A 227,672-nucleotide genomic window follows, 5' to 3' on the forward strand; every position below is an offset into this window, starting at 1 on the left:
GCGCTTCGCCGAGGACGCGGTGCGCTCGATGGGCCGCACCGCCACCGGCGTGCGCGGCATCCGCCTGGCCGAGGGCGAGGAGGGCGAAGACGGCGCCGAGAACACCAGCGGCGCGCACGTGGTCAGCCTGATCGTGGTCGAAGGCGACGGCGACATCCTCACCGCCAGCGAGCGCGGCTACGGCAAGCGCACCTCGCTGGAGGAGTACCCGCGCAAGGGTCGCGGCACGCAGGGTGTGATCGCGCTCAAGACCACCGAGCGCAACGGCATGCTGGTTGGTGCGGTGCAGCTGTCCGATCACCACGATGTGCTGTTGATCTCCGATGGCGGCACACTGGTGCGTACGCGCGCGGCGGAGATCTCGCAGGTCGGGCGCAACACGCAGGGCGTGACCCTGATGCGCCTGGCCGCCGACGAAAGCCTGCAGACCATCGAGCGCGTCGATGCCTCGCTGGACGAGGACGAGGAAGGCGGCGAAGCGGTGATCGAGCCGGGTGCCGGCGACGGTGCCGTCGAGACCACCCCGATTGCGGGTTGATCGAATGCAGTAACGAAAACGCCGCCGGAAGGCGGCGTTTTCGTTTCAGGCTCCGTCAACCGCGGTTACGGGTGCGGCGGAACGCGCGCCATCACTTCATCGGCCGACAGCCGCTGCAGGTCCTCCACTTCGATCGCGTCGAAGGAGCGCACGCGGATTCCTGTGCGTTGCACACTGGTGTGGGACCCGAACAGCGCCAGGCCTGGTGTCCCCAGGCAAGCGGCAAGGTGGGTGGGGCCGGTGTCGTTCCCGACGACGAAGGCGGCGTTGGCCAGCACGCCGGCGAGGGCGAACCAGTCCAGGAAGCCCGACGGCCCGAGCAGCACCTGGCAGGGCAACGTGCGGGCAAGGTCCAGCTCGTCCGGACCGGGCGCGACCACGACTTGCCGGCCAGCCGCGACCAGGCGCCGGGCAAGCTCCGCGTAGTGGGGCCAGCGCTTCTGCGGGTGGCGGGCCGAACTTCCGGGAATCAGCGCGATGTAGCCTGCTTCGACGCCGGACGCAGCGAGCAGGGCGGACACATCGTCGGCCATCCAGCCCACGTCAGGCGCTGCCGTATGCGTCGTGGGCACGCCGGCCGCTTCGAGCAGGCGGGCATAGGCGATCCGGTCCGGCACCGCGCTGGAACCCAGGGTTGTCCCTGCCGTGCCAGGGCAGGCCGGGGCTGAGCAGGCGCCGGTACAGGCGCGTACGCTGGCTGCCCTGGAGGTCGTAGACCCGGTCGAAGCGGCGTCCGCGCAATTCCCGCACCAGCTCCAGGTTGTGGTCGATGCGAAGCCACGGCGCGCGCGGGTCGACGATCAGCGCGTCCACGTGCGGGCACCGGGCCATCAACCGGCGGAACTGCGGCGCGACCAGCAGGGTGATGTGTGCATCCGGGTGGTACGCGCGGATGTCGCGCAGCACGCCGTCGGCCTGGACCAGGTCGCCGAACGCGCCCTGGCGGATCACCAGGACGGACCGGCGTGGGCCGTTACCGGGGACGGGCATGCCGGCGCCCGGATCGCTGGCCAAGGAGGGCATGTGTTCGTGCAACATTGCGGTCCGGGAGAAGGCAGGCGGGCCACCGGCCCGACGCGCGGATGATGGCACAGGCAATCGCAATTGGTGTGGTGCCAGTCGCGATCCTCCTATACTTCGCGAAAATCAGGGGAGGCCGCATGAAGCGCGTATCCGTCACGGAAGGAGCCGTCCGTATCCCGTCGAGCCGAAGGTTGCGAGGCCGGGTGATGCGAAGCCTGGTCGCCGCCGTCATGGCGGTGACATTGCTATGTGCCGGCTGCAAGCGCGATGCCGATGGACAGTTGCCTGCAGTCAGCGGCGAGGCGGTGCAGGGCAAGCGCGAAGCGGTACAAGGGTTCGCGCTGGTCGCGGCCTACCCCGACCAGAAGGCCGATGAGCAGATGGCGATCGCGCTGGAGTTCAGCCGACCGCTGGTGGGCAGCCAGGACTTCGACGAACTGATTTCCGTCACCGATGCCAAGGGCGCGGTGATCAAGGGCAGCTGGGTACTGTCTGACGATGCCAAGGTGCTGCGTTTCCCGCACGTCGACGCCAGCCGTGACTATGTAATTGCAATCAAGGGGGGGCTGACCGCGGCCGCCGGTGATCGTCTCGGACAGCCGCTGCGCAAGCAGGTGCACACCGGACCGCTGGATCCGGTGGTCGGATTCGCTTCGCAGGGAAGCGTACTGCCGGCTCGCGAAAGCCGCGGCCTGCCGGTGGTATCGGTGAATGTCGCCGAGGTCGATGTCGAGTTCCTGCGCGTGCGCGACAAGGAGTTGCCGCGGTTCTTCGCCCAGTACCAGCGCGGCGGCCGTCGCGGCAGCTGGGAGCTGGGCAGCGACTACAGCGACAAGACCCCGCTGGAGCGTCTTGCCGAACCGGTCTACGTGAATCGCTTCGTGCTCGGCGGGAAGACCAACGAACGCGTGCTGACCTACCTGCCGTTGCAGGACATCAAGGAGCTGCAGCAGCCCGGCCTGTACTTCGCCGTGATGAAGCGCGCGGGCGAGTTCCAGGATCGCTACGAGACCGCGTTCTTCACCGTCAGCGACCTTGGCCTGCACGCACGCGCCTACAAGGACAAGCTGTTCGTCCACGTCGCTTCGCTGCACAAGGGATCGGCCGTCGGCGGCGTCGAGCTGAAGGTGCTCGACGACAAGGGCGAGACGGTGATGAAGGGCGAGACCGACGGCAACGGCAACGTGATGCTGGGTTACAAGCTCGACGCCGCGCATGTGCTGGTGGCATCGCACGGCAAGGACGTGTCGATGCTGCCGTTCAACCAGCCGGCACTGGACCTGTCGGAGTTCGCGGTCAGTGGTCGCGAGCAGGCCTGGTTCGACGTGTTCGCATGGTCCGGACGCGACCTCTACCGTCCCGGCGAAACCGTGCGTGTGTCGGCACTGCTGCGCGACCAGGACGGACAGCCGGTCGCGACCAAGGGCAAGCCGTTGCAGCCGCTGTTCCTGCGTTACGTGCAGCCCGACGGCAAGACCTTCCTGGAAACCCGCCTGCAACCGGATCCACAGGGTTACGTGCGGCACGCGCAGGTGATTCCGGTGGACGCTGCAACCGGTCGCTGGCGCATCGAGTTCCGCACCGATCCGGGCAGCAAGGAGGCGGTGCAGGGCATGACGTTGCGGGTCGAGGAATTCCTGCCCGAACGGCTCAAGCTCGACCTGCAGGCACAGCCGGTGCTCAAACCCGGAGAACCGGTGCACCTGGCGGTGGAAGGCGCCTATCTCTATGGCGCGCCCGCCGCAGGCAACCGTTTCACCGCCAAGCTCGCGGTGGCGGTCGAACAGCACCCGCTGGAGCAGATGCCGGGCTACTTCTTCGGTGACCCGACGCTGACGCTGCCGAAGGAAGCCAAGGACGTCGTCGATGCGAAGCTCGATGCCAATGGTCGGCTGCAACAGGACATCGCCTTGCCGGCCGAGGCCAAGCCGGTCAGCACGATCGCCGCGATCGTGACCGGCAGCGTGTTCGAGAGCGGCGGCCGCAGCGTCAACCGCAGCGTCAAGCGCGTGCTGTGGCCGGCCGACGCGATCGTCGGCGTGCGTCCGCTGTTCGACGACAAGGAAGGCAGTGATTCCAACGCCAATGCCGGCTTCGAGCTGGCCCGCGTCGGCAGCGACGGCAAGCCGCGAGCGGGCAAGGGCCTGCGCGTGACGCTGGTCCGCGAGCATCGCGATTACCACTGGAACTACCAGGACGATGGCGGCTGGGACTACGACTTCACCCGCCGCTACGAGGACATCCAGACACGCACGCTCGACGTCGGCAACTCGCCGCAGCGGATCGACTTCCCGGTCGAGTGGGGCGACTACCGCGTTGACGTGTTCGATCCTGCGACGAAGCTGACCACCCGCTATCCGTTCACCGCCGGCTGGAGCTGGGACGACGACAATCGCGGCCTCGACGCGCGCCCCGACAAGGTCAAGCTCGCGCTCGACAAGACTGCCTACCGCGCCGGCGATACGCTCAAGGTGACGCTGACGCCACCGCACGAGGGCAGGGGCCTGCTGATGGTCGAGAGCGACCGCATGCTCTACGTGCAGGACGTCGAAGTGAAGGCCGGCAGCACGTTCGAGATCCCGGTGACCAAGGATTGGGAACGCCATGACGTGTATGTCACCGCGCTGGTGTTCCGTGGTGGCAGCGCACCGAGCAGGATCACGCCCGCGCGCGCCGTTGGCGTCGCCCACGTGACCATGGACCGGCGCGACCGCAAGGTCGCCGTTGGCCTGTCTGCGCCGGCGCTGATGCAGCCCGGGCGCGACCTGCCGGTGACGGTGAGCGTGCCGCAGCTGGCGGGCCAGGAGGCGTTCGTGACGGTGTCGGCGGTCGATGTCGGCATCCTCAACATCACCCGCTTCCCGGTGCCCGATGCTGCCGCGCATTTCTTCGCCCAGCGTCGACTGGGTGTCGATGCGTATGACGTCTACGGCCGCGTGATCGAAAGCTTCGAGGGCGGTATCGCCAAGCTGCGCTTCGGCGGCGACATGGCATTGGCGGCATTGCCGCAGGCACGACGTCCGACTGCGCGCGTGCAGACGGTCGACCTGTTCGCCGGCCCGGTGAAGCTCGATGCGCGCGGCAATGCACGCATCAACCTGGCCGTTCCCGACTTCAACGGCACGCTGCGCGTGTCGGCGCTGGTGTACTCGGGCAACCGCTACGGCAGCCGCGATCGCGAGACCATCGTGCGTGCACCGATCCTCGCCGAAGCGAGCCTGCCGCGCGTGCTCGCACCCGGCGACCGTAGCAATGTCACTCTCGACGTGCAGAACTTCACCGGCCGCGCCGGAGACTTCAAGGTCGAAGTGAACGGTGAAGGGCCGCTGTCGCTGGCCGATGGCGTGCGCACCGCCAGCCTCGGCACGGAGGCGAAGACCACCTACACCTTCCCGTTGCAGGCCAGGGAGGGATACAGCACCGCCCAGGTACGCGTGCGCGTGCAGGGCAATGGTTACAAGGTCGATCGCCGCTACGACGTGCCGGTGCGACCGGCGTGGCCGTCGGTGCTGCGTGCCCGTACCCGTGTCCTCGATGCCGCGGGAGCGGTGCCATTGCCGGCGGATCTGGCCGAGGGCCTGATGCCCGACTCGGTCAACGCGCGACTGTCGATCAGCGCGTTGCCGCCGATCCCGTTTGCGAGTGCCTTGAAAGGCGCGCTGGAGTATCCCTACGGCTGCGCCGAGCAGACCACCAGCAAGGGATTCGCCGCGCTGGAACTGGACGATGCGACCGCGCGCATGCTCGGCGTCACCGGACTGGATGCGAAGCTGCGTCGCACCCGCATGGAAGGCGCGTTCGGACGCCTGGCGGCGATGCAGATCGGATCCGGCCACTTCTCGATGTGGGGCAGTGGCGACTACGTCAATCCGCTGATCACCCCTTACGTCGTCGAGTTCCTGCTGGACGCGCGCGAAGCCGGTTTTGCGGTGCCCGACACGGTGTTGCAGAAGGCGCTGAAGGTCCTCAACGAGGATTTGCTGTCCGGTGGCCAGGCGTTCTTCGGCTACGACCGGCGCGAGCACCTGAAGTTCGCCTATCAGGCCCATGCCGGCTACGTGCTGGCGCGGGTGAATCGTGCACCGCTGGGCACGCTGCGCGCGCTCTACGACAACGATCGCAAGCAGAGCCTGACCGGATTGCCGCTGGTGCACCTGGGCCTGGCCCTGGCGCTGCAGGGCGACAAGGCACGCGGCGGCAAGGCGATCGCGGAAGGCTTTGCGCGCGATCCAGTCGATCGGCCGGAGTACCTTGGCGACTACGGAAGTCGCGTGCGAGACGATGCGCTGATGATCGCGCTCGTCCACGAGCACGATCTGGCAACCCCGGCGTACGACGCGCGGGCGGTGGATCTGGGCCGGGAACTCGACGCACGCCGCAACAGCGGCTGGATGTGGCTGAGCACGCAGGAGCAGGTGGCGCTGGCGCGGCTGGGCAAGGCGCTGATGGCCGAGAAGGGCAAGCAGGTTTCCGGCCGGTGGAGGGTGGGCGAGGTGGTGACCGATGCGCCTTCTGCCCGCATCATCGGCCGCGGTTTCGACCATGCGGCGTTGCTGCGCGGCGTGTCGTTCCTTGCCAAGGGAGAACCACCGCTGTTTGCCAGCTTCGAAGTGGCCGGCGTTCCGCGCCGCGCACCGGAACCGGACGAGTCGCTGATCAAGGTGACGCGCAAGTACTTCGCCACCGACGGCACGGAGTGGCAGGGTGGCGTGCTGGAGGAGGGCGAGGCGCTGATCGTGCAGGTCGCCATCACCCCCAGTCGTGACATGCCTGACGCTCTGCTGACCGACCTGCTGCCGGCCGGCCTGGAGATCGAGAACTTCAACCTCGGCGACGGCAAGCAGTGGGCCGGCGTGGTCATCGACGGCATCGAGATCGCCGATCGCGACGAAGCGGCGGAAGTGCGCCACGAGGAGTTCCGCGACGATCGCTACGTGGCGGCACTCAAGCTCGATACCGGCAACACCGCGCGCGTGTTCTACCTGCTGCGGGCGGTGACGCCGGGCACCTACACCGTGCCGCCGCCGCTGGTGGAGGACATGTACCGGCCGCAGTTGCGTGGCGTCGGCAAGTCGCTCCCGGCTACGGTAACGGTGAAGCAGCCGGGAGGCGGATGAGAAGCCTCCCGTCATCCCGGCGAAAGCCTGGAAACCTTTGTTGTTGCACCAGTGATTCGTGAAGACTGAAAGCAGGATCAAGGTGGGTCCCGGCGTTCGCCGGGATGACGGTCGTGCGCCGGGACGGGCGAAGCGTCGTCTTGCGCTGAAGACGTTGCTTGTGGCCCTGTCGGCATTCGTAGCCGCCATGCTGCTCGACCTCGCATTCCCCTTGCCCCTGCCAGACCACAACGACGACGGCGCCGTCGTGGTCGCCGCCGACGGAACGCCGCTGCGCGCATTCGCCGATCGCCATGGAATCTGGCGCTACCCGGTCAACGCCGGACAGGTTTCGCCGCTGTACCTGCAGGCACTGCTGAACTACGAGGACCGCTGGTTCTGGAAGCATCCCGGCATCAACCCGGTGGCGATGCTGCGCGCAGGCGGGCAGTGGCTGCGCAGCGGGCGGGTGGTCTCGGGCGGTTCGACGCTGACCATGCAGGTCGCACGCATCCTCGATCCGGCGATCCGCACCGGCACGCGCACGCCATGGGCGAAGCTGCGCCAGCTGTTGCGGGCACTGCAGCTGGAAGTGCATCTGTCCAAGCAGGAGATCCTCGCGCTGTACCTGCAACGCGCGCCATTTGGCGGCACCGTCGAAGGCGTCGAGGCGGCCAGCTGGGCGTACCTGGGCAAACCGGCGTCGCGCCTGTCGCACGCCGAGGCGGCGCTGCTGACGGTGCTGCCGCAAGCGCCCAGCCGCCTGCGACCGGATCGGGAGCCCGAACGCGCACGCGTCGCCCGGGACAAGGTGCTGTCGCGCATGCAGACCATGGGCGTGTGGTCGCACGAACAGGTTGCCGACGCTCGCATCGAGCCTGTGGTCGCGCGATCGTTGCAACCGCCGCTGCTGGCGCCGCTGCTAGCACAGCGTCTGCGCTTTGAGCGCCCGCAGGCGGCGCGACTCGAATCGACCCTCGACCCGGACCTGCAGCGCACGCTGGAAGAGCGGGTCAGCCGCTATTTCTCCGACCTGCCCGCGCGCACGTCGGCAGCACTGCTGGTGGTCGACAACACCACGCTGGAGGCGCGTGCCTACGTCGGTTCGGTCGCGTTCGCCGACGCCAGCCGACTGGGCCACGTCGACATGGTCAAGGCCTGGCGTTCGCCCGGCTCGACGCTGAAGCCGTTCCTGTATGGATTGGCGCTCGACGACGGCCTGATCCATTCCGAAAGCCTGCTGGTGGATGCGCCGCAGTCGTTCGGCGGCTACCGGCCAGGCAATTTCGATGCGGCGTTCAACGGCCCGGTCAGCGCCGCGCAGGCCCTGCGGCTGTCGTTGAACGTGCCTGCCGTGGACCTGCTCGATCGGATCGGGCCGGCGCGCTTCTCCGCGCGCCTGGCGCATGCGGGCATCCGCCTGCAGTGGCCGCGTGGTGCCTCGCCCAATCTGGCGATGATCCTCGGCGGCACCGGGGCGAAACTCGAGGACCTGGTCGGCGCCTACGCCGCGCTCAACCGCGACGGTGTCGCCGGCAAGGTGCGCTACACCACGGATGCCCCACGTGTGGACCGGCGCCTGATGTCACCGGGAGCGGCCTGGATCGTGCGCGAAATTCTCCAAGCCAATCCGCGTCCGGGCAGCGCCGCCGATACGTTCGACGCAAGCGGCCGGCCGCGGGTCGCCTGGAAGACCGGCACCAGCTATGGCTTCCGCGACGCCTGGGCGCTCGGCAGCACGCGCCGCTTCACCGTGGGCGTATGGGTCGGTCGACCGGACGGGACGCCGTTGCCCGGGCAGTACGGCGCGGTGACGGCATTGCCGCTGATGTTCGAAGTGATCGACACGCTGCCGCGCCAACGCGGCGATGCATCGCCGCGGACGCAGCCGTCCACCGTCGAAAACGTCGAGGTGTGCTGGCCGCTGGGCCTGCCACCGGACCCGCAGGCACCGCAGCTGTGCCAGCGTCGCCTGCAGGCATGGGCGCTGGAGGGTTCATTGCCACCGACGATGGCAGAGCGCGATGCACGCCTGTGGAACACCGGTGTCGAGCGATTCGAGGTGGATGCGCGCAGTGGCCTTCGCTTGTCGGGCGAATGTGCCGCGCCGCATGTGCGAGTGACGCGCCAGCTGGCGCGCTGGCCGGTGCTGGCCTCGCCGTGGCTGCCGGCACAAACCCGCGAGGCGGCGCGATTGCCGCCGCTGGCAGCCGATTGCGTGGCCGACGGCCGTGACGCGGTCGAAGAGCTGCGAATCGACGGTCTGGCCGATCACGCGACGCTGGCGCGTGCGCCCGGCAGCGAGCATCCGGTGCGATTGTCGTTGCGTGCACTGGGCAGCGATGTGCGTATTCGCTGGTTGCTGGACGGTCGCCTGATCGGCGAGTCCAGCGGTGCCGGTGCGTTCGTGCACGACTTCGGCGAGCCTGGCGCGCACACGCTGACGGCACTGGCCGACAGCGGTGCGTGGTCGCGAATACAGTTCAGTGTGCTGCGCTAGCGCGCGCAGCGAAGCTTCACAGGTCCTGCTTGAGCTGGGACAGCATGTGCTCGGCCGATGACACGCGGAACTCGCCCGGTGCCTCGACGTTGAGCAGCTTCACCACGCCGTCCTCGGCGTACAGCGAGAAGCGACGGGCGCGGCGGCCCATGCCGTAGGCGCTGGCGTCCAGTTCCAGGCCGAGTGCGCGGGCGAAGTCGCCGTTGCCGTCGGCGAGCATCATCAGACCCTCGGGCACGTGCTGGCTCTGGCCCCAGGCCTGCATCACGAACGGGTCATTGACCGACATGCAGGCCACTTCGACACCCTGGCTGCGGAACTCGTCGAAGTGCTGGACGAAGCCGGGCAGGTGCTTCTCCGAGCAGGTCGGCGTGAAGGCACCGGGCACCGCGAACAGGACGATGTTGCGACCGTCGAACAGGGCATTGGTGTCGAGGGTTTCGACGCCTTCGCGAATGCGCTGCAGGGTTACCTCGGGGATGTGATCGCCGATCTGGATGGTCATGGGGGACTCCGGTGAGAATGGGCACCATACTGGCAGCGCCAGGAATGCCGCGTCAAAGTCACTTGAAATAGACTGCGCGGCTGCCATTGTCTGCCTCGACCCGCCACGTCGGGCCCGAGGCCATGGCCATTGCAATGATGGAGCCAGAGCATGCAGTTCAAGGATTATTACGAGACCCTGGGCGTCGAGCCCAGCGCCGGTGAAGCCGAGATCAAGACGGCCTATCGCCGGCTCGCCCGCAAGTTCCATCCGGACGTCAGCAAGGAAGCCGGCGCCGAGGAAAAGTTCAAGGCGATCAACGAAGCCTACGAAGCACTGCGCGACCCGCAGAAGCGCGCGGCCTACGACCAGCTGCGCGCGCGCGGCTATCGCCCCGGCGACGAGGTGCAGCCTCCGCCGGGCGGGTTCGGTGGCGGCGGCTACGGCGGCGGCGTCGACTTCGACGAGATTTTCGCCGGCGGTGGTGCCGGCGGCGGCTTCAGCGATTTCTTCGAGAGCATGTTCGGACGCGGTCGCACCGGTGGTTTCGGCCAGCGCGGTGCACAGCCGCGCGGCGACACGCGCGCGAAGCTCGCCGTGTCGCTGGAAACCGTCCATGACGGTGGCAGCGTGCGCATCTCGGTCAACGATCGCACGCTCGATGTGCGCATTCCCAAGGGCATCCGTCCCGGCCAGGTGATCCGCCTGGGCGGGCAGGGCGCGCAAGGGGACCTGTTGCTGGAGATCGAATACGCCGCCCACCCGCAGTTCGAAGTCGACGGTCGCAACGTGATTTACGTGCTGCCGGTGGCGCCGTGGGAAGCGGCGTTGGGAGCCGCGGTCAGCGTGCCGACCCTGGGCGGTGCGGTCGAACTGAAGATTCCCGCCAACTCCGAGGCCGGCCGCAAGTTGCGCCTGCGCGGACGCGGGTTGCCCGGCGATGCATCGGGCAAGGTGGCGGCGGGCGATCAGCTGGTCGAGCTGGAAGTGCTCGCGCCACGCGCGCAGGACGACGCGCAGCGGCAAGCGTACGAAACGATGCGTGAGGCATTCGGCGACGACTGGCGTCGCGCTTGAGCGTGCTGGCGACCCTGCCGTGCAGGGTCGCCAGTCAGACCGGGGCCGTCAGGCCGGAATCATCTGGGCGATGATGTCGGCCAGGTCGCTCTCGCTGAAGGGCTTGGTGATGTAGGCCTTGGCGCCCTGGCGCATGCCCCAGACGCGGTCGGTGTCCTGGTCCTTGGTGGTGACCAGCACGACCGGGATGTGCGACGTGCTCGGGTCGCGGCAGATCGAACGCGTTGCCTGGAACCCGTTGAGGTTGGGCATGACCACGTCCATCAACACCATGTCCGGAAGCTCGCGCTTGGCCGCTTCCACCCCTGCGGCGCCGTCCTCGGCCGTCAATGCTTCGTGGCCAAGCTTCTCGACGATGCGACGGATGCCCATCAACTGCGACGGCGAGTCGTCGACGATCAGAATGCGCGCCATATGTTTCCCCCTGAACTTGACGCGATTGTAGCGGTCGGCGGTGGGGCCGCAATAGCGGGGTGAATGTGCAGCGGCTTCAGGATCCCGAACCGGGAACCCGGTGCCGGTAGTGGGATCCCGATCAGGCTACCGCTACCACCGTCCGTCCGAGCGAACCGCCTGCCAGCATCGAGGCGAAAACCTCAGGCAGCTGTTCCAGGCGTACTTCGCGCATGCAGATGCGATCGAGGTGGCGCGGCTTCCAGTCGCTTGCCAGGTGCTGCCATACCGCTTCGCGGATGTCGCGGGCGGTGCCTGCCGAAGCGACGCCGAGCAGGGAAACGCCGCGAATGATGAACGGCATCACGGTTGCGTCGAGATCGGGCGAGGCGGCGAGTCCGGCGCTGGCGACGTTGCCGTACGGCGTGGTCTGCGCCAGCAGGCTGGCCAGCATCGGTCCGCCGACGTTGTCGAGTCCGCCACCGAACCGCGCCGTCTCCATGGGCCGCGTGGTGGCGAGGGCATCGCGCCCGAGCACCTGGCTGGCGCCGATGGCCTTGAGGTAATCGGCGTGCTCGGCCTTGCCGCTGACTGCATGCACTTCGAATCCGGCACGGCTGAAGATGTCCAGCGCCAGCGAACCGACGCCGCCGCTGGCACCGGTGACGGCGAGCGGGCCGAGCTCGGGCGTCTGCCGGTTCTCGGTCATGCGCAGCAGCGCCAGCGCGGCGGTGAATCCGGCGGTGCCCAGGATCATGCTCTCGCGCAGGCTCAGGCCCTTGGGCAGCGGGATCACCCACTTCGATTCCAGTCGCGCGTACTGTCCATAGCCGCCATCGCGGGTCTCGCTGAGTCCGCAACCGGTGACCAGCACTTCATCGCCTTCGCGAAACGCCGGATCGGTCGACGCAACCACATGGCCGGCGACGTCGATGCCACCGACCAGAGGAAAGCGCCGCAGGATCTTGCCCTGACCGGTGCCGGCGAGCGCGTCCTTGAAGTTGACCGAGGAGTAGGCGGTCCTGATGACGACTTCGCCCGCCGCCAGGTCGTCGAGCGCGATCTGCTCGATGCCGCTGCGATAACCGGCGTCGTCGTTGTGGATGCGGAAGGCGTTGAAGGAAGTCGGCATCGTCATCGTCTTGATTCCGTCATCCCGGCGAACGCCGGGACCAAGTGGGGGTAGTTCAACGCATGATATCCGCGGATATCGCGCGACGGACCGCTACCGCAGCGCCTTGCGCCGCTTCTCATCCATCCACTTCGATGCGGCCGCGGGCTGGTATGCCTGCATCCACGTCAGCATCGCGCCGATATCGTCGCCGTGCCACAGGTCGTCGCGCTGGTCCGGATGCAGGAAGCGTTCGGTGACCATGCGGTCCAGCATCGCGATCAGCGGCTCGTAGAAGCCGTCCACGTCGAGGAAAGTGCAGGGCTTGTCGCCGATGCCCAGCTGGCGCCAGGTGAGCATCTCGAACATTTCGTCGAGCGTGCCGAAACCGCCCGGCATCGCGATGAACCCGTCCGACAGGTCGAACATGCGCGCCTTGCGCTCGTGCATCGAACCGACCACTTCGAGTTTGGTCACGCCCTTGTGCGCGACCTCCCAGTTGACCAGCTGCTCGGGAATCACGCCAATCACTTCGCCGCCCGCGGCAAGCACGGCGTCGGCGACCACGCCCATCAGGCCGACATTGCCGCCACCGTAGACGAGCCCCAGCCCGCGCTTGGCCAGCTCGGTGCCCAGGGCAATCGCGCGCTCGGTGTAGATCGGCTTGGCTCCGGCATTGGAGCCGCAGTAGACGCAGACGTTCTTCATTCGGATGGATCCAGGTTGCAGTGAGTGTTTGACAGCGGGGCGCTCATCGCGCGCGCAGCAGGACGATGCCGGACATGCGCACCATCTCCTCGCGCAACCGCTTCGGTTGCAGCAGCCGCAGGAGCTTCCACAGCCACGCATGCGGCGCGGTGCGGTTGAGGCGTATTGATTCGGTCCAACTGGAGCGGAACTCGGCTTCCGTCCAGCCGAACGGCGCGAAGAACGCAGTGCCTTCGGCCGGACCGAACCGGAACGGGGCGTTGCCCTCGCGCAGCTTCGGCGACCAGCGCTTCTCGAGGAACTTCAGCAATCGCGGCGAAGCCAGGTCGGTCAGCCACCACCTTGCCTGCGCCAGGTCATGCAGGTCGGCGGCGAGCTCGGCGACATTCTCGGACTCCAGGTAGATCAGCAAGCCCTCGGTGATCACCAGCAGCGGACCTTGCCCCGCCGCGTGCGCCAGGACCTGCTGGCGCACCGCGCGTTCGCGCAGGTCCGCGGCAATGAACTCGACTTCGCAGTGCGGCGTTTCGCTCGCCATGTGCCGGCGGAAGTAGTCGACCATTTCCGGCAGGTCGACGTGCAGCCAGCGCAAGGTCGCCGGCAACGGCAGGCGATAGGCGCGCGCGTCCAGGCCGGCGGCCAGGTTGAGGACGGTTTTCGCACCCTCCTGCACGCAGCGCAGGATGATCTCGTCCATCACGGCCGTGCGCACTACCATCGGCCAGCTCATCGAGGCGCCTTGCGGCATCGCGTCGACGATGGCCTGGCCGCGCTCGCCGGCGAGGCGACGTGCATACGGATCGCGGAAGATCGCGTCCGGCCGGTCGCTTTCCATCGCCCGATAGACCGCCACCCACGCGGCGGTGTCGGAGACGTTACGGATCGGATTTGCGTCGGCCATGGTCGTGTCCTGTGCGGAAAAGCAAAAGGCCGCCAGCACCTGCGTGATGGCGGCCTTTCGGCTCGTTCATTGCGACGAGATCGGCGCGCCGATCAGTTCGCCTTGTGAATCGAGCGCTTGTCGACCGCCATCGCGGCGTCGTGGATCGCCTCCGACAGCGTCGGGTGGGCGTGGCAGATGCGTGCCAGATCGTCGGCCGAACCCTTGAACTCCATCGTCAGCACGCCTTCGTGCACCAGCTCGGAGACGCCGACGCCAACCAGGGTGCAGACCCAGGACCAGGTCGGTCTCGGCATGCGCGATGACCTTGACGAAGCCGGCCGGCTCGCCCATCGCCACGGCGCGGCCGATGGCGGCGAACGGGGAAGCTGCCGGTCTTGAACGGCGTGCCTTCGGCCTTGAGCTGCTGCTCGGTCTTGCCGACCCAGGCAATCTCCGGCTCGGTGTAGATGACCCACGGAACCGTGTCGAGGTTGACGTGGCCCGGCAGGCCGGCGATCAGCTCGGCAACGGCGATGCCTTCCTCGAAGCCCTTGTGCGCCAGCATCGGGCCGCGCACGCAGTCACCGACCGCCCAGACGCCGTTGACGCCGGTGTGGCAATGCTCGTCGACCTCGATCATGCCGCGTGCATCGAGCTTGACGCCGGTGCCCTCGGCCAGCAGGCCCTTGCTGGCGGCGCGACGGCCGACCGAGACCAGAAGCTTGTCGACGACGATCGTCTTCTCGCCTTCGGCGTCGGAGTAGGTGACCTCGACTTCCTTGGCTTTGCCCTTGGTCTTGATCTCGGCCTTGCTCACCTTCGCGCCGAGCTTGATGTCCAGGCCCTGCTTCTTGAACTCGCGGGCTGCGGTCTTGGCCACTTCGGCGTCGGCGGCGGCGAGGAAGTCGGGCAGGGCTTCGAGGATGGTCACCTCGGCGCCCAGGCGCTTCCACACGCTGCCCAGTTCCAGGCCGATCACGCCGGCGCCGATCACGCCAAGGCGCTTGGGCACGGCGGTGAAGTCGAGCGCGCCGACGTTGTCGACGATGGTGTCGTTGTCGAACTTGGCGAACGGCAGCTCGATCGAATCCGAACCTGCGGCAAGGATGACGTTGGTGGCCTTGAGCTCGACTTCGGAACCGTCGTGCTGCTTGACCTTGACCACGTTGCCCGGCTGCAGCTGGCCGAAGCCATAGAACGGCGTGATCTTGTTGGCCTTGAACAGCATCGCGATGCCGCCGGTGAACTGCTTCACGATCTTGTCCTTGCGGGCGATCATGGTGCCGACGTCGATCTTGGCGTCCTTGGTGGTGATGCCGTGCTCACCGAACAGGTGCTGCAGGTTGTAGAACTGGCGCGAGCTGTCGAGCAGCGCCTTGGACGGAATGCAACCCACGCGCAGGCAGGTGCCGCCGAGGGCGGGCTTGCCGTCCTTGCCGAGCGCGGCGTCGATGCACGCGGTCTTCAGGCCGAGCTGGGCGGCGCGGATGGCGGCGTGGTAGCCGGCCGGGCCGGCGCCAATGACGACTACGTCGAAGGTCTGCTGTTCGCTCACGTCTTTGATCCTTAGCTTTTCATTGCCTTCCCTCAAAAGGGAAGGAGCAAACCACCTGCCCGGAAGGGCAGGTGGCTCAAGGCATTACATGCCCAGCAGCATCCGGTGCGGATTCTCGAGCTGGTTCTTGATGTCGACCAGGAACAGCACCGCTTCCTTGCCGTCGATGATGCGATGGTCGTACGACAGCGCGATGTACATCATCGGCGCGGCGATGACCTGGCCGTTCTCGACGATCGCGCGCTCCTTGATGGCGTGCATGCCCAGGATCGCCGACTGCGGCGGGTTGACGATCGGCGTCGACATCAGCGAACCGAAGGTGCCGCCGTTGGTGATGGTGAAGGTGCCGCCCTGCAGGTCGTCGAGGCCGAGCTTGCCGTCGCGCGCCTTCTTGGCGTAGTCGGCAATGCCCTTCTCGATGTCGGCAAAGCCCATGCGCTCGACATTGCGCAGCACCGGCGTGACCAGGCCCTTGTCGGTCGACACGGCGATCGAGATGTCGGCATAACCGTGGTAGATCACGTCGTTGCCGTCGACCGAGGCGTTGACCACCGGGTACTTCTGCAGCGCGTTGGCGGCGGCCTTGGCGAAGAAGCTCATGAAGCCGAGCTTGATGCCGTTGGCCTTCTCGAACTGCTCGCCCAGCTCCTTGCGCATGGCCATGACCTTGCCCAGGTTGACCTCGTTGAACGAGGTCAGCATGGCGATCGAGTTCTTCGACTGCATCAGGCGCTCGGCGATGCGGGCGCGGATGCGGGTCATCGGCACGCGCTCTTCCGGACGCGCGCCGCCGGCAGCGCCGACGCCCTTGCCCGAGGCGTAGTTGACCAGGTCTTCCTTGGTCACCGCGCCGCGACGGCCGGTGCCTTCGACCTGTGCCGGATCGATGCCCTGGGTGACGGCGGTGAAGCGCGCGCCCGGCGGCAGGTCGGCAGCAGCCGAGGCAGCGGGAGCGGCCTTGGCCGCGACAGGCGCGGCCGCAGCCGGTGCCGCAGCAGGCGCTGCCGCAGGCGCGGCGGCAGCAGCTGCCGGAGCGGCAGGTGCAGCGGCGACGGCGCCCGCTTCGACGATGGCGATCAGCTGCTCGCTGTTGACAGTGGTGCCTTCCGGAAACTTGATTTCCTTCAGCACGCCGTCGACCGGCGAGGGGACTTCCAGGACGACCTTGTCGGTTTCCAGGTCAACCAGGTTCTCGTCGCGCTTGACCGCGTCGCCGACTTTCTTGTGCCAGGTCGCGATGGTGGCGTCGGAGACGGATTCGGGCAGAACGGGAACTTTGATCTCGGTGCTCATGGGGTGCGTCCTAATGTCATTCCGAACGTAAGAGGAATCTGTTTTCCCGGGCCGCATGCGCGGCGAGGATTCTGTTTCCCGGGCCGCATGCGCGGCCCGGGGCGACACGGTGCTTACTCTGCGGTGACTTCGCCGCGCAGCGGGTTGCGCAGCGCGTCGGCGACCAGCGCGGCCTGCTCGGCGACGTGGTCGGCGAGGTGACCGGCAGCCGGCGACGGCGAACGCGCACGACCTGCGTAGTGCAGCGTCTGCCCGGACTGCAGGCAGGCCGCCAGGTGGTGGCGGATCTGGTACCACGCGCCCTGGTTCTGCGGCTCTTCCTGGCACCAGACCACGTCGGTGGCCTTGGTGAAGCGCTTGAGTTCGGCCACCAGCTGCGGACGCGGGAACGGATACAGCTGTTCGACGCGGACGATGGCGACGTCGGTCAGGCCCTGCTTCTGCTGTTCCTCGAGCAGGTCGTAGTAGACCTTGCCGCCGCAGAACACGACGCGCTTGACCTTCTTCACGTCGGCCGATGCGTCCGGGATCAACTGCTGGAACTCGCCCTTGGCCAGTTCGTCCAGGCTCGACACCGCCAGCTTGTGGCGCAGCAGCGACTTGGGCGTCATCACCACCAGCGGCTTGCGCGTGGTCATGCGCATCTGCCGGCGGATCATGTGGTAGGCCTGCGCCGGCGTGGTCGGCGTGCAGACGATCATGTTCTCCAGCGCGCACAGCTGCAGGAAGCGCTCCAGGCGCGCGGAGCTGTGCTCCGGGCCCTGGCCTTCGTAGCCGTGCGGCAGGAACAGCGCCAGGCCGCACAGGCGACCCCACTTGGCCTCGCCCGAGGACAGGAACTGGTCGATCACGACCTGCGCGCCGTTGGCGAAATCGCCGAACTGCGCTTCCCAGATGTCCAGCGTCATGGGATCGGCGGTGGCGTAGCCGTACTCGAACGCCATCACCGCTTCCTCGCTGAGCAGCGAGTCGATGATGGTGACGTCCGACGGGTTCTTGACCAGGCGGCGCAGCGGCAGGACGTACTCGTCGTTGGTCTGCTCGTGCAGGATCGCGTGGCGGTGGAAGAACGTGCCGCGACCGCAGTCCTGGCCGACCAGGCGCAGCTTGTAGCCTTCGTCGACGAGCGTGGCGTAGGCCAGGTTCTCGGCGAAGCCCCAGTCGCCGCCGAGCTCGCCGGCGGACATCTTGCGGCGGTCTTCGTAGATCTTGGCCACGCGCGGATGCAGCTTGAGATCGGCCGGGACGTCATTGATGGTGACGGCCAGCTTGTCGAGCTTCTTGCGATCGAAGGTGGTGTCGACCTTGTCGGTGAGCTTGCCCGACAGGTACTTCGACCAGTCGATGGTGAACTCGTCCGGCTTAACCTCGACCACTTCGGTGGTGACTGCGCCGTCGTCGAGCTTCTGGCGATAGCCGTCGACGAGTGCCTGCGCCTCGTCGGCGCTGAGCGTGCCTTCGGCGACCAGCCTGGCTGCGTACAGCTCGCGCGGCGTCTTGTGCTTGCGGATGACCTGGTACATCACCGGCTGCGTCGCTGCCGGCTCGTCGGCCTCGTTGTGGCCGTGGCGGCGGTAGCAGACGAGGTCGATGACCACGTCCTTGCCGAAGCGGTTGCGGAAGTCCAGCGCCAGCTCGGCGCAGAACACGACCGCTTCCGGATCGTCACCGTTCACGTGCAGCACCGGCGCGTCGACCATCTTGGCCACGTCGGTGCAGTACAGGGTCGAGCGCGCGTCCTGGACGGCGCTGGTGGTGAAGCCGACCTGGTTGTTGATGACGACGTGGACCGTGCCGCCGACGCGGAAACCGCGAGCCTGCGACATCTGGAACAGCTCCATCACCACGCCCTGGCCGGCAAACGCGGCGTCGCCGTGGATCAGGATCGGCAGCACCTGGTGGTGGCCCTGGTCGCCGCGACGGGACTGGCGCGAACGCACGCTGCCAACCACGACCGGGTCGACGATTTCCAAGTGCGACGGGTTGAACGCCAGCGCCAGGTGGACCGGGCCGCCCGGGGTGGCGACGTCGGCCGAGAAGCCCATGTGGTACTTCACGTCGCCCTGGTGCGCCAGGTCGCTGTGGACGTGCTCGAACTTGCCTTCGAACTCGTCGAACAGGTGGCGCGGCGGCTTGCCCAGCGTATTGATCAGCACGTTGAGGCGGCCGCGGTGGGCCATGCCGATGACCACGTCCTTGGCACCCTGTTCGCCGGCGCGGCGAACGGTGGAGTCCATCAACGGGATCAGCGCGTCGCCGCCTTCCAGCGAGAAGCGCTTCTGGCCAACGTACTTGGTGCCCAGGTAGCGCTCGAGGCCATCGGCGGCGGTGAGCCGCTCGAGGATGCGCTTCTTGTCTTCAGCGGTGCGGCCGAACTTGCCGCCGGCCTTTTCCAGGCGCTCATACAACCAACGCCGCTGTTCGGAGTCGGAGATATGCATGAACTCGGCGCCGATCGGGCCGGTGTAGGTGGCCTTGAGCAGCGCAAGCAGGTCGCCCAGCTTCATGCGCTCATTGCCACCGACGCCGCCGGTGCTGAACTCGGCCTTGAGGTCGTTGGCGGTCAGGTGGTGGAAACCCAGTTCCAGGTCCGGCGCCTCCGGCTTGACCAGCAGGCCAAGCGGATCGATGTCGGCACCGAGGTGGCCACGCGACCGGTACGCCGTGATCAGGCGGCCGACTTCGCGCTCGCGCTCGTCGCCCGCACCGGCGGCCACGGAGACCACCCCGCGGGCAGCCATGCGACCGGCCAGGGCGATGTTGTCGATGACGGCCGAATGCGGCACGTCACCGGCTTCGCGGCCCTTGAAGCCGTCGAAGTACGCCTTCCATTTCGGGTCGACACTGTCGGGGGAAACCAGGTACTGCTCGTACAGGTCCTCGACGAAAGCGGCATTGGCGCCGAGCTGGGAGGACTGGGAGAACTGCTTCAGGAGACTGTCCACGATGGTGATCGGGAAACTCGAGTGGGAGAAGTCGGAGGAGGCCTGGATTGCACGCTTGTGCGGCTATTCAGGCGCCAAGATTCGGAATTATAGCCCTTGGCTGGTGCTAAACGGCTAACACTTATGTCGAAACAGCCGCAGCGGCCAAGCCCTGGTCACATAGCGTTGGGTCGCCGGAGGCTGCTTCAAGGGCGAAACCGGGTAATGGTGCCTTGCCATTACAGGCCCAGCGAACGGTACTCGCTGCAAGGCCGGGCCCGTTCCCAGACCGGATCGAAGTGGGCACGCAGCTGGCGGCCGCGGGCCGGGTCGTCGAGACGGGTCTCGCCGTCGAAGCGATGGCCGAGCGGACGGTAGTACCAGCCGCCATCGTCGTTGGCGACGTAGGCACCGGGGTAGTCACGGTCCACCGGTTCCTCGATCGCACGCAGGCCGAACGCGCTGGTCAGGCGCTGCGCCAGTCCGAGTAGTGGCGCGATGGCGCGTTGCGGCGCGGCCGGGTCCTGCAACAGGATCCGCACCTCGCCGCCGGCCACGGCAAAGCGGCGCAGCTCGGCCAGGACCTCGGGCTGGTCGAACAGGCCGGGGTCGAGTTCGCGGCTGTAGATGCACAGGCGCCGGCGGGCATTGGCAATCACCCCCACCGTGGCGGCGATGCCGGCATCGCGGCGCTCCACGGCGTTGACCGTGTCCAGCGCCAGTCGCATCGACTGGTGGTCCAGACCCGCCTCGACGAAGCGATCGCCGTACGGCAGGAACCCCTGGCGGGCATAGAACACGATCGCCGGAACCTGCGCATGCAGGCTCACGATCGGCCAGCGCAGTTGCCGGGCCTGCGCGAGCAGGGCACGCAGCAGGGCCTCGCCTACGCCCCGGCCGCGCCAGGAGGGCAACACCGCCATGCGGCCGATGCGGTGGTCGGGGGTGAGTCTGCCGGTGCCGATCGGCTCGCCCTCGCCGTCGCGGGCGAGGACATGGACGCAGAGCGGGTCCAGCGCGTCGCGCTCGATCTCGACCGGGACACCCTGTTCCTGGACGAACACCGCGTCGCGCACCACGCGCAGCTCGGCCATGGCCTGCTGGAAAGCGACGGCCTCGACCCGGAACGCGCGGCCGGCCTGGCTCATATCGTTCATTCCTCTTCGTCCGCCAGGACCAGCTGGTAGTGGCCGGCCTGGAGCAGGCCAACCACGCAGTCGCGTCCGGCCTCGCTCAGTCCCGCGTAGGTCGCGCCATCAAGTACGACGGCATTGGCGATCGCCGAGGCATCGTCGGCCGGCAACGCGTACGACTGCCCGGCGACGAACAACTGCGAGGGCTGGCCCTTGTCGTGGGCACGGCGCCAGGCCATGCGCGACCACGGGTGGCGGTGCAGGGCGGCCTCGTGCTGCAGGTCCCACTCGATCTCGATGCGCGAGCGCGGATCGGCACCGGGCTGGACCTCGCCGGCGGCGCGGTACACGGTCATGAAACGACCGAACCACTCGCCGAGGCGATCCGGGTCGTTCATGCGCAGCATGTTCAGCGCCTCGACGGCGCGGTTCATGGCTGCGGTATCTATTTCGGCCGGATCGGTGGCGGGCGCCAGGTCCGGATCGGCGTAGCGCAGGGCCTCGTCGGCATCGGCTGCGAGCGTATCGACGAAGTCACCCAGCAGTTCTGCGGCCGACGGTGCGCGCATGCCGACCGAGAAGGTCAGGCAGGCATCCTCGGCGACGCCGTTGTGCGGCACGCCCGGGGGCAGGTACAGCATGTCGCCCGGGCCGAGCACCCATTCGTGGCTGGCATTGAACTCGCTCAGCAGCTTGAGTTCGACGTCGTTGCGGAAACCCAGTGGCGGATTCTCGCTCGCATCGATCTGCCAGCGCCGATGGCCTTGTGCCTGCAGCAGGAACACGTCGTACTGGTCGACGTGCGCGCCCACCGAACCGCCTGGCGCGGCAAAGGAGACCATGACGTCGTCGATGCGCCAGCGCGGCAGGAACGAGAACGCCGGCAGCAGCGCGGCGATGTCGCTGTCCCACTTGTCCATGTCCTGCACCAGCAAGGTCCAGTCGTGGTGCGGCATGCCGGGGAACTCGGCCTCCTCGAACGGGCCGTGGCGCAGCGTCCAGCGATCGTTCGCACGATCGTGCATGACGATCCGCGACAACGCCGCCTCTTCGCAGGCCAGGCCGGCGAGGTCCTCCGGCTGCAGGGGCGACTGGTAGCCGGGGAACGCGTTGCGGATCAGCAGCGGCTTCTTCTGCCAGTAGTCGCGCAGGAAGCGTTCGGGCGTCATGCCCAGCGGCGGCATCGCCGACGCGTCGATTTCGATGGGGGTTGCCTGCGGGGCCGGCTTCTTCGCTGCCACGGTTTTCCTGGTCATGTCGTGCTGCTCAATGTCGTGCTGCTTGGTGTCGATATTTCGTCATAGCCACGGCCGCGGAACTGCAAGATGCACCAGCCATGCCCGAACGGGTCGGCGAGGGTGACGATGCGGCCCCAGTCGGCTTCGCGGATGGCACCTTCCTGTCGCGCGCCGGCGGCGATGGCCTGGGCCAGTGCGGCATCCAGGTCGTCGACCACCACGTCGCAATGGACGGGCGTCCAGTGTCGGTCGTAAGTGCGTGGATGGCCGCCGGCACCGGTGCTGCCGTCGGCCTTGTGCAACAGGTAGATGGGAACGTCGGCGCCGAGCAACTCCACTACTGCATCACCGAAGCGGCGCGCCGGCCTCAGGCCGAAGGCGGCGATGTAGAACGCCTCGGCCCTGGGCAGGTCATCGACGTCGATGTTGAGCAGCAGCTTCATCGCCATGTTCCATGGCTTGTCAGATCTCGCGCGCCAGCTTCTCGGCCAGACCGGTGTAGCTGCCCGGCGTCATTTCCAGCAAGCGCTGCTTGTCCGCGGCCGGAAGTTCCAGCGTGGCGATGAACTCGCGCATCGACGCTTCGTTGATGCCCTGGCCGCGGGTCAGCGCCTTGAGCTGTTCGTACGGATTGGGCAGGCCATGGCGGCGCATCACCGTCTGCACGGCTTCGGCCAGCACTTCCCACGAGGCATCGAGGTCGGCGGCCAGGCGCTCGGGATTGACGCTGAGCTTGCCCAGGCCACGTTGCAGCGCATCGAAACCGATCAGGGCATGGCCAAATGCGGTGCCCAGTGCGCGCAGCACGGTGGAGTCGGTCAGGTCGCGCTGCCAGCGGCTGATCGGCAGCTTGGCGGCGAAATGCTCGAACAGCGCGTTGGCGATGCCGAAGTTGCCTTCGGCATTCTCGAAATCGATCGGGTTGACCTTGTGCGGCATCGTCGAGCTGCCGACTTCGCCGGCCTTGACGGCCTGCTTGAAGTAGCCCAGCGAGATGTAGCCCCATACGTCGCGGCACAGGTCCACAGCAATGGTGTCGATGCGGCGCTGCGCATCGCAGACCTCGGCGATGCCGTCGTGCGGCTCGATCTGCGTGGTGTAAGGCTGCCAGTTCAGGCCGAGCGAATGGACGAAGTGCTCGGAGAACTTCGGCCAGTCGACGTCCGGATACGACGCGACATGGGCGTTGTAGTTGCCGACGGCGCCATTGATCTTGCCTGGCATGCGCGCGGCGGCGAGGGTCTCGCCCTGGCGCTGCAGGCGTGCGACCACGTTGGCCAGTTCCTTGCCGACCGTGGTCGGGGAGGCGGTCTGGCCGTGCGTGCGCGAGAGCATCGGCAGTGCAGCGTGCTCGTGCGCCATCGTGCGCAGGGTCTGGATCAGCTCATCGAGCTTGGGCAGCAGCACGAACTGGCGCGCCTGGTTGAGCATCAGCGCGTAGCTGAGGTTGTTGATGTCCTCGGAGGTGCAGGCGAAATGCACGAACTCCAGCGCGGGGCCGAGCTCTTCGAAGGCATGGCCGGCATCGTCCTTCAGGCGCTCCTTGATGAAGTACTCGACCGCCTTGACGTCGTGGTTGGTAGTGCGCTCGATCTCCTTGACCCGGGCGGCATCAGCCGGCGACAGGTTGTCGGCGAGCGCGCGCAGGCGCGCGGCGGCGTCCTTGGAGAAGGGCGGCAGCTCGACGATGCCCGGCTCGTCGGCCAGCGCCAGCAGCCATTCCACTTCGACCTTGACCCGCGCCTTGATCAGGCCGTACTCGGAGAAGATCGGGCGCAGCGCATCGACCTTGCCGGCATAGCGGCCATCGAGCGGGGACAGGGCGAGCAGCTGGGATTCGACGGACATGGCGGGCCGGGGGGCGAGAAAACCGCGATTCTACTACTCCTGCCCACCCCGGTTCCCCTCGACCCGTCATCCCGGCCGACGCCGGGATCAGCCCCGCAGCCCACCTGCGTTGTCACGTGGAGGCCACGCCAGGCGTGGTCGTCGTCGCAGTGAGCGGCGTAAGCTCATCCCATCGAGTCCCCCCGGAGAGTCGGCAATGGCCAGGCAGCGAGGCAGTGGCGCGCAGTTCCGTACCGAACGCGACAGCATGGGCGAACTGCAGGTGCCTGCAGCGGCCCTGTGGGGCGCACAGACCCAGCGCGCAGTGCAGAACTTCCCCATTTCCGGCCAGCCGATGCCGCGCGAGTTCATCCGTGCGCTGGGCCTGATCAAGGCCGCCGCGGCCCAGGTCAACGGCGGCTACGGCCTGCTCGGCAAGGGCGCGGCGCAGGCGATCCAGAATGCGGCGCTGGCCGTTGCCCAGGGCGAGCACGACGCGCAGTTCCCGATCGACGTCTACCAGACCGGTTCGGGCACCTCCAGCAACATGAATGCCAACGAGGTCATCGCCTCCCTGGCCACGGCCGGCGGCCGGCAGAAGATCCACCCCAATGACCATGTCAACCTGGGCCAGAGCTCCAACGACGTGATTCCCACGGCGATCCGCGTGTCGGCGCAACTGGCCACCGTCGAACAACTGCTGCCGGCGCTCAAGCACCTGCGCCGGACCATCGAGCGACGCGGCAAGGCGTTGGGCAAGGTGACCAAGACCGGGCGCACCCACCTGATGGATGCAATGCCGCTGACGTTCGCCCAGGAATTCGGCGCATGGGCGTCGCAGCTGGCGTCGGCGCAGGCGCGTATCGACGACGCACTCAAGCGTGTGCGACGCCTGCCGATCGGCGGCACCGCGATCGGCACGGGCATCAACGCCGATCCGCGTTTCGGCCGGGGGATGGCCAAGGCGCTATCGACGCTGGCCGGCACGCGCTTCGAATCGGCACAGGACAAGTTCGAGGGCATCGCTTCGCAGGACGACGCGGTCGAGCTGTCGGGGCAGTTGAGCACGCTGGCTGTGGCGCTGATGAAGATCGCCAACGATCTGCGCTGGATGAATTCCGGTCCGCTGGCCGGGCTGGGCGAGATCGAATTGCCGGCGCTGCAGCCGGGCAGCTCGATCATGCCGGGCAAGGTCAATCCGGTGATCCCGGAGGCGACCTGCATGGTCTGCGCGCAGGTGATCGGCCATCACGCCGCGATTACCGTGGCCGGGCAGAGCGGCAATTTCCAGCTCAACGTGATGCTGCCGTTGATTGCCTACGACCTGCTCGATTCGATCCGGTTGCTGGGCAACGTGATGCGCCTGCTGGCCGACGACGCGATTGCCGGTTTGAAGGCGCGGCCGGAGCGCGTGCGCGAAGCACTCGACCGCAACCCGATCCTGGTGACCGCGCTCAATCCGATCATCGGTTACGAGAAGGCCGCGGCGATTGCCAAGCAGGCCTACAAACAGGGTCGGCCGGTGCTCGAAGTCGCGGTGGAAGTCAGTGGTTTGCCGGAGACGGAACTGCGCCGGCTGCTGGATCCCGCGGCGCTGACGCGCGGCGGGATCCATGAAGGCGCTGGCGGAGGCGGGTAGGGATCACACCTGCCCGCGTGCAACTCAACGCTTTGCGGCTTCTTCCGCAGCCGTGCTGGCGGTGTCGTGGTCGCGGGTTTCCTTCCAGCAATCATCGACATCGGACGCATCCATCGTCGCGTACGGCTTGAACTCAGGCAGTGCGGCGGCCAGCTTCTGCTGCGAGTCCAGCATGGCCGGCAGGTGCGTGCACAGCTGCTTGGCGGCAGTGCGGACCTTGTCGGCCTCGGCCTGGACACGCTTTTCGACGTCGTCGGTGTTGCCGGTGAACACGCCCTTGAGCGATTCGGCCACGGCCTTGGTGGCCAGGTCGGCGCTCTCCATGCCGATGTGCATGCCGGCGGTGGCGACGGCGACGACGTGGCTGCGGTACTCCAGCAGCAACGTGCGCTGCGCCGGGGTCACTGCCACGGCGCGGCCATCGATCAGCAGGTCGCCCTTGGGCGTGATCTCGGCCTTCTTGCCACCGTTGTGCTCGTCCTTGGAAACGGTGATGTTGCCTTCCGCGATTTCCTTCTGGGCCTCGCCGATGGCTTCCTGGATGGCGGACGAGATGACCCCGGTTTCCTGCTTCTTGGCCGTCGGTGCGTTGCCCGGCGCGGGGTTGGCGCCACAGGCAGCCAGGAGCGAGATGCCGCCGAGCACGGCGGCGAACATTACGGTGCGGCTTGCGGCAATCATGCGTAGCTCCTGGCTGGTGCGGGGGCGCGAGTGCGCCCCGCGCTTGTCGTGGAATCAGTTGTCTTGCGGTACGTCAGTACGACCGGATACGCCGCTGTGATCGACCGAACCGCTGCCGACATGGCGCACGCTCAGGTTGCCGCGCACGTCGCGCACGTCGAGGTCGCCCGAACCAATGTGGTCGACGTTGACGTCGCCGCCGACATCGACCAGTTCGACGTCGCCCGAGCCGATGCTGCCGACCTCGGCGCCGCGTCCGATGCGCCGGGCGCTGAAGTCGCCGGAGCCGACACTGAGCACCTGCAGGGAACCGATCGTGTCGAGCTCGATGTCGCCCGAGTTGAGGTCGGCAGTGACCAGGCCGCGGATGTCGCGCGCCTCGACATCACCCGAGCCCAGGTCGATGCTCAGCGACGTCGCGCCGGTGACGCGGGCATCGCCGGAGCCGACCTTGAGCTGCACCGGCACGCTGTCCGGGATCGAAGCCTTGATATCCAGGTAGGCGTAATGGTTGCCGCCGAAGTTGAACGTGATGCCGTCACTGCGCTCGGCCGTCACCACCAGCTTGTCGCCGACACGCTGCTGGGTCAGCCGCAGGTCCTTAAGGCGACCGGCATCGGAAGCGCAGGCCTTGCCGTCGATGGCCGAGCGTGCGCCGGGCGAGGCGGTGACGATGAGGTCGTGAGGGCCGATATCGAACACCACGGCCTTCACCCCGGCCAGGTCGAGCTGCAGGTTGCGCGCTTCGGAGTGCTGGCACTGCGGTGTGGCGGCATGGGCGGCCGGTACCAGGGCAGCGCTGAGGGAGAGGGCGACGGCAATTGCGGACTTGTGAATCATGTGGGTCGGGCTCCGTGGGTCAGTACGGCTGGGATGCGGGACAGTGGCCGAAGGTTGCGTGCCACCGTCCCGCGAACCCATCGGGGTCAGCCGTCGTCGCGCCAGCGGCGCATGCGGATCGCGCCGTAGAGCATCGCCGCACCGGCCACCGCACCAATCCACAGCTGCGGCGTGAGCAGGACCGAGTACATCGTGCGCAGGTTGATCACCGAGTGGATCGCCTGCGGACCATCGACACTGATGTCGCCGATGTTGGCCGCGTCGAACCAGGCGCCGGGGACGATGCTGGTCAGGCTGCGGGCGACGATGTTCTTCCAGAACCAGGCCGTATCCAGGTCGAAGGCATGCATCAGGTCGAACCAGCCGACGAAGATGCCGGCGAAGATCGGGATGATCAGTGCCCACAGGAACGGCTTGCTCTTGGCCCAGGACGAGCAGAGCATCAGCCAGCCCACGGTCGGCAGTGCCCACAGGGCATACACCGGGATCGAGGCAAGCAGGTGCGCGCAGACCTTCAGCGGGCTCGCCGGCACCCACAGCAGGGTGTACGGGTTGCCGCCGTGCAGCAGCACGACCAGGCTGTAGATCAGCATCGAACCGAAGACGGTCAGGATGGCCGCGGTCGCGGCGATCACCGGCGCCATCAGCGTGGCACTGAGCACCTTCGACAGAACGGTATCGCGGTCGGAGATCGGCAACGACTTCCAGAACAGCACGCTGCGGTCCTTGCGATCGTCGTACAGGCTGCCCAGGCAGTAGAAGAACACGACGAAGGCGAGGACGACGAAGGGCCAGGTGGCTGCCATGTAGAGGCTGGCATCGATCGCGCCGCCGAACTCACGCAGCTCGTTCGGGCTGATCTTCTCGGTCAATCGCGCCAGGTCGAGACCATTGACCTGGAAGCTGCCGCCTTCGACGTTGATCGTGGCGTGGTCGGGAACCTTGCGCAGCAGCACTTCACCGGCGCCGACGCCCATCAGGGTCAGCAGCAGGAGGATGCCGCCGGCCACCAGCGGTGCCCAGAAGAAACCGCCCTTGTGCTCCCAGAATTCGCGCTTGAGCAGCATCTTGTAGGTGTGGGTGGGATGCGGCGCGGCCACTACGGCAGCGCGGGCTCCACCATGGGATTCTTGAATCGCGTTCATGCGTAGGTTCCCTTCATGGTGGCGACGAACAGGTCGGCCCAGGCCCGGCGTGCGGGTCTCACCCAGGCCGGACAGGTGTTCGTGCGGCACGGAATCGAACAGCATCACGGTCTTGCCGAAGGGCAGGGCGCGTTCGTCGATCGGCTTGAGCGCACGCGCCTGATCGGTCTTCTCGCCATTGACCAGCACTTCGATGAAACGCTCGCCGAGCGATTCCATGTCGTTGTCGAGCACGATCTTGCCGTCGCGGATGAACATCACGTCGGTGAGGATGTGTTCGATCTCCTCGACCTGGTGGGTCGTGACCAGGATCGTCTTCTCCTCGTCGAAGTAGTCTTCCAGCAGGCGCTGGTAGAACTGCTTGCGATAGAGGATGTCCAGGCCCAGGGTCGGCTCGTCCAGGACCAGCAGCTTGGCGTCGATCGCCATCACCAGCGCCAGAGGTGCAGCTGCACGATCATGCCCTTGGACAGTTCGCGCACCCGCATGTTCGGCGTCAGCTTGGTGTGGGCGAGGAAACGCTCGCACTTGGCACGGTCGAAGCGCGGGTGCACGCCGGCGACGAACTCGATCGCCTCCTTGACCCGGATCCAGCGCGGCAGCACCGCCACGTCGGCGATGAAGCAGACGTCGCGCATGAGTTCGTCACGCTCGGTGCGCGGGTCGCGGCCCAGCACCTTCAGCGTGCCCTCGAACGGGATCAGGCCGAGGATGGCCTTGAGCGCGGTGGTCTTGCCCGCGCCGTTGGGACCGATCAGGCCGACGATGCGGCCGGCCGGGATCTCGAACGCGGTCTCGTCCAGCGCCAGCTTGTTCTTGTAGGCCTTGCGCAGGCCGTGGGCGCTGACCACGGATGCGGAAGTGGTGACGGGGGCGTTCATTGCGTGCCTGCCTTGACGTCGGTAGCCAGCAGTTCCTGTGCGGTCAGGCCCAGGCGCATGATGCGTTCCAGCACCAGCGGCCATTCCTCGCGCAGGAAGCGTTCGCGTTCATTGAACAGCAGTTTCTTTGCGGCCTCTTCGGTCACGTACATGCCCAGACCCCTGCGTTTTTCGACGAGAGCCTCGTCCGCCAGTTCCTGATAGGCGCGCGAGACAGTGATTGGATTGAGCTGATATTCGGCGGCGACCTGGCGGACAGAGGGAAGAGCGTCTCCGGGCTTGAGCACCCCGTCGAGCATCATCGCAATGACGCGCTCCTTCAGCTGGCGATAGATCGGAGCGCCGTCGCTCCATTGAATTGCGGTCATGGGTTCAGCCCCGCGGTGCGAATGAGAAATAAGGCATGACTAGGGTTTGCCGGCGATGCCGGGCGGCAGTCCTTGCCTGTTTCTTTTCGGTGTCGATGGTGGCGCTCTCGAAAGACCTGGAACTTGTCACCGCTTCGGCCAGGGCCGCGGCGGTTGCGATCTCAGCGGTCAGGGCGGCGGCATCGGCCAGGCTGTCGACCTGGTCGGCGCGACGCTCGATGCTGCGTGCGAGGGCCTCGACCTGCTCGCCATGGCTGGCGGTCGGATCGGAAGGCGTGAAAGTGAAGTCGACCGGACCCATGTGCAGGGCGATCGGGCGGACCTGCGGTTGCTGCGGCGCCGGGAGCGCCATCGCCAGGCACAGCGCCAGCGTCGAAGCCGAGGCGAGCAGGGCGAGGAAGGAGTTGTGGAGCCTGCGGTTCATGGTGGGCGTCCTGCTCTTTGGTCAACCGGTGTTGTAGGCAACTATAACACCTAAATACTCCCGGTCAAGTCCGGCCTACCCAACTGATGGCATAGGCCGATGAACGGGGCGGGGCCGCCGCGGGGCCCCGGCAGGGGGAACACTGGTCATAATCCCGGGTTGATCCCTCCAAACGGCCCCACGACGCCCATGCCCACGCTTCTTTCTCGCCGCTGCAAGCAACTATTCGTGCCCGTGGGGCTGTCCTTGCTGCTGGTGTCGGCATTCGCTTCGGCCGCTGGCGGCCTGCTCGATCGCAGCTACCGGCCGTTGGCCGGCAAGGCGCCGGTCAACCTGGCATCGGCCTATGGCGGCGACGTCGTGCTGGTGGTCAACACCGCCAGCAAATGCGGGTACACGCCGCAGTTCGAAGCGCTCGAAGCGCTGCACGCACGCTACAAGGGCAGGGGTTTTGCCGTGCTGGGCTTCCCGTCCGGCGACTTCAAGGCGCAGGAATTCGAGGACGAGAAGCAGATCCAGGAGTTCTGCACGCTGACCTATGGCGTGAAGTTCCCGATGTTCCAGAAGGTGCATGTGGTCGGGGCCGACGCCACACCGCTGTACCAGGACCTGAGCCGCGTCTCCGGCGAGGCGCCGCGCTGGAACTTCCACAAGTACCTGATCGGCCGCGATGGCCGCCTGATCGCCAGCTATGGCAGCAAGACCACGCCGGATGATCCGGCCGTGGTTGCCGCCATCGAAAAGGCGCTCGAGGCGCCCCGCGCGGCTGCGAAGTAGATGCCGGAACAAAAGGGCCAGGCAGCGGTCACACGTTACTGCGCGCACGGTCATTGCCCATGCGATCCTGTGCCGCGACAATGCACCGCTTGCGTGGCGGTGGCGGCAGCTGATGCCGTCCAGACGCAATCTGGCCATTCAGGCCGACGACCATACCCATACGGAGCAGGTACCCGATGAAGGCTTTTGTGCGCGGCGCCGCCGTGTTGATCACCACTGCGGCCACGCTGATCGGCGCGGCAGCCTCTGCCCAAGACAAGACCGTGCTTACTACCGAACGCGACAAGGCCAGCTACATGGTCGGCAGCGATATCGCCCAGTCCATCGCCCCGGTGGCGCCGGACATCGACCTGGCCGCTTTCGAGCGCGCCATCAAGAACGCCTTCGACGGCGGCAAGCCGCTGATCACCGAGGACGAGGCGCAGGTCGTCGGTCCGGCGCTGATGCAGCGCATTGCCTCGCGCCAGGGCCAGGCTCCGGCCGGCGCCAAGGTGCCTGAAGTCGCCAAGGACAAGGTCGCCTATCTGGTGGGCGCCGACGTCGGCCGTTCGCTGGCACCGATCAAGGACGAGCTCGAGTTGCCGGTGGTGGTGCAGGCGATCCGCACCAGCTTCAACAAGGGCACGCCGCTGCTGAGCGAGGCCGAGCAGGGCGCCGTGCGCCAGTCCTTCCAGCAGAAGGTCCAGGCCAAGATGCAGGCGCAGGCTTCGGCACTGGGCGACAAGAACCAGGCTGACGGCGCTGCGTTCCTTGCCAAGAACAAGTCGGTCAAGGGCGTGTTCACGACCGGCTCCGGCCTGCAGTACATGATCCTGCGCCAGGGTTCGGGCCCGCGTCCGAAGTCGACCGACCAGGTCCGCGTCAACTACCACGGCACGCTGCTCGACGGCACGGTGTTCGACAGTTCCTACGATCGCGGCCAGCCGGCCGAGTTCGCGTTGAACCAGGTCATCGCCGGCTGGACCGAAGGCGTGGCGATGATGCCGGTCGGCAGCAAGTTCCGCTTCTGGATCCCGGGCGAGCTGGCCTATGGCCCGAAGGGCACGCCGGGCGGCCCGATCGGCCCGAACGCGACGCTCGTGTTCGACGTTGAATTGATGGCCATCCTCTGAATTTGAACGGTACGTCTACCGTTCAGTTTGCTGCTGGCAGTTTGTGAGGCCTTGATGGCGGCGTGGCGCCGATGCCACGCTGCCAAAGCCGATACCCGAATCGCGAAACCCCATTCCTGGAGCCTCCATCCGATGAAGTTTTCTCCGCGCCACACCGCCCTCGCCTTGGCCATCGCTTCGCTTGCAGCGCTGACCGCTGCCTGCAACAAGCCGGCCGACAAGGCCGCGGACGCCAAGCCCGACGCCGCCGCTGACGCCGGCAAGGCTGGCGACAAGGCGATCCCGGGCCTGCCGACCGAGAAGGAACAGGTCAGCTACATGATCGGCATGGACATGGCGCGCTCGCTGGAGCCGGTCAAGGATGAAATCGACCTGGATACGCTGAACAAGGCGCTCAAGAGCTCGCTCGCCGGCGAGAAGCTGCTGCTCGACGAGAAGCAGTCGACGCAGATCCGCGAAGCGTTCGCGCAGAAGGTACAGGCGCAGCGCATCGCCAAGATGATGGCCGATGCCAAGAAGAACCTCGACGACGGCCAGAAGTTCCTCGCCGAGAACGGCAAGAAGCCGGGCGTGATCACCACTGCTTCGGGCCTGCAGTACCAGGTACTGACCGAAGGCAAGGGCGCCAAGCCCAGCGCCACCGACGCCGTCAGCGCGCACTACAAGGGCGCGCTGCTCGACGGCAAGACCTTCGACAGCTCCTACGACCGTGGTGAGCCGGCGACCTTCGTCCTCGGCCAGCTCGTGCCGGGTTGGCAGGAAGGCATCGCGCTGATGCCGGTCGGCAGCAAGTACCGCTTCTGGATCCCGAGCAAGCTGGCTTACGGCGAGCAGGGCGCAGGCCCGATCGGCCCGAACCAGACCCTGGTTTTCGAAGTCGAGCTGCTCGACATCGTCAAGCCGGGCGGCAAGTGAGTAACGGGTAACCATCCGGGCGCAGGGAGCGAAGACCGCTCCCTGCTGCTGCAGATTCGTTCCTCGTTGGAGTACCTATGCGCGTCACGATCTTTGGAACCGGATACGTCGGCCTCGTCACGGGCACCTGCCTGGCCGACGTCGGCCACGACGTGATCTGCGTCGACATCGACCAGGCCAAGGTCGACGGACTCAACCGCGGCGTGATCCCGATCTACGAGCCGGGGCTGGAGCCGATGGTCAAGGCCAACCACGCCGCCGGACGCCTGCGCTTCACCACCGACGCCGAAGTCGCGGTCGCCCATGGCGACGTGGTCTTCATCGCGGTGGGCACGCCGCCGGACGAAGACGGCAGCGCCGACCTCAAGTACGTGCTGGCGGTGGCGCGCACGATCGGCCGTCATCTCGAGCGACAGGTGGTGGTGGTCAACAAGTCGACCGTGCCGGTCGGCACCGCCGACAAGGTGCGCGCGACGATCGCGGCCGAGCTGGCGTCGCGTGGCGCCGAGTTCGGTTTCGAAGTGGCCTCCAATCCCGAGTTCCTCAAGGAAGGCGACGCGGTCAACGACTGCATGCGTCCGGACCGGATCGTGATCGGTGCCAGCAGCGCGACGGCAGTGGACAAGCTCAAGCGCCTGTACGCGCCGTTCAACCGCAACCACGAGCGCATCGTGGTGATGGACGTGCGCTCGGCGGAGCTGACCAAATACGCCGCCAATGCGATGCTGGCGACGAAGATCAGCTTCATGAACGAGATCGCCAACATCGCCGAGAAGGTCGGTGCCGACGTGGAGATGGTGCGCCAGGGTATCGGCTCGGATCCGCGCATCGGCTGGCACTTCATCTATCCCGGCGCCGGTTACGGCGGCTCGTGCTTCCCCAAGGACGTGCAGGCACTGGCGAAGACGGCGCAGCAGTACGGCTACGACGCGCAACTGCTGGGCGCGGTCGAGTCGGTCAATGATCGCCAGAAGGAACACCTGTTCGAGCTGATCGGTCGTCACTACGGCGTCGCGTCCCATGACGGCGCGCTTGCAGGCAAGACGTTCGCGGTGTGGGGCCTGGCGTTCAAGCCCAACACCGACGACATGCGCGAGGCTTCGAGCCGCCGTCTGTTGCAGTTGCTGTGGGACGCCGGCGCCAAGGTGCGAGCCTACGATCCGGAGGCGACCGAAGAGGCACAGCGGATCTTTGGTGAGCGCGACGACCTGGTGCTGTGCGATTCGGCACGCGCCACGCTGGCCGATGCCGATGCGCTGGTGGTGGTGACCGAGTGGAAGCAGTTCCGCAGCCCGGATTTCCAGCGCCTGAGCCAGTCGCTGGCGGACCGCGTGATCTTCGACGGGCGCAACCTCTACCACCCCGACGAAGTCGAGGCGGCCGGACTGGCCTACTACGGCATCGGGCGTGGTCGCTCGATCCTGATCGACTGACATGAGCAGCCAGAGCGAACTCGAACAGCGACTGGTCGACCTGGAGATGCGCGTTGCATTCCAGGAGCAGGCGTTGACCGAACTGAGCGATGCGCTGGCAGGCGCGCGCGAAGAAGAAGGTCGCAATGCCCTGTTGCTGCATCGCGTGCTTGAGGAACTCAAGCAGATGCGCATGGCGATGTCGACCAACCCGATCACCGGCGATGCTTCGCAAGAACCACCCCCGCCGCACTACTGACACGACGCAATGAGCAATAGTCTTCGCGACCAACTGATGGGGCTTGGTTTCACGCCGGCACCCAAACCCGAGCGCCCCGAACGTCCCTCGCAGGGCAAGCCCGACGGCAAGCCGGGCCAGCGCGGTCCTGGGAAGCCGCATGGCGGCAAGCCGGGCGGGCATGCGGCCGGTGCCAACAAGGGCGGCGAACAGCGCAAGGGTGATCAGCGCAGGGGCGATGCGCGCAGGGGCGATGCCCCCCGCGGCGAAGCACGCCGGCAGGGTGGCCCGCGTCCCAGCGGCAAGCCGCAGTCGCGCGAGGACATCGACCTGGCCAAGGCCTATGCCATCCGCGCCCAGCGCGAGAAGGACGAGCGCATTGCGGCCGAAGCGGCCAAGCAGGAAGAAGCACGGCTGCGGCGCGAAGCGCGCGCCAGGCTGACCGAGCTGGTCAAGGACAAGGCACTCAATGATCCGGCCGCGGAGATCGCTCGCCACTTCCCGTACGGCGGCAAGATCAAGCGTGTCTACGTCAACGAGACCCAGCTCAAGGCACTCAACGCAGGTGAGCTGGGCGTGCTGCAGATGGACGGCCGCTACGTGCTGGTCAGCGCTGAAGTGCTGGCCCAGGCCGAAGAGATCTTCGCCGCCGCGATCGCTTTGAAGGTCGATCCGAACGCGCCGGCGGGGGACGATCCCTATGCCGATCCCCAGTATCAGGTACCTGACGACCTGGTGTGGTAACGCCCTTGCGGGCGGCATTTGAGAGTAGAAAGGGGAAGGGGATCATGGACGAGCCGCGTCACGGGTATTTCCCGTACATCGATGGCATGCGTGCGCTGGCCGTGCTGTCGGTCATCGCGTATCACATGGATTCGTCCTGGTTGCCGGGCGGGTTCACTGGCGTCGATGTCTTCTTCGTCATCTCCGGATTCGTGGTCAGCGCGTCGATGGCGCGGTTCGACCATCCCAGGCTGCTGGACTACCTGGGTCACTTCTATTCGCGACGCATCCGCCGGATCGCACCGGCGTTGATGGTCTGCCTGCTCGCCACCAGCGTCGCCAGCGCGCTGTTCATCCCGCAGGCGTGGCTCAGCGACACCAGCAATGCGGTCGGTCGCTGGGCGTTCCTCGGGCTGAGCAACTTCGTCCTGCTTCGCACCGACGGCGACTACTTCTCGCCCAAGGTCGAGTTCAATCCGTACACGCATACCTGGTCGCTGGGCGTGGAGGAACAGTTCTACCTCCTGTTCCCGCTGCTGTTCTTCGCATGGGCGTTCGGGCGCCGCGGGCGCGCCGCCTCGATGGCACTGTTCGGCGCCGGCCTGCTGGCCTCGCTGGCATACGTGTTCTGGGTTTCCAAGGATCAGCCGGCGTTGGCGTTCTACATGCTGACCACACGGTTCTGGGAACTGGCGGCGGGCGTGCTGCTGTTTCAGATCCTCGCCGGACTGCGCTCGCGCGGTAATGACATCGCACAGGCCAGCGCATGGCCGGCCACCATCGGTACCACCTTGTCGTTGGCTGCCCTTGTCTATGGTCTGGCCACTGCCCGAGCGGGTCATGCCCCGTACCCGGACGCCCTGTTGCCAGTGGCAGGCGCGCTGGGACTGCTCGGATTCCTGCAGGTGGCCGCCGTTGCCAGGCCGTTGCGATGGCTGTTCGAGAACAGGACCGCGCTGTACATCGGACGCATCTCGTACTCGCTCTACCTGTGGCACTGGCCCGTGTTCGTGCTGATGCGCTGGACGGTGGGGCTGGAGTCGGCAGCGCTGCGAGTGATCGCGCTGATGCTTACGTTCGCGCTCGCGGCGCTGTCGTACCGCTTCGTCGAGACGCCGTTCCGTCGCGCTGCGGTCGTTCGCAATGCGCCCAGGCTGGCGGTGGTCGGGATCGGAGTCGTGGTGATCGTGGTGTGCATGACCGGCTATCGCAAGATCGGCCGGATGCAGCCGGAGCTGTCACTGAGCGTTGTGGCCCGGCAGGCAGAGGACTGGTATCCGCAAGGCCGGGAAACCCGTCCCGAGCTGCCCGATTGTGCCGCGGTCGGCCACGTGGAGACGGTTGCCAATGTCGAGCTGCGGGTGCTGTCGCCAACGTCGTGCAAGCAGCCCTCCCAGGCCGGTCGCTTGTTCGTGATCGGCGATTCACATGCCTCGGCCTATGCCGGCATGCTCAAGCAGGTCGCCTTGCGCACGCAGCGCGATATCTACATCTACACCCGGGCCGGTTGCTCGTTTGCCAGCCTGCAACCATGGCGTGACTACCAGGTTCCGCACTGCCAGGAGTTCGGGGCCTCGGCCCTCGCCGACGTCAAGGCGCGCGCACGGCCTGGCGACGTCATCTTTCTGCCCGCTCTACGGCTGCCGCGGTTCGCCGACCAGTGGATCAGCTTCAAACCCGAGGAAGTGCGCGACGCGGTGTTCGGCGAAACCGCCGTCGTCGGGCGCCAGGAATCCGAACGTGTGATCGGCGAGACTCTGCGCCCGTTGGCAGAGCAGGGCATACGCGTGGTGTTCGAGGCGCCCAAACCGCTGTTCCGTTCTCCGCCTTACCGTTGCGCCGATTGGTTCAGCCAGTCCAATCCGGCCTGCCGCGATGGCCTGACCATGGAGCGCAGCGAGATCGAAGCCTTGCGGGCGCCGGTGCTCGCCTCGTATGGCCGCATTGCCGCGCAGCTCGGTGGCGTGAGCGTCTGGGACCCGCTTCCGGTGCTGTGCCCAGGTAAGGTGTGCCATGTCAGCGACCACGGCCGTCCGCTCTTCTTCGACGGCGACCATCTGAGCGGCCATGGCAATCAGGTGCTGGTGCCCAGCTTCCTGGCGTACCTGGGTTCGCTTGATCACGCCGGTGCGAGCTCGGCGGCGCGGGCAGCGCAATAGCCCGGTCGCAGGTGCAGCAGGACAACTGTCTGCTGCGCCTGAAACTTATTCCGGGTCGTAGTCCAGGTTCGATGCCAGCCAGCGTTCGGCCTGCGCCAGGCTGACGCCCTTGCGACGGGCGTAGTCCTCCACCTGTTCCTTCGACACGCGACCAACCACGAAGTACTGGCTGTCGGGGTGGCTGAAGTAGTAGCCCGACACGGCCGCGGCGGGATACATCGCGAAGCTCTCGGTCAGCTGCAGCCCCGCATTGCCGGGGGCATCGAGCATCGCGAACAGCGTCGCCTTCTCGCTGTGCTCCGGGCAGGCGGGGTAGCCGGGAGCGGGGCGGATGCCGCGATAGGCCTCGTGGATCAATGCATCGTTGTCGAGCACTTCTTCGGTGGCGAAGCCCCAGAACTCCTTGCGCACCCGCTCGTGCAGGCGTTCGGCGAGCGCTTCGGCGAAGCGGTCGGCGAGTGCCTTGAGCAGGATCGCGTTGTAGTCGTCGTGGTCGGCTTCGAAGCGGGCGACGTGCGCCTCGATACCCAGTCCGGCAGTGACCGCGAATCCGCCGATCCAGTCCTGGCGGCCCGAGTCTTTCGGTGCGATGAAGTCAGCCAGGCAGAAGTCCGGGCGCTCGACCGGCTTGTCGACCTGCTGGCGCAGGAAGTGCAGGGTGGTCGGCGTCGACCCGGTGTCGACGACGACGTCGTCACCGACGCTGTTGGCCGGCCACAGCGCGAACACCGCCTTCGCCTTCAGCCACTTCTCGTCGACGATGCGCTTGAGCATCGCCTTGGCATCGCCGAACAACTCGCGCGCCTGTGCGCCGACGATCTCGTCTTCGAGGATCGCCGGATACCTGCCAGCCAGTTCCCAGGTGTTGAAGAACGGCGTCCAGTCGATGTAGTCGACCAGTTCCGCCAGCGGGTAGTCGTCGAACACGTGCAGTCCGGGCTGGTTCGGCGCCGGCGGCACGTAGTCCTGCCAGCGGCCGTCGAAGCGCTGCCCGCGGGCCTTCGCCAGCGGCACCAGACGCTTGCCGTCGCCGCGGTGCTTGTGGCGCTCGCGGATCTCGGCGTAGTCGGCATCGTTGGCGGCGACGAAGCCCACGCGCAGGTCGGGGCTGATCAGCGACTGCGCCACGCCGACGGCGCGCGACGCGTCCTTCACCCACACCGTGGGCGACTTGTAATGCGGATCGATCTTGAGCGCCGTGTGCGCGCGCGAGGTGGTCGCGCCACCGATCAGCAGCGGCATGTGGAAGCCCTGGCGCTGCATCTCGCGGGCGACGTGGCTCATCTCCTCCAGCGACGGCGTGATCAGGCCGGACAGGCCGATCAGGTCGGCGTTCTCGGCGCGTGCGCGGTCGAGGATGGTCTGTGCCGGCACCATCACGCCCAGGTCGACCACTTCGAAGTTGTTGCACGCCAGCACCACGCCGACGATGTTCTTGCCGATGTCGTGGACGTCGCCCTTGACCGTGGCCATGACGATCTTGCCGTTGGACTTGCCGACGTCACCGGTGCGCAGCTTCTCGGCTTCGATGTAGGGCAGCAGGTAGGCCACGGCCTTTTTCATCACGCGCGCGGACTTCACCACCTGCGGCAGGAACATCTTGCCGGCGCCGAACAGGTCGCCGACCACGTTCATGCCGTCCATCAACGGGCCCTCGATCACGTCGAGCGGACGCGTCGACTGGGCGCGCGCTTCCTCGGTGTCGGTCTCGATGTACTGGTCGATGCCATGCACCAGCGAGTGGCTCAGGCGCGCGCGCACCGGCTTCTCGCGCCAGGCCAGGTCTTCGACCCGCTTCTCGCCCTTCTTGCCCTTGTAGCGGTCGGCGATCTCGAGCAGGCGCTCGGTGCCGTCGCTGCGGCGGTTGAGCACCACGTCCTCGACGCGCTCGCGCAGGTCTGCATCCAGGTCGTCATACAGGGGCAGGGCGCCGGCGTTGACGATGCCCATGTCCATGCCGGCGCGGATCGCGTGGTACAGGAACACCACGTGGATGGCCTGGCGCACCGGTTCGTTGCCGCGGAAGGAGAAGCTGACGTTGGAGACGCCGCCGGAGATGTGGCTGAACGGAAAGCGCCGCTTCAGCTCACGCGTGGCTTCGATGAAGGCCACGGCGTAGTCGTTGTGCTCGTCGATGCCGGTGGCGATGGCGAACACGTTGGGGTCGAAGATGATGTCTTCCGGCGGGAAGCCGATCTCTTCGGTCAGCAGGCGGTAGGCACGCGAGCAGATATCGACCTTGCGCTCGATCGTGTCGGCCTGGCCGGTCTCGTCGAAGGCCATCACCACGACGGCGGCACCATAGCGGCGCACCAGGCGCGCCTGGCGCAGGAATTCGGTCTCGCCTTCCTTCATCGAGATCGAGTTGACGATGCCCTTGCCCTGCAGGCACTTCAGGCCGGCCTCGATGACGCTGAACTTGGAGCTGTCGACCATCACCGGCACGCGCGCGATGTCGGGCTCGGCGGCCATCAGGTTGAGGAAGTCGACCATGGCCCGCTCGGAATCGAGCATGCCTTCGTCCATGTTGACGTCGATGACCTGGGCGCCGTTCTCGACCTGTTGTCGGGCGACCACGACCGCTTCGTCCAGTCGGCCTTCCAGGATCAGCTTCTTGAACTGCGCCGAGCCGGTGACGTTGGTGCGTTCGCCGACGTTGATGAAGTTGCTTTCGGGAGTGATCTGCAACGGCTCCAGGCCGCTGAGCCGGGTCTGGCGCGGCAGTGCGCTCATGCCGCCAGTTCCTTGTCGGCATCATCGGCCTGGGCACGCACCAGCGTGGGCAGCACGCGCGGCGGGTACGCCGAGACGGCTTCGGCGATCGCGGCGATGTGCTCCGGCGTGGTGCCGCAGCAGCCGCCGACGAGGTTCAGCAGGCCGGCCTGGGCGAACTCGCCGAGCACGGCGGCCATGTCTTCCGGGGTTTCGTCGTAACCGCCGAAGGCGTTGGGAAGGCCCGCGTTGGGATGGGTGCTGACGTTGGCATCGGCGACCTGGGCAAGGACGTCGACGTGGGCTCGAAGGTCCTTTGCGCCGAGCGCACAGTTGAGTCCGATCGCCAGCGGCTGCGAATGCCGCAGCGAGTACCAGAATGCCTCGGCGGTCTGGCCCGACAGCGTGCGACCGGAAGCATCGGTGATCGTGCCGGAAATCATCACCGGCAGGCGCGCACCGCGCGCGTCGAACGCCTCCTCGATCGCAAAAAGCGCAGCCTTGGCATTGAGGGTGTCGAATACCGTTTCCACCATCAGCACGTCGGCGCCACCGTCGATCAGTCCGTCGGTGGCTTCGCGGTAGGCCACGCGCAGTTCATCGAAGGTGATCGCGCGGAAGCCGGGGCGGTTCACATCGGGGCTGAGCGAGGCGGTGCGGCTGGTCGGCCCAAGCACGCCGACGACGAAGCGCGGGTGGTCGGGGTTGGCGGCCTCGGCCGCATCGCAGGCGGCGCGGGCCAGGCGCGCGCCGGCCTGGTTGAGTTCGCCGGCCAGGTGCTCCAGGCCGTAGTCGGCCAGCGACACGGTGGTGGAGTTAAAGGTGTTGGTCTCGATCAGGTCGGCACCGGCATCCAGGTACTGTGAATGGATGCTGCGGATGATGTCCGGCTGCGTGAGCGTGAGCAGGTCGTTGTTGCCGCGCTGGTCGCGCGCGCAGCCGCATCCGTCGCCGTGCGCATGCTCCGAAGGGGCGTAGGCGCGGTCGTAGCCGTGGGCGAATCGCTCGCCGCGATAGGCAGCCTCGTCCAGCTCATGGCGCTGGATCATCGTGCCCATGGCGCCGTCGATGATGAGGATGCGCTCTGCCAGTCGCTGCTGCAGCGCCTGGGCGCGGGTCGGGTTGAGCCAGGGGAGCGTGCTCATTCTTCAGGACTTCCTGCCAGCCTTTTTCGCTGTCGATTTGGGTTCCGGTGCAGCCGCGTTGGCCGGCTTGCGCGCGATCAGTGCGATCACTTCGAAATGCGGCGGGCGACGCTCGCGGGTGACGGTTTCGCAACTGCCGATGTCGAAGCCGGCCTTGGTGACGAACTTCGACAGGTCCTTCTCGCTGAAGCCGAGATTGACGTGGCCATAGGCGCCGACCACGCCACGGTGTTCATGCCGGGCCAGGCTGGTGAGCAGCAACCGGCCGCCGGGGCGCAGCACGCGGGCCGCCTCGGCCACCGCCTGCGCCGGATGCTCGGCATAGGTCAGCGCATGCATCAGCACCACCAGGTCGAAATGGGCGTCGGCGAAGGGCAGGGCGTGCATGTCGCCCTCGCGGACTTCGACATTCTTCAGCTTGCGCAAGCGCTCGGAGGCCGCCAGTACGACCTTGGTGCTGGAATCCAGGCACACGTAGCGGTGCGAGTGCGGCGCCAGCAGTTCGGCCAGCACGCCGTCGCCGGAGGCGATATCGAGCACGTCGCCGGGCTCGAGCAGGGGCAGGGCGGAGCGGGCCAGCGCCTCCCAGGTGCGACCGGGCGAGTAATGGCGCTCCATGTCGCCGGCTACCGAGTCGGCCCAGTTCTGTTCGGACGCTCGCGCGGCCAGGACATTGCCCACGCGCTCGGCATCCTGGCGCAGCAGCGGATCGTCGCTGCCTTCACGCAGCGTTTGCCACAGTGCCTTCTGCGCCGAATCCAGCGAGGCGTCGTCGAAGCGGTAGTACGCCGACACGCCGGAGCGGCGATCGCGCACCAGCCCGGCCTCCTTGAGCTTGGCCAGGTGTGTTGAAACGCGGGGCTGGGCGAGTCGGGTGATGGCCGACAACTCGGCGACCGTCAGTTCCTCGCGCTCCAGCAGTGCCAGCAGACGCACGCGTGTGGCATCGGCGAACACCTTCAGTCGCAGCGACCAGCCTTCCAGATCCATGATGTATCAACCTATCGCGATATAGCGATAAGTGTCGCCCGCAAGCCCCCAAGGGTCAAGCGCAAGGCATTGGTTGCGGTGAAAAGTGGCCACTCCCCATCGGCGACCAGCGGTATTTGCCCTAGCCCCTTAGTTAGGGGCGGTTTCCGCCGCAGGCGGAAAAGGGCGGGTATGGCGCTGCGCAACAACTTCGGGGCCTGCCAAACCTGCACGAGACAGCTACAATTCTCCGCCTGTAGCAATGAAACATCCCCAACAAGCAGCCCCGAGGTATCCGACGTGGATTTTCGCTTCACTGAAGAGCAGTTGATGATCCAGGATGTGGCCCGCCGCATCGCCCAGGAAAAGATTGCTCCCAGCGCAGAGCACCACGACCAGACGGGCGAGTTCCCGCTGGAGAACATCCGCACCCTCGGCGAGAACGGCCTGATGGGCATCGAAGTGCCGGCCGAGTACGGCGGCGCCGGAATGGACCCGATCAGCTACGTGCTGGCGATGATCGAAATCGCCGCCGGCGACGCGGCCCACTCGACGATTGTCTCGGTCAACAATTCGCTGTTCTGCAACGGCATCCTCAAGTTCGGTACCGAGGCACAGAAGCAGCTGTACGTGCGCGCCATTGCCGAGGGTCGCGAGATCGGCGCCTTCGCGCTGACCGAGCCGCAGTCGGGTTCCGACGCCACCGCGATGCGCTGCAAGGCCACCAAGCAGGCCGACGGCACCTTCCTCATCAACGGCAAGAAGAGCTGGATCACCTCCGGCCCGGTCGCCAAGTACATCGTGCTGTTCGCGATGACCGAGCCGGACAAGGGCGCGCGCGGCATCACCGCCTTCATGATCGACACCGCCAAGCCGGGCTTCCTGCGCGGCAAGACCGAGCCCAAGCTCGGCATCCGTGCTTCGGCCACGTGCGAGATCGAATTCGACAACTACGTCGCGCAAGCCGAGGACGTCCTCGGTGACGAAGGCCACGGTTTCAAGATCGCCATGAGCGTGCTCGACGCCGGTCGCATCGGCATCGCCAGCCAGGCCATCGGCATCGCCCGTGCCGCCTACGAGAAGACCCTGGAGTACGTGCGCGAGCGCAAGGCGTTCGGCGCCCCGATCGGCACGTTCCAGATGACCCAGGCCAAGATCGCCGACATGAAGTGCAAGCTCGATGCGGCCACGCTGCTGACGCTGCGCGCGGCATGGCAGAAGGGCCAGCACGAGCAGGGCGGCGCGCGCTTCAGCAACGAGGCGGCGATTGCCAAGCTCACCGCTTCGGAGGCCGCGATGTGGATCACCCACCAGGCCGTACAGATCCACGGCGGCATGGGCTATTCCAAGGAGATGCCGCTGGAGCGGTACTTCCGCGATGCCAAGATCACCGAGATCTACGAGGGCACCAGCGAGATCCAGCGCCTGGTCATTGCCCGCAACGAGACCGGCCTGCGCTGAGGCCGGCCGTAGCAATCGGCCACGAGCGATGCATCCCGATGTGTCGCGCGAGTTGTAGTGATCCAAAAGCAGTAGCGAGCCACGTCATGAAACGTTTCGGATCGTCACGCCCTACCGCCTGCCCTGTCGACCGCGGTGGCGGCCTGCTGACAATTGCCCGCCTCCGCAAGCCCGGAGGCGGCGCACGCGACGCCGTCCCGGACGCATCGCGCCCACTGCTCGCGCCGCGCCAAGTCGCGTCCGCAAACAGTCCGTACTGAACCGTATCCCCTCGCCCGCGCGAATAGCGTGGGCCTCTTTCCATTGGACCTTCAGTTCCCATGAGCATCAAACGCAACGTTGCTGCCAAGCCCGCCGCCAAGGCCCCCTCGACGAAATCGAAGGCGCCGGCAAAGTCGTCCACCAAGGGCGCCGCGGCGATCGAGAAGGATGACACCGTCTCGCTCGAACCGATCATCGCCGCCATGCGCAAGCGCCTGCCGAAGGCGCGCCATGCCGAGACCGAGGCGTTCATCAACGCCTTCTACAAGCGCATGAGCAGCGACGAGCTGCCGCAGCACAGCGCCGAAGGCTGGGCCGAACTGGCCACCGACTTCCTCGACTTCGCGCGCGCGCGCAAGCCGGGCTCGGCGCTGGTGCAGTTGTTCAATCCGACGATCAAGAACGAAGGCTGGGAATCGACCCACACCGTCGTCCAGATCGCCAATGACGACATGCCGTTCCTGGTCGATTCGGTGACCATGGCGCTGGCCGAGCAGGGCATCGGCGTGCACGTGCTGGGGCACCCGGTGGTGACCTTCCGCCGCGACAAGGCCGGCAAGCTGGTCGCCGTCGGCGAAGGCGTGTCCGAATCGCTGATGCACCTGGAGATCGACCGCCAGCCGCAGGAGGCGATGCCGAAGATCAAGCAGGCGCTGGAAGCGGTGCTGGCCGATGTCCGCGCCTCGGTGCGCGACTGGCCGCAGATGAAGCAGAAGATGGTCGCCATCGCAGAGGACCTGGGTTCGCGCAAGCTGCCGGTCAGCGATGCCGGAAAGCACGAGGCGCAGGAGTTCCTGCGCTGGGCCGCCGACAACCATTTCACCTTCCTCGGCTTCCGCGAGTACGACGTCGTCGACAAGGGTGGCCAGCAGGTGCTCGCGGCCGACAAGGCCAGCGGCATGGGCCTGCTGCGCGGCCAGGATGTCGGCAAGCCGCGCCTGCTGACCTCGCTTGCGGCGCACTACATGCCGCAGTCCGGTTCGGTCGATGCGCTGATCCTGACCAAGACCAATGCCCGCGCCACCGTCCATCGCCCAGGCTACATGGACTACATCGGCATCCTCAGCTTCGACGCCAAGGGCCAGCCGGTGCGCGAGGAGCGCTTCCTCGGCCTGTACACCTCCAGCGCCTACAACCGCCGCCCGTGGGACATCCCGCTGGTGCGCCAGCGCCACAACTACGTGATGGAGAAGTCCGGCCTGGCGCCTGACAGCCACAGCGGCAAGGCGCTGCGCCACATCCTCGAGAGCCTGCCGCGCGACGAGCTGTTCCAGTCCAACGAGGGAGAGCTGCTGCACACGGCGACCGGCATCCTCGGCCTGCAGGAGCGCGTGCGCAGCAAGCTGTTCCTGCGCCGCGACCGCTATGGCCGTTACTTCTCGGTGCTGGTCTACATCCCGCGCGACCGCTTCAACACCGACATGCGCCTGCGCATCGAGGCGATGCTCAAGCGCGAGCTGCACGGCGAGCACGTCGACTCCTCGGTCACGCTGGGCGGCGAGTCGCCGCTGGCGCAGGTGCACCTGATCGTGCGCCCGAAGAGTGGCGAAACCGCACGCGAGGACATTTCCGCGGCCGAGTCGGCGCACATCGACGACGAGCTGTCGAAGATCGTGCGCAACTGGCAGGACGACCTGCGCGAACAGCTGATCGGGCGCCACGGCGAAGAGCGCGGCCTGGCACTGACCAACAGCATCGGCCGTGCGCTTCCGACCGGTTACATCGAGGAAGTCAGCGCCGCTGTCGCCGCCGATGACGTCGACCACCTGGCTGCGCTGAGCGGTCCGGACGACCTGCGCCTGAGCCTGTACCGCGCCCACCGCGGCGTCGGTGGCCTGCGCTTCAAGTTCTATCGCGAGCACGACGACATCCCGCTGTCGGATGCGCTGCCGATGATGGAGAACATGGGCCTGCGGGTGATCTCCGAACACCCGTACCGCCTCGCCGCCGGCGGCAAGACGACCGGCTCCAAGACGATGTTCATCCAGGACTTCGAGGTCGAGATCGGCGATACCAATCTCGACATCTCCAGCCTCGATGCCAACTTCGAAGAAGCCTTCGGCCAGATCTGGCGCGGCAATGCCGAGAACGATGGCTTCAACCGACTGATCCTGACCGCCAACCTGTCCTGGCGCCAGGTGTCGATGCTGCGCGGCTACACCAAGTACCTGATGCAGGTCGGCGTACCGTTCTCGCAGCCGTATGTCGAAGCCACGTTCAACCGTTATCCGCTGCTGGCGCGCCTGCTGGTGGAGCTGTTCGAGGCCAAGTTCGATCCGATCACCGGCAACGAGAGCAAGGCCGAAATCAAGGCCGGCATGGAGCGGTTCGCCGCCCAGCTCAAGACCCTGGCCAATGGCGACGAAGCCGCGCTGGCCGTGCTCAAGCCGGCCATCGATGCACGCGCCGGCAAGCGCGAGGCACAGGTCGAAGCGACCCGCAGCGCGATCAAGGGTCTGCTCGACCGCGTCGCCAGCCTCGACGAGGACCGTATCCTGCGCAGCTTCATCGGCGTGATCGATGCGACCCTGCGCACCAGCTACTACATCCAGTACAAGAATGGCGTGCGCGCCGACGGCGGCCCGACCGACTACATCAGCTTCAAGTTCGACTCCAGCAAGGTTCCGGACCTGCCCAAGCCGCGTCCGTACCGCGAGATCTTCGTCTACGGCCCGCGCGTGGAAGGCGTGCACCTGCGCTTCGGCCCGGTCGCCCGTGGTGGCCTGCGCTGGTCGGATCGTCGCGAGGACTTCCGCACCGAGGTGCTGGGCCTGGTCAAGGCGCAGATGGTGAAGAACACGGTGATCGTGCCGGTCGGCTCCAAGGGCGGCTTCTTCGCCAAGCAGCTGCCGGATCCCGCCGTCGACCGCGACGCCTGGTTCAACGAGGGCGTGGCCTGCTACCAGCGCTTCATCAACGGCCTGCTCGACATCACCGACAACCTGGTCGACGGCAAGGTCGTGCCGCCGTCGAACGTGGTCCGTCATGATGGCGACGATCCGTACCTGGTCGTGGCCGCCGACAAGGGCACCGCGACCTTCTCCGACATCGCCAACGCCATTGCCCGTGCGCACGGTTTCTGGCTCGACGACGCGTTCGCGTCGGGCGGCTCGGTTGGCTATGACCACAAGGGCATGGGCATCACCGCCCGCGGCGCGTGGGAGTCGGTCAAGCGCCACTTCCGCGCCATGGGCCGCGACAGCCAGAAGGCGGACTTCACCGTCGTCGGCGTCGGCGACATGTCCGGCGACGTGTTCGGCAACGGCATGCTGCTGAGCAAGCACATCCGCCTGCTGGCCGCGTTCGACCACCGCCACATCTTCCTTGACCCGAACCCGGATGCCGCGGTGACGTTCAAGGAACGCCAGCGCATGTTCAAGCTGCCGCGCTCGAGCTGGGACGATTACGACAAGTCGCTGATCAGCAAGGGCGGCGGCGTGTTCCCGCGCTCGGCCAAGTCGATCCCGCTGTCGCCGGAGATCAAGGCCGCGCTGGGCATCGACAACGGCGTTACCGCGATGAGTCCGGTGGAACTGCTCAGCGCCATCCTCAAGGCGCCGGTCGACCTGCTGTGGAACGGCGGCATCGGCACCTACGTCAAGGCCAGCAGCGAGAGCAACGCCGACGTTGGCGACCGCGCCAACAACGCCCTGCGCGTGAACGGCCGTGACCTGCGCTGCAAGGTGGTGGGCGAGGGCGGCAACCTGGGCATGACCCAGCTCGGCCGCATCGAGGCGGCGCAGCACAACGTGCTGCTCAACACCGACTTCATCGACAACTCCGCCGGCGTGGACACCTCCGACCATGAGGTGAACATCAAGATCCTGCTCAACGGCGAAGTGCAGAAGAAGAAGCTGACGGTGCCGGACCGCAACAAGTTGCTGGCGCAGATGACCGACGAAGTCGGCCAGCTGGTGCTCAACGACAACTACCGCCAGAACCAGGCGCTGAGTCTGATGGAGCGGATGAGCGTGCACCGCCTGGGCTCCAAGCAGCACTTCATCCACACGCTGGAGTCGCAGGGCCTGCTCGATCGCCAGATCGAGTTCCTGCCGTCCGACGCCGAGATCGCCGAGCGCAAGGCGCGCGGCCAGGGCCTGACCCGTCCGGAACTGGCGGTGCTGCTGTCGTACTCGAAGATCGTGCTGTTCCAGCAGTTGCTCGAGTCGGACGTGCCGGAAGACCCGTACCTGTCCAAGGAGCTGGTGCGCTACTTCCCGCAGCCGCTGCAGGCCAAGTACGCCAAGGCGATGGAAAACCATCGTCTGAAGCGCGAGATCATCGCCACCGCGGTGACCAACTCGATGGTCAACCGCATGGGCGCGACGTTCACCCTGCGCATGACCGAGGACACCGGCCGCAGCCCGGCCGAGGTCGCCGAGGCCTACACCATCGCCCGCGAAGCGGTCGATGCGCGCGGCCTGTGGGCGCAGATCGACGCGCTCGACGGCAAGGTGCCCGAAGGCGTGCAGGTCGACGCCCTGCAGGTGATCTGGCACCTGCTGCGCTCGATGTCGCGCTGGCTGCTGTCGCGTCCGGGCAAGATGCCGGAGATCGCGACCGCGATGGCGCGGTACGGCGACGGCATCAATGCCGTGCGCAACGCGGTTCCGGGCGTGCTCTCGGATGCCCGTCGCGAAACCTACGCCGCGCGCGTGGCCGAGTGGAAGGGCAGGGGCCTGCCGCCGGCACTGGCCGAACAGCTGGCCGTGTTGCCGCTGCTCGAGTTCGGTTGCGACATCGTCGAGATCTCGCTGGCGCGCAAGATGCCGGCGGTCGAAGTGGCGCGTGCCTACTTCTCCCTGGGTGCGGCACTGCACCTGCCGTGGCTGTACGAGCAGGTCGAACAGCTGCCAGTCGACGGTCGCTGGCAGGCACTGGCCCGTGGCGCGTTGCGTGACGAGCTGGCGACGCAGGCCCGCACGCTGGTCTCGCAGATCCTGGCCGACGGCGGCAAGAAGCCGGCGGAAGCCAAGGTCGAAGCCTGGCTCAAGCGCGATGACGCGTCGCTGCGCTTCACCCAGGCGATGTTCGCCGACCTGTTGAACCAGAAGGCGCTCGACTACCCGACGCTGTCGGTGGCTGTGCGGCGCCTGGCTCAGGTGGCAGCATCGGGGGCGTAAGCCACCCCAGCGAAAGCAGGAAGGAGCCCCGGCATGTCCGGGGCTTTTTCTTTCTGATCCATCCGGTTTCAATCTGCACCGGGTTATGCTGATCCCATCCACCGGAGCAGCCGATGACCGCGACGCCACGCATCGCCTTCCTCGCCAGTACCGCCGAAGAGGCACAGCGCGCACTGGCCGAGCTGACTGCACGGCATGGCCAGCACGAACCCGGCGACGCCGACATCATCGTCGCGCTCGGCGGCGATGGCTTCATGCTGTCGACGCTGCACCGCCACGGCAGCCTGGGCCGGCCGGTCTACGGGATGAAGCTGGGCACGGTCGGCTTCCTGATGAACCACCACGGCGGAGACGGTCTGCTCGCGCGGCTGCACGCGGCCGAGCCGGCGGTGCTACGTCCATTGGAGATGGTGGCGCAGACCGAATCGGGCGCGACCGTTGGTTCGCTGGCCTACAACGAAGTGTCGTTGCTGCGCCAGACCCGCCAGGCTGCGCACCTGCGCATCGACCTCAACGGCGAGACCCGCCTGGACGAGCTGATCTGCGACGGCGTGCTGGTGGCGACCTCGGCCGGCAGCACGGCGTACAACTTTTCCGCGCACGGGCCGATCCTGCCGTTGGGCGCGAACGTCGTGGCGCTGACCCCGATCGCGGCATTCCGCCCGCGTCGCTGGCGCGGCGCGGTGCTCAAGGCCGACACCGAGGTCCGTTTCCGGGTCCTGGACCCGTACAAGCGCCCGGTCAGTGCCACCGCTGACTCGCACGAGGTCCGCGACGTGGTCGAGGTGACCATCCGGGAGTCGCACGATCGCACCGTCACCCTGCTGTTCGACCCGGAGCACAACCTGGAAGAACGGATGCTGGCCGAACAGTTCACCAGCGGCTGACGGAGGCGGCCCGGCCAATTCGCCGGGAATGCCCGGTACCGTCGCAGTGGGCGAGACTGGGCTGCGGCATAATGCGGCCATGCCCGACCGTGACGCCGATCCCCTGATAGTCGCGATTTCCTCGCGCACCTTGTTCGACATGGAAGACAGCCACGCGCTGTTCGAGCGCGAAGGCATCGACGCCTATGCCGACTTCCATCGTGCGCACGAGGACGATCTGCTCGCGCCGGGCGTGGCTTTCCCGCTGGTGCGCAAGCTGCTCGCGCTCAACGAGGGTGCGCCGCCGGAGGCACCACGGGTCGAGGTGATCCTGATCTCGCGCAATTCGGCCGACAGCGGCCTGCGCATCTTCAATTCGATCGCCCACCACGGGCTGTCGATCAAGCGCGCGGCCTTCAGCAATGGCGCGCCGCCGTTCCCCTATATCCGTCCGTTTGGTGCCGATCTGTTCCTGTCGGCCAACGCCGAGGACGTGCGCAACGCGCTGGCTGCCGGCGTCGCCGCCGCGACGCTGTTGCCGTCACGCGCGCCGCAGCAGCGCCATGACCAGCTGCGCATCGCATTCGACGGCGATGCGGTGATCTTCGACGACGAAGGCGAGCGGGTCTCGCGCGAGGGCGGCCTGGCCGCGTTCGCCGAGCACGAGCGCAGCCACGCCGGCGAACCGCTGTCGGGTGGCCCGTTCCGTGGCTTCCTCGATGCCCTGCACCGGCTGCAGGAGGCGTTTCCGACCGGCCAGAATGCGCCGATCCGCACCGCCCTGGTGACCGCGCGCTCCGTGCCCGCGCATGAGCGCGTCATCCGCACGCTGCGCGAATGGGGCATCCGCCTGGACGAGGCGCTGTTCCTCGGCGGACGGGCAAAAGGGCCGTTCCTTGAGGCGTTCGGGGCCGACATCTTCTTCGACGACTCCGAGCACAACATCGTCTCGGCGCGTGATCACGTTGCCGCGGGGCACGTGCCCCACGGCATCGCCAATCGCTGATCGCCGGCTCGACCCGCCCGCGGCAGGTCGATGCGTTCAGTCGTCGTGGTCGTGATCGTGCCCGAGCTGGCTGCGTATCTCGCCACCGGGCCATAACGTGCTGTGCACATTGGCGTAAGCGACGCCATCGCGTAGTGCTTCGATCAATTCATCCAGTTCACCTGCGGCCACACCCTGCGCGCCAGGACCGATGACGTCTGCCGCGGTGATCACGCCAGTGATCCGCGCCGGCGGTGCCGGGCAGGCCTGGGTGCCTGCGGGGCCGTTGCCGAGGTTGGAGCACAGGAATGCGGCGATGCCGCCATTGACGCTCTTCTGGCCGATATGGATGTGCGCCTGCGTCACGCTGCCTTCGAGCCGGTCGTAGGCCAGCTCGTAATGGATCGAGTTGCCGTCGTTGCTGATGCGTGCGCGGAAACTGCCGCGACCATCAGTGGAGATTGCCGGCACTTCCTGCGTGCCTACCAGAGCACCGCCTTGATCTGCTTGTTCTCTGCATGGACGCCGACTGCCGGAAGCAGGGCGGCCATGGCGAGCACAGCTAAACGTCTCATGTCGACACCTCGTGCGAAGGGGTGGCGGACGCGTGCTGCGTCCGAGCGGGACGGTGAGCCGGCGCAGGTTAGGGCAGGGTGAATCCCGAGGGGCCACCGGCGACCGTTAGTCGGATCGTTCCGCTGGCGTCGCGGGCGGCAGGCGGATATCGGCGAGTTTCCAGTCCAATCCCTGACGTAGCAGGACGAACACCACCGGCGCGCCATCGGCCGTATGAACCGTGGCGGTGAATCGCGAGGGTGACTCGAAGCGGTAGCGAGCGTCACGAAGTGGATCCGGCGGCGCCTGGTGCGCGTAGGCGTCATCCTTGCTGATGCCGCCGCCGCTGATGCGGTGCAGCAGTCCGCGGCCCTCGAGGATCGCGCCGATGCCGGCCGGCGTGGCGATGACGTCGACCATGCCGCCGGCCGCCTGGTTGGCCAGGCCCAGCGCGAGGCCGCCCAGCGGACTGTCCAGCACCTCCGCCCCGGCGCGCCGTGCCAGCGCGTCCTCCACCTGTGCCCGCAGGCTCTGTCGCAACAGCGGGAAATCGACATGGCGCGACAACGCGGCACTGTCCTGTGCCTGGATTGCCTCGCGAATGGCCTTGATCGCCATGAAAGGGCCTGCCGCGATCCAGGCCAGCAGGAGCAGCAGGGCCAGCAGCGGCAAGGCGATCCATTTCTTCATGCGACGAGCTCCTGTTCGGATGGCACAGCATAACGATGCCTTCGTCGGCGACGGGCATTGCCGGTGAACCGCGTGCGACAACGCTTTCACGCCTGACAAAGCACGACTAATGAGACGTTTCTCATTGTGCCAGCAGGTCCCGGCTGCCACCTTGTGCGCGCCGTCAGCCAACCGCCATTCCAGGAGGATTCCGCGTGAAGGAAACACGGCCCGAAGTGCCTCGCCACACCAGGTCGCGACTGCGCCCGGCGTCGGCGCTGCGGCTGGTGCTGCCGGTCTTGCTGGTGCATTCGGGCCAGGCGCTCGCATCCGGATCGATGGAGGACAAGATCGCCGACGTGATGGTCTGGGTTGTCATCGTTGTGGCATCGATCCTGGCACTGACGCTGTTCTGGATCCTGCATGTCTGGCCCGAACGCGTGGCAGTGGCGCGTGATCATCCCCAGAAGGACGCGATCCAGGCCTTGTGCCTGATGTCGCTGGTGTTCGGCGGCATGCTGTGGCCGTTGGCGATGCTGTGGGCCTACATGAAACCGCTGCGTTTCCGCCTGGAGCCATCAGCGTCCGGCATCGGGCCCGCTGTGCGGCCAGCGATGCGGGAGCCGTCTTCGCATGTCGACGCGAACGTCCGCACGCATGCGCCCGTCGAGGAGGAAATCGTCTTCCTGCGCCATCGGATCGAAGCGCTGCAGGGGCGCCTGGATGTCCTCGTCGAACGCGATTCGTCGACGCTGCATGGCTGATGGCCGTGCCTGGCCGGTACCTGTCATGCCGGGCGAAGCACAGCCCCTTCCACACGCACAGAAGTTGGTAACGCCTTGGAAATCCTGATACTCGCGCTGTACAGCCTGCTGGTCTGGCTGGTCTTCATCAAGTTCAAGTGGTTGCCGTGGAATATCTATTCGCAGGTTGCGGTGGTGGTGATCGCGGCGGCCGGCATGGCCGGCACGATCCTGGTGCTCAACGTGGTCGCGCCGTCCTCGAGTGATGTGCGTGTGCTGAACTACTCGGTCGAAGTCGTGCCGCGCGTCACCGGCCGCGTGATCGAGGTTCCGCTCGAAGGCAATCGCCTGTACCGGAAAGGCACGCCGATCCTGAAGCTGGACCCGGAGCCGTTCCAGCTGCGGGTGAAGGAGCTCGAGGCCAGGCTGGTCGGTGCGCAGGCCTCGGTCGCGCAGCTCGACCAGGACCTGCTGGCGGCCCGCAACAACACACAGGCGGCACTGGCCCAGCTCAATCTGGCACGGACGCGGTTGCGACAGTCCAGGCAGTTGTCCGCCGAAGGCGCCGGAGCGCAAAAATCCTACGATGCCGACGTCCGCCGCCTTGAACCGGCGCACCGTGCCGCGATGGCAGCCGAAGCGAAGGTACAGGCCGAGCTCGATGCGGTCGTCGGCGGCGAACAGTCGTCGGTGGCCAGTACGCGCGCGCAGCTGGAGCAGGCGAAGTGGGAGCTGTCCCAGACTGTCGTCTATGCGCCGGCAGACGGTTATGCAATCAATCTGCAGGTGCGCGCTGGTTCGTACGCTGCCGCGCTGCCGCTGCGTCCGGTGATGACCTTCGTCGAAGTCCAACAGCAGGTGGTGGCGTTCTACAACCAGAACGAGCTGACCCGGGTAAAGCGCGGCGACGAAGTGGAGATCGCCCTGCCGACGCTCCCGGGAAAAGTCATCAAGGGCGAAGTCGATTCGATCGTGTGGGCGACGGGGCAGGGACAGTTCCAGGCCTCGGGCACGCTGCCCAACCTGCCTGCCGAAGCGGGGCCGGCGGCGCCGCCGCAGAAGTATGCGGTGAAGGTGCGCATCACTGACCCGGAGCGCAACTTCCTGGCCATGGGCGCACGCGGTGTCGGCGCGATCTATACGACGCATGGCAGGCCCATCCACCTGATCAGGAAGGTGATCCTCCGGGTGAACTCGGTGACGAACTACCTGATCCTGAAGTTGCATTGACGTGGGCACGGCCGTGACCACGCATCGTCAATCCCGTCGCAACCGCGCAGCATGGCTGGCGGCACTCGTTGTCGGCATGACCGCGTGCGCGAATCTGACCGCGCCCGACCCGGGCAAGATCTACGACCAGGCCATGAGCGGCGTGGTCGTGCCGGCGGCATGGGGCACCGCCGCGCAGGCCAGTGCGTTTCGCCCAGGGTGGATCGGATTCGCCGACGACGGGCAGCTGAAGCTGCTCATCGACGAGGCGCTGGCGCACAACCCGGACCTGCGGGCAGCGGGCAGCCGGCTCGAACAGGCGCGCCTGCAGATGCGCCTGGCGGGCGCGGACCTGCAACCCACGGTCACGCTGGGTGGCAAGTACTCCGATTCCCTGCAGCCGGCCAATGGCCTGGACATCAACGGCTACGGCGTGGTGCTCAACTGGGAGCTCGACCTGTGGGGCCGTGCGCGCGCGGAGAAGAAGGCAGGCGAAGCGGCCTACCGTTCTGCCGAGGCCGACTATGTCTACGCCCGTCAGTCACTGGCGGCCATGACCGCCCGCGCATGGTTGCTTGCGATCGAGGCGACGCGGCAGACGGAATTGTCGATGCAGCTCCGCGACGCAGCGGGCGCGCAGACCGTGTTGATGGAGCGGCGTGAGCAGGTCGGCAAGATCTCCGCGCAGGACGTCGCCGTTGCCCGTGCGCAGGCGCAGACCAGCGAGGACGCGGCGCTCCAGGCGGAGCAGGTCAGGCAGCAGGCGCTGCGCACGCTCGAGCTGCTGGTGGGGCGTTACCCATCGGCATCGATTGCCGTCCCGTCGGCGCTGCCCGGTGATCTCGCGCCGGTCCCGGCTGGCGTGCCTTCGGACCTGGTGGAGCGTCGCCCGGACCTGATTGCCGCGCGAAAGCGCTATGAGCACGCATTCTTCAACCGCGAGGAAGCGCGGGCGGCACGCTTGCCCCGGGTCGCGCTGAACGTCGGTGCCGGACGGCTGACATCCGAGTTCCTGCAGTTCAAGGACGGCCTGGGTTCCACCGTCTATCCGGTGGGAGGCAAGCTGCTTTGGCCGCTGTTCGATGCCGGCCGGCTGAAGACCGAGGTCGAGATCCGCGACGAGCAGCAGCGCGAAGCGGCGGCGGAATACGCGCGCACAATCCTGACCGCGTTCACGGAAGTTGAAAACGCGCTCGCAGCAGACACCATGCTGCAGCAGCGCGAGCGCTCGCTGTCAAGCCAGACCCAGGCGTTGCAGCAGGCGCTCGATGCCGCCCGCACGCAGTTGCGCGTCGGCAAGGCCGACCGCCATGACGTGCTCGATCGCGAGCTGGCACTGGATGCGGCCAGGATCGCCCTGATGCGGGTTGCCACCGAGCGGCGCACGCAGCGCGCCAACCTGCACCTTGCACTGGGTGGCGACTTCGGCATCCCGTTGCCGCCGGCCGCCGGCGCAGGAGTCCCTGGCCGGTGATCGTGTTGGTGAAATCACGCTGATCCGGATATTGGTATAAGGGCGTGCGGTCCGCCGGGGCCGCGCCGCCGTTCTCACGCTCTGCAAGCTCGACCACCACCAACTGCCGTGGATGCATGCAATGAGCAGCAAGCGCCATTCTTCGCTCATGCACCGATACCTCGACCCGGCGACGAGCCTGGCCGAAGTGCTGTTCGGCCTGATCATGACGCTGACCTTCACCCTGGGCGCCGGCATCATCATCGAGGACGAAGGGCGCGAAGGGGCGCGCGAGCTGCTGATCGCGCTGATCGGCTGCAATCTGGCCTGGGGCATCATCGATGCGGCGATGTACCTGGTCGGCGTGCTGTTCGATCGCGGCAGGAAGCGCCGGCTGGCGCGGGCGATTCGTGCCTCGCCCGACGATCGTGCCGCGAGTTCCGTCGTGGCAGGCGAGCTCGACGAGCTGCTGGGCGAGGTGATGGCGGAAGGCGACAGGCAGACCCTGTACGCGCGAATTGCCGCCCACCTGCGCACCCGCCAGGAAGCACCGGTGGCGCTGCACCGATCCGACTACCTGGGTGCGTTCACCAGCTTCTGGCTGGTCGTGCTGAGCAGCGTGCCGGCCGCCGTGCCTTTCCTGCTGATCGACGATGCGCGGTTGGCCTTGCGCACATCCAACGCGGTACTGCTGGTGCTGTTGTTCGCCACTGGCCATGCCTGGTCGCGCTACACGCTAGGCAAGCCGTGGCTGGTCGGACTGTGCTTCCTGGTCGGGGGCGCGGCGCTGGTGGCCCTGGCCATCGCGCTGGGCGGCTAGGCCAGGGGGCTGAAGCGTCAGGCCGCGGCTTGCGGGCGCAACGCGCGCACCGGCACCACGTGCATCAGCAAGGCCATCACCGCGACCGCCGCGCCGAGCAGGAAGGCGAGGTGACCACCGCCGTGCTGCCAGCCCACGGCGGCGATGCCGGCGCCGGTGACGCCGCCGATACCGCCACTGAAGCCGTAAAGCATGCCCTGTGCCGCGGCCATGTCGCGCCGCTCGGGGAAGAGTTCGGCCATGCGCCGCATGCAGCCCGCGTGGAAGGCGGCGAAACTGAGCGCGTGCCCGGTCTGCGCCAGCGCCATCCATGCGAAGGAGCCGCCGAGCAGGGCCACCATGACCCAGCGCAGCGCGGTGGCGACCAGGCATGCCGTCATCAGGCGTTGCGCACCGAATCGCTGCACTAGCCGCGGCGCCTGCCAGAACATCAGGATCTCGCACAGCACGCCGATGGCCCAGAGCAAGCCGACGGCGAAGCCGTCGTGGCCCTGAGCCTGCAGGTGCAGGGTGAAGAACACATAGAACGGACCGAATCCCAGCTGCATGAGCATCGCCACCAGCAGCAGGCGGCGCACACCCGGCCGGCGCCATAGCGCCTGCCGGGGAACATCGGAGACGAGGGCGGGAAGGGGGCGGTCGCCGCGGTGCAGCCAGGAGGCCGCAACCGTGAGCAGCAACCAGGGCAGGGTCAACCAGACAAAGGCGTCGTTGCCGAGCCGGTCGAGCAACCAGCCGTAACTGCCGGCGACGATGAGGAAGCCGATCGAACCCCACATGCGGATGCGGCCGTAGTCGTGATTGCGCTGGCCCAGTGCCGACAAGGTCATCGCTTCGAACTGCGGCATCACCGCGTTGAAGAACAGGCCGAACCCAGGCCATGGTCGCGAACAGCATCACGCCGGTGGTGAATCCGGCGAAGGCGGCGAAGCCGAGCAACGACAGCACGCAACCGGCAACCAGCCAGTGCCCCGGGTTGGGGCTGCGTGCACTCATCCGTGCCCAGGTGGGCGGCGCGACGATGCGCCCGCCGTACCACAGTGCCAGCATCGCGCCGACCGCGTAGCCGCCGTGGCCATTGGCGACCACCCAGCGGCCGATGTACGGCGTATACGCGCCCAGTGCGCCGTAGTAGCCCAGGTAGAACAGCGCGTAGCGGCGGAAGTCGGCGGGGGACAAGCTCAGAATTCCCAGGTCCAGCGCCGCGCACAGGTAGTCGGTGAAGGGCGCCAGGCCCTGCAGGTCGGTCTCCAGCGTCTTGAGCAGGCGCGGCCCGGTCATCGTGGCGTCTTCGATGGCGCGCAGCGCGACGAAGTTCTTGCGCTTGAGGTCGTCGGCGAACTCGAAGTCGTCGGGGAAACCGCGCGGCATGCGGGTCAGCACTTCACTGTCGTCGAGGTCGAAGCGGCGACGGAACTTCGCCGCATGTGCGGCGGCCTTCCAGCTGCCAGGATTGTCGAGGATGAAATGGCGGACCCGGCGCAGGCTGTCCGGCTGCGGATGCCAGATGCCCGATGCGATGAAACAGTTGCCCGGTTGCAGGTGCAGGTAGAACGACGGCGCTTCGACCTGGCGGCCGCGCTCGTGGAACAGGCGCGCGCCCTGCCAGTTCTTGTAGGGCGTCTTGTCGTTGGCGAACCGGGTGTCGCGGTGGATGCGGAACAGCGACCCGCCCACGCCCTTGGGCTCGGACCGGTAATGCGGGCTGACGCCGGCCAGGACCGGCTGCAGGTCGGTCAGCAGGTGCTGGAAGGGTTCACGCACGTGGCTGTCGTAGTCGCCCTTGTGCGCATGGAACCATTCGCGGTCGTTGTTGCGCGCAAGGCCGCGCAGGAACTTGAAGCTGGCGTCGCTGAAGTAGTGGCTCATGGCGAGTGTTCGAACACGGGGGACGCAGAGACAGGGTTCAGGCTGGCCGCGATGTCACCGCCCCAGGCTTCCAGGCGGTCGAGCAGGGCCAGCTTGTCGGGGGCGGCGGCGTGGACGGTGCGCAGCTCGGCGATCTCGGCAGCAAAACGGTCGAAGCCGTACTCGGCCAGTCCGGTGTCGGTGTAGAGGCGCTGGCGCCGGAACTCGTCCCAGCCCGCACGCTCTTCGGCCGACAGGGTCTGTGGCCAGTTGCGCGCGCGGTAACGGAACAGGATGCCTGGCAATCGCGCATCGCGGAATGCGAACTCGCGTTCGCCCAGTGCCTCGGGCGGCGTAGTGCGTACCTGTGCGAACAGGCGCTTGTCGCCGTCGCCGATGAAGCCGTCGTAGAGCGAGGCATCCTGGTCGGGTGCGACCCGCTCGCGCTCGCGGGCGAACACCTGGCGGACCTTCTCCACCAGCGCCGGGCCCGCCTCGCGGATCCGCGCCGCACGCCGCTCCACTTCGGCGGGGTCGATCTGCAGGCGCTCGAAATCCGGCGCCCGCAGGTGATCCCAGGCAACCAGGGCCGGGCTGCGGTTGCTGTGCACTTCCTTCAGCGCGATCCGTTCCTCGCCTTCGGCCAAGTCGGCCGTGCGCGTGTACAGGCGTGCGGCGATGGCTTCGGCATCGAGCTGCAACAGCGGCTCGGGATCCTGCGCCAGGTCGAACACGATCACCCGGCTGTCGATGTGCGGGTGGCGCGCGATGGGCAGCACCGCCGCCGAGCACAGGCGGCTGGCGGGGAAACGCTGGGAGACGTTGAGCAGCGGAGTCATCGCCACCACGTCCATCAGGGTCGCCGCGTAGCGTTTGTCGCGCAGCTTTAGCGCGTAGTCCCACAGGCGCGGCTGCGCGGCCTTGAGCTTGCGGGCGAGGCCGATCAGTGCGCGCACGTCGGAGAGCGCTTCGTGCGCATCGCCCTCGCGCACGCCGTTGGCTTCGGCCAGGTGTTCGAGGCGGAACGAGGTGGCGCCATCCTCGCGTTTGGGCCACACCAGGCCTTCCGGACGCAGGGCGTGGGCGAGGCGCAACACGTCGAGTAGGTCCCAGCGCGAATTGCCGCCGCGCCACTCGCGCTCGTAGGCGTCGAAGAAGTTGCGGAAGAAGCCGTAGCGGACGAACTCGTCGTCGAAACGCAGCGAGTTGTAACCCAGGCTGCAGGTCTCCGGCCGCGCCATCTCCTCGAAGATCTGGGCGAACGCGGCAGCCTCGTTGACGCCCTCGCGCATGGCGTGCTGCGGCGTGATGCCGGTGACCATCGTCGCGCCCGGCGACGGCAGCAGGTCGTCGGCTGGCTTGACGAAGAAGCTGATCGGCTCATCGATCTGGTTGAGATCGGCATCGGTGCGGATCGCCGCGAACTGGGCGATGCGCGAAGTGCGCGGGTCGGCGCCGAAGGTTTCCAGGTCGTAGAAGAGGAAGCTGGCAGGCATGGTCAGACCGGGAGCACTTCGAGCCGCTCACGCACCGTCGCATCGACGAGATCCCAGTCCAGCGTCTCGAGCGAGTGGTGGCCGCGTGTCAGTTCGACCAGCAATTCGCGCTGCAGCTGTCCGCGCGCGAACGCGGTGGCGTAGGGCATGCGCTGGAAGGTGACCATCGAGTAGCGCGGCATGAAACGCCCGGGATGTCGCTCGGCCAGCGTGCGCTCGAGGGCGCGCTGCAGCAGGTAGTCGTCGTTGTCGACGCGGTCGCGCATCTCCAGGTAGTTTTCCAGCGCCATCGCCTGGATCGCGCGGGCGTTGGGCAAGCGCTCGGCCTGGAAGGCGGCGAACGCGGCGGCACGATCGGGATTGGCGTCCAAGTGCTCGGCCAGGGCGACGCAGTCCTCGAACGCGCAGTTCATGCCCTGGCCATGGAACGGCACCATCGCATGCGCGGCGTCGCCGACCAGGACGGCACGGTCGTCCAGGTGCCAGCGGTCGAGGTAGAGCGTGGCCAGCAGGCCGGCCGGGTTGCGCTCGAAGTCCTGCTCGAGGTTAGGGATCAATGCCAGTGCGTCGGCGAAGTCGCGCTCGAACAGCGCGCGTGCCTCGGCGCCGTTGCGCACCGTGGCAAAGCTGGGATCGCCTTCGTTGGGCAGGAACAGCGTCACCGTGAAGGTGCGCTCGTCGTTGGGCAGGGCGATGCACATGTAGCGGCCGCGCGGCCAGATGTGCAGGGCATTGGGTTCGATGCTGAAGCCGCCGTCGGCCGAAGGCGGAATCTCCAGTTCCTTGTAGGAGTGGCCGAGGTACTCGGTGCGCTCGCCCAGTTCGGCCTGCGTGGCTATCGCGGTACGCAGCGCCGAACCGGCGCCGTCGGCGCCCACGAGCGACACGAACGGGGCTTCGTGCGTGCTGCCATCGCGCGGATCGGCGAAGCGGGCGATGCGAGCGTCGAAATCGACCGAGGCCAGGCCGCGGTCGAAATGCAGCCGGGCGCCGGCGCGCTCGGCGATGTCGAGCAGGATCACGTTGAGCTCGCCGCGGTGCACCGACCAGATCACTTCGCTGTCGTCGCGACCGTAGCGCTGCAGGTCGGTGCGGCCATCGAGGAAGTGGACCATGCGCCCGCGCATCATCACCGCGTGCTGCATCACCGCGTCATCGGCGCCGGCCAGGCGCAGGGCGTGGCGGCCGCGCTCGGCCAGTGCGAGGTTGATCGAGCGGCCACCGAGGTAGCCCTTGAGGCGCGGATCGCCGCGCTTTTCGAACACGTCCACGCTCCAGCCGCGCTGCACCAGCAGCGTGGCGAGCACGGCACCGGCCAGGCCGGCTCCGATCAGGGTGATGTGCTTGGAAGTGTCGTTGCTCAAACGGGTCACCTATGCGGGTGCTGCGGTTCCTTCTTCATGCCGCCGACTTCCGGCCGCTGAAGAAGACTCGATGGAGGTCGTGGTTCAGCCCAGGTCGCGCCAGGCTTCGGTGGTCCGCACGAACCGCAGGACGTCGGCATAGCGGTTGTAGAGCGGGGCGGGCGAAATGCGGATCACGTCGGGCTCGCGCCAGTCGCCGAGCACGCCATTGCTGGCCAGGTACTCGAACAGCGCACGGCCACGCTCGCGGCCACCGACCACGCGCAGCGACAGCTGGCAGCCACGGCGCTCGGGTTGCGACGGCGTGACCACCTGCAGCGTGTCGGCCAGGCGCAAGCGGATCAGCGCCTCCAGGTAGCCGGTGATCTGCAGCGACTTGGCACGCAGCGCCGGCATGCCGGCCTGGTCGTACAGTTCCAGCGATGCGCGCAGCGGTGCCAGGCCGAGGATCGGCGGATTGCTGAGCTGCCAGCCCTCGGCGCCCGGCGTGGGCACGAACTGCGGACCCATGCGGAAGCGCGTGTCGGCCTCGTGTCCCCACCAGCCGGCAAAGCGCGGACGATCGCTGCTTGCGTGGCGCTCGTGGACGAAACAGCCAGCGACCGCACCGGGACCGCTGTTGAGGTACTTGTAGTGGCACCACACGGCGAAATCGACGCCGCTGTCGTGCAGCGCCAGTTCGAGGTTGCCCACGCCATGGGCCAGGTCGAAACCACAGACCGCGCCCTGCGCATGCGCCAGGCGCGCGATCGCGGCCAGGTCGAACGCCTGCCCGGTGCGGTACTGCACGCCCGGCCACAGCACCAGCGCCAGGCGCGGACCGTGCTCGGCGATGGCGCGTTCGATCGCGCCCATCGAAATGGTGCCGTCGGCTTCGTCCGCTTCCAGCTCGATCAGGTCGGTGGCCGGATCGAAGCCGTGGAAACCGATCTGCGAGGCGACGGCATGACGGTCGGACGGAAACGCACCGGCCTCGATCAGGATCGCCGGACGCTCGCGCGTGGGCCGGTAGAAGCTGACCATCATCAGGTGAAGGTTGACGGTCAGCGTGTTCATCGCGACCACTTCGATGGGCTTGGCGCCGACCAGGCGCGCCAGCGATTCGCGCACCAGCTGGTGGTAGGCCATCCACTGCGCATCGCCGGTGAAATGGCCCTCGACGGCTTCTGCCGCCCACTTGTCGAGCACTTCCTCGACGTGGCGACGGGCGCCGCGTGGCTGCAGGCCCAGCGAGTTGCCGACGAAGTAGGCCTGGTCGGCGCCATCGTGCTGCGGGATCAGGAACTGCGCACGCATCTCGCGCAGCGGGTCGGCGGCGTCGAGGGCCTGGGCGTATGCGTCGGTGTAGAGGTCTTGCGGAGTGGTCACGAATTCAAGCCTTGCAGTAACTGGAGTTGTTCAAACGAACCGCGCCTTCGACAGCCCCAGCCATTCCAGCGCCGTGCCGTGATAGAGCCGCGCCTGTTCGGCTTCCGTCAGCGTCAGCGCGGCGATGCCCGCGCCGGGCTCCTGCTCGCCGAGCGGGAACGGGTAGTCGGTGCCGAGCATCACCCGGTCGACGCCGCAGGTGTCGAGCAGGTACTGCAGCGCACGCGGATCGGCGACCCAGGAATCGAAGAACAGCTGGCTGAGGTACTCGCGCGGATTGCGCGGATTGTCGGTCGCGACCAGGTCCGGGCGCATGTTGAAGCCGTGCTCGATGCGGCCGATGGTGTACGGGAAGCTGCCGCCGCCATGGGCCATGCAGACCTTGAGGTTGGGGATGCGCTCGAGCACGCCGCCGAACACCAGGCAGCAGGCCGCGCGCGACTGCTCGGCCGGCATGCCGACCAGCCAGGGCAGCCAGTATTTGGGCATCGTCGCCGCGCCCATCATGTCCCAGGGGTGCACGAGGATGGCCGCGCCGAGTTCGCCGGCGGCCTGGAAGAAATCGAACAGCTCCGGGGCGTCCAGGTTCCAGTCGTTGATGTGGCTGCCGATCTGCACGCCCTGCAGGCCGAGCTGGTCCATGCAGCGCTCCAGCTCCTGGATCGCCAGGCGCGGCGACTGCAACGGCACCGTGCCGATGCCGGCGTAATGGCGCGGGTAATCGCGGCAGGCCTGGGCCATGTGTTCGTTGAGCGCCTGGTGCAGTTCCAGCGCGTGGTGCGGCTTGGCCCAGTAGCTGAACATCACCGGCACCGTGCTGATCACCTGCACCTGCACGCCGAAACGGGCGTAGTCGTCGATGCGCTCCTGCGGGTCCCAGGTCTTGGACCAGATCTCGCGGAAGAATTTGCCGTCCTTGTAGATGCGATGACGCCCGTCCTCGGTGTGGTGGATCACCGGGAAACGGTCGTCGCCGTACTTGCGCGCCAGGTTGGGCCAGTCGCGGGGCAGGTAGTGGGCGTGCGTATCGATCTTCAGCATGTGTGGCTCAGGTGTCCGGCATGACGTACTTGGCCGGAGCCGGGTTCAGATGGCCGCACTGCTTGCAGGTGCGGTGCTCGCGCGAGGAATAGAAGTGGTCGAACACCGGCGGGAAGTCGGTTTCGATGTTCTTCAGCGTGAAGAACTCTTCGTACAGCTTGGTGTTGCACTGTTCGCAGAACCACATCAGGCCGTCGAGCTCGTGCGGCAGGCGGCGGCGCTCGATCACCAGTCCGACCGAGTCGGGCATGCGCTGCGGCGAATGCGGCACGCGCGGCGGCAGCAGGAAGGTCTCGCCGGCGCGGATCGGGATGTCGCGCACGGCCCCATCTTCCTGGATCCGCAACACCATCTCGCCTTCGAGCTGGTAGAACCACTCGGCACCTTCGTCCCAGTGGTAGTCGGTGCGCTGGTTCGGGCCGCCGACGATCATCACGATGAAGTCGCCGAGGAAGACCACCTTGTTGCCGACCGGCGGCTTGAGCAGGTGGCGGTGTTCCTCGATCCAGGCCTGCAGGTTGATGGGGTTGGGCAGCATGGGTTCTCTCACTCTCCCGCGGGCTTGGCGGGGAAGGCAGCGACGCATTTCAGCTCGATCGCGATCGGCGTCGGCAGGGCGGTGATGCCGAGCGTGGTGCGGCACGGCGCGGTGTCGATGTCGGGGAAGTACTCGGCCCAGACCGCGTTGTAGGCCTTGAAGTCGTGCGCCATGTCGGTCAGGTACACGGTGACGTCGACCAGGTCCTCCCAGCGCGCGCCACTGGCTTCGAGCACGGTGTGCACGTTGGCGAACACCGCGCGCGTCTGCGCATCGATGTCGTAGCTGATCAGGTGCCCGTCGGCGTCGTGGACATTGCCGACGATGGCATTGCTGGCCGGATCACGCGGGCCGATGCCCGACAGGAACAGGAGGTCGCCGACGCGGCGCGCATGCGGGTAGGAGCCGACCGGACGCGGCGCGGCACCGGCGCGGATGACGTCGCTCATCGCGGCGAGTCTCCCTTGAACGAATTGACCCGGGCGACCGCGGCCTTGTACAGGCCGTCGAGTGCCTCGAAGCTGTCGACGTTCATGGCCATGTCGTGGACCAGGCCGTTGCGCAGGCTGTAGACCCAACCGTGCACCGACAGGTCCTGGCCGCGCGACCAGGCATCGCGGACGATCGTGGTCAGGCAGACGTTCTGCACCTGCTCGATCACGTTGAGTTCGCACAGGCGGTCGTGGCGCTCGCCCTGCGCCGCATGTTCGATGCACTCGCCGTGTTTGTCGGCGACGTCGGTGACATGGCGCAGCCAGTTGTCGGCCAAACCGACGCGCTGGCCGTGCAGCGCCGCGTGCACGCCGCCGCAGCCGTAGTGGCCGACCACCAGGATGCGCTTGACCTTGAGCACGTCGACCGCGAACTGGATCACCGACAGGCAGTTGAGATCGGTGTGCACGACGACATTGGCGATGTTGCGATGGACGAACACTTCGCCCGGCGCCATGTCGATGATCTGGTTGGCCGGCACGCGTGAGTCGGAGCAGCCGATCCACAGGTATTCGGGGGCCTGCTGCTTGGACAGACGCTTGAAGAACTCCGGGTCCTCGCGGTTGATCCGCTCGGACCACTCGCGGTTCTTTTCCAGCAGGTCGGCGAGGGGGCTTGTGCTCATTGCTTCCATCCCAGGTTCAGTCCGACGTTCTTGGCGTCGGTGAAGAAACGCATGGCTTCGAACCCACCCTCACGGCCCATGCCGGAGGCGCCACTGCCGCCGAACGGCGTGCGCAGGTCGCGTTGCAGCCAGGTGTTGACCCAGACCATGCCGGCGCGCAGGTGCGCGGCGAAATGGTGGGCGCGGTTGAGATCGCGGGTCCAGACCGACGCGGCCAGGCCGTAGTCGCCGGCGTTCGCCAGTGCCAGGGCTTCGGCATCGTTGTCGAAAGGTTGCAGGGTCACGACCGGGCCGAAGATCTCGTCGCGGTTGCTGGCGCAATCCGGACCGAGGCCATCGATGACGGTCGGCGCGACGAACCAGCCCGGACGTTCCAGCGCATTGCCGCCGCACAGGACCTGTCCGCCTTCGTCGCGGGCGCGCTGCAGCGCCGCCATGACCTTGTCGAAGTGCGCCTGCGACACCAGCGGGCCTAGCTGGTTGTCGCCGTCCATCGGATCGCCGACGCGCAGGCCGACGGCGCGTTCAACCAGCGTGTCGCGAAACTCGCGATAGATGCTTCGTTCAACCAGGATGCGCGAGCCGCACAGGCAGATCTGCCCGGAGTTCTGGAAAGCCGAACGCACCAGCGTGTCGAGGTGGTCGCGCCAGTCGCTGTCGGCGAACACCAGGGTGGGGTTCTTGCCACCCAGTTCCAGCGAGACCTTCTTCAGCAGCGGACCGGCCATGCCGGCGATGCGGCGGCCCACCGCGGTGCTGCCGGTGAACGACACGGCCTTGATGCGCGGATCCACCACCAGCGGCTCGCCGACCTCCGGGCCGAGGCCATGCGCGATGTTGAGCACGCCCTTGGGGAAGCCGATCTGCGCGGCCAGTTCGCCGAGCATGGTCGCCGTCAGCGGCGTCACCTCCGACGGCTTGGCGACGACCGTGTTGCCTGCGGCAAGCGCCGGCGCGATCTTCCAGGTAAACAGATACAGCGGCAGGTTCCACGGCGAGATCGTGGCCACCACGCCGAGAGGTTGGCGAAGCGTGTAGTTCAGCCCGGCCTGGCCGTGGTGCGATTCGCTGGCGAACTGGGTCGCGGCGTGGGCGAAGAAGCGCAGGTTGCTGATCGCGCGCGGGATCTCCGCCTCGCGTGCCAGTCCGATGGGCTTGCCGCCGTCACGCGATTCGGCGTGGGCGAAATCGTCGAGCCTGGCTTCCAGCGCATCGGCGAGCTTCTCGAGCCAGCGCGCGCGCTCGCTGTTGGGCAGGGCCGACCAGGCGGGGAAGGCGGCTTCGGCCGCGGTGATCGCGGCCTCTACGTCCGCAGCGTCGCCCCGGGCGACTTCAGCGAAGGGTTTGCCGTTGGACGGGTCGATGACTTCGAGCCAGCGGCCCGATGCGGGCTCGCGGGATTGGCCGGCGATGAAGTGACAAAGTCGCATGGCGCTAGCTTAACAGTGCCGCTTGGCCGTGCCTGTGCGTATGTTTCGGGGTTGCCCGGCCCTTACAGCGACCTCGTCCGTCCACCATCCACCGGCAGGTTCACCCCGGTGATGTACGACGCCGCCGGCGAGCACAGGAACGCGATGGCCGCTGCCGTCTCCTGCGGCCGCGCGAAGCGGCGCATCGGGATCTCCGACACCATCTTCTCGAACACTTCCTCGCGACTGCGTCCGGTCTTGCTGGCGGTGTTGTCGATGATCTGCTCGATGCGCGGTGTCTCGGTCGAGCCGGGCAGGACGTTGTTGACGGTGATGCCCTTGGCCGCCACTTCGGTCGCCAGGGTCTTGGCCCATGACGCCACAGCCCAGCGCGTGGTGTTGGAGACGCCCAGGCCCTGCAGTGGTTCCTTCACCGAGGTCGAGATCACGTTGACGATGCGCCCGTAGCCGTCGCGTTCCATGCCCGGGATCACCGCCCCGGCGAGCACGTGGTTGGCGATCAGGTGCTGCCGGTAGGCGGCCTCGAACGCGGCGATCTCGGCGCCATGCACCGGTCCCGGCGGCGGCCCACCGCTGTTGTTGACCAGGATGTGCACCGGCTGCGCGGCCACGAGCGCCTCGACCTTGGCGCGCAGGGCGTCGGTGTCGGCGCTGTCGACGGCGATCCAGCCGTGCGCCTGCCCGGGCTTCACCGGCAACTGCCCGGCCGCTTCGCGCAGCCGTTCCTCGCGTCGGGCGAGCAGGGTGACGTTGGCGCCCAGTTCGGCCAGTGCCTTGGCGGTCGACAGGCCGATGCCCTGGCTGGCGCCGCAGACGAGGGCATGCTTGCCGCTCAGGTCCAGATCCATGTCTCAGTCTCCGTTGGGTTCGTTCATGCGCTCGCGCATCAGCGTGGCGATTTCGCGGCCGCCTTCGCGCGGGCTGGCATCAAGCTCGCTGGCGACCGATTCGCGATTGGCGAGCGGGTGGTTCTGGCTGAGCTTGAACTTCAGCGTGATCTGCTCGGCGACGAAGCGGAAGCCGATGATCCCGCGCAGCTGGCTGCGGTGGTCGTCGCGTTCGAACTCGAAGCGCCAGTCCCGACCGACGCTGGCCTCGTGCTCGCGGCTGAGGCCGTCGACGACACCGGCCAGCGAGGCCTCGTCGTTGAACGTGGTCAGTTGCCCGCGCAGGTGGGCCACGACGTAATTCCAGGTCGGTACGCGCGCTTCCTCTTCCTTGTCCGGGTACCACGACGGCGAGACGTAGGCATGGGGGCCGTGGAAGATCGCCAGCGCGGGGCCGTTGTGACGTGCCTGCGGGTTGGGCCTCGCCCAGTGGCCGATCAGTTCGACGCGGTCGCCTTCGCGGCGATAGAGCACCGGCAGGTGGCTGACGGTAGGTTCGCCGTCGTGCACGGTGACCAGCGTGATGAAGCGGTCGCGCACGGCCAGCCCGTCGAGCGCCTGCAGGTCGGTTTCAGCAAAGGCGCGCGGCAGGTACATGCGATCAGCGCCGCGATGGCAGCTGCCGCACCATCTGCGCGCGCAGCATGTCGTCGTCACCGCCACTGGGCGGTGCCAGCTCGTCGAGGGCGAAGCCGCGTGAGTTGGCGTCGTCTTCATCGAGGCCGTCGAGGGCGACAAACTCGGCGTCCATCAGCGCGGCGCGGGCGGTGTCCTCGCTGTCGTAGGGCTGGCTGACGCCGTCACTGTCGAGCACTTCGGCCGTGCCGGCATCAAGGACGCGAAGCCGTGCCCAGATCAGGGTGCGGCCGATCGTGGCCAGCCACCATTGGTCGTTGTAGCTCATCCGATCACCACTGAAAGCAGCCAGAGGAGGGCGGCGCAGACCAGGCCGGCGATGATCGTCAGCAACGAGATCCGCGCCGGGTTGGCCAGGCCATTGAGGTTGCCGTCGGCCACCGACAGGTAGCCGCGACGCAGCAGCCAGCCCCAGGCCGAGGGACGCGCGAACGCGCCTTCACCGAGCTGCGCCTGCAACTGCGGATGGCGGTCGCGGATGTGCACCAGCGACAGCGGCCAGAAGATCACGAACGCGCAGAAGCCGGCGATGGCGACGGCGACGAAGAGCAGGGCGAAGAACAGGATCACGAGACTTCCGATTCCTTGTCAGGCCGGTACTCACCGATGACTTCGATGAGGCCGACGATATGGTCGTTGAGGGCTTCGAGTTCTTCCGCAGGCACCCACCATTCGGTGTGGTGCGCACCGCCGACCTTCTGGACCAGAAAGCGGTCCATGAAGGCTCGCTCAACTTCGAACCTCGTCACGTAGCCGACACCGCTGTCCTTGATGTTCCAGCGGGTGGCGATCTCCACTGCATAGAGTTCGTTGGTCACCGGATAGAAAATCGGCTGCTCGGGCAGCCTCGGTGGCCAGCGCCGGAAGCCGGAGGCCTCCAGCAATTCCATTTCTTCCGGACCGGTCGGGCGGTAGAGGGTGACGGTCTCTGCCATGGGGCGTCGATCAGAACTCGGCGTGACCCGGCGCGCGCGGGTAGGGGATCGCATCGCGGATGTTGCTCAGGCCGCAGACGTAGACCACCAGGCGCTCGAAGCCCAGGCCGAAGCCGGCATGCGGCACCGTGCCGTAGCGGCGGAAGTCGCGATACCAGCCGTAGTGCGACGAATCCAGGCCGAACTGCGCCATGCGCGCGTCGAGCAGGTCCAGGCGCTCTTCGCGCTGGCTGCCGCCGATGATCTCGCCGATGCCCGGCGCCAGCACGTCCATCGCCGCGACGGTCTTGCCGTCGTCGTTGAGGCGCATGTAGAAGGCCTTGATGTGCTCGGGGTAGTTGGTCACCACCACCGGGCGGCCGACGTGTTCCTCGGTCAGCCAGCGCTCGTGCTCGGTCTGCAGGTCCAGGCCCCATTCGACCGGGAACTCGAACTTCTTGCCGGACTTCTGCAGCAGTGTGATCGCATCGGTGTACTCGATGCGCTCGAACGGTGCGTTGACGAAGGCTTCCAGGCGGGTGATCGCGTCGGCCTGCACGCGCTCGGCGATGAAGGCCAGGTCGTCGCCGCGCTCGTTGAGCACCGCGCGGAACAGGTACTTGAGGAACTCCTCGGCCACGCGCGCGTCCTCGGCCAGGTCGGCGAAGGCGATCTCCGGCTCGACCATCCAGAACTCGGCCAGGTGGCGCGTGGTGTTGCTGTTCTCGGCGCGGAAGGTCGGACCGAAGGTGTAGACCTTGCTCAGCGCCACGCAGTAGGCCTCGACGTTGAGCTGGCCGGACACGGTCAGGAAGGTTTCCTTGCCGAAGAAGTCACGGCTGAAGTCGACCTCGCCCTTGCTGTCGCGCGGCAGGTTGGCTATGTCCAGCGTCGAGACGCGGAACATCTGCCCGGCGCCCTCGGCATCAGACGTGGTCACGATCGGGGTGCTGATCCAGTAGAAGCCGTTCTCGTGGAAGTAACGGTGGACGGCCTTGGCCAGGCAGTCGCGGATGCGCGTGACCGCGCCGAACAGGTTGGTGCGCGGACGCAGGTGGGCGACCTCGCGCAGGAACTCCAGCGAGTGCGCCTTGGGCTGGATCGGGTAGGTCTCCGGATCCTCGACCCAGCCGACCACTTCCAGCGAAGTGGCCTGTATCTCGAAGCTCTGGCCCTGGCCCTGCGAGGGCACCAGGGTGCCGGTGGCGATCACGGCGCAGCCGGCGGTGAGGCGTTTGACCTCGGACTCGTAATTGGCCAGGTCGGACGGGGCGACCACCTGGATCGGCGCGAAGCAGGAGCCGTCGCTGACGTTGACGAAGCTGAGTCCGGCCTTGGAATCGCGGCGGGTGCGCACCCAGCCACGGACCGTGACTTCACCACCCGCCGGGATCCTGCCCGCGAGCGCGTGTTCGACGCTGACCACCGTCATGCCTTGAATCCTTGCCTGTTCGGGCCGATATGGGGAATGCGGCAGTTTACCGAAGCGTCCGCATAGCGTCGCTATAATTCGCCGGAAGGTCCGAATTTACCCGAAGTACTCGATCCGCCCTCAATCCCGGAGCGCCTCAATGGCTGTCACCCTTGCCCCCGCCGCCCTCGAACGCGTACAGCGCTACCTGGTCGAATCGCCCGACGCGATCGGCCTGCGCTTTGGCGTGTCGCGCACCGGCTGCTCGGGCTGGCAGTACAAGGCCGACCTGGCCCGCGAGACGCACGAGGGCGACACGGTGTTCGAGCAGGAAGGCGTGCGCATCTACGTCGATGCGCTGAGCCTTGCACTGGTTGACGGCACGCAGATCGACCTGGTCAAGCAGCGACTGGGCGAGCAGTTCCTGTTCCGCAACCCCAACGTCACCGCCGAATGCGGTTGCGGCGAGTCGTTCACGACGAAGGCCGACGCGGCCTGAGTCCCGGGCTGCCGCCACTGGCAGCCGCTGCGCCAGCTAGACTCGTCCCCTGGTTCCCGGGGACTCCCAGCATGCTTCGTCCTGTACTGCTTGCCGCGGCCATCGCCGCCTGCCTGTCCATGCCGCTGGCCGCCACTGCAGCTCAGCCCTCCGCCGAAGTTGCCAAGCCAACGCGCAACGCCGCCACCCAGGCCCTCTACGCGCTGTTCGACGAGGAGTGGGAGCGCGACATGCGCGAGAGCCCGGAGGAGGCGAGCTACCGGGGCGACAAGCGCTTCAACGACCGCTGGACCGACATGAGCATGGTGGCGATCCAGTCGCGCATGGACGGCGATCGCAAGGCACTGCAGCGACTGCGCGCGATTGATCGCAAGGCGCTGTCGGCCAGCGACCAGCTCAACTACGACGTGTTCGCCTGGGATCTCGAGAAGGCGGTCGAGCGGCAGAAATACCGCGAATACCTCTCCCCGGTCGGCCACAGCGGTGGCGTGCAGACCGCCGAGGGCATCTCCGAGGTGCTGCCGTTCGCGACGACCAAGGACTACCGCGACTGGCTGGCACGCATGCGCGCCTTGCCGATGGTGATCGAACAGAACGAAGCGCTGATGCGCGAAGGTGCTGCCAGCGGCAACACGCCGCCGCGCGTGCTGATGGATCGGGTGACCGGACAGATCCAGGCGCAGATCGTCGACGATCCGACCAAAAGCCCGTTCTACAAGCCATTTGCCCGCTTTGCCGACACCGTGCCCGAGCCCGATCGCGCCGCGCTGCAGACCGAGGCGAAGCAGGTCATTGCCGACACCATTGTCCCGGCCTACCGTGGCTTTGCCACGTTCTTCGCCAACGAATACCTGCCAAAGACGCGCACCTCGATTGCCGCCACCGACCTGCCGGACGGCAAGGCCTATTACGACTTCGTCGCCGGCTACTTCACGACCACCGACCTCAGTGCCGAGCAGATCCACCAGATCGGCCTGAAGGAAGTGGCGCGCATCCGCGCCGAGATGGAGAAGATCAAGGCCGAGGTCGGTTTCAAGGGCAATCTCGCCGAGTTCTTCCAGTACCTGCGCACCGATCCGAAGTTCTTCTACAAGACGCCGCAGGACCTGTTCACCGGCTACGAGGCGATCGCCAAGCGGATCGATCCGCAACTGGTGAAGGTGTTCAAGACGATCCCGCGCCTGCCTTACGGCGTGCGCGCGATCCCCGACAACATCGCTCCGGACACCACCACCGCCTACTACCAGCCAGGGGCCGTCGACGGCACCCGCGCCGGCTTCTACTACGTCAACCTCTACAAGCCGGAAGTGCGGCCGAAGTGGGAAATGATGGCGCTGTCACTGCACGAGGCGGTGCCCGGCCACCACTTCCAGTTCGCCCGCGGCATGGAACTGCCGGACGCACCGATGTTCCGCCGCACCGCCTACTTCGTGGCCTACGGCGAAGGCTGGGGTCTGTACGCCGAGCGCCTGGGCTACGACATGGGCCTGTACAACGACCCTTACGACCGCATGGGCCAGCTGGCCTACGACATGTGGCGGGCGGTGCGCCTGGTCGTCGACACCGGCATGCACAGCAAGGGATGGAGCCGCGACAAGGCGATCGCCTATTTCATGGACAACTCGCCCAAGACCCGCCAGGACGTGGTCAACGAGATCGACCGCTACATCGGCTGGCCGGGGCAGGCGCTGGCGTACAAGATCGGCCAACTCAAGATCTCAGAGTTGCGTGAGAAGGCGTCGAAGCAACTCGGGGACCGGTTCGACCTGCGCGAGTTCAATGACGCCGTGCTGGAGACCGGCTCGGTGCCCCTGCAGGCGCTGGAGGCGCGGATCGACGCCTGGATCGCGGCAAAGAAGGGCTGAGGGCGCCGCAACGCGCCCGGGACCGGGGGAATTGCACTAACCCCTTGAATCCCCCATAATTTCCGGCTCCCGAGGGCTCAGGCCCCTGGGAGACCTTGCTCCACCGTCTCCATTCCGGGAGGCCGGGGGGCTGATCCGGTCCCGCTGAAGCTGCGCGGATCATCATCCACAAGGAATCACACCATGCGTCATTACGAAGTCGTGTTCCTGGTCCATCCGGACCAGAGCGAGCAGGTGCCTGCCATGATCGAGCGCTACAAGTCGCTCATCGAAGGCGGCGAAGGCAAGATCCACCGTCTCGAGGATTGGGGCCGCCGTCAGCTGGCCTACCCGATCGAGAACCTGGTCAAGGCCCACTACGTCCTGCTCAACATCGAAGTTACCCAGAACGTGCTCAACGAGCTGGTCGACGGTTTCCGTTTCAACGATGCCGTGCTGCGCCACCTTGTCATCAAGCGTGACGAAGCCGACACCGAGCAGTCCCTCATCATGAAGTTCAAGGATGAGAAGGGCGACAAGCCGGAGCGCGGCGAGCGCCGCCGCCGTGACGAAGAAGGCGAGACCGTGGTCGGCACTGCCGACGTCGCCGACGATAACGAAGCCGCCTAAGGGATCGCCAACATGTCCAAGTTCTTCCGTCGCCGCAAGTTCTGCAAGTTCACCGCCGAGGGTGTGAAGGAGATCGACTACAAGGATCTCAACACCCTGCGCCAGTACCTCACCGAGACCGGCAAGATCGTGCCGAGCCGCGTGACCGGTACCAAGTCGAAGTACCAGCGCCAGCTGTCCACGGCCGTCAAGCGCGCCCGTTTCCTGGCCCTGATCCCGTACACCGACAACCACAACGCCTAATGAAATTGGTCCGCTCCCCCCGGGAGCGGACGTTCCTCTCCCTGCCGCCGTCCGCGGCGGGGGAGGGTTTCGGACAGCGAAACACCGCTGCGGGGCACGGCCTCGCTAACGAAATAGGAGCAACACCATGCAACTGATCCTCCTGCAGAACGTGCAGAACCTCGGCAAGCTCGGCGACAAGGTCAACGTCAAGCCGGGCTTCGGCCGCAACTTCCTGATCCCGTACGGCAAGGCCGTGCCGGCGACCGCGACCAACCTGGCCGAGTTCGAAGCGCGTCGCGCCGAGTACGAAGCCAAGGCCAAGGCCGCCCTCGACGGCGCCGAAGGCCGCAAGGCCGCGCTCGACGGCGTGGAAGTCACCCTGTCGGCCAACGCTTCGACCGAAGGCAAGCTGTACGGCTCGATCACCCCGCGTGATATCGCCGAAGCCCTCACCAAGGCTGGCCACAAGGTCGAGAAGTCGGAAGTCGTGCTGGGCGAAGGCCCGCTGCGTCGCACCGGCGAGTACGAAATCGTCGTGCACCTGCACGCCGACATCGAAGCCACCGTCAAGGTCATCGTGGTCGGCGAAGTCGCCTGATCCGAAGATCCACCCGGCTTCAAGCAGAGTTCCCGAACGAAGGGCGCCGCAAGGCGCCCTTTGTTTTTGCGCAGGATGGTCAGGCAATTGCCGGATCTCAGAAATTTCCTATTTGGGTCCGAGGGTTGGGATGACACAGTCGCTCCTGCCATCGCGGTAGATGGCGCTTTCCCCTCGAGGTAGCAGCCATCCATGGACACCCAGTCGCTCCCTGCCGAACCGCTCGTCGACTCCCACTGCGGCGGCCCGTCCAGATCGCTGTGCATGGCGCCTGTTGCCGAGGTCGCTGGCAGCGCCGCGGGCGTGCCGCCCGAGCTGGTCGACCTGATTGCCGCCAGCCTGCGTGCGGTCTGCCAGGACGAGCGCGACAGCGATCGCGCATTCTGGCTGATAGCCAGGATTGTCGATCAGCATCTGGCCGGCACGCTTTCTCCCGGCACGGGCAGGTGGAAGGGGGAGGCGATCGACGCACTCATGGGCATGCTGTCGCGGCCGCTGCAGGTTGAACTGCACAGGCACCTGGCGGAGTAGGGGCGTCTGTCCGAGCGGGGCGCCGTCGCGAGCGGATCAACGCCGCCGCATCACTGAGCCGGCCAAACACGCGATACTGCCGACGGGGCATCGCCTGCAGCGCTGGCGATGGGCGGTCAACGGTTGCTGTCTCAGGAGATGAGACGGCGGCGTGCGATCTATCCACGCGGACTCTATCCACTCGGATTCTATCCCGGCGGATTCTATCCACCTGATATCCACAGAGTTATCTGCAACCCCTCGACGGCATCGGCGACTACGATGCCCGACCCGTCACACAAACACAGCCGCAACAGACGGCGCACGGAAGGGGCAAACAAACGGCATGAGCGCACGTCCAGGGTTTCGCGGCGAGAAGCGGTTCGAGACGCGCAATGAGCAGCGCCTCGACCAGCTGCGTGTACCTCCGCAATCGATCGAAGCCGAGCAGGCGGTGCTCGGCGGCCTCATGCTGGTTCCCGATTCCTACGACCGCATCGCCGACCAGCTCAGCGACAGTGACTTCTACCGGCGCGACCACCAGCTGATCTACCGCGCGATCCGCGAACTGGCCGAGAAGCAGCGGCCGTTCGATGCGGTCACGCTGGGCGAGTGGTTCGAGTCGATGGGCCTGGCCGAGACGGTCGCAGGTGGCGCCTACCTGATCGAACTGGCCAGCACCACGCCCTCGGCGGCCAACATCACCGCCTATGCGGAGATCGTCCGTGACAAGGCGATCCTGCGCCAGCTGATCGACGTCGGCACCGGCATCGTCAACGACGGCTTCCAGCCCGACGGCCGCGAGAGCAGCGAGATCCTGGAAGAGGCCGAGCGCCAGGTCCTGGCGATCGCCCAGGCCAACACGACCGGCAAGACCGACTTCACCGCGGTCACCAAGGCGCTGTCGGAAGCCTTCGACCTGCTGCAGACGCGCTACACCAACGGCAGCGGCGTCACCGGCCTGGCGACCGGCTACACCGAGTTCGACATGATGACCGCCGGCCTGCAGAAGACCGACCTGATCATCCTGGCGGCGCGTCCGGCGATGGGCAAGACGACGCTGGCGCTGAACATGGCCGAGTACGCCGCCTTCCGCAGCAAGCAGCCGGTGGCGGTGTTCTCGATGGAAATGTCGGCCTCGCAGCTGGCGATGCGCCTGATCTCCTCGGTCGGCCGCGTCAACGCCCAGCGCCTGCGTACCGGCCAGCTCGAGGACGAGGACTGGAGCCGCGTCACCAGCGCCATCCGGCAGCTGCGCGAGGTCAAGATCTTCATCGACGACGAACCCGGCCTGTCGCCGGTCAAGCTCGCCGCCAAGGCGCGTCGCCTCAAGCGCGAGCACGGCGGCCTGGGCCTGATCGTCATCGACTACCTGCAGCTGATGTCGGTGCCGGGCAACAGCGAGAACCGCGCGACCGAAATCTCGGAAATCTCGCGCTCGCTCAAGGGCCTGGCCAAGGAGCTGCAGGTGCCGATCATCGCCCTGTCGCAGCTCAACCGCTCGCTCGAAACGCGAACCGACAAGCGCCCGGTGATGGCCGACCTTCGCGAGTCCGGCGCTATCGAGCAGGACGCGGACATGATCGTGTTCATCTACCGCGACGACTACTACAACAAGGAAAACTCGCCGGACAAGGGCCTGGCCGAAATCATCATCGGCAAGCAGCGTTCCGGTCCGACCGGGTCGATGAAGCTCAAGTTCTTCGGCGAGTACACCCGCTTCGACAACCTGTCGCACGACTCGGTCGGCAGCTTCGAGTAAACGCGGGCGAAACACCCGATGCACCGGTTGACGTGCCCGTAACGCGTCCCGGTGCAGCGTGGAGACCATCCTGTTGGAGGTGTGCCATGCGAAGTTCATCGATCCTTCTGGCCGTCGTGCTGGTGGCGGCCGCGCCGCTGGCGTTGGCGCAGACCAAGTCATCCAGCAAGACGCCGCACTGCTATGACGTCCAGGTCGAGAAGCCCAAGGAAGTAAAGGACGAGCACAAGATCGCCGGCACTGCGATCGGTGCGGTCGCCGGTGGCCTGCTGGGCAACCAGATCGGCGGCGGCAGCGGCAAGAAGATCGCCACCGTTGCCGGCGCCGTCGGCGGCGGGTATGCCGGACGCAAGGTCCAGGAGAACCAGCAGAACAAGACCGAGACGGTGACCGAGCGTCGCTGCGACTGATTCGGCATCGCGGCTACAATGCCCGGCGCGTGACCACCCTCCGGATCACCTACCGGGAACCTAGTGCACCAGTCAGCAGGCATGCCCCCGGCCGTCAGCGAGCGGCCCACCCGTATCGTGGTCGACCTCGACCATCTGGCCTTCAACCTGCGCAGCATCCGCGCCCATGTCGGCGTGCCGGTGATGGGCATCGTCAAGGCCAATGCCTACGGCCATGGCCTGGTACCTGTCGCGCTGCACCTGCAGGCGCAGGGCGTCGAACAGCTGGGCGTGGCGTTCCTGGAAGAGGGCATCGCCCTGCGCCAGGCCGGCGTGACCGCGCCGGTGCTCGTGATGGGCGGCATCTTCGGCCGCCAGGTGACGCAGTTCATCAGCCACGACCTCGAGATCACCGTCTCCTCGCTGGACAAGTTGCGCCTGGTCGAGGCCGCGGCGCAGGCACTGGGGCGCAAGGCGGTCATCCATCTCAAGATCGACACCGGCATGGAGCGCATCGGGGTGCACAGCTACTCCGCGCGCCCTTTCATCGAGGCCGCGGTGGCCTCGCCGTGGTGCGTGCTCAAGGGCATCTACTCGCACCTGGCGTGCTCGGATGACCCGTTCTCGCCGATGAGCGCGCAGCAGCTGGAGCGCTTCCTCGAAGCGTGCGCGCACATCGAGCGCATCGGCGCGCCGATGCCGATCCGGCACCTGGCCAACTCCGGTGGCGTGCTGCACTTCCCCGAGACCTGGCTCGACATGGTCCGTCCGGGAATCATGCTTTACGGCGTCCAGCCCGATCCGGCCTCGCGCCACGCCGTCGACCTCAAGCCGGTGATGTCGCTGGCCTCGCGGGTCGTCTACTTCAAGGTGGTCAAGGCCGGTAATCCGGTCAGCTATGGCGCGACCTGGGCACCCGAGCACGACACGCGCGTGGTGACGGTACCCATCGGCTATGGCGACGGATTCCCGCGGGCGTTGTCGTCGCGTGGCGAGGTGCTGATCCGTGGCCAGCGCTACCCGATCGTGGGTCGGGTGTGCATGGACCAGTTCATGGTCGACATCGGCCAGGACAGCGCCTTCAACGAAGACGAAGTGGTGCTGGTCGGTTCCCAAGGCGACAACGCCATCAGCGTCGAAGCATTGGCGCAGCGGGCCGGCGTGATCCCCTACGAAATCCTGGTCGGCCTCAACGACCGCATCCCACGCGAGTACAGCCTGCGCGAGTACCGCGGCGGGCCATAGCCGGCATACTTCGCCCGTCTAGACATCTGGAGGGGGCGATGCCTGCAACCGCTGCGAGTCCGGGGCCGCCCGCGCTGGTCTGGTTCCGCAACGACCTGCGCCTGGCCGACAACCCGGCGTTGCAGGCCGCGCTCGATGGCGGTTACACCCCGATCCCGGTCTACATCCATGCCCCGGACGAAGCCGGCGACTGGCGGCCGGGTGCGGCATCCGATGCCTGGCGGCATCGCTCGCTCGATGCACTCGACAGCGGTCTGCGCCAGCGCGGCTCGCACCTGCGCCGGTTCTTCGGCCCCAGCCTGGCGACACTGCAGTCGCTGGTCGCCACCACCGGTGCCGAGGCGGTGTTCTGGAATCGCCGCTACGAGCCTGCGTTCGAGCAGCGCGATGCTCGCATCAAGCAGGTGCTGCGCGGGCAGGGTGTGCATGCCGAGAGCTTCAACAGCGCGCTGTTGTTCGAACCGTGGACGCTGAAGACCCAGCAGGGCAAGCCATTCCGCGTGTTCACCCCGTTCTGGCGCTCGGCATTGGCGAACTGGCGCCTGGAGCCATGCATGGAGGCACCGGCGCGATTGCCCGACAGCGGCGAGGGGCCGGAAGGCGTGCCGCTTCAGGCGTTGCGGCTGGCGCCGGCGCGCGGCTGGGACAGCACGTTCTGGGAGAGCTGGACGCCCGGCGAAGAAGGTGCGCTGCAGGCACTGGAAGCCTTCACCGACGGCGCGCTGCGTGGCTACGCCCAGCAGCGTGACCGCCCCGATCGCATCGGCACCTCGCGACTGTCGCCGCACCTGCACTTCGGCGAGATCGCGCCCTGGCGCGTGGTCGCGGCGCTCGATCGATTGCGCGGCTCGGCCGCCGATGCCGACCTCGACGCGGCCCGGCGCGAGCTGGGCTGGCGCGAATTCGGTTACCACCTGCTGCATCACTTCCCGCAAACGCCCGATCTGAACTTCGACCCGAAGTTCAATGCATTCGACTGGGCGCAGGTATCGCCCTCGCACCTGCAGGCCTGGCAACACGGACGCACCGGCGTGCCCATCGTCGACGCCGGCATGCGCGAGCTGTGGAGCACTGGCTGGATGCACAACCGCGTGCGCATGGTCGTGGCCAGTTACCTGACCAAACACCTGCGTTACCACTGGAGGCACGGAGCGCGCTGGTTCTGGGACACGCTGGTCGATGCCGACCTGGCCAGCAACACCCTCGGCTGGCAGTGGGTGGCCGGCACCGGCGCCGATGCCGCGCCTTACTTCCGCATCTTCAATCCGGTGACGCAGGCGCAGAAGTTCGACCCGGAAGGGCGCTACATCGCCCGCTGGCTGCCCGAACTGGCGGCGCTGCCGCTGCCGTTGCGGTTCGCGCCCTGGCAGGATCCGGCGACCTCGCAACGGCTGGCGCCTGACTATCCGCTGCAGCCGCTGGTGGATCTGTATGCAGGGCGTGACGGCGCGTTGAAGGCGTACCGCCAGCTGCGCGTCTCGTAGGGCATTGCGTTGACGCTGCTCTTGGCCGCGTGATTCACTCGCGGCAAGGCTTGGGAGGGCGCATGGCGACGACAGGAGAGCGGGCAACTTCGCGCAAGCGCGCGCGCCGTGAGGCGATGTCGCGTGTGGACACGGCCTGGTTGCGCATGGAGCGGCCGACCAATCCGATGATGATCACCGGCGTGCTGATGTTCGCCAAGACGATGTCGCTGGAACGGCTCAAGCGCGTGGTCAAGCAGCGCTTCCTCGCCTATCGCCGGTTCCGCCAGAAGGCCGTGGACACGCCTGCTGGTGCTTCCTGGCGCACCGATCCCAACTTCAATCTCGACTGGCACGTGCAGCCGGCGGCGCTGCCTGGCCGGGCCGACAAGCGCGCGCTGGAGCGATTCGTCAGCCAGCTGGCGTCGTCGCCGTTGAGCCATGACCGGCCGCTGTGGCAGTTCCATCTGGTCGAGAACTACAACGGTGGCTCGGCGCTGATCGCGCGCATCCACCACAGCTACGCCGATGGCATCGCGCTGGTGCAGGTGCTGCTGTCGCTGACCGACACCCAGCCCGATGCCGGCAACGACAGCGAGCTGCCGCGCACCTGGCTCAAGCAGGACCATGCCGACGTCGCCCGTCGCGTCGGTGCCGTCGACCGCTACATGCAGTTGGGCAGCAAGGTCGTCGAGAAGGGCATGGATTTCTATCGCGACCCGGGCCTGGCCGCGGTGCTGGCGAAGGAGGGCGGCGAGATCGCGCGCGAGCTGTTGCATGCGCTGGCCTTGTCCGACGATCCGCCGTCGCTGCTGCGCGGACGCCTGGGCGTGAGCAAGCGCGTGGCCTGGGCCGAGCCGCTGGACCTGGAAGAAGTGAAGGCGGTCGGCCGCGCCTGCGACTGCACCGTCAACGACGTGCTGATGGCAACCGCCGCCGGCGCGCTGCGCAGCTACATGATCGAGCGCGGCGAGCGCGTGGATGGCATGACGCTGCGCGCGACCGTGCCGGTCAACCTGCGTCCGCTCGAGCACGCGCGCAAGCTGGGCAACCACTTCGGCCTGGTCTTCCTCGACCTGCCGGTCGGCGAGGGCAATCCGATCCGGCGGCTTGAGCGCGTGGCCGAGTGCATGCGCAACCTGAAGAATTCAAGGCAAGCCATTGTTGCGTATGGCCTGTTGGCCGCCCTTGGCATGGCGCCGGCGGCCATGCAGGGTCTGGCTTTGGAGCTCTTCAGCCGCAAGGCGACGGCGGTGGCGACCAACGTGCCGGGGCCGCAGCAGCCGCTGTACCTGGCCGGCTGCATGCTGCGGGAAATGATGTTCTGGGTGCCGCAGACCGGGTCGATCGGCATCGGCATTTCGATCCTCAGTTACAACGGCCGCGTGCATTTTGGCCTGATCGCCGATGGCCGCCTGATTCCGGATCCGGACGCGGTGATCAGCCGCTTCGGTGCCGAGTTCGAGAAGCTGCTGTATCTGTCCTTGATGGGAAGCTGGGAGCACACGCTCGATGCCGTTGCGGCAGAAGCCATGTTCCCTGCCGGAAACTGAATAGGTGTGACCGCCAGTCGCTTCCGCTGCACGCGGACGTGATTAGCTTGCGCCACAGTTCAACCGATCTTCCAAGAAGGACCGCCCCGATGAAGACCCAGATCAAGATCGCATTCGCCGCACTGGCGATGACCGCCGTGCTCGCCGGTTGCGCCACGAGCCAGCCGTATTACGGCCAGCAGTACCCGCAGGGCCAGTATCCGCAGAGCGCTCCGCCGCAGCAGGGGCAGCCGCCGGCGCAGCAGCAGGGCATGAGCAAGACCGGCAAGGGCGCGCTGATCGGTGCGCTGGCCGGTGTCGCCGCGGGCCTGCTCAGCGGTGACGATGCCACCGAGCGTCGTCAGCGTGCGCTGGTCGGTGCCGGTGTCGGCGGCCTCGCCGGTGCCGCGATCGGCAACTACCAGGATCGCCAGGAGCGTGCGCTGCGCGACCAGATGGCCGGTACCGGCGTCGACGTGGTGCGCGACGGCAACAACATCACGCTCAACATGCCCAGCGGCATCACCTTCGATTTCGACAAGTCCAATCTGAAGCCGGAGTTCTATCCGGTGCTCGACAACGTCGCGCGCACGCTGCAGGAGTACAACCAGACCATCGTCGAGGTGGCCGGTCATACCGACAGCGTCGGTAGCGATGCGTACAACCAGAAGCTGTCGGAGCAGCGGGCCGATGCGGTGTCGGGTTACCTGACCAGCCGCGGCCTCAACCGCGATCGCTTCATCGTGGTCGGCGCCGGCGAGACCCATCCGGTGGCGAGCAACGACACCGATTCCGGTCGCGCGCAGAACCGCCGCGTCGAGATCACGCTGGTGCCGATCGAGTCCTGATCACGGCGTCAGGTCGTGTCCCGGAAAGGGCCGCCATCAGGCGGCCCTTTTCTTTTGTCGAGGGCTTTCCTGCTCGGTTGGTACGGACTTCAAGAATGATATGTAAACGATTGAACTCATTGAGGTCATGGTCTGCGTAGAGCTGCGCGATACGAATCCCGGCTTTAGTAAACAGGACCGTGAGATCTGTTCAACCGGAGCGCCAAGGTGTAAATATATGCACCATGGCCAGTCCTTCCCCGAAACGTACCGCCGTCCTGGCCTTCATCCGCGAACGGATCGAGGAGGGGCAGCCGCCGAGCCTGGCGGAGATCGCGCTGGCCTTCGGTTTCGCTTCGGTCACCGCGGCCAAAAAGCATGTGCAGGCGCTGGCCGACGCGGGCCAGATCGAGCTGGTGCCGAACCAGCGCCGTGGCATCCGCCTGCTCGGTCGCGATGCGCCGGGTGAGCTGGTCAGCCTGCCGGTATTGGGACGGGTCGCGGCCGGTGTGCCGATCGGTGCCGACATCGTCGAGGACGCTCCGCGCCTGCGCCTGGATCGCCGCCTGTTCTCGCGTGCGCCCGATTACCTGCTCAGGGTGCAGGGCGATTCGATGGTCGACGACGGCATCCTCGACGGCGATCTGGTCGGGGTGCATCGCAGCAACGCGGCGCGCGATGGCCAGGTGGTCGTGGCGCGGGTCGATGGCGAGATCACCATCAAGCGACTGGAGCACGTCGGCGAGGGCATCCGCCTGTTGCCGCGCAATCCGGCGCATTCGCCCATCGTGGTCGAGCCCGGCCAGGACTTCGCCATTGAAGGCATCTTCTGCGGTCTGATCCGGCAGGGCTGAGGGCAGGGCATGGGCGCGGTCGTCGCCATCGACAGCCTGCTGGACCAGCGCCGGCTCTGGAAAGGCCAGCAGCGCCATGTGCTGCCCGCCAGTCCGCAGCCGAGCGGGCACGCCATGCTCGATGCGGCGCTGCCTTCGGGTGGCTGGCCCGACGGTGCATTGACCGAACTGCTGATCCCGGCCGACGGCGTCGGTGAGCTGCGCCTGCTGTGGCCGGCGCTGGCGCGGTTGTCGCAGCAGGAGGGAACGGTTGTCCTGGTCGCGCCGCCATATGTGCCGTTTGCGCCGGCGTGGCAGCGCGCCGGCGTGCGCCTGTCGCAGTTACAGGTGATCGATACGCCGCCGCGCGATGCGTTGTGGGCGGCCGAGCAGTGCCTGCGTTCGGGTGCGTGCGCGGCGGTGCTGTGCTGGCCGCTGCACGCCGACGATCGCGCGCTGCGGCGGTTGCAGGTGGCGGCCGAGAGCGGGCGTTGCCTGGGCTTCGCGATCCGTCCGGCCAAGGCCGCGCGCAATCCTTCGCCGGCGGCGCTGCGCATCGCCATCGACACCGATCCGCAGCAGCTGCGCGTGCTCAAGTGCCGTGGCGGACTGGCGCCGACGCGGCCCATTGCCTTCGATTGGCAGTAAGGCAGGACCGTCATGCGCTGGGTCTGCCTGCTGTTGCCGCAACTGGCGTTGGACGGTGTCCTGCGCCGTCAGCCGATGCCCGATCAGCCATTGGCGCTGATCGATGGGCCGGTGCAGCGGCGCGTGCTGCACTCGGTCAACCCGGCCGCGCGTGCGCTCGGACTGCGACCGGGGCAATCGCTGGCGGCGGCGCAGGCGATCAATGCCGGTTTCACCAGCGTCGCCTTTGATGCGAAGGACGCGGCGCACTGGCGTGACCTGGTCGCGGCCTGGGCCTACCGTTTCAGTTCGCAGGTCAGTACGCAGTTCTCGCATGCGATCGTGCTGGAGATCGGCCGCAGCCTGAAACTGTTCGGGCCGTGGCCGCGGCTGGAGGCGCAGATGCGCGAGGAACTGCGCGAGATGGGCTTCCGCCATCGCCTGGTCGCCGCGCCCAATCCGCATGCCGCGCGCGTGCTGGCCAATGTCCACGATGGCATCGGACTGACCGACGAAAGCCTGCTGACCGGCCTGGGGCAGATTCCGGTGGAGCGGGCCGGGCTCGATCGCGAGACAGCGGTGTCGCTGTCGCGCATGGGGCTGCGCCACCTGCGGCAGGTGTTCGAGCTGCCGCGTGACAGCATCACCCGGCGCTTTCCGAAGACGGTGCTGCCGTACCTCGATGCCCTGCGCGGCGAGATGACGCTGCCGTTGACCCTGTACCGGCCGCCGGACGTGTTCGACCAGCGCATGGAGTTCGACCACGAGATCGAATCCAGCCAGGCGCTGTTGTTCCCGCTGCGCCGACTGACCGCGGACCTGGCCACCTTCCTTGCCGGTCGCGACGGCGGTGTGCAGCGCTTCGTGCTGGTGCTCGAGCACGAGCGTTGCGAGGACAGCGAGGTCACGGTCGGCCTGCTCGCACCCGAACGCGCGGCGGCGACCTTGTTCGAACTCACCCGCGGCCGGCTCGAGCAGGCGAGGGTGCCGGCACCGGTGCGCGGCCTGCGCCTGCTTGCGCAGGAACTGCCGCCGTTCGTGCCGGCCAGCCGCGACCTGTTCGATGCCCGATCGCAGCAGGCGATGCCGTGGCCGCAATTGCGCGAACGACTGCGCGCGCGTCTGGGTGACGATGCCGTGCATGGCCTGGCCATCCGTGGCGACCATCGACCCGAACGCGCCTGGGGCGTGGAAGCACCTGTACAACGCGAGACTGCGCCGCCGTCGTTGCCGCGCCCGGGCTGGCTGCTGCATCAGCCGATCCCGCTGCGCGATCACGCATTGACCGTGCTTGCCGGGCCCGAGCGCATCGAATCGGGCTGGTGGGACGGCTTTGAGGTGCGCCGCGATTACTACCTGGTCGAAACGTCCAACGGACAGCGCGCCTGGGCCTATTGCGTCGCCGGCGAGCGCGGGCCGTACATGCTGCATGGGTGGTTCGCATGAGCGCGCTCTCCAACAGCGCGCTGCCGGACTATGCCGAGCTGCATTGCCTGTCGGCCTTCAGCTTCCAGCGCGGCGCCTCGGTCGCGCAGGAGCTGTTCGACCGCGCCAGGGAACAGGGCTACCAGGCCCTGGCGATCACCGACGAATGCTCGCTGGCCGGCATCGTGCGCGCGCTGGAGGCGTCGCGGAAAAGCGGGCTGCCGTTGATCGTCGGCAGCGAGATGCGGATCGAAGGCGGCCCGGCCGTGGTGCTGCTGGTGGCGGACCTGGACGGTTACGCCGCGCTGTGCCGGATGATCACCGTCGCCCGGCGTCGCGCCGAGAAGGGCCGCTACCGCCTGTTGCGCGAGGACTTCGACGGACTTCCCGATGGCCTGCTGGCGTTGTGGCTGCCGGCCGACGGCCACGATGGTGAAGTCGACTGGCTCAAGTCGATATTCCCGGAACGCCTGTGGATCGCCGTCGAACTGCACCGCGGCCCGGACGATGACGACCGCCTGCAGGTGCTGCGCGAACTGGGCCATCGTCACGGCCTGCCGCTGGTCGCCGCCGGCGATGCGCACATGCACGTGCGTTCGCGCCGCGTGCTGCAGGACACGCTGACTGCGATCCGCCATCGCACCACGGTGGTCGAGGCCGGGGCATTGCTGTTCGCCAATGGCGAGCGCCACCTGCGCACGCGTCGTGCGCTGTCGGCGATCTACCCGGCCGACCTGCTGGCCGAAACCGTGCGCGTCGCCGAGCGCTGCCGCTTCACCCTCGACCAGCTGCGCTACGAATACCCGCGCGAACTGGTGCCCGAAGGCCACACCGCCGCGACCTGGCTGCGCCAGCTGACCGAGGAGGGCGCGCGCTGGCGCTGGCCGAAGGGCACGCCCGACAAGGCCCGCGACCAGATCGAGCACGAACTGGCGCTGATCTCCGAGCTGCGTTACGAGTCCTACTTCCTGACCGTGCACGACATCGTCCGCTTCGCCCGCAGCCGCGCGATCCTGTGCCAGGGCCGCGGCTCGGCCGCCAATTCGGCGGTGTGCTACGCACTGGGCGTGACCGAGCTCGACCCCGGGGCGATGAACATGCTGTTCGAGCGCTTCCTCTCGCGCGAGCGCAACGAGCCGCCGGACATCGACATCGACTTCGAGCACGAGCGCCGCGAGGAGGTGCTGCAGTACGTGTTTGAACGCTACGGCCGCGAGCGCGCGGCGCTGGTGACGGTGGCGATCAGCTACCGCGGCAAGAGCGCGATCCGCGACGTCGCCAAGGCGCTCGGGCTGCCGCCGGACCAGGTCAACGAACTGGCCGCGACCATGGAGCGCTGGAGCGGCGAACTGCCGATGCCCGAGTACCTGCGCGAGCGCGGCTTCGACCCGGAGGCGCCGATCCTGCGCCGGGTGCTGCAGCTCACCGGCGAGCTGATCGGCTTCCCGCGCCACCTGTCGCAACACCCGGGCGGCTTCGTCATCAGCGAGCAGCCGCTGCACAACCTGGTGCCGGTGGAGAACGCGGCGATGGACGGCCGCACCGTGATCCAGTGGGACAAGGACGACCTGGATGTCATGCAGGTGTCCAAGGTCGACTGCCTCGCCCTGGGCATGCTGACCGCGGTGCGCAAGACGCTCGACCGGCTGCGCCGGCACGGGCATCGCGACATGACCATGGCCGACATCCCGGCCGACGACCCGGACACCTACGAGATGATCGGCCGCGCCGACACCGTTGGCGTGTTCCAGATCGAATCGCGCGCGCAGATGGCGATGCTGCCGCGGCTGCGGCCGAAGAACTTCTACGACCTGGTGATCGAGGTCGCGATCGTGCGGCCGGGGCCGATCCAGGGCGACATGGTTCATCCCTACCTGCGCCGTCGCAACGGCCAGGAGCCGGTCGAGTACCCGCCGCGCCTGCGCGAGGTGTTCGAACGCACCCTGGGCGTGCCGCTGTTCCAGGAGCAGGTGATGCAGCTGGCGATCCAGGCCGCCGACTACACGCCGGGCGAGGCCGACGAACTGCGCCGCTCGATGGCCGCATGGAAACGCCACGGCGGACTGGAGCATCACCGCGAACGGCTGACCACGCGCATGCTCGGCAACGGCTACACGCTCGAGTTCGCCGAGCGCATCTTCGAGCAGATCAAGGGCTTCGGCAGTTACGGCTTCCCCGAGTCGCACGCAGCCAGCTTCGCGTTGATCACCTATGTCACCTGCTGGCTCAAGCGGCACGAGCCGGCGGCGTTCGCCTGCAGCCTGATCAACAGCTGGCCGATGGGCTTCTACACGCCCGATCAGATCCTGCAGGACGTGCGCCGCCATGGCGTGCGCGTGTTGCCGGTGGACGTGCGTTTCAGCGACTGGGACTGCAGCCTGGAGCGGTTGCGTGACCAGGCAGAGCCTTCGATCCGGCTCGGCCTTCGCATGATCCAGGGCTTCGACAGCGTCGCCGCCGAACGCATCGAAGCGGCGCGGGCACGGCGCGCGTTCGACGACGTCGCCGATCTGTGCGAACGCGCCGCGCTCGATCGCCGTCAGCAGGGCCTGCTGGCCGATGCCGGTGCGCTGAAGTCACTGGCCGGCCATCGCCATCGCGCGCGCTGGGCGATCACCGGCGTCGAACGCCAGCTGCCGCTGCTGGGCGCGACCGTGTCCGGCAAGGAAACGCAGATCCGCCTGCCGATGCCGACCGCCGACGAGGACCTGCGCGCCGATTACGCCCTGACCGGCACCACGCTCGGCCGCCATCCGCTGTCGTACCTGCGCAAGGCGCTGGCCGCGCGTCGCTGCAAGGGATCGACCGAACTCGACCAGGTCGCGCATGGCCGCAACGTGCGCACCGCCGGGCTGGTGCGCGGCCGCCAGCAACCGCAGACCGCCAGCGGCGTGATCTTCGTGACGCTGGAAGACGAATCGGGAACGATCAACGTCGTCGTCTGGAAGCACCTGGCCGAACGCCAGCGGCGGGTGCTGCTGGAGTCGCAGCTGCTGGCGGTGGAAGGGCGCCTGGAGCGCGTCGATGGCGTGCAGCACGTGATCGCACAGCGGCTGGAGAACTACGCCGAGCTGCTCGGCGAGCTGGATACCAGTTCGCGCGACTTCCGCTGATCATTTCTCCGTGAATCAGCGTTTCGTGGCGTCGCTGCCGTTGTCCTTCACCTTCGCCATCATCCGCCGCTCGATCGAACCGACCGCGGCCAGTACCAGCAGCGTCAGCACCGTCGCCGCCAGCGCCAGCAGGTGGTAGCGGAACCCGGCCATCACACCGATCACCGCCACCATCAGGATCGAAGCCGCCGTGGTGATGCCGGCCACGACCTGCGAGCCGCGGTGGCCGAAGATGGTGCCGGCGCCGATGAAGGAGACGCCGGCGATCACCGCCTCGACCAGGCGCAACGGATCGAGCGTGAGTCCCTCGCCATCGAGGCGATGGTCGGTGATCACCAGTTGGCCCAAGCCAACGAGCAGCGCGGCGGCGCCGGCCACCAGCATGTGGGTGCGGAAACCGGCCGGCCGGTTCTTGAGTTCGCGCTCGAAACCGATCGCGCCGCCCAGCACCATGGCGATGGCGGCGTCGCCGAGCACGATCAACTGCAGCGTCCAGTCCATCCGACCACCCTAAGGTCAGGCGATGTATAGACGGCGTCACGACGGGGCGCCTGGCCAATAACATGCGCGTCACGCATGGCTTCCTAGGATCGGTCGCACCTAAACGGAGGGTATGCCATGGGTATCATCATCTGGTTGATCGTCGGCGGCGTCATTGGCTGGCTTGCGAGCCTGGTCATGCGTCGCGATGGTCAGCAGGGAATCCTGCTCAACATCATCGTCGGCATCATCGGTGCCTTCATCGGCGGCTGGCTGGGCGGCGTGCTGGGAATCGGCGGCGGCGACATCAACGACGGCAATTTCAGCATTGGCGGCCTGCTGCTGTCGCTGCTGGGCGCGATCGTCCTGCTGGCCATCGTCAATCTGTTCACGCGCGGACGTGCGCGCTGAGCACGTTGTGAAGTGAAGAACGCGTCCGGTCTCGCCGCCGAGGAGGCGTGAGACCGGGCGCACCTTATCGATTTCCCGTTGTCCTGCGGTACCACTGGGCGAGCAGATCCGGCAGTACGTCAGTTACGGGAATGTCGACTGCGGCGTACGCGTCGAGCGTGTCGAGTGCATGCCGGCGCAGCTGCGCCATCTGCGGCCGGTCGAGCCACCCGGCATCGCCCTGCAGACCATCGAGCAGGGTGGTCCCCCAGCTGAAGAGATCCTCGCGACTGCGCAGCAGTTCGCGGCGCAGCCATGGCCGCAGCGGATGATGGACGGTGTATCCACGGGCAGCGAGGGCGGCGATCCCGGCGGCGAGGACCGCGTGGGCGCCCCGATACCACTCACTGTGGCCGCCGGCTTCCTCGCGCACCACCAGGGGGACGGGCGCGGCGTGCACGGCAATCGCATGCCCCAGCGACAGCTCCAGGTCGCGCGCGTCGCGCACGGTTTCGGTCTCGACCAGGAAAGCGCTGTCGAGATCGAAGAACTCGAAGTAGCGGGTCTGCAGCGCCTGCATGCGTTGCAGCGGATGGCGCGAGAAGCCGAGCTTGAGCAGGTCCTCGCCGCCGGCGCACGGCAGCACGTAAACGTAACTCGCCCCCTCGCTGCTGGCGCGGGTTCTGTCCGGGTCGGCGGTGCGGATGAAAGCCATGGATCCAATGATCGCGCCAGAGCAGGCAAGGGTGCGCATGGATCGCCATGGCATGCGGGCCAACAGGCTGAACGGATGCACCAGGCAGTGACATCCTCTTGATGCGCGCGCCGGGATGCTGCCGGCCATGGCCGCACGCGAGCGATCCACCACCTCCTCCAGCAAGACTGCCGAAGCCGAGCTGTCGGCCGCGGCCGGAGGCCTGGTCTACGTCAGTGACGACGTCCCGGGCCTGAGGCGCCGGCGCGCCGGCAAGGGGTTCTCATACCTCGACGCCAACGGCCGCACGGTCCGCGACGCCACCACGCTCGCGCGGATCCGCGCCCTGGCGATCCCACCGGCTTATCGCGACGTCTGGATCTGCACCCGCGCCAACGGCCACCTGCAGGCCACCGGTCGCGATGCGCGCGGTCGCAAGCAGTACCGCTACCACCCGGACTGGAGCCAGGTCCGCGACAGCAACAAGTTCGATCGCATCGTCGCGTTCGGCGCGTCGCTGCCGCGTCTGCGGCGCCGTCTGCGCAGCGATCTCGCGCGCAGTGGCCTGGGGCGCGAGAAGGTATCGGCCATAGTCGTGGCGGTCCTGGCCGACACGCTGCTGCGCATCGGCAACGACGAGTACGTGCGCGGCAATGGTTCCTTTGGACTGACCACGCTGCGCAATCGCCACGTCGAGTTCCTGCGCGGCGGCCGGGCCAAGTTCCGCTTTCGCGGCAAGGGCGGCCTCGAGCACGACGTGGTCCTGGACGACGCCCGCCTGACGCGCCTGATGCACCGATGCCAGCAGTTGCCCGGGCAGATGCTGTTCCAGTACCGCGATGAGGACGACAACGTGCAGCCGGTCGACTCGGGCCTGGTCAACGATTACCTGCGCGACGCCACCGGCGGCGACTTCACCGCCAAGGACTTCCGCACCTGGGGCGGGACGCTGACGGCCATCCGCCTGCTCGCCGGAAGCGAGGTTCCGCACAAGGACAACGGGCAACCCGATGCCCAGGGCATCGTCGCCACCCGCAACGCGGTGATCAAGGAGGTCGCGCAGCTGCTCGGCAACACGCCGGCGATCTGCCGCAAGTCCTATATCGATCCGGCCGTGTTTGCCTGCTGGGAGGACGGCCGCCTGCATCGCGCCACCGCCAATGCGCGCGGCGCCCGGCAATGGGAGCAGGCGGCACTGCGGCTGCTGAAGCGCGCGCACCGCAATGGCGGCTGAGGTCAGTCGCTTTCCTCGTCTTCCCAGTGCCAGTCCACCGAGTGCTCCTCGAGGTACGCATCGACCGCGGCACCGATGGTCGGATACATCGGCCCGAAGCGCTCGAGGATCTCGAAACGCAGGAGCTTGTCCTTGACCGGATCCTTCAGCTCGGCGAACCGGAACTCGACGCCGGATTCGCGCAGCGACCGTTCCAGTTCGGCGAGCATGTCGGCCGACGTCACGTCGATGCTGGTGACCGGTTCGGCGGCGACGATGATCCGCCGTGCGGGCGTGGGCGATTGCGCGACCGCTTCGAGCACGCGCTGGTGGAAAAGCTCGGCATTGGCGAAGAACAACGGTGCATCCCAGCGGAACAGCACCAGGCCAGGCACCAGTCGCGCCTGCGGATAACGCCGGATGTCGTGGAAGCCGCGGATGCCGTCGACGCGGCCCATGACGGCGTGGTGCGGCCGCCAGCCGTCCCAGAGGAACTCGATCACGGCGATGAGGATGGCAATGCCGATGCCTGGGATCACGCCCAGTACTGCGACGCCGACGAAGCAGGCGATCGACAGCCAGAACTCCCACTGCTGGATGCGGTAGATGCGGCGCAGGTCGGCGAACTCGAACAGGCCGATCGCCGCGGCAATGACCACCGCCGCCAGCGCGCTGCTGGGCAGGTGCTCGAGCAGATTGGGGGCGAAGACCAGCAGCAGGGCCACCGCAATCGCACCGACCACGCCGGTGAGCTGCGTCTTCGAGCCTGCGGCCTCGGCGACCGGCGTGCGCGAGGAACTGCTGCTGATCGGGAATCCCTGGAACAGGCCGGCGGCGAGGTTGGCAGCGCCCAGGCCGACCATCTCCTGGTTCGGATCGACGTAAGTGCCGGTCTTGGCCGCATAGGTGCGCGACAGCACGCTGGTGTCGGCGAAGGCCACCATCGCCACTGCGCATCCGCCGATCACCACCTGTGCGAGGTCGGCAGGTTCGATCCACGGCAGTACAAAAGACGGCAGGCCCTGCGGGAGCTGGCCGAGCACTTTGACTCCCGCGGTTTCATCCAGCGACAGCGCACCAACCACGAACGTGGCAGCGATCACGGCGATCAGCAGCCCGGGGATCTGCTTGTATGGCTTGAGCAGCAGGATCAGCACCAGGGTGCCGGCGCCGACGGCGAATGCGGTCCAGTTGGCCTGGCCGCCGAGGATCGCCTGCGTCGTGCTGGACAGATCGCGCAGCGGCCCGGCGCTGTCGATCGAGAACCCGAACAACTTCGGCAACTGGCTGACCAGCACCGTCAGCGCGATGCCATTCATGTAGCCGTATCGGATCGGCTTGGACAGCAGTTCGGTGACGAATCCGAGGCGAAGCACGCCGATCAGGATGCACACCAGCCCAGACACCACGGCCATCAGGCTTGCCACGACCACGGCGCGCGCCGCGTCGCCTGCAGAAAGCGGCAGCACGACCGCGAGGATCACCGCTGCCAGCGAGGAATCCGGCCCCAGCACCAGGATCCGGCTCGGGCCAAACAGGGCGTAGGCGAGCAGGGGGACAATGGTGGCGTACAGGCCGTAGATGCCCGGAACGCCCGAGGCCACGGCGTAGGCGATGCCGACCGGCACCAGCATCGTGGTCAGCACCAGGCCGGCCATCAGGTCGTTCGGCAGCCAGGCCGCTTCGTAGCGCCTGATGATCTGCAGTCCGGGCAGCCAACGCATCCAGCCGTTCATCCGTCAGCTCCCTGTCGAAGTCATGCCCGAGTGGTCATTCCGGCCGGGGCAACGGTATCAGTACTGCTCCTTGATGAACTTGAAAGGATAGTCCGGCTCGACATAGTCGCCGCGTTTCTGCCGCTTTGGCAGGCTGAACTTCTCGCGTGGAAGATCCTCGTAGGGAATCTTGTCGAGCATGTGGCGGATGATGTTGAGCCGGCCACGACGCTTGTCGTCGGTGCGTGCGACGTACCATGGCGCCTGCGGCGAGTCGGTGGCGGTGAACATGTCGTCGCGTGCGCGCGAATAGTCGTACCAGCGGCCGTAGGACTTGAGGTCCATCGGCGAGAGCTTCCACAGCTTGCGTCCGTCGGTGGCGCGTTCCTTCAGGCGCCGGGTCTGCTCGTCGTCGCTGACTTCCAGCCAGTACTTGAGCAGGATGATTCCCGACTGCACGATCGCCGCTTCCACCAGTGGCGTGGTCCGCAGGAACTTGCGGACCTGGGCCTCCGAGGTGAATCCCATCACCCGTTCGACGCCGGCACGGTTGTACCAGCTGCGATCGAAGATCACGAATTCGCCGGCCGCCGGCAGGTGGCGCATGTAGCGCTGGAAGTACATCTGGCTCTTCTCGCGGTCGGTCGGCGCCGGCAGGGCCACGACGCGGAACACGCGTGGGCTGACCCGCTCGGTGATCGCCTTGATCGTCCCGCCCTTGCCGGCGGTGTCGCGCCCCTCGAACACGACGCAGACCTTCATCTTCTTCGCCACCAGCCACATCTGCAGCTTGACCAGTTCGACGTGCAGCTTCTCCAGCTCCGCCTCGTAGTCCTTGCGCTTCATCTTTTCCGGTTCTGCGGGCGCCTCGTGTTTGTCGGCTTTCATGGCTTGCTCCGGGCAGCGTTATGCCTTCTTCTCGTTCTCGACCGCCTTGCTGATGATGTCGTCGTAGAGTTCGACGATCTGTACGCCGATCTTGTGCATGTCCGGATTGCGCGCCCAGACCTGCTGGCCACGCTGCGCGTCTTCGAGCGCGCCCTTGAGGAAGGTGATGTCTTCGTCGGTCAGGCGCTCGCCCGCGTCGACGCGCTTCTTCACCGCCATCGTGCGTGGCAGGCGGAAATTGTTCAGCCGGTCGAGCAGGGCCTTGAGGGTGCCGGTGTCGTCGATTTCGTCGGCCATCGTCGCCGTCCTTGCGTGGGGAGGCGTCATTCTGCGCTCGCAGTGCGTTACGCCGGGATCACGGTGCGGGGCATTGCCTTGCGCTTCGGGGCGGCGTCGTCCGCCGGGCCGGGGATTGCTCCGCCCCTTCGTCGGACATCCTGTCCGAAGGCGGGGCGCGGGACATCCATGTCCCGCTGCTGCGCGATCCCCGACCCGGCGGACGACGCTTCGGCAATTCGTTGCGAGGGCTTCGGTTCTGGCCGGAGGGCGAATTCTCAGCCCAGCTGCTGGATCCGCATCATGTTGCCCGACGGGTCGCGGACCGCGCAGTCGCGCACGCCGTACGGCTGGTCGGTCGGCTCCCTGGACGATCTCGGCGCCGCTGGCCTGCAGCTTCTCGAATGCACCGTCGAGGTCCCTGGTGGCCAGCAGGATGATGCCGTATGTGCCCTTGGCCATCATCTCCGCGATGGTGCGGCGCTCCTCCTCGGTGATGCCCGGGGTGGCGGCCGGCGGGTGCAGCACGATCGAGGTCTCAGGCTGGCCGGGCGGGCCGACCGTGATCCAGCGCAGGCCGTTGTAACCGACGTCCTTGCGGACCTCGAAGCCGAGCGTGTCGCGGTAGAAGGCCAGCGCGGCGTCCGGGTCGTTGTGGGGGAGAAAGCTGGCGTGGATGGTGATGTTCATTGCAGTCGTCCTTGTTGGGTCGAGCGGTCATGCTAGGTCGGGGTCGGTACGCTTCGCTTCTCGATTCCTGACCGGTCTGGTCACCTGCTTCTCGACACACGACGGAATGCCCGGCTCGGCGCCTTCCAGCTGGCGCCGATAGACGCTGGGCGGCACGCCGACCAGCTCGGTGAAGCGGGTGCTGAAGGTGCCCAGCGACGAGCAACCGACCGCGAAGCAGACCTCGGTGACGCTGAGCTCGCCACCGCGCAGCAGCGCCATCGCGCGCTCGATGCGGCGGGTCATCAGATAGGAGTAGGGCGACTCGCCATAGGCCAGCTTGAACTGGCGGCTGAGATGCCCGGCCGACATGTGCACGCCAAGGGCGAGCGCCTCCACGTCCAATGGCTGCGCGAACTCGCGGTCGATCCGGTCGCGCACGCGGCGAAGCCGCGCCAGGTCGCGCAGATGTACGGCTTCGGCGGGTCGGATGGTCACGGACGTGATCGTGCCACCGGAAGACGCCATCCGCGAGTCCGTGTCGTATGGCATGGGAGGAAAGCGGTGCCCGCACCTACACTCGCGCTCACGCACGAGCACTCTGGCTGGTGCGATCACGGGGAAACAACGCATGAGTTCGACGTTCAAGGCAGTGCTGCTGGCAGTAATGACTATGGCCGCGACGGTCGCGCATGCCGGTGAGGCGCAAGTGCAGCTCCAGGGTTACGTGCTGCAGGCCGAGCAGACTGGCAACGGGCCGATGGACATCGTGTTCGAGTCCGGCTTCGGCCAGGGTGCAGGCGTGTGGAAGGCGGTCATCGCCGATCTCGGCGAGCAGTGCCATTGCATCGCGTACGCGCGCGCCGGACTGGGCAAGTCCGGAACGGACGGCAAACCCAAGACCATCCAGGCACATGTCGATGACCTGGGTGCGGTGATCGACTCGCTCGCGCCGGGCCGCAAAGTCGTGCTCGTCGGTCACTCCTACGGCGGCCTGCTGGCGACCGAGTTCGCGCGGCAGCATCCCGAGCGCATCGCGGGGCTCGTCCTGGTCGACCCGGCGACTATGAGCCAACGCCACGCGTACATCGCGGCCGACCGCGACCGCGTGCTCGCCGACGACAAGGCCCTGATGGGCATGCTGCCGGCGGCGATGGGCGCGGATTACCAGATGCTCATCAAGCAACTGGACAGCCCGGACGCCGCGTCCACGCGTGCGATGCCCGACGTCCCGGTGGCGCTGCTGACGTCGACGCAGGTCGCGGCGGATCCGATGGTGTTCGAGGAAACAGCCCATGGCAAAGCCATCTGGAAGGCCCAGCACGGCGTCCTGTTCGCGAGTTTCTCGCGTGGAACGCACCGGTACCTCGCGACGGGCCACAACATCCACCGGGAAGACCCGAAGGCAGTCGTCGACGCGATCCGCGCAGTGGCGCCGTCGTCCAGGCCGGCGAACTGATCGCCCAAAAGCAAAAAGCCCGCACAAGGCGGGCTTTTGCTTGAATGGTGGAGGTGGGGGCTATCAAATCGTGCGCTGAAACGCTGCAACTGCGCGGATTTTGTCCGAGTTGGTTCGCCAGATACCGTCAAATCTACCGTTGAAACCAGCCCGCTTTAGGGTGCGAAGGACAGGGCCGATCCGATAAGCTTCTGACACAAGGGGGGGGCATGGCCGAGTGGATCGACTTCGCTGCTCTGTGTGTGTCCGGCGGTGCATTCTTTGCGACCTGGCGCACGATCAAGGCAGACGACAGGAGCAGGCGCCTTGCCGTGCGTCCGAAACTATCGTTCTACCGGGAGGCCTCAGGGCCTACGCAGACTGTTTTGCTGAAGATGAAATCGTCTGGCTTGGGGCCGGCCGTGATCTCCGAATACATACTCCTGTTCGATGGTAAGCCACTGGCATGCCGGGATGAGGAGGACGCTCAATTGGTCTCAAACGCTCTCGGTGTCGAGCTGATACGGCCCTACTTGCTCGGGTACATCTCACCAGGCTCATGCCTGGCGGTAGGGGACGAGCTTCCCATTGTGCGGTTTACGGTCAAACAAGCCTCCGGGAAGTCGGTCGACGTACACGCCATGGCAAAGCGCTTCGATGTAGTCGTGAAGCACCGTTCCTTCTATGGCGATGAGTTATTCACCGACACATCTGTTGACTCCCTGTTTTGACCTCGGTATCAGGTGCGGATAAGCCACAGTGTCGAGCACTCTGTCCGCATGGCCAGGGATTCGAATAGTGACCCGAATCACCGTTCCAGGCTTGATCAACGGCATGACCATCTTCGAGTCCATTCGGCCGAGGTTTTCGCGCGTGCGCTTAGGTAGATTCTTCATAGCAGACGTTACGGAACTTGGTGATCGGGTAGGTCAGCGCATGTCGCGGCAAACCATGCTGCTAGATGCCGCTCTTTCATCCGGTGCAACTATCAGCGCCGCGCAGGTCAGCGGTTACGGCGCCGGCCAAGTTCAACCCGCCCCTTAGGTGACGCGCTTCACGAACGCTGCGATGCGCATGCACTCTGTGTAGGCCTCTGTAAACGGACCTGTGAAGGCCGGCTCTTTTGCATTCCCAAGTCGCGACATCACGACCGTCGTCATCATTGCCATCGACACGCCCCGACTTATGATCTTTGTTGCGCGGTCAACGTCGAGCGCCGAGTTGATTCCGTTTCCGTCTTCCGTGAGATACATGTCGAGAATCTCCGTCCCGCCATGCACGTAGCCGCACAGTGCGCTCCAAGTTTTCTGTACGCTGTTCGAGAAAGAAGTTCCGCAACCTTGGAACGTAGACTCAACGATTCGGGCGATTTTCGCTGTAGTCAACTTCTCTCCATCGCGCCACTTCAGCTGGTTCTTCCGTGTGAAGTAAGCGATCTCGTCATCGGTTGCGTGTTCCGCGAAGAATGATCCACGTAGGAACTGCTCGGTCTGAGCACGGTGAAGGGTTAGAGCAGGACCACCACTGTTAGAGCGTTCCGTGGCAATCAGTGCGCAGAGCGCCTCACCGTGATCCAGTGATGAGGCGAACAAAGCGACAGCGGTCTGATTGCGCGCATCTATAGGGATCTTCAGATGGTTTATCAGCGGCCCGATTGAGCGAACGAGCTTGCCGGCGTCAACTGCCAATTGCCGTACTTGCGGAGACGTAATCGGTTCTTGCTCATCCACCTCGGACATAGCGCGGTGCTCCCCATTGGTTGCGTGCATCCTTTGAGGTTATCAGCGTTCGAACATGCGGGCGTGCCTCCACAGCCACCGGTCCAGCTGATGCGGCGCGATCCATTCGCGCCCAAGTGCGATCAAACGGGCGCCAGCCATGCGCCAGCCGGCCCAAGGGCCATGGAGCGTGGTGTGGTTGTAGACCACTTGTTGGTGGAGTCGTGCCGCGCAGTCGTTCGGGCAACTGCTCCCGGGCTTCCAGCATGGCGGCCTGATTTCGTCGGTCATGAAGCCCCCAGAATCGAGGCCCCGTGGGGATTCGTATCGGGTCAGGTCCCGAATGCCAGTCGGGAAGGGCCTACAGCTGCGAACAGGCTGCGCAAAGCCCTACGAATTGCACTCTTGTTAGCCGGACCCAGCTTGCATAAGCTCAAGCCCGATCAGGGGGTACAGCCCATTCGGATGTGGCGCGGACGTATGACCGGACCCGCGGGTCCGTCTATTAGGTAGTTGGGCATTAGGGGAGAGTTATGCGGACTTTGCGGTGGCTTCTTGTGATCCCGGGTGCGTTTCTTGCGGCCGCCTTGGCAACCTTTCCGCTGCACTGGCTAGCGCTGGCCATTGGGGCTGGCGTCAATCCATTGTCCGGGCTAGCACCCGAAACCTTGGAGCGGTTGCTCTATGCTTTCGGTGTGCCTTATGCATTCGTCCTGGCCGCGGCCTTTATTGCTCCGCGCTTTCGGGCGCGCACCGGAACCATTGCGGCTGTGGCCCTAGGCATTCTTTGTGCAGCGCTACTTACTTGGGCACTCGGGCAAGCGGAACTCGCTTTGACTGGTCCGGCATGGGCGCGGGTGCTGGCCCCGGTGCTGTGGGCCACAGGACTTATTGTCGGCTTCGTTGTGACCCGGCGAGCAGACGAGTGGGCGTGGTGAAGCTAATGCCTAACAATTCATTCAAGCCGAAGCCACTTCGTGGCTCGGCTTAACTCAGGTGTAAGGCTTGCTTAGGACCCACATCGGTGATTACGGGAAAAACGGTTCTAGAGCGTAAAAGGTGCTTGGCGTCGCTGGTGGCCACTCATCTAACGTCGCTTGGTCACACCGCCTCTGTCGTAGTGGGTCGCACCAATTCTCAAGGCCACACTGACCGGGTGCTAGTAGAGAGTTCAATCGGGCTCGTTCACTTGACGGCATCTGTCAACCGGGAACCGAATGGCAGCATCCCAACCTCCGATTACGAGGACGGGAGCCAGGCATTCCTTGCTGACAAGGATCTCGTAGCTTATGGGTGGAACACCAAGGATGACCGGACGATGATCATGCTTGTCCCCGTGGCAGAGGTCATGGGCAACAAATCGTTGTCCAAGAGCCAGATTAGGTCAGCCTGCATACGTGAGTACAGCACGGTTCTCCGACGGCAGGCCTAAGCTCGGCCAACTAAGGCGTTCGGCCACACCAGGTCCAATGGAAAACGCAATCAAACTAATGCTGTTCTTGCTTGGTTCCGCCGGAGCCTTCTTTGCTATGGACAAGCTATTTGGTGCCCTCGGCGTAACAAGCAACAGAGCTAAGAATGCTCTAGCCCTTTGCGGCGTCCTGCTCATGGTCGTTGCATTCTGGATAGTCTTCGGGTTCGAGGGCGGCTACCAGATCCCGGATTGGTCTGATCGTGCAAGGCGATAAGTATTCTAGAAGGGGACGGGCGACGCCGGAAAGAATCGTCGCTTTCCAACCAGTAGCAGCCTTCAGGCAGAACACGGCATAACATTTAGGAGTGGGAGGCGTTAGTGGGCGCTTATAGCTCAGATCGACCGTTCGTAACGTTGGAGCAGATGGCGCTCTTTGATGCCGTTGATCGAGACACCGCTCGAAGGTACGGAGTCAAGGTTAAGGCGGCCGGCGTATCTAACGTCGACTACAAGGTCAGGTTCAGCAAGCTCAGCACCAGCCAGAACATGAATCCTCCACCGAGTTGCGGTCGGATCTTCCCGGGGTACGTGGTAGTCCGGAAGCTGGGGACCTCAGATCAGTACGAGACATGGATGCCTGAGCATGTTTTCAATGAGTTGTATCGGCCTGAGAAATGAAGCGAGAACGAAGAGGTGGGCTAGAAGTTCCGGGGGGCGGTTCCAACGTCCGCTTTCGACCCAAAGCGGACGTTTGTGGTCTGGCTTGAACGGATGGGGGAAACGGCATGGCGGCCAATGACAACCTGATACCGAAGTTGGGCCTCGGCACCGTGCGCGCATTCTTCGTATACGGCGCTGCGTTTGTTCCGAATGGCTCGACTGGCGGGCCGGTGGCGATGTTCGGGATCGCCGGTGCAGGTCTGATGTATGGGGCGATCGTGCTGACGACGCTGTGGTCGGAAGCGGAAGCGGAAGCGGAAGCGGCAAAGACTCGTCTACGGCGAGGCAGTCGTGCGTTTCTCCATCACTTGATTTGAAATTTTTTCTCTGGGGACGGAATGAGCGAGTTCATCGTGTCAGGGCCGCATGTTGTGCCGGTGTACAAAGGGAAGGTAGGTCGCATCGTGCGGGCCGAGGAGGGTGAGGAGTTCTTTAGGAATCATCCGTCCTTGCAGGGTAGAAGCGGCTGCTACGTATTCGCGATGCGGGCTAGTCGCGGGCTCACTCCCATGTACGTTGGAAAAGCAACGAAGAGCTTTGGTCAAGAGTGCTTCGCATCGCACAAGCTCGGGAAGTGCAACGAGATCTTGGCCGATTACGCGCGCGGGACCTTGGTGTTGTTCATGTTTGAGTCTCCGAGTGGTAGGAAGGCGCCGACCTATCAGATCGATCTGCTTGAGAACTTCCTCATACAGTCGGCGTTGTCCGTAAACGATACGTTGCTCAACATAAAGAAGACGAAGCAGGAGACCTGGAGCATCCGCGGCATGATCAGGTCGTCCAAGAAGGGGAAGCGCAGCAAAGCGGCTAGTGCTGCAAGCAATATGCTGGGCCTTGATTGACGATGGTGCTCGAAACCGGATGCATGGGCGGGCGCAGGTCCCTGTGCTAATGTCCGCTTTCGACCCAAAGCAGACATTTGGCGATCGATCGTCAAGCATCTGTCGCATTCCCCACCGCATCCTTAGAATGTCCATTTACCCCGAAGGCGGAACCGGAACTGCCCGCGACCTCGAAACCGAGTGGCGCGGAAGGTCTATCGTAAAGACGCACCCGGAGCCTGGAACATTACGCACGCTAAGGATGCCCCCGTTGGCCTCGATGCTTCGTCGGGAGATCGACAGGCCTAATCCGAGGCCGCTTCGGTCCTCAGCTCCCTGAGTGAAAGCTTCAAACATCTTCTCCGCGTCACCTGGGGGGAGGCCGCCGCACTGGTCCTCGACGTCGATCAATACGCGATCAGCCATTGCATATGCATTTAGGGTGACTTCGCTGTGAGGGTGCGAGAACTTGAAGGCGTTCTGCAGGAGATTTCCTGCTGCTGCAAGGATCAGGTCCCGATCCACATCGAGCGCCAACTGCGGGTCAACGCTGGAAACATTCAACTTGCAGCCCCGCACGTCTGCTTCAAGCGATGCAGATAGCTTGAGCTCGGCAAGGAAGTCGACCACAGAGAAGAGCCGGTTATGCAATGGCAGGCCCGCTGTCATCCGGACCTCTGCCAAGGAACGATCGATCAAGTTGCTCAAGCCCACTAGGGCCCGGTCAAGCACGACACCCGTAGCTCCGCCCAGTCCAACACTGCCCCCCTTGATGACGGAAAGTGCCAAGGTGGCCGTGCACAACTGGTTGCGCAATTCGTGTGCAAAGAATCCAAGGCGCTCGTTCAGGGCATGGGCCTGCTGGTCGGCGACGACAGAGTCGCGCTGATAGCCGAACTCAGTCACGGCGTTGGCGATGGCGTTGTCGAGGCAACGGTTGAGAGTCCTGAACTCGTCAATGCTGATCGCCGCATCTTGTTTGAAAGCTAGATCGGTGATTGCTTGGCATAGGTCGCCGTAGTCGTGGACCACTTCCTCTACAGTGAATCCGTGCTGCATCAATTCCTTGCCGTGCTGTGCGGCCGATTCGCCGATTTCTGACAGCGCTGGCTTTCCACCGCCGGAGCGACCAGAAACTTTGCGACTCCGCATCGGATCCGCGGTCCTCTCTAACGCAAGGGTTTTTATGACCTGATCGAGGAACACAGTGATCCCGTGCTTCAACTCTTCCCCGGCCGTACCAGGCGGCGATCGACCTGCCACTTTCGCCCGGCAGCGAGCGATCAGCTCGTCTCGATTCGATATTAGGAACTGGTACATCACCGAGCTCACTGTACGCCGACTAATCTCAGTGTGTGGTGTTGGAGGACGTGTCGCCGCCGGGCGGTCGTCCAGTGGGGCTGTGGAAGCGCTTGAAGAGTAGTTGGTCGGAAAATTGTTACGGCCAGGTGTTTACTGGACTGGGAAACCGTCACGCAAGTTCGGGGCGTGCGTACCGTTCGACCTCTTCATTTCTCGGATTTGCCGATAGCGGGTCACCTTGCCGAGTTTGGAGCCGAAGCGACCACAGCAGGCACCCAAGAGACGTGATCCACACAGTCAACGACCCCGGCACTGCCCTCGCAGCCAACTTGCTCGGTGCCAGGCAGAGCGCCCAGCCGGTCGAGGGCAGCGAGCGGCGATAACAAGGCGGCAATGGATCGGCCACTGGCTTTGCTTGGCTCAACGAAATCTGAAACAGGTACCTGCCACCCGACGCGAATGACCGCTTCTAGCCGATAGCGGACATTGGGCAGTTAGCGTCCAGGGCCGGTGCTAAAGTCCGCTTCCGAGCCATAGCGGTCACTCGACAGGGCGTTTGAGCCGACTAATGTATAACCCGAACGCGGGTCCGGCTAATCAAAGTTGGGCATCTGTGAGAGCGCGCCATGTCTGATGCAAAAGTCGATCGTCCGGGAAAGACTCTAGCGTCCGGCGCTATCCTCTTGGTCCTTGGAGTGTGGTTCTGGCATTACCTTGTTCGCAACCCGTTCGACGACTTGGCCCTTATACGGAATGGCCAAATAGCCAAAGGTATGTTGGTTGAGGTTGCCGAAGATGAACAAGAGGACGCACAGGGCCGCGTCTTTGTCTCGGATGTGGGTGCCTACTCCTTCCGTGTAGATGGTCAAGAATATTTTGCAACCACTAGAGGGCCGACTGGGTCACTGAGCGCCTCCGAAACTATTGAGTTCGTACCGAGCAATCCTAGGATTAATCGTGTATCTGGAGATGGAGCCCAGTCAATTTGGGAATGGACCTGGCGAAAACTAGGGCTTGGCCTGATTCTGCTAGGGCTCTTTGCATATCCAGGACTTAGACTTCTATGGAGCGCGATGCTGGGCTATAAGCGCCGCCCAGCGCGCTCCTCGGCACGGATTAGCTAAGGCGTTAGCGAGTGGCCACCTGGGGGCGGAAACGGTCGACATTCTGGGCCTGATTACTGTCGGATTGCCTTTCGCTTGCGCTCGGCACCCTCTTGGACCTTGCGCAGTGCGGTGGCGACTTGGGCTTCCATCTGGACCTCCAAGGTCTCGACACCATCAGGTCGACGCAACGCTTCGATCACCGCGTCGGCGCGCTCGGGCTGGTAGGCGGTCCCCTGTAGGATCGCGTCCAACAGCGCGTTGATGGACGGTGCGACGTTGATCGATGGCGAGTGAACGACCGCTCGGGGATCAGCAGCGACCACCGCCTCTGCGTGCGCTGCCTCGGACGCAGCCGTCGCGAGAGTCGCCAGTGCGTGTTGGAAGGCCACGCCGGCACGCAGTGCGGTCAGGTATGCCTCTGGGACCGCGCGTATAGACCTGTGTGCCGCAGACAGGTCTCGGTCCAATGAGGCGATGCGCTGCGCCAGGCGCTCCGCCTCCTGGCGGCTTTCGAGCTCCTCTAGGGCGCTAGCCAGAACTCCGCGATCCCGGGTCACCTGGTCGATCTCCCGGAGGACATTGCCCAGTTCCTGGGCCGCGGATTGTTTGCCCGATGCCACGTCCAGGGAGAGGGTGCGCTTGCGATCCAGAAGCCCGCGGCTGCGGTCGGCGAGTTCGGCTTGGCCAGCGAGTAGAGATGCGCGATCAGTAGTCATGGGGTCCACCTTCGAGAGGGTTGTAAACGTTTATGGGATCGTCCGTCGCCGGGAGGCTTAGGCGCACCGGGCGGACAGGTGTGGTGTTGGAAGGACTTGGGCTGGCTGAAGTGGCAGCTGCTGGAGGCTTAGCCGGCAGGGAGGCAACGGCCGAGCTCGCAATGGCATCGTTCGTTCTCGGCGGCACGCCACTCATCACGACGAGGGTCTCTAGCGAAACGCCGCCGCCAGCGCCTTGGATTGCTCGCACGCGCGCGGCCTGAAGCGCCTCGGCCAAGTTGCTTTCGTCCTCGACGTCGGCGACACGCGGCTTGAGCTTCGGGACGGTTCGGTCCAAGACGATTGCTGCCGCGGCCAGATCGCCGCCCTTAGCCATCGTTACTACCTTGGCGATGACTTCCTTGACGTCGTCTTCGCTAATGAGGTCCTGGCGCAGCAGGTTGGGCGCGGACTTCGAACCTTTGGGGCGTCCCCGCGGATTCGGGCTGGGTGCGCCCTTTTTGAAACGAGCCATCTGTTACCTCCTGTTGCCTGACTGTTTTTGCCCAGTTCTTGCCGCCCTCGCTTGCCGACGCCCAATGGCGGCGAATTGCTTGATAAGGACCGCACTGTTCCCGGCGCCCGAGTCCACCAGGTCTGCGAGCCAGGGCAGCCGTTTTGAGGCTTGCTGGTAGGCCGTACGGGCGAAAGCAAGGTTCGCGTCGAACTGAGAGCCCCAGGTCTTGCGCAGTTCGCTCAGGGCCTTGGCGCCGTTCTCTACGATCTGGTCGGTCGAGGGGAGCTCATCCCGCATCCATCGGTCGTGCCAGGCCGACAGCTCCATGGCGATTTCGTGCGCATGATCGGCCGGGACGGACCATTCGAAGAGCAGGGCGCTGGCCTCGCGGCGCCCTTCCGCCAACGCCTGCGCGTCGGGCTCGTTGCCGTCGTGCCTCGCCTGATGCTCCAACTGGTCGAAAGTGGCGCCTAACGCGGCCCCGCTGTAAGCCTCTGGAGAGTCGAGCACCGGACCGCCATCCGCGTACATGCGTTCAGAGAGGCTCTCGTCGGCGCTCAACGCTTCGGCGGGACTGAGCTGGTGATCGGTCAGGGCGGGCGCCTGGGAGCCGTTCTGTGCGTCAGAAATGGGATCCGTGGTTGCTCCCATGCTCGGAAACATACGAAAGGCCAGATCCTGCCGTTGGTCGCTGGAACCCGGGGGCAAGGTTTTGGGGGGCGCTGAGCCGGTGTTCGCCGATGCCTGGTTGGGGTACAGCCGGGATGCAATGTCGTCGTTCACTTCAAACTCCTTTCGTTCCGCGATAACTAGGCCAAGCGAAGGCGACGGTGACCGCGCAATCGCGGAGCCGGTCCATCAACCGTTGCCCGAGGGATTTTTCGAGTTGCTCAAGAGGCCGGTTCGAGATGAGAACCATGGGCATGAGGTCGGCATAGCGGCCGTCGACCACTCGGAACAGCAGTCCGATATCGTGTTCGGACAGGCCGACGTCCAGTTCATCGATGATGAGCAAGCGCACGCGATGGAGATGATCGAACGCCGCCGCTTGTAAGCGCTCGCCGCCGCGCTGGCCATAGTGGTCTTTGATGCCCGCGAGCATCGACGCGGCGGTGGCGTAGAAGCAGGGAATCTCACGCTCGGTCAGCGCCCGCAGGGCCGCTAGGGCGAGATGCGTCTTTCCTGTCCCGGGGCCGCCTATTAGAAGCAAGCTACTGCCCTTGGCCTCCAATTCCTGGAACTTTTCCGTGAAAGTGCGAAGGATGCGAAGAGCGTCCCGCTGCTCCTTCGTCCTCGCCACGTACGAGTTGAAATCGGCCTGTGCGAAGCGCCTGGGCAGTCCCGATACGGACATCAAGCGAGCGATCCGACTTTGGCGGTCGCGCTCTTCGAGTTGACGCGCGCGATCGCGCACTTGCCCAGCGCACACAGGGCATCGAGACGCGATCTCGCAATCCCTGTCCAGCAAGATGGAAGTGACCTTCGCCTGGTACAAGCCATGACCGTGGGGACAGTCCCGAGGTTCCAGGCGCGGCGCGGCGGACAGCGTCTTCATGCGGCACCCCTTGCCCACGCGGGCTGTTGGTCTGCTGGAGTGCCCTGATAGGTGATTTCGCGGAAGTCGTCGGAGACCTTGCCCTGTCGATGCGATTTTGAAGCTGCTTCCAGCCAGCCAACCGGAGCGCTAATGTCCTGCTTCTCGGCTTGGGAAAGCAGGCGGCTGGCCTCCACGTTACCAACGTCCTTCCTGAGCTTCCCCAGGATCGACCTTGCACGCTGCTCGGAGATGCCTTTGCTGATTAGGAAGGCGAGGCCTGATCCGAAGATGGGATCTGCCGGCGGCGAAGCCGGCATCTGTTCAAGTCTGTTAAAGGCTTTCTTCTGTTCGTGTCCCATGGGCGGGGCCAGATTGGTCCCGTGGGCGGAACCGGTGCGAAGACCCTTGGTGGCACCAGTCGCGTTCCAACTGGCACCGGTCCCGTGGGCGGAACTAGTTCCGTCGACGGAGCCGGTCAACTCATACGTAGATGGAGCGCCGTGGCGGCGACGGACAGCTATCCAACTGGAGGACTCCAGCCGGCGGAGCGCGCGGATAGCAGTCGTCTTAGGAACATTCGACTTCCCCACGATTGTGGCAAGACTGGGGAAGCATGTGCCGTCGCGCATGTTGGCGTGGTCGACGATCACGGACAGCACGGCTACGTCGGTGCGTACTAGCCTGGAGTCGCAGGATGCGCGGATGAGGAATGCGAGCTTCCCGGAGAAGTTGAAAGGCTCATCGGCCACGTCCGGAGCCTCCCCGATGACTCGCGGAGCAGAATTGAAGTGGCACGGGGTGCTTGGCCATGACTCAAGCCTCTTTGCCAGCGTCCGCGATGTAGCGCATGAGATCAGCCGCGCGCCAGACAGTGACGCCAGGCGACAGCTTGACCGGCTGAGGGAAGCGCCCAGCCTTCACGCCGGCCCAGAAGGTCGAGCGCGAGACGGGGATCAATGGCGGGATCGGCGGGGTTGCCTTCGCATCTCCGATGATCTGGGGCAGGCGGAGGAACGCGCTATCGGCGAGGGAAGACGGGGCCATCGCATTGCATCCTTGAATTGGATGCTGGCGACCTGCCTAGCACCCGACTGGCTGCGGCCAGCTGGGGCTGACAGTAAGTCTCGCAACGGGACGAATACGGGTGAGGTCGCTATTCCGTACCGTTTTCTGGGCGTGCTGGGCGCGGTGCACCGCCATCCATTGAGGCCAGTACCGATAGCCCGTACCTGCTCAACTCCTGTGCTCGCACGGGATCGCCAAGCCTAGGGTCATCTTCGATATGGAGCATGCAGGCAATCAGCGGGTGTGCCTTGGCTTCCTTGAACCGGGTGTAGAGACTTTCGGCCTTGTTGCCGTTGGCGTTCCAAGGCTCTTTGCGCGCGAGGGCCATGCAAGCTGTGTGTGCTGACTTGACTGGAGACAAGGCGGTTCCGCTCGCCATTTTGTCCAGTACGGCGAGCACAAGGCGCGCCTGCTCGGGTACTGTCCACGTCGATTTTGTCCGCTTGCGGGACGGCGATGCCTGGAAGCCGGGCACAAAGTCCATCGCCATCCGCAACGCGAGGCACTGCCAAGGATCTTTAAGGTCTAGGCGGCTGGCGGGAGGGGTGATGCCGTAGTGCGCAAACAGCGCACCAAGCTTCGGATTAGTCCCGAGCATATGTGTGACTGCGACATCGCCGTGCCACTTCGCAATGGCGGCCCTGTTTTCCTCTTCCCAGTTTTCAGACGTTAGCGCTCCGGCGAGCGGAGGAAATGGGGGCATCAACACGGGCGTGCCCAATTCATCCATAAACTTAGGTCTGGGTCGCGCTTTGCGTGCCATATCAGCCAGCCTTTCGCTTTAAAGGAGCGACATTCTCAGTGCGGAGTGCGTCAAGGTAATCAGCCCATGCCGCCATCATCTTTTGACGCTCGGCTAGGTGCGCAGTGCGGTTGTAGGCGCGGCCATTCGGATCACGTACGGCATGCGCCAGCTGGTGTTCGATGTAGTCGGGCCGGAAATGCAGAACCTCGTCCAGGATGGTGCGAGCCATCGCACGGAAGCCATGGCCGCTCATCTCGTCCTTAGCGAAGCCCATTCGGCGCAAGGCTGATAGCACGGCGTTGTCGCTCATCGGGCGCTGCGGGCCACGACCGCTTGGGAACACGAATCGTCCACGCCCGGTCAACGCATGCAGCTCGGTGAGGATTTCGACCGCCTGCGGTGCCAAAGGAACGATGTGCGCAAGGCGCGTTTTCATCTTTTCGGCTGGAATGTTCCATTGAGCCGTGTCCAGGTCTATCTCTGACCACTCTGCCTGGCGCAACTCTCCCGGACGCACGAAAAGCAAAGGAGCAAGGCGCAGGGCACACTTCGTGACGAACAACCCCTTGTAGTCGTCGATGGCACGCAGCAAGCCGCCGACCGCTGCGGGGTCTGTGATCGCTGCGTGGTGAGTTTCTTTAACCGGGGGTAGGGCGCCTCTGAGGTCGGCTGCAGGATTGCGCTCCGCACGGCCTGTCGCGATGGCATAGCGGAAGATCTGGCCGCAGTTCTGCAGGATCCGATGGGCCGTTTCGACGGCGCCGCGGTCGACCACGCGGTTGATCGTTGCCAGCAGTTCCTTTGCGGTCATCTCAGCGACCGGGCGCTTTCCCAGCCAGGGAAACACATCGTTCTCCAAGCGCAGCAAGATCTTGTCGGCGTGACCTTTCACCCACACGCGGGCCTGCTTTGCATGCCACTCGCGCCCAACTACTTCGAAGCTGTTCGCGCCCTGGGTGACCTTGGCGGCCTTGGTCGCCTTCTTGTGCTCGCTTGGATCTACGCCATTCGCCAACAGCTTGCGAGCGTCGTCTAGGCGTGAGCGCGCATCCGCTAGCGACGTATCGGGGTAGGTGCCGATCGCGAGCGTCTTTCGCTTGTTGAGGTAGCGGTAGTCGAAGCGCCACCACTTGCCGCCTGCCGGAGCCAACAGCAAATAGAGGCCCTTTTCATCAGCCATCTTGATCGGCTTGTCGCCCGATTTGGCTTTGCGAATGGCAGTATCGGTCAGTGGCATGGCGGTACCTGATGGCGGTATCTCGCCCCAGCGAGGGGGCTGTTACCGACAAAACTACCGACGGGTACCGTCAGATTGCAATAGACCGCTCTGGACTGCGTCGGGCACAAAAAAGGCCGAAATCCTTGATTCTTCTCAGGATTCCGGCCTTATTTGGACCGCTTTGGATCACCAATTGGTGGAGGTGGGGGGAATTGAACCCCCGTCCGAAGGCACTCCATCCCCGGCACTACATGCTTAGCGCTCCGTTGGATCTCGTCCCCGAACAGCACGGCGCGCAAAGCGCATCCGGGAACCAGCCTGCTTTAGGTTAACCAGGGACTGACAGGCAACCGTCCCCGGCGATTCCGTGATGATGACCCTACACTGCGAACACGGACACAAGCAGTTTCGGGGCTTACGCCTTAAGCGGCGAGAGCGTAGTTGTCGTCGTTGGCAACTAGAAGTTTGCAGCTGGATTTACGAGGAAAGCTACCCCCTCGGCATGCGCCAGGCGATTTCGCAACCCCCGTCGAAGCCAGTGCACCCCCGGGGACAGCTGTTCGCTGACCCAGCCAGTATAGGGGCGCATCGCGCCGGCACAAGCGCTGTGCCGTCCTGGCAGGCAGCCGGCATTCAAGCAGCGGGCGAGGGGAGGCGTGGCCCGGTCCAGGGGCGATCCTCCGTTCGGCGCCCGGGCTTTGTATGCTTGGCGGAATGACCGATGCCGCCGGCCCCCGTTCCCCCGAGCTCGCGGAGCTGTCGCCGCGGCGCGGCTACCTGCTGGCGCTGATCGTGCTGGTCGGCTCGCTGGTGCTGGTGTTCACCGCCTGGCGGGCGGCGCGCGAGCGCGAACTGCGCGCGGCCGAGGCGGAGTTCATCAGCAAGAGCGCGGAAGTCACCGAGCTGCTGCGCCAGGGCATGATCAAGTACGAACTGGTCGCGCGCGGCGGTGTGTCGATGTTCGCGACGGTGACGCGGGAGCGGCCTACGCCGGCGCAGTGGAAAGCCTATGTCGACGGCATGGACATCCAGGAGCGTTTCGCCGGCATGGTCGGTCTCGGTTTCGCCGAGTACGTGACCGCCACGCGCTTGCCGGAGGTGCAACTGCAATGGCGCGATGCCGGCTACGGCATGCTCGAAGTGTGGCCGCGCGGTGAGCGCGCCGACTACGGGCCGATCCTCTACCTGGAACCGAAGACGCCGGCGAATGTCGCCGCGGTCGGTTTCGACATGTACTCCGAGCCGGTGCGGCGGGCGGCGATGACCGCCGCCATGGACACCGGCAATACCTACCTGTCCGGCCCCGTGCACCTTATCCAGGACGGTCCGCTGCAGGGCACCGGATTGCTGCTGTACCTGCCGGTCTATCGCGGCGGCAGCCGGCCGGCGACGACCGGGCTGCGCCGGGCAGAGATCCAGGGCTGGGCTTACGTGCCGTTGCGCGTCGACGGATTCGTGCGCAACGCGCTCGGCGCGGTGCACGGCAGTACCCGCTTCCGCGTCGTCGACGAGGGCGGCGAGGAACGCGTGCTGTTCGCCACGCCGGTCGGCAGCGACAAGCGCCCGCCTGCGTTCCGCCACAGCGAACGCTTCAACCAGTACGGGCGCCGCTGGCGCGTGGACTTCGAATCGGCACCGCTGGCGGTGGCCGCACCGCGCCTGCAGGGATTGCAGAACCTGCTTGCGCTGGGTTTGTTCTCGTCGCTGCTGTTGTATGCCATCGCCTGGATGCTGGCGCGCACCGAAGCGCAGGCGTACCGGATCGCGGTGCGGATGACCGAGGACTTCCGCCGCAGCGAGATGCGCTTCCGCAGCGCGATGCTGTATTCGGCGATCGGCAAGGCACTGCTCGACAGTGAAGGGCAGATTGTCGAAGCCAACCCGGCGCTGGCGATGATCGTCGGCCTGACACCGGAGGCGCTGGTAGGCGTGCGTTTCGATTCGTTGTTCGAAAGCGACGAGCCCGAAATGATCGCGCACGCAACCGGCAGCACACCGACGCGCAGGGCATCCATCGTGCCACCCGTCGCCTGCATCGCGAGGGCGGTGAGCCGCGCCAGGCGCAGCTGACCTATTCACCGGTGCCGGGCAATATCGGCCAGGACATCGCCGGCCTGGTGCAGGTCGAGGACGTCACCGAGCGCCTGCGCGCGGAGGCGCGCGTGCACGCGCTCAACCGCACGCTGGAAGCGCGCGTGGCGCTGCGCACGCGCGAGCTTAGCCAGGCCAACCAGGAGCTGGAGGCGTTCGCCTACAGCATCTCGCACGACTTGCGCGCGCCGTTGCGGGCGATCGACGGCTTCAGCCGGATCCTGGTCGAACGCCATTCCAGCGGGCTCGACGATGCCGGCAAGGGCTACCTTGGTGCGCGTTCGCCGCGCCGCCGCGCGCATGGGCGAGCTGATCGACGCACTGCTGAAGATGTCGCGGCTGAGTCGTGGCGAACTGAAGCTGGAGCGCGTCGATCTCAGTCGACTGGCCGGCGAGGTGCTGGAAGAGCTCCGCGTCGGCGACGGCAAGCGCCAGGTCGACATCCAGATCGAGCCGGACCTGTTCGTGATCGGCGACGCGACCTTGTTGCGCAACCTGCTCGGCAACCTGTTGGGCAATGCCTGGAAGTTCACCCGCGACCGCGTCGGTGCGCAGATCGAGTTCGGTGCCGTGCAGCGCGAGACCGGCCCGGAGTACTTCGTCCGCGACAACGGCGCCGGGTTCTCGCAGGAGTATGTCGACAAGCTGTTCCGGCCGTTCCAGCGCCTGCACCAGAACGAGGATTTCGCCGGCCACGGCATCGGCCTGGCGTCGGTCAAGCGCATCGTCGAGCGCCACGGCGGCACGATACGCGCCGAGGGCGAGGTGGGCCGCGGCGCGACGTTCTGGTTCACGCTGCCGCGCGAGAAGCTGATCGACTGACTGGCATGTTCGCAGCCCCCAAGTTGGGGGCGATTCGCGCCGAAGGCGCGAATAGGGGATGGAAACGCGGCCTTGGGGCCCGAGATTCGGAACGAATCTTGGGGGTTTCGGGCGCAGCCCGGAATCAGGCGTTCTTGTTATGCCCGCGCATCACGCGCTGCTTCTCGCGCTGCCAGTCCTGTTCCTTGCTGGCCTGGCGTTTGTCGTGTGCCTGCTTGCCCTTGGCAAGGGCGACTTCGCACTTGACCTTGTTGCCCTTCCAGTACAGCGCGGTGGGGACGACGGTGTAGCCGTCGCGCTGGATGCGGCCGATCAGGTTGTCGATCTCGTGGCGGTGCATCAGCAGCTTGCGGGTGCGGCGCTCTTCGGGGATGACGTGGGTCGAGGCCGAGATCAGCGGAGTGATCTGCACGCCGTGCAGGAACATCTCGCCGTTACGCACCACGGCGTAGCCTTCGATGATGTTAGCGCGGCCGGCGCGGATCGCCTTCAGCTCCCAGCCCTGCAGGGATAGCCCGGCCTCGAACTTCTCCTCGAGGAGGTAGTCGTGGCGGGCGCGCTTGTTAAGCGCGATGGTGCCGCCCGCGCCGCCCTTTCCCTTATCCTTGCCGGTCTTCTTGTTGGAATTCTTGGACATCGCGCCATTGTCCCCGAACCGGGGCCTGGGCGATACCAGGCCCTAGATCCCAGGCGCGACGCCCAGCCCAGACCATGCAGACCATCCGCCGCACCGCCCTTGTCGAACACTCCGCCGCGCGCATGTTCGCGCTGGTCAACGATGTGGCCGCCTATCCGCGCCGCTTCGACTGGTGCGAGGCCGCGCAGGTGCTGGAGGCCGGGGAGGGTCGCATCGTCGCCCGCCTCGATATCGGATTCGGCGCGCTGCGCACGTGGTTCACCACCGAAAACACCATGTCGCCGCCACATCACATCGAGCTCAAGCTGGTCGACGGCCCGTTTCGCAGCCTCGGCGGGCGCTGGGAGTTCCATGCCCTGGACGAGTCGGCCTGCAAGGTCACGCTGACGCTGTCGTTCGAACCGAAGGTCAAGCTGCTCGGTCCGGCGATGGCGATCGGCTTCCAGGGCCTTGCCGATCGCATGGTCGACGACTTCATCAAGGTGGCCGACCGCGGCGAGGACGCATGAAGGTCGAAGTCGTCCGCGCCTGGCCGCGCCGATTCGAAGCGGTGGCGCTGCAGTTGGACGAGGGCGCTTGCGTCGCAGATGCGCTGCGGGCCGCCGGACTGGCGGACGACCCGGAAACGACCGGCTATGCGGTGTTCGGCGTGCGTGCGACTGTCGACACGCGATTGCGCGATGGCGACCGGCTGGAATTGCTCAGGCCGCTGCAGGCGGACCCGAAAGAGTCACGCCGCCGGCGCGCGCAGCAGGTGCCGCGCAAGTAGGGATGGTGGGGCAGGGCAGCGCGGGTACCGCGCTGCGACCGGACTCAGCGCCCGCGGCGCTTGTCCTTTTCCTTGGGCAGGTTGCGGCCGAACTGCTTCGGCGCGGCCTTGGCCAGATCTTCGTCCTGCTCGGGGAAGTAATCGCCTTCCCACTTGGCCAGGGTGTCGTTCTCGAACCACAGGGTGAGGTTCTTGACCTCGGTGCGGCCAACGCGGTCGGTGCGCTGGGTCGAGGTGTAGTCCCAACGGTTGTGGTGGAACGGGTCCTCGATCGACGGAGAGCCCAGCAGCAGGGACACCTGTTGCTTGCTCATGCCGGCCTGCAGCTGGTCGACATTGGCCTTTTCCAGCAGGTTGCCCTGGTAGATCGGCTGCTTGTAGAGGATGCCGCACCCGCCGGTGACCATGGCGATGGAAAGGACCAACAGGAGCTTGTGCATCGTGTGCTTCGGCATCGGTGTCTACGACAGGCGGATAACGCGGCGATGATACACTGAAGCCCGCATCCACCAAGCGCGGACGCGGGCGGCGGGGGGCCGACAGCGTTCATCGGGCGTTCCGGCGCCCGGCGCCAGCCCCCCTCCATGGCCGCCGCGCCGTCCGGCAAAGCTCGACCCGAGGAAACCAGATGGAATCGCAAGACCTGCGCAATGCCGGACTGAAGGTCACGCATCCGCGCCTGCGGATCCTGGAACTGCTGGAGCAGTCCAAGCCGCGCCACATGACCGCCGAAGACATCTACCGCCACCTGCTCGAGCACGGCGAGGACATCGGCCTGGCCACGGTCTACCGCGTCCTGACCCAGTTCGAGGCCGCCGGCCTGGTGCTCAAGCACAACTTCGAGGCCGGGCAGTCGGTGTACGAACTCGACCGTGGCCATCATCACGACCACATGGTCGATGTCGATACCGGCAAGATCACCGAGTTCGAGAGCCCGGAGATCGAGGAACTGCAGCGCAAGATCGCCGCCAAGCACGGTTACGAGATCGAAGAGCACTCGCTGGTGCTGTACGTGCGCAAGAAGCGCTGAGAAGTGAAAGCCAGGCCAAGGCAGGCCTGAAGAGCAAGCATCGCCGCCGTCATGGCGGCCCATCACAAGGAAGAAGGCCATGCTCAACCAGTTGCTCTGGGCGTTGCTGCTGACTGCGATCACCGTGGTGATGCACAGCTGTTACAGCGCCCTCACCATCAAGCAGATCGCCAAGGCGGCGCGACCGCGCGAAGGCCGCTACCTGCATTTCTTCCTGGTCCGGGTGGTTATCGAGCTGATGCTGGTGCACAGCGCCGAAACCATCGTGTGGGCATGGTTCTACGAGTGGAAGAACGCCGAGTGGACCTGGAACACCGCGCTCTATTTCTCGGTGGTCAGCTACGCCACGCTCGGTTACGGCGACGTGCTGCTGCCGCCGGAATGGCGCCTGGTCGGCGCACTGCAGAGCCTCGTCGGCGTGCTGCTGGCGGGCTGGTCGGTGGCCTTGCTGGTGGCCGTGTTGCAGTCGACGCTGCGCAAGAAGGTCGCCGAGGAGCGGCTTCCCCTGCGCAGGGAGTGAGTGTTGGCCGACGTCAGACGTCGGCCAGCAGGCGCTTGGCGGCAGCCCGTGCTTCGCGGGTGAGTTCGACGCCGCCGAGCATGCGTGCCAGTTCTTCCTCGCGCTGCTTGGCATTGAGCAGCTGCACCGCGCTCTGGGTGACGCCTTCGCTGGCTGCCTTGCTGACCCGGTAATGGGCATGACCCTGCGCAGCGACCTGCGGCAGGTGGGTCACGCACAGCACCTGGCGGCTGGCGCCCAGCGCGCGCAGCTTCTGGCCGACGATCTCGGCCACGGCGCCGCCGATGCCGGTGTCGACTTCGTCGAAGACCATCGTCGGTACCGCGTCCAGTCCCAGCGCGGCGACTTCGATCGCCAGAGAGATGCGCGACAGTTCGCCGCCGGAGGCGACCTTGCGCAGCGCTCGCGCCGGCTGGCCCGGGTTGGCGGCGACCAGGAACTCCACGCGCTCGCCACCCTGCGGGTCGGGGCGGTCGGTCTCGACCGGTTCGACCTGCACGTCGAAGCGGCCGCCGCCCATGCCCAGTTCGGAGATCAGCGCGGTGGTGCTGGCCGACAGGTTGGCCGCGGCCTCGCGGCGCAGACGGCCGAGTGCGTCGGCAGCCTGGCGCCAGTCGCGACGGGCGGCTTCGATCTCGGTGTCGAGGCGGGCCAGGCGCGCGCCGGCGCCTTGCAGCGATTCCAGTTCGGCCGCAATCGCATCGCGCTGCGCGCCCAGTTGCTCGGGTGGCACGCGGTGCTTGCGCGCCAGTTCGTGGATGCGGGTCAGGCGCTGCTCGATCAGCTCCAGCGCCGACGGGTCGAGGTCGAGGTCGCTGCGAACGCGGTCGAGCAGGGCAAGGGCTTCGTCGACCTGGATCGCGGCCGCATCGAGCATCGCGTCGACATCGCCCAGGCGCGGCTCGTGTTCCACCACACGCTGCAGGTCGCTGCGAACCTGTTGCAGGCTGCGCGAGAGCGAGGGGCCTTCCTCGCCACCGAGGTGGGCGAATGCACCTTCGCAGGCGGCAATCAGGTCGGCCGCATGGGCATGGCGGCGATGGTCGTCCTGCAGGCGCGCGATGGCGTCGGCCTCGAGGTCTTCGCGATCCAGTTCGCCATGCTGGTGTTCGAGCCAGCTGATGCGGTCGGAGACATCGCCCTTGGCCGACAGTTCGTCGCGCTCGGTCAGCAATGCGCTCCAGCGAGTCGCCGCGGCGCCGACGGCGCCCAGTTCGGCCTGGGTACGGCCGAAGGCATCCAGCAGCGCCAGCTGGCTGGGGCGCGACAGCAGCGCCTGGTGCTCGTGCTGGCCATGGATCTCGACCAGCAGGGTGGACAGCTCGCTCAGCTGGCCCAGCGTGACCGGGCGGCCGTTGACCCAGGCGCGCGAGCCGCCGTCGGCGCGGATCACGCGCCGGATCTGGCAGGCGTCGTCCTCGTCCAGCTCGTTGTCGCGCAGCCAGGCACGGGCCAGCGGGACGTCGTCGAGGCTGAAGCCGGCGACCAGCTCGGCGCGGTCGGCGCCGTGGCGGACGACGCCGCTGTCGGCACGCAGGCCGGAGATCAGGCCCAGCGCGTCGACCAGCAACGACTTGCCGGCGCCGGTCTCGCCGGAGATGACGGTCAGGCCGGGACCGAAACCGAGCTCGGCTTCACTGACCACGGCGAACTGCTTGAGGGAGAGGTGGACGAGCATGGAGCGCGATTGTGCCTTGTGTCGGTTGCGGCGTGATAGCGGGGGAGCGTCTCGCAGGTTCAGATCTGCGGCATCGGCCGCAATGGCCGGCGCCGAAAACCCTTGCACCGGATCGGGCCGCGACCTATCAATATGCCCGTCATGAACCGCAAACCTGCCGATCCCAGCCTCGACCCGCGTGCACGGCAGCTGTTGCGCACCCTGATCGGCCGCTACATCAACAGCGGCGAGCCGATCGGCTCGCAGACGCTGGCGCGGCACGCCGGGCTGGACGTCAGCGCGGCGACCATCCGCAACATCCTGGCCGACCTGGAAGACGCCGGCCTGCTCAGCGCGCCCCACAGCTCGGCCGGACGCGTCCCGACGCCCCAGGGCTACCGCCTGTTCGTCGACTCGCTGCTGCAGGTGCGGCCACTGCCGGACTCCGACCTAGCCCGCCTGCGCGGCGAGCTACCGGCCGGTTCCGGCACCCAGGCCCTGCTCGGCAGCGCCTCGGAGCTGCTGTCGGCGATGACCCACTTCGTCGGCGTGGTCAGCGTGCCGCGGCGCGAGCAGTTCGCCTTCCGCCGCATCGATTTCGTGCCGCTCGACGGCGCGCGTGTGCTGGCGATCCTGGTGTTCGCCGACAACGAAGTGCAGAACCGGATCGTGCAGACCCGTCGCCCGTTCGACAGTGGCGAGCTCGAGCGCGTGGCCAACTACCTGAACGCCCACTTCGCCGGGCGCACCGTGGCCGACATCCGCGCCACCCTGCTGCGCGAGCTACGCACCGCCCAGACCGAGATGCAGTCACTGCTGACGCAGTCGGTCGAGCTGGCCGAGCAGGCGCTGGCGCCGGGCGGCGACGACATGGTGCTGGCCGGACAGACCCGCCTGATGGGGCTGCAGGAACTGGCCGACCTGGACCGCCTGCGCGACCTGTTCGACGCCTTCGCCCGCAAGCGCGAGATCCTGCAGCTGCTCGAACGCACGGTGCAGGCGCCCGGCGTACGCATTTTCATTGGCGAGGAGACCGGCCTGGCGCCGCTGGAAGGGATGTCGCTGGTCACCGCCCCGTACGTTGCCGGCGGTGGCAGTGGCCAGGTACTGGGCGTCCTGGGGGTGATCGGGCCGACCCGGATGGCGTACGACCGCGTGATTCCAGTGGTCCAGGCCGCCGCCGACGCGCTCGGGGCTGCCATCCACTCCGAGTCCTGAGGGACCCGGACCCGCCGCTGCCGGGACGGGGACAGCCCCTGGCCGGCCGGAACGGCGCCTGGCCGTCGCCAACGGCGCAGTTCGTCTTGAAACCTCGCGGGGCGGCCCCATTGCTGCCCTGTCGCGCCTTGAGCGCGGATTTCCGAATTGTTTGGCGCCCTTGGCGCAGGGATGGAGCACCGCATGACCCAGATCGATCCGCAAGACACCCCCGACAACGACACCCTGGACCTTGCCAACGACGCCGACGGCGGCGATTCGCTGGCCGCGCAACTGCAGGCCGCCCGCGCCGAGCTGACGCAGCTGCGTGAGGATTCGCTGCGCGAACGCGCCGAACTCGAGAACCAGCGCAAGCGCATGGCCCGCGATATCGACATGGCGCGCAAGTTCGCCAACGAGCGCGTCCTTGGCGACCTGCTGCCGGTGATCGACAGCCTCGAGGCCGGCCTCACCATCCAGGCCGACACCGCCCAGCACCTGCGTGAAGGCATGGAGCTGACCCTGCGCCAGCTGCTCAAGGTCGTCTCCGACAACGGCCTGGTCGCGATCGACCCGGTCGGCAAGGCCTTCAACCCGGAGCACCACCAGGCGATGAGCATGGTCGAGAGCGCCGGGCATGCGCCGGGCGACGTGGTCCAGGTCTACCAGAAGGGCTGGCTGCTCAACGACCGCCTGCTGCGCCCTGCGCTGGTGGTGGTGGCCAAGCACGACTGAACGATCGGGGCAGGGCAGCGCCAGGCGAGCGACTTTGCCAACGCGGTCGCTTGAAGAGGCAACCGCCGGCCCCCAGATAACGCACATCGGCGCCACCACAGATTCGGCGCCACACCATTTCAAGCATTAGCGAGGGAGCTACACACATGGGCAAGATCATCGGTATCGATCTGGGCACGACCAATTCGTGCGTCGCGATCATGGAAGGCGGCAAGGCCAAGGTCATCGAAAACGCAGAAGGCGACCGCACCACGCCTTCGATCGTGGCCTTCACCAAGGACGGCGAAGTCCTGGTCGGCGCCTCGGCCAAGCGCCAGGCCGTCACCAATCCCAAGAACACCTTTTTCGCGGTCAAGCGCCTGATCGGCCGCAAGTTCACCGACGCCGAAGTCCAGAAGGACCTCGACCTGGTGCCGTACTCGATCGCCCAGCACGAGAACGGCGACGCCTGGGTCGCCACGGCCGACGGCAAGAACATGGCGCCGCAGCAGATCTCCGCTGAAGTGCTGGCGAAGATGAAGAAGACCGCCGAGGCCTACCTGGGCGAGACGGTCACCGAAGCGGTCATCACCGTGCCGGCGTACTTCAACGACAGCCAGCGCCAGGCGACCAAGGACGCCGGCAAGATCGCCGGCCTCGACGTCAAGCGCATCATCAACGAGCCGACCGCGGCCGCGCTGGCCTACGGCATGGACAAGAAGGGCGGCGACCGCAAGGTCGCGGTCTACGACCTCGGCGGCGGCACCTTCGACGTGTCGATCATCGAGATTGCGTCGGTCGACGGCGAGATGCAGGTCGAGGTGCTGGCCACCAACGGCGACACCTTCCTCGGTGGCGAGGACTTCGACAAGCGCGTCATCGATTACCTCGTGGAAGAATTCCAGAAGGACCAGGGCATCGACCTGCGCAAGGATCCGCTGGCCCTGCAGCGCCTGAAGGACGCGGCCGAGCGCGCCAAGATCGAGCTGTCGAGCGCGCAGCAGACCGAGGTCAACCTGCCGTACGTCACCGCTGACGCCTCCGGTCCGAAGCACCTCAACATCAAGCTGACCCGCGCCAAGCTCGAAGCCCTGGTCGAAGACCTGGTCAAGCGCACCATCGAGCCGTGCCGCATCGCCCTGAACGACGCCGGCCTGCGTGCCAGCGAGATCAGCGAAGTGATCCTGGTCGGTGGCCAGACCCGCATGCCGAAGGTGCAGCAGGCCGTGGCCGAGTTCTTCGGCAAGGAACCGCGCAAGGACGTCAATCCCGACGAGGCCGTGGCCGTGGGCGCCGCGATCCAGGGCGGCGTGCTGGCCGGCGACGTCAAGGACGTGCTGCTGCTCGACGTGACCCCGCTGTCGCTCGGCATCGAGACCCTGGGTGGCGTGTTCACCAAGATCATCGAGAAGAACACCACCATCCCGACCAAGGCCTCGCAGACCTTCAGCACCGCCGAGGACAACCAGTCCGCGGTGACCGTGCACGTGCTGCAGGGTGAGCGCGAGCAGGCCCGCTACAACAAGTCGCTGGCCCGCTTCGACCTGACCGGCATCGAGGCCGCGCCGCGCGGCATGCCGCAGGTGGAGGTGTCGTTCGACATCGACGCCAACGGCATCCTGCACGTGTCGGCCAAGGACAAGAAGACCAACAAGGAACAGAAGGTCGAGATCAAGGCCGGTTCCGGTCTGTCCGAGGACGAGATCGCCAAGATGGTCGCCGACGCGGAAGCCAACCGCGAGGAAGACCAGAAGTTCCACGAGCTGGTGCAGGCCCGCAACCACGCCGATGCGTTGATCCACAACGCCCGCAGCGCGATCAAGGACAACGGCGACAAGGTTGCCGGCGACGTGATCGGCCGCACCGAAGGCGCGATTGCCGAGCTCGAGACGGCGATGAAGGGCGACGACAAGGGCCAGATCGAGGCCAAGTCGAAGGCACTGGAGGAAGCGGCGCAATCGCTGTTCGCCGCTGCCGCCGCCGCTTCGCAGCCGGGCCAGGATGCCGGTGGCAGCGCGCCGAAGTCCGATGACGTCGTGGACGCGGAGTTCACTGAAGTCAAGGACGACAAGAAGTAAGGCGGAACTGGTAACCGGGAACGGGGAGCCGGAATGAGGACAGCGCAGCCAACGGCAGTGCTTCCGCGACCGGTTCCCCTTTCTTGCGTCCATGCCCATGCAGGCGTGGACCACGCGGTCCTTCGCTTTGACGTTTCCCCCTTACCGAGTCACCGAGTCAACCCCGGCAAATGAGCAAGCGCGATTACTACGAAGTCCTGGGCGTGGCCCGTGACGCCAGCGACGAAGACCTGAAGAAGGCCTACCGTCGCTGCGCGATGAAATACCACCCGGACCGCAATCCGGGTGACGCCGCTTCCGAAGCGTCGTTCAAGGAGTGCAAGGAAGCCTACGAGGTCCTGACCGACGGCAATCGCCGTCGCGCCTACGACCAGCACGGCCACGCTGCCTTCGAGCACGGCATGGGCGGTGGTGGTGGTGCCGGCTACGCCGACATGGGCGATATCTTCGGCGACATCTTCGGCAACATCTTTGGCGGAGGCGGCGCTGCGCGCGGCCCGCGTCGCGGTGCCGACATCGGCTACGTGATGGAGCTGACGCTGGAAGAGGCGGTTGGCGGCATCGAGAAGACGATCGAGATCCCGACCCTCGACGAGTGCGACACCTGCGACGGCACCGGCTCGGCCGACGGCAACCTCGAGACCTGCTCGACCTGCCAGGGTCGTGGCCAGGTGCGGTTCCAGCGCGGCATCTTCTCGATGCAGCAGGCCTGCCCGCACTGCGGCGGCCGCGGCAAGACCATCGCCAACCCGTGTGGCGACTGCAATGGCCAGGGGCGCGTGGAGCGCACCAAGACCTTGCAGGTGAAGATTCCCGCCGGCGTCGACAACGGCGATCGCATCCGCCTCACCGGCGAAGGCGAAGCGGGACCCGCCGGTTCGCCGCCGGGCGACCTGTACGTCGACGTGCGCGTGCGCGAGCACGAGATCTTCCAGCGCGACGGTGACGACCTGCATTGCGAAGTGCCGGTGCGCATTTCACAGGCTGCCCTGGGCGACACGATCCGTGTGCCTACGCTGGATGGCGACGTCGAGCTGCGCATTCCGGCCGAGAGCCAGACCGGAAAGCTGTTCCGCCTGCGCGACAAGGGCGTCAAATCGGTGCGCAGCCGCGCGCCGGGCGACCTGTATTGCAGGATCGTGGTCGAAACGCCGGTCAACCTGACCCCCGAGCAGCGCGAGCTGCTGGAGAAGTTCGAAGCGACCTTTGTCGGGGAGGGAGCCCGCCGCCATTCACCGCGCGCGTCCACCTTTCTGGACGGGGTGAAGGGCTTCTGGGATCGCATGACGTCCTGAGCCTGGGTGGGAGTGGCTTGCAACGAGCCGCTCCCGCCACCGCAGCAGATCCTCGAATTCCGTGGCCAGCGCCGCATCGCTCCAGCAGCGGCGCGTGGCCGGGCCCAGTGGTGGCTTGATCTTCGCGGCGGGCGCGATGCCCTCCAGCACGACGGCCATGGTTATGTCGGCGTAGCTGAAGCTGCCCAGCAGGTAATCGCAACCCGACGCTTGAAGTCCCGCACGCGTGCGCTCCATTGCGATCCGCAGCGATCCCGGCACCAGCAAATGCCGGTATTTGCGATCGAGGCGCCGCGCGGCGTCGCGGGCGACGAAGCGCAATGGTTGCCGCAGCGGCTGCGGAAGCACCGAAGCAGACGCCTCATCGAGCGCGTTCGGATCGGCCAGCACGCAACTCACGACGCGGCTGCGCGCTTCGGCTAGCGCCGCCTCGCTCAGTTCGTTCCACGGCGCGATCGCGTCGAAGTCGCCGAGCCGGTCGTCGCCGGCCGAAGCGGCGGCGAAGCGGGCGATGTCCCACGAGCCGCGAATCACCTCTGAACCAGCCAGCAGGACGGGCACCGACACCGTCCCCGTCCATTGCCGCATCCGCCAGCGCAGCCAGGGTTCGCTCAACGTGGGCGTGTACTCGCGGTAGGCGAAGTCGACAGCGCAGACCTGCAGCGCCCAGCGTGCTTTCTGCGTCCACGGCGAGAAGGCTTCGCCAATCAGTAGTGCCTGGGGTGACGACACGGTCGTGCTCCGGCATGGACGCTGGCGGATTATTACCATTCGCAATCGCCATTCGGACAGTTCGCTTGTCCACGCGGCCGTGTTGCGATTAGCCTGCGCGCATGAATGAATCGAATCCGCCCGTCCGCGTGCTGATCCACGGCGTCACCGGCCGCATGGGCCAGGCCCTGCTGCGGCTTGCCGCCGAGCGCGACGATATCGTCGTGGTTGCCGCGGTGTCGCGCTCGCAACCTTCGCAACGCGTGGTCGATGGCGTGCCGCATTTCGCCGCGGCGGAACTGCCGGGCGTGCCGCCGTTCGATGTCGCCATCGATTTCAGCCTGCCGCAGGGTTTCGACGCGATCCTCGATCTGTGCGCGCACCGTGGGGCGGCGCTCGTCTCGGGCACGACCGGTCTGGAAGACGCACAGCGCCATGCCCTGGATTCGGCCGCCGGGCGCATCGCGCTGCTGTGGGCGGCGAACTTCAGCCTCGGCGTGGCGGTGCTCAGCGAACTTGTCGAGCGGGCCGCGGCCGCGCTGCCCGGCTGGGATTGCGACATCGTCGAATCGCATCACGTGCACAAGAAGGACGCGCCGTCGGGCACGGCCCTGGCATTGGGTGCGAGCGCGGAGCAGGGCGGGGCACAGCCGCGCTACGCCTCGCTGCGCGCCGGCGACATCGTCGGTGAGCACCTGGTGCAGTTCGCCGCGCCAGGCGAGCGCATCGAGCTGGTGCACCGGGCGACCAACCGCGACATCTTCGCCCGCGGCGCGTTGCATGCAGCGGCCAGGCTGGCGGCGAAGGCGCCCGGTCAGTACCGCCTGCGTGATTTGCTCTGAGCCGTCAAAGGCGGCATGTGAGCGCTGTGGAGGGGCGCAAGCCCCGCTACAGGTCCTCGCCGGACCCTCGCGAGCCTGAAGGAACTCTCGCCGCCATTCATTCAAGGCTGGCGTCCGGGGCCGCGGACCGCTAGAATTCCCGCTCGCCTGAACCCCTTCCGTCGGACCGGTCCCGCACCGCGTCCGCGCTTTGCTGCAGGCCGGTTTTTGCCGACTCAGGCATTCCGGCGGATGCGCAGCGGTGGGGGTGTCAGCACCCCCCGGCAGCCAAGGCGATCCCCGTGACCCAACCCGCAATCCTCGCACTCGAAGACGGCACCATCTTCGAGGGCGTTTCCGTAGGCGCGCCCGGCCTTTCGGTCGGCGAAGTCGTGTTCAACACGGCCATCACCGGCTACCAGGAAATCCTCACCGACCCGTCGTATGCGCGCCAGATGGTGACGCTGACGTATCCGCACATCGGCAACACCGGCTGCACCGACCAGGACGACGAGGCCGCGCAGGCCTGGGCTGCCGGCCTGATCGTGCGCGACGTGCCGCGTCGCCCGAGCAACTGGCGCAGCCAGGTGTCGCTGCCGGATTGGCTGGCCAAGCGCGGCATCGTCGCCATCGCCGACATCGACACGCGCAAGCTGACCCGCATCCTGCGCGAGAAGGGTGCGCAGAACGGTGCGCTGATGGCCGGCGAGATCAATGTCGAGAAGGCGCTGGAAGCCGCGCGCAAGTTCCCCGGCCTCAAGGGCATGGACCTGGCCAAGGAAGTGACCACGGCCAAGAGCTACGAGTGGACCGACGGCCAGCTCGACCTGGACCGCAACGAGTTCGTCAAGGCGCCGCCGCGTTTCCACGTCGTCGCCTACGACTACGGCGTCAAGCACAACATCCTGCGCATGCTCGCCGAGCGCGGCTGCCGCCTGACCGTGGTGCCGGCGCAGACGCCGGCCGCGGACGTGTTCGCACTCAAGCCTGATGGTGTGTTCCTGTCCAACGGCCCGGGCGATCCGGAGCCGTGCGACTACGCGATCAAGGCAATCGGCGAGTTCATCAAGGCGAAGATCCCGACCTTCGGCATCTGCCTGGGCCACCAGCTGCTGGCGCTGGCCAGCGGCGCCAAGACGATGAAGATGGGCACCGGCCACCACGGCGCCAACCATCCGGTCCAGGACCTCGACAGCGGCCGGGTGATGATCACCTCGCAGAACCACGGCTTCGCGGTCGATGAACCGACCCTGCCGGCCAACGTGCGCGTGACCCACCGCTCGCTGTTCGACGGCACCAACCAGGGCATCGCCCTGACCGATGCCCCGGCCTTCAGCTTCCAGGGTCACCCGGAAGCCAGCCCTGGCCCGCACGACGTCGCTCCGCTGTTCGATCGCTTCGTGGCGATGATGGAGCAGGCCAAGTGACCCAGGCGCTGCGCCGCGTGGCTGCGGTCGCACTGATGCTGCTGCCCGTCGTGGCCGCGGCAGCCGTGCCGTCCGACAGCCAGGTGGTGCGGGTCCAGCAACTGCTGGGTTTCGACGAAGCGTTCGCGCTGACCATGGACGAGAAGTTCGACCGCTCGCCGGAGCTGTCGCACTACAGCAACAGCGAGCGCACCTGCGTCAGCGGACTGGTCCGGCCGGCGTTCGCCGGTGCAATGAACAACGCGTTCCGCGACCTGTTCGGCGATGCCGCGGTGGTCGAGGACTGGGAGCGCTTCGCGCAGACGCCGGGCGGTGCGCGCTTCATGGAGTTCGTCCGCAGCGGCGTGGTCGCGACCGTGCGCAATCAGCCGCGCCCGGAGCCGGAACAGTTCATGGACGGACTGACGCCCGCGCAGCTGGATGACGTGGCCAAGTTCATGTCCAGTCCGGCGGCGGCGGTGCTCAAGCGTGATTTCCCGGAAGTGGACCTGCCGCAGGAGCAGCAGGCAACGCTGGCGGCGAAAGTGCAGTCGCAGTGCGGTGTGGAGTTGCCCAAGGCGTGATGGGCATCGTCGTCGCCAAGGCTGAGCGCCGCCGCTGGCGTCGCTGGTTTCTGGCAGCGGCTGTGTTGGGTGCGTATCCGGCGTTCGTGATGGTCGCCGTGTACGCGCAGTTCTTCGCGGTCGGCCTTCCCGGCGGTCGCAACGGCCCGGCCGATGCCTACCGGCACACGCTGGCCAGCGCGATCGTGGCCTACACGCTGTCGCCGCGCTGCGTCGACTGGGTGACGCAGGTGATGGAGCGGGGCGGGCAGGGAAATGCCGCACGTGCGATGGATGCGCACAACAACCGGATCGGTGCGCGCATCGGCGCCACCGCCGGCAGCTGGAATTCGATGCAGCAGGCGGTGCTTGCTGCGATTCACAACGGCGCGGTCGATGCCCGATCCGCCGAGCAGATCACCTGGCTCGCGCCCCCCGCGTGGCAGGAACGACTTTACTGAGGACACCATGCCCAAGCGCACCGACATCAAGACCGTCCTGATCATCGGCGCTGGCCCGATCGTGATCGGCCAGGCCTGCGAATTCGATTATTCAGGCGCCCAGGCATGCAAGGCCCTGCGTGACGAGGGTTACCGCGTGGTGCTGGTCAATTCCAACCCCGCCACCATCATGACCGACCCGAACATGGCCGACGCCGTGTACATCGAGCCGATCAACTGGCAGACGGTCGAGAAGATCATCGCCAAGGAGCGCCCGGATGCGCTGCTGCCGACGATGGGCGGCCAGACCGCGCTGAACTGCGCGCTCGACCTGGCCGACAACGGCGTGCTGGAGAAGTACAACGTCGAACTGATCGGCGCCTCGCGCGATGCGATCCGCATGGCCGAAGACCGCGAGCTGTTCCGCGTCGCCATGGCCGAGATCGGCCTGGAGTGCCCGAAGGCGGAAGTCGCGCGCAGCTTCGAACAGGCCGTCGACATCCAGACCCGCGTCGGCTACCCGACCATCATCCGTCCGTCGTTCACGCTCGGCGGTACTGGCGGCGGCATCGCCTACAACAAGGAAGAGTTCGAGGAGATCGCCAAGCGCGGCCTCGAGCTGTCGCCCGTGCACGAGATCCTGGTCGAGGAGTCGGTGCTGGGCTGGAAGGAATTCGAGATGGAAGTGGTCCGCGACAAGGCGGACAACTGCATCATCGTGTGCTCGATCGAGAACTTCGACGCGATGGGCGTGCACACCGGCGACTCGATCACCGTGGCACCGGCACAGACCCTGACCGACAAGGAATACCAGCGCCTGCGCGATGCCTCGATCGCGGTGCTGCGCAAGATCGGTGTCGACACCGGCGGTTCCAACGTGCAGTTCGGCATCAACGCCAAGGACGGTCGCGTCGTCGTCATCGAGATGAACCCGCGCGTGTCGCGTTCCTCGGCGCTGGCGTCCAAGGCCACCGGCTTCCCGATCGCCAAGATCGCCGCCAAGCTCGCCATCGGTTACACGCTCGACGAGCTGCGCAACGAGATCACCGGCGGTGCCACCCCGGCCTCGTTCGAACCGACGATCGACTACGTCGTCACCAAGATCCCGCGCTTCGCCTTCGAGAAGTTCCCGCAGGCCGACGCCCGCCTGACCACGCAGATGAAGTCGGTGGGCGAGGTGATGGCGATGGGCCGCACCTTCCAGGAGTCGCTGCACAAGGCCCTGCGTGGCCTGGAGACCGGCAAGGTCGGCCTCGACCCGACCGGCCTGGACCTGGCCAGCGAGCAGGACCTGGCGACGCTGCGCCGCGAGCTCAAGGAGCCGGGCCCGGAGCGCATGTTCTTCATCGGCGACGCCTTCCGCGCCGGCATGAGCGTGGAAGACGTCCATGCGATGTCGTTCGTGGACCCGTGGTTCCTCGACCTGATCGAAGAGCTCATTGCCGCCGAGAAGCAGGTCGCCGAAGCCGGCCTGTCCGCGCTCGACAAGAACCGCATGCGCGCACTCAAGCGCATGGGCTTCTCCGACGCGCGCCTGGCGCAGCTGACCGGCACCGACGAGACCGCCGTGCGCACCCTGCGTCGCGCCTTTGGCGTGCGCCCAGTGTACAAGCGCGTGGACTCCTGCGCGGCCGAGTTCGCCACCACCACCGCTTACATGTACTCGACCTACGAGGACGAGTGCGAAGCCAACCCGACCAACCGCGACAAGATCATCGTGCTTGGCGGCGGTCCCAACCGCATCGGCCAGGGCATCGAGTTCGACTACTGCTGCGTGCATGCCGCGCTCGCCCTGCGCGAGGACGGCTATGAAACCATCATGGTCAACTGCAACCCGGAGACGGTCTCGACCGACTACGACACCTCCGATCGCCTGTACTTCGAGCCGCTCACCCTCGAGGACGTGCTCGAGATCGCCGATCTGGAGAAGCCCAAGGGCGTGATCGTCCAGTACGGCGGCCAGACCCCGCTGAAGCTCGCACGTGCGCTTGAAGCCAACGGCGTGCCGATCGTCGGCACCAGCCCGGACAGCATCGACCTGGCCGAGGACCGCGAACGCTTCCAGAAGCTGGTGCAGGACCTGGGCCTGGCGCAGCCGCTCAACCGCACCGCGCGCAATCCTGATGAGGCGCTGCTGCTGGCATCGCAGATCGGCTACCCGCTGGTGGTGCGCCCGAGCTACGTGCTCGGCGGCCGCGCGATGGAAATCGTCTACGGCGACTCCGACCTGACGCGCTACATCCGCGACGCGGTCAAGGTCTCCAATGACTCGCCGGTGCTGCTCGACCGCTTCCTCGACAACGCCGTGGAAGTCGACGTCGATGTCATCGCCGACAAGGATGGCAACGTCCTGATCGGCGGCGTGATGGAGCACATCGAGGAAGCCGGCGTGCACTCGGGTGACTCCTCGTGCTCGCTGCCGCCGTACTCGCTGACCCCGGCCGTGCAGGACAAGCTGCGCGACCAGGTGCGGGCGCTGGCCAAGTCGCTCAAGGTCGTCGGCCTGATGAACACCCAGTTCGCGATCACCTTCGATGAGCAGGGCAAGGAAACGATCTACCTGATCGAAGTGAACCCGCGTGCGTCGCGCACGGTGCCGTTCGTGTCGAAGGCGACCGGCATGGCGCTGGCCAAGATCGCGGCACGCTGCATGGTCGGCCAGACCCTGGCGTCGCAGGGCGCCACCAAGGAGATCATCCCGGAGTACTACTCGGTCAAGGAAGCGATCTTCCCGTTCGCCAAGTTCCAGGGCGTCGACCCGATCCTCGGACCGGAGATGCGTTCCACCGGTGAAGTGATGGGCGTGGGCCGCAACTTCGGCGCGGCGATGGCGCGCGCGCAGGAAGCCGGCGGCATCAAGGCGCTGCCGCAGGGCGGCAAGGTGTTCGTGTCGGTGCGCGATCCGGACAAGACCCGCGTGCTGCCGGTTGCCCAGGACCTGGTCAAGCGCGGCTACAGCCTGGTCGCCACCGAGGGCACGCATGCCTTCCTGACCGCGCAGGGCATCAACTGCGAGCGCATCAACAAGGTCACCGAGGGCCGTCCGCACGTGGTTGACCTGATCAAGAACGGCGAGCTGGTCTACATCGTCAACACCACCGAAGGCCGCCAGGCGATCAACGACTCGTTCTCGATCCGCCGCGAAGCGCTGCAGCATCGCGTGACCTATTCGACGACGGTGTCGGGCGCGCGTGCGCTGGTCAACTCGCTCGAGTACCGCGGCACGGGTCCGGTGTGGTCGTTGCAGGAACTGCACAAGGAAATCGACGGCGCGGCGTAACGCCGGCACCGGAGTCCGTCATCCCCGCCTGCGCGGGGATGACGGACTGACACCTTCTGATAGAGAATCGGCTATCGAAGCCGTAGCCGGCCGTTGGGCCGGATCCAAAGGAAACTGCAATGCGAGCACCCATCACCCTGCACGGCGCCCAGCGCCTGCGCGCCGAGCTTGAAGAACTGAAGTCGGTCAAGCGTCCGGCCGTGATCAATGCGATCTCCGAGGCACGCGCCCATGGCGATCTCAAGGAGAACGCCGAGTACCACGCCGCACGCGAGCAGCAGGGCTTCATCGAAGGCCGCATCAAGCAGCTCGAAGCCGAGCTGTCGCACGCGCAGATCATCGATGTTGCGTCGCTGAATGCCGGTTCGCGCGTCGTGTTCGGCGCCAAGGTCGAGCTGGCCGACAGCGAGACCGACGAAGAGCGCAGCTACCAGATCGTTGGCGACCTGGAAGCGGACATCAAGCAGGGCCTGATCGCGATCTCGTCGCCGGTCGCGCGTGCGCTGATCGGCAAGCACGAAGGCGACACGGTGACGATCGAAGCGCCAGGCGGCATCCGCGAGTACGAGATCGTCGGCGTCAGTTACGCCGGCTGATGGTTACCCTTCTGCTGCCGGCACGCGATCGTTTCGGCGGCCAGCGGCTCTCGCCCGCCACCGGCAAGGCCCTCGCCCGCGCCGACCGCAGCCAGGCGGCAGCAGATCCCTCCCCGGACGGACGCGCGCAGATGGCGCGCGTGCTCGACGTGCTCCCGCGCGGCTGGCCGGTCGCCGCTGCCGCCCGCCAGCGCGACTCCGGCGATGCCGCCAACGCGGTCTGGCTGCGTGCCGATCCGGCCTACGTGCAGCCGGACATCAACGGTGCGCGACTGCTGTCGTACGGCCAGGCCCTGGGCCTGACGGCCGCCGATGCGGCCACGTTGCTGCGTCCGCTGAAGCCATTGTTCGGCGACGCCGGCTTCCCGATCGACGCGCCGGTGCCGTCGCGCTGGTACCTGCGGCTGCCACTGGGCGCGAAGCTTCCCGAGTTCACCTCACCTGAGCAGGCGCTCGGCGCCGACATGTTCGACCAGTTGCCGGAAGGCAACGAAGGTCGCCGCTGGCGTGCCTTGCTCAGCGAAGCCCAGGTCGTGCTTCACAATCACCCGCTCAATGCCGAGCGCGCCGCGGCTGGCCTGGCGCCGGTCAACTCGCTCTGGTTCTGGGGCGCCGGAATCCTGCCCGACCACGTCCGCACCGGCTTTGCCCGCGTTGCCAGCGATGACGAGGCACTGACGGCGCTGGCCGCGATGGCTGGCGCCAAGGTCGATGCACGTCCGCCTTCGTGGCCCGGCGGTGACGGGAACGCGTTGTTCGACCTGCGCGATGCGCGCGACCTGGCGCTGCTGGAGCGCGACTGGTTCGCGCCGCTGGTTTCGGCGCTGGCGCAGGGCAACATCGATGGCCTGCAGTTCGACTTCGCCGACGGTGCCCGCTACGACCTTGCGCGCAGTCAGCGCTGGCGCTTCTGGCGCAAGCCGTTGCACTCGTTCATTGCCACCACGGCCGGCAACACTGCATGAAGCCGCAAGCCAGGCTGCGCCGGCGCAAATGCGAGCAGGTCGGCCAATGGCCCGACACCTTGTCGCCGCTGCTGCGTCGCCTGTATGCGGCGCGCGGTGCGACCAGCATCGAGCAGGCGCAGCCGCGCCTGGCCAACCTGCTGGCGCCCGATGAGCTGGGTGGCCTCGACGCCGCCGTGTCGCTGTTGTCGGCCGCAATCGCCGAGGATCGCCACATCGTGGTGGTCGGTGATTTCGATTGCGATGGAGCGACCGCCTGCGCTGTCGGCGTACGCGGTCTGCGCATGCTCGGTGCGCGTCGTGTCTCGCACGCCGTGCCCAATCGGATGGTTCACGGTTATGGCCTGTCGCCGGCCCTGGTGGAGGAGCTGGCGGCGTTGCAGCCAGAGCTGCTGGTGACGGTCGATCACGGCATCGCCTGCCACGCCGGCATCGCCGCGGCCAAGGCCCGCGGCTGGAAGGTGCTGGTCACCGACCACCACCTTCCTGGTGATCAGTTGCCGCCGGCCGACGCCATCGTCGATCCGAACCTGCACGGCGATCCATTCCCGAGCAAGGTGCTGGCTGGCGTCGGCGTCATGTTCTACGTATTGCTGGCGCTTCGCCGTCACCTGCGCGTGCAGGGGGCGTTCGCCGGCCAGGGGCCGGACCTGACGACGCTGCTCGACCTGGTCGCTGTCGGCACCGTCGCCGACCTGGTGCCACTGGACGCGAACAATCGCGCGCTTGTCGCCGCCGGTCTGCGCCGACTGCGCGCGGGGCAGGGAAGCGTCGGCCTTCGCGCCCTGATCGAAGTGGCGCAGCGCGACGCCGGTCGCCTTACCGCCTCCGACATCGGCTATGCCGTGGCCCCGCGACTCAATGCGGCCGGGCGCCTGGAGGACATGGCGCTCGGCATCGAATGCCTGTTGACCGACGACCTGGCGCGGGCGCGCGACATCGCCGCCACGTTGAACGAGATCAACAGCGAACGCCGTGCCGTGCAGCAGCAGATGACCGACGAGGCCGAGCAGGCGCTGGCGCGCGTGAGCGTGATAGAGCAAAGCGCGCGCAGCGCGGTCTGTCTCTACGACGCGCAATGGCATCCGGGCGTGGTCGGGCTGGTGGCGTCGAAGATGAAGGAGCGGCTGCATCGCCCCGTCATCGCCTTCGCGCCGGCCGAACCGGGAAGCGACACGTTGCGTGGCTCGGCGCGATCGATCCCGGGGTTCCATATCCGCGATGCGCTGGCCGATGTCGCCGCGCGCCATCCGACGCTGATCGAGCGTTTCGGCGGCCATGCGATGGCGGCAGGTTTGTCCCTGCGCGCCGAAGCCTATCCGGCGTTCGCCAGCGCTTTCGAGCAGGTCGCCCAGGCGGCACTGACGCCGGAACTGTTGCAGGCCGATGTGCTCAGCGATGGCGAGCTGGGGGTTGCCGATTTCAACCGCGCCAGTGCCGAGGCGCTGCGTGACGGCGGTCCGTGGGGGCAGGGCTTTGCGGAGCCGCAGTTCGATGGCGAGTTCGACGTGGTGAGCTGGCGCGTCGTCGGCGAACGCCACCTCAAGCTTGTCCTCGGGTTTGCCGGCGTGCAGTTGAATGCGATCGAGTTCGGCGGCTGGCTGGGCCACGCGCCGCCAGGTCGTCTGCGCATTGCCTATCGCCTGGAACCCGATGACTACCGGGGCGGCGATGCCGTGCAACTGGTGGTTGTGCACAGTGAGCCTGCGTAGGACTGCACCTGCCGCTCTGTGGCTTCCAGCCTGCGCGGTTGCGCACCGGTGGCCGGCCGAGAGAAGTGGATCGCGACGTGATACGTGCGGCAGCAGACTTACCGGTGAGGCCACTTTCCGCGCTGGCGGCGAAGCTGGGCGGGGCGGCCCGGGCTGGCCGGCGCCGTCGACGGGCTGCCGCCGGGACCGGCATTGACGCGGATTCAACAAACAAGTCCCTAGGCTGACTGGATCGCCTTCACCGACCACGGAGCAAGCCATGTCGTTGACCCTCACGATCGACTTCTCGGACGAGGACCTGGAACGGTTCACCGGCCAGATCGAAGCCGCCAAGAAGGACGCGGAAAACAAAAGCAACGACGAGATCGTGGCGGCCGCCACCGTGCTGCTGGAAAAGGCACAGCAGGGCAATCCGCCAACCTTCGTGAAGCAGCGCCTGCCGGCCCTGGGCACGCTGATCGCGATGCTGCGCGACGAGGCCTGGGCGCTGTCGGACGAGGACTCGGTGCGCGTGCGTGCCGCCCTCAACTACCTGGCGGCGCCGATCGACATCATCCCCGACGACGTCCCGGTGTTCGGCTTCCTCGACGACGCGGTCATGATCGAGCTGTGCGCGCGCAAGCTGTCGCATGAGATCGAGGCCTATGACGATTTCTGCGAGTTCCGTGAGCGCGAGGCCGAGCGGCGTGGCCTGAAGCCCGAAACCGTCGGTCGTGCGGACTGGCTGCAGGGGCGCCGGGACGAGCTCCAGGAGCGCATGCACCGCCGCCGCGGGCGCGAGTCCGGGCGTGGCTTCGGCCAGGGGTATGGCTCCAGCAGCGGCTACGGCAGCCCGGTCAGCCGTTACACGGACAACAGCTGGCGTCCGGGTCCGTTCAAGTTCCGCTGACGGCGCCGTCCGGTTGCGAGTCATGGGGCAGGGGGTGCGGGTCCCGGCAGGACCCGGGTCGCCCCTTGGCTGCTACAATTTGCGGTTCCTTTGACCGCACCGCACGGACATGATCGAACTCAATCCCGTCCGCCAGCGCATCGCCGACCTCACCGGTCGCCTCGATTCGCTTAGGGGGTATCTTTGACTACGACAGCAAAGTCGAACGTCTCGAAGAAGTAAACCGCGAACTCGAAAGCCCCGACATCTGGAACGACTCCGAGCGTGCCCAGGGCTTGGGCCGTGAGCGCTCCTCCCTGGAAAAGGTCGTCGATGGCATCCGCAACCTCACCGACGGTCTCGTCGGCGCGGGCGAGCTGCTGGAGCTGGCCGAAATGGAAGACGACGAGGGCACCGCACTGGCGGTGGTCGACGACGTCGAGCGCTACGCCAAGGAAGTCGAGAAGCTCGAGTTCCGTCGCATGTTCTCCGGCAAGATGGACGCGGCCAACGCCTTTGTCGACATCCAGGCCGGCGCCGGTGGCACCGAGGCCCAGGACTGGGCCGAGATCCTGCTGCGCATGTACCTGCGCTGGTGCGAATCGCGCGGCTGGAAGACCGAGCTGATGGAAGTCAGCGGCGGTGACGTCGCCGGCATCAAGTCGGCCACGCTGCGCGTCGAGGGCGATTTCGCCTACGGCTGGCTCAAGACCGAGACCGGCGTGCACCGCCTGGTGCGCAAGTCGCCGTTCGACTCCGACAACCGCCGCCACACCAGCTTCACCTCGGTGTTCGTGTCGCCTGAAGTCGACGACAACATCGACATCGACATCAACCCGGCCGACCTGCGCACCGACGTCTACCGCTCCTCCGGCGCCGGTGGCCAGCACGTCAACAAGACCGAATCGGCGGTGCGCATCACGCACATACCGTCCGGCATTGTCGTGGCCTGCCAGACCGGCCGCAGCCAGCACCAGAACCGCGACAACGCGATGAAGATGCTGGCCGCCAAGCTGTACGAGCTCGAGATCCAGAAGCGCAACGCCGAGCGCGATGCGGTCGAGGCGACCAAGTCCGACATCGGCTGGGGCAGCCAGATCCGCAATTACGTGCTCGACCAGAGCCGCATCAAGGACCTGCGCACCGGCATCGAGCGCAGCGACACGCAGAAGGTCCTCGATGGCGACCTCGACGAGTTCGTCGAAGCCAGCCTGAAATCGGGCCTGGAAGCGGGCTCCAAGCGCGCCGACGCAGTCTGATCTGAATTGCCATGCCTGCATTGGCATGCGTACATTGCCGTCGTTCCCACTCCGCGGGAACGGCGGAACTCCACCCCTCAGCTAGACCAAGAACCCATGACCGACCAGCCCACGCCCCAGACGCACACCGACGGCACCGCGCCGGACGAGAACCGGCTCATCGCCGAGCGTCGCGCCAAACTCACGGCGCTGCGCGGGCAGGGCATCGCATTCCCCAACGACTTCCGCCGTGCCGACTTCGTCGGCGACCTGCAGGACGCCTACGCCGATGCCGAGCAGTGGACGGCCGAGGCGCTGGATGGCAAGCGCCACCGCGTCGCCGTTGCCGGCCGCGTTCTGCTCAAGCGCGACATGGGCAAGGCCGGTTTCGCGCAGATCCAGGACGAGTCGGGTCGCCTGCAGCTGTGGCTGAAGAAGGACCTGCTGGGCGACGCCTATGAGGTGTTCAAGGAACTCGACCTGGGCGACATCGTCTCCGCCGAGGGCGAGCTGACGCGCACCCGTACCGGCGAGCTGTCGCTCAAGGCCGAAAGCCTGCGCCTGCTGACCAAGGCGCTGCGCCCGCTGCCGGACAAGTTCCACGGCATGGCCGACGTCGAGCAGCGCTACCGCCAGCGTTACGTCGACCTGATCGTGACCCCCGAGGCACGCGACGTCTTCGTCAAGCGCTCCAAGATCATCCGCGCCATGCGCGCCTGGCTCGACGCCCGACGCTTCCTCGAGGTCGAGACGCCGATGATGCATTACATCCCCGGCGGCGCCGCTGCAAAACCATTCGTCACCCATCACAACGCGCTCGACCTCGAGCTCTACCTGCGCGTGGCGCCGGAGCTGTACCTCAAGCGCCTGGTCGTCGGCGGCCTGGAGCGCGTCTACGAGATCAACCGCAACTTCCGCAACGAGGGCGTGTCGACCCGGCACAACCCCGAGTTCACGATGCTCGAGCTGTACGAGGCCTACGCCACCTACACCGAGATCATGGACCTGACCGAAGGCGTGATCCGCGACGTCGCCCAGAGCGTGCTGGGCACCACGAAGCTCCACTGGGAAGGCCACGACATCGACGTCGGCCCGGCCTTCCGTCGCTGGTCGATGACCGATGCCGTGCTCGAGCACAACCCGGAGATCGCCCGCGAGGACCTGCGCGATGTCGCGAAGATGCGTGCGCATTGCGCCCGTCTGGGCATCCAGGCCAAGCCGGGCAACGGCTGGGGCAAGCTGCTGCTGGACATCTTCGAGAAGACCGTCGAGCACACCCTGGTGCAGCCGACCTTCATCGTCGACCACCCGGTCGAGGTCAGCCCGCTGGCCCGCGCCAGCGATCGCGACCCGGAGCTGACCGACCGCTTCGAACTGTTCATCAATGGCAAGGAACTGGCCAACGGCTTCTCCGAGCTCAACGACCCCGAGGACCAGGCCGAGCGTTTCCGCGCCCAGGTCGAGGCCAAGGAGGGCGGCGACGACGAGGCCATGCACTTCGATGCCGACTACATCCGTGCCCTGGAGGTCGGCCTGCCGCCCACCGGCGGCCTGGGCATCGGCATCGACCGCCTGGTGATGCTGATGACCGGTTCGACCTCGATCCGCGACGTGCTGCTGTTCCCGTACATGCGTCCGGAGACCGGCGGCTGAGCCTGAACCGCCAACGCCGGCTTACTGGTCTGGTGCACCGGACCCTGCGGACAATCGCGCCGCGGGGTATCCTCGGTGCCGAGGCCACCACAGGGGGTGGCGGCTCTAATGGATGTCTGGTGTGAACGTCGTCATCGTTGATGATCAAACCTCCGCGCGCACCATGCTGCGCCACATCATTGAGGACATATCCTCCGAACTGAGGGTTTCGGACTTCGGGGATCCTGAAGCCGCCCTCGGCTGGTGCGAGATCAACCAGCCCGACCTGTTGCTGCTGGACTACCGCATGCCGGCCCTGGACGGACTCGAGTTCGCCAGGCGCTTCCGCCGCCTGCCGATGCACCGCGACATCCCGATCATCCTGGTGACCGTGGTCGGCGACGAGCCGGTGCGACAGGCTGCGCTGGAAGCGGGCGTCATTGATTTCCTGGTCAAGCCGGTGCGCCCGCGCGAACTGCGCGCGCGTTGCCGCAACCTGTTGCAGCTGCGACAGCAGTCGGAGAACGTCAAGCAGCGTGCGCTGTCGCTGGAACAACGCCTGCTGTCGAGCATGCACGAGGTCGAGGAGCGCGAGCGCGAGACGCTGTCGCGACTGGCGCGCGCGATCGAGTATCGCGATGCCGGCACCAGCGCCTACCTGGAACGCATGGCCCATGTCGCCGGCCTGATCGCCGAGCAACTGGGCATGTTCGAGGACGAGGTTCGGGTCATCGAAATGGCCGCGCCGCTGCACGATATCGGCAAGATCGCCATCCCCGATGCGGTGCTGATGAAATCCGGACCGCTGACGGAAGACGAGACCGCCGTGATGCGCCGTCACCCGCGCATCGGCTACGAACTGCTCAGCGGCAGTCAGAACCGTTTCATCCAGGCCGGCGCGCTGATCGCCCTGCGTCATCACGAACGTTACGACGGCAGCGGCTATCCTGACGGCCTGGTGGGCGAGGAAATTCCGTTGGAAGCCAGGATAGTGGCGGTCGCGGATGTCTTCGATGCGCTGATTTCGCCGCGGCCCTACAAGAAGGCCTGGGACGCGGATGCGGCGCTTGGCTACCTGTACGCGCAGCGTGGACGCTTGTTCGACCCGCGCTGCGTCGACGCCCTGATCCGCTCCCGCGAGCGGCTCGAGGATATCTGTAACCGCTTCTCTACGGTTTCCGCACGCCCCGGCATGGAGTAGCCATGGTTTCGGTCCTGAACAAGCTGAAGACGCGCCTGGCCGCACGGCCTGACAGCGAACACGCCCAGGACCTGGTCCGCATCGTCATCACGGCGCTGTTCTCGACGTACCTTGGGTGGCGCTTCCTGCACCTGGACGGTGCCGACAACACCCTGCCGCTGACGTGGATGATCCTGCTTGGCGAGTTGCTGGTGGCGCTGGGCCTGATGGCCGCGATCCTGCTCGAACCTGGCGTGTCGCACGTGCGGCGCTGGATCGGCATGCTCACCGACTATTCGGCGATGGGCGCGATCATGTGCATCCAGGGCGAGCCTGCCGCGCCGCTGTATGCCGTGTACCTGTGGGTGACGATCGGCAACGGCATGCGCTATGGCAGCCGTTACCTGCGCATCGCCACGGCGCTGGCCAGTGCATCGTTCCTGGCAGTGATCCTGCTTTCGCCGTACTGGCGCAGCAACCCGTACCTGGCCTGGGGCCTGCTGCTCGGCCTGGGCGCGGTGCCGCTTTACTTCGATTCGCTGCTCAACGCCCTGACCCGTGCGGTCGACGACGCGCGCAAGGCCAACGAGGCCAAGAGCCGCTTCCTGGCCAACATGAGCCACGAGTTCCGCACGCCGCTCAACGGCCTGGCCGGCATGTCGGAGCTGCTGGCGACCACGCGCCTGGACGCCGAGCAGCGCGAATGCCTGAGCACCATCCAGGCGTCCACGCGCAGCCTGCTGGCGCTGGTCGAGGACGTGCTCGACATCTCCGCCATCGAGGCCGGCAAGGTCAAGCTGGACCTGGTCGAGTTCATTCCGCAGGAACTGGTCGACAGCATCGGCCTGATCCTGCAGCCGCAGGCGCGCGCCAAGGAGCTGCGCTACGAGGCGGTGATCGCAGCCGACGTGCCCGGCAGCCTGTGCGGCGACGTCGTGCATCTGCGCCAGGTGCTGATCAACCTGGCCGGGAACGCCATCAAGTTCACCGACAAGGGCTCGGTCCGCCTTGACGTGACCGTGGTCGACCAGGGTACGGCCAAGGTGCGCTTGCGCTTTGCCGTCACCGACACCGGCATCGGCGTGCCGCTGGCGATGCGCCAGCGCCTGTTCGAAGCCTTCGAACAGGCCGACGTCAGCCTCGCCCGACGCTACGGCGGCACCGGACTGGGCACCACGATTGCCAAGGGCCTGACCGAGGCGATGGGCGGCAGCATCGGCTTCGAGAGCGTCGAGCAGCGCGGCAGCCGCTTCTGGGTGGAGCTGCCGTTCGAGCGCGTCGTCGACGAGGCGACCACCGCCGGTGCGGTCGCACTGGATGGCGGCATGGTGGCCGATGCGGAGGGTGGCCACTCGCCCAACGTCATTGCCTTCTCAGATCCGTTCCTGCGCCATCGCGCCCGCGTGCGCAGCCTGGGCATCCTGGTCGCCGACGATCACGTCGCCAACCGGATGGTGCTGCAGCGGTTGCTGCAGAAAGCCGGCCATCGCGTCACCTGCGTCGATGGCGGCGGCGATGCGCTCGATGCGATTTCCGGCTCCGATTACGATGCGGTCATCGCCGATCTGCACATGCCCGACGTCAGCGGACTGGACCTGCTGCGCCAGCTGCGGGTCATGGAAGCCGGCGGCGGACGCCGCACGCCGGTGCTGATCCTCAGCGCCGACGTCACGACCGAGTCGATCCGCGCCTGCGAACAGGCAGGCGCGCGTGCGTTCCTGGCCAAGCCGGTGTCGACGGTGCGACTGCTCGACACGCTCGCGGAAATTGCCGCCAATAACCGTATCGGTGCCGGAGCGCCGCTGGTGGCGCTGCGCAGCGAGCTGCCCACTGGCGACGGCACCTTCGACAGCTCGGTGCTGGACGAACTGGGTGCGCTCGGGATGGGCGCCGGATTCGAGCGTGAGTTCATCGCCCAATGCCTGCGCGACGCCGATGGCTGCATGGTCGAGTTGCGCCAGGCCGGCGAGCAGGCCGACTGGGACCATGCCCGCGAGCAGGCACACGCGCTCAAGGGCGTGGCCAGCAACCTGGGCCTGAACAAGCTGGCCGCGGTCTCCGGCGAGATCATGCGGCTGCCGGACTGGCAGCTGGCGCGCGAATGGCAGGCCCGGCTCAACGGCCTGGGCGAACGCATGGCGCAGGGCAGGGCGGCGCTCGATGCGCGTGAGCGGCAGCGAGCCTCGCGCGGAGAAGGCGAGCGCTAGGCGGATAGACGGAAAGGGATCCGGCCCGCCGGATTTCCCCTCCTGCGGGCGCTGGTTCCCCTTTGGCTCTTGCGGGTATTGCTTCGGATACTTCCGGTCAGGCGGGTGCGAACCTGCCTGATGCTCCTGCGTTTCCCCCGTGGATCATTGCCGTGCGGTTTTCTGGCCGTGCTCGGTCAGCCGTTGTCAGGCAGCCCCATTGGCGGCACGCCGCTCCTGCGCCCGCACCAGCCTGTCCATCGTGCGCAGCGACTTGTCGCCCAGCTGCAGCGCGGTGTCCACCCAGACTTCGGTGATGCGCATCATCTCGTCCAGGGTTACGGCCTGGGTCATCTGACGCACCTGGTGCATGGCGGCGCGAGCGTGCGGGATGCGACGGTTGGCGCGAATCACGTCCTCGACTGCCGCCACGCCTTCACCGCGCGGAACCAGCACATCGACCAGACCCATCTTGTGCATTTCCTGGCTGCTGAACATGTTGCCTTCCAGCATCAGCTTCTCGGCCACGTGCGGGGTGACGCGCTTGCACAGGAACGAATAGGCGCCCATGCCCGGGAACAGGTCGAACAGCACTTCCGGCAGGCCCATCAGCACATCTTCTTCGGCGACGATGGTGTGGCAGCTCAGGGCCGCTTCGAAACCACCGCCGAGCGCGTCACCCTGGAGCAGGGCGATGCTGTGCGCACCGGCGCCCAGCCCGTCGTGGAAGGCATGCACGCCGCGCACGCACTGGCGGGCGTAGGTCAGCAGGCCGTCGCGGTCGCCGGCGCGGATCAGGCGGCAGAACAGGTCCAAGTCGCCGCCGAGGTTGAAGGCATCGGCGTCGGAGGCCAGGACCACGTGCGGCAGGGTGCTGCCCTTGGCCGCGCGGAAGCGGTCCGCCAGGCCGCGCTGGTACTGGATGATGTCGTCGACCAGGTCCATCGAGAAGCAGGCGCGACGGCCCGGGACGGCGTCCGCGTGCATGTGGCACCAGTAAACGCCGCGATCGGTCTCTTCGACGACCCGCAGGTTGCGGCCGGTGGCAGTGCGGTGGAACGGGTAGACAGCTGACATTGCGAATCCTCCGTGGATTAAAACCGTCCGGCCGGTCGCGCTGTTCGGGACGGCATTGCGAATCAAGGGGGTGCGTCCGACCGCCCGATTCTATGCCTACAAAAGCAAACGCCCGCAAGGCCGTCGGGCCGTGCGGGCGTCTGGGGAGGCTGCTGGACGGGCCGGGACCCGGCCAGGATCAGTGAGCGGCGGGGCTCGCGGCCGGGCTGTCGCGCAGTTCGCGGCGCAGGATCTTGCCAACATTGGTCTTTGGCAGCTCGGTCCGGAACTCGACGAAACGCGGGTGCTTGTAACCGGTCAGGTGCTCGCGGGCGTGGGCCTTGACCTGCTCGGCGGTGAGGCTCGGGTCCTTCTTGACGATGACGACCTTGACCGCCTCGCCGGACTTCTCGTCCGGGACGCCGACGGCGGCGACTTCCAGCACCCCCGGCATCATCGCGATCACGTCCTCGACCTCGTTGGGGTACACGTTGAAGCCCGAGACCAGGATCATGTCCTTCTTGCGGTCAACGATGAAGAAGAAGCCCTTCTCGTCCATCCGCGCCATGTCGCCGGTGTGCAGCCAGCCATCGGCGTCGATCACCGCGGCGGTGTCCTCCGGCCGGCGCCAATAGCCCTTCATGACCTGCGGACCCTTGATGCACAACTCGCCGACTTCGCCCATCTGCAGCGTCACGCCGTTCTCGTCCTTGACGCAGGCGTCGGTGGACGAGATCGGCAGGCCGATCGAGCCGTTGTAATCCTTCAGGTCCATCGGGTTGATGCACGCCGCAGGCGAGGTCTCCGTCAGGCCGTAGGCCTCGACCAGGGTCACGCCCGTGACCTGCTTCCAGCGTTCGGCGACCGAGCGCTGCACCGCCATGCCGCCGCCCAGGGTCAGGTGCAACCTGGAGAAGTCGACCTGGTCGAAGCCCGGTGTGTTGAGCAGGCCGTTGAACAGCGTGTTGACGCCGGTGATGGCGGTGAACGGCACGCTCTTGAGCTCCTTGACGAAGCCCTTCATGTCGCGCGGGTTGGTGATCATGTAGTTCAGGCCGCCGAACTTCATGAAGACCAGGCCGTTCGCCGTCAATGCGAAGATGTGGTACAGCGGCAGCGCGGTGATGATCACTTCTTCGCCGTACTTGACGCCGGTGCCCACCCACATCGCCGCCTGCTGCATGTTGGCGACCAGGTTGCGGTGGGTCAGCATCGCGCCCTTGGCGACGCCGGTGGTGCCGCCGGTGTACTGCAGGAAGGCGATGTCCTGCGGCGAGATTTCCACCTCGGCCAGGTTGTGGCGCTGGCCCAGCGCCAGTGCGTCACGGAAGCGGATCGCGCCGGGCAGGTTGTAGTCCGGGACCATCTTCTTGACGTACTTCAGGACGAAGTTCACCACTGCGCCCTTGAGGCCGAGCATGTCGCCAAGGCCAGTGGTGATGACCTGCTTGACCTGCGTGTCGGCGATGACTTCCTGCACGGTGTGGGCGAAGTTGTCGAGCACCAGGATCACGTTGGCGCCGGAGTCGACCAGCTGGTGCCGCAGCTCGCGCGCGGTGTACATCGGATTGGTGTTGACCACCGTCAGGCCGGCACGCAGCACGCCGAACGTGGCGATCGGATACTGCAGGCAGTTGGGCATCATGATCGCGACGCGATCGCCCTTCTTGAGCTTCAGCTCGCCCAGCAGGTACGCGGCGAACTGCGCGCTGAGCTGGTCGATTTCGGCATAGGTGAGGGTCTTGCCGAGGTTGGCGAAGGCCGGCCGGTCGCGATACTTCTCGATCGCGTTTTCCAGCACGGCGACGACGGACGGGAACTCGTCCACATCGATCTCGGCCGCAACCCCCTGCGGATACTGGGCCAGCCAAGGACGTTCAAAACTCATCGCGATCCCCTCTCCAATCGCTGTTGATAGCCTTCGGCGATGCGTGTTGCGAATGCGCCGCCGTACGGTGCTTCCAGCGATTGGAGCATAGGCCCCCAAGGCTGGCAAGGCGCGTGCCGATGCGGCGACGGCGGTCGTATCGGCATGGCAGCATGGCCGCGACGACAGCGTGGGCAATCGGCATGGGGCAGGGGATGGGGACCACAAACTGGTTTGTGCGGTGCAGCGTGACACTGGTGCTGCTGGTAGTGGCGGCGTCCGGTTGCAGCCGCACGCCGCCGGAGCAACGCCTTCGACAGACAGTGGAGTCGTTGCAGCAGGGCATCGAGCAACGCGATGCCTCGGTGCTGGACGCAGTGCTTGCCGAGGATTTCATCGGCCCCGATGCGCTCGACCGCGACGGTGCGGGCAGGATCGCTAGGCTGATGTTCCTGCGTCATCGCCAGATCGGCATGAAGCTGGGACCGGTGTCGGTGGAGCTTCTGCCCGGCCATGCAACGGCGCGATTCACCGCGGCGTTGACTGGCGGCTCGGGCGAAATGCTGCCAGAGGCCGCGCAGATCTATGAGGTCGAGACCGGGTGGCGCGAGGAAGATGGGGAGTGGCGGCTGACGAGTGCGACCTGGGTGCCGAAGCTGTAGCAACACCCGTCATCCCCGCGTTCGCGGGAATGACGGGTCTCTGTCCGCCCAGCAGCGTTACGCCGCCTTCTTCGCCGCCAGCTGTCGCAGCACGTAATGCAGGATGCCGCCGTGGCGGAAGTATTCGACTTCCTTCGGCGTCAGCAGCAATACGCGGACTTCGAAGCGCTTCTCGCTGCCGTCGGGGCGGCGCGCGGTCACGGTTGCGGTCCTGGCGCGGCCATCGTCGATGCCGGTGACGCTGATCTCCTCCGAGCCGTCCAGGCCGTGCGTCTGCGCGTTCTCGCCATCCTTGAACTGCAACGGCAGCACGCCCATGCCCACCAGGTTTGAACGGTGGATGCGCTCGAAGCTCTCGGCGATCACGGCCTTGACCCCGAGCAGATTGGTGCCCTTGGCTGCCCAGTCGCGCGAGGAGCCGGTGCCGTATTCCTTGCCGGCCATCACCACCAGCGGCACGCCCTCGGCCTTGTACTTCATCGCCGCATCGTAGATCGACATCTTCTCCGGTGCCGCGCCGCCCTTGGCGAAGTACAGCGTGTTGCCGCCTTCCTCGCCGCCCAGCATCAGGTTCTTGATGCGGATGTTGGCGAAGGTGCCGCGGACCATGACGTCGTCGTTGCCGCGGCGGCTGCCGTAGCTGTTGAAGTCGGCCGGCTGCACGCCACGCGAAACCAGGAAGCGGCCCGCCGGCGAATCCTTCTTGATGTTGCCCGCCGGCGAGATGTGGTCGGTGGTGATCGAGTCGCCGAACAGGCCCATGATGCGCGCACCGTGGACGTCGTTGATCGTGCCCACGGCCATGCTCATGCCGTCGAAGTAGGGCGGATTCTTGATGTAGGTCGACGCCGCGTCCCAGGCGAACGACTCGCCTTCCGGCGAGGCGATCGTGTTCCATCGCGAGTCGCCCTTGAACACGTCGGCGTAGTTCTGTGCGAACAACTCCGGTCCGACCGTTGCGGCGATGACGTCGCCGATCTCCTTGTTGCTCGGCCAGATGTCGCGCAGGTGCACGGCGCGACCGTCGGGCGTGTGGCCGACCGGTTCGCGGGTGAGGTCGATGTCGACCGTGCCGGCGATCGCGTAGGCCACCACCAGCGGCGGCGAGGCGAGGTAGTTCATCTTCACTTCGGGGTGGACGCGGCCTTCGAAGTTGCGGTTGCCCGACAGCACCGAGGCGACGGCGAGGTCGTTCTCGGCGATGCCGCGCGAGACTTCGTCCGGCAGCGGGCCGGAGTTGCCGATGCAGGTGGTGCAGCCATAGCCGACGACGAAGAAGCCGAGCTTCTCCAGGTCGTCGAGCACGCCGGCCTTCTTCAGGTAATCGGTGACCACCAGCGAGCCCGGCCCGAGCGAGGTCTTGACCCAAGGCTTGGCCTTGAGGCCGAGCTTGGCCGCGTTGCGGGCGAGCAGGCCGGCGCCGAGCATCACGGCCGGGTTGGAAGTGTTGGTGCAGGAGGTGATGGCAGCGATCACGACGGAGCCATCGCTGAGCTCTGCATCCTGGTCCTGGATGTGGATCTTCGATTTCGGTCGCGCAGCCAGGTGTTCGGCCTGCGGCTGGTGTCCGCCCTCGGCATCCATGCGTCGCACGCTGCCGTTGATGCGATGCGCCGTCAGGTCGCCGAGGTTCTCGGTGAAGTTGGACTTCATGTCGCTCAGCAGCACCCGGTCCTGCGGACGCTTGGGGCCGGCCAGCGACGGTTTGACGTCGGCGAGGTTGAGTTCGAGCGTGGCCGAGTAGTTGGCTTCGGCCTGGCCCGGCTCGTGCCACAGGCCCTGTGCCTTGGCGTAGGCCTCGACCAGCGCGACCTGCTCGTCGCTGCGGCCGGACAGGCGCAGGTAGGTCAGCGACTCGGCATCGATCGGGAAGATGCCGCAGGTCGCGCCGTACTCAGGTGCCATGTTGGCAATGGTGGCGCGGTCGGCCAGCGGCAGGTGCGGCAGGCCTTCGCCGAAGAATTCGACGAACTTTCCGACCACGCCGAGCTTGCGCAGCATCTGCGTGACGGTCAGCACCAGGTCGGTGGCGGTCGTGCCTTCGGGCAGCTTGCCGGTGAGCTTGAAGCCAACGACCTGCGGAATCAGCATCGACGACGGCTGGCCGAGCATCGCCGCCTCGGCCTCGATGCCGCCCACGCCCCAGCCGAGCACGCCGATGCCATTGATCATCGTGGTGTGGCTGTCGGTGCCGAAGACGGTATCCGGGAAGGCAAGCAGCTCGCCATCGACCTCGCGCTCGACGACCACGCGCGCCAGGTTCTCCAGGTTCACCTGATGGACGATGCCGGTATTGGGCGGCACGACCTTGAAGTTGTGGAAGGCCTTCTGGCCCCAGCGCAGGAAGCTGTAGCGCTCCATGTTGCGCTCGAACTCGATCTTGCCGTTGAGGTCCAGCGCATCGGCGCGGCCGAACACGTCGACCTGCACCGAATGGTCGATCACCAGTTCCGACGGGATCAGCGGATTGATCTGGCCGGCATTGCCGCCGAGCTTGCTGACCGCATCGCGCATCGCCGCCAGGTCGACCACGCACGGCACGCCGGTGAAGTCCTGGAGGACAACGCGTGCGGGCATGAAGGCGATCTCGGTGTCGGGTTCCTTGCTGGCGTCCCAGCGCGCCACCGCCTCGATGTGCTCCTTGCCGACCGTGATGCCGCCGTCTTCATGGCGCAACAGGTTCTCAAGCAGGATCTTCATCGAGTAGGGCAGCTTGCGGATGTCGAACTTCTCACCCAGTGCCGGCAGGCTGTTGTAGGTGAGGGTCCGGCCGTTGACGACAAGCTGGCGGCGGGTGGAGAAGGAGTCTTGGGACATGGGGGAAGCTCCTGGCGTGCTGCTGCTGTGACTGAATGTGGCTGGGAGACCGGTCGATTATCCGCTGCTCGCGTTAAGGCTAGCGGACGATGGTCCGGAACCTGAATACGCGCCCCTCATTGTGCGCCCGTGCGGCCACGTGCGATTGAGTATGGGTGGTCAGGTATGTATCATTCATGCATACCGGACCCGGCTGTCCGAGTCCGTCCGACCGAGGAGGTCCGCCATGGAAGCCATCGTTGCCGAACGAGGCCAGATCACCCTGCCCAAGGCCGTGCGTGATGCGCTGGGCCTGACCAAGGGCACCCACCTCAAGGTGGAGCTCGAGGGCGGTCGCATCATCCTGCGCAAGAACGTGGACGATGCCATTTCGCGCGCGCGCGGCCGCTTCAAGCTGCCCGAAGGCGTGACCACCGACGACATCATGCGCGAGCTGCGTGGGCGCGCACCAGGCGATCCGGTGGACGTCTGACCCTATGACACCCGCCGGCAACACCATCGCAATCGACACGTCCGTGCTGATCGACCTGCTCGGCGAGGACGCGAGCATGGCCGATGCCGCGGAACAGTGCGTTCGCGATGCGTTGGCGCAAGGTCCGGTCGTGCTGTGCGACGTGGTGGTCAGCGAGATTACCGCCGGACTGGGGCATGGCACCGACATCATGGACGTGGTCGAGGAAATGGGGATGCGTTACCTCCCCGTGGAACGCCGTTCGGCCATCCGCGCGGGCGAAATGCAGCGCCGCTTCAACCAGCGTCGGGCCGCGGGGCAGGGTGGCCAGATCTCGCCGCGCACCGTACCGGACTTCATCGTCGGCGCTCATGCGCTGCTGCAGTGCGCCGGCCTGATCACACGCGACGCCGGGTTTTTCCGCGATTACTTCAAGGGTCTGAAGATCATCGTGCCCAAAGCCTTATAGAGCGCGACTTCATAGGGCACGACGCTCGCCTGACCGCACTACGCCACAACGACTGAGTTTTTCTGGAGAGAACCATGTTGGAAACCTACCGCCTTCACGTTGCCGAGCGCGCCGCGCTGGGCATTCCGCCGCTGCCGCTGACCGCTCAGCAGACCGCTGACGTCATCGAGCTGCTGAAGAACCCGCCGGCGGGTGAGGGAGAGTTCCTTCTCGACCTGATCACCAACCGCGTGCCGGCCGGCGTCGATGACGCCGCCAAGGTCAAGGCCTCGTACCTGGCCGCCGTGGCCTTTGGTACCGAAGTCAATTCGCTGATCAGCCGCGAGCGCGCGACCGAACTGCTCGGCACCATGCTGGGCGGCTACAACATCCATCCGCTTGTCGACCTGCTCGACGACGCCCAGGTCGGCGTCATCGCCGCCGAAGCGCTGAAGAAGACGTTGCTGATGTTCGACGCCTTCCACGACGTGCAGGAAAAGGCCGAGGCCGGCAACGCCAACGCCAAGGCCGTGCTGCAGAGCTGGGCCGACGCCGAATGGTTCACCAGCCGCCCGGAAGTCCCGGCCAGCCTGACCATCACCGTCTTCAAGGTGACCGGCGAGACCAACACCGACGACCTGTCGCCGGCACCGGACGCGACCACGCGCCCGGACATCCCGCTGCACGCCCTGGCGATGCTGAAGAACCGCCGCGAAGGCATCGAGCCGGAAGAAGACGGCAAGCGCGGCCCGGTCAAGTTCATCGAGTCGCTGAAGGACAAGGGCCATCTGGTCGCCTACGTCGGCGACGTCGTCGGCACCGGTTCCTCGCGCAAGTCCGCCACCAACTCCGTGCTCTGGTTCACCGGCGAGGACATCCCGTTCATCCCGAACAAGCGCTTCGGCGGCGTCTGCCTGGGCAGCAAGATCGCTCCGATCTTCTACAACACCATGGAAGACGCCGGCGCGCTGCCGATCGAGCTGGACGTGTCGCAGATGAACATGGGCGACGTGGTCGAGCTGCGTCCGTACGAGGGCAAGGCGCTCAAAGACGGCCAAGTCATCGCCGAGTTCTCGGTGAAGTCCGACGTGCTGTTCGACGAAGTCCGCGCCGGCGGCCGCATCCCGCTGATCGTCGGCCGCGGGCTGACCGCCAAGGCGCGTGAAGCGCTGGGCCTGGCGCCGTCGACGCTGTTCCGCCTGCCGTCCAACCCGGTCGACAGCGGCAAGGGTTACTCGCTGGCGCAGAAGATGGTCGGCCGCGCCTGCGGTCTGACCGACGGCACCGGCATCCGCCCGGGTACCTACTGCGAGCCGAAGATGACCTCGGTGGGTTCGCAGGACACCACCGGCCCGATGACCCGCGACGAGCTCAAGGACCTGGCCTGCCTGGGCTTCTCGGCCGACCTGGTGATGCAGTCGTTCTGCCACACCGCGGCTTACCCGAAGCCGGTCGACGTCAAGACCCACCACGACCTGCCGGCCTTCATCAGCAACCGTGGCGGCATCGCCCTGCGTCCGGGCGACGGCGTGATCCACTCCTGGCTCAACCGCATGCTGCTGCCCGACACCGTCGGCACCGGCGGCGACAGCCACACCCGTTTCCCGGTCGGCATCTCGTTCCCGGCAGGCTCCGGTCTGGTCGCGTTTGCCGCGGCTACCGGCGTGATGCCGCTGGACATGCCCGAGTCGGTGCTGGTGCGCTTCAAGGGCACCATGCAGCCGGGCGTGACCCTGCGTGACCTGGTCAACGCGATCCCGCTGGCCGCGATCAAGCAGGGCATGCTGACCGTCGCCAAGCAGGGCAAGAAGAACATCTTCTCCGGCCGCATCCTCGAGATCGAAGGCCTGCCGCAGCTCAAGGTCGAGCAGGCATTCGAGCTGTCCGATGCCTCGGCCGAGCGTTCGGCTGCCGGCTGCACGGTGAAGCTCGACAAGGAACCGATCATCGAATACCTCACCAGCAACATCACGCTGCTGAAGTGGATGATCGCCGAGGGTTATGCCGACCCGCGCTCGCTGGCGCGCCGCATCAAGGCGATGGAAGCCTGGCTGGCCAACCCGCAGTTGCTGGAAGGCGATGCCGACGCCGAGTACGCCGCCGTGATCGACATCGACCTCGACCAGATCGTCGAGCCGATCGTGGCCTGCCCGAACGACCCGGACGACGTGAAGACGCTGTCCGACGTTGCCGGCGCCGTCATCGACGAGGTCTTCATCGGTTCGTGCATGACCAACATCGGCCACTTCCGTGCCGCCGCCAAGTTGCTGGAAGGCAAGCGCGACATCCCGACCCGCCTGTGGGTCGCGCCGCCGACCAAGATGGATGCCTCCGAGCTGACCAAGGAAGGCCACTACGGCACCTTCGGCACCGCCGGCGCGCGCATGGAAATGCCGGGCTGCTCGCTGTGCATGGGCAACCAGGCGCAGGCGCGCGAGGGCGCAACGGTGTTCTCCACCAGCACCCGCAACTTCCCCAACCGCCTGGGTCGCAACACCAACGTGTACCTGGGTTCGGCGGAACTGGCGGCGATCTGCTCGCGCCTGGGTCGCATCCCGACCCGCGAGGAGTACATGGCGGACATCGGCGTGATCAACGCCAAGGGCGCCGAGATCTACCGCTACATGAACTTCGACCAGATCGAGGACTACCGCCAGGTGGCGGAGACCGTCGCAGCCTGATCGGGTTTGCCATGAGTTGAACAAGGAACCCCGGCAATGCCGGGGTTTTTTGTTACGGCCTGGACTGTGCCGTTCATCGCTAACCCCGAAGCTGGCCGACCCCAAGCGTCCAGTGCGTGACAACAGTCAAGGACTTGCGTCGCGCACTGTCGTTTCATCGCGCGCAGTCAGGGGGACAACATGAAGACGCACAAGGGGACGGATCGCGTCGAACAGACGCTGCGCTGGATGCTCGCGCTCGCGTTGATCGCGGCGGTGTGCTGGGCCTGGGGGCAGAGCGGCGGGGCGTTCCCGCCGTCGGCCTGACGCGCAGGCCAAGGAGGGGCATTGCTCAGCCCCAGGTGGTCCTTGACCGCCGCCAGCAACTCGCGCCTGCGCAACAGGAAGTCCCACAGACTGCCGCCGCACTGGCGCCAGAGCACTGCCGAGCGCACCGCGGCGAGCAGGATCGCGCGCACTTCGGCCACCACCGTGGCCTGGCCGAGGTAGTGCGGATTACCCTGCACCAGCACGCGCGGACGCAGGTGGCTCAGGGTTTCCGCGTACAGGCTGCCGAGGGCGGTCATCACGTCCGGGTGAGTGCTGCCACTGCGCTCGGCGTTGCCCGCCTGCGCACGGATACCGGCCTGCACGCGCTGGGCCATGTCATCGTCGCGGACAAAGCGACGCTCCAGCTGCAGTACCGCCAGCACCAGGCGCGGCAGCTGCTCGTCGCGCTGCTGGTTGCTGAAATAGTCGCGCAACAGCGTCAGGCCCGGGCGCACGGCCTCGATGCCTCCGTAGATGGCCGCGGGCGAGGGCGAATCGATCCGGAAGACCGAATCCATCGCGGTGCCGAGGATGGCGGCGTTGGCCTGGCCGGTGTCGGCGACCCGCCGCACCTGCGCCAGCGCCTGCACCAGACCGGCCAGCGCCAGCACGCGAGTGGACATGGAGTTGCTTTGATTCATGCAGCTTGAGCCTTCAATCGTTCTTCCAGCGGTGCATCGGTGGTGGCGATGACGGCGCCACCCAGGCAGACGTCGCCGTCATAGAGGACCAGCGACTGTCCCGGCGTTACCGCACGTTGGGGGCGGGCAAAGCGGACTTCCAGTGTGCCGTCCTCGCGAACGCTCACTTCGCACGCCTCGTCATGCTGGCGATAGCGCGTCTGCGCGGTGCAGGTGAAGCGGGCCGAGGGCGGGGCGCCGGCGATCCAGTGAGCCGGTTCCGACCGCAGGGCGTGCGACTGCAGCCAGGGGCTGTCGGCGCCCTGGTCGACGTAGAGCACGTTGCCGGCGACATCCTTGCCGACCACGTACCACGGCGCTGCCTCAAAGCCACGTACGCCGCCGATGTTGAGACCTTCGCGCTGGCCGAGGGTGAAATAGAACACGCCGGAATGGCGGCCGATCACCTCGCCATCGGGAGTACGCATCTCGCCTTCGCGCGCCGGCAGGTAGCGACCGAGGAACTCGCGGAAATCGCGCTCGCCGATGAAACAGATGCCGGTCGAGTCCTTCTTGGCCGCGGTGGGCAGGCCGGCATCGAGTGCCATCTGCCGCACGTCGCGCTTGATCAGTCCGCCCAGCGGGAAACGGGTCGCCGCCAGCTGTGCCTGGCCGAGCTGGTGCAGGAAATAGCTCTGGTCCTTGCTGCGGTCCACAGCGCGCAGCAGCAGGTGGCGGCCGGCGGATGCCTCGACCCGGGCGTAGTGGCCGGTGGCGATGTACTGCGCGCCCAGGTCGCGGGCGGCATCGAGGAAATGCTTGAACTTGATCTCGCGGTTGCACAGCACGTCGGGGTTGGGCGTGCGCCCGGCGGCGTACTCGGCCAGGAAGTGCTCGAACACGCCGGCCCAGTACTCGCCGGAGAAATCGCGGAAGTGGATCTGGATGCCGAGCCGGCCACTGACCGCAACCGCGTCGCGGCGATCATCCTCGGCGCGGCAGTCGCCGCTGCCGTCGTCGGCCCAGTTCTGCATGAACAAGCCGGCGATCGGTTCGCCGGCATCGCGCAGGTGCAACGCGGCCACCGAGGAATCGACACCCCCGGACATGCCGACGATGGTTCTTGCCTGTGCAGCGCTCATGCCAGCGTGCTCATTGCGGCCACGATCTGCTCATGCCAGGTGCTGGGCCAGCTCCAGCGGGTGCCTGTGCCCCGCCAGGAAGTCCGCGGCCGCCCGCCACACCAGCGGACTGCGGTGGCGCTGCTGGGCCGCCTGAAGCTCGCTGGGCGTCATCCAGACCGCGCGGACGATGCCGTCGTCCAGCGGTCGCGCAGGATCGTGCCTGACCGGTTCGGCGGCGAAGGCGAAGCGCAGGTAATGGCGCCCGCCGCGGCCGTCGCCGTTGTCCGGTGCCTTCCACTGGTAGGCGCCGACGAACGCGGTGAGGCGGACGTCCCAGCCGGTCTCCTCGAGCGTTTCCCGAAGCGCGGCCTCGTGCAGGCTTTCGTCCGGCTCCAGGTGCCCGGCGGGCTGGTTGAGCACCAGCCGGCCACCGACCGACTCTTCGACCATGAGCAGCCGACCGCCGTCGACCACCACCGTGGCCACGGTCACGTCGGGTTGCCAGAACCGGCCTTCGCGGTAGCTCATTTCAGAATTCGTCCTTGCCCTGGGTCAGGGCCGCTTCCATCTGGTCGGCCGAGCGCAGGACGAAGTCCAGAGCGTCGTCCAACTCCGCAGCCGCGGCGTCGGCGGCGATCTTGACCACGAACACGGCCATGTCGCCCTGCTTGACCCACGCCCCGAGCTTGCTCGACTGGCTGTCCTCGAGCAGGCGATTGGCGACGTCAATCGGGAACTGGGTCGAGGCGGCGCGATACGCCGGCGACCAGATCTCGCGGACCTGCAGGTTGCCGAACTTTTCCGTCGCCGAGAGGATGTAGGCCAGCTGGCTGCGCTTGTCGTCGACATCGAAGGTCAACTTGTAGTCGCCGTCCTCGTCGACCTCGTAGCGGTAGTCCAGGCCGTCCAACTGACGGGCGATCAGAGGGTCGGCGGCAGAATGCTGCGTTTCACCAGCAGGCACACCGGTGTCCGCGGCCAGGGCCGGCAGCGACGACAGTGCGATCAGCATCGCAGCAAGCAGACGCATCTGGTTTGGCTCCTGGACTGATGAAAGCGGGGAATGTGCGGCATTGTGCCGGCGCCCGGGCATGGGCGTCCACGACCGGCAGCGGCCCGGGCCCTATAATTCGGCCATGGCCAAACAGACCGAACACGAACAACACCACGGCGTGCTGGTGGAAACCGGCAAGCCCGAGGTGGCCCGCCCGCCCCTGTATTCCGTCCTGCTGCTGAACGACGACTACACCCCGATGGACTTCGTAGTCGAGGTGCTGATGCGCTTTTTCGCCATGAACGCCGAAAAAGCCACCCAGATCATGCTGCACGTGCATACCCGCGGTCGCGGTGTGTGCGGGGTTTTCACCCGCGAGGTTGCAGAATCCAAGGTGGCGCAGGTGAACGAATTTTCAAGGCTCAACCAACACCCCTTGCTGTGCACGATGGAAAAGGCCTAAAAGTTCTGCTTAGCACGTCTCGACCAGTAAGAAGCGTGGAACCAGCCGCTGCCAGGGCCGGTCCAAGGCCAGGAAGGAAGGGACTTGCGGCGGGCCTTGCAGGCGGCATGGAATTCGCCAGTCCCACCCCCATCTAGGACGGCAGTAGTTTCCGGAGGCTCTCGCCCCATGTTCAGCAAGGATCTCGAATACAGCATCGGCCAGTGCTACAAGCGCGCCCGCGAGGCGCGCCACGAGTACATGACGGTCGAACACCTGCTGCTGGCGCTGCTCGACAACCCGTCCGCCGAAGCCGTACTCAAGGCGTGCGGGGTCGACTTCCCGCGCCTGCGCACCGACCTGGAACAGGCCATCGCCACCTCGGTGTCGGTGCTGCCCGAAGACGTCGACCGCGACACGCAGCCGACCCTGGGTTTCCAGCGCGTGCTCCAGCGCGCCGTCTACCACGTCCAGTCCTCGGGCAAGAAGGAAGTCACCGGCGCCAATGTGCTGGTGGCGATCTTCGGCGAGAAGGACTCGCACGCGGTCTATTTCCTCAACCAGCAGGACGTCGCCCGCCTCGACGTCGTCAATTACATCTCGCACGGCATTGCCAAGCAGGGTGGCGAGGAATCCTCGCGCTCGCAGGAAGAGGGCGAGTCGCCCTCGGGTGAAGGCGAGGGCGAAGGCAAGGGTGATGCCCTGGCCGAGTTCGCGGTCAACCTCAACCAGCTCGCACGCGAAGGCAAGATCGATCCGCTGGTCGGCCGTGCCGACGAAGTCGAGCGCACCATCCAGGTGCTGTGCCGCCGCCGCAAGAACAACCCGCTGTACGTCGGCGAGGCAGGCGTGGGCAAGACCGCGATCGCCGAGGGCCTGGCCAAGCGCATCGTCGACGGCGACGTCCCCGACGTGCTTGCCGACGCCACCATCTACGCCCTCGACCTGGGCGCGCTGGTGGCCGGCACCAAGTATCGCGGCGACTTTGAAAAGCGCCTGAAGGCCGTGCTGACGCAGCTGAAGAAGCTGCCGGAAGCGGTGCTCTTCATCGACGAGATCCACACCATCATCGGTGCCGGCAGTGCCAGCGGCGGCACGATGGATGCCAGCAACCTGATCAAGCCGGCGCTCGCGTCGGGCGACCTGCGCTGCATCGGCTCGACCACGTTCCAGGAATACCGCGGCATCTTCGAAAAGGACCGGGCCCTGGCGCGGCGCTTCCAGAAGATCGACATCGTCGAGCCGACGGTGGGCGAGGCCTACGAGATCCTGCAGGGCCTCAAGCCCAAGTACGAGGCGCACCACGGCGTGACCTACGCCGACGATGCGCTGCAGGCGGCGGTGGACCTGTCGGTCAAGCACATCGGCGACCGCCTGCTGCCGGACAAGGCCATCGACGTGATCGACGAGGCCGGCGCCCGGCAGCGGCTGCTGGCGCTGGACATCCGCAAGAGCCTGATCGATGTCGAGGAGATCGAGACGATTGTCGCCAAGATGGCGCGCATCCCGACCAAGCAGGTCAGCGCCTCCGACAAGGACGTGCTGCGCAACCTCGAGCGCAACCTGAAGATGGTGATCTTCGGCCAGGATCCGGCGATCGACACGCTGACCTCGGCCATCAAGCTCGCCCGCTCGGGCCTGGGCAATCCGGACAAGCCGATCGGCAACTTCCTGTTCGCTGGTCCCACCGGTGTCGGCAAGACCGAGGTGACCAAGCAGCTCGCGCTGCAGCTGGGCATCGAGCTGGTCCGCTTTGACATGTCCGAGTACATGGAGCCGCATTCGGTGAGCCGCCTGATCGGTGCGCCCCCGGGTTACGTCGGTTTCGACCAGGGCGGCCTGCTGACCGAGAAGATCGTCAAGACGCCGCACTGCGTGCTGCTGCTGGACGAGGTCGAGAAGGCGCATCCGGACATCTTCAACATCCTGTTGCAGGTGATGGACCGCGGCGTGCTGACCGACACCAACGGTCGCGAGGCCAACTTCAAGAACGTGATCCTGGTGATGACCACCAATGCCGGCGCGGCGCAGGCGTCGCGGCGCACGATTGGCTTCACCCAGCAGGATCATTCGACCGATGCGATGGAAGTGATCCGCCGCAGCTTCACCCCGGAATTCCGCAACCGCCTCGATGCGGTCGTGCAGTTCCAGGCGCTTGGCTTCGAGCACATCCTGCGCGTGGTCGACAAGTTCCTGATCGAGCTGGAAGCGCAGTTGCACGACAAGGACGTGACGCTGTCGGCCACGCCGACCGCGCGCGACTGGCTGGCCCAGCACGGCTTCGACCCGCTGATGGGTGCGCGTCCGATGGCGCGGGTGATCCAGGACAAGATCAAGCGCCCGCTGGCGGACGAGCTGCTGTTCGGCAAGCTGGTCAACGGCGGCCGCGTCAGCATCGACGTCAAGGACGACGAGTTGGTGGTCGAGGCGCAGGCCGAGCCGGAGAAGCTCCTCCCGGCGACGGTCTAGCCGGACGTTCCCTCTCCCCTCGCGGGAGAGGGGCCGGCGCTGCAGGCGCCGGAGAGGCAACAAAAAAGGCGGCCGATGGCCGCCTTTTTTAATTCAATGGCTTACCGCTATTACTTCATGCGGTAAGTGATACGGCCCTTGGTCAGGTCGTACGGGGTCATTTCGACCTTCACCTTGTCGCCGGTCAGGATGCGGATGTAGTTCTTGCGCATGCGGCCGGAGATGTGGGCAATGATCTCGTGCCCGTTTTCGAGGCGCACCCGGAACATGGTGTTCGGAAGAGTTTCCGCCACCGTGCCCTCGAATTCGATCACGTCGTCTTTTGCCATGTGGTTCCTGAAATGCGTGGAGCGCCCGTGCCTCAGGATGAGGGACGGAACGAAGCCCCGTATTTTGCCATGCGCGCGCCGCCGTTGCAAAAAAACGGTTAATCGGGCAGCGGAGCGGCCAGTCGGCACGCCGGCCAATCGCCCACGCGGGCGTTCCAGCGCCCCGGGAGGCCCTCCAGCGTCGCCATCTCGGCCACCCGCGCGACGAAGGCCTGCCGCGGCCACAACCGGGCACCCAGGCTGATCAGGTGCGGGTTCTCGACCTGGGCGTCGATCAGGGGCCAGCCCCATTCGTGCAGATGGTGGGCCAGCGCGGCGAGGGCGACCTTGGAGCCGCCGGATTGCGCGCTGAACATGCTCTCGCCGTAGAACATCCGGCCCACCGTCACGCCGTAGATGCCGCCGACCAGCTGCTCACCGGCGAACACTTCGAACGAATGCGCATGGCCGAGCGCATGCAGGCGGCGATAGGCGACCTGCATCTCGCGGGTGATCCAGGTGCCGCGCTGGCCGGGCCGGCGGATCCGCGCGCAGACCTCGACGACCTCGTCGAAGGCGGTGTCGGCGCGCACCGTCCAGTCGCAGTGGCGCAGGCCACGGCGGAACTTCGAGGACAGCTTCACGGCATCGGTGGCGAACACCGTGCGCGGATCCGGGCTCCACCACAGGATCGGCTGGCCCTGCGAGTACCAGGGAAAGATGCCGTGCCGGTACGCGTTGAGAAGGCGCGCCGGCGAGAGGTCACCGCCGACCGCGAGCAGGCCGTCGGGCTGGCGCAGTGCTTGCTCCACGGGCGGGAACGGCGCCTCGGGATCGTCTGGCAGCAGGGCGGGCAGGGCGGTCATGGTGGTGATGATGCATCCGCCGCGCCCGGGACGACAGCATCAGTCCTTGAACGGCGAGTGCCCGACCAGGGTCGCCGCATACCTGCGTACCGCGGCCGACTCCTGCGCGCACCAGTCGCGCAATGCAGCGCGGAACTGCTCGTCCGCCACCCAGTGCCGGCTGCGCACGATCGTCGGCAGGAAGCCGCGCGCGAGCTTGTGCTCGCCCTGCGCGCCGGGCTCGAAACGGGTCAGTCCGTTCGCCAGGCAATAGTCGATGCCCTGGTAGTAGCAGGTCTCGAAGTGCAGGCCCGGCGCCGTCTCGCTGGCTCCCCAGTAGCGGCCGTACAAAGTGTCGCCGCCGCGCAGGCAGAGCGCGCCGGCGATCGGGCGTTCGTCGCGCATTGCCAGGAACATCACCAGCGAATCGGGCATCGCGCGTGCCATGTGGCGCAGGAAGTCGAGTGTCAGTGCCGGGTGGTTGCCGTACTCGGCGAATGTCTGCAGGTAGAAGCCATGCATCGCCGCCAGGTCGTCATCGCTGGCGTCGCGACCTTCGACCACGCGGAACGTCACGCCTGCACGGGCGACCTTGGCCCGCTCCTGGCGGATGTTCTTGCGGTGCTTGTGGTCGAACGCGGCCAGGTAGTCGTCGAAATCGCGCCATTCGCGGTCGTTGCGCCAGTGGTACTGCACGTCGATCCGCGACAGCCAGTCGCGGTCGAACTCTGCATCCTCGTCGTCGCGATGGAAATTGACGTGCACTGACGACAGCGCATTGCCAGCGCACAGTTTCGCCAACGCCGTTGCGAGTTCGGAGCGACGATCGAGATCGCGGGCGAGCAGGCGCGGTCCGGTGACGGGCGAGTAGGGCACCGCGCACAGCCACTTGGGAAAGTACTCGAGCCCGTGCTGCGCATAGGCATGCGCCCAGGCGTGATCGAAGACGAACTCGCCGTGCGAGTTCTCCTTCAGGTAGGCCGGGGCGGCGGCGACGAGGTTCGTGCCCTCCCACAGCGTCAGGTGCTGTGGCGTCCAGCCCCATTGCGCACGCAGGCAGCCGTGCTGTTCGAGGCCGCAGAGGAAGGCGTGGCTGACGAACGGATTGCAGCCATCGTGCAGGGCATCCCACTGCGAAGCAGGAATGTCCGACAGCGAGGTGATGATGCGCGGCGCGGTCATGCAGGAGCGGGGATGGCAATGACCAGAGCCCCGCCCTCCAACATCAACCTTCCTTATCGAGGAACTTCTCCGCATCCAGCGCTGCCATGCAGCCGAAGCCCGCGGAGGTGATGGCCTGGCGATAAACCTGGTCGGCGACGTCACCGGCGGCGAACACGCCCGGCACCGAGGTCAGCGTGGAGTTGCCTTCCAGGCCGGTGCGGATGGTGATGTAGCCGTTCTTCATCGCCAGCTGGCCTTCGAACAGCGAGGTGTTCGGGGTGTGGCCGATGGCGACGAACAGGCCATGGATCAGCACTTCGCGGGTCGAGCCGTCCTGCACCGACTTCACGCGCAGGCCGGTCACTCCGGCATCGTTGCCGAGTACTTCGTCGACCTCGTGGTGCCAGATCGGTTCGATCTTGCCGGACTGGATTTTCGCGAACAGCTTGTCCTGCATGATCTTCTCGGCGCGCAGCGTGTCGCGGCGATGCACCAGGTAGACCTTGCGGGCGATGTTCGACAGGTACAGCGCTTCTTCGACGGCGGTGTTGCCGCCGCCGATCACCGCCACGTCCTGCTCCTTGTAGAAGAAGCCGTCGCAGGTTGCGCAGGCGGAAACGCCGCGGCCCTTGAACATCTCTTCCGACGGCAGGCCCAGGTACTTGGCGGTCGCGCCGGTGGCGATGATCAGGGCGTCACAGGTGTACTCGCCGCTGTCGCCGACGAGCCTGAACGGGCGCGAGGAAAGATCGGCGGTATGGACGTGGTCGAACACCACTTCGGTGTCGAAGCGCTCGGCATGCGCCTGCATGCGCGCCATCAGGTCCGGGCCCATCAGCCCGTGGGCGTCGCCGGGCCAGTTGTCGACCTCCGTGGTCGTCATCAACTGGCCGCCCATCTGCAGGCCGGTGATCACCAGCGGCTTGAGATTGGCGCGGGCAGCGTAAACGGCCGCGGTCCAGCCAGCCGGGCCGGAGCCGAGGATGATGACGCGGGAGTGCTTCGATGGGGTCATTGGTATAATCGCGGGCTAATGGATTAAGGGGCGTTGGCGAGGTTGCAGCCATACGCCTGCGTGTGTCGGGTCGTCGAAGCCATAGCTTGGAGGCGGCACCCCGGCAAAACAAGGCGAGCTGCATGGACGCAATGTTGCACTGCGCCGTGAGCCCTGTCTGGCTTGTGAAGGACAATAGCGGTACGCGCCGCACATGCGGCGCTTTTTTGCGTCATTCCCCTCGCAATCGCCCGCGCATGCCCGCGCGGGGGGTTCAACACTTGCATCAACATTTCAAGAAGGTAGAGACATGCGGATCGGCGTTCCCAAGGAAACCAAGACCCTCGAAGGGCGCGTTGCGCTCGTTCCGGCTGCTGCCGGCGATCTGGTCAAGCGCGGCCACGAGGTCTGGCTCGAGAAGGATGCCGGCGTCAAGTCGGGCTTCACCGATGAGCAGTACACCCAGCTGGGCGTGAAGATTGCCGTCGATGCCGCGCAGCTCTACGAGAAGGGCCAGCTGATCGTGAAGGTGAAGGAGCCGATCGCCGGCGACCTCAAGCACCTGCGCAAGGATCACCTGCTGTTCTGCTACCTGCACCTGGCCGCAGAGCCGGAGCTGACGAAGCAGCTGCTCGACATCGGCCTGACCGGTATCGCCTTCGAGACCGTCGAGCTGCCCAACGGCGACCTGCCGCTGCTGGCGCCGATGTCGGTCATCGCCGGCAAGATCGCGGTCCAGGTCGGCACCCACCTGCTGCACCAGCCCGAAGGCGGCAAGGGCAAGCTGCTCGGCGGCCTGCCGTCGACCGAGCGTGGCAAGGTCGTCGTGTTCGGTGCCGGCCAGGCTGGCAGCGCCTCGGCGGCGCTGGCCGCGGCCGGCGGCTCGAACGTGGTCGTGTTCGAAATGCGCCAGGACCGCATGGACCAGATGATGCGCCTGGGCAACAACGTCACCACCCTGTACCCGTACGCCGACGTGGTCGCGCGCGAAGTGGCCTCGGCCGACCTCGTTGTCGGTGCGGTGCTGGTCACTGGCGCCCGCGCGCCGCACGTGCTGACCCGCGAGATGCTCAAGGGCATGCAGGACGGCAGCGTGGTGGTCGACATCTCGATCGACCAGGGCGGCTGCTTCGAGACCTCGCGCCCGACCACCTGGAAGGAGCCGACCTACGTCGAAGAGGGCGTCACCCACTTCTGCGTGACCAACATGCCCGGCGCCGTGCCGCAGACCAGCTCGCAGGCGATCTGCGCGGCGATCCTGCCGTGGGTCAACAAGCTGGCCTCGGGCGACGCCTGGCGCCAGAACCAGGCGCTGGTGCGCGGCATCAACGTCGAAGGCGGCAAGCTGGTGCACCCGGCGCTGCAGGACATGAAGCTCTAAAGCCCGCCAAGCGTCATTGCGGTATCGAACGGGGAGGGCCGGGAGACTGGCGCTCCCCGTTTCGTTTGCGGCCGGTGGGGGCCCTGTAGGGGGCCTCAATGGCTTCGGTTACGATCTTTGACGTGCGCAGGTAGCCAGAACCGGGGGCGTCGCCTCACATTTCTGGTCTTTCTGGCGTATATTCAACAACTAACAGTATCTAGCTAAGGCAGAACATCACGGTGGCGCAAGCGTCCACAGCCAGCCGCAAGAAAGTCACGGCCGAAAAGCTGCCGCCATCGCCGCGGCGGCAACGTCTCATGCGCGATATCGCGCTGATCATCATCGCGCCCGTGCTGCTGTACCTGCTTGCGAGCCTGGTGACGTTCTCGCCGCAGGACCCGGGCTGGTCGCACGCCGGCAGCATTACCGCGCCGCTGCACAACGTCGGCGGCCGGGTCGGTGCGTTCACTGCCGACATCCTCCTGTACCTGTGCGGCTATGTCGCCTTCCTGCTGCCGTTGATGCTCGGCGCGGTCGCCTGGATCGCCTTGTTCGGCATGGATGAGGACGGCGATGGCGATGCCGACCTTGGGCCGGCACTGCGACTGATCGGCATCGTCGGTTTCCTGGTGGCTGCAACGGGCCTGCTGCACCTGCGCGTCGCGTCGCCGGATTCGTTCTCGGCCGGCAGCGGCGGCATGCTCGGCCGGCTGGTCGGCAAATCGCTTTATCTCGGTTTCGGACCGGTGGGCGGGAATCTGTTCCTGCTGGCGTTGTTGCTGGTGTCGGTGACGCTGGCCACGGGCCTGTCGTGGTTCGCGGTGATGGACAAGATCGGCCAGTGGGTGCTGGCGCTCGGACCGACGGTAAGCAAGCTGTTCCGCCAGGGCGAGAAACAGGCGACCGAGTGGCAGCAGACCCGAGCCTTCCGCGAGGAGCGCGAAGAGGCACGCAAGGTCGACACGGAACTGCGCGCCAAGCGCGCGCCGGTGAAGATCGAACCGCCGGCGGCACCGGTGGTGGAGAAGAGCGAACGCGCCAAGCGCGAGCAGCAGATCCCGCTGTTCCACGTTGGCGACGGCACCGGCATTCCGCCGCTGGCGCTGCTCGACGATCCCAAGCCGCAGCCCAAGGGCTACAGCGAAGAAACGCTGGAGACGCTGTCGCGCCAGATCGAATTCAAGCTCAAGGACTTCCGCATCGATGCGCAGGTGGTCGGCGCCTATCCGGGCCCGGTGATCACGCGCTTCGAACTGGAGCCGGCGCCGGGCGTGAAGGTCAGCCAGATCAGCTCGCTCGACAAGGACATCGCCCGTGGCCTGTCGGTGAAGTCGGTGCGCGTGGTCGACGTGATCCCGGGCAAGTCGGTGGTCGGCCTGGAAACGCCGAACACCTCGCGCGAGATGATCTTCCTGTCTGAGCTGCTGCGCTCGAAGGAATACGACAAGTCGACCAGCCCGCTGACGCTGGCGCTGGGCAAGGACATCGCCGGCCGCCCGACGGTGGCCGACCTTGCGCGCATGCCGCACCTGCTGGTTGCCGGTACCACCGGCTCGGGCAAGTCGGTCGCGGTCAATGCGATGGTGCTGTCGCTGCTGTACAAGGCCTCCGCGAAGGACCTGCGGATGCTGATGATCGACCCGAAGATGCTGGAGCTGTCGGTCTACCAGGGCATCCCGCACCTGCTCGCGCCGGTCGTCACCGACATGAAGGAGGCCGCCAACGGCCTGCGCTGGTGCGTGGCCGAAATGGAGCGCCGCTACAAGCTGATGTCGGCGGTGGGCGTGCGCAACCTGGCCGGCTTCAACAAGAAGGTCAAGGACGCGGAAGAAGCGGGCCAGCCGATGATGGATCCGCTGTTCAAGCCCAACGCCGAACTCGGCGAGGCGCCGCAGCCGCTGGAGACGTTGCCCTTCATCGTCATCTTCATCGACGAATTCGCCGACATGATGATGATCGTCGGCAAGAAGGTCGAAGAACTCATCGCCCGACTGGCGCAGAAGGCGCGCGCCGCCGGCATCCATCTGATCCTGGCTACGCAGCGTCCGTCGGTGGACGTGATCACCGGCCTGATCAAGGCCAACATCCCTACGCGCATTGCCTTCCAGGTGTCGAGCAAGATCGACTCGCGCACCATCCTCGACCAGTCCGGCGCCGAAACGCTGCTCGGCCACGGCGACATGCTGTACCTGCCGCCGGGCACGGCGATGCCCGAGCGCGTCCACGGCGCCTTCGTCTCAGACGAGGAAGTGCACCGCGTGGTCGAGCATCTCAAGCAGGTCGGCGGCGGTCCGGACTACATCCAGGGCGTGCTCGACGAAGTGCAGACCATGGGCGACGGCATCGTCGTCGGCGCGACCGGCCTGCCGGAAAGCGGTGGCGGTGGCGGCGACGAATCCGATCCGCTCTACGACGAAGCCGTCCGCATCGTCACCGAGACCCGCCGTGCATCGATCTCGGGCGTTCAACGCCGCCTGAAAATCGGCTACAACCGCGCCGCGCGCCTGATCGAGGCGATGGAAATGGCCGGCGTAGTCACGCCTCCCGAGCACAATGGCGACCGCAGCGTGCTGGCCCCGCCACCGCCGAAGTAGGGCTGTCGCGGGGGCGGTCGTGCGTCCATTCATCTTTCCGGCGGCACACTGCGCCCATCGCGTCCGTGCCGCCACATCATCCAGGGACTCCCATGCGTTTCATCCATCTGACCGGCCTCATCGCCGCGCTGGCCGCTTCGAGCGCCTTCGCCGGCGCGCGTGACGACCTCAACACCTTCACCAAGGGCCTGAAGGGCCTTAGCGGGCAGTTCACCCAGCAGGTCTTCGATCCCAGCGGCAAGCTCAAGGAGAACTCGAGCGGGCAGGTGGCCCTGTCGGCGCCGCGGCTGTTCCGCTGGGAATACGTCAAGCCGTATCCGCAGCTGATCGTCGCCGACGGCAAGAAGGTCTGGGTGCACGATCCCGACCTGCAGCAGGTGACCGTGCGCCCGCAGGGCGAGGAAGAGCAGAACAGCCCGCTGTCGGCTTTGATCGATCCGAGCCGCCTGGACGCGCAGTTCAAGGTCAGGGAACTTGGTGCGGACGCGGGCCTGGAATGGCTGTCGCTGACGCCCAAGGGCGATAGTGACTCAGGCTTCCGTTCCGCCCGCTTGGGTTTCGGCCCGAGCGGCCTGGCCAAGATGCACGTGGTCGACGCGCTGGGTCAGCGCACCGAGATCAGCTTCAGCGGCTGGAAGCGCAACCCGGCGTTTGCCGCCGGGACATTCCGTTACACGCCGCCCAAGGGCGTGGACGTGATCGGCGGCGGCTGAGCCGCCACGATCTCCGGCGCAAGGCCTGCTTCGGCAGGCCTTTTCGTTATTCAGGGAGGCAGCGACGCCATTTCCCGGCCGCAGGAGCCTGCCGCAGATCAATGCATGCTTGCTGGACATGGGGGCTCGTGCTGTTGTTGGCGCACTTGCCAGAGGCATTTGCCGCCGAGCCGGGCGCGACCGCTCCGGCGACGCGGGCGTTGCCTCGCCCGGCGTTCGACACTGCATCGCCTGCTGTCCAGACACGCTCCAGGGACCGACCGGCGCTCGAGAAAGCCGTGGCCGGCGTCGTGGTTGGTGCGCTGGCCACGCAGTTCGATGGCCGCGCCATCGAAGCCCGCTTCGGCGCCATCGACGACCAGCCCGGCGACGCTGGCCGGCGTGTGATCAGCGGGGAAGGGCAGATGCGCTTTGTCGGCGACTGGGCCTGGATCGGCTTCACATTCCGCACCCAGTACGACGTGCTGCTCGGCCAGGCCGCTGCCCCGGAGCTGGTGCTGGGGGTCGGTGCGGAGGCGCGCCCGGTGCCCAACGACACGGCAGTGGTGCAGGATCTCGACGACGCCCTGGTGCAGGCACTGCGCTCGGACCTGACGTTCGCGTCGATACGCCTGCAGCTTGATCGCATTGAATCGGTAGAGGCCGGTCAGGGCTACCTGCTGATCGACGCCTCGGGGCTGGCCGACTTCGGCCGCGACGGCAGCAGCAAGATCCGCATTGCCGCGTTCTACGATCGCCGCAGCGGCCAATGGCTGCAGTTGCACTACGACCTGGGTGAAGCACCCGACACCGCCCTGCCGCCCGTCGCCGGTCGCTGAAGTTGCGAAATCGTTGACGCTGCACACCGCGGTCGCGGCCACGCACGCCACTCTTGGTATTGTGTGCGTGTCCCCGGCAAGGTTGCCAACACGTGGTCCGGCAAAGTTCCCCCCGAAACTCCGCTCCCGGTCTGTCCGCGAGCGAAGACCTGCTCCATGTCGACCGTGATGCCATGCGCCCGCTCGCTGAGCGCATGCGCCCGCGAACGCTCGACGAGATGGTCGGGCAGAAACGCCTGCTGGCACCGAAGTCGGCATTGCGTCGCGCGATCGAATCCGGGCGCGTGCACTCGATGGTGCTCTGGGGGCCGCCCGGTTGCGGAAAGACGACGCTGGCGCTGCTGCTGGCCAAGTACGCCGATGCCGAATTCCGCGCGATCTCGGCGGTGCTGTCGGGACTGCCGGAAGTGCGGCAGGTCCTTGCCGAGGCGGCGGTGCGATTTGGCGAAGGCCACCGCACGGTGCTGTTCGTCGACGAGGTGCATCGTTTCAACAAGGCGCAGCAGGACGCGTTCCTTCCGCACATCGAACGCGGCACGATCCTCTTCATCGGTGCCACCACCGAGAATCCGTCCTTTGAATTGAACTCGGCACTGCTGTCGCGTTGCCGCGTGCACGTGATGGAAGCGGTATCGGTGGAAGACATCCGCCTGGCGCTGCGGCAGGCATTGGCCGACGACGAGCGCGGCCTCGGTGGGCGCGGGCTCAAGGTCGACGACGAGGCGCTGGAACAGATCGCGCGCGCCGCCGACGGCGACGTCCGTCGCGGATTGACGCTGCTGGAGATTGCCGCCGAACTGGCCGAAGGCGAAGACGGCGAAATCACAGCTACCACTCTTGCGCAGGTGCTGGCCGACCGCACGCGTCGCTTCGACAAGGGTGGTGAGCAGTTCTACGACCAGATCTCGGCGCTGCACAAGTCGGTGCGCAGTTCCAATCCCGATGCCGCGTTGTACTGGCTCACGCGCATGCTCGATGGCGGTTGCGATCCGTCGTACCTGGCACGTCGACTCACGCGCATGGCCATCGAGGACATCGGCCTGGCCGACCCGCGTGCGTTGCAGATGGCACTCGATGCCTGGGACACGTTCGAACGCCTGGGCAGTCCCGAAGGCGAGCTGGCCTTCGCGCAGCTGACGCTGTACCTGGCCAGCACCGCCAAGTCGAATGCCGGCTATGCCGCGTTCAATGCCGCCAAGCGCGACGTCAGCGAGTACGGAACGCAGGACGTGCCGCTGCACCTGCGCAATGCGCCGACGAAACTGATGAAGCAGCTCGGTTACTCGAAGGGCTACCAGTACGACCATGACGCCGAAGGCGGCATCGCGCTGGACCAGACCGGGTTCCCCGATGCGATGGGCGAGCGCGTGTATTACCAGCCCGTCGATCGCGGCCTGGAGATCAAGCTGCGCGAAAAGCTCGAGCGCCTGCGTGCCGTTCGCGACGCTGCCCGGCGTGAGCGCGGTGTGAGCAGGGACGACGACTGATCCGGATATTTATCCGTGCGTTGCCAGTGCGAAACGCCAGAAGAACAGCAGATTTTCGATTCAACACGTTGAGTGGAAACGGGAATCGGTCTTTTGAAAGATGCCTGTAAAGCCAGGCGTTTCAGTTTCGCAATACTTTGCTGAATATGCGGTCCGCAGTTTGCGAGGACCGCCAATCAATGGTTTGCGCCGTGCCAATGGCGAAGGACATCAAGTCCGTCAAGGAAGCCGGTTTCAAATTTGCAACACCTTGGGCCGTTCTGCGGGTGTGCTTACCCCGATCTCCTGCCAACCCATATTTGTTCAGTTGGAATCGCATTGTCGATCAATCACTTGCCGTACCTGAACGAAGCTTGGCACCGGCTGTGCGTGTAGTTCCATGCGTCGTTTACCGGTGCCTCCCCCGGGTGCCAATCGACGTACCGTAAAGGAGAACAACAATGCGCATTCGTAGCAGCTTGATGGCAACGGCAGTGCTCCTGGGACTTGGCCTTACCAGCCAGGCTTGGGCACAACAGACGAACGGTGATGGCAATGGCGGCGATGACATCCTCGCCAACATCACCGCCACCGATAACAGCCAAGACAACGACAGCGACAGCAGCACTGCAAACAACGGCGATTCCGGAGCAGCTGCAGGCTCGGCCTCGGCCGCAAGCAGCGGTACGGCAACCAACACCTACACCGATTCGAGCAGCTTCTCCAAGACCTCCAGCCACATCGTCGCAATCACCAAGCTGGAAGGCTCGGTTTACGACGTTCGCACCCATGACATCGGCAACGTCGCCAAGAACTTCGGCGATGCAAACGGTGGCAAGGGCGGCGCCGGTGGTGATGGCTACGGTGGCAAGGGCTACGGTGGCGACGGCTACGGTGGCAACGGCGGCGACGGCGGAGACGGCGGCGACGGCGGCAGCGGCGGCAGCGGTGGCGATGCCAACAATGGCAGCGCGACCTCCGGCGACGCGACCATCGGTGACGCGACCGCAGGTCGCGGCGGCCGTGGCGGCGACACCTGGGATAACACCAGTGGTCGCGGCGGCGATGCCGACAACGACAGCGGCGATGCTGGCGGTGCCAGCCTGGCCGGCTCCGGTTCCGGCTCTGGCTCCGGCGCGCTTGCCGGTGGCAGTGACGGCGGCGGCGGTGGCGGCGGCGGCGGCAACGACGGTGGCAACGGTGGCGGCGCTGGCGGTGATGGCGACGACAACGGTGGCGCAGGCGGTGCCGGCGGCACTGGCACGGGCGGAGCAGGCGGTGCGGGTGGTTCGTCCACCGCAACGTCGACCTCGTCCTCGACCTCGTCCGCAACTTCCGGCGCAGGCACGGGCACCTCGGGTGCGACGGCCGGTGACGGCGGCGCGAGCGGCACGGTTACCGCATCTGCCGGTTCCGGCGGCGGCGGTGGCGCAGCCACCAACGGCGATGCCGATGCCAGCGCAAGCAATGGCTCGGCCACTGCCGGTGACGGCGCGGTCGGTGCGGCAGGTGCCGCAGGCGGCTCAGGCGGTGCTGGAGGGACTGGCAACGGTGGCACCGGCGAAGGTGGCGTGGGCAACGGTGCAGTCGGCGGTGCCGGCGGTGCTGGTGGCTCAGTCGCCAATGACGCAGGCACGTTCAACATGTCCAGCAACATGACCAGTGTTGGACAGTCGGCGGCCGGCATCATGACGGTTGCGCAGAACAGCGGTTTCTCCTCGCTGATCCAGCAGGGCGTGACCGTCCAGGCCAACCTGTCCGTAGGCCCATAAGCGCTCCCCAACGGCGTACCGGAGGCCCTTGCCTCCGGCTACGTCGGAATGCGCGTAATGGACTTCCTGCCGGCGCCGCAAGCGCCGGCAGGAAATTCCGGCAACGTCGGAGACCACGCGCGCAACGGGGACTGCATGGCAAAGGAGAATGACCGTGCGACCGACCCGTTTCATCGTTCTTGCAAGCATCACGGGCCTGATCGGCCTGTCGTCATTGGGCACGGTGGTTGCCCAGGACCTCACTACCAGTTACACCGGACCTGTCGATCCCCTGGCGTTCGCACCCGCGGCCGAACCTGTCGTCGAAGTGCCTGTCCAGGACAACGCGATGGGTCAGTCGATCAATCTGGAAGCGCTGGCCGACATGCGCGGCGGCGCCGACATCGTTGAAAACGACATCCTTCTGGAAGGTCGCGTCGAGGACAACACGGCCAATCGTGTCGTCACCGGCAACAATGCCCTGGGCGGCGGATCGTTCGTCAATTCCAACGGCATCAACACCGTCATCCAGAACACCGGCGCGAACGTGCTGATCCAGAACGGAATGATCGTGAACGTGCAGTTCGCGGACCCGACTCCATGAGCGTCCGCACCATCCGGGGCCGTGCTTTGTTGGCGGCATCGGCCTGGATACTGTTGGCCGGCCTGGCCCAGGCCGGCAAGGTGGACGTGCGCGTCAATGGCGCGCCCTACCGCATGCAGGTGGTCAGCCTCAAGGAGGCCAGATTCCAGACCACCGTGCCGCAGCAATACGACTTCAGCTGCGGATCGGCCGCGACAGCGACGCTGCTCACGTACCAGTACGGCATCCCGGTCACCGAGGCCGAGGTGTTCATGCAGATGTACGAGCGCGGCGACCAGGCCAAGATCAAGCAGCGCGGTTTCTCGCTGCTGGACATGCGCCGCTACCTGCAGTCGCGCGGGTTCGAAGCCGATGGCTTCGAACAGCCGCTGGACAAGCTTTTCCAGGAAGGGTTGCCGGCGATCGTGCTGCTCAACGATCGTGGCTACAAGCATTTCGTCGTGATCAAGGGATTGCGCAACGGACGCATCCTGTTGGGCGATCCCGCCCGCGGCACGCGGGCGATGCCACGCTCGCGGTTCGAAGAGCTGTGGGACAACAAGATCCTGTTCGTGATCCACAACCGGCGCGAGATCGCCGGATTCAATCTCGCCCGCGACTGGCGCACGGCGCCACCGGCGCCACTGGATGCCGGCATCGCACGCGACAGCCTTTACAACATCGTCACGCCGCGCAAGCGGCCGGGCGACATCTGAGGGGGTGGCATATGCGCTCGCCTTCATTGCGTCTGAGAGTTTCCCTGGCTGCCGCCGCCTTCGTCGCCGCTGCCGCGGCCACGCTGACGGCCGGCGCTGCCGAAGCCGACTCGCTGGGAGAGGAATGGGTCGCGATCGATCCCGCTCTGCTGGAGGACATGCGCGGCGGTTTCCAGACCGCCAACGGCATGTCGTTGTCGTTCGGCATTGAACGCGTGGTGTACGTCAATGGCGAACTGTTGGCCTCCACGCGGGTGAACATTCCCGACATCGGCCGGATGACGCAGGCCCAGGCCCAGGAACTGGCGGACTTCAACCAGGGCCAGGTGATCCAGGTCGGCGAAGGCAACACTTTCGAGCCGTCAGCCAACTTCAACGGCCTGCTGGTCCAGAACACCCGCAACGATCAGGACATCCGCGCCCTGACCACGGTCAATGTCGGCGTCGACACCCTCAGCGCGTTCCAGGATCTCAATACACAGCAGGCCCTGCAGAACGCCATGGTCGCGGCGACATCGCCATGACAGCGCCCCACTGAGATTGCCGCCCTGGTGCCGGCGCCCTGAAAGTCGTCCGGACCGCGTTCTATCCGAGGACCCCCCACAGGAGGCCGCATGAAAAGGACGCCACCAACGCGCAAGCGCCTGATGCTTGCTCCCTGCCTGCTGTTGAGCATGGCCGGCATCGCCAATGCCCAGGACCCGTCGCAGCCCGTGGCCCGGACCGACGCCGGGACGCCGGCCAATGCCGCGCCCGCTCCCGTCGTGCCGCCTGCGCGCAGCGCCAGGACCGTGGTTGCGGACCGCTCCGCCACCGCGGCCTTGGCGGCCGCTGCCGCAGCTGCGGCTTCGACCGCCAGCCCCCCGGCCACCACGGCACCGAAGTCGGCGACCCCGGCAGCGGTGGTCGCTGCGCCGAAGGCAGTGCCTGTAGTTGTTGCCGCAGCAAAGCCGCTGCCGCAAGCGGCTTCTGTGCCAGTGGCGGTTTCGCAGCCGGCACCGGTGCAGCCGACGCCTTCGCAGGCAGCGCCTGTGCAAGCGGCACCGGTGCAGGCAACACCGCCGAAGCAGGCACTGGTTCCGGCAACGCCGGAGGAAGTGGCCGCCGCCGAGGCACGCCTGGACGCGCTGCAGCGCGAGATCAACCAGCAGACCCAGCGCCTGGGCGAGTTGCGCCAGACCTTGGCCCAGCAGGAACAGAGCGTTGCCAACCTGCAGCGGGCCCTGGATGAGGAACGCCTGGAGGGTGAGCGTGGTGCAGGTGCGACGCCGAGCCGCATGGTGCCCTCGCTGGCGCAACAGACGTTCGTCCCGGTGCCTGGACAATCGCAGCCAGCGCAGGTGGCACAGGCGCAACAACCGCAACAGCAGCAGCAAGCGCAACAGCCGGTCGCGCAGCAGCAGCAACAGCAGCCAGCGCAGCAACAGCGCCAGCAGCCTGTCGGCGAAGCACCGGAGACTTCGACACGTCCGCCCGAAGTGGCGCAGATCTTCGACCAGCCCGGCGTGCTGACGCCGGCGGGCAAGTTCATCCTCGAGCCGTCACTGCAGCATGGCTACTCGGCCAACGATCGCGTGGCATTGGTCGGTTTCACCGTCATCCCGGCGATCCTGATCGGCCTGATCGACGTCCGCCAGGTCAAGACCACCTCCGGCGTGGCGACCGTCACCGGCCGTTACGGCTTCGGTGGGGGACGCTTCGAGCTCGAAGCGAAGGTCCCGTACGTCTACCTCAATGCCGACACGGTCAGCCGCGAGATATTCACCGGCACGGCCGTCGACAACGTCTTCAATGCCAGCGGCCGCGGCATGGGCGATATCGAGGCGACGGCACGCTACCAGCTCAACAAGGGCGGCCCCGACAAGGCGTTCTACATTGGTTGGCTGCGTTACAAGAGCCGCACCGGCAAGGACATCTTCGAGGTCGTCACCGACTGCGTGACGCGCTGCGTGTCCAACGCTACCGGCACCGGTCTTCCGCTTGAACTGCCTACCGGCACAGGCTTCCAGGCCGTGCAGCCGGGCGTGACCTGGCTGTACCCGTCCGATCCGGTGGTGTTCTTCGGCAGCATCAGCTACCTGTACAACTTCGAGCGCCACAACGTCTCGCGCACGGTCCTGCTCAGTGGCAAGGAACTGCTGGGTGACGTCAAGGCGGGCGACATCTGGGGTTTCAACCTCGGCATGGGCCTGGCGTTGAACGAGAAGGCATCGATCAGCCTCGGCTACGACACCAGCCTGGTCGGCAAGACCGAACAGAACGGCAGGGAAGCGCCGGGTTCGGTGCGGGTGACGCTGGGAACGATGCTGCTGGGCGGCACCTATCGCTTCAGCGACAAGGTTTCGCTCAACGTCGCACTCGGTGTCGGCGTGACACGCGATACGCCTGACGTGACGTTTACCGCTCGCGTTCCGATCTCCTTCTGACCCCGCGGAGCGTTCGCGCAATGGCAGGCCAACCCGGCCTGCCGTTCCGCGTGGCGGCAGCGTTTCACATCCAGTTCACGCCCTTGGGGGCTAATTCCCGTTCCACGTAAGCACCGCAGCCGTCGCGGGCCAGGACGGCTGTGGTTCGTCGCCGCACAAGGGCGAGCCAACGATTGCCTCACTCGGGAGAAGACCATGAAACAACTTGCGCTGGGCATGTTGCTGGCGACGATGCTGGGCGGCTGTGCGACCTCGCCGACGGTGACCACCGATCACGATCCAGCCGCGCAGTTCGGCAGCTACCAGACCTATGCGTGGCTGAAGAAACCCGAAGCCAACTCGCCGCTGATCCAGCAGCGCATCGTGTCCGCCGTGGACGCCAAGCTGCAGGCGCGTGGATGGCGCCAAGCGGCCGAGTCCTCTGCGGACGTCGTCCTGGTGGCCAATGTCGCCACGACCCAGAAGCAGAGCATCGACACGTTCTACAACGGCCCGGCATGGGGCGGTTGGGGCTGGGGCGGCATGGGCATGGGCAGCGCATCCACAACGGTGCGCACCTATGACGTCGGCACGCTGATCGTGGACATGTTCGACACCAAGACCAAGCAGGCCGTCTGGCGCGGTACCGCGTCGGCCACCGTCCCCAGTTCGGTGGAGAAGGCCAACACGCTGGTGCAGGCGGGCGTCGACAAGATGTTTGCGACATTCCCGCCGGGCAGTGCGCCGGCGAAGTAAGGTCACAGAGGTTGGGGGTTGGGCAGGGCCGGCGGGGAAACCCGCCGGCCTTGCTGTTTCTGATGGAGGTCAGTCGCTGTCGGCGGACGCGCGAAGGATGCGCAGCACTTCGGCCACCCCTTCGTCGCTTTCCTGGAGATCGTGGCCGAGCGGAAGCACCTTCGTCGATTCGGCCCCGGGAATGATCGCGCTGTCCAGCGGCACCACACCGTCAGTCGGCGGATTGCGTCCGGGCAATGCGCCGGCGATGGTGTGGTAGGCGATGCCGCTGGCCGGCATCAACACCTGGCCAGCGGCGCGAACGGGTTGTTGCGTCTGCAACGTGGTGATGCTGTTCAGACGCGCCTGCTGGTAGAACAGCCGCAGCTCCGGTTGCACCGCCTCCGGATTGACGTCTGCGATGCGCTTGAGTGATTGCAGCTCCGGTGTGCGACGGCCGATCAGCACCCGTGCCAGGCGCCCGTACCAGCTGGTCGCGCTCGGACTGCCCCCGTGCGGGGAGGAGATGAAGATGGCGCGCGAGATGCCCGGGTAGTGCGTGAAGTGGAAGACTTCGTCGACACCGGCGATGTCCTCGGCATCGCCTTTGAGGGCCGATTTCGGCGCCACGAAGGCCGCATTCCACAGCACGTCACCGCTGTCGACGCACAGCATCCGCGACACCACGCCGCCCAGGCTGTGGCCGACCAGCACCATGCCCGTGCGCGCTGCATCGTCGCCTTCGGGGTCGAGGACGTTCCAGGCCTCATCGAGGTATCGCTGCACGCGACGACGGATCACCAGCAAGGGCGCATTGGTCTGGTAGACGACGTGCCAGATCTGGAATCGCTCGCGCAAGTCGGGCGCACCCCAGACTGCGTTCGACAAGCGCGCCCACGTCAACGGACTGCTGCCAAGCCCATGGATCATCACCAGCGGACGCTTGCCTGGATCGTAGTCCTCGAGCAGGTAAAGGCCGGCGCGCCGGCCGACTTCATCGCCACCCAGCAGACCCCAGATCGCCAGCCGGTCCAGTTTCGAAGTGAGCGCGCCGGAGGCGTATCCGGCGGACGTGTCGTAAGCGAGCGTGATTCGCTGCGCGCCCACGGCCAGGGTATCTAGGGCCACCGCATCGGCGATGACCAGCCGCGGCCGGTCGTCGCCGTCGCTGCCCGGTTCGAGCCAGGCGGTGGCATTGCGGAACACGCCTTCCGGCGGCAGCAATTCGCACAGCGGCCGATCGTTGCAGCGGCGCGACAGCACGGCCAGCGGGACACCGAATCCGCCGCGGTGCATGCGGGCTCCGTCAAGGAGGGTCATCGGTACTTCGCTGGCGCGGGTGAGCCTGAGCGGGCCGTCCAGGTAGGGTGACAGCTGCCGGAACTCGATGTCGAATTCACTGCCGTCGATGGTCTGCGATCCGCTGACCCAGCCGCTGCCGCGCTGCGCCAGCATACGGGCGAGCAGGGCGTCAGTGCAGTGCGTGGCCAGTGTTGCCGCTTCGACCACGGTGTCGCGCCCAGCCAGTGCCGGATACGCGCCGAGTGCGCAGCGTGTCCACGCGTCCGTCGCGCTGTCGCCTTCCATCGCTGCTGCGCGGCGCGACCAGCTATGGGCCATCTCAAGGCCGCGCAGGACTCCGTCGCTGTCTACGGTTGATGCCGGCGAGGAGGACGGACGTTCGGCGACGCTGCGACAGGCGCACAGCATCAGTGCGGCCAGCAGCAACCACCCGGCTCGCGAAGCGTTGCCAGCGGTGGCAGGGGCCATGTCCGATCCCAGGGAGGAAGTACCGCGCAGTGATACCGCAAGCGCGGGGCAAACGCACCTGGGAATTGGCGGTCAGGCCTGCAGGACCGGCCGCGTCACCGACGCCTCAGGTCGGTGACGCGTGTTGCCAGGCCGTGCGTCAGTTGCCGATATCGTTTCCGGCCGCGGCGGCGTTGGCGATGATGCCCGACAGCGGCAGCAGCTGCGACAGGAAGCGGTTCCAGCGCGTCACACCGGCCGGGCCGACCCAGACCACGTCGCCGGGGCGCAGCGAGAAGCTGTTGCCCAAGGCGAACGCAGCCGGCGACTTGGCGTCGAGGTGGTAGACGGTGGCCGGCGTCTGCGTCATCTGTTCGATGCCGCGGATCACATAGACCGCTTCGCCTTTCGACGTGACCGGGTTGAGGCCACCGGTGCGACCCAGCGCCTGGGTCAGGGACATGTCGGTGGTCTTGAAGGTCAGCGCCTGGGGACGCAGCACTTCGCCGACGACGTAGACTTCCTTGCGATCGTTGAACGGCAGGAACAGGCGATCGCCGGGCTTGAGGAAGATATCGGGAGCGACCTTGCCGTCGCGATTGAGCGCGTCGAGGTCGAGCGGGTAATCGCGACCGTCGCGCGTCAGCACGAATCCGGCCAGGTCAGCCTGCTCGACATTGATGCGGGCGCGACCGACCGCCTGCGACAGCGTCAGCGGAACGGTGGTGAATTCCTGCGGCGCGGTGTCCTCGAACGCGCCCTGTACTGCGACGCGACTGCCATAGCCGACCACGTTGATGTCGAGCTGGGGATTGCGAAGGTACTGCGCGAGTCGACTGCTCAGCGTGCTGCGCAGGTCCTCGATGGTCATGCCGGTGACGTTGATCTTGCCCGCGTAGGGATAGAAGAACGTTCCGTCCGGTTGCACCAGGCGGCCGTTGGTGACGGCCTGCTGCTGGTTACCGGCGGGGCTGGTCAGCTCGGGGTGGTCCCAGACCGTGACCAGAATGGTGTCGCCGGGGTGGATCTTGTAGGACTCGGTACGGTAGTTCAGCAACTCCTGCGGAACCTGGACCGCTGCCCGCTGTGGCGCCACGGTTTCGGCGGTGATCGGCACCATGCGTACGTCGCTGCCTCCCGCAACCTGCATATCGCCCGACGACTGCCGGCTCATCTGCTGGCCAGGCACACAACCGGCAGAAACAATCACGGCCGAAGCGATGGAGCTGGCTAACGCGACTCTCTTGATCGTGCTTCTTACAATCATGCTGTTCAAGGACTGGCCCTCATGTCGTTGGCAAGCGCATGGAGAACAAAGCACGCAACGCGCATACATTGCGAACCACACATGGGATCCTAATGGCGGCATCGACGATGAAGCGTGATTATGCGAATGCCTGGTGCAACGGCGTTCAGTGTGTTCAACCGCACCGAAACAAATCAGTGAAACGTGACGTGCTGCCAGTTCAGTTCTGTATACGAACCATCAACAAACCACCCATTTCCTTGAACGCACGCCCACTGCGCCACAGCGCGCTGCGGGACGGGAACCAGCGTTGCTTCCATGTAATGCGTCGCGCTCGTTCGGGAACGGATACCGCGATAGCGTCGATCCCTTCGCTGCGGAACTGCTCCATGGCGCGGGGCATATGTAGGGAAGACGTGACCAGCAGGACGCTGCGTGCCTCGCGTCGACTGAGGATCTGCGCGGTGTAGCGGGCGTTGTCGCGGGTGTTGTGGCTGCGCTCTTCCAGCACCAGCGCCGACGACGGAATGCCCAGGCGCTCGATGGCGGTGGCCATCATCCGCGCTTCGCTGCCGTTGCTGCCTTCACCGCCGTTCTCGCCGCCGCCAGACAGGATCACGATCGGCGCGCGGTGTGCGAGCCACGCGCGCGCACCTGCTGCCAGCCGGCTGTTCTCGAGATCCTCGGCACGGACATCGGGGCGGTCAAGCCAGCCATAGCGCATGCCGCCACCCAGAACGACGATGGCATCCGCACGCGGCAACGACGCCTCTTCGACAGGCGGATAGCGTTGCTCGACGCGGCCGCGCAGCCAGTCCGATGCCATCGGGATCGACCACACCGCCGACCACGCCATCGCCATGGCGAAGGTCGCCACGGCGCCGCGGTGACGACGCAGGAGCAGCAGCCCCAGTGCCAGGACTATGAGGCACAGGCTCAGGGCAGGGGGGTAGGTGAGTGCGACGATGAGTTTCTGCAGCGATTGCGACATGCGGTCAGATCACGATCTCGTTGTTGACGTAGTAATAGAACACCGCGCACGACAGGACCAGGCCAAACCGAAGCAGCAGCGGGTGGCGGAACGCCGGCAGGCGGCTGTGGCAGATCACCGCGGCCACGATCAGTGATACCGACAGCCATGCCGGCAGCAGATAGCGGTTGGAGAAGAAGCCCCAGCCGATGGCGAAGAACGGCAGCAGCATCACCAGATAGATGGCGGTGCTGTCGCGGATCTTCGTGCGGAACTCGGGCTTGACCAGTGGCGACAGCGCGTGTGGTAGCGCGTACCAGAAGATCGAGAACACGGCGAAGTCGATGCGCACGCCTGACCGGTAGTGGCTGTTCTCGGTGTAAGTCATCACCAGTTCGTACAACGAAGGCACGGCGGCCCTGACCATCGCCATCGACACGCCAGTGACGTACAGGATGAAGCCGGCCACGGCGACCAGGCGCTGCGTCCGGGGCCCCAGCAACAGCACCGGCGCGAACACCAGGTACAGCAGCGAGGACATATGCAGGCTGCTGGCAATCAGGCCGAACAGCGCGAACATGCCCCAGCGCCGCTGCTGGAACGACAACAGCGCGGTGAACACCAGCAGGGCCGCCAGGCCCTGGCGCACCGCATTGATCGAGGCGTTGACGAACATCGGCGACACGAACAACAGCAACAGCGACACGCTGAGGAAGGTCAGGTAGCCGCGGTCGTCGCCAAGCGCGCGGAAGTACTGGCGGGTGGACACGACCACGGTGCCAAGCATCAGCGCGAACAGCGCGGTCTGGTAGCCGGTCACGCCGAGGCCCAGTTTCCACAGGGCGATGCTCAGATAGACGAAGCCCGGCTCCAGGCGCGTCTCGATCGATTCCCGGCCCAGTGCTTCGAAGAAGCCGGCGTAGGTCAGCGTATCGGTGCCGATATCGGGCGAGCGCGTGCCGACCAGCCAGCAACCAAACGCGGCCACGGCAGCCAGCAGCAGCACGCTCAGTACGGTGGCGCCGACGCTGTCGGCCGCCCGGTGCTGGCGAACATGGAAGGTGGTCAGGCCGTCGACCGTGTTCATGATGCGGCACTCAGTGCACGCCATCGTCGCACCGCTGCAAACAGGCGCTGGCGGGCCTTGCGGACCAGCCCGAACGAGCGGGCAAACAGGTGCTCGGGCAGCGTGACCATTCCCTGCCGCAGCAGCTCCAGGCGCGCCTGGCGGCCTGCGCGATGCATCGCGGCGAGGTCTTCACTGAGGCCGCCGGCGCCATAGTTGGCCTTGTGCCAGTAAGCCAGGGTCTGGTCGAGCTTGGCGCAACGGAACCCCGAGAATCCGATCTGCCCCCACAGCAGGAAATCCTCGACGCGGCGGAAGTCCTCGTTGAAGCGGAATGGCAGGTCGCGGCGCAGCACCACCGATGCGGTCGGGAACGGATTGCTCAGCAGCAGGCGCGCACGCGGCACGATGAACGTCCGAGCCGTGCGTGGCGAGGTTGGCGCGGGCTCGGCGCGGTCGCGAACTTTCATCGGATGCGCGAGCAGGGCGATCTCCGGGTCCGCCCGCAGCGCCTGCATCTGCAGTTCGATCTTGGTCGGAGCCCAGGTGTCGTCCGAATCCAGGAAGGCAATGTATTCCTGCCTGGCGCGCTGCCAGCCGGCATTGCGCGCACGCGATGGACCGCCGTTGTCGGGCAGGGCAATGACCTCGACCCAGCCGCGCGGGTAGCTGGCGGAAAGGAAGTGCAGCAACTCGAGCGTGCCGTCATTGCTGAAATCGTCGACCAGCAGCACCTGCGCCGGTGCGACCGTCTGCGCGGCGATCGAAGCCACCGCGTCAGCGATGGTGTCCCCACAGCGATAGCAAGGCACGACCACGCAGATCGGTGCTACGGAAGGCGAGGCGACTTCGCGGTTCATGGCACCATCCCGTGGGTTCCCGGAGCGCTTCCCGATCGAAGGTCGACCCCTCGATTGGGCCGCGCCCGTTGATTGCTTGACCAAGGTGCACATTGGAATATGTCCTGGGCCTGCTGCGCGTATACGGACGGTGAAAGCGCCGGTTGCGCATCGGGATCGTTCAGCATCGTCGTGATGGCGGCGACGAGTTCGTCACTGCCATGAAGCTCGCCGCTAACGCGCAGTTGCGGCGGAAGGCCGACGTCGTCGGCGAAATCCCGGCACTTGGGGTGGTAATCGATGATCGTGAATGGCACGCCGCACAGGTAGGCAACGATCGCCCCATGCAGACGCGCACTGATGAACGCATCGCAACGGCAGATGTCGCGGACGATGGCGAGCGGATCATCGCCGCGATACAGGCACAGGTCGGCATCGATGCCGCGCGCGCGCAGCCGTGACTGGATGTCTTCGGCGAGCGCCTGGTCGCCATGGTGCGGATGGCCGTTGAGGCTGAACACCTCGACCTGCAGCGGGGTGTGTAGCGCAATGGTCGCCAGCGCTTCGATCATGGCGTCCTGCCATGCATCCATCGTGGGGGCGGGGTGGTCTGGGCGCGGGCTGTAACGACAGGGTGCAATGCCGATGTGCAGCGGTCCGCCGTGGTCGGCGCGCATGCCGATGCGGGCCGATCGGGTCGGAACCAGCAGTGACAGCAGGCCGGCCAGGTCGCGGCCGTGATGGGTGACACGGTCGAGTCCAAGGGTGAGTGCGAGTTCGTAGGAGCGGCGGTCGCGCACCGATAGGTAAGAGAAGTGGCGGGCGTACTCCGCCACGATTGCCTCGTCGGCGCGATCGGCGAAAGGACCGATGGAAACGCCCACTGCCGCCAGCTGCAAGCCTCGTTGCCGATTGGCCCAGAGCATCAGGGGCTTGCGGAACGATTCGCGAGCGGTGATGACCGAGCCGCCACCCATCACCAGCACGTCGTTACCGTGCACGCCGCGGGCGAAGCTCAGCAGCCGGCTGCACTTGCCCGCGGCTCCGCTGGCGCCGTAGAGGTCCAGCGGGAAGCGTCGCGGCCAAGTGCTGCCACCTTCCAGATCCACGAGCGTGGGCCCTACCAGGGTCGGTTCCGCGTTCCAGTACAGTCGCGAGGCGGTGCTGCAAAGGACGCCGAACAGATCGTCGCCGAAGTTGCGCATGCCGTAGTAGCCGGTGAAACCGACCCGAAGCGCGTCCGTCATGATGCGCCGGCCTCCGGCCGCCTGATCCGCCGCACGCCCAGGTACATGAGCAGCAGCAGCGTGGCCTCGGCCACCACCGTCGCCCAGGCCGCGCCGACCGCGCCCAGGCGCGGGATCAGCAGCCAGGTCAGGGCTACGGCGACGACGGTCGCCACCAGCATCGCCAGCACGCGGTAACGCATGTGGTTCGCGGTGAGCAGTGCCGATCCGACCGACGTCGAGAGGAACCGGATCGGCGCGCAGATCGCGAGAATGCTCAGCAGCACCACGACATCGGCATAGGCAGGACCAAACGCGATCGACACCAACATCGGCGAGAGAAGCCAGAGCGCCAGGCCGGTGAGCAGGCCCATCGCCAGCATCGCCAGGTTGCCTAGTCGATAGACTCGCCAGAACTGCGGTTTGTCATGCACGGCCCAGCGGTGAAGGCGCGACAGCAAATACTTCTGATAGACCGTCGCGGGGAACAGGTACAGCGCCGACATGATCGCCAGGGCGACACCATAGTGGCCGGCCTGCGCGTTGCCATCCAGGTACTTCAGCAGAACCGTGCTGACCTGGAAGAAGACCGGGTAGAGTGCTGCGGCGACCCCGTACGCCCAGGCCTGTGACCACAACTGCCACGTACCGGGCGTCTCAAGGGATGGCGGCGGCGCCCGGCGGGGGCCGTGACCGTTCAACTTCATCTCGCCACGATTCATCGCGGCAAGTTGCGGCATCGCCGTGGCCGCGACCAGCAGCGCCACGACGCCGTAGCCCAGTGCGACCTGTCGCGCGCCGATGCCGGCGATTCCGACTGCCAGCAATGCCACCGCCAGGCGGCCGGAGGGCATCAGCAGTTGCCAGCCGGCGAGGGCGCGGTGGCGCTCTTCCAGGCGCAACTTGCTGCCTATCAGGTCCACCGCAAACACGCCGATGATGACCGGGGTGAGCAGCAGCAGCGACGCGCGCGTGTCGGCATCCACCGGATTGCCCCACAGCGCCCATGCCACCACGCCGGCGATGGCCACCATCGTCGTGACGAAGGAAAAGCGCAGGGCCGGGCGAAGCCAGCGATCCGCGGCCCAGCCTTCGCTGCCGTAGGCCTTGAGGCGAAACTGCGAGAGACCGAATCCCGCCAATGGCGCGATCATCGTCACCGTTGCCAGTGACGATGCGAACAGACCGTACTCGGCCGGGCCGAGACGGCGCGCCAGCACCACCTGAGCGAGGAACACCATCACCGTACCGGCCAGCGTTGCCAGCCAGAGCAGGGAAATCGCCATTGCTGCCGGGCGCCAGCCGTGCGCGACCATCGTCTTCATCCCGTCACGGTGGCGCGCGCCTGCAGCGGCACGGTCAGCAATTCCTCGTACACGTCCAGCGTGCGCCGGATGACCAGTCGCTCGTCGAAGTGGCGCAACGCCTGTTCGCGGGCACTGGCGCCCAGTCTTGCAAGCAGTTCGCGATCGTCATCCAGGCGCGCGAGCAGGGAGGCCAGGCATGCCGCATCGCGCGGGGGCACGCGCAATCCGTCCTCGCCATCGCGGGTGACGACCTCGCGGCAGCCGGGAAGATCGGTGGTGATCAGCGCCAGTCCGGCGGCGGCGCCTTCGATCAGGCAACGCGGCACGCCTTCGCGGTAATAGCTGGGCAGGGCCATGACGTCGACGCTGGCCAGCAAGCCTGGCATGTCCTCGACGTGGCCCAGCCACTGCAACAGGCCTTGTTCGTGCCACGCCCGCGCTTCCTCGCGCGTGATCGAGCTGGGATTGCCGGGATCGGGAGTGCCGGCAAGGAGGAACTCGATCCTGCGCCCTTGCTGTTGCAGGAGCCTGGATGCCTCGGCGAACTCGCTCACGCCCTTCTCGCGCAACAGGCGCGCCGCGAGAAGCACGCGCAGCGGTTGCGTAGTGTCGGCGCGCGGGCATGGCCGGAAACGCTCGGTATCGACCCCGGAGCTCCTGATCAGGCGGATCTTGCTACCCGGGACCAGGCGCGCGTCGGTCAGTGCCTGCGCATCGTCGGGGTTCTGCAGGATCACGCGCGAATGGCCATGGCCGAGGCTTGCCCGTATCAGCATGCTGACCACCGGCCTCAGCATCCGCGCCTTGGCGCTTTCGCTGGCGAACACGTAGCCCATGCCCGCTACTGCGTTGACCACCGCCGGAACGCCGGCGACGCGCGCGGCAAGAGCGCCATAGACGGCGCACTTGACCGTGAAGTTGTGCAGGAGGTCGGGCTTGTGCGTACGCAGCACCGTCACCAGCTCGCGCAGCGTGTGCATCTCGCGAAAGGGATTCAGGCTGGCCCGGTCCATGGACAGCTGGCACCAGGGGATCCCATGCTGATCGAAGCGTTCGCCGAACTCGCCTGGCGGCGAGACCATCACGACATCGGCACCGTGCGCCTTGAGCTGCAGCGCGGTCGACAACCGGAAGTTGTACAGATACCAGTCGGTGTTGGCGAAGAAGACGATACGCATCGGCAAGCGGAGTGCCGTACATCGCAGTGCATTCTTACTGTTCGCGATGCAGCGGGCACTGTTCGATGGGGGGATCTGGATTGTATCGATGCCCCCTTACCGGGCTGTAAACGATGCGATCACTTTCCACATCGGCGCATGAACGAAACCGGGGGCGACGCGCGCGAAAGTGGCGGAACGGGGTCCGCATATGCCTTAGAAAAAGGAACGGCCGACATTGTCGGCCGTTCCATGACGAACATTTCAGTGCGGTTACTTCGCGTACTGGTTCGTGGTTACGCGCAGGTCGACGCAGTCGGTGGTGGCCTGGATGTGGGCACCGTTGCCGTTGTTTCCGCCGACCAGGCCGGTCATCGACACCAGCGGGTTGGTCGCGGTGTTCACGCCGTGCATGCGCGTGTGGTTGTTGCGGAACGTATTGCCGCTCACCTGGAAGGACTTGGTCGTCGAACGCAGCATCACGCCCATCAGGTAGTTGTGCTGGAACTTGTTCTGGGCGATGTAGCCGCTCACCGGCGAGATCGTCAGGACGCCGTAGCCGCCGTTGTACTCGACCGTGCAGCTCTTGATGGTGACACCGGAGACGCGCTTGTAGACCTGGATGCCGTTGCCCTGGTTCTTGCGGACCAGGCAGTTCTCGATGTGCACCGTGGTGGTGGTGCCTGCATCGTCGGCATCAGGCTCGATGTCGATGCCGCAGCCCGGGGCGATGCCGGTGTTGTTGCTGAACTCCGAATCGTAGACCTTGATCTCGCTGGAGCGGCCGATCGAAAGGCCCTGGCGGCGATTGCCGGTGGAGACGACATTGGCGATGACCACGCCCTGCGAAGGGATGGCCGGCTTGCCGGTGACCATGGCGCCGCCGATGGAGATGCCATCGCCCCAGCACTTGGACAGGTGGATGTCGCGGATGGTGACTCGCGAGGAACCGCGGACCATGATCGCGTGACCCCACTCGCCGGTCGTGCCGAGGTGGTTGTCGCGGTCGCCGATGATCTGGCCGCCCGAGATTTCGACGTCGCTGACCTTGTAGACCATGACCACATAGGCGCGATCGGCGCTGTTGCGCTTGGCTGCGAGGATGGCACCGTCGGCGAGCTGGAGGTGCATGCGGCTGCGCAGGCGCAGATTGCGGGTCGGGTCGATGACGTAGGTGCCGGCCGGAATCAGGATCGTGCCGCCGTCGGACGGCAGCGCATCGATTGCCGCCTGGATGGCAGTGGTGTCGTCATGGATGCCATCGCCGTAGGCGCCGCGATTGCGGACGTTGAATACGGCCGAGCCGCGAGCACGAACGGGAGGGTTGTACGCCGCCTCGACGGTACTGCCGGTGGCTGCCAGCGCCCGCGACATGCCGGTCGCGGTCAACACGCCAGGCACTGCGGCAAAGAAGGATCGGCGGAGGAATTCTCGACGGCCGTTGTGGCCGTGGTCGGATGCGCGCGCGGCGCGCTTGGATCTGTTGTTCACTTATTGGGCTTCCTGGGCCAGCCCCTGTCCGGCCTTCTCGATGAGTGGTCGGCGACATGGGCCGCCGATTCGTCACGCCACGATCATTTTCGTGACTCGAGCGAATCTAGCGCAGCGATGCTTAACTGCAGTTGCTGATTGTCGTAAGTGTGCGCGGGCGCAAGGAAATTGGCCTAGCTTGTTCATGTTGAACCGCATTCAAGTTGATGACTGCGGGTTCATTCATGTAGCTGTAGCGGCACATGCGCGGAATCGAATGGATCAATTCCGGTATCGATTGTCGTCGCCAACCTGAATCGACTGCGTCTTCTCGGCGATCGAAACGTGGCGGTTGCGCGTGAGCGGCTTGCTCGCTCTTGCGCTGCGGGCCGGCCCGTTTGCCGCGAAATCGTTGCCGGTGACGCTGACGTTGCGCGTGCCAGGCCGCAGGCCAATGCCGCCCAGGCCGTTCTGCCGGATCTGGTTGCCGGTAATGACGCAGTCTTCGGCGGCGATGGCCAGAACGCCATGGCCGCGGTTGGCTTCGATCGTGCAGTCGCGGATCGTGATGTTGGATGCGCGCTTGTAGAGCTGGATGCCGGCGCCTTCGTTCCTCATCACCTGGCAGTTGGCGATGACCACGTCGCTGGCGATGTCGCCGGCATCGGGTTCGACGTCTATGCCGCAGCCGGGCAGGGTGCCACCGGTGTCGGTGAAGCTCGAGTCGTAGACGCGGACGTGGCGCGAGCGCCCGATGGTCAGCCCCTGGCGCCTGTTGCCGACGCACTGGACCCGCGCGATCACGACATCCCGGCTAGGTACCACGACACCGTCGATCTTCGAGCCGCCAATGGAGATGCCGTCACCCCAGCAATGCGAGACATGCAGGTCGTGCACGGTCACCTTCGAGGCGCCGCGGATCATGATGCCGTGGCCCCATTCGCCCCCTGTTCCAAGGTGTGAGTCACGCTCGCCGATGATGCGCCCGCCGGAGATCTCGACGTCGCTGACAGCCTGTGCGTTCAGCACGTATGCGCGCTCGGCCGCATTGGCCTTGGCGATCAGGCGCGCACCCGCGGCCAGTTGCAGGTGCATCCGGCTTCGAAGCCGCACGCTGCGCACCGGGTCGATCAGATAGTCGCCCGCCGGCACCAGCACGGTGCCGCCGCTGTCCGGAAGCGTGTCGATGGCGGACTGGAACGCATCCGTGTCGTCGCGGCTGCCGTTGCCGAGCGCACCGTGGGTGCGCACGTCGATGCGTGCCGGCCCGCGCCCGCGCACCGTGACATCGGCGGCCAAGCTCGCCAGCGGTGCCCACAACGGCATCACCAGCAATGGCAGCACGCAGTTGCGCAGCAATCGCCGTCGCCCAAGGTCCATGTCAGTGCTGCGCCGCATGCGCTCGCGCCGGGGCCGGGCGATCGGCACCAGGCGGTGCGGCCACTTGCCGGTCCGTCCGCCGCCTCGATTCCAGCCACGGCAACACGATCGCCAGCAGGTAAAACTTTGATGCGTGGTACTTGTTGTCGAGCCGCTTGCGGTTGCGCTCCAGCCAGGGAGCGGCACCGGGCAGGATGTCGGCCGCCTGCCGGGCGAACTCGAAGACCTCGTCGAAACGCTGTTGCGCCAGGCCACGGACGTCGAAACGGAAGCTGCCCTTGCTTTGCACGTACGGAAGGTCGCCGAAGCGGGTGGCGATGTGTTGCCTGATCAGCAGCTTGTTCATCTTGGTCTTCGGATCGACCTTCTCGTAGCCGGGAACCTCGCGATGGATCCACTCACGCAAGGCCAGGTCACAGAATGGATAAGCTGCCTGCAGCGACAGTGCACTGGCGGTGTACAGGCCCTTGGCAAAGGCACCGGCCGAACCCGCAATCGAGGTCGACATGTCGCGCCATTCGGCCGGGCTGGTGGCCGATCCGATCTCGGCGAGGAACAGGTCCAGGCGCTGCCGGGACTGGCCTGCGATCTGGCGGCCAAACAGTTCGTCGACCTCGTCGTTGCTGAAGCGCGAGCCGGGGAAGGCCCGCTCGATCGGGTTCATCTGCAGGGTGCTGAGCAAGTAGCAAAGGCGGAAACTGCGGTCGACCAGAGGCAGCTCGGCGATCCGCGGCGACAGGCTGAAATCGCGTGCGAGCCGGGCCAGCATGTGCTGGCGACGGCTCATCGGAGTGCCGAAATAGCTGTCGGCGCCGAGTCCGTCGATGATTCCGTCGCCGCCCCTGGCGGCGATTTCGGTGCCCAGGTCGACGCAGGAGAGCAATGCGAAGTCCGCGGTCAGCAACGGCATCCTGTCCACCACCGCCAGGTAACGGTCGTAGGCACGGCCGGGATCGCAGACCAGGGATTCGTGGCGCAAGCCGAGGGTGCGGGCCACCCGCGTCGCCGACTCGACTTCGTCCTCCTCGCGTCCGCCGAGATAAGTGATGCACGTGGTATCTGGCCGGACCTCGGCGAGCGCGATGGCGAGCGTGGTCGAATCCTTGCCCCCGCTTTGCAGCAGCCAGGGCGCATGCATGTTCCCGCAGCTTCGATTGACCGCATCGCACAGCCGTCGGTGGTAGCCGAGCACCCAGTCCTGGTGCGAACTGGGTTCTTCGGGAACCTCGCCGGCGTTGCGGAACTTGAAGCGAAATTCCGGCGCAGTGTGCATGTCGTCGTACGGGCAGAACCCGAAGGTCACCAGGCGCACGCCTTGCAGGATCGAGAACGGGGGATAGACGAAGGCGTTGCGCAGCAGATCGGCCACCGACACCAGGTCGACCGGCGGCGATGCGGATGCCGCCTCCAGCGGGGTGAAATCGGGCGTGCCGTAGTACGGCGACATCGTGATCTGGGTACCCATCAATTCACCTCGCCGCCGACGGGTTGCGCAATGGCTGGTAGTCGTAATAACTGTAGGTGTACTGGCCCGAGCCGCGCTTCTGCACGGCGTTGAAGATGGCGCCACGGACTTCGACGCCGTTCTGCTCCAGCCGTTGCTTGGCCATCGCGATCTCGCGCTGCTGGTTGTGGCCCCAGCGCACGACCATCAGGCAGGTGCCGACATGGTGGCCGATCACGGCAGCATCGGTGACCGCCAGCACCGGCGGCGTGTCGATGATGACCACGTCGTAGAGCTTGGCCAGCTCCTCGAGCATGGAGCCGAAACGCGGATGCATCAGCAGTTCGGACGGGTTCGGCGGAATCAGTCCGCGCGAGATGAAGGTCATGTTCTCGGTGCCGGGCACCTTGCGCAGCGCCTGCTCCAGGTCGATCTGGCCCGAGATCAGTTCCGAAAGTCCGCCTTCCGAACGCACGCCTATGGCGTGGTGCAGGGTGCCGCGGCGCATGTCGGCGTCGATCAGCAGCACGGTCTGGCCGGCCTGGGCAATGGTCACCGCAAGGTTGGCGCAGACGAAGGTCTTGCCAACGCCAGGACTCGGCGCGGCAATCATCAACATGTTGTTCTTCATCTCCAGGCGGGTGAAGTGCAGGCTGGTACGCAGCGTGCGCAGCGCCTCCATCGCGAGGTCGGTCGGCGCGCGCAACGCGAGCAGGCGCTGCGTGTCGCGGCGGAAGTGGCGCGGACGCGTGGCGATCTGGTGGCCCTTGGCGCTGAAAGGAATCGAGGCGTAGACCGGCAGGCCGAGCAGTTCGATATCGGCCGGGTCTTCGACGCCGCGCCTGAACATCTGCCGCAGCAGCACGAAGGCGACCATGAACATCGCACCCAGCAAGGTGCCGCCGGCGACGACGAGCAGCGGCTTCGGCCAAGCCGGGCTGTCCATGTTGACGTCGGCCGAATCGATCACCCGGGCATTGCCGATCGCGCTGGCGCGGGCGATGTTGAGCTGCTGCGCCTGGTCGAGCAGGTTGGCGTAAGTCTGGTTGGTGACTTCAACGTCGCGATTGAGGCGGAACAGGCCCTGTTGCGTATCGGGCAGCTGGCTCAGGCGCGACAGCAACCTGGCCTTCTCGGACTGGAACTGGCCGATCTGGCGCTGCAGCGACTCATATACCGGGTGCTCGGTGGTGAAACGGCTGGCGATGTCGGCGCGCTGCACCAGCAACTGCTGGATGCTCGCATCCAGGGCGATGCTCTGGTCGAGCAGGGCCTTGTTCTGGACGGCGACGTCGAGCGTGCCGGTGCGGCTCTGGAAGTCGTTGAGCGCGGCCTGCGCATCGGCCAGTTCGCGGCGCACGTTCGGCAGCTGCTCGGTGACGAACTGCAGGCGCTTGGCCGCTTCGGCCGAGTTGCGCGCGACGTTCTGGCGCGAGTAGGCCCTGGGTGATCTCCTCGAGCACCTGCTTGGCACGGACCGGATCGGAGTTGGAGTACGTCAGGGCGATCACGCCGGAATTGCGGCCCTGTTCGGTGACCGTGATCCTGCTCTTGAGGTCGGCCATGATCGCCATCGGGTTCAGGCGCTTGACCTCGAAACGCGTGCCAGGGTTGGCCACGATCGCCTTGACGTCGATGGTGACGCCGCTGCCGCTGACCGGGCCTTGTCCGGCGCGACCCTCCAACAAGGTCTTGCCGTTGGGATCGAGCAGCGCGAAGCGGCCACGGTCGGCGGCGATCAGTTGCAGCGGCAGGTCGATCAGCGTCTCGGGCAAGTCCAGCCTGGCCAGCGTGAGCTTCTCGCCACCCCAGCCGTACCCGTTCAGGCCGAACAGCGGCGTTGACAGTGCATCGGGCTGCATCAGCTGTTGTGCGCGCGCCGCCAGATCGCCGATCACCGGCAGGCGCACGGGCTTGGCCGACAAATCCAGATCAAGGCGCTTCATCGCCTCGCCCAGCACGCGCCGGGATGTCAGCAATTGCGTTTCCGTGGCCGTCGGAGAGTCGGCCGACGGCGGCGCCTGTGGCGCGTTGCCCGCGTTGAGGCCCGGAACGGTGGGGAGACGGCTCTCGACCTCGACGACCGCATTGGCTTCGTACTGTGGGGTCGCCAGCAGCACGTAGATCGCGCTGGCGGCGAAGAACAGCATCGTGCCGAAGAGGATCGACCACTTGTTGTCGCTGAGCGTGGTCACCATGCTCGGAATGTCGATGTCGTCTTCCCGGATCGTGGTGGCGGGCAGCGGATGGGTGAGTTCCGCCCTGGTTATCAGTTGGGTAGCCATGTCTCGTCACCGTTATGTAGGAAGGGGGGAACAACCACAAGCGAATAGGAGGTGGCAGCGCGCATGCGCCAAGCCGCTGCAGGTGTAATGGGCGGCGCGTACATGCCTTGCATCACGATGCCTCGTAGGCGCTGCCCATACCGGCATGGCTGGGGCCTGAGTGGTTTGGCGAACCTGCGTCCCGCGACAGGGTTCTTGTTGTGGAATCTGCAGGACGCAGGACCGCCAAGGCATCAGCGATGCGCACGCACGCATCGCCTTCGTCGAGTCCACCGGCGTTGATCGCCTGTGGGGTGCGCGGCTGCTCGCGGTCGATCAGGTGCAGCAGGTTGTTGCAGATCGAGACCGGATCGGTGCCGAGCAGGTGGATGCGACCGTTGCCCGGGACGTCGCGCTCGGTCTGCAGAGCCAGCAGCGGCACGGACATCGCCATGGCTTCGACTTCGATGTCGCGGTGGACGAAAGCCAGGTGTGCCCGCTCCAGCAGGTATACCGATGCCAGGTAGTCGGGCTGGGCGATCCAGTGGAAGTTCGGTGGCGCCAAGGTCGTTCCGCCCCATGCGCACGATTCGGCGCATACGACGTCGATGTCCGGCCGCTCCATCGCCACCTCTTGCAGCGCCTGCGCCACTCTCCCGACGTGTTCGCGCGCGACGCCGTCGCAAAGCATCAGCAGCATCGTGTGGCCGCGACGCAGGAAGGCGTAGCGCTGGCGCAGGTCGGTGCGGCAATCGGCGTCCCATCGCAGATGCGACAGGGCCGCGCGCAGGGTATCGATTGCGGTGTTGCCGGTGACCAGGACCCGGTCGGCCGACACACCTTCGGCGATCAGCTGTCGACCGGTGGTCGCGCTTGGCGCGACGTGCAGGGCAGCCAGCGACCGCGCGATGCGTCGTCCCGGGTCGTCGCCGGGGATCTGCGCTGCGGCCGGTCCGCTGTCGATGCACACCACCGGCACATTGCGGTAATGCGCGGCCAGCGTTGCCGCCAGCGTCGCGGACGTGTCGCCGGGCACCAGCACCAAATCAGGCTGGAGTCTACTCATCAGGCGCTGCAGGCTTCCCAGGGCGTTCGACGTGGTTTCCACCGGATCCTCGCCGCGGGCGACGTCGAGTTCGACATCGGCGACCAGGTCGAACAGGCCCAGCACCTGGCTGGCATTGTTCTCGGGAAGGGAGGTCACGCACACCGTCGATTCAAAGCGGGCGTCGCGCGCCAGTTGCTGCGCGATCGGCGCGATATGGACGGCATCGGGAGAATCGGCGAGGACGCAAAGGGTCCTGACCGGTTCGAAGCCCCGGTCGGCGTCTCCGACATCGTCGTTGGCGGCGTCGCGATTGTTGCGTTCGTCCTTGGCGCGATTGTCCTTGGCGAGTTCGTCGAAGGAGGTGTCGACATCGTCGAAACGTGCAAGCTCGTTAACGAACATGGGCTCGTGGTCGCTGCCGCCCCAAGTCGTGGCCAGGCCAACGCCGTTGCCGGGGAGTGACGATGGCATCGCGGCGCGAACCCTGGCCAGCAAGGCGGGAGTGCCCCACACGTGGGCGCCGAGGGTTGCAAAGAACGCCACCAGGCTCACCACCTCGGGAATGTCGCGCAGCAGGTAACCGACCAGCACCAGCAGACCGCTCAGTCCGAGCATGGCAAGCAGTGTGGCGCGCGGCTTCAGGCCGGCGTCGAGCAGCAGGTGGTGCATGTGCTGGCGATCGGCGCGGAACGGCGAGCGCCCCATGCGCATGCGCCGGTACATGACCGCGGCGGTATCCATCACCGGCAAGGCCACGCACCACAGCACATCCACCGGCGCCAGCCGCTCGATGCGCTCGTGGCTCATGTAAATCAGGCTCCACGCGATCAGGAACCCGATCAGCGTGCTGCCGGCATCGCCCATGAAGATCTTGCGGCCGTCCGGCCACCCCAGGTTGACGAACAGGTAGGGGATCAGGGCGAAGAACAGGACCTGCAGCAGGAACACCACGCCCGGCATCGACCACGGGCTGTCGTCAAACAGCATGACTGCGCCAATGGTGACCATCGCCACCGTCGCGGCCAGGCCATCGATGCCGTCGAGCATGTTGAACGCGTTGATCAGGCCGATCACGGCGATGATCGTGAAAGGAATCCCGAGCATTCCCAGGCCGAGACGGTCGCCGAACAGGTTTCCGAGGTCCTGGATGTAGTAGCCCGAGGTTGCGATCACCAGTGCGGTCGCGCCGGCTTCCACCAGCAATCGGGCCCGAACGCTCAGGTCGCTGGCATCGTCGAGCGCACCGGCGACGACGATCAGCGCCGACGCCGCCATCAGGCTGGTCACGAACCCATCGAAGTAGCCCAGGTAGCTCAGGCCCACGACGGTGCCGATGAAGAAGCACAGGCCGCCGATGAGGGGGATGTGGCCGCGGTGGTGCTTCCTGCCGTTGGGCTTGTCTACAAGTCCCATCCGGCGCGCCCACGGCCGCATGGAGAAGATGGAGAAGAGCGTGACGGCCAAGGCGATGGCACTGGCAGCTACTAGCTGTGGATCCTTCATGCACGCACCTCGGGTAAAGCCTCGGGGTGTTGATTCCGTGTGCATGTGCACCCACAACAACCACATCGCTCTGGCGCGAGAATCTTCGTGCTTGTGGGCATCCAATGCCGATTCGCGCGCCAGTACCGCGTCGAATCTAGGTGCGAGTTGTTGACGGAGAGATGAAAGCAAGCTCCGTTGCTGAGCAAGGATTCAGTTCGATGAACGGTTCACTTGATATAGACAACGATGAAGCGAGTTGTCGGAATGAATCGCATCGTGGCCAGATAGGATCACGGGCGTGCCACTGTCAGGCGTGATTTCCATTCATCGATAGCAGCGTCCATCAGCGTGTAGGCGAGATCGAATTTCTCCTGCGAACGGCCATACGGATCGGCGATGTCGCTGCCTCCGGACCAGCGCGACAGCAGGAACACGCGCCCGCGCAGTGCAGGCGATAGTGCCAGCAATGCGGCCACGTGGCGCTTCTCCATGGCCAGGACCAGTTCGGCGCTGTCAAGGATTGCGCTGTTGATCTGGCGAGCCATGTGGTCGCTGGCGCTGATGCCATGGGCAAGCAGCGTCCGCTCCGCCGCAGGGTCGACCGGGAAGCCTTCCATGGCCGCCAGCCCAGCCGATTGGATATCGAGATCAAGCCCGCGCTGGCGCAGCATTGCCGCCGCCATGGGGCTACGGCAGATGTTGCCTTTGCAGACGAAGAGGATGCGACGCGGCATCTGCTGATTGCCCGCAACGGTCCTGTCAATTCGCAGGAATGATCTGGCGCACGCGCGAGAACCCCTCCCACGGATCCTCCTTGAGCGAATCGGCGCGGCGCGCCGCCTTGCGCATGTCGTAGGCCGAGGGCTTGCGGACCTGCGCCAGTTCCTCCCAGCTCAGCGGCATGCATACCGGCGCACCTGCGCGCGCGCGCAAGGACCAGCTGGCGACGCTGGTGGCGCCACGCGTGTTGCGCAGCCAGTCTATGAAGATGCGCCCTTCGCGCGCGGCTTTCGATGCCGTGGCCACGAAGCGCTTCGGCGTTTCGGCGACCAGTTGGCCGGCGAAGTTTTCGCAGAACGCCTTGGTCTGTGCCCAATCGGCCTTGGGACGCACGGGCACGACGACATGCAGCCCCTTGCCGCCAGACAGGCGCACCCAGCTGCGCAGCTTCACGTCGGCCAGGCGGTCGCGAATGTCGCGAGCGGCCGACTTCACCGCGCTCCACGCGATTCCCTCATCCGGATCCAGGTCGAAGACGAGACGATCGGGATGTTCGACATCGTTCGTTCGCGAGCCCCAGGGATGGAACTCGAGCGTGTTCATCTGCACCAGGTCGAGCAGGCCGTCGACGTCGTCGATATACAGGTACTCGCCCGTTCCAGAGGCTTCGTCCAGCGTGATCGAATGCACGCCCGCACCGAGCGAGTCGGCATGGTGCTTCTGGAAGAAGCAACTTGCGCCGGCCCCGTCCGGGCAACGCAGCAGCGAAAGCGGACGTCCGACCACGCCTGGCAGCATCCAGCGGGAGACGACGGCGTAGTACGCCGCAACGTCGCCCTTGGTGATCCCGGCGTCTTCGAAGACGACGCGCTCGGGACTGGTCAATCTGCGTGGGGTCATTGCATGCGGCCTCACCTGCAGGGAGCCAGGCTGCCGGAAGGCAGCGATGGCCGACTGTCCCGTGGACCGTGTTGGCGAATGGTGAACGCCGCGATCCGCGATTCAGGCTGGGCGGGCAGGGCGGGGCGCGATGGCACCGGAGCCATCGGCCCCGGTGCCGTCCTTCGCCAGATCAGGTCAGCCGGGTATCGACCGCCCGCGGCGACAACTTCCGCACGCGCAGCACCTGCCACACGGCCGCCACCAGGAACACGACGAAGGCCGCGCCGATCGGCTGCCTCAGGCGCGGGTCTTCGATTCCACTGGCCCACGGATTTCCGACCGGCACGCGAATCAGCGTTTCGGTGAATCCGGGAATGAAATGGAAGAACAGCGCGATCAGGTACGACACCACGGCGACATGGCGCCAGAACCCGCCGCGGGCGCCGCGACGCTCACCGAACCATCCAAGCGCCAGCACCGCCAGGGTCAGCAGGCTCAGCACGTGTGGCACGCCGAAGCCGCCGTGGCGGAAGATGAACAATCCCGTCACCGCGGTTGCAGCGGTGAGCCAGAAGAACGCACGGCCAGATCCTGAAGCCATGTCGATCTGTCGATGGCCGATCAGCGCGGCAAAGCCGGCGACCACGGCGATCAACCCGAGAATGGTATGGACCCAGCCGAGAGGCGTGATGTTGAGCATGCCGACACCCTTGTCTGTAGTTGCGATGGGAAGGAACGCAAAACAGGTGCAACCGGGACGCGGTTGAGGTCGGCCCGGGACGAGGCGGCAGGGCCGCCCGGCAGGTGCAGCATAACCGCCAGCGAGGGCGCTGGCGGTCGCACGAAAGGCGATGACGGCATCGTCGCCGTCATCGCAGGTGCCGTCAGGCGGCGGTGTCGACCAGCACCAGCTCGACGTCTTCCAGCGCGGTCACGGTGAGCGTGCGTTCGTTGCGGATGGCCGCGCCGTCGCGTTCCTCGACGCGGACACCGTTGACCTCGGCCACGCCCTTGGCGGGGACCAGATAGCCGAAACGGTCCTCGCCCAGTTCGTACTGCGCCGTTTCACCGGCGGCCAGGGTAAGGCCGAGCACGCGGGCATCGGCACGGATCGGCAGCGCATCCTCATCGCCCTGCGCGCCGCTTGCCAGGACCACGAAGCGTCCGGCGCGGTCGCCCTTCGGGAAGGGCTTGGCGCCCCAGGTCGGCGCGCCACCGCGCTGGTCGGGGATGATCCAGATCTGGAAGATCCGGGTCGTGCCGGGCTCGAGGTTGTACTCGGCGTGCTGGATGCCGGTGCCAGCGCTCATCACCTGGACGTCGCCGGCCTCGGTGCGGCCACGGTTGCCCAGGTTGTCCTGGTGCGTGATCGCGCCTTCGCGGACGTAGGTGATGATCTCCATGTCCGAGTGCGGGTGCGGTGGGAAGCCGGTGTTGGCGGCGATGGTGTCGTCGTTCCAGACCCGCAGCGCACCCCAGCCCATGCGCTGGGCGTCGTGGTAGCTGGCGAAGGAAAAGTGATGCTTGGCGTCGAGCCAACCGTGGTTGGCTCCACCCAGGCCGTTGAAGGGGCGACGCTCGATCATGGTGCTGCTCCTGTGGGGGTTGCCCGGTAGGGAATTGGGTTGGCCGACAAGATAGGCCTCCCCGAACAGGTTTAGAATGGAACCAATCGAAAAGTATTGTTTCCATTATTGACATGCAGAAGCTGCCCGACCTCGAAGCCTGGGCGATCTTTGCCAAGGTCGCCGAAACCGGCTCGTTCGCCCGCACGGCAACCGACCTGGGCCTGTCGCAGGCCACCGTGTCCAAGGCCATCACCCGGCTGGAGACGCGGTTGAAGACGGTGCTTTTCCACAGAACCTCGCGGCGGATGTCGCTGACCGAGAGCGGTCGCGGCGCACTCGAGCGCGCCACCCGGATCCTCGCCGAAGGCGAGGCGGTCGAAGCCGAGATCACCGCCCAGGCCACCAGCCCGCGCGGGCTGGTGCGGATGGCAGTGCCCATGTCGTTCGGCATCGCACATCTGTCACCAGTGCTGCCGGAGTTCATGCGCCGCTATCCCGACATCGCCCTCGAAGTCGACTTCGACGACGGCTTCGCCGACCTGGTCGGTGGCGGCTTCGATCTCGCCCTTCGGATCTCGGCGCTGGCCGATTCCAGCCTGCTGGCGCGCCGGCTCTGCGGTGTCCGCGTGCTGCTGGTGGCCACGCCGGAGTACCTCGACGCACGCGGCCGGCCGCGCCATCCGCGCGAGCTTGCAGACCACAGCGCGTTGTTCTACACGCTGTCGCGCTTCGGCAATGCCTGGCGTTTCCAGCACCGCCGCCATGGCGATTTCTCGATCAGCGTGCAGGCACCGCTGCGGGTCAACAATGCCGAAGCGATCAATCCGGCATTGCTCGCAGGGCAGGGACTGGCGCTGCAACCGGAGTTCCTGGTGTGGCGCGAGATCAAGGCGGGCAAGCTCGAAGTGGTGATGCCGGACTGGTCGCCGCCGCCGATCGCACTGCACGTGGTGACGCCGCCCGGTCGCGTGCGTCCGGCGCGCGTGCAGGCACTGATCGACCATCTCGTGCGAAAGTTCGAGAAGGCACCGTGGGCGGACCGCAGCGAATGAACATCAGCGGCGGATTGCGTTAAGCCGGTGTGACGACAGGGAGCCGATGAACCTGCAAGCCCGGTCTTGCCGGTCTTCGGCGTTGGAGCAGGCAGGAAGCCGCTGAGGAGTGCCTCATGCACGTTGCCAAGGGTTGGTGGTGGCTGGGCCGTATCGGCCTGTGCCTGCCTTATGCCTCGAGCGGCGTGTCGAAGCTGCTGGACTTCCCGGGAGCGGTAGCCGAGCAGGCGCATTTCGGCATGGTGCCACCGGCGCTGTACGCGGCCGGCGTGATCGTCGTGCAACTGGGCGGCTGCCTGGCCGTGCTGTTCTGCCGCGGCCGATGGCGGGCAGGCGGCGCAATCGTGCTGGCGTTGTTCACCATCGCGGCCACGGTCATCGGACACAAGTACTGGACGATGGCGGGCATGCAGCGCGTGCACACGCTCAATTCTTTCCTCGAGCACGCCGGCCTGGTTGGCGGTTTCGTCCTGATCGCCGCGCAGGCTTTGCACAGGGGCGGTGTCGGCGGCGACGAGGAGGAAGAAGAGGAAGAGGAAGAGGAAGAAGAATGAGGCCGGCACGGATTGCAACCGTGCCGGCCCACTGACTCAGGACTTCGCGAACGCCAGCAGGTCGGCGTTGAGCTGGTCCTTGTGCGTGTCGGTGATGCCGTGCGGGGCGCCCGGGTACACGACCAGCTTGGCGTCCTTGATCAGCTTGGCCGACGAGCGCGCGGCGGCGTCGATCGGGACGATCTGGTCGTCGTCGCCGTGGATGATGATCGTGGGCACGTCGAACTTCTTCAGGTCTTCGGTGAAGTCGGTCTCCGAGAACGCCTTGATCGAGTCGTGCGTGTTCTTGTGGCCGCCCATCATTCCCTGCATCCACCAGGCATTGATCACGCCCTGCGACGGCTTCGCGCCGGGGCGGTTGTAGCCGAAGAACGGACCGCTGGGGATGTCGAGGAACAACTGCGAGCGGTTGGCGATGAGGCCGGCACGGATTCCGTCAAACACGCTCACTGGCAAGCCGCCGGGGTTGGCGTCGGTCTTGACCATCAACGGCGGCACCGCGGAGATGAGTCCGGCCTTCTTGACCCGCTTGGTGCCATGGCGACCGATGTAGCGGGCCACTTCGCCACCGCCGGTGGAGAAGCCGAAGATCACGATGTCCTTGACGTCCAGGTGGTTAAGCAATTGCGCCAGGTCGTCGGCGTAGTGGTCCATGTCGTTGCCGTCCCAGGGCTGGCTGGAGCGCCCGTGGCCGCGGCGGTCGTGGGCAATGCAGCGAAAGCCGTTGTCGGCCAGGTGGTACATCTGCGATTCCCAGCTGTCGGCATTGAGCGGCCATCCGTGGCAGAAGACCACGACGGGACCCTTGCCCCAGTCCTTGTAGTAGAGCTCGACGTTCTCTTTCGTGGTGAAGATGGCCATGGTCCAGTGCGCTCCGGTGGGGGATGGATGGGGACTTCGACGCCGATGCACCTTAGGGTGGGCCGCGCCGAGATTGTGTGTAGAGCCTCTGGCACGATCCGTGCGAATGCCGGAGCGGGCTAATCGCGCGAGGACGTCAGCCGCCGGTACTGCGACATGTGGCGGATGGCCTGTCGCGGCTGGTCGAGCGCCTCGTGCAGCAGGGCCAGGTTGTAGTGGCAATCGGCCAGGGCAGGGTCCTCCTGCAACGCGGCCTCGTACGCCTGGATCGCTTCCTGCTTGCGGTCCATGTCGTCCAGCAGCACGCCCAGGTTGTAGAACAGCAGCGGATCGTCGTCGCCGTTGGCGAGCGCATCGCGGTAGACGCGCTCGGCCTCCTCGAACCGCCCCAGTTCGTGCAGCAGGCGACCGAGGTTGATCCGCGCGTCCTGTCGGGCCGGCTCGGCGGCGATGGCGCGCCGGTAGGCGGCGATGGCGGCTTCGGCGGCATCAGGTTCGGTGTGGGCGCCGCTGTCGGCGGTGGGCAGGGCGGATGCGGCCGGGACCGGCTCGATCACCCGCAGTGACCCCTGCGCCGGATCACCTTCGAACGCGAGCAGGTACTGCCCCGATTCGGCATGCCAGCGGCTGCCGCCTTCGCGCACGACCACGTGGTCGGCAATGGCGCCAATGCTCAGGCCCGACAACGGCATCTCCTCGGGCAGCCGGCTGCGCAGTTCCTTAAGCGAACGCAGGATCCGTCGCTGCGGCACGTTGGCCGCGGCGAGTGCCTGCGCGGTGCGCAGCACGATCAGGTCCTGGAACGAGAACAGCCAGGCATTGCGCGGCCCGCGCATGGGCGCGACGAACCCCGCCGTGACCAGCGAACGGATGGCACTGCGGGGCAGGCGGAGCAGCTTTTCGACATCACGCATGCCGTAGTGATGCATGTGCGGCTACTTCGCCTTCTTTGCAGCCTTGCGCCTGGCCGGTGCCTGCTCTCGATCAGCCTGGTCTTCCTCGACGGCCTGCTTGGGTGGTTTGCGTGCGCGTGTCGCCGACTGGGTCGCGACCTTGCCTTTGGCCGCGGGCGCCGCACCCTTCTTCTCCAGGCTCGCACGCAGCGCTTCCATGAGGTCGATGATCTGCGCGCCGCCACCGGGTTCTTCGGCCACGGTGATCTGCTCGCCTTCGACCTTGCGCTGGATCGCCTCCTCGACGCGCTCGCTGACCTCGTCCTTGTAGGCGGCCGGATCGAAGCGGCTGGAGGCCTGCTGGTCGATCAGTTGCTGGGCCAGCTTTAGCTCGGCATCGCGGACGTCCGTCTTGGGGATGTCGAGGTCGCCGATCGAGCGCACCTCGTTGGCATACAGCAGCTGCTGCATGACCAGGCCGTCGTCGACGGGGCGGATCATCACGATGTGCTGCTTGCCGTGCGATGCCCAGGTGCCGACCGCGCAGCGCTTGGATTCGCGCAGCGCCTTGGCGAACAGCGCGTACGGCTTGGCGCCGCCCTTGTCGGGAGCCAGGTAGTAGGCCTTGTCGAAGTAGACCGGGTCGATCGAGGAGATCGGCACGAACTCGGTGATGTCGGCACTGTGCGTGCCGGCTTCCTCGAGCGCCTTGAGCTCCTCGGGCGTGAACATGACGTACTGGTCCTTGGCGAACTCGTAGCCCTTCACGATGTCGTTACGCGCGACCGGGATTTCCTCGCGCGCGCAGATGTACTGCTGCTTCAGGCGCGATCCGCAGCCCTTGTGCAGCAGGTTGAAGGAGATCGAGTGGCTGGACTCGGTGGCCGAGTACAGCTTCACCGGGATGGATACCAGACCGAATGAAACGGTCAGCGACGCAATCGAACGTGCAGCCATGACTGCCTCCGGGAGGGACGTCAGGCGGGGCCACCCGCCAGGGCGCTCGCCAGGTCCTGCTTGCGTTCCAGGGCGTCGCTCCAGCGATCACCCGTGCGGGACAGACGCTTTACCACATCCGGGATCCTGAAGTCGAGCGGGTGCGCGTCGGCCAGTTCGTCCCAGGTCAGCGGCATCGACACCGGCGCGCCGGGCTCGCCGCGTGGCGAGTAGGCCACGTTCAAGGTCTTGCCGCGCACGTTCATGTTGTGGTCCATGAAGATCTTGCCGGTGCGCTTGGGCACGCTCCAGTCCATGGTGATGTCCTTGGGGTGCTGGCGCATGAGGTGGCGGCTGACCAGTTCCGACACGTGCCGGGCGGCATCGAAGTCGAGCGTGCGCCGGATCGGCACGAACACGTGCAGGCCGGTCTTGCCGGATGTCTTCACGATCGGCTGCAGCGACATGCCAAGCAGCAGTTCGCGCAACCAGAACGCGACCTGCTTGCCTTTCTCGAAGGCCACGGTGTTGAGCTCCGGCTCGGCGCCCTTGGCCTCCTTGCCCGAGTAGATATAGGGGTCGATGTCGAACACGACATAGTCCGGGTAGTTCAGCACCGACGCTTCCATCGCTTCCAGCGAGCTGTCGTAGTCGGTCGACGTGGATATTGCATCCGGCCCCGGACGTGCACGCGAATGCCAGACGTGGAACTCCAGCGTGCCCGACTGCGCCAGCCACAGCAGCGTGGGCAGGTTGTTGCACAGCAGGTACTCGTGGTCCTCGTCCTTGTGCGCCGAATAGACATTCACCGTCTCGACGAAGTCCGGTCGCTCCTGCTTCCAGTGCTTCTGGAAAAAGCGCTGGCCACCGATGCCATCGGGCATGCGGATCATCGTCAGTGGCCGGTCGGCGAGATGGGGCAGCATCAACGGCGCGACGTGGGTCAGGTAGCGCAGCAGGTCGCGTTTGCTCAGCGCCGGTTGCTGCAAGGCTTCGACCGCGGGCCAGTAGACGCGGTCGAGGTGGGTCAGGCGGATGCGCTGGTCGCCGACGGCGAGGTCGAAGGCGTTCTTCGGATTGTCGAGTGCTGCCAGGATGTCGTCGGCGCCACTGGCGGGTCGGCGCGCTTCGACGTTGCTGCGTCGCTTAGCGGATTGCGCGACCGCCAGCGGATCGACACGTTTGACCGTGCGTGCTTCGATGTCGTCGCGCAGGCGGACGAACGTCGGCGCCCGCAGCGATCCGTCTTCGGTCCACTGCTGGTAGTTGATCTCGGCGACCAGTTCGGGCTTTACCCAAGTGACCGGGCCGTTGACCACTGGCGTTTCAGCAAACGGGCAAACGTCTACATGCAGCGGCTCCAGTCGCGCCAGCACCTGCTTGAGCGCGCGCTCGTCGAACCCCGAACCGACGTGCGAGGCGTGGCGCAGCTTGCCCTTGTCCCAGTAGCCGACCAGTAGCGCACCGAGTTTCCCGCGCCCGCCCTTGCCGCGGGTGTATCCACCGATGACGAACTCGGCGCTGTGCGTCGGCTTGATCTTCAGCCACGACGGCGAGCGCCGGCCGGCCTCGTAGACGCTGTCCTTGTGCTTGCCGACCACGCCCTCGAAGCCACTGGCGAGCGCGGCGTCCTGCAGCGCGGCGCCATCGTCGGCCGCATGCACCAGGTGGATCAGCGGCGACGGCAGCAGGCATTGCGCGAGGTAACGACGGCGGTCCCGGTAGGGCGTCCGGCGCAGGTCGATGCCTTCGAAGTGCAGCAGGTCGAAGGCGTAGAAGAGGGTGGGACTGGCGCGATCGGCGGCGGCGATCTCACGCTCGCCCTTGAGCTGAAAGCGGTTCTGCAATGCGTTGAAGGAGGGTTTGCCATTGCCGTCGAAGGCCACCAGCTCACCGTCGAGGATCAGGCCGCTGTGTGCCTGCTCGCGCAGCTCGGCGGCCAGGCGCGGGAACGTCGCGGCCAGCTCGAGGCCGCGCCGCGAACGGATGCGGACGCCGTTGCTGTCGACGAATGCGAGCGCGCGGTAGCCGTCCAGCTTCGGCTCCCATAGCCAGTCCGGACTCTGCAAGGGTGCATCGCCGATTTCGGCGAGCATCGGCTGCAGCTTCTCCGGCATGACGGTCAGTTCTCCGTGCGGGGCCAGTCGCGTCGCCGGCATCCGGTGCACCGGCGCGACCTTGAGGTCGCGGACGGTAAATCCGGACAGCACCGATCGGTCCTGTGCGGTGACATCGGCCGTGGTGACGAAGCGATCTTTGTGCTTGATCAGCAACCAGGTCTTCGGGTCCTTGGTGCGCACCAGCGCGAACGAGCCTTTCAGCTTCTCGCCGCGCAGCTGGATGCTCAGCTTGCCGGCGTCGATGCCTTCGCGCACGCGGCGCTCGGCTTCGGCGCGGTCATGGAATGCGGTGCCGCCCTCGTCGGGGCTGTAGACGCCGCAGTCCCACACGATCACTTCGCCGGAGCCGTACTGGCCCGGCGGAATCACGCCCTCGAACGAGGCGTAGTCGTAGGGATGGTCCTCGACGAACACCGCCAGGCGCTTCTCGGCGGGGTCCAGCGACGGCCCTTTCGGCACGGCCCAGGACTTGAGCACGCCGTCGCACTGCAGACGGAAGTCGTAATGCAGCGCCCGCGCCAGATGCTGCTGGACCACGAACAATAGCGGCCCGCTGCCGCCCTCGACGGCCACCGGCGGCGGTTCCGGGGTGGCTTCGAAGCGTCGCTTGGCGGAATATTCGCTGAGCTTTGCCATGTCGGGTCACCGAAGGGTTCGGATCATGACTGCACGACTGCTGGTGGGTGCGAGCGGCTATTCCTACAAGGAATGGAAGGGCGACTTCTATCCCGCGACCATCAAGCCCGACGCCATGCTGGCCTGGTACGCGCAGCGCCTGCCCACGGTCGAGATCAACAATACCTTCTACCGGATGCCCAGGGTGTCGATGCTGGAGGAGTGGGGGCAGGCGACTCCGGAGCACTTCCGCTTCGCGATCAAGGCCTCGCGCAACATCACCCACGAGGCGCGACTGAAGGCCGAGGAGGCCAGCCAGCCACTGGCCTATCTTTACGACCACCTGCAGGCACTGGGCGACAAGCGCGGCCCGGTGCTGTTCCAGCTGCCGCCGTTCCTGAAGAAGGACCTGCCGCGCCTGGTCGCTTTCCTGCAGTTGCTGCCCGCGGACCATCGGGCCGTGTTCGAGTTCCGCAACGACAGCTGGTTCGATGACGACGTCTACGAGGCATTGCGCGGCGCCGGCGCGACGCTGTGCCTGTCCGAGCGCGAGGACGCGACACCGCCGCCGCTGCTGGAAACCTCGTCGTGGGGGTATGTGCGGTTGCGCCTGGAACGCTATACCGGCCACGACCTGGCGCGCTGGGTGGAGCGGCTCAACGCGACGGCATGGGAGGATGTCCATGTCTACTTCATGCACGAACCGACCGCGCCGGAATATGCGCGGACATTGATGGAGCTTGCGGCCGTGCAGGAGGGCAGGGAGACATGACCGATCCGGTGAGCATCGTTGTCGAATCAGGCGAGCAGGTCTCCGGCCTGCTGCAGGCACCTTCCGATGCATTGGCGTGCTACGTGCTTGCCCATGGAGCAGGTGCAGGAATGACCCATGCGTTCATGGCGGCGGTGGCCGACGGACTGGCCGAGCGATCGGTGGCCACGCTCCGCTATCAGTTCCCCTACATGGAGCGCGGTTCACGCAGGCCCGATACGCCGAAGCTGGCGCAGGCGACCGTGCGCGCCGCAGTGGCGGAAGCGTCGCGGCGAATGCCCGGAACGCCGTTGATTGCCGGCGGCAAGTCGTTCGGCGGACGCATGACCTCGCAGGCACAAGCGGCCTTACCCTTGCCGGGCGTGCTCGGACTGGCGTTCATCGGCTTTCCGTTGCACCCGGCGGGCAAGCCTTCGGACGATCGCGCCGACCATCTCGCGCAGGTCTCGGTACCGATGCTGTTCCTGCAAGGCACGCGCGATGAACTGGCCAGCCTCGAGCTGCTGCAGCCAGTGGTGGACCGGCTGCAGGCCCTGGCGACATTGCAGCTGTTCGCCGATGGCGATCACTCCTTCCACGTACCGGCACGCAGCGGGCGCAAGGATTCGCAGGTGATGGCGGAACTTCTGGACGTGCTGGCGAAGTGGATCGGCTCGGTGGTGCGGTAGCAGGCGGTCAATGCGCCGTGCGCGGCACCAGCAGGTCCGACAATCCCACGCGGTGCAGCATCTCGGCGCGCAGCCGGTCGGTCACCGTGAAGCCGACGTCGGCACCGTCCGCGGCGGGGTCGACGTGGACGCGGAACGGTCGCTTGCCGACGGGCATCGCCACCGCATCGACGATCGCTTCCGCCACCAGCGACGCATCAGCGTCGGCCGGCACTATCTCGGCAAAGGCCTGCTGGATCTGTCCGCCGAATCCGGCATACGGGCCGGCGTCGTACTCGGCGGCTCGTGCCTCGTCGTCTGGCTGGCCGCTGTGGGCGAAGTGGTTGGTGCCGCTGGTGAACGCGCCGGGCACGATGATCGAGGTCTCGATGCCCCAGCGCGAAAGCTCGCGTGCGTACTGCACGGCGATCGCATCCATTGCGGCCTTGGCGCCGAAGTAGGGCGCCAGGTACGGCGGCGTGCCGCCGGCGACACTGCTGCTGGACACCCACACCACCAGGCCGCTGTGCTGGCGACGCAGGTGTGGCAAGGCGGCGCGGTTGACGCGTTGCGTGCTCAGCACGTTGACGTCGTACATCTGCGCGTACTGCTCCGGCGTGAATGCCTCGGCCGGGCCGAACATCATGTGGCCGGCGTTGTGGATCAGCACGTCTATGCGGCCGGTCTCGGCGATGACCTGAGCGATCGCCTGGTCGACCGAATCCTGCGACTGCACGTCCATCTCGCCGGTGCGCAGGTCGACGCCGTTCTCGTTGGAGAAGGCCTTCATCTGCTCGACGACCGTGGCGTTGCGGCCGGTGGTGTTACGCATCGAGGCGTAGACGGTGTGTCCGGCCCTGGCGAGCGCTTCAGCGGTGAGGCGACCAAAGCCGCTGGAGGCGCCGGTGATGACGATGACGTTGTTCATGGAATTCTCCCGGGTGCATCAGGCGCGTCGCCGCGATGCACCGCGAATGTGTGGATTGATGTTCAGATGATCCCGCCGTTGGCGCGCAGGACCTGGCCGTTGATCCAGGCACCGTCCGGGCCGGCGAGGAAAGCCACGGCGGCAGCGATGTCGGTCGGCTCGCCCAGGCGCTCCAGCGGTGCCTGCCTCGCCAGGCGGTCGATCACTTCCTGCGGCTTGCCTTCGAGGAACAGGCGCGTGGCGGTCGGACCCGGCGCAACCGAATTGACGGTGATGCTGCGGCCGCGCAGTTCCTTGGTCAGTACGTGGCTCATCGCTTCGACCGCGGCCTTGGTCGCGGCATAGACGCCATAGGTCGCAGGCGTCAGGCCGACCACACTGCTCGACAGGTTGATGATGCGACCGCCGTCGCGCAGGCGGCGGGCAGCCTCGCGCAGGGTGTTGAAGGTGCCCTTGAGGTTGACAGAGACCTGGCTGTCGAACAGCGCATCGTCGCTTTCGGCGAGCGAGGCCAGGCGCATGATGCCGGCGTTGTTGACGAGCACGTCGACGCCACCGAAGGCGGCCTCGGCGGCCTCGAACATGCGTGCGACAGCGGCCGGATCGGCGACGTCGGCCTGGGCGCTGATGGCGCGGCCGCCGGCCTGCTCGATCTTGCCGACGAGGGCTTCGGCTTCGTCCGGCGAACCGGCGTAGTTGACGACGACGGTGGAGCCATCGGCCGCGAGGCGCTCGGCGATGGCGGCGCCGATGCCACGGGAGGCACCGGTGACGAGGGCGGTCCTAGTGGAAGTCCGGGGGGAGGTGTTCATGGCGGGATTCCTTGGGTTTCGCGCCGGGGATCGGCGGCGTGGGGATAGTCTGGCGAGGCCGCGCCTGGAGATAATCCACCGGAATTTGGTATTACTGTTTCCCCTGAGCGAACAATGGGAGACTCCCCGTGGACCGGTTCGACGTGATGCGGCTGTTCGTCAGGATCGTCGAGCGCCGCAGCTTCACCCAGGCCGCGCACGACATGGACGTGCCGCGTTCGACCTGCACCAAGGTCATCCACGATCTGGAGGAGCGACTGGGCGCGCGCCTGTTGCAGCGGACCACGCGCGTGGTGCGACCGACGCTGGACGGCGAGGCGTACTACCGGCGTTGCCTGGGCATCCTCGACGACATCGAGGACGCCGACGACGTGTTCCGCAATGCGATGCCCAAGGGCGTGCTGCGCGTGGAAGTGCAGGGCACGATCGCGCGCCACTTCCTGCTGCCGGCGCTGCCGGCATTCTTCGAACGCTATCCCGACATCGAGCTGTCGATCAGCGAGGGTGAGCGCTGGGTCGACCCTGGTGCAGGAAGGCGTGGACTGTGCGCTGCGCTACGGCCAGCTGCGCGATAGCGAACTGGTGGCCCGCCAGGTCGGGATGCTCGAGCGGCTTACCGTCGCCACGCCCGACTACCTGGCCCGCTTCGGCACGCCGTCATCGATTGACGAGTTGGAAGGCCACCGCGTGGTCGGCCTGCGCTCGATCTCCACCGGGCACATCACGCCGATGGAGTTCGGTCAGGGCAGCCAGTCGCGCACCGTCAGCCTGCCTTGCATCCTCTCGGTGACCGGCACCGAGAGTTACCTGGCCGGCATCCGCCTGGGCCTGGGCATGGCGCAGGTGCCGCGCTTCCACATCGAGGATGAGCTTCGCAGCGGCGCACTGGTGCCGCTGCTTGCCGACACGCCGCCACCTTCGGCGCCCGTGTCGTTGTTGTATTCACGCACGCGCCAGTTGTCGCCGCGCGTGCGCGTGTTCCTGGACTGGGCCCGCGCGCGAGTTCGCCGTGCGGCTGGCCAAGGAGAGCTGAACTCAGCGCGAGGCGCCCGCCAGCATCGCATTGCTCGACATCCACGCAAGCGCCTGCGTGACCGCGTCGGTGGCAAGGCGGTTGATCTGTTGTGGATCGTCGATCGTCTTGCGGCCTTCGTCGAAGGTGAGGCGCTGCTCGGCGACGGCCGCGACCAGCGCCGCCACCAGCGCCGGGCGATCGTTGCGGCCGTCCAGGAGCGGCAACAGGAACGATGCGGCCACGCCCGGTTCGAGGGAGTAGTGCCATTGACTGAACAGCCTGATCGGCGTGGCAGCGCCGAGGCCGGACAGGGCGCGTAGCGCAGGAAGAGACTTGGGCTTGGACGGGATGGCCGATTCCAGCGGCATGGGATCCAGGCGACAGTGCACCGCGTTGCCGACGATCAGCGCGCCGATGAAGGCCATCAGCTGCTCCTTTCCTTCCTCGCCCGGGGCGATGGCGTTGGCCGCCTTGACCAGCGTCGCCACCGGAACGGTTCCGGGCCAGGCCTTGGTGAGCGCGCAGATCATCGACTGTGCCACTTCGCTGGAGGCGGTGACGTTGCGCCCGTTGTCGGTCGCCCAGCTGCAGCCGTCATCGGAGGTCGGCGTGTAGTTGCCGGCGACGTGCAACTGCGAGATCCGCGAGGCATCGAGCTGGTAGCGGATCTGCCCCGTCCTCCCGGAATGCACCAGCAGCGTCTGCCGGAAGGTGCGATTGCCAAGGAAGTCGAGCAGTTGTTCCAGCCGGACCTGGTCGCCTTCGCACTCGGCGAGCAACAGTTTTGCCTGCTCCGCGCCGTAGTTGTCGGCGAACATGCTGCTGACATGCGCTTCGGCCAGGAAATCCAGGCCGTGTTTCCGCGCGCCCGCCAGGAAGTCGCGGAAGTAGCACGGCGAGTTGCACAGCTCCAGGTATTCGTGGGCGAGGTAATAGTCCTCGCCGTGGCGGATCGTGTCGATGTTGTCGCCCATGATCTTCGCCAGGACGCTGCCCTGCGGCGCCATGTCGTGCAGGAAATCGACCATGCCGCGGGCGTAGGCGAGTCGCTCGCCGGCATCGGTGCGGCCGTTCGCGCGCAGCAGCATCGCATCGCGCACGACTTCCTTGGCCTTCCATCCCGGATAGGTGTTGTAGCTGACGTAGGCGATGCCATCCGGGGCCAGGCATTGGCTTGCAACTCGCACGATCGCTTCCTGCACCTCCGGTGGCACCCAGCTGTAGACGCCATGACAGATGATGTAGTCGAACTCGCCCAGGCTCTCGTCGAGATCGGCAATGCTGGCCTGGACCAGGCGCAGGTTCTTCAGCCCCATCGCGGCGATGGCGCGTTGCCCGGCATCCACCTGCACCTGCGACAGCTCGATGCCCGTCACTTCGGCGTGCGGGTAACGCGCCGCGAACGGGATCAGGTTGCCGCCGGCGGCACAGCCCAGCTCGAGCACGCGGGCACGCTCCGGGGCGGGGGCGTCGAGGCCGAACAGGTGCGCGACCGTGCGCAGGTGTTCCGGGGCAGTCACCTGGAACGCACCGGAGAGGTAGGGAAATTCGTCGTAGGTCCGGCCGATCTGTTCCGTAAGCGTCGTCATGGTCCGTTGCGATAGCACTGGTGGGAGTCCTCCAGTCTAGGAAGCGGACCCGCAACGGATCGTTTGTCCGGGCGCTGAAAATTGCTCGGGTCGCTGCGAATATTTCTCGTGATCGCAGTCATGGCTGGAGCGACCGCGCGTCACTCGCGTACCGCGCCAGTCGGCTTCGAGCCCCCGTATCTTGTTGCTGGCGCGCTGGTTGCCTAGACTCCGGCACCAGGGGGCTGCATCCGCCAGAGCGGTGTGGCGAAGGGCATGCGACCGGTTCCCGGCGCGGCCCGGTCGATGTTTCGCATCAGGGGAATCCAATGAAGCAAGTGGCAGCAACTGTTGCGGCAGCCGTGCTGCTGGCGTCGTCGATCCTGCGGCCGGCTGTGGCCGGCCCTTACGGAGATGACCTGTCGAAATGCCTGGTCAAGTCGACGAGCTCCGAGGACAAGTCGCAGCTGGTGGAGTGGATCTTCTTCTCGATTGCACTGAACCCTCGCGTGTCGGGATTGACGAGCATCCCCGATGCCAAGCGCGACGAAGCGAACGTGAAGACGGGTGAGCTGTTCACCCGGCTGATTGCCGACTCCTGCAAGGCCGAAACACAGCACGCTGTGAAGTACGAAGGCACGGCCGCCATCAGTGGTGCCTTCCAGTTGCTCGGCCAAGTCGCGGCGCAGGAGATCTTTGCCGATCCGGCGGTGGTGAAGGGAACCGAAGCCTTCGCCAAGTACATCGACAGCGATCGCATCGAAAAGGCGCTCGGCGCGTCGAAGTGATGTTGTAAATCGGCGGCGCAGACCCTCTTCGGCCGCCGCCGATACATTGGCTTACAAACCCCCACTGCACACGTCGCCGATTCGGGGTCATGGCTGGAAAAGAGCATCCCGATGGCGCAGAGTCCTGCGCATTGGACTCGCTGCCGGCGCCCCCATCTCATTGGGACGCCCAATCCGCCCAGGAGACCCCCATGAGCGACTACCGCAAGACTCCCGAAGCCCTCGCCAAGTTGACCCCCGAGCAGTACCGCGTGACCCAGGAAGGCGCCACCGAGCGTCCGGGCACCGGCGAGTACCTGCACAACGACAAGGTTGGCATCTACGTCGACATCGTCTCGGGCGAACCGCTGTTCGCGTCCTCGGCGAAGTTCGATTCCGGTTGCGGCTGGCCCAGCTTCACCAAGCCGATCGGACCGGCCAACGTCAAGGAACTGCGCGATACCACGCACGGCATGATCCGCACCGAAGTGCGTTCGGCCAGCGGCGACAGCCACCTTGGCCATGTCTTCCCCGATGGTCCGCGTGACCAGGGCGGCCTGCGCTACTGCATCAACTCGGCGTCGCTGCGCTTCGTCCCGCTCGAGGAGATGGAAGCGGCCGGTTACGGCCCCTGGATCGACCAGGTCGAAGACGTCCGGTAACCGACCGGTGAGCTTCATCACCACCGGTGTCGAGTACGGCCTGCACTGCCTGACCTACCTGGTGGGGCCGCCGCACGGTGCCCGTGAAGCCTCGGTCCGCGACCTGGCGGAGTTGCAGAGCGTGCCCGCGGACTTCCTCGCGAAAGTGTTCACCAAGCTGCGTCGCGCCGGCCTGGTGAATGCCTCCGAGGGAGTCCGGGGTGGCTTTGCGCTCGCGCGTCCGGCGGCGTCGATTTCGGTGCTCGACGTGGTCGAGGCCATCGACGGCAAGCGCAGCCTGTTCGAGTGCAATGACATCCGCGGCAACTGCGCGATCTTCCAGGGGCGCGCACCGCGGTGGGCGACGACGGGAACCTGCTCGATCCATGCCGTCATGCTCGAAGCCGAGAAGCACATGCGGCGGTCACTGGCCGAGCATTCCCTTGCCGACCTCGCCGATGCGATCGGCAGCAAGGCGCGCCAGGACTACGGCGACGACATCCGTGCCTGGCTGGGCACCCGCGCGGAGCAGAAAGTGCGACAGCCCGGCTGACGCCGCCATCGATCACGTCGGTTTCATACGCCCCTGAGCGGCGTCGACCATCGAGTAACCGTGCTCGACGAAGAACTCGAACTCCGGCCAGTAGTGTTGCAGGAATCCCTGCACGGGCCAGGCGGCGGCCTCGCCGAATGCGCAGATGGTGTGGCCCTCGATGTGACGGGATACTTCCGCCAACCGGTCCAGGTCGTCGCGGGTCGCCCGCCGGTTGACGATGCGGTCGAGCAATCGATACATCCAGCCGGTTCCCTCCCGGCACGGCGTGCACTGTCCGCACGACTCGGACATGTAGAAGCGCGAGATCCGATGGCAGGCACTCACCATGCAGGTGGTGTCGTCCATCACGATGACCGCGCCCGATCCCAGTCCGGAACCGGCCTGGCGCAGCGAGTCGAAATCCATGTCGATCTGCATGACCAGATCGGCGGGGATCACCTTCATCGTCGTGCCGCCCGGAATCACTCCCTTCAGCTTGCGTCCTTCGCGCATGCCACCGGCCAGCGCGAGCAGGTCCGCGAACGGAGTGCCCAGCGGCACCTCGTAGTTGCCCGGCCGCGCGACATGACCGCTGACGGAGAAGATCTTGGGCCCGCCGTTGTTGGGCTTGCCGATGCCGAGGAACCACTCGGCGCCGTTGCGCATGATCGCCGGCAAGGACGCGAAGGTCTCAGTGTTGCAGATGGTCGTGGGCCGGCCATAGAGGCCGAAGGCCGCCGGGAATGGCGGCTTGTAGCGGGGCAGGGCCTTCTTGCCTTCGAGCGATTCCATCAGTCCGGTTTCCTCGCCGGCGATGTAGGCGCCCGCGCCCAAAACGTTGTGGATCTGCACGTCGATGTCGCTGCCGAGGACGCCAGCACCGAGCAGTCCGGCACGGTAGGCCTCTTCGGTTGCCTGCTGGGTCCGCTCGAACGGTTCGTGGTGGAACTCGCCACGCAGGTAGTGATAGACCACGCTGGCGCCGGTGCAGTACGACGCGATCGCAAGGCCTTCCAGGACCGCGTGCGGATTGAACCGCAGCAGGTCGCGGTCCTTGCACGTGCCTGGCTCGGCTTCATCGGAGTTGCAGATCAGGTACTTCTGCCCGGTATCGTCGCGTGGCATGAACGAGAACTTCAGGCCGGTGTTGAAGCCGGCGCCGCCGCGACCGCGCAATCCACTGAGTTTGATCTGCTCGATCAGCCCGGCCGGGTCGGGGCGCCGGGCGATGATGTCGCGCCAGGCCTGCCATCCGCCCACGCGCTCATAGTTCTGCATCGTCCATCGTTGCTCGAAGCCGTGGGTGGTGTAGGCCACCTGGTGCGGCAGCACGTTCTGCACGGTGAAAGTCGACGACATGGCGGTCGCTCCTAGCCAAGTGCTGGCTCGGTCTTGTCGGTGTCGATGCCGTAAAGGTCCCTGGCTTTGGCGGCAGCGGACGTGGAAAGGGTGCCATCGCGCACGAGCGCTTCGATGGCGGCGTAGGCGATCCAGCGACGGTCCACTTCGAAGTAGGCGCGCAGGTTGGCACGGGTGTCACTGCGGCCGAAGCCGTCGGTACCCAGCACCGTGTAGCGCCGGCCGGCGGGCATGAAGGCACGGATCTGATCGGCCACGCCGCGGACGTAATCAGTGGCGGCAATCACCGGTCCCGGGCGATCGGCCAACAGTGAGGTGACATACGGCACGCGCTCGGGCTGCTCGGGATGCAGGCGGTTCCAGCGCTCGACCTGGAAACCGTCGCGGCGAAGCTCGGAGAAGCTCGGGCACGACCACACGTCGGCGGCGATGCCGAAGTCCTTGCCCAGCATGTCGGCCGCGGCGATGGCTTCGCGCAGGATCGTACCGGCGCCGAGCAGTTGCACGCGTGGCGTGTCAGCCGCAACGGCCGTGGCCGGAGCCAGCAGGTACATGCCGCGCAGGATGCCTTGAGCGGCGCCGTCGGGCATCGCCGGATGCTGGTAGGCCTCGTTCATCACCGTCAGGTAGAAGTAGACATCCTCCTGCTCCTGCATCATCCGGCGCACGCCGTCCTGGACGATGACCGCGACCTCGTAGGCGAAGGTGGGATCGTAGGAGACCACGTTCGGGATCGCGCCCGACATCAGGTGCGAATGGCCGTCCTCGTGCTGCAGGCCTTCGCCGTTGATGGTGGTCCTGCCGGCGGTGCCACCGACGAGGAAGCCGCGAGTGCGCATGTCGGCCGCCGCCCAGGCCAGGTCGCCCACGCGCTGGAAGCCGAACATCGCGTAGTAGAGGAAGAACGGCAGCATCGGCACATCGTTGACGCTGTAGCTGGTGCCGGCCGCGATCCAGGCACTGATGCCGCCGGCTTCGCTGATGCCTTCCTGCAGCACCTGTCCGTCGGTCGCCTCGCGGTAGTAGACAAGCTGCGAGGCGTCGTTGGGCGTATAGGCCTGGCCGAACGGCGCATAGATGCCGATCTGCCGGAACAGGCCTTCCATGCCGAAGGTGCGCGCCTCGTCGGCGATGACCGGCACCACGCGCGGGCCGACCTGCTTGTCGCGCAGCAGGATGTTGATGGTGCGGACCAGCGCCATCGTCGTACTGATCTCGCGATCGCCACTGGATTGCAGCAGCGCATCGAACGCAGGCAGTTCCGGTGCGACCACTTGCGCGGAGGCGCGACGCCGGCGCTGCGGCAGGCTGCCACCGAGTTCCGCGCGGCGTTCCTTCAGGTAGCGAACCTCGGCCGACTCGGGACCCGGGTGGTAGTAGGGAAGCTCTTCGATGCGGTCGTCGGGGATCGGGATCGAAAGGCGATCGCGCACGTTGCGCAGCGTGTCCGTGTCGATCTTCTTCTTGTTGTGGCTGGCGTTCTGCGACTGCAGGCCCTCACCGAGCTCATAGCCCTTGACGGTCTTGGCCAGGATCACGGTGGGAGCGCCTTTGGTGTTCACCGCGGCGTGGTAGGCGGCGTACACCTTGGCCGGATCGTGGCCACCGCGATTGAGCGACTTGATCTGCGCATCCGAAAGGCCCTCGACCAGCCGGCGGGTGGATTCGCTCTTGCCGAAGAAGTTCTCGCGCGTGTAGTCGCCGCCCATGGTCTTGTACGACTGATATTCGCCGTCGACGGTTTCCATCATCACGCGCCGCAGTTCGCCGTCCTCGTCCTGGGCGAGCAGCGGATCCCACTTGCCACCCCAGACCAGCTTGATCACATTCCAGCCGGCGCCACGGAAGGTGCTTTCGGCCTCCTGGATGATCTTGCCGTTGCCGCGAACCGGTCCATCCAGTCGCTGCAGATTGCAGTTCACCACGAACACCAGGTTGTCGAGCCGCTCGCGACCTGCCAGCGCCAGCGCGCCGACCGTCTCGGGCTCATCGAGCTCGCCATCGCCGAGGAAGGCCCAGACCTTGCGATCCGAAGCCTGCATCAACCCGCGCTGCTCCAGGTAGCGCCAGAAGTGGGCCTGGTAGATGGCCTGCATCGGTCCCAGCCCCATCGAAACGGTGGCGACCTGCCAGTAGTCGGGCATCAGCCAAGGATGCGGGTAGGACGACAGCCCGCGGCCGTTGCCTTCGACCTCCATGCGGAACAGGTCCAGCTGCGCTTCGTCGAAGCGACCCTCGAGGAACGAGCGCGCGTAGATGCCGGGACTCGAATGCCCCTCGGTGAAGATCAGGTCGCCCGGGTGCGTGTCGCTGGGAGCGCGCCAGAAATGATTGAAGCCCACTTCGTAGAGCGTGGCCGACGACGCGAAGCTGGCCAGATGCCCGTCCAGCTCGCCGGGCTTGCGGTTGGCGCGGACCACCATCGCCATCGCATTCCAGCGGATGATGTCGCGGATGCGCTTTTCGAGGATCGGGTCGCCGGGGCTGACCGCCTGCTGATCCACCGGAATCGTGTTGATGTAGTCGGTGGTGGTGGTGAAGTCGATGACCCCGCCAGCGCGCCGGGCGCGTGCGTTCAGCTGCGCCAGAAGGTAGGACGCGCGTTCGGAGCCGCCGTGCTGGAGGACGGCGCTGAGCGAATCCAGCCAGTCACGGGTCTCCGCAGGGTCGGAATCTTGCGCGGCCGGGGTGAATACGGTGGGCAGGGACATGACGGGATACTCAGAACGTGGACTGGTGTGGTCGTAGTTATAGCGTCCGTCCCTGGTGGTAACAGGTGGTGCCGGTGGAACGGTCCATGCCGTTACCACCGGGAGTTGTGCGAACGTCGGACTGGGCAACGCGAAAGCCCCAGTCAGCGTGCGATCTCGATCAAGCGGTCAATTGCTCGAGCACGGTACGGACGCGATCGAGTGCCGGGTCGATGTCCTCGACCTCGATGGCGCCGAAGCCGACCAGCAGTCCCGGTACGTGATCAGCGTTGCGGTAACAGTCGTCGAGCGGATAAAGCCCGACTTCCGCACGCCGCGACAACTGGCATACCTCGAGCGCGTCCAGTGGCTGCCGCAACATCACGGCCATGTGATAGCCGGCAATCGCCGGCAACGGCTCCAGCCAGGGCGACAGGTCGCCGGCAAGACGCGCGAGCAGCCGCTCGCGGCGCTCACTGAAGACATCGTGGCAGCGACGGATGTGCTTGAGCAGATGTCCGTCGGCCATGAATCGTGCCAGCGCCCACTGCAGCATCGTCGGTGTATGCCAGTCGCAAAGGTGTTTTGCGTTCACCAGTGCCGTGCGCAGTGCCGGCGGGGCGATGGCGTAACCGAGGCGAAGCTCGGGCGACAGTGACTTGGAGAACGTGCCGATGTAGGCCACCAGGCCCCACTGGTCCAGCGTTTGCAGCGGCTCCAGCGCGCTTCCTTCGTAGCGGAACTCGCTGTCGTAGTCGTCTTCCACAACGATCGCGCCCAGTTCACGGGCGCGCGCGAGCAGTGCCTGGCGCCGTGCTGCGCTCATCGGCATGCCAAGCGGAAACTGATGGGTCGGCGTGGTGTAGATCAGGCGCGTGCCATCGGGGATCTGGTCAACGCACAGTCCCTCCGAATCGACCGGCACCGGCACCACCTGCGCCTGCTGCGCCTCCAGCAGCATCCGTGCCAGCGGGTATCCGGGCTCCTCCATGGCGACGATGGCCCCCGGCACGATCAGCACGCGTGCGACCAGGTCCAGGGCCTGCTGCGCGCCGCTGGTGATCACCAGATCGTCGGCGCGGCAGTCCACGCCGCGGCTGAAGCCGGCATGTCGGCTGACGGCCTCGCGCAGCTCGATCAGGCCTTCCGGTTCCGCGTAGAAGCCGCGCAGCGCCGCACTGCGGCGCAGGCCATGCAGCGCGCATTGGCGCCACTCGGCTTCCGGAAACAGGCGCCTGGACACCGCGCCGGCAATGAACTCGTAGCGCAGGCGCGCCTCTGGCACCGGATGTCGAAGCGGGGTCTCCACGCCTTGCCAATGCCGGGCGACCGCGCTTCCCGCCAGGTCTTCCTGGGCGAGTGGACGCGAGCGCTGTGGCAAGCGCGATGCCACGAAGGTGCCGGCACCGACCTGGCTGACGATCAGGCGGTCGAGCGTCAATTTCGAATAGGCCTGCGCGACAGTCTTGCGCGAAACCCCCAGTTGGTCCGCGAGCAGGCGGGAAGGAGGCAACTGCTGCCCGGCAGCGAGGCGGCCGGAGCGTATGGCATCGCGCAGTTGGCCGTGGATCTGGTCAGCCAGGCCGCGCGTGCCTTCGATCACTACGTGCAATTCCATGGGGCCCGCGGGTTGGCAAAAGGGAAGGCGGCGGAACCATAAATGTACCCGAGCCTGTGTTCGTTCCCGGTCAACCCGTGACGCCAGGCAGTTCTCGAAGTGGTCCCCGAAGAAGTCCGGAATTGGTGCCCTTGCGTGCTGCTGGCGACCCATAGGATGTCGTCACCCACTCAACAGGACCTCCCCGATGCAACCCCGTCTCGACTTCTACAAAGCCTCACCGGATGCCGCCAAGGCGATGCTCGCCCTTGAGGCCGCCGTCAACAAGCTCGGCCTGGAGCCGGCGCTGCTCGAACTGGTGAAGCTGCGCTCGTCGCAGCTCAATGGCTGCGCCTACTGCGTCGACCTGCACAGCAGTGACGCGCGCAAGCGCGGCGAAAGCGAGCGTCGTCTCCATGCCGTCGCGGTATGGCGCGAGTCTCCGTTCTTCAGCGACCGCGAGCGCGCCGCGCTAGCGTGGACCGAATCGTTGACCCTGCTGTCGCAGACGCGCGCGCCGGACGCCGATTACGAGTGGCTCGGCAGCCAGTTCGACGAGCGCGAGCGCGTCAACCTGACCGTCGCCATCAACGCCATCAACGGTTGGAACCGCCTCGCGGTCGGGTTCCGCTCCGTCTCCGCCACCTGACCCAAACAACACAGGCAACAACGACATGAACATCCGTATCCCGACACTCGTCCTGTTGGCGGCCCTTGGCGGCCTCGCAACGTCCGCATCGGCGCATGGCCCGGCCGGCGATGGACAGGAAAAAATCACCATGCTCCAGGAGCACGCGTTGTCCGACGCACCGGGCAAGAAGGCGCTGTTCTTCACCGTGGATTACGCACCCGGACAGAAGTCGATTCCGCATGTGCATACCGGTTCGGCGATCGCCTACGTGCTGGAAGGTACCGTGATCTCGCAGCTGGAAGGCGAGGCACCGGTGACCTACAGCGCGGGCCAGTCCTGGTACGAGACGCCGCGCATCGACCACCTGGTATCGCGAAATGCCAGCAACACCAAGCCGGCCAAGCTGCTGGTATGGATCCTCAACGACGGCGACAAGCCGTTGCTGACGCCGTTGCCTTCGAATCCGGGCGCAAAGGCTCCCTGAAGCCCCCAAGGTCCCGCCGAGCCATCGCGCGGGACCGAACGGCGGTCTGTTATGTTTCCTGACGCAGTTCCTCCATGCGCCAGGTGGCAGGACGTCATGACCGACCGGTTTGCATCATGCAGTTGCGGGAAGCTCAGCGTCAGCACGCGAGGCGAACCGCTGCGCGTGTCCGTTTGCCATTGCCTGAATTGCCAGAGGCGCTCCGGCAGCGTCTTCGCCGCCCAGGCCAGGTTCCCGGCCGACGCGGTCGCCATCACCGGCGAAAGCACGGAGTTCGTGCTGGTTGGCGACGAAGGAACTTCGGCCCGGTTTCACTTCTGCCCGCAATGCGGCGCCACCGTCTTCTATCTGATGGACGCGATTCCCGACGTGATCGCCATTCCCGTGGGCGCCTTCGCGGATCCGGGATTTCCGCCGCCGCAGGTGTCGGTGTACGCGGTACGGCAGCACCCTTGGGTGCATCTCGACGACGGCATCGAGCGTATTGATTGAGCCCCCGGCAATACACGGAGATCACAGATGGACAAGCCCGAAGCCAACCCCGTTGATTCTTTTCGCCGTCGCCTGATGGGCACGGCGGCCCTTGGCGCCGCCATGGCGCCGCTGCTGGCGGCGCATGCGGAGCAGGGCGGTCAAGCGGGGCCGGCTGCGGCCGCGCCGACACGCGCGCAACACACCTCGTTCGGTCCGCTCAAGCAGGTGCGTACCAAACTGCTGGAGATCGGTTACGCCGAGGCCGGCCCGAAGAAAGGTCCGCCGGTGATCCTGCTGCACGGCTGGCCGTACGACATCTACAGCTATGTCGACGTGGCGCCGCTGCTGGCGCAGAAGGGCTATCGGGTGATCGTGCCGTACCTGCGCGGATACGGCACGACCCGCTTCCTCTCGGCCGACACGCTGCGCAACGGACAGCCCGCGGCCCTGGCCGAGGATGTGGTGCAGCTGATGGATGCGCTGGAAATCGGAAAGGCTGTCGTGGCCGGTTTCGACTGGGGCGCGCGCTCAGCCGACATCGTCGCGGCACTCTGGCCGGAGCGGGTGAAGGCGCTGGTGGCCGTCAGTGGCTACCTCATCGGCAGCCAGCAGACCGGACAGGTGCCATTGCCGCCCGAAGCCGAGCTGCAGTGGTGGTACCAGTTCTACTTCGCCACCGAGCGCGGACGCCAGGGCTACGACAAGTACCGCCACGACTTCGCCAAGCTGATCTGGAAACTGGCATCGCCGAAATGGGCATTCGATGACGCGACCTTCGACCGCAGCGCTGCGGCGTTCGAGAATGCGGACCATGTCGACATCGTCGTCCACAACTACCGGTGGCGCCTCGGCCTGGCCCAGGGCGAAGCCAGGTACGACGCATTGGAGGCCAGGCTCGCCCAGTTCCCGGCGATCACCGTGCCGACGATCACGATGGAAGGCGACGCCAACGGAGCGCCGCATCCCAAGCCTGAGTCGTACGCGAAGCGTTTCACCGGCAAGTACGAGCATCGCCTGATCACCGGTGGCATCGGTCACAACCTGCCGCAGGAGGATCCGGGCGCATTCGCGCAGGCCGTCATCGACGCGGACCGGCTGTAAAGCGCAAGACCGACCCTAGCGTCGCCAAGGAGGTCAGGTATGTCCCTCGTGAAACCGATCACGCCGCATCTGTGGTTCGACAAGCAGGCCAAGGAAGCAGCCGGGTTCTATTGCTCGGTGTTCCCGGATTCGAAGATCGACTCCGTGGCCGTGCTGCGCAATACGCCGTCGGGCGATTGCGACGTGGTGTCGTTCACGCTGCAAGGCCAGCCCTTTCTTGCGATCAGTGCCGGGCCGCTGTTCAAGTTCAATCCGTCGGTGTCGTTCTTCGTCAACTTCGATCCGTCACGCGACCCGGACGCGCGCTCGAAGCTGGACCGGCTGTGGGCGGCGCTGGTCGAAGGTGGCCAGGCGTTGATGCCGCTGGATGCGTATCCGTTCAGCGAGCGCTTTGGCTGGGTGCAGGATCGCTATGGCGTGTCGTGGCAGCTGATCCTGACCGATGCCGGTGGAGAACCCAGGCCGCCGATCGTGCCGTCGCTGATGTTTACCGGGCAGGTGTATGGCAAGGCCGAAGAGGCGGGCGCGTTCTACCGCTCGGTCTTCGACGACTCCAGGGAAGGGCGGATGGCCAGATATCCCGCCGGCATGCCGCAGGATCGCGAGGGCACCGTCATGTTCTCGGATTTCCGCCTCGGTGAAAGCTGGTTTGCAGCGATGGACAGCGGGCATCCGCACGGCTTCGGTTTCAACGAAGCGATCTCGTTCGTGGTCACCTGCCGTGACCAGGCCGAGATCGACCGCTACTGGGCGCAACTGTCCAGCGTGCCCGAGGCGGAGCAGTGCGGCTGGTGCAAGGATCGCTATGGGCTGTCGTGGCAGATCACGCCGGTGTTGATGGACGAGATCCTGGCCTCGGGCGACCAGGCCGTGATCGATCGGGTGACCCAGGCGTTCCTGCCGATGCACAAGCTCGACCTGGCCGTGATCGAGGCCGCCGCAGCGTCGTAAGGCGGAACCGCATGAATGCCGTCAGGGCGTCATGGCTTGGCGCGGAGCACCACGATCGGCTTGCCCTTCTCAACGATGTAGGTCGCCAGTTCCGCGCCCTGCACCTGGCCCGGATTGTGCGCGGCATGCGCCTGGCCGGCCGGGATGTACAACGACTGGCCGGCCTTCAGTGTCACCGAAGGCTTGTCCTCGAACGAGTACTGCAGCGTGCCTTCCAGCACGTACGCAATCTCGACGCCCGGATGCGTGTGCATGCCGAAGGTGGTACCCGGGGCGAAATCGACGCGGACCTGGACGACTTCGCGAGTGGCGTCGAAGTCATTGCGCAGGGCTTCGTGGCGCTTGATACCGGTTTGGGCATCGCCGGCAATCAATGAAGTACTCGTCAGTAGCGCCGCCAATGCGGCGGCGATGTGGATCTTCTTCATGTCGAACTCCTCGGTATGCGGGCAGGAACGGGGTCGTCCGGTCATGAATACGCGTGGCGGCGTTCGCTCGCTGTCACGCCGCCCGGTTCAGAAAAAAGGCGCCCCCTCCAAGCGGGGAGGGAAGTGAGGGGGCGCAGGGGGAAACTCGGGCTTATTCCGGAATGTCGGCGAACAATCCGCGCGGCATAGGCTTGCCGTTGGCGTCAAAGGCGGCCTTGACGTTGTTGTAGGCCTCCAGCTCGGAGATGAAGCCGTCGTTGTTCGGGTCCTTCGACTTGAAGATCGCCTCGCCCTTGGGGACCACGGCGACGAACTCCGCGCGGGAAACCAGACCGTCCTTGTTGGTGTCGGCGGAAGCGAAGCGGGCATCGCCACACTGGCCTTCGCCACACTTGCCTTCAGCGGTCTTCTTCGTCGCCGAGGTGTCGGCCTTCGGGGCGCCGCCACACTTGCCTTCACCGCACTTGCCTTCACCACACTTGCCCTCGCCGCACTTTCCTTCGGCAGCGGCGTGGCTGGCGGCCAGCATGTAGCCTTGTGACAGCGGTTCCATGGCGAATGCGGAGCCGCCAAGGACCATGCCTGCCAATGCGACGCCGAGCATGCCGACGGGGTTACGGGTGTTGATCCTGGACATTGCGATACTCCGGTGGGGTTGCGGTCTGGCCGCGTGGGGTTGGGTCGCCGGTGAAGGCGCGTTCTTCTGCTGACGGGTCCATTTCAGCGCGGCGAGGTATCGGCCGTGTGTCGCGGTACCCGCGGATCTGTAACAAGGCGTTGCTTGCCTGGCGGGGGGTACGTTTCGATACAAACCGGTTGCAGCGCGTTTACGGCAATGCAGTTCCCAGGACGATGCCCTGCGCATGCAGGCGCTGAAGCAGCTCCAGGCCATGCGCCTCCATCTCGCCAGGATCCGCGCCAGTTGCGGCTGCCAGCGCAGTCAGGTGTTCCCGTCCGCTCCAGGCGTTGGCCTGCAGCGAGGCCAGCAGGTGGTAGACCAGCGGCGCTATGCGGCTGAAGTGCACGCCATGGTCGGCATCGCGATGGACGAGCAGGGTGGTGGGCTGCTCCGGCGGCGTGTCGATGTCGTGCCCCGGTCCGATGTCCGTGACCGGCCAGCGGTACGCCAGCGGAATGGCCAGCGGTGAGAGCACCGGCACGCCGCTGAGCAGATCACCGTCGGCGCGGTAGGGTGGAGATGCAGCATCGCTGACGTACAGCGCCTGCTCGATCCACTCGTAGTGCGCCAGATCGGACAGCCAGGGCGCAATTCCGGGGTCGTCGGCGCGAGCCTCGACGTAGGAGACGAACTCACCGGCGATCTTCGGGAACAACGGCGTGCTGCTGCGGTGCTCGGCATAGAACGCCCGCACGAGCTTCTGCCACTGCGTGGCCCCGAGCGTTTCGCGGATCACCGGGAAACCGCTCGCCAGCAAGCTCTCGATCGCGCCGAAGAACAATTCGCGGTACACGCGCAGACGACGATCCTCGATTCCCGGCGGCGGCGCATGCCGGGCCGGATCGCGCAGGTGACGTGCCAGGGTGTACTGCTGTTCGCGCAGTGACTCAGACATGGGCCAGCTCCAGCAACGTGCGACGGTCGACGTGGGCCAGCTGCATCGTGCGGATGCGTTGCGTCTCGAGCAGCAGCTCGCCGAGCGGCGGGAGATTGAAGTCGCGTTCCAGCAGCGTCGGACGCACGCCGAAGCGGCGATACGCCGCATCCAGCAGGTCCCAGACGTCGGCCTTCACCGGTGCGCCGTGGGTGTCGACCTTCAGGTCGATGTCCTCGTCGAAATGCCCGGCGATGTGGTACGAGGCGATCCGCTCGGCCGGAAGCCGCGCCAGGAAGGCCTGCGGGTCGTAGCCGTGGTTGATCGAGTTGACGTAGAGGTTGTTGACGTCCAGCAGCAGGTCGGTATCGGCCTCGGTGAGGACGGCATTGATGAAATCGATCTCCGCCAATGCCTGGTAAGGCGCGGCGTAGTAGGAGACATTCTCCACCGCGATGCGCCGGCCCAGCACGTCCTGCACCTGGCGGATGCGCGAGGCGACGTGGGCGATGGCTTCGTCGGTGAACGGAATGGGCATGAGGTCGTACAGGTGCCCATCGTCGGAGGTGTAACTCAGGTGCTCGCTGTAGAGCACCACATCGTGACGGTCGTTGAACTCGCGCGTGCGCTTGAGCAGTTCCATGTCGAGCGGCTCGATCCCGCCCAGCGACAACGACAGGCCGTGCGCGCTGATCGGGAAGCGTGCGGAAAGCTCGGCCAGCTGCTCGCCGAACTTGCCGCCGACACCGATCCAGTTGTCCGGCGCTACTTCGAGGAAGTCCACTGCGCGGTCGTGCATGGCCAGCAGTTCCGGCAGCAGGCCGCGGCGCAGGCCCAGGCCGGCGGAAGTCGGGGTAACGAGGGAGCGCATGACGGTGATCTCACGGTGACTCCCGCGGCGCCGTGGCCGCGGGAGCGAGGGCGGGCAGGAATTACTCGGGGAAGGCGGCGAAGCGGCCGATCGGGATCTTCTTGCCGTTGGCTTCGAAGCGGGCCTTGGTGTAGTCGTACGCCTCGCGCTCGGAGATGAAGCCGTCGGCGTTGGCGTCCTTGTCGGACCAGCCCTGGCCGGTCGGCACGACCTTCAGGTACTCGGCCTTCGAGACCAGACCGTCGTCATTGCTGTCGGTCTTGTTGAAGCGCGAATCGCCGCACTGGCCTTCGCCGCACTTCCCTTCGGCGGTCTTCGACGCGGCCGCGGTCTTGGTGGTCTTGCCTTCGCTGGCGCCGCACTTGCCTTCACCGCACTTGCCTTCGGCGGCGGCGTGGCTGGCGCCGAGCATGTAGCCCTGGGCAAGCGGCTGCATCGCGAATGCGGAACCACTCAGTGCCAGGCCAGCGAGGGCGAGACCGAGCAGGCCGGCGGTGTTGCGTGTATTGGGGGACATGGGTATTGCTCCAGTTGGTTTGCACGAACTCGTGCGAGATGTGCGGGCCGCTTTCGCGCTGCCCGCGAAGGAGAGGAGAGAGATGTCAGGCCTGCGCGTAGCGCGGTGCTGCCAGGCGGCGTTGCGACCGCGACCAGGCGAACAGCGCGACACCGGCGAGGGCCAGTGCACCGCCTGCCCAGGGCAACAGGATCGAAACCGTCGCTCCGATGGCGAACAGCACCAGGCCCCAGGTCGAACGGTCAGCGGTGGTGCCAGGCACCGGCGTCAAGCGTGCAGCGATCGCGTGATCGAGGCTGAAGCGGCCGGCACCGCCGAGCATCAGCGGCAGCAGCATCACCAGGTAGATGAGCGGCAGCTTGTAGTTGCCGAAGCCGTCATCGCTGATTGCGTAGCCCTTCCACAGCTCGGCGAGCGAGGACCAGTCGGACGGCCAGTGCACCGCGTAGATCGCCACGACGGTCAGCACGAACAGCGCAGCCGCGGCGTAACGCGTACCCAGCCCGACCAGCAGGGCGACGCTGGCGCCTAGTTCCAACCAGGTCGCCATAGCCCAGTTCAGGTCGGGGCTGATCAGCGAGAACGGCAGCGGGAAGCGCTCGCCGAGGTCGGCGAACCAGTTGCTGCCTTGCAGCTTCTCGCGGCCGGCTTCGAAGAATTCCCAGGCCAGCAGCAGGCGCAGGCCCAGCGGCGCCAGCCACTGGCCGACGCCGTCGACGCGGGAGAAGAAGGGAGTGCTCGCGGGGATCGCGGGAAGTGCGGTGGACATGCTGGTACCTCGTAGGGGGCCACTGGGTTGTGTGGCTCCATTTCGAGGCCCCGGGGTATCCCGCAGATATCGGGTGACCCGGCTTTTTGCATGGAACTTTGGCTGCCGTACCGGTTGATACCTTCCGATACAAACCCGCCAGGAGGCCTTACCCGGAGGAAGCTTCCTCGCGCAGCCACTGGCAGAAGGCATCGATCGTCGCGTTGCGCTCGCCTCCACGCCGGCGGACGACCCAGAATCCGTACGCGTTATCCAATGCAGGCTCGAACGGCTTGATCAGGCGTCCTCGCTGCAAGTCCTCCTCGACCAGTGGGGCGATCCCCAGCGCGATTCCGTGGCCGGCGGCCGCGGCCTCCTGGGCGAGGTAGATGCTTGCGAACACCGGGCCACGTGTCGCATCCACCTGCGTGGCACCGGTGGCCTGCAGCCAGGCGGACCAGTCGGGCACGCCGGGGCGGGCGGCCGCGCTCTGGTCATGCAGCAGCGTGAAGTGCCGCAGGTCGTCGGGCTGCGTCAGCCGCTGGCGCGCATCTGCCGCGAGCGATGGCGCGCACACCGGAAACACCGACGCATCCATGAGCCGCTCTGCCTCGGCACCGGAATAACCGCCGGGACCGTAGCGGATGGCGACATCGATGCCGTCGCGGGTGAAATCGGTGTGCTCGTCGCCGGTGTCGATGCGCACCCTCAGATCGGGCCAGTCGCGATGGAACCTGTGCAATCTCGGCGCGAGCCACTTCGCGGCGAAGGATTCCATCGTGCTGATGCGCAGATCGGCAGCGGCGGGGGCGATGGCCCGGTCCAATGCGAGGTCGAGCTGGCCGAACAGCTCGCCCAGTGAAGCCGCCAGTGCCTTGCCCTCGTCGGTGAGTTCTACCGAGCGATGGTGGCGATGGAACAGCTTGACGCCGAGGTAGGCCTCAAGGTGCTTCACCTGATGGCTGACGGCGGCAGGAGTGACGAACAGCTGCGCCGCCGCTGACTGGAAACTGAGGGATCGCGCGGCTGCCTCGAAGGCCCGCAGAGCATTGAGCGGAGCAGGGTGACGGGACTTCACGGGCGCCTCGGGCATAGGTGCAGGCCCGCATCCTATCAAGTTAGTTTTACTAATCCATCTGCAAAAACAACTCGTTTGTCGGCACCGGTCGCGCTGTCGATGATCACTTCCATCGAAATGGCGGAAGCGATCATGAGAGTCGAAGTGTTGCGACCGGATGTGCTGATGTTCGTCGGCGACGACCACGAATCGGTCGCCACGGCCTTTCTCGATGGCGACGATGTGCTGCTGGTCGACTCGCTCGGCAGCGAGGAAGACGCGCAATGGATGCGCCGCGTCCTGTGTGACGACATGGGAAGGACGGTGCGCGCCGTCGCCGCGACGCACTTCATGAGCGATCACCTTGCCGGGATGTCGCTGTTCCCCGATGCAGTGACCATCGCCCAGCGCCACCATCGCCACGCGTTCCTGTCACAGAACCGGCGAATCGATGCCTTCTACCGCGTACCAAAAGTAGTGTTCGACAGCACCCTGTCCATCCGATGGGGGCGGCACGAGTTGCGATTCGTGCACAACCCCGGCAAGACGATGGACCATGTCAGCGTGGACGTGCCCACCGCGGACCTGGTGTGTGCCGGCGACAACATCGTCGGCAACATCGTCTATCTGTCGAAGGCCGACCCCGCGGCCATTCGCACCGCGATCGACCGGATCCGGCAGTTGCGCAGGGGGACGGTGGTGGGTGGGCATATCGGCTGGTTTCCCGCGGGCGTCCTCGACAACGCCATCCACTACCTTGATCGCCTGCGCGACGCGGTCGTCCGCATTCGCTCCCGAGGGAGGGTGGAAGAGACCGAGGAACGCATCGCCTCGATTTCCCTCGAGTCCTGCCTGGCGCCGCTGGTCGAACCGGTCGAGTTCGAGCGTGTGTGGCATCGACACAATCTGGATGTGATCGCCGCGCAGTCGATCTTCGAGTTCGATGCCGCCCTCGTCTCTCGACGGGGCCACGCATGAGCATGCGTCGCAGGCAGTTCATCGCGGGCTGTGCCGGCCTGGTGGGCATGGCTCTGCTTCCGGGCAGGCGCGTTCTGGCCGCGGCTCGTCCAGACGATCTGCGCATCCAGCGCCTGGCGTGGGCGGGGATACGCCTTCAGCTGCCGCAGGCGACGTTGTTCATCGACCCGCTGGTCAATCCCGACGCGTGGGGAACCGCGCTCAAGGATCGACTGATCCCGGTCGGCGACGCCATAGGCGACACCAGCGTCCTGATCACGCATGCGCATCCGGACCACTTCGATGCAAAGGCCGCTGCGGACGCGCTGGCGCACGGTGGGACGCTCGTGCATCCCGCGGGAACGAATCCCTTGCCGGTTCCCGCAGGGACCCGTGCGAGACCGAGTACGTTGTGGGAGCCGCAACTGTTGGGCGACTTCACCGCCACCGCCGTGCCCGCATCCGATGGCTACGGCGACCCGCAGGTGTCCTGGGTGATATCGGCCGCTGGCCGCCGGATCTTCCATGGCGGGGACACGCTATGGCACGGCCACTGGTGGCGGATCGGCCGCCAGTTCGGGCCATTCGACGCTGCTTTCCTGCCGGTCAATGGTGCACGGTTCGGCTGGCGCAAGCCGGTGAGCGGCCTGCCTGGGGTGCTCACGCCGGATCAGGCGGTGGCGGCCGCGGAGATCCTGGGCGCGCGCCGGCTGGTTCCCATTCATTACGGCGTGTCAGGTATCGCGGAGTACGTCGAGGTCGACGATCCCATCGCCCGGCTGCGTGAAGCGGCGCGCGAGAAACCCGTTCGAATCGAACCGCTGGTGCCTGGTGCATGGTTGGAATGGCAGGAGTGACGTCACGCTAGGGCTCGTCCTCCCAGACCGTGGGCGAGTCGAACATGCCGGCTTGCAGCGGTACTTCTGCGGCGAATACGAACTCCGCCTGCGGGGCCTCTGGTGCCAAATCGGAATCGGTCGATGCGGTAGCGGCCCAGGGGATGCGGTGCAGGGCTTCCCGCGCCGGCGGACCGGCAAGCAAGTCGTCGCTGGATGCCAGGTGGCCCACATGCGTGGCCACGACAGGATCGGGCTGGCGTGCCTGTGCGTACGCAACAGGGACGGCCGAAGCCAGCGGGAGCAGGACGGCGATGGTTCGTAGGAAGTTCATCGGAACACTCTTCAGGGATGTCGTCCCCATTTGACGGGTTGGCCGTATCCAGGGTGTGTCCGGACCCTGATCGATTTGTATATCTGTGTGTCGGGACCCAATGCGCGGCCTCCGTGGACCGGTTCCATCGACCGACGGCGACAGTTCGTCGCGATATCACCGGTTTCGTCGGATCCTGGTAACCGCGGGGCCGGACGACGCGCCATCCTTGGCCGTCCTGCGGAGAGCCTGAGGTCGTCATGCGAGTCAGCCAGTGGTGGGTGTCTGTGACCGTGCTTGCCTTCCTCCTTGCGCCCGCGTCGGTTACCGGCTCGGATCGGGCAGCAGCTGTGCCCGGCGACCAGACCACGATCGATCGCCACATCGAGGAGGCGATGGCCCAGGCCGGACTGGTCGGCGTGGGCGCGGTCATCATCATCGACAAGCACCTGGTCTGGTCGAAGGGCTACGGCTTCGCCGACAGGCAACGCGGGGTGCGCTTCACGCCCGACACGGTGATGAACATCGGATCGATCAGCAAGACCGTCACCGGTGTGGCGATGATGCAGGCGGTGGAGCAGGGCAAGCTGTCGCTGGACCAGGACATCAATGCGTACCTGCCGTTCAAGGTCGCCAATCCTTCGTTTCCCAGCGAGCCGATCACCCTGCGCCAGCTGGCGACGCATACCTCGGGCATCAGCGATCGCTGGGCGGTCTACCAGGGGCTGTATCACTGGGGCGGTGATGCACCGGAAGACCTCTGCGACTTCCTCCGAAACTACCTGGTGCCAGGAGGGAGGGACTACTCGCCGGAGAACTTCCTGCCGTTCAAGCCCGGCAAGCACCGTGAGTACTCCAACATCGCCGCTGGCCTGGCTGGCTGCATCGTCGAGCGCGCCGTCGGCCAGAAGCTCAACGACTACACGCGCGAGCGCATCTTCGCGCCACTGAAGATGGAGCGAAGCGCGTGGTTCCTGTCCGAGCTTCCGGCCGGCGTGCACTCCACGCTGTACGTCGCGCAGGACGAGTTCAGCATTCCGATACCGCTGTATGGCGTAACCACCTATCCCGACGGTGGCGTGCGTACATCCGTGTCGGACCTGTCACGGCTGTTCATCGCGCTGCTGGACGACGGCGAGTACCAGGGCGCACGCATCCTCAAGCCAGCGTCAGTCGCCGAGATGCTGCGGTTCCAGTACACCGAAACCAACAAGCCGGACAACGTCGTCCTCGCCGAGAAGAACTCCGGACTGTTCTGGTCAACCAAGTTCAACGTCACCCGCATCGGCCATGGCGGCTCCGACCCTGGCGTGCGAACCGAGATGCTGGCCAGCCTTTCCAGGGACGTGGCCGTCATCCTGTTCGTCAATACCTCGTTGTCCGAGCAGCAGGCCAAGGTCTATGCCGGGCTGATGGATGAACTGTGGCGGTACGCGGAGGGGCTGAAAGCGCGCTAATCCTTATGCTTGAGCGTCACCGACTTGATTGTCCCGGTGAATGAGTTGTCCCAGGGGTCGTAGTCATCGGTGACCGGGGAGTAGCTGTCCAGGCCGATATCCGCTGTTTCGGCTGCGAGTGAGTAGAGCGCACCCATTGTCTTGTCGATGCGCCCCTCGGCGACCTTCTTGCCGTTCACGAGCAACTTGCCTGTGCCGCCTTTGTGGAGACCGCCACCGTCGTAGTCGAAGTCATAGACCAGCTTGACCTTTCCTTCAGGCAGCTTGTCCGGAGCTTCGATCACGTACTTCTCCCGGGCCAGCCAGTTGTAGGCGTACTTGGGCTTGCCGTTCTTCAGATACAGGCTCCAGCCCCCAAACATGCCCGCCTGGGCAATGACGACACCCTCGGCGCCACCCTTCGGAATCTCCAGGTCACACGTAATGGTCAATGAGCGGCTCTTCGTGTCGATGAAGCTGTTCTCGGTCATTCCGGGCATGCCCGGATACACCGTCAGTTCCTTGCGCCCTGCCATGATGTCAGGACGTCCGGAAACTTCGGCGTTGAGTCGTTCGAAGCGGCGATCATCCATCGGGTAGACCCCGTACTTGATGGCCTCCTTGTCGAACAGCTTCTTCATCTGCTCGACCTTCTTCGGGTACTCGCCGGCAAGATCGTTGGCCAGCCCGAAGTCTTCCTTCATGTTGTACAGCTCCCACTTGTCGTCCTCGTACCGTTCGGCCCGCAACGTCGGCTCCCACGTGACGTTGTGGACGACAGCCGCCATCCAGCCTTCGTGGTAGATGCTGCGATTGCCCGCGCCTTCGTTGTACTGCGTCGTGTGGCGCTCCTTTGCCCGGCCGTTGTTGAACGAATACTTCATGCTGATTCCGGCCATCGGGGTCTGCTTGATCCCGTTGACGATCTTCGGGGCCGGAATGCCTACGGCCTCGAGGATCGTGGGCACAACGTCGATCACGCTGGCGTACTGCCGGCGGATCTCGCCTTTGGTCTTGATGCCGGCAGGCCAGTGCACCGCCATGCCCGCGTTGTTGCCGCCACCGTGCGCCATCGTGATCGCCCATGTGGCGGGCGTGGAGCCCGCCATGGCCCAGCCGACGGCGTAGTTCGGATAGGAGTTCGGGCCGCCATACTCGTCCAGGCGAGAAAGCAGGTACGGCACGTCCTCAGGCGCATTGTTGAGCGCGGACCACTCGACGAACGTACCGTTGAGGTCGCCAATGATGGAGCCGCCGTTGTCGCCGAAGATGTAGAAGATCAATGTGTTGTCGAGCTCGCCCATCTCTTCGATGCCGTCGATCAGGCGACCAACCTCGTAGTCGGCATGCTCGGTCAGTGTCGCGTAGACCTCCATCTGCCGCGAGTATACCTTCTTCTCGTCTGCCGACAGATCGTCCCACTTCTGGACGGAGTCGGGGTTTGCGGCGAGCTTCGTCCCGGGGGGCACGATGCCCAGCTTGATCTGCCGCTCAAGTATCTCCTCGCGGATCTTGTCCCAGCCCTGGTCGAACTTGCCCTTGTAGAGATCCTTCTTCAGCCAGCTCACCGGTGGCGTGTGTGGAGGGTGGCTCGCACTCTGGGCGTAGTACATCAGGAACGGGCGGTCAGGCGTCAGGGATCGAGTGGCCCTGATCCAGTCGACCGCCTTGTTGGTCAGGTCGGTGTTGAAGTGGTAGTCGGGATCATTGGGCGTCCCGATGAATGTGGTCCCGTCGACGAGGCTTGGATGGAACAGGGACTGCTCGCCGGCAATGTATCCATAGAACTTGTCGAAGCCCGTGTGCGTTGGCCACAGGTCGAATGGCCCGCTCACATTGACCATGTACTCAGGCGTCTCGTTGCACTTGCCGAAGTATGAAGTGCAGTAGCCCCAGCTCTGGAGGATCTTGCCGATGGAGCTGATCGTCTGCGGGCGTATGCTCGAATCGCACGGATACGCGTTGGCCGTTCCTGCCACGCCGGCCATGCTGCACTGGTGCTGGGTGCGCCCGGTCAGGAGGGCGGCGCGCGTGGGTGAGCACAGCGGATTGACGTGGAAGTTCACG

At 66.2% G+C, this 227,672-nt stretch carries 201 protein-coding genes, 1 other RNA gene and 9 pseudogenes (2 of these 211 cut by a window edge); 98 read left to right on the forward strand and 113 right to left on the reverse strand.

Going from position 1 to position 227,672, the window contains the following annotated elements; translation table 11 throughout:
• Window positions 1–538: the end of a DNA gyrase subunit A gene (gene gyrA / locus HIV01_RS03780; protein WP_200605016.1), read on the forward strand. The gene continues 2,108 nt to the left of window position 1, outside the view; the window shows 538 of its 2,646 coding nt (coding positions 2,109–2,646); its start codon lies beyond the left edge, outside the window; it ends in the stop codon at window positions 536–538.
• 65 nt (window positions 539–603) lie between these two features.
• On the opposite strand, the gene HIV01_RS03785 is transcribed toward gyrA, so the two are convergent.
• Both HIV01_RS03785 and HIV01_RS03790 read right to left on the reverse strand, forming a co-directional pair.
• Window positions 604–1,110: a glycosyltransferase family 9 protein gene (locus HIV01_RS03785; RefSeq protein WP_207527077.1), complete on the reverse strand. Its 507-nt coding sequence runs from the start codon at window positions 1,108–1,110 to the stop codon at window positions 604–606.
• Window positions 1,082–1,576: a glycosyltransferase family 9 protein gene (locus HIV01_RS03790; RefSeq protein ID WP_207527078.1), complete on the reverse strand. Its 495-nt coding sequence runs from the start codon at window positions 1,574–1,576 to the stop codon at window positions 1,082–1,084. Before HIV01_RS03790 ends, HIV01_RS03785 begins: the two co-directional genes overlap by 29 nt.
• Before the next feature lie 191 nt (window positions 1,577–1,767).
• Here HIV01_RS03790 and HIV01_RS03795 point away from each other — a divergent pair, with 191 nt between their 5' ends.
• Both HIV01_RS03795 and pbpC read left to right on the forward strand, forming a co-directional pair.
• Window positions 1,768–6,678 carry an alpha-2-macroglobulin family protein gene (locus HIV01_RS03795; RefSeq protein ID WP_200605018.1) on the forward strand — a complete coding sequence of 1,637 codons (4,911 nt, stop codon included), beginning with the start codon at window positions 1,768–1,770 and terminating at the stop codon, window positions 6,676–6,678.
• A 145-nt stretch (window positions 6,679–6,823) separates the two neighbouring features.
• Window positions 6,824–9,157 (forward strand): penicillin-binding protein 1C, encoded by a 2,334-nt coding sequence (gene pbpC / locus HIV01_RS03800; protein ID WP_245156970.1) that lies wholly within the window; start codon window positions 6,824–6,826, stop codon window positions 9,155–9,157.
• A gap of 16 nt (window positions 9,158–9,173) precedes the next feature.
• Here pbpC and HIV01_RS03805 read toward each other — a convergent pair whose 3' ends face one another.
• A complete protein-coding gene (locus tag HIV01_RS03805; RefSeq protein WP_200605019.1) occupies window positions 9,174–9,662 on the reverse strand; it encodes a peroxiredoxin in 489 nt (162 codons plus the stop codon).
• A gap of 150 nt (window positions 9,663–9,812) precedes the next feature.
• On the opposite strand from HIV01_RS03805, the gene HIV01_RS03810 reads away from it, so the two are divergent.
• Window positions 9,813–10,718 carry a DnaJ C-terminal domain-containing protein gene (locus tag HIV01_RS03810; protein ID WP_200605020.1) on the forward strand — a complete coding sequence of 302 codons (906 nt, stop codon included), beginning with the start codon at window positions 9,813–9,815 and terminating at the stop codon, window positions 10,716–10,718.
• 48 nt (window positions 10,719–10,766) lie between these two features.
• Here HIV01_RS03810 and pilH read toward each other — a convergent pair whose 3' ends face one another.
• From pilH to purB, 11 genes and pseudogenes are all read right to left on the reverse strand, one after another.
• On the reverse strand, window positions 10,767–11,132 hold the full coding sequence (gene pilH / locus HIV01_RS03815) for a twitching motility response regulator PilH (protein WP_200605021.1): 366 nt from the start codon (window positions 11,130–11,132) through the stop codon (window positions 10,767–10,769).
• Window positions 11,133–11,253: 121 nt separating this feature from the next.
• Window positions 11,254–12,249 (reverse strand): YhdH/YhfP family quinone oxidoreductase, encoded by a 996-nt coding sequence (locus HIV01_RS03820; protein WP_200605022.1) that lies wholly within the window; start codon window positions 12,247–12,249, stop codon window positions 11,254–11,256.
• Between the two features lie 87 nt (window positions 12,250–12,336).
• Window positions 12,337–12,930, reverse strand: coding sequence for an LOG family protein (locus HIV01_RS03825; protein ID WP_200605023.1), 594 nt, complete (start codon window positions 12,928–12,930; stop codon window positions 12,337–12,339).
• 43 nt (window positions 12,931–12,973) lie between these two features.
• Entirely contained in the window at window positions 12,974–13,831 is an 858-nt protein-coding gene (locus HIV01_RS03830; protein WP_200605024.1) for a class I SAM-dependent methyltransferase, read from the reverse strand.
• Window positions 13,832–13,923: 92 nt separating this feature from the next.
• Window positions 13,924–15,368: pseudogene (gene lpdA, locus HIV01_RS03835) on the reverse strand (dihydrolipoyl dehydrogenase).
• An 84-nt stretch (window positions 15,369–15,452) separates the two neighbouring features.
• Entirely contained in the window at window positions 15,453–16,661 is a 1,209-nt protein-coding gene (sucB, locus tag HIV01_RS03840) for a dihydrolipoyllysine-residue succinyltransferase (RefSeq protein WP_200605026.1), read from the reverse strand.
• 113 nt (window positions 16,662–16,774) lie between these two features.
• On the reverse strand, window positions 16,775–19,606 hold the full coding sequence (locus tag HIV01_RS03845; RefSeq protein ID WP_200605027.1) for a 2-oxoglutarate dehydrogenase E1 component: 2,832 nt from the start codon (window positions 19,604–19,606) through the stop codon (window positions 16,775–16,777).
• 218 nt (window positions 19,607–19,824) lie between these two features.
• Window positions 19,825–20,733 carry a GNAT family N-acetyltransferase gene (locus HIV01_RS03850; protein ID WP_245156906.1) on the reverse strand — a complete coding sequence of 303 codons (909 nt, stop codon included), beginning with the start codon at window positions 20,731–20,733 and terminating at the stop codon, window positions 19,825–19,827.
• 5 nt (window positions 20,734–20,738) lie between these two features.
• Window positions 20,739–21,974, reverse strand: coding sequence for a cupin domain-containing protein (locus tag HIV01_RS03855; protein WP_200605028.1), 1,236 nt, complete (start codon window positions 21,972–21,974; stop codon window positions 20,739–20,741).
• Window positions 21,971–22,399 carry a VOC family protein gene (locus HIV01_RS03860; protein ID WP_200605029.1) on the reverse strand — a complete coding sequence of 143 codons (429 nt, stop codon included), beginning with the start codon at window positions 22,397–22,399 and terminating at the stop codon, window positions 21,971–21,973. The genes HIV01_RS03855 and HIV01_RS03860 overlap by 4 nt, the downstream gene beginning before the upstream one ends.
• 19 nt (window positions 22,400–22,418) lie before the next feature.
• On the reverse strand, window positions 22,419–23,804 hold the full coding sequence (purB, locus tag HIV01_RS03865) for an adenylosuccinate lyase (protein ID WP_200605030.1): 1,386 nt from the start codon (window positions 23,802–23,804) through the stop codon (window positions 22,419–22,421).
• Between the two features lie 196 nt (window positions 23,805–24,000).
• On the opposite strand from purB, the gene HIV01_RS03870 reads away from it, so the two are divergent.
• A complete protein-coding gene (locus tag HIV01_RS03870) occupies window positions 24,001–25,422 on the forward strand; it encodes a class II fumarate hydratase (protein ID WP_200605031.1) in 1,422 nt (473 codons plus the stop codon).
• Window positions 25,423–25,446: 24 nt separating this feature from the next.
• Here the strand turns inward: HIV01_RS03870 and HIV01_RS03875 are convergent, their stop codons facing one another.
• The 6 genes and pseudogenes from HIV01_RS03875 to HIV01_RS03900 all read right to left on the reverse strand — a co-directional run bounded on the left by HIV01_RS03875 (window position 25,447) and on the right by HIV01_RS03900 (window position 29,761).
• Window positions 25,447–26,103: a YggN family protein gene (locus HIV01_RS03875; RefSeq protein ID WP_200605032.1), complete on the reverse strand. Its 657-nt coding sequence runs from the start codon at window positions 26,101–26,103 to the stop codon at window positions 25,447–25,449.
• Between the two features lie 54 nt (window positions 26,104–26,157).
• On the reverse strand, window positions 26,158–26,943 hold the full coding sequence (locus tag HIV01_RS03880; protein WP_245156907.1) for a DUF4097 family beta strand repeat-containing protein: 786 nt from the start codon (window positions 26,941–26,943) through the stop codon (window positions 26,158–26,160).
• 86 nt (window positions 26,944–27,029) lie between these two features.
• Window positions 27,030–28,010, reverse strand: a complete 981-nt coding sequence (locus HIV01_RS03885; RefSeq protein WP_200606351.1) for a hypothetical protein — start codon at window positions 28,008–28,010, stop codon at window positions 27,030–27,032.
• A gap of 74 nt (window positions 28,011–28,084) precedes the next feature.
• Window positions 28,085–28,969, reverse strand: a pseudogene (locus HIV01_RS03890) (ABC transporter ATP-binding protein).
• Window positions 28,966–29,337 carry a GntR family transcriptional regulator gene (locus HIV01_RS03895; RefSeq protein ID WP_200605034.1) on the reverse strand — a complete coding sequence of 124 codons (372 nt, stop codon included), beginning with the start codon at window positions 29,335–29,337 and terminating at the stop codon, window positions 28,966–28,968. The pseudogene HIV01_RS03890 and the gene HIV01_RS03895 overlap by 4 nt, the downstream one beginning before the upstream one ends.
• Before the next feature lie 4 nt (window positions 29,338–29,341).
• A complete protein-coding gene (locus HIV01_RS03900; protein WP_200605035.1) occupies window positions 29,342–29,761 on the reverse strand; it encodes a hypothetical protein in 420 nt (139 codons plus the stop codon).
• A 189-nt stretch (window positions 29,762–29,950) separates the two neighbouring features.
• Between HIV01_RS03900 and HIV01_RS03905 the strand changes: the two genes are divergently transcribed.
• The 7 genes from HIV01_RS03905 to HIV01_RS03935 all read left to right on the forward strand — a co-directional run bounded on the left by HIV01_RS03905 (window position 29,951) and on the right by HIV01_RS03935 (window position 37,097).
• On the forward strand, window positions 29,951–30,538 hold the full coding sequence (locus tag HIV01_RS03905; protein ID WP_200605036.1) for a glutathione peroxidase: 588 nt from the start codon (window positions 29,951–29,953) through the stop codon (window positions 30,536–30,538).
• Between the two features lie 176 nt (window positions 30,539–30,714).
• Window positions 30,715–31,650 carry an FKBP-type peptidyl-prolyl cis-trans isomerase N-terminal domain-containing protein gene (locus tag HIV01_RS03910; protein WP_200605037.1) on the forward strand — a complete coding sequence of 312 codons (936 nt, stop codon included), beginning with the start codon at window positions 30,715–30,717 and terminating at the stop codon, window positions 31,648–31,650.
• A 132-nt stretch (window positions 31,651–31,782) separates the two neighbouring features.
• Window positions 31,783–32,565, forward strand: coding sequence for an FKBP-type peptidyl-prolyl cis-trans isomerase (locus tag HIV01_RS03915; RefSeq protein WP_200605038.1), 783 nt, complete (start codon window positions 31,783–31,785; stop codon window positions 32,563–32,565).
• Window positions 32,566–32,642: 77 nt separating this feature from the next.
• The gene (locus HIV01_RS03920; RefSeq protein ID WP_200605039.1) at window positions 32,643–33,998 is read left to right on the forward strand and encodes a UDP-glucose dehydrogenase family protein; all 1,356 of its coding nucleotides are present in this window, start codon (window positions 32,643–32,645) and stop codon (window positions 33,996–33,998) included.
• Window position 33,999: 1 nt separating this feature from the next.
• Window positions 34,000–34,236: a SlyX family protein gene (locus tag HIV01_RS03925; RefSeq protein ID WP_200605040.1), complete on the forward strand. Its 237-nt coding sequence runs from the start codon at window positions 34,000–34,002 to the stop codon at window positions 34,234–34,236.
• Window positions 34,237–34,245: 9 nt separating this feature from the next.
• Window positions 34,246–34,959 (forward strand): DUF2058 family protein, encoded by a 714-nt coding sequence (locus HIV01_RS03930; RefSeq protein ID WP_200605041.1) that lies wholly within the window; start codon window positions 34,246–34,248, stop codon window positions 34,957–34,959.
• 44 nt (window positions 34,960–35,003) lie between these two features.
• Window positions 35,004–37,097 carry an acyltransferase family protein gene (locus HIV01_RS03935; RefSeq protein ID WP_200605042.1) on the forward strand — a complete coding sequence of 698 codons (2,094 nt, stop codon included), beginning with the start codon at window positions 35,004–35,006 and terminating at the stop codon, window positions 37,095–37,097.
• 45 nt (window positions 37,098–37,142) lie between these two features.
• On the opposite strand, the gene metH is transcribed toward HIV01_RS03935, so the two are convergent.
• The 3 genes from metH to HIV01_RS03950 are packed head-to-tail and all read right to left on the reverse strand — an operon-like array spanning window position 37,143 to window position 41,944.
• Window positions 37,143–39,830 carry a methionine synthase gene (gene metH, locus HIV01_RS03940; RefSeq protein WP_200605043.1) on the reverse strand — a complete coding sequence of 896 codons (2,688 nt, stop codon included), beginning with the start codon at window positions 39,828–39,830 and terminating at the stop codon, window positions 37,143–37,145.
• Entirely contained in the window at window positions 39,827–40,954 is a 1,128-nt protein-coding gene (locus tag HIV01_RS03945; RefSeq protein WP_200605044.1) for a homocysteine S-methyltransferase family protein, read from the reverse strand. The genes metH and HIV01_RS03945 overlap by 4 nt, the downstream gene beginning before the upstream one ends.
• A 3-nt stretch (window positions 40,955–40,957) precedes the next feature.
• Window positions 40,958–41,944: an ArsR/SmtB family transcription factor gene (locus HIV01_RS03950; RefSeq protein WP_200605045.1), complete on the reverse strand. Its 987-nt coding sequence runs from the start codon at window positions 41,942–41,944 to the stop codon at window positions 40,958–40,960.
• A gap of 279 nt (window positions 41,945–42,223) precedes the next feature.
• On the opposite strand from HIV01_RS03950, the gene HIV01_RS03955 reads away from it, so the two are divergent.
• The 4 genes from HIV01_RS03955 to HIV01_RS03970 all read left to right on the forward strand — a co-directional run bounded on the left by HIV01_RS03955 (window position 42,224) and on the right by HIV01_RS03970 (window position 50,640).
• A complete protein-coding gene (locus tag HIV01_RS03955) occupies window positions 42,224–43,384 on the forward strand; it encodes an acyl-CoA dehydrogenase family protein (protein ID WP_200605046.1) in 1,161 nt (386 codons plus the stop codon).
• Window positions 43,385–43,704: 320 nt separating this feature from the next.
• The gene (locus HIV01_RS03960) at window positions 43,705–48,768 is read left to right on the forward strand and encodes an NAD-glutamate dehydrogenase (RefSeq protein ID WP_200605047.1); all 5,064 of its coding nucleotides are present in this window, start codon (window positions 43,705–43,707) and stop codon (window positions 48,766–48,768) included.
• 113 nt (window positions 48,769–48,881) lie between these two features.
• The gene (locus HIV01_RS03965) at window positions 48,882–49,655 is read left to right on the forward strand and encodes an NAD kinase (protein ID WP_200605048.1); all 774 of its coding nucleotides are present in this window, start codon (window positions 48,882–48,884) and stop codon (window positions 49,653–49,655) included.
• A 79-nt stretch (window positions 49,656–49,734) separates the two neighbouring features.
• Window positions 49,735–50,640 (forward strand): 5'-nucleotidase, encoded by a 906-nt coding sequence (locus HIV01_RS03970; RefSeq protein WP_200605049.1) that lies wholly within the window; start codon window positions 49,735–49,737, stop codon window positions 50,638–50,640.
• Window positions 50,641–50,676: 36 nt separating this feature from the next.
• On the opposite strand, the gene HIV01_RS03975 is transcribed toward HIV01_RS03970, so the two are convergent.
• Entirely contained in the window at window positions 50,677–51,090 is a 414-nt protein-coding gene (locus HIV01_RS03975; protein ID WP_200605050.1) for a CHRD domain-containing protein, read from the reverse strand.
• A gap of 210 nt (window positions 51,091–51,300) precedes the next feature.
• A complete protein-coding gene (locus tag HIV01_RS03980) occupies window positions 51,301–51,864 on the reverse strand; it encodes a DUF2939 domain-containing protein (protein WP_200605051.1) in 564 nt (187 codons plus the stop codon).
• 194 nt (window positions 51,865–52,058) lie between these two features.
• Between HIV01_RS03980 and HIV01_RS03985 the strand changes: the two genes are divergently transcribed.
• The 4 genes from HIV01_RS03985 (at window position 52,059) to HIV01_RS04000 (ending at window position 56,068) form a co-directional block, all read left to right on the forward strand.
• Window positions 52,059–52,607 carry a DUF3302 domain-containing protein gene (locus HIV01_RS03985; RefSeq protein ID WP_200605052.1) on the forward strand — a complete coding sequence of 183 codons (549 nt, stop codon included), beginning with the start codon at window positions 52,059–52,061 and terminating at the stop codon, window positions 52,605–52,607.
• A gap of 75 nt (window positions 52,608–52,682) precedes the next feature.
• On the forward strand, window positions 52,683–53,816 hold the full coding sequence (locus HIV01_RS03990) for an HlyD family secretion protein (protein WP_200605053.1): 1,134 nt from the start codon (window positions 52,683–52,685) through the stop codon (window positions 53,814–53,816).
• A 13-nt stretch (window positions 53,817–53,829) separates the two neighbouring features.
• Window positions 53,830–55,269, forward strand: coding sequence for a TolC family protein (locus tag HIV01_RS03995; protein WP_207527079.1), 1,440 nt, complete (start codon window positions 53,830–53,832; stop codon window positions 55,267–55,269).
• Between the two features lie 121 nt (window positions 55,270–55,390).
• Window positions 55,391–56,068, forward strand: coding sequence for a VIT1/CCC1 transporter family protein (locus HIV01_RS04000; RefSeq protein ID WP_200605055.1), 678 nt, complete (start codon window positions 55,391–55,393; stop codon window positions 56,066–56,068).
• A gap of 17 nt (window positions 56,069–56,085) precedes the next feature.
• Here the strand turns inward: HIV01_RS04000 and HIV01_RS04005 are convergent, their stop codons facing one another.
• The 17 genes and pseudogenes from HIV01_RS04005 to asnS all read right to left on the reverse strand — a co-directional run bounded on the left by HIV01_RS04005 (window position 56,086) and on the right by asnS (window position 70,139).
• Window positions 56,086–56,934 (reverse strand): MFS transporter, encoded by an 849-nt coding sequence (locus HIV01_RS04005; RefSeq protein WP_280633598.1) that lies wholly within the window; start codon window positions 56,932–56,934, stop codon window positions 56,086–56,088.
• A 73-nt stretch (window positions 56,935–57,007) separates the two neighbouring features.
• Window positions 57,008–57,247 (reverse strand): annotated as a pseudogene (locus HIV01_RS18290) (MFS transporter); the annotation flags it as partial.
• 12 nt (window positions 57,248–57,259) lie between these two features.
• Window positions 57,260–57,937, reverse strand: a pseudogene (locus HIV01_RS04015) (DUF2461 domain-containing protein); the annotation flags it as partial.
• On the reverse strand, window positions 57,934–59,412 hold the full coding sequence (gene sbcB / locus HIV01_RS04020; RefSeq protein WP_200605058.1) for an exodeoxyribonuclease I: 1,479 nt from the start codon (window positions 59,410–59,412) through the stop codon (window positions 57,934–57,936). The pseudogene HIV01_RS04015 and the gene sbcB, both read right to left, overlap by 4 nt.
• 2 nt (window positions 59,413–59,414) lie before the next feature.
• Window positions 59,415–60,776: an FAD-dependent oxidoreductase gene (locus HIV01_RS04025; RefSeq protein WP_200605059.1), complete on the reverse strand. Its 1,362-nt coding sequence runs from the start codon at window positions 60,774–60,776 to the stop codon at window positions 59,415–59,417.
• Window positions 60,777–60,860: 84 nt separating this feature from the next.
• Window positions 60,861–62,144 carry a kynureninase gene (gene kynU / locus HIV01_RS04030; RefSeq protein ID WP_280633582.1) on the reverse strand — a complete coding sequence of 428 codons (1,284 nt, stop codon included), beginning with the start codon at window positions 62,142–62,144 and terminating at the stop codon, window positions 60,861–60,863.
• Window positions 62,145–62,174: 30 nt separating this feature from the next.
• On the reverse strand, window positions 62,175–63,185 hold the full coding sequence (locus tag HIV01_RS04035; RefSeq protein ID WP_200605060.1) for an amidohydrolase family protein: 1,011 nt from the start codon (window positions 63,183–63,185) through the stop codon (window positions 62,175–62,177).
• Between the two features lie 7 nt (window positions 63,186–63,192).
• On the reverse strand, window positions 63,193–63,723 hold the full coding sequence (locus HIV01_RS04040) for a 3-hydroxyanthranilate 3,4-dioxygenase (protein ID WP_200605061.1): 531 nt from the start codon (window positions 63,721–63,723) through the stop codon (window positions 63,193–63,195).
• Between the two features lie 8 nt (window positions 63,724–63,731).
• On the reverse strand, window positions 63,732–64,172 hold the full coding sequence (locus HIV01_RS04045) for a RidA family protein (RefSeq protein WP_200605062.1): 441 nt from the start codon (window positions 64,170–64,172) through the stop codon (window positions 63,732–63,734).
• Window positions 64,169–64,840: a carbonate dehydratase gene (gene can, locus HIV01_RS04050; protein ID WP_200605063.1), complete on the reverse strand. Its 672-nt coding sequence runs from the start codon at window positions 64,838–64,840 to the stop codon at window positions 64,169–64,171. Before can ends, HIV01_RS04045 begins: the two co-directional genes overlap by 4 nt.
• Window positions 64,837–66,270 (reverse strand): aldehyde dehydrogenase, encoded by a 1,434-nt coding sequence (locus HIV01_RS04055; RefSeq protein WP_200605064.1) that lies wholly within the window; start codon window positions 66,268–66,270, stop codon window positions 64,837–64,839. Before HIV01_RS04055 ends, can begins: the two co-directional genes overlap by 4 nt.
• 62 nt (window positions 66,271–66,332) lie before the next feature.
• Window positions 66,333–67,118 carry an SDR family oxidoreductase gene (locus HIV01_RS04060; RefSeq protein WP_200605065.1) on the reverse strand — a complete coding sequence of 262 codons (786 nt, stop codon included), beginning with the start codon at window positions 67,116–67,118 and terminating at the stop codon, window positions 66,333–66,335.
• Between the two features lie 3 nt (window positions 67,119–67,121).
• Window positions 67,122–67,754 carry an FMN-binding negative transcriptional regulator gene (locus HIV01_RS04065; RefSeq protein WP_200605066.1) on the reverse strand — a complete coding sequence of 211 codons (633 nt, stop codon included), beginning with the start codon at window positions 67,752–67,754 and terminating at the stop codon, window positions 67,122–67,124.
• A gap of 4 nt (window positions 67,755–67,758) precedes the next feature.
• Window positions 67,759–68,061 (reverse strand): hypothetical protein, encoded by a 303-nt coding sequence (locus HIV01_RS04070; protein ID WP_200605067.1) that lies wholly within the window; start codon window positions 68,059–68,061, stop codon window positions 67,759–67,761.
• Window positions 68,058–68,363 carry a hypothetical protein gene (locus HIV01_RS04075; RefSeq protein WP_200605068.1) on the reverse strand — a complete coding sequence of 102 codons (306 nt, stop codon included), beginning with the start codon at window positions 68,361–68,363 and terminating at the stop codon, window positions 68,058–68,060. The genes HIV01_RS04070 and HIV01_RS04075 overlap by 4 nt, the downstream gene beginning before the upstream one ends.
• Window positions 68,360–68,782 (reverse strand): ADP-ribosylation/crystallin J1, encoded by a 423-nt coding sequence (locus tag HIV01_RS04080; protein WP_425600256.1) that lies wholly within the window; start codon window positions 68,780–68,782, stop codon window positions 68,360–68,362. Before HIV01_RS04080 ends, HIV01_RS04075 begins: the two co-directional genes overlap by 4 nt.
• On the reverse strand, window positions 68,739–70,139 hold the full coding sequence (asnS, locus tag HIV01_RS04085) for an asparagine--tRNA ligase (RefSeq protein ID WP_207527082.1): 1,401 nt from the start codon (window positions 70,137–70,139) through the stop codon (window positions 68,739–68,741). The genes HIV01_RS04080 and asnS overlap by 44 nt, the downstream gene beginning before the upstream one ends.
• A gap of 139 nt (window positions 70,140–70,278) precedes the next feature.
• Here asnS and HIV01_RS04090 point away from each other — a divergent pair, with 139 nt between their 5' ends.
• The 16 genes from HIV01_RS04090 to HIV01_RS04165 all read left to right on the forward strand — a co-directional run bounded on the left by HIV01_RS04090 (window position 70,279) and on the right by HIV01_RS04165 (window position 87,640).
• Window positions 70,279–70,617, forward strand: coding sequence for a HesB/IscA family protein (locus tag HIV01_RS04090; protein WP_200605071.1), 339 nt, complete (start codon window positions 70,279–70,281; stop codon window positions 70,615–70,617).
• 71 nt (window positions 70,618–70,688) lie between these two features.
• Window positions 70,689–72,482 (forward strand): DUF885 domain-containing protein, encoded by a 1,794-nt coding sequence (locus tag HIV01_RS04095; protein ID WP_200605072.1) that lies wholly within the window; start codon window positions 70,689–70,691, stop codon window positions 72,480–72,482.
• Window positions 72,483–72,665: 183 nt separating this feature from the next.
• A complete protein-coding gene (gene rpsF, locus HIV01_RS04100; protein WP_200605073.1) occupies window positions 72,666–73,091 on the forward strand; it encodes a 30S ribosomal protein S6 in 426 nt (141 codons plus the stop codon).
• 12 nt (window positions 73,092–73,103) lie between these two features.
• Complete coding sequence (gene rpsR / locus HIV01_RS04105) at window positions 73,104–73,334, forward strand: 30S ribosomal protein S18 (RefSeq protein WP_055899483.1); 231 nt, start codon at window positions 73,104–73,106, stop codon at window positions 73,332–73,334.
• 127 nt (window positions 73,335–73,461) lie between these two features.
• Window positions 73,462–73,914: a 50S ribosomal protein L9 gene (rplI, locus tag HIV01_RS04110; protein ID WP_200605074.1), complete on the forward strand. Its 453-nt coding sequence runs from the start codon at window positions 73,462–73,464 to the stop codon at window positions 73,912–73,914.
• A gap of 192 nt (window positions 73,915–74,106) precedes the next feature.
• On the forward strand, window positions 74,107–74,445 hold the full coding sequence (locus tag HIV01_RS04115; RefSeq protein WP_200605075.1) for a hypothetical protein: 339 nt from the start codon (window positions 74,107–74,109) through the stop codon (window positions 74,443–74,445).
• A gap of 325 nt (window positions 74,446–74,770) precedes the next feature.
• Window positions 74,771–76,186 carry a replicative DNA helicase gene (locus tag HIV01_RS04120; RefSeq protein WP_200605076.1) on the forward strand — a complete coding sequence of 472 codons (1,416 nt, stop codon included), beginning with the start codon at window positions 74,771–74,773 and terminating at the stop codon, window positions 76,184–76,186.
• 86 nt (window positions 76,187–76,272) lie between these two features.
• Window positions 76,273–76,596 (forward strand): glycine zipper 2TM domain-containing protein, encoded by a 324-nt coding sequence (locus tag HIV01_RS04125; protein WP_200605077.1) that lies wholly within the window; start codon window positions 76,273–76,275, stop codon window positions 76,594–76,596.
• A gap of 81 nt (window positions 76,597–76,677) precedes the next feature.
• Window positions 76,678–77,820: an alanine racemase gene (gene alr / locus HIV01_RS04130; protein ID WP_200605078.1), complete on the forward strand. Its 1,143-nt coding sequence runs from the start codon at window positions 76,678–76,680 to the stop codon at window positions 77,818–77,820.
• A 38-nt stretch (window positions 77,821–77,858) separates the two neighbouring features.
• Window positions 77,859–79,304: a cryptochrome/photolyase family protein gene (locus HIV01_RS04135; protein WP_200605079.1), complete on the forward strand. Its 1,446-nt coding sequence runs from the start codon at window positions 77,859–77,861 to the stop codon at window positions 79,302–79,304.
• Between the two features lie 62 nt (window positions 79,305–79,366).
• Window positions 79,367–80,836, forward strand: a complete 1,470-nt coding sequence (locus HIV01_RS04140) for a WS/DGAT/MGAT family O-acyltransferase (RefSeq protein ID WP_200605080.1) — start codon at window positions 79,367–79,369, stop codon at window positions 80,834–80,836.
• 89 nt (window positions 80,837–80,925) lie between these two features.
• The gene (locus HIV01_RS04145; protein ID WP_200605081.1) at window positions 80,926–81,663 is read left to right on the forward strand and encodes a YiaD family glycine zipper/OmpA-like lipoprotein; all 738 of its coding nucleotides are present in this window, start codon (window positions 80,926–80,928) and stop codon (window positions 81,661–81,663) included.
• A 224-nt stretch (window positions 81,664–81,887) separates the two neighbouring features.
• Entirely contained in the window at window positions 81,888–82,496 is a 609-nt protein-coding gene (lexA, locus tag HIV01_RS04150) for a transcriptional repressor LexA (RefSeq protein ID WP_200605082.1), read from the forward strand.
• Between the two features lie 9 nt (window positions 82,497–82,505).
• A complete protein-coding gene (gene imuA / locus HIV01_RS04155) occupies window positions 82,506–83,123 on the forward strand; it encodes a translesion DNA synthesis-associated protein ImuA (RefSeq protein ID WP_200605083.1) in 618 nt (205 codons plus the stop codon).
• Between the two features lie 12 nt (window positions 83,124–83,135).
• Entirely contained in the window at window positions 83,136–84,548 is a 1,413-nt protein-coding gene (locus HIV01_RS04160) for a Y-family DNA polymerase (RefSeq protein WP_200605084.1), read from the forward strand.
• On the forward strand, window positions 84,545–87,640 hold the full coding sequence (locus HIV01_RS04165; protein WP_200605085.1) for an error-prone DNA polymerase: 3,096 nt from the start codon (window positions 84,545–84,547) through the stop codon (window positions 87,638–87,640). Before HIV01_RS04160 ends, HIV01_RS04165 begins: the two co-directional genes overlap by 4 nt.
• 15 nt (window positions 87,641–87,655) lie before the next feature.
• Here HIV01_RS04165 and HIV01_RS04170 read toward each other — a convergent pair whose 3' ends face one another.
• Window positions 87,656–88,141, reverse strand: coding sequence for an MgtC/SapB family protein (locus HIV01_RS04170; RefSeq protein ID WP_200605086.1), 486 nt, complete (start codon window positions 88,139–88,141; stop codon window positions 87,656–87,658).
• A gap of 117 nt (window positions 88,142–88,258) precedes the next feature.
• Here HIV01_RS04170 and HIV01_RS04175 point away from each other — a divergent pair, with 117 nt between their 5' ends.
• Window positions 88,259–88,531: a GlsB/YeaQ/YmgE family stress response membrane protein gene (locus HIV01_RS04175; protein WP_158730828.1), complete on the forward strand. Its 273-nt coding sequence runs from the start codon at window positions 88,259–88,261 to the stop codon at window positions 88,529–88,531.
• A gap of 64 nt (window positions 88,532–88,595) precedes the next feature.
• Here the strand turns inward: HIV01_RS04175 and HIV01_RS04180 are convergent, their stop codons facing one another.
• Window positions 88,596–89,225, reverse strand: a complete 630-nt coding sequence (locus tag HIV01_RS04180; RefSeq protein WP_200605087.1) for a GIY-YIG nuclease family protein — start codon at window positions 89,223–89,225, stop codon at window positions 88,596–88,598.
• A gap of 127 nt (window positions 89,226–89,352) precedes the next feature.
• On the opposite strand from HIV01_RS04180, the gene HIV01_RS04185 reads away from it, so the two are divergent.
• The gene (locus HIV01_RS04185) at window positions 89,353–90,438 is read left to right on the forward strand and encodes a DNA topoisomerase IB (RefSeq protein WP_200605088.1); all 1,086 of its coding nucleotides are present in this window, start codon (window positions 89,353–89,355) and stop codon (window positions 90,436–90,438) included.
• Window positions 90,439–90,440: 2 nt separating this feature from the next.
• Here HIV01_RS04185 and HIV01_RS04190 read toward each other — a convergent pair whose 3' ends face one another.
• From HIV01_RS04190 to HIV01_RS04210, 4 genes are read right to left on the reverse strand one after another with little or no spacing between them, the layout of a single operon-like run.
• Window positions 90,441–92,153 (reverse strand): SulP family inorganic anion transporter, encoded by a 1,713-nt coding sequence (locus tag HIV01_RS04190; RefSeq protein WP_200605089.1) that lies wholly within the window; start codon window positions 92,151–92,153, stop codon window positions 90,441–90,443.
• 57 nt (window positions 92,154–92,210) lie between these two features.
• Window positions 92,211–93,020, reverse strand: a complete 810-nt coding sequence (ppk2, locus tag HIV01_RS04195; RefSeq protein WP_200605090.1) for a polyphosphate kinase 2 — start codon at window positions 93,018–93,020, stop codon at window positions 92,211–92,213.
• 18 nt (window positions 93,021–93,038) lie between these two features.
• Window positions 93,039–93,986: a VOC family protein gene (locus HIV01_RS18095; protein WP_245156908.1), complete on the reverse strand. Its 948-nt coding sequence runs from the start codon at window positions 93,984–93,986 to the stop codon at window positions 93,039–93,041.
• Between the two features lie 27 nt (window positions 93,987–94,013).
• Window positions 94,014–94,463 (reverse strand): helix-turn-helix transcriptional regulator, encoded by a 450-nt coding sequence (locus HIV01_RS04210; RefSeq protein WP_200605093.1) that lies wholly within the window; start codon window positions 94,461–94,463, stop codon window positions 94,014–94,016.
• Between the two features lie 133 nt (window positions 94,464–94,596).
• Here HIV01_RS04210 and HIV01_RS04215 point away from each other — a divergent pair, with 133 nt between their 5' ends.
• Both HIV01_RS04215 and HIV01_RS04220 read left to right on the forward strand, forming a co-directional pair.
• Window positions 94,597–95,424: an alpha/beta fold hydrolase gene (locus HIV01_RS04215; RefSeq protein ID WP_200606353.1), complete on the forward strand. Its 828-nt coding sequence runs from the start codon at window positions 94,597–94,599 to the stop codon at window positions 95,422–95,424.
• A gap of 209 nt (window positions 95,425–95,633) precedes the next feature.
• Entirely contained in the window at window positions 95,634–96,134 is a 501-nt protein-coding gene (locus HIV01_RS04220) for a hypothetical protein (protein WP_200605094.1), read from the forward strand.
• A 309-nt stretch (window positions 96,135–96,443) separates the two neighbouring features.
• Here the strand turns inward: HIV01_RS04220 and HIV01_RS04225 are convergent, their stop codons facing one another.
• The gene (locus HIV01_RS04225) at window positions 96,444–97,142 is read right to left on the reverse strand and encodes a DUF6988 family protein (RefSeq protein ID WP_207527083.1); all 699 of its coding nucleotides are present in this window, start codon (window positions 97,140–97,142) and stop codon (window positions 96,444–96,446) included.
• A 2,178-nt stretch (window positions 97,143–99,320) separates the two neighbouring features.
• Here HIV01_RS04225 and HIV01_RS04230 point away from each other — a divergent pair.
• Both HIV01_RS04230 and HIV01_RS04235 read left to right on the forward strand, forming a co-directional pair.
• Window positions 99,321–99,572: a hypothetical protein gene (locus HIV01_RS04230; protein ID WP_200605096.1), complete on the forward strand. Its 252-nt coding sequence runs from the start codon at window positions 99,321–99,323 to the stop codon at window positions 99,570–99,572.
• A 21-nt stretch (window positions 99,573–99,593) separates the two neighbouring features.
• Complete coding sequence (locus tag HIV01_RS04235; protein ID WP_200605097.1) at window positions 99,594–100,097, forward strand: hypothetical protein; 504 nt, start codon at window positions 99,594–99,596, stop codon at window positions 100,095–100,097.
• A 135-nt stretch (window positions 100,098–100,232) separates the two neighbouring features.
• Here the strand turns inward: HIV01_RS04235 and HIV01_RS04240 are convergent, their stop codons facing one another.
• From HIV01_RS04240 to ssrA, 11 genes and pseudogenes are all read right to left on the reverse strand, one after another.
• Window positions 100,233–101,396 (reverse strand): sensor histidine kinase, encoded by a 1,164-nt coding sequence (locus HIV01_RS04240; RefSeq protein ID WP_200605098.1) that lies wholly within the window; start codon window positions 101,394–101,396, stop codon window positions 100,233–100,235.
• A 1,159-nt stretch (window positions 101,397–102,555) separates the two neighbouring features.
• A complete protein-coding gene (locus tag HIV01_RS04245) occupies window positions 102,556–103,200 on the reverse strand; it encodes a hypothetical protein (protein WP_200605099.1) in 645 nt (214 codons plus the stop codon).
• Window positions 103,190–103,714: a DUF5681 domain-containing protein gene (locus HIV01_RS04250; protein WP_200605100.1), complete on the reverse strand. Its 525-nt coding sequence runs from the start codon at window positions 103,712–103,714 to the stop codon at window positions 103,190–103,192. The genes HIV01_RS04245 and HIV01_RS04250 overlap by 11 nt, the downstream gene beginning before the upstream one ends.
• A 3-nt stretch (window positions 103,715–103,717) precedes the next feature.
• On the reverse strand, window positions 103,718–104,479 hold the full coding sequence (locus HIV01_RS04255; protein ID WP_200605101.1) for a hypothetical protein: 762 nt from the start codon (window positions 104,477–104,479) through the stop codon (window positions 103,718–103,720).
• A gap of 1 nt (window position 104,480) precedes the next feature.
• Window positions 104,481–105,251, reverse strand: coding sequence for an ATP-binding protein (locus HIV01_RS04260; RefSeq protein ID WP_200605102.1), 771 nt, complete (start codon window positions 105,249–105,251; stop codon window positions 104,481–104,483).
• Window positions 105,248–105,592 (reverse strand): hypothetical protein, encoded by a 345-nt coding sequence (locus tag HIV01_RS18100; RefSeq protein ID WP_245156909.1) that lies wholly within the window; start codon window positions 105,590–105,592, stop codon window positions 105,248–105,250. The genes HIV01_RS04260 and HIV01_RS18100 overlap by 4 nt, the downstream gene beginning before the upstream one ends.
• A 171-nt stretch (window positions 105,593–105,763) precedes the next feature.
• Window positions 105,764–105,982 (reverse strand): annotated as a pseudogene (locus tag HIV01_RS18295) (helix-turn-helix domain-containing protein); the annotation flags it as partial.
• Between the two features lie 64 nt (window positions 105,983–106,046).
• On the reverse strand, window positions 106,047–106,277 hold the full coding sequence (locus tag HIV01_RS04270) for a helix-turn-helix transcriptional regulator (RefSeq protein ID WP_200605104.1): 231 nt from the start codon (window positions 106,275–106,277) through the stop codon (window positions 106,047–106,049).
• A gap of 109 nt (window positions 106,278–106,386) precedes the next feature.
• Window positions 106,387–107,028 carry a hypothetical protein gene (locus tag HIV01_RS04275; protein ID WP_200605105.1) on the reverse strand — a complete coding sequence of 214 codons (642 nt, stop codon included), beginning with the start codon at window positions 107,026–107,028 and terminating at the stop codon, window positions 106,387–106,389.
• 34 nt (window positions 107,029–107,062) lie between these two features.
• Window positions 107,063–108,280, reverse strand: a complete 1,218-nt coding sequence (locus HIV01_RS04280; protein WP_200605106.1) for a tyrosine-type recombinase/integrase — start codon at window positions 108,278–108,280, stop codon at window positions 107,063–107,065.
• Between the two features lie 176 nt (window positions 108,281–108,456).
• Window positions 108,457–108,810: a transfer-messenger RNA gene (gene ssrA, locus HIV01_RS04285) on the reverse strand.
• Between the two features lie 166 nt (window positions 108,811–108,976).
• Between ssrA and HIV01_RS04290 the strand changes: the two genes are divergently transcribed.
• On the forward strand, window positions 108,977–110,332 hold the full coding sequence (locus HIV01_RS04290; RefSeq protein WP_207527084.1) for a CHASE domain-containing protein: 1,356 nt from the start codon (window positions 108,977–108,979) through the stop codon (window positions 110,330–110,332).
• 5 nt (window positions 110,333–110,337) lie between these two features.
• Here HIV01_RS04290 and HIV01_RS04295 read toward each other — a convergent pair whose 3' ends face one another.
• Window positions 110,338–110,589 carry a hypothetical protein gene (locus tag HIV01_RS04295; protein WP_207527085.1) on the reverse strand — a complete coding sequence of 84 codons (252 nt, stop codon included), beginning with the start codon at window positions 110,587–110,589 and terminating at the stop codon, window positions 110,338–110,340.
• Between the two features lie 37 nt (window positions 110,590–110,626).
• Between HIV01_RS04295 and HIV01_RS04300 the strand changes: the two genes are divergently transcribed.
• Complete coding sequence (locus HIV01_RS04300) at window positions 110,627–111,175, forward strand: sensor histidine kinase (protein ID WP_207527086.1); 549 nt, start codon at window positions 110,627–110,629, stop codon at window positions 111,173–111,175.
• 124 nt (window positions 111,176–111,299) lie between these two features.
• Here HIV01_RS04300 and smpB read toward each other — a convergent pair whose 3' ends face one another.
• Complete coding sequence (smpB, locus tag HIV01_RS04305) at window positions 111,300–111,812, reverse strand: SsrA-binding protein SmpB (RefSeq protein WP_200605108.1); 513 nt, start codon at window positions 111,810–111,812, stop codon at window positions 111,300–111,302.
• Between the two features lie 74 nt (window positions 111,813–111,886).
• On the opposite strand from smpB, the gene HIV01_RS04310 reads away from it, so the two are divergent.
• A complete protein-coding gene (locus HIV01_RS04310) occupies window positions 111,887–112,321 on the forward strand; it encodes a type II toxin-antitoxin system RatA family toxin (protein WP_200605109.1) in 435 nt (144 codons plus the stop codon).
• Window positions 112,318–112,581, forward strand: coding sequence for an RnfH family protein (locus HIV01_RS04315; protein WP_200605110.1), 264 nt, complete (start codon window positions 112,318–112,320; stop codon window positions 112,579–112,581). The genes HIV01_RS04310 and HIV01_RS04315 overlap by 4 nt, the downstream gene beginning before the upstream one ends.
• A gap of 44 nt (window positions 112,582–112,625) precedes the next feature.
• On the opposite strand, the gene HIV01_RS04320 is transcribed toward HIV01_RS04315, so the two are convergent.
• Window positions 112,626–113,021: an outer membrane protein assembly factor BamE gene (locus HIV01_RS04320; protein WP_200605111.1), complete on the reverse strand. Its 396-nt coding sequence runs from the start codon at window positions 113,019–113,021 to the stop codon at window positions 112,626–112,628.
• A gap of 188 nt (window positions 113,022–113,209) precedes the next feature.
• Here HIV01_RS04320 and fur point away from each other — a divergent pair, with 188 nt between their 5' ends.
• On the forward strand, window positions 113,210–113,611 hold the full coding sequence (fur, locus tag HIV01_RS04325) for a ferric iron uptake transcriptional regulator (protein ID WP_200605112.1): 402 nt from the start codon (window positions 113,210–113,212) through the stop codon (window positions 113,609–113,611).
• Window positions 113,612–113,690: 79 nt separating this feature from the next.
• A complete protein-coding gene (locus HIV01_RS04330; RefSeq protein WP_200605113.1) occupies window positions 113,691–114,131 on the forward strand; it encodes a potassium channel family protein in 441 nt (146 codons plus the stop codon).
• A gap of 13 nt (window positions 114,132–114,144) precedes the next feature.
• Here HIV01_RS04330 and recN read toward each other — a convergent pair whose 3' ends face one another.
• Complete coding sequence (gene recN, locus HIV01_RS04335; RefSeq protein WP_200605114.1) at window positions 114,145–115,809, reverse strand: DNA repair protein RecN; 1,665 nt, start codon at window positions 115,807–115,809, stop codon at window positions 114,145–114,147.
• Window positions 115,810–115,950: 141 nt separating this feature from the next.
• Between recN and hrcA the strand changes: the two genes are divergently transcribed.
• The 4 genes from hrcA to dnaJ all read left to right on the forward strand — a co-directional run bounded on the left by hrcA (window position 115,951) and on the right by dnaJ (window position 121,072).
• A complete protein-coding gene (gene hrcA / locus HIV01_RS04340; RefSeq protein WP_200605115.1) occupies window positions 115,951–117,006 on the forward strand; it encodes a heat-inducible transcriptional repressor HrcA in 1,056 nt (351 codons plus the stop codon).
• Between the two features lie 183 nt (window positions 117,007–117,189).
• A complete protein-coding gene (gene grpE, locus HIV01_RS04345) occupies window positions 117,190–117,720 on the forward strand; it encodes a nucleotide exchange factor GrpE (protein WP_200605116.1) in 531 nt (176 codons plus the stop codon).
• A 146-nt stretch (window positions 117,721–117,866) separates the two neighbouring features.
• Window positions 117,867–119,777, forward strand: a complete 1,911-nt coding sequence (dnaK, locus tag HIV01_RS04350; RefSeq protein ID WP_200605119.1) for a molecular chaperone DnaK — start codon at window positions 117,867–117,869, stop codon at window positions 119,775–119,777.
• Between the two features lie 170 nt (window positions 119,778–119,947).
• Window positions 119,948–121,072 (forward strand): molecular chaperone DnaJ, encoded by a 1,125-nt coding sequence (gene dnaJ / locus HIV01_RS04355; RefSeq protein ID WP_200605120.1) that lies wholly within the window; start codon window positions 119,948–119,950, stop codon window positions 121,070–121,072.
• Here the strand turns inward: dnaJ and HIV01_RS04360 are convergent.
• Window positions 121,010–121,804 (reverse strand): glutathione S-transferase N-terminal domain-containing protein, encoded by a 795-nt coding sequence (locus HIV01_RS04360; RefSeq protein WP_200605122.1) that lies wholly within the window; start codon window positions 121,802–121,804, stop codon window positions 121,010–121,012. The genes dnaJ and HIV01_RS04360 overlap by 63 nt on opposite strands.
• A 101-nt stretch (window positions 121,805–121,905) precedes the next feature.
• Between HIV01_RS04360 and dapB the strand changes: the two genes are divergently transcribed.
• The 13 genes from dapB to HIV01_RS04425 all read left to right on the forward strand — a co-directional run bounded on the left by dapB (window position 121,906) and on the right by HIV01_RS04425 (window position 138,691).
• Window positions 121,906–122,625, forward strand: coding sequence for a 4-hydroxy-tetrahydrodipicolinate reductase (dapB, locus tag HIV01_RS04365; RefSeq protein ID WP_200605123.1), 720 nt, complete (start codon window positions 121,906–121,908; stop codon window positions 122,623–122,625).
• 281 nt (window positions 122,626–122,906) lie between these two features.
• The gene (gene carA / locus HIV01_RS04370; RefSeq protein WP_200605126.1) at window positions 122,907–124,031 is read left to right on the forward strand and encodes a glutamine-hydrolyzing carbamoyl-phosphate synthase small subunit; all 1,125 of its coding nucleotides are present in this window, start codon (window positions 122,907–122,909) and stop codon (window positions 124,029–124,031) included.
• Window positions 124,028–124,594, forward strand: a complete 567-nt coding sequence (locus HIV01_RS04375; RefSeq protein ID WP_200605127.1) for a hypothetical protein — start codon at window positions 124,028–124,030, stop codon at window positions 124,592–124,594. Before carA ends, HIV01_RS04375 begins: the two co-directional genes overlap by 4 nt.
• Window positions 124,594–125,034 (forward strand): DUF6973 domain-containing protein, encoded by a 441-nt coding sequence (locus tag HIV01_RS04380; RefSeq protein WP_342367062.1) that lies wholly within the window; start codon window positions 124,594–124,596, stop codon window positions 125,032–125,034. Before HIV01_RS04375 ends, HIV01_RS04380 begins: the two co-directional genes overlap by 1 nt.
• A 7-nt stretch (window positions 125,035–125,041) precedes the next feature.
• Window positions 125,042–128,293, forward strand: coding sequence for a carbamoyl-phosphate synthase large subunit (carB, locus tag HIV01_RS04385; RefSeq protein ID WP_200605129.1), 3,252 nt, complete (start codon window positions 125,042–125,044; stop codon window positions 128,291–128,293).
• A 119-nt stretch (window positions 128,294–128,412) separates the two neighbouring features.
• The gene (greA, locus tag HIV01_RS04390) at window positions 128,413–128,889 is read left to right on the forward strand and encodes a transcription elongation factor GreA (RefSeq protein ID WP_200605130.1); all 477 of its coding nucleotides are present in this window, start codon (window positions 128,413–128,415) and stop codon (window positions 128,887–128,889) included.
• A complete protein-coding gene (locus HIV01_RS04395; RefSeq protein ID WP_200605131.1) occupies window positions 128,889–129,854 on the forward strand; it encodes a phosphoglycerate mutase in 966 nt (321 codons plus the stop codon). Before greA ends, HIV01_RS04395 begins: the two co-directional genes overlap by 1 nt.
• Entirely contained in the window at window positions 129,851–131,566 is a 1,716-nt protein-coding gene (gene recJ, locus HIV01_RS04400) for a single-stranded-DNA-specific exonuclease RecJ (protein WP_200605132.1), read from the forward strand. Before HIV01_RS04395 ends, recJ begins: the two co-directional genes overlap by 4 nt.
• Before the next feature lie 259 nt (window positions 131,567–131,825).
• Window positions 131,826–132,455 carry a YkvA family protein gene (locus tag HIV01_RS04405; RefSeq protein WP_200605133.1) on the forward strand — a complete coding sequence of 210 codons (630 nt, stop codon included), beginning with the start codon at window positions 131,826–131,828 and terminating at the stop codon, window positions 132,453–132,455.
• 109 nt (window positions 132,456–132,564) lie between these two features.
• A protein-coding gene (gene prfB / locus HIV01_RS04410; RefSeq protein ID WP_158730866.1) for a peptide chain release factor 2 occupies window positions 132,565–133,693 on the forward strand; the annotation gives its coding sequence in 2 pieces (ribosomal slippage) (window positions 132,565–132,639 and window positions 132,641–133,693; 1,128 coding nt in all).
• Between the two features lie 96 nt (window positions 133,694–133,789).
• Window positions 133,790–135,325 (forward strand): lysine--tRNA ligase, encoded by a 1,536-nt coding sequence (gene lysS, locus HIV01_RS04415; protein ID WP_200605134.1) that lies wholly within the window; start codon window positions 133,790–133,792, stop codon window positions 135,323–135,325.
• Window positions 135,326–135,437: 112 nt separating this feature from the next.
• The gene (gene rpfG, locus HIV01_RS04420) at window positions 135,438–136,505 is read left to right on the forward strand and encodes a cyclic di-GMP phosphodiesterase response regulator RpfG (RefSeq protein WP_200605135.1); all 1,068 of its coding nucleotides are present in this window, start codon (window positions 135,438–135,440) and stop codon (window positions 136,503–136,505) included.
• A 2-nt stretch (window positions 136,506–136,507) separates the two neighbouring features.
• On the forward strand, window positions 136,508–138,691 hold the full coding sequence (locus HIV01_RS04425) for an ATP-binding protein (protein ID WP_200605136.1): 2,184 nt from the start codon (window positions 136,508–136,510) through the stop codon (window positions 138,689–138,691).
• 186 nt (window positions 138,692–138,877) lie between these two features.
• Here the strand turns inward: HIV01_RS04425 and HIV01_RS04430 are convergent, their stop codons facing one another.
• Together HIV01_RS04430 and HIV01_RS04435 are read right to left on the reverse strand one after the other, a co-directional pair.
• Window positions 138,878–139,747 carry a crotonase/enoyl-CoA hydratase family protein gene (locus tag HIV01_RS04430; protein ID WP_200605137.1) on the reverse strand — a complete coding sequence of 290 codons (870 nt, stop codon included), beginning with the start codon at window positions 139,745–139,747 and terminating at the stop codon, window positions 138,878–138,880.
• Between the two features lie 178 nt (window positions 139,748–139,925).
• Window positions 139,926–141,614, reverse strand: coding sequence for a long-chain fatty acid--CoA ligase (locus tag HIV01_RS04435; RefSeq protein ID WP_200605138.1), 1,689 nt, complete (start codon window positions 141,612–141,614; stop codon window positions 139,926–139,928).
• A gap of 152 nt (window positions 141,615–141,766) precedes the next feature.
• Between HIV01_RS04435 and HIV01_RS04440 the strand changes: the two genes are divergently transcribed.
• Window positions 141,767–142,255, forward strand: a complete 489-nt coding sequence (locus tag HIV01_RS04440) for a nuclear transport factor 2 family protein (RefSeq protein ID WP_245156910.1) — start codon at window positions 141,767–141,769, stop codon at window positions 142,253–142,255.
• A gap of 57 nt (window positions 142,256–142,312) precedes the next feature.
• On the opposite strand, the gene acnA is transcribed toward HIV01_RS04440, so the two are convergent.
• Window positions 142,313–145,072: an aconitate hydratase AcnA gene (acnA, locus tag HIV01_RS04445; RefSeq protein ID WP_200605139.1), complete on the reverse strand. Its 2,760-nt coding sequence runs from the start codon at window positions 145,070–145,072 to the stop codon at window positions 142,313–142,315.
• 226 nt (window positions 145,073–145,298) lie between these two features.
• Here acnA and HIV01_RS04450 point away from each other — a divergent pair, with 226 nt between their 5' ends.
• The 3 genes from HIV01_RS04450 to acnB all read left to right on the forward strand — a co-directional run bounded on the left by HIV01_RS04450 (window position 145,299) and on the right by acnB (window position 148,652).
• Window positions 145,299–145,544, forward strand: a complete 246-nt coding sequence (locus HIV01_RS04450) for an AbrB/MazE/SpoVT family DNA-binding domain-containing protein (RefSeq protein ID WP_158730873.1) — start codon at window positions 145,299–145,301, stop codon at window positions 145,542–145,544.
• Between the two features lie 4 nt (window positions 145,545–145,548).
• A complete protein-coding gene (locus HIV01_RS04455; RefSeq protein ID WP_200605140.1) occupies window positions 145,549–145,992 on the forward strand; it encodes a type II toxin-antitoxin system VapC family toxin in 444 nt (147 codons plus the stop codon).
• Between the two features lie 74 nt (window positions 145,993–146,066).
• Complete coding sequence (gene acnB, locus HIV01_RS04460) at window positions 146,067–148,652, forward strand: bifunctional aconitate hydratase 2/2-methylisocitrate dehydratase (protein ID WP_200605141.1); 2,586 nt, start codon at window positions 146,067–146,069, stop codon at window positions 148,650–148,652.
• Window positions 148,653–149,002: 350 nt separating this feature from the next.
• Here acnB and HIV01_RS04465 read toward each other — a convergent pair.
• From HIV01_RS04465 to HIV01_RS04480, 4 genes and pseudogenes are all read right to left on the reverse strand, one after another.
• Window positions 149,003–149,584, reverse strand: a pseudogene (locus HIV01_RS04465) (lysogenization protein HflD); the annotation flags it as partial.
• A 14-nt stretch (window positions 149,585–149,598) separates the two neighbouring features.
• Window positions 149,599–150,723 (reverse strand): tRNA 2-thiouridine(34) synthase MnmA, encoded by a 1,125-nt coding sequence (gene mnmA / locus HIV01_RS04470; protein WP_207527087.1) that lies wholly within the window; start codon window positions 150,721–150,723, stop codon window positions 149,599–149,601.
• A 30-nt stretch (window positions 150,724–150,753) separates the two neighbouring features.
• The gene (locus HIV01_RS04475; protein WP_200605144.1) at window positions 150,754–151,233 is read right to left on the reverse strand and encodes an NUDIX hydrolase; all 480 of its coding nucleotides are present in this window, start codon (window positions 151,231–151,233) and stop codon (window positions 150,754–150,756) included.
• Window position 151,234: 1 nt separating this feature from the next.
• Window positions 151,235–151,735, reverse strand: coding sequence for a hypothetical protein (locus HIV01_RS04480; protein WP_200605145.1), 501 nt, complete (start codon window positions 151,733–151,735; stop codon window positions 151,235–151,237).
• 106 nt (window positions 151,736–151,841) lie between these two features.
• Between HIV01_RS04480 and clpS the strand changes: the two genes are divergently transcribed.
• Entirely contained in the window at window positions 151,842–152,162 is a 321-nt protein-coding gene (gene clpS / locus HIV01_RS04485; RefSeq protein WP_200605146.1) for an ATP-dependent Clp protease adapter ClpS, read from the forward strand.
• 168 nt (window positions 152,163–152,330) lie between these two features.
• On the forward strand, window positions 152,331–154,610 hold the full coding sequence (gene clpA / locus HIV01_RS04490; RefSeq protein WP_200605147.1) for an ATP-dependent Clp protease ATP-binding subunit ClpA: 2,280 nt from the start codon (window positions 152,331–152,333) through the stop codon (window positions 154,608–154,610).
• Between the two features lie 110 nt (window positions 154,611–154,720).
• On the opposite strand, the gene infA is transcribed toward clpA, so the two are convergent.
• From infA to trxB, 4 genes are all read right to left on the reverse strand, one after another.
• Complete coding sequence (gene infA, locus HIV01_RS04495) at window positions 154,721–154,939, reverse strand: translation initiation factor IF-1 (protein ID WP_031372296.1); 219 nt, start codon at window positions 154,937–154,939, stop codon at window positions 154,721–154,723.
• Between the two features lie 98 nt (window positions 154,940–155,037).
• Complete coding sequence (aat, locus tag HIV01_RS04500) at window positions 155,038–155,784, reverse strand: leucyl/phenylalanyl-tRNA--protein transferase (protein ID WP_200605148.1); 747 nt, start codon at window positions 155,782–155,784, stop codon at window positions 155,038–155,040.
• Window positions 155,785–155,823: 39 nt separating this feature from the next.
• Window positions 155,824–156,945 (reverse strand): GNAT family N-acetyltransferase, encoded by a 1,122-nt coding sequence (locus HIV01_RS04505; RefSeq protein ID WP_200605149.1) that lies wholly within the window; start codon window positions 156,943–156,945, stop codon window positions 155,824–155,826.
• Window positions 156,946–156,988: 43 nt separating this feature from the next.
• Complete coding sequence (gene trxB, locus HIV01_RS04510; protein ID WP_200605150.1) at window positions 156,989–157,942, reverse strand: thioredoxin-disulfide reductase; 954 nt, start codon at window positions 157,940–157,942, stop codon at window positions 156,989–156,991.
• A 289-nt stretch (window positions 157,943–158,231) separates the two neighbouring features.
• Here trxB and ald point away from each other — a divergent pair, with 289 nt between their 5' ends.
• The 11 genes from ald (at window position 158,232) to HIV01_RS04565 (ending at window position 171,086) form a co-directional block, all read left to right on the forward strand.
• Window positions 158,232–159,302, forward strand: coding sequence for an alanine dehydrogenase (gene ald / locus HIV01_RS04515; protein WP_200605151.1), 1,071 nt, complete (start codon window positions 158,232–158,234; stop codon window positions 159,300–159,302).
• 221 nt (window positions 159,303–159,523) lie between these two features.
• Entirely contained in the window at window positions 159,524–161,878 is a 2,355-nt protein-coding gene (locus HIV01_RS04520; RefSeq protein ID WP_245156911.1) for a DNA translocase FtsK, read from the forward strand.
• A 92-nt stretch (window positions 161,879–161,970) separates the two neighbouring features.
• Window positions 161,971–162,591 (forward strand): outer membrane lipoprotein periplasmic chaperone LolA, encoded by a 621-nt coding sequence (gene lolA / locus HIV01_RS04525; protein WP_200605152.1) that lies wholly within the window; start codon window positions 161,971–161,973, stop codon window positions 162,589–162,591.
• A 278-nt stretch (window positions 162,592–162,869) separates the two neighbouring features.
• Window positions 162,870–163,409: a hypothetical protein gene (locus tag HIV01_RS04530; RefSeq protein WP_207527088.1), complete on the forward strand. Its 540-nt coding sequence runs from the start codon at window positions 162,870–162,872 to the stop codon at window positions 163,407–163,409.
• A gap of 173 nt (window positions 163,410–163,582) precedes the next feature.
• The gene (locus HIV01_RS04535) at window positions 163,583–164,896 is read left to right on the forward strand and encodes a replication-associated recombination protein A (RefSeq protein ID WP_200605154.1); all 1,314 of its coding nucleotides are present in this window, start codon (window positions 163,583–163,585) and stop codon (window positions 164,894–164,896) included.
• Window positions 164,897–165,336: 440 nt separating this feature from the next.
• Window positions 165,337–166,647 carry a hypothetical protein gene (locus HIV01_RS04540; RefSeq protein ID WP_200605155.1) on the forward strand — a complete coding sequence of 437 codons (1,311 nt, stop codon included), beginning with the start codon at window positions 165,337–165,339 and terminating at the stop codon, window positions 166,645–166,647.
• Window positions 166,648–166,801: 154 nt separating this feature from the next.
• Window positions 166,802–167,230 carry a hypothetical protein gene (locus HIV01_RS18105; RefSeq protein ID WP_245156912.1) on the forward strand — a complete coding sequence of 143 codons (429 nt, stop codon included), beginning with the start codon at window positions 166,802–166,804 and terminating at the stop codon, window positions 167,228–167,230.
• Entirely contained in the window at window positions 167,227–167,925 is a 699-nt protein-coding gene (locus tag HIV01_RS04550) for a C39 family peptidase (protein WP_200605156.1), read from the forward strand. The genes HIV01_RS18105 and HIV01_RS04550 overlap by 4 nt, the downstream gene beginning before the upstream one ends.
• Before the next feature lie 11 nt (window positions 167,926–167,936).
• Window positions 167,937–168,449 (forward strand): hypothetical protein, encoded by a 513-nt coding sequence (locus tag HIV01_RS04555; protein ID WP_200605157.1) that lies wholly within the window; start codon window positions 167,937–167,939, stop codon window positions 168,447–168,449.
• Window positions 168,450–168,539: 90 nt separating this feature from the next.
• The gene (locus HIV01_RS04560) at window positions 168,540–170,351 is read left to right on the forward strand and encodes a transporter (RefSeq protein WP_200605158.1); all 1,812 of its coding nucleotides are present in this window, start codon (window positions 168,540–168,542) and stop codon (window positions 170,349–170,351) included.
• 195 nt (window positions 170,352–170,546) lie between these two features.
• A complete protein-coding gene (locus HIV01_RS04565) occupies window positions 170,547–171,086 on the forward strand; it encodes a DUF4136 domain-containing protein (RefSeq protein WP_200605159.1) in 540 nt (179 codons plus the stop codon).
• Window positions 171,087–171,155: 69 nt separating this feature from the next.
• On the opposite strand, the gene HIV01_RS04570 is transcribed toward HIV01_RS04565, so the two are convergent.
• The 18 genes and pseudogenes from HIV01_RS04570 to HIV01_RS04650 form a co-directional block, all read right to left on the reverse strand.
• On the reverse strand, window positions 171,156–172,835 hold the full coding sequence (locus tag HIV01_RS04570; protein ID WP_200605160.1) for an esterase/lipase family protein: 1,680 nt from the start codon (window positions 172,833–172,835) through the stop codon (window positions 171,156–171,158).
• Between the two features lie 139 nt (window positions 172,836–172,974).
• Window positions 172,975–173,988, reverse strand: a complete 1,014-nt coding sequence (locus tag HIV01_RS04575; RefSeq protein WP_200605161.1) for a polysaccharide biosynthesis/export family protein — start codon at window positions 173,986–173,988, stop codon at window positions 172,975–172,977.
• 292 nt (window positions 173,989–174,280) lie between these two features.
• Complete coding sequence (locus HIV01_RS04580) at window positions 174,281–175,051, reverse strand: YdcF family protein (protein ID WP_200605162.1); 771 nt, start codon at window positions 175,049–175,051, stop codon at window positions 174,281–174,283.
• Window positions 175,052–175,055: 4 nt separating this feature from the next.
• Complete coding sequence (locus tag HIV01_RS04585) at window positions 175,056–176,117, reverse strand: EpsG family protein (protein ID WP_200605163.1); 1,062 nt, start codon at window positions 176,115–176,117, stop codon at window positions 175,056–175,058.
• Window positions 176,114–176,956, reverse strand: coding sequence for a glycosyltransferase family 2 protein (locus HIV01_RS04590; protein ID WP_200605164.1), 843 nt, complete (start codon window positions 176,954–176,956; stop codon window positions 176,114–176,116). Before HIV01_RS04590 ends, HIV01_RS04585 begins: the two co-directional genes overlap by 4 nt.
• Window positions 176,953–178,182, reverse strand: coding sequence for a polysaccharide pyruvyl transferase family protein (locus HIV01_RS04595; protein WP_200605165.1), 1,230 nt, complete (start codon window positions 178,180–178,182; stop codon window positions 176,953–176,955). The genes HIV01_RS04590 and HIV01_RS04595 overlap by 4 nt, the downstream gene beginning before the upstream one ends.
• Entirely contained in the window at window positions 178,179–179,486 is a 1,308-nt protein-coding gene (locus HIV01_RS04600; RefSeq protein ID WP_200605166.1) for a lipopolysaccharide biosynthesis protein, read from the reverse strand. The genes HIV01_RS04595 and HIV01_RS04600 overlap by 4 nt, the downstream gene beginning before the upstream one ends.
• Entirely contained in the window at window positions 179,483–180,646 is a 1,164-nt protein-coding gene (locus HIV01_RS04605; protein WP_200605167.1) for a glycosyltransferase family 4 protein, read from the reverse strand. The genes HIV01_RS04600 and HIV01_RS04605 overlap by 4 nt, the downstream gene beginning before the upstream one ends.
• Window positions 180,647–180,898: 252 nt before the next feature.
• Window positions 180,899–182,116 carry a right-handed parallel beta-helix repeat-containing protein gene (locus HIV01_RS04610; RefSeq protein WP_200605168.1) on the reverse strand — a complete coding sequence of 406 codons (1,218 nt, stop codon included), beginning with the start codon at window positions 182,114–182,116 and terminating at the stop codon, window positions 180,899–180,901.
• Window positions 182,117–182,377: 261 nt separating this feature from the next.
• Window positions 182,378–183,493: a right-handed parallel beta-helix repeat-containing protein gene (locus HIV01_RS04615; RefSeq protein WP_200605169.1), complete on the reverse strand. Its 1,116-nt coding sequence runs from the start codon at window positions 183,491–183,493 to the stop codon at window positions 182,378–182,380.
• Window positions 183,477–184,940 carry an asparagine synthase-related protein gene (locus HIV01_RS04620; protein WP_200605170.1) on the reverse strand — a complete coding sequence of 488 codons (1,464 nt, stop codon included), beginning with the start codon at window positions 184,938–184,940 and terminating at the stop codon, window positions 183,477–183,479. Before HIV01_RS04620 ends, HIV01_RS04615 begins: the two co-directional genes overlap by 17 nt.
• Window positions 184,941–184,944: 4 nt before the next feature.
• On the reverse strand, window positions 184,945–186,279 hold the full coding sequence (locus tag HIV01_RS18110) for a polysaccharide biosynthesis tyrosine autokinase (protein ID WP_245156913.1): 1,335 nt from the start codon (window positions 186,277–186,279) through the stop codon (window positions 184,945–184,947).
• Window positions 186,280–186,562: 283 nt separating this feature from the next.
• Window positions 186,563–187,204: pseudogene (locus tag HIV01_RS18300) on the reverse strand (Wzz/FepE/Etk N-terminal domain-containing protein); the annotation flags it as partial.
• 112 nt (window positions 187,205–187,316) lie between these two features.
• The gene (locus HIV01_RS04630) at window positions 187,317–189,734 is read right to left on the reverse strand and encodes a UDP-N-acetylglucosamine 2-epimerase (RefSeq protein WP_200605172.1); all 2,418 of its coding nucleotides are present in this window, start codon (window positions 189,732–189,734) and stop codon (window positions 187,317–187,319) included.
• 272 nt (window positions 189,735–190,006) lie between these two features.
• Window positions 190,007–190,450 carry a low molecular weight protein-tyrosine-phosphatase gene (locus tag HIV01_RS04635; protein WP_200605173.1) on the reverse strand — a complete coding sequence of 148 codons (444 nt, stop codon included), beginning with the start codon at window positions 190,448–190,450 and terminating at the stop codon, window positions 190,007–190,009.
• A gap of 25 nt (window positions 190,451–190,475) precedes the next feature.
• Window positions 190,476–191,321, reverse strand: a pseudogene (gene ligD / locus HIV01_RS04640) (non-homologous end-joining DNA ligase); the annotation flags it as partial.
• Between the two features lie 187 nt (window positions 191,322–191,508).
• Window positions 191,509–192,018, reverse strand: coding sequence for a DUF2306 domain-containing protein (locus HIV01_RS04645; RefSeq protein WP_200605175.1), 510 nt, complete (start codon window positions 192,016–192,018; stop codon window positions 191,509–191,511).
• 184 nt (window positions 192,019–192,202) lie between these two features.
• Window positions 192,203–192,904 carry a pirin family protein gene (locus tag HIV01_RS04650; RefSeq protein ID WP_200605176.1) on the reverse strand — a complete coding sequence of 234 codons (702 nt, stop codon included), beginning with the start codon at window positions 192,902–192,904 and terminating at the stop codon, window positions 192,203–192,205.
• 113 nt (window positions 192,905–193,017) lie between these two features.
• On the opposite strand from HIV01_RS04650, the gene HIV01_RS04655 reads away from it, so the two are divergent.
• A complete protein-coding gene (locus HIV01_RS04655; protein ID WP_200605177.1) occupies window positions 193,018–193,938 on the forward strand; it encodes a LysR family transcriptional regulator in 921 nt (306 codons plus the stop codon).
• A gap of 116 nt (window positions 193,939–194,054) precedes the next feature.
• Window positions 194,055–194,492 (forward strand): DoxX family protein, encoded by a 438-nt coding sequence (locus HIV01_RS04660; protein WP_207527089.1) that lies wholly within the window; start codon window positions 194,055–194,057, stop codon window positions 194,490–194,492.
• A gap of 36 nt (window positions 194,493–194,528) precedes the next feature.
• Here HIV01_RS04660 and HIV01_RS04665 read toward each other — a convergent pair whose 3' ends face one another.
• From HIV01_RS04665 to ligD (HIV01_RS04680), 4 genes are all read right to left on the reverse strand, one after another.
• Window positions 194,529–195,353, reverse strand: coding sequence for an alpha/beta fold hydrolase (locus tag HIV01_RS04665; RefSeq protein WP_200605179.1), 825 nt, complete (start codon window positions 195,351–195,353; stop codon window positions 194,529–194,531).
• Window positions 195,354–195,472: 119 nt separating this feature from the next.
• Window positions 195,473–196,282, reverse strand: coding sequence for a tetratricopeptide repeat protein (locus HIV01_RS04670; RefSeq protein ID WP_200605180.1), 810 nt, complete (start codon window positions 196,280–196,282; stop codon window positions 195,473–195,475).
• Window positions 196,283–196,288: 6 nt separating this feature from the next.
• On the reverse strand, window positions 196,289–197,203 hold the full coding sequence (ku, locus tag HIV01_RS04675) for a non-homologous end joining protein Ku (RefSeq protein WP_200605181.1): 915 nt from the start codon (window positions 197,201–197,203) through the stop codon (window positions 196,289–196,291).
• A 20-nt stretch (window positions 197,204–197,223) separates the two neighbouring features.
• Window positions 197,224–199,938 (reverse strand): DNA ligase D, encoded by a 2,715-nt coding sequence (gene ligD, locus HIV01_RS04680; protein WP_200605182.1) that lies wholly within the window; start codon window positions 199,936–199,938, stop codon window positions 197,224–197,226.
• Between the two features lie 25 nt (window positions 199,939–199,963).
• Between ligD (HIV01_RS04680) and HIV01_RS04685 the strand changes: the two genes are divergently transcribed.
• On the forward strand, window positions 199,964–200,689 hold the full coding sequence (locus HIV01_RS04685; RefSeq protein WP_200605183.1) for a DUF72 domain-containing protein: 726 nt from the start codon (window positions 199,964–199,966) through the stop codon (window positions 200,687–200,689).
• The gene (locus tag HIV01_RS04690) at window positions 200,686–201,357 is read left to right on the forward strand and encodes an alpha/beta hydrolase family protein (protein ID WP_200605184.1); all 672 of its coding nucleotides are present in this window, start codon (window positions 200,686–200,688) and stop codon (window positions 201,355–201,357) included. Before HIV01_RS04685 ends, HIV01_RS04690 begins: the two co-directional genes overlap by 4 nt.
• A gap of 7 nt (window positions 201,358–201,364) precedes the next feature.
• Here HIV01_RS04690 and HIV01_RS04695 read toward each other — a convergent pair whose 3' ends face one another.
• Together HIV01_RS04695 and HIV01_RS04700 are read right to left on the reverse strand one after the other, a co-directional pair.
• Entirely contained in the window at window positions 201,365–202,264 is a 900-nt protein-coding gene (locus tag HIV01_RS04695; RefSeq protein WP_200605185.1) for an SDR family oxidoreductase, read from the reverse strand.
• A 62-nt stretch (window positions 202,265–202,326) separates the two neighbouring features.
• Window positions 202,327–203,076, reverse strand: coding sequence for an SDR family oxidoreductase (locus tag HIV01_RS04700; RefSeq protein ID WP_200605186.1), 750 nt, complete (start codon window positions 203,074–203,076; stop codon window positions 202,327–202,329).
• A 128-nt stretch (window positions 203,077–203,204) separates the two neighbouring features.
• Here HIV01_RS04700 and HIV01_RS18120 point away from each other — a divergent pair.
• Window positions 203,205–204,096 (forward strand): annotated as a pseudogene (locus tag HIV01_RS18120) (LysR family transcriptional regulator); the annotation flags it as partial.
• A 15-nt stretch (window positions 204,097–204,111) separates the two neighbouring features.
• Here the strand turns inward: HIV01_RS18120 and HIV01_RS04710 are convergent.
• Window positions 204,112–205,680 carry a methyltransferase regulatory domain-containing protein gene (locus HIV01_RS04710; protein ID WP_207527090.1) on the reverse strand — a complete coding sequence of 523 codons (1,569 nt, stop codon included), beginning with the start codon at window positions 205,678–205,680 and terminating at the stop codon, window positions 204,112–204,114.
• A 341-nt stretch (window positions 205,681–206,021) separates the two neighbouring features.
• Here HIV01_RS04710 and HIV01_RS04715 point away from each other — a divergent pair, with 341 nt between their 5' ends.
• The 3 genes from HIV01_RS04715 (at window position 206,022) to HIV01_RS04725 (ending at window position 207,620) form a co-directional block, all read left to right on the forward strand.
• On the forward strand, window positions 206,022–206,447 hold the full coding sequence (locus HIV01_RS04715) for a hypothetical protein (RefSeq protein WP_207527091.1): 426 nt from the start codon (window positions 206,022–206,024) through the stop codon (window positions 206,445–206,447).
• Between the two features lie 191 nt (window positions 206,448–206,638).
• A complete protein-coding gene (gene msrB, locus HIV01_RS04720; protein WP_200605190.1) occupies window positions 206,639–207,088 on the forward strand; it encodes a peptide-methionine (R)-S-oxide reductase MsrB in 450 nt (149 codons plus the stop codon).
• A 7-nt stretch (window positions 207,089–207,095) separates the two neighbouring features.
• Complete coding sequence (locus HIV01_RS04725; protein ID WP_200605191.1) at window positions 207,096–207,620, forward strand: RrF2 family transcriptional regulator; 525 nt, start codon at window positions 207,096–207,098, stop codon at window positions 207,618–207,620.
• A gap of 12 nt (window positions 207,621–207,632) precedes the next feature.
• On the opposite strand, the gene nuoF is transcribed toward HIV01_RS04725, so the two are convergent.
• The 3 genes from nuoF to pdxR all read right to left on the reverse strand — a co-directional run bounded on the left by nuoF (window position 207,633) and on the right by pdxR (window position 213,269).
• A complete protein-coding gene (nuoF, locus tag HIV01_RS04730; protein ID WP_200605192.1) occupies window positions 207,633–208,961 on the reverse strand; it encodes an NADH-quinone oxidoreductase subunit NuoF in 1,329 nt (442 codons plus the stop codon).
• An 11-nt stretch (window positions 208,962–208,972) separates the two neighbouring features.
• On the reverse strand, window positions 208,973–211,672 hold the full coding sequence (gene aceE / locus HIV01_RS04735) for a pyruvate dehydrogenase (acetyl-transferring), homodimeric type (protein WP_207527092.1): 2,700 nt from the start codon (window positions 211,670–211,672) through the stop codon (window positions 208,973–208,975).
• Between the two features lie 160 nt (window positions 211,673–211,832).
• Window positions 211,833–213,269: a MocR-like pyridoxine biosynthesis transcription factor PdxR gene (pdxR, locus tag HIV01_RS04740; protein ID WP_207527093.1), complete on the reverse strand. Its 1,437-nt coding sequence runs from the start codon at window positions 213,267–213,269 to the stop codon at window positions 211,833–211,835.
• 187 nt (window positions 213,270–213,456) lie between these two features.
• Here pdxR and HIV01_RS04745 point away from each other — a divergent pair, with 187 nt between their 5' ends.
• The 5 genes from HIV01_RS04745 (at window position 213,457) to HIV01_RS04765 (ending at window position 216,889) form a co-directional block, all read left to right on the forward strand.
• Window positions 213,457–213,897 (forward strand): carboxymuconolactone decarboxylase family protein, encoded by a 441-nt coding sequence (locus HIV01_RS04745; protein WP_200605195.1) that lies wholly within the window; start codon window positions 213,457–213,459, stop codon window positions 213,895–213,897.
• A 25-nt stretch (window positions 213,898–213,922) separates the two neighbouring features.
• A complete protein-coding gene (locus tag HIV01_RS04750; protein WP_200605196.1) occupies window positions 213,923–214,363 on the forward strand; it encodes a cupin domain-containing protein in 441 nt (146 codons plus the stop codon).
• 96 nt (window positions 214,364–214,459) lie between these two features.
• Window positions 214,460–214,855 carry a GFA family protein gene (locus HIV01_RS04755; RefSeq protein WP_200605197.1) on the forward strand — a complete coding sequence of 132 codons (396 nt, stop codon included), beginning with the start codon at window positions 214,460–214,462 and terminating at the stop codon, window positions 214,853–214,855.
• Between the two features lie 27 nt (window positions 214,856–214,882).
• Window positions 214,883–215,938, forward strand: coding sequence for an alpha/beta fold hydrolase (locus tag HIV01_RS04760; RefSeq protein ID WP_200605198.1), 1,056 nt, complete (start codon window positions 214,883–214,885; stop codon window positions 215,936–215,938).
• Between the two features lie 39 nt (window positions 215,939–215,977).
• Entirely contained in the window at window positions 215,978–216,889 is a 912-nt protein-coding gene (locus tag HIV01_RS04765) for a VOC family protein (protein WP_200605199.1), read from the forward strand.
• A 29-nt stretch (window positions 216,890–216,918) separates the two neighbouring features.
• On the opposite strand, the gene HIV01_RS04770 is transcribed toward HIV01_RS04765, so the two are convergent.
• The 7 genes from HIV01_RS04770 to gcvA all read right to left on the reverse strand — a co-directional run bounded on the left by HIV01_RS04770 (window position 216,919) and on the right by gcvA (window position 222,099).
• Window positions 216,919–217,317, reverse strand: a complete 399-nt coding sequence (locus tag HIV01_RS04770) for a cupin domain-containing protein (RefSeq protein ID WP_200605200.1) — start codon at window positions 217,315–217,317, stop codon at window positions 216,919–216,921.
• Between the two features lie 151 nt (window positions 217,318–217,468).
• Window positions 217,469–217,954: an HvfA family oxazolone/thioamide-modified RiPP metallophore gene (locus HIV01_RS04775; RefSeq protein WP_200605201.1), complete on the reverse strand. Its 486-nt coding sequence runs from the start codon at window positions 217,952–217,954 to the stop codon at window positions 217,469–217,471.
• Window positions 217,955–218,144: 190 nt separating this feature from the next.
• Window positions 218,145–218,891, reverse strand: coding sequence for an HvfC family RiPP maturation protein (locus tag HIV01_RS04780; protein WP_200605202.1), 747 nt, complete (start codon window positions 218,889–218,891; stop codon window positions 218,145–218,147).
• Window positions 218,884–219,741 carry an HvfB family MNIO-type RiPP peptide maturase gene (locus HIV01_RS04785; protein ID WP_200605203.1) on the reverse strand — a complete coding sequence of 286 codons (858 nt, stop codon included), beginning with the start codon at window positions 219,739–219,741 and terminating at the stop codon, window positions 218,884–218,886. Before HIV01_RS04785 ends, HIV01_RS04780 begins: the two co-directional genes overlap by 8 nt.
• Window positions 219,742–219,802: 61 nt before the next feature.
• Window positions 219,803–220,258, reverse strand: a complete 456-nt coding sequence (locus tag HIV01_RS04790) for an HvfA family oxazolone/thioamide-modified RiPP metallophore (protein WP_200605204.1) — start codon at window positions 220,256–220,258, stop codon at window positions 219,803–219,805.
• An 85-nt stretch (window positions 220,259–220,343) separates the two neighbouring features.
• On the reverse strand, window positions 220,344–221,027 hold the full coding sequence (locus HIV01_RS04795; RefSeq protein ID WP_200605205.1) for an HvfX family Cu-binding RiPP maturation protein: 684 nt from the start codon (window positions 221,025–221,027) through the stop codon (window positions 220,344–220,346).
• 148 nt (window positions 221,028–221,175) lie between these two features.
• Window positions 221,176–222,099: a transcriptional regulator GcvA gene (gcvA, locus tag HIV01_RS04800; RefSeq protein WP_200605206.1), complete on the reverse strand. Its 924-nt coding sequence runs from the start codon at window positions 222,097–222,099 to the stop codon at window positions 221,176–221,178.
• 60 nt (window positions 222,100–222,159) lie between these two features.
• On the opposite strand from gcvA, the gene HIV01_RS04805 reads away from it, so the two are divergent.
• Together HIV01_RS04805 and HIV01_RS04810 are read left to right on the forward strand one after the other, a co-directional pair.
• Window positions 222,160–223,041, forward strand: a complete 882-nt coding sequence (locus HIV01_RS04805; RefSeq protein WP_200605207.1) for an MBL fold metallo-hydrolase — start codon at window positions 222,160–222,162, stop codon at window positions 223,039–223,041.
• 47 nt (window positions 223,042–223,088) lie between these two features.
• Window positions 223,089–223,877 carry an MBL fold metallo-hydrolase gene (locus HIV01_RS04810; protein WP_280633599.1) on the forward strand — a complete coding sequence of 263 codons (789 nt, stop codon included), beginning with the start codon at window positions 223,089–223,091 and terminating at the stop codon, window positions 223,875–223,877.
• Between the two features lie 7 nt (window positions 223,878–223,884).
• Here HIV01_RS04810 and HIV01_RS04815 read toward each other — a convergent pair whose 3' ends face one another.
• The gene (locus HIV01_RS04815) at window positions 223,885–224,190 is read right to left on the reverse strand and encodes a hypothetical protein (RefSeq protein ID WP_200605209.1); all 306 of its coding nucleotides are present in this window, start codon (window positions 224,188–224,190) and stop codon (window positions 223,885–223,887) included.
• A gap of 239 nt (window positions 224,191–224,429) precedes the next feature.
• Here HIV01_RS04815 and HIV01_RS04820 point away from each other — a divergent pair, with 239 nt between their 5' ends.
• A complete protein-coding gene (locus HIV01_RS04820; protein WP_200605210.1) occupies window positions 224,430–225,626 on the forward strand; it encodes a serine hydrolase domain-containing protein in 1,197 nt (398 codons plus the stop codon).
• Here the strand turns inward: HIV01_RS04820 and HIV01_RS04825 are convergent.
• On the reverse strand, window positions 225,623–227,672 hold the 3' portion of the coding sequence (locus tag HIV01_RS04825; protein ID WP_200606359.1) for an arylsulfatase. Its footprint extends 341 nt past the window's final position; the window shows 2,050 of its 2,391 coding nt (coding positions 342–2,391); its start codon lies off the right edge, out of view; its stop codon occupies window positions 225,623–225,625. The genes HIV01_RS04820 and HIV01_RS04825 overlap by 4 nt on opposite strands.

Source organism: Lysobacter arenosi (genome assembly GCF_016613475.2).
GTDB classification, from domain to species: domain Bacteria; phylum Pseudomonadota; class Gammaproteobacteria; order Xanthomonadales; family Xanthomonadaceae; genus Lysobacter_J; species Lysobacter_J arenosi.

Bases quoted from the DNA above. Each gene is read 5' to 3' on its own strand.
- recN (WP_200605114.1), bottom strand. From the start codon at position 115,809: ATGCTCGTCCACCTCTCCCTCAAGCAGTTCGCCGTGGTCAGTGAAGCC.
- HIV01_RS03920 (WP_200605039.1), top strand. From the start codon at position 32,643: ATGCGCGTCACGATCTTTGGAACCGGATACGTCGGCCTCGTCACGGGC.
- HIV01_RS04055 (WP_200605064.1), bottom strand. From the start codon at position 66,270: ATGCGACTTTGTCACTTCATCGCCGGCCAATCCCGCGAGCCCGCATCG.
- HIV01_RS04450 (WP_158730873.1), top strand. From the start codon at position 145,299: ATGGAAGCCATCGTTGCCGAACGAGGCCAGATCACCCTGCCCAAGGCC.
- HIV01_RS04815 (WP_200605209.1), bottom strand. From the start codon at position 224,190: ATGAACTTCCTACGAACCATCGCCGTCCTGCTCCCGCTGGCTTCGGCC.
- alr (WP_200605078.1), top strand. From the start codon at position 76,678: ATGCCCCCGGCCGTCAGCGAGCGGCCCACCCGTATCGTGGTCGACCTC.
- dnaJ (WP_200605120.1), top strand. From the start codon at position 119,948: ATGAGCAAGCGCGATTACTACGAAGTCCTGGGCGTGGCCCGTGACGCC.
- HIV01_RS04260 (WP_200605102.1), bottom strand. From the start codon at position 105,251: ATGAAGACGCTGTCCGCCGCGCCGCGCCTGGAACCTCGGGACTGTCCC.
- HIV01_RS04140 (WP_200605080.1), top strand. From the start codon at position 79,367: ATGGCGACGACAGGAGAGCGGGCAACTTCGCGCAAGCGCGCGCGCCGT.
- HIV01_RS04380 (WP_342367062.1), top strand. From the start codon at position 124,594: ATGGGCATCGTCGTCGCCAAGGCTGAGCGCCGCCGCTGGCGTCGCTGG.
- HIV01_RS04660 (WP_207527089.1), top strand. From the start codon at position 194,055: ATGCACGTTGCCAAGGGTTGGTGGTGGCTGGGCCGTATCGGCCTGTGC.
- HIV01_RS04605 (WP_200605167.1), bottom strand. From the start codon at position 180,646: ATGCGTATCGTCTTCTTCGCCAACACCGACTGGTATCTGTACAACTTC.
- HIV01_RS04145 (WP_200605081.1), top strand. From the start codon at position 80,926: ATGAAGACCCAGATCAAGATCGCATTCGCCGCACTGGCGATGACCGCC.
- HIV01_RS04405 (WP_200605133.1), top strand. From the start codon at position 131,826: ATGTCGTTGACCCTCACGATCGACTTCTCGGACGAGGACCTGGAACGG.
- HIV01_RS04220 (WP_200605094.1), top strand. From the start codon at position 95,634: ATGGCCGAGTGGATCGACTTCGCTGCTCTGTGTGTGTCCGGCGGTGCA.
- HIV01_RS04135 (WP_200605079.1), top strand. From the start codon at position 77,859: ATGCCTGCAACCGCTGCGAGTCCGGGGCCGCCCGCGCTGGTCTGGTTC.
- HIV01_RS04250 (WP_200605100.1), bottom strand. From the start codon at position 103,714: ATGGCTCGTTTCAAAAAGGGCGCACCCAGCCCGAATCCGCGGGGACGC.
- HIV01_RS04685 (WP_200605183.1), top strand. From the start codon at position 199,964: ATGACTGCACGACTGCTGGTGGGTGCGAGCGGCTATTCCTACAAGGAA.
- HIV01_RS04280 (WP_200605106.1), bottom strand. From the start codon at position 108,280: ATGCCACTGACCGATACTGCCATTCGCAAAGCCAAATCGGGCGACAAG.
- HIV01_RS04775 (WP_200605201.1), bottom strand. From the start codon at position 217,954: ATGTCCAGGATCAACACCCGTAACCCCGTCGGCATGCTCGGCGTCGCA.
- HIV01_RS04535 (WP_200605154.1), top strand. From the start codon at position 163,583: ATGCGCCCGCTCGCTGAGCGCATGCGCCCGCGAACGCTCGACGAGATG.
- HIV01_RS03855 (WP_200605028.1), bottom strand. From the start codon at position 21,974: ATGACCAGGAAAACCGTGGCAGCGAAGAAGCCGGCCCCGCAGGCAACC.
- HIV01_RS04505 (WP_200605149.1), bottom strand. From the start codon at position 156,945: ATGACCGCGCCGCGCATCATCACCTCGCTGTCGGACATTCCTGCTTCG.
- rplI (WP_200605074.1), top strand. From the start codon at position 73,462: ATGCAACTGATCCTCCTGCAGAACGTGCAGAACCTCGGCAAGCTCGGC.
- HIV01_RS04580 (WP_200605162.1), bottom strand. From the start codon at position 175,051: ATGTCGCAATCGCTGCAGAAACTCATCGTCGCACTCACCTACCCCCCT.
- HIV01_RS04275 (WP_200605105.1), bottom strand. From the start codon at position 107,028: ATGGATGAATTGGGCACGCCCGTGTTGATGCCCCCATTTCCTCCGCTC.
- HIV01_RS04645 (WP_200605175.1), bottom strand. From the start codon at position 192,018: ATGCTCAACATCACGCCTCTCGGCTGGGTCCATACCATTCTCGGGTTG.
- mnmA (WP_207527087.1), bottom strand. From the start codon at position 150,723: ATGAGCGCTGCACAGGCAAGAACCATCGTCGGCATGTCCGGGGGTGTC.
- HIV01_RS04080 (WP_425600256.1), bottom strand. From the start codon at position 68,782: ATGCGATCCCCTACCCGCGCGCGCCGGGTCACGCCGAGTTCTGATCGA.
- HIV01_RS03795 (WP_200605018.1), top strand. From the start codon at position 1,768: ATGCGAAGCCTGGTCGCCGCCGTCATGGCGGTGACATTGCTATGTGCC.
- HIV01_RS04270 (WP_200605104.1), bottom strand. From the start codon at position 106,277: ATGGCCCCGTCTTCCCTCGCCGATAGCGCGTTCCTCCGCCTGCCCCAG.
- HIV01_RS04540 (WP_200605155.1), top strand. From the start codon at position 165,337: ATGCGCATTCGTAGCAGCTTGATGGCAACGGCAGTGCTCCTGGGACTT.
- HIV01_RS04000 (WP_200605055.1), top strand. From the start codon at position 55,391: ATGAGCAGCAAGCGCCATTCTTCGCTCATGCACCGATACCTCGACCCG.
- acnA (WP_200605139.1), bottom strand. From the start codon at position 145,072: ATGTCCCAAGACTCCTTCTCCACCCGCCGCCAGCTTGTCGTCAACGGC.
- HIV01_RS04065 (WP_200605066.1), bottom strand. From the start codon at position 67,754: ATGTACCTGCCGCGCGCCTTTGCTGAAACCGACCTGCAGGCGCTCGAC.
- HIV01_RS03900 (WP_200605035.1), bottom strand. From the start codon at position 29,761: ATGAACCGCAGGCTCCACAACTCCTTCCTCGCCCTGCTCGCCTCGGCT.
- HIV01_RS04620 (WP_200605170.1), bottom strand. From the start codon at position 184,940: ATGGGTACCCAGATCACGATGTCGCCGTACTACGGCACGCCCGATTTC.
- HIV01_RS04770 (WP_200605200.1), bottom strand. From the start codon at position 217,317: ATGAAGAAGATCCACATCGCCGCCGCATTGGCGGCGCTACTGACGAGT.
- HIV01_RS04615 (WP_200605169.1), bottom strand. From the start codon at position 183,493: ATGCGGCGCAGCACTGACATGGACCTTGGGCGACGGCGATTGCTGCGC.
- pilH (WP_200605021.1), bottom strand. From the start codon at position 11,132: ATGGCGCGCATTCTGATCGTCGACGACTCGCCGTCGCAGTTGATGGGC.
- HIV01_RS04630 (WP_200605172.1), bottom strand. From the start codon at position 189,734: ATGAAGGATCCACAGCTAGTAGCTGCCAGTGCCATCGCCTTGGCCGTC.
- HIV01_RS04425 (WP_200605136.1), top strand. From the start codon at position 136,508: ATGGTTTCGGTCCTGAACAAGCTGAAGACGCGCCTGGCCGCACGGCCT.
- HIV01_RS18100 (WP_245156909.1), bottom strand. From the start codon at position 105,592: ATGGGACACGAACAGAAGAAAGCCTTTAACAGACTTGAACAGATGCCG.
- imuA (WP_200605083.1), top strand. From the start codon at position 82,506: ATGGGCGCGGTCGTCGCCATCGACAGCCTGCTGGACCAGCGCCGGCTC.
- HIV01_RS04690 (WP_200605184.1), top strand. From the start codon at position 200,686: ATGACCGATCCGGTGAGCATCGTTGTCGAATCAGGCGAGCAGGTCTCC.
- HIV01_RS03885 (WP_200606351.1), bottom strand. From the start codon at position 28,010: ATGCTGCTCAAGCGCGAATTCTGGGAGCACAAGGGCGGTTTCTTCTGG.
- HIV01_RS03895 (WP_200605034.1), bottom strand. From the start codon at position 29,337: ATGACCGCAATTCAATGGAGCGACGGCGCTCCGATCTATCGCCAGCTG.
- lolA (WP_200605152.1), top strand. From the start codon at position 161,971: ATGCGTTTCATCCATCTGACCGGCCTCATCGCCGCGCTGGCCGCTTCG.
- HIV01_RS03970 (WP_200605049.1), top strand. From the start codon at position 49,735: ATGCCCGACCGTGACGCCGATCCCCTGATAGTCGCGATTTCCTCGCGC.
- ligD (WP_200605182.1), bottom strand. From the start codon at position 199,938: ATGGCAAAGCTCAGCGAATATTCCGCCAAGCGACGCTTCGAAGCCACC.
- HIV01_RS04215 (WP_200606353.1), top strand. From the start codon at position 94,597: ATGAGTTCGACGTTCAAGGCAGTGCTGCTGGCAGTAATGACTATGGCC.
- nuoF (WP_200605192.1), bottom strand. From the start codon at position 208,961: ATGTCGTCGACTTTCACCGTGCAGAACGTGCTGCCGCACCAGGTGGCC.
- HIV01_RS04315 (WP_200605110.1), top strand. From the start codon at position 112,318: ATGAAGGTCGAAGTCGTCCGCGCCTGGCCGCGCCGATTCGAAGCGGTG.
- HIV01_RS04190 (WP_200605089.1), bottom strand. From the start codon at position 92,153: ATGAACGGCTGGATGCGTTGGCTGCCCGGACTGCAGATCATCAGGCGC.
- HIV01_RS04590 (WP_200605164.1), bottom strand. From the start codon at position 176,956: ATGAACCGCGAAGTCGCCTCGCCTTCCGTAGCACCGATCTGCGTGGTC.
- gcvA (WP_200605206.1), bottom strand. From the start codon at position 222,099: ATGCCCGAGGCGCCCGTGAAGTCCCGTCACCCTGCTCCGCTCAATGCT.
- HIV01_RS04120 (WP_200605076.1), top strand. From the start codon at position 74,771: ATGAGCGCACGTCCAGGGTTTCGCGGCGAGAAGCGGTTCGAGACGCGC.
- clpA (WP_200605147.1), top strand. From the start codon at position 152,331: ATGTTCAGCAAGGATCTCGAATACAGCATCGGCCAGTGCTACAAGCGC.
- HIV01_RS04035 (WP_200605060.1), bottom strand. From the start codon at position 63,185: ATGCTGAAGATCGATACGCACGCCCACTACCTGCCCCGCGACTGGCCC.
- HIV01_RS04695 (WP_200605185.1), bottom strand. From the start codon at position 202,264: ATGAACAACGTCATCGTCATCACCGGCGCCTCCAGCGGCTTTGGTCGC.
- HIV01_RS03870 (WP_200605031.1), top strand. From the start codon at position 24,001: ATGGCCAGGCAGCGAGGCAGTGGCGCGCAGTTCCGTACCGAACGCGAC.
- sbcB (WP_200605058.1), bottom strand. From the start codon at position 59,412: ATGCCTGCCAGCTTCCTCTTCTACGACCTGGAAACCTTCGGCGCCGAC.
- HIV01_RS04475 (WP_200605144.1), bottom strand. From the start codon at position 151,233: ATGAGCTACCGCGAAGGCCGGTTCTGGCAACCCGACGTGACCGTGGCC.
- HIV01_RS04160 (WP_200605084.1), top strand. From the start codon at position 83,136: ATGCGCTGGGTCTGCCTGCTGTTGCCGCAACTGGCGTTGGACGGTGTC.
- HIV01_RS04230 (WP_200605096.1), top strand. From the start codon at position 99,321: ATGGCGGCCAATGACAACCTGATACCGAAGTTGGGCCTCGGCACCGTG.
- HIV01_RS04755 (WP_200605197.1), top strand. From the start codon at position 214,460: ATGACCGACCGGTTTGCATCATGCAGTTGCGGGAAGCTCAGCGTCAGC.
- HIV01_RS04745 (WP_200605195.1), top strand. From the start codon at position 213,457: ATGCAACCCCGTCTCGACTTCTACAAAGCCTCACCGGATGCCGCCAAG.
- HIV01_RS04555 (WP_200605157.1), top strand. From the start codon at position 167,937: ATGCGCTCGCCTTCATTGCGTCTGAGAGTTTCCCTGGCTGCCGCCGCC.
- HIV01_RS04320 (WP_200605111.1), bottom strand. From the start codon at position 113,021: ATGCACAAGCTCCTGTTGGTCCTTTCCATCGCCATGGTCACCGGCGGG.
- HIV01_RS03910 (WP_200605037.1), top strand. From the start codon at position 30,715: ATGAAGGCTTTTGTGCGCGGCGCCGCCGTGTTGATCACCACTGCGGCC.
- HIV01_RS04795 (WP_200605205.1), bottom strand. From the start codon at position 221,027: ATGTCCACCGCACTTCCCGCGATCCCCGCGAGCACTCCCTTCTTCTCC.
- aceE (WP_207527092.1), bottom strand. From the start codon at position 211,672: ATGTCCCTGCCCACCGTATTCACCCCGGCCGCGCAAGATTCCGACCCT.
- rpsR (WP_055899483.1), top strand. From the start codon at position 73,104: ATGTCCAAGTTCTTCCGTCGCCGCAAGTTCTGCAAGTTCACCGCCGAG.
- HIV01_RS04560 (WP_200605158.1), top strand. From the start codon at position 168,540: ATGAAAAGGACGCCACCAACGCGCAAGCGCCTGATGCTTGCTCCCTGC.
- HIV01_RS04635 (WP_200605173.1), bottom strand. From the start codon at position 190,450: ATGCCGCGTCGCATCCTCTTCGTCTGCAAAGGCAACATCTGCCGTAGC.
- HIV01_RS04565 (WP_200605159.1), top strand. From the start codon at position 170,547: ATGAAACAACTTGCGCTGGGCATGTTGCTGGCGACGATGCTGGGCGGC.
- purB (WP_200605030.1), bottom strand. From the start codon at position 23,804: ATGTCCGTCGAATCCCAGCTGCTCGCCCTGTCCCCGCTCGATGGCCGC.
- HIV01_RS04235 (WP_200605097.1), top strand. From the start codon at position 99,594: ATGAGCGAGTTCATCGTGTCAGGGCCGCATGTTGTGCCGGTGTACAAA.
- HIV01_RS03790 (WP_207527078.1), bottom strand. From the start codon at position 1,576: ATGTTGCACGAACACATGCCCTCCTTGGCCAGCGATCCGGGCGCCGGC.
- HIV01_RS04480 (WP_200605145.1), bottom strand. From the start codon at position 151,735: ATGCGTCTGCTTGCTGCGATGCTGATCGCACTGTCGTCGCTGCCGGCC.
- fur (WP_200605112.1), top strand. From the start codon at position 113,210: ATGGAATCGCAAGACCTGCGCAATGCCGGACTGAAGGTCACGCATCCG.
- HIV01_RS04435 (WP_200605138.1), bottom strand. From the start codon at position 141,614: ATGAGTTTTGAACGTCCTTGGCTGGCCCAGTATCCGCAGGGGGTTGCG.
- HIV01_RS04595 (WP_200605165.1), bottom strand. From the start codon at position 178,182: ATGACGGACGCGCTTCGGGTCGGTTTCACCGGCTACTACGGCATGCGC.
- HIV01_RS04550 (WP_200605156.1), top strand. From the start codon at position 167,227: ATGAGCGTCCGCACCATCCGGGGCCGTGCTTTGTTGGCGGCATCGGCC.
- smpB (WP_200605108.1), bottom strand. From the start codon at position 111,812: ATGTCCAAGAATTCCAACAAGAAGACCGGCAAGGATAAGGGAAAGGGC.
- ald (WP_200605151.1), top strand. From the start codon at position 158,232: ATGCGGATCGGCGTTCCCAAGGAAACCAAGACCCTCGAAGGGCGCGTT.
- HIV01_RS03935 (WP_200605042.1), top strand. From the start codon at position 35,004: ATGGACGAGCCGCGTCACGGGTATTTCCCGTACATCGATGGCATGCGT.
- HIV01_RS04790 (WP_200605204.1), bottom strand. From the start codon at position 220,258: ATGTCCCCCAATACACGCAACACCGCCGGCCTGCTCGGTCTCGCCCTC.
- HIV01_RS04430 (WP_200605137.1), bottom strand. From the start codon at position 139,747: ATGTCAGCTGTCTACCCGTTCCACCGCACTGCCACCGGCCGCAACCTG.
- HIV01_RS04750 (WP_200605196.1), top strand. From the start codon at position 213,923: ATGAACATCCGTATCCCGACACTCGTCCTGTTGGCGGCCCTTGGCGGC.
- HIV01_RS04820 (WP_200605210.1), top strand. From the start codon at position 224,430: ATGCGAGTCAGCCAGTGGTGGGTGTCTGTGACCGTGCTTGCCTTCCTC.
- HIV01_RS03805 (WP_200605019.1), bottom strand. From the start codon at position 9,662: ATGACCATCCAGATCGGCGATCACATCCCCGAGGTAACCCTGCAGCGC.
- HIV01_RS03950 (WP_200605045.1), bottom strand. From the start codon at position 41,944: ATGGATCTGGAAGGCTGGTCGCTGCGACTGAAGGTGTTCGCCGATGCC.
- HIV01_RS04170 (WP_200605086.1), bottom strand. From the start codon at position 88,141: ATGGACTGGACGCTGCAGTTGATCGTGCTCGGCGACGCCGCCATCGCC.
- HIV01_RS03810 (WP_200605020.1), top strand. From the start codon at position 9,813: ATGCAGTTCAAGGATTATTACGAGACCCTGGGCGTCGAGCCCAGCGCC.
- aat (WP_200605148.1), bottom strand. From the start codon at position 155,784: ATGACCGCCCTGCCCGCCCTGCTGCCAGACGATCCCGAGGCGCCGTTC.
- HIV01_RS03945 (WP_200605044.1), bottom strand. From the start codon at position 40,954: ATGAGCACGCTCCCCTGGCTCAACCCGACCCGCGCCCAGGCGCTGCAG.
- HIV01_RS04395 (WP_200605131.1), top strand. From the start codon at position 128,889: ATGGTTACCCTTCTGCTGCCGGCACGCGATCGTTTCGGCGGCCAGCGG.
- dapB (WP_200605123.1), top strand. From the start codon at position 121,906: ATGAATGAATCGAATCCGCCCGTCCGCGTGCTGATCCACGGCGTCACC.
- HIV01_RS04125 (WP_200605077.1), top strand. From the start codon at position 76,273: ATGCGAAGTTCATCGATCCTTCTGGCCGTCGTGCTGGTGGCGGCCGCG.
- HIV01_RS04785 (WP_200605203.1), bottom strand. From the start codon at position 219,741: ATGCGCTCCCTCGTTACCCCGACTTCCGCCGGCCTGGGCCTGCGCCGC.
- HIV01_RS04455 (WP_200605140.1), top strand. From the start codon at position 145,549: ATGACACCCGCCGGCAACACCATCGCAATCGACACGTCCGTGCTGATC.
- HIV01_RS04240 (WP_200605098.1), bottom strand. From the start codon at position 101,396: ATGTACCAGTTCCTAATATCGAATCGAGACGAGCTGATCGCTCGCTGC.
- metH (WP_200605043.1), bottom strand. From the start codon at position 39,830: ATGAGCGCACTGCCGCGCCAGACCCGGCTCAGCGGCCTGGAGCCGTTG.
- HIV01_RS04175 (WP_158730828.1), top strand. From the start codon at position 88,259: ATGGGTATCATCATCTGGTTGATCGTCGGCGGCGTCATTGGCTGGCTT.
- HIV01_RS04810 (WP_280633599.1), top strand. From the start codon at position 223,089: ATGGCTCTGCTTCCGGGCAGGCGCGTTCTGGCCGCGGCTCGTCCAGAC.
- HIV01_RS04115 (WP_200605075.1), top strand. From the start codon at position 74,107: ATGGACACCCAGTCGCTCCCTGCCGAACCGCTCGTCGACTCCCACTGC.
- lysS (WP_200605134.1), top strand. From the start codon at position 133,790: ATGACCGACCAGCCCACGCCCCAGACGCACACCGACGGCACCGCGCCG.
- HIV01_RS04095 (WP_200605072.1), top strand. From the start codon at position 70,689: ATGCTTCGTCCTGTACTGCTTGCCGCGGCCATCGCCGCCTGCCTGTCC.
- HIV01_RS04045 (WP_200605062.1), bottom strand. From the start codon at position 64,172: ATGAGCGACGTCATCCGCGCCGGTGCCGCGCCGCGTCCGGTCGGCTCC.
- HIV01_RS03905 (WP_200605036.1), top strand. From the start codon at position 29,951: ATGCCCACGCTTCTTTCTCGCCGCTGCAAGCAACTATTCGTGCCCGTG.
- HIV01_RS03860 (WP_200605029.1), bottom strand. From the start codon at position 22,399: ATGAAGCTGCTGCTCAACATCGACGTCGATGACCTGCCCAGGGCCGAG.
- ppk2 (WP_200605090.1), bottom strand. From the start codon at position 93,020: ATGAAAGCCGACAAACACGAGGCGCCCGCAGAACCGGAAAAGATGAAG.
- hrcA (WP_200605115.1), top strand. From the start codon at position 115,951: ATGAACCGCAAACCTGCCGATCCCAGCCTCGACCCGCGTGCACGGCAG.
- HIV01_RS04760 (WP_200605198.1), top strand. From the start codon at position 214,883: ATGGACAAGCCCGAAGCCAACCCCGTTGATTCTTTTCGCCGTCGCCTG.
- HIV01_RS04310 (WP_200605109.1), top strand. From the start codon at position 111,887: ATGCAGACCATCCGCCGCACCGCCCTTGTCGAACACTCCGCCGCGCGC.
- HIV01_RS04070 (WP_200605067.1), bottom strand. From the start codon at position 68,061: ATGAGCTACAACGACCAATGGTGGCTGGCCACGATCGGCCGCACCCTG.
- infA (WP_031372296.1), bottom strand. From the start codon at position 154,939: ATGGCAAAAGACGACGTGATCGAATTCGAGGGCACGGTGGCGGAAACT.
- HIV01_RS04575 (WP_200605161.1), bottom strand. From the start codon at position 173,988: ATGAGCCGGCAGTCGTCGGGCGATATGCAGGTTGCGGGAGGCAGCGAC.
- HIV01_RS03960 (WP_200605047.1), top strand. From the start codon at position 43,705: ATGAGCATCAAACGCAACGTTGCTGCCAAGCCCGCCGCCAAGGCCCCC.
- HIV01_RS04670 (WP_200605180.1), bottom strand. From the start codon at position 196,282: ATGCATCACTACGGCATGCGTGATGTCGAAAAGCTGCTCCGCCTGCCC.
- carB (WP_200605129.1), top strand. From the start codon at position 125,042: ATGCCCAAGCGCACCGACATCAAGACCGTCCTGATCATCGGCGCTGGC.
- HIV01_RS04245 (WP_200605099.1), bottom strand. From the start codon at position 103,200: ATGACTACTGATCGCGCATCTCTACTCGCTGGCCAAGCCGAACTCGCC.
- lexA (WP_200605082.1), top strand. From the start codon at position 81,888: ATGGCCAGTCCTTCCCCGAAACGTACCGCCGTCCTGGCCTTCATCCGC.
- HIV01_RS04165 (WP_200605085.1), top strand. From the start codon at position 84,545: ATGAGCGCGCTCTCCAACAGCGCGCTGCCGGACTATGCCGAGCTGCAT.
- HIV01_RS03980 (WP_200605051.1), bottom strand. From the start codon at position 51,864: ATGAAGAAATGGATCGCCTTGCCGCTGCTGGCCCTGCTGCTCCTGCTG.
- HIV01_RS18095 (WP_245156908.1), bottom strand. From the start codon at position 93,986: ATGAACATCACCATCCACGCCAGCTTTCTCCCCCACAACGACCCGGAC.
- HIV01_RS04710 (WP_207527090.1), bottom strand. From the start codon at position 205,680: ATGACGACGCTTACGGAACAGATCGGCCGGACCTACGACGAATTTCCC.
- HIV01_RS04600 (WP_200605166.1), bottom strand. From the start codon at position 179,486: ATGAAGACGATGGTCGCGCACGGCTGGCGCCCGGCAGCAATGGCGATT.
- HIV01_RS04290 (WP_207527084.1), top strand. From the start codon at position 108,977: ATGACCGATGCCGCCGGCCCCCGTTCCCCCGAGCTCGCGGAGCTGTCG.
- sucB (WP_200605026.1), bottom strand. From the start codon at position 16,661: ATGAGCACCGAGATCAAAGTTCCCGTTCTGCCCGAATCCGTCTCCGAC.
- ku (WP_200605181.1), bottom strand. From the start codon at position 197,203: ATGGCTGCACGTTCGATTGCGTCGCTGACCGTTTCATTCGGTCTGGTA.
- HIV01_RS03820 (WP_200605022.1), bottom strand. From the start codon at position 12,249: ATGACGATGCCGACTTCCTTCAACGCCTTCCGCATCCACAACGACGAC.
- HIV01_RS04180 (WP_200605087.1), bottom strand. From the start codon at position 89,225: ATGGCTTTCATCCGCACCGCCGACCCGGACAGAACCCGCGCCAGCAGC.
- trxB (WP_200605150.1), bottom strand. From the start codon at position 157,942: ATGACCCCATCGAAGCACTCCCGCGTCATCATCCTCGGCTCCGGCCCG.
- asnS (WP_207527082.1), bottom strand. From the start codon at position 70,139: ATGACGGTGGTCAGCGTCGAACACGCGCTCGCGGGCAGGATCCCGGCG.
- recJ (WP_200605132.1), top strand. From the start codon at position 129,851: ATGAAGCCGCAAGCCAGGCTGCGCCGGCGCAAATGCGAGCAGGTCGGC.
- HIV01_RS04700 (WP_200605186.1), bottom strand. From the start codon at position 203,076: ATGAACACCTCCCCCCGGACTTCCACTAGGACCGCCCTCGTCACCGGT.
- greA (WP_200605130.1), top strand. From the start codon at position 128,413: ATGCGAGCACCCATCACCCTGCACGGCGCCCAGCGCCTGCGCGCCGAG.
- HIV01_RS04765 (WP_200605199.1), top strand. From the start codon at position 215,978: ATGTCCCTCGTGAAACCGATCACGCCGCATCTGTGGTTCGACAAGCAG.
- rpfG (WP_200605135.1), top strand. From the start codon at position 135,438: ATGTCTGGTGTGAACGTCGTCATCGTTGATGATCAAACCTCCGCGCGC.
- HIV01_RS03925 (WP_200605040.1), top strand. From the start codon at position 34,000: ATGAGCAGCCAGAGCGAACTCGAACAGCGACTGGTCGACCTGGAGATG.
- HIV01_RS04295 (WP_207527085.1), bottom strand. From the start codon at position 110,589: ATGGCGTTCGACCAGGATCCGGCTGAAGCCGTCGATCGCCCGCAACGG.
- HIV01_RS03915 (WP_200605038.1), top strand. From the start codon at position 31,783: ATGAAGTTTTCTCCGCGCCACACCGCCCTCGCCTTGGCCATCGCTTCG.
- HIV01_RS03930 (WP_200605041.1), top strand. From the start codon at position 34,246: ATGAGCAATAGTCTTCGCGACCAACTGATGGGGCTTGGTTTCACGCCG.
- grpE (WP_200605116.1), top strand. From the start codon at position 117,190: ATGACCCAGATCGATCCGCAAGACACCCCCGACAACGACACCCTGGAC.
- HIV01_RS04585 (WP_200605163.1), bottom strand. From the start codon at position 176,117: ATGAACACGGTCGACGGCCTGACCACCTTCCATGTTCGCCAGCACCGG.
- HIV01_RS04060 (WP_200605065.1), bottom strand. From the start codon at position 67,118: ATGGATCTGGACCTGAGCGGCAAGCATGCCCTCGTCTGCGGCGCCAGC.
- clpS (WP_200605146.1), top strand. From the start codon at position 151,842: ATGGCCAAACAGACCGAACACGAACAACACCACGGCGTGCTGGTGGAA.
- HIV01_RS04650 (WP_200605176.1), bottom strand. From the start codon at position 192,904: ATGATCGAGCGTCGCCCCTTCAACGGCCTGGGTGGAGCCAACCACGGT.
- dnaK (WP_200605119.1), top strand. From the start codon at position 117,867: ATGGGCAAGATCATCGGTATCGATCTGGGCACGACCAATTCGTGCGTC.
- HIV01_RS04570 (WP_200605160.1), bottom strand. From the start codon at position 172,835: ATGGCCCCTGCCACCGCTGGCAACGCTTCGCGAGCCGGGTGGTTGCTG.
- HIV01_RS04655 (WP_200605177.1), top strand. From the start codon at position 193,018: ATGCAGAAGCTGCCCGACCTCGAAGCCTGGGCGATCTTTGCCAAGGTC.
- HIV01_RS04440 (WP_245156910.1), top strand. From the start codon at position 141,767: ATGGCCGCGACGACAGCGTGGGCAATCGGCATGGGGCAGGGGATGGGG.
- HIV01_RS03850 (WP_245156906.1), bottom strand. From the start codon at position 20,733: ATGAGCCAGGCCGGCCGCGCGTTCCGGGTCGAGGCCGTCGCTTTCCAG.
- HIV01_RS04330 (WP_200605113.1), top strand. From the start codon at position 113,691: ATGCTCAACCAGTTGCTCTGGGCGTTGCTGCTGACTGCGATCACCGTG.
- HIV01_RS04185 (WP_200605088.1), top strand. From the start codon at position 89,353: ATGGCCGCACGCGAGCGATCCACCACCTCCTCCAGCAAGACTGCCGAA.
- can (WP_200605063.1), bottom strand. From the start codon at position 64,840: ATGAGCACAAGCCCCCTCGCCGACCTGCTGGAAAAGAACCGCGAGTGG.
- HIV01_RS04225 (WP_207527083.1), bottom strand. From the start codon at position 97,142: ATGTCCGAGGTGGATGAGCAAGAACCGATTACGTCTCCGCAAGTACGG.
- pdxR (WP_207527093.1), bottom strand. From the start codon at position 213,269: ATGGAATTGCACGTAGTGATCGAAGGCACGCGCGGCCTGGCTGACCAG.
- msrB (WP_200605190.1), top strand. From the start codon at position 206,639: ATGAGCGACTACCGCAAGACTCCCGAAGCCCTCGCCAAGTTGACCCCC.
- HIV01_RS04090 (WP_200605071.1), top strand. From the start codon at position 70,279: ATGGCTGTCACCCTTGCCCCCGCCGCCCTCGAACGCGTACAGCGCTAC.
- HIV01_RS03965 (WP_200605048.1), top strand. From the start codon at position 48,882: ATGACCGCGACGCCACGCATCGCCTTCCTCGCCAGTACCGCCGAAGAG.
- HIV01_RS04040 (WP_200605061.1), bottom strand. From the start codon at position 63,723: ATGCTGCCCAACCCCATCAACCTGCAGGCCTGGATCGAGGAACACCGC.
- HIV01_RS03875 (WP_200605032.1), bottom strand. From the start codon at position 26,103: ATGATTGCCGCAAGCCGCACCGTAATGTTCGCCGCCGTGCTCGGCGGC.
- acnB (WP_200605141.1), top strand. From the start codon at position 146,067: ATGTTGGAAACCTACCGCCTTCACGTTGCCGAGCGCGCCGCGCTGGGC.
- rpsF (WP_200605073.1), top strand. From the start codon at position 72,666: ATGCGTCATTACGAAGTCGTGTTCCTGGTCCATCCGGACCAGAGCGAG.
- HIV01_RS04780 (WP_200605202.1), bottom strand. From the start codon at position 218,891: ATGTCTGAGTCACTGCGCGAACAGCAGTACACCCTGGCACGTCACCTG.
- HIV01_RS03825 (WP_200605023.1), bottom strand. From the start codon at position 12,930: ATGAAGAACGTCTGCGTCTACTGCGGCTCCAATGCCGGAGCCAAGCCG.
- HIV01_RS04665 (WP_200605179.1), bottom strand. From the start codon at position 195,353: ATGGCCATCTTCACCACGAAAGAGAACGTCGAGCTCTACTACAAGGAC.
- HIV01_RS03880 (WP_245156907.1), bottom strand. From the start codon at position 26,943: ATGATTCACAAGTCCGCAATTGCCGTCGCCCTCTCCCTCAGCGCTGCC.
- HIV01_RS03830 (WP_200605024.1), bottom strand. From the start codon at position 13,831: ATGGCCGACGCAAATCCGATCCGTAACGTCTCCGACACCGCCGCGTGG.